General features: G+C 34.2%; 242 protein-coding genes, 5 tRNA genes, 2 rRNA genes and 4 pseudogenes (2 of these 253 cut by a window edge). 103 read left to right on the top strand and 150 right to left on the bottom strand.

The genetic code is table 11. The features are described from left to right. Positions 1–288 (bottom strand): annotated as a pseudogene (gene carB, locus R1F52_06725) (carbamoyl-phosphate synthase large subunit) (it extends 1455 nt beyond the left edge of the window). A 94-nt stretch (positions 289–382) separates the two neighbouring features. After that, positions 383–1570, bottom strand: coding sequence for a glutamine-hydrolyzing carbamoyl-phosphate synthase small subunit (gene carA / locus R1F52_06720; protein ID WOV93881.1), 1188 nt, complete (start codon positions 1568–1570; stop codon positions 383–385). Between the two features lie 289 nt (positions 1571–1859). Between carA and R1F52_06715 the strand changes: the two genes are divergently transcribed. Then, on the top strand, positions 1860–3629 hold the full coding sequence (locus tag R1F52_06715) for a M3 family oligoendopeptidase (protein WOV92794.1): 1770 nt from the start codon (positions 1860–1862) through the stop codon (positions 3627–3629). 235 nt (positions 3630–3864) lie between these two features. Further along, on the top strand, positions 3865–4941 hold the full coding sequence (locus R1F52_06710; protein WOV92793.1) for a hypothetical protein: 1077 nt from the start codon (positions 3865–3867) through the stop codon (positions 4939–4941). On the opposite strand, the pseudogene R1F52_06705 reads toward R1F52_06710, so the two are convergent. The 16 genes and pseudogenes from R1F52_06705 to R1F52_06630 all read right to left on the bottom strand — a co-directional run bounded on the left by R1F52_06705 (position 4906) and on the right by R1F52_06630 (position 19981). Then, a pseudogene (locus R1F52_06705) lies at positions 4906–5415 on the bottom strand (pyruvoyl-dependent arginine decarboxylase). The gene R1F52_06710 and the pseudogene R1F52_06705 sit on opposite strands and share 36 nt — an antisense overlap. Positions 5416–5608: 193 nt before the next feature. Continuing rightward, positions 5609–5986 carry a DUF6659 family protein gene (locus tag R1F52_06700; GenBank protein ID WOV92792.1) on the bottom strand — a complete coding sequence of 126 codons (378 nt, stop codon included), beginning with the start codon at positions 5984–5986 and terminating at the stop codon, positions 5609–5611. 500 nt (positions 5987–6486) lie between these two features. Further along, a complete protein-coding gene (locus R1F52_06695; protein ID WOV92791.1) occupies positions 6487–6687 on the bottom strand; it encodes a hypothetical protein in 201 nt (66 codons plus the stop codon). A gap of 111 nt (positions 6688–6798) precedes the next feature. Then, a pseudogene (gene purC / locus R1F52_06690) lies at positions 6799–7617 on the bottom strand (phosphoribosylaminoimidazolesuccinocarboxamide synthase). An 85-nt stretch (positions 7618–7702) separates the two neighbouring features. Next, positions 7703–9148: an amidophosphoribosyltransferase gene (purF, locus tag R1F52_06685; GenBank protein ID WOV92790.1), complete on the bottom strand. Its 1446-nt coding sequence runs from the start codon at positions 9146–9148 to the stop codon at positions 7703–7705. After that, positions 9141–11294 carry a phosphoribosylformylglycinamidine synthase subunit PurL gene (gene purL, locus R1F52_06680; GenBank protein ID WOV93880.1) on the bottom strand — a complete coding sequence of 718 codons (2154 nt, stop codon included), beginning with the start codon at positions 11292–11294 and terminating at the stop codon, positions 9141–9143. Before purL ends, purF begins: the two co-directional genes overlap by 8 nt. Next, positions 11294–11971 carry a phosphoribosylformylglycinamidine synthase subunit PurQ gene (gene purQ / locus R1F52_06675; protein WOV92789.1) on the bottom strand — a complete coding sequence of 226 codons (678 nt, stop codon included), beginning with the start codon at positions 11969–11971 and terminating at the stop codon, positions 11294–11296. Before purQ ends, purL begins: the two co-directional genes overlap by 1 nt. A gap of 431 nt (positions 11972–12402) precedes the next feature. Next, positions 12403–12597, bottom strand: coding sequence for a hypothetical protein (locus tag R1F52_06670; GenBank protein WOV92788.1), 195 nt, complete (start codon positions 12595–12597; stop codon positions 12403–12405). Positions 12598–12631: 34 nt separating this feature from the next. Continuing rightward, positions 12632–12955, bottom strand: a complete 324-nt coding sequence (locus R1F52_06665; protein WOV92787.1) for a hypothetical protein — start codon at positions 12953–12955, stop codon at positions 12632–12634. Positions 12956–13134: 179 nt separating this feature from the next. Beyond that, on the bottom strand, positions 13135–13422 hold the full coding sequence (locus R1F52_06660; GenBank protein ID WOV92786.1) for a hypothetical protein: 288 nt from the start codon (positions 13420–13422) through the stop codon (positions 13135–13137). Positions 13423–13436: 14 nt separating this feature from the next. Next, the gene (locus R1F52_06655) at positions 13437–13574 is read right to left on the bottom strand and encodes a hypothetical protein (GenBank protein WOV92785.1); all 138 of its coding nucleotides are present in this window, start codon (positions 13572–13574) and stop codon (positions 13437–13439) included. Between the two features lie 324 nt (positions 13575–13898). Continuing rightward, positions 13899–14354: a hypothetical protein gene (locus tag R1F52_06650; GenBank protein ID WOV92784.1), complete on the bottom strand. Its 456-nt coding sequence runs from the start codon at positions 14352–14354 to the stop codon at positions 13899–13901. Positions 14355–14369: 15 nt separating this feature from the next. After that, positions 14370–16193 (bottom strand): amino acid permease, encoded by a 1824-nt coding sequence (locus tag R1F52_06645; GenBank protein WOV92783.1) that lies wholly within the window; start codon positions 16191–16193, stop codon positions 14370–14372. A 46-nt stretch (positions 16194–16239) separates the two neighbouring features. Then, the gene (locus R1F52_06640; GenBank protein ID WOV92782.1) at positions 16240–16731 is read right to left on the bottom strand and encodes a DUF367 family protein; all 492 of its coding nucleotides are present in this window, start codon (positions 16729–16731) and stop codon (positions 16240–16242) included. A gap of 2509 nt (positions 16732–19240) precedes the next feature. Then, complete coding sequence (locus R1F52_06635; GenBank protein ID WOV92781.1) at positions 19241–19486, bottom strand: hypothetical protein; 246 nt, start codon at positions 19484–19486, stop codon at positions 19241–19243. 421 nt (positions 19487–19907) lie between these two features. Further along, positions 19908–19981, bottom strand: a tRNA-Pro gene (locus R1F52_06630). Between the two features lie 133 nt (positions 19982–20114). Here R1F52_06630 and map point away from each other — a divergent pair. Beyond that, positions 20115–21002: a type II methionyl aminopeptidase gene (gene map / locus R1F52_06625; protein WOV92780.1), complete on the top strand. Its 888-nt coding sequence runs from the start codon at positions 20115–20117 to the stop codon at positions 21000–21002. On the opposite strand, the gene R1F52_06620 is transcribed toward map, so the two are convergent. The 3 genes from R1F52_06620 to R1F52_06610 form a co-directional block, all read right to left on the bottom strand. Continuing rightward, complete coding sequence (locus R1F52_06620) at positions 20992–21171, bottom strand: hypothetical protein (protein WOV92779.1); 180 nt, start codon at positions 21169–21171, stop codon at positions 20992–20994. The two genes, map and R1F52_06620, sit on opposite strands and share 11 nt — an antisense overlap. Beyond that, entirely contained in the window at positions 21168–22154 is a 987-nt protein-coding gene (locus R1F52_06615) for a DUF1512 domain-containing protein (GenBank protein WOV92778.1), read from the bottom strand. The genes R1F52_06620 and R1F52_06615 overlap by 4 nt, the downstream gene beginning before the upstream one ends. 470 nt (positions 22155–22624) lie before the next feature. Beyond that, complete coding sequence (locus tag R1F52_06610) at positions 22625–22957, bottom strand: tRNA-binding protein (protein ID WOV92777.1); 333 nt, start codon at positions 22955–22957, stop codon at positions 22625–22627. Positions 22958–23103: 146 nt separating this feature from the next. Between R1F52_06610 and R1F52_06605 the strand changes: the two genes are divergently transcribed. Together R1F52_06605 and nadA are read left to right on the top strand one after the other, a co-directional pair. Then, the gene (locus R1F52_06605) at positions 23104–23922 is read left to right on the top strand and encodes an aspartate dehydrogenase (GenBank protein WOV92776.1); all 819 of its coding nucleotides are present in this window, start codon (positions 23104–23106) and stop codon (positions 23920–23922) included. Between the two features lie 63 nt (positions 23923–23985). After that, a complete protein-coding gene (nadA, locus tag R1F52_06600; protein WOV92775.1) occupies positions 23986–24951 on the top strand; it encodes a quinolinate synthase NadA in 966 nt (321 codons plus the stop codon). Between the two features lies 1 nt (position 24952). On the opposite strand, the gene nadC is transcribed toward nadA, so the two are convergent. The 6 genes from nadC to R1F52_06570 form a co-directional block, all read right to left on the bottom strand. Beyond that, positions 24953–25765, bottom strand: a complete 813-nt coding sequence (gene nadC, locus R1F52_06595; GenBank protein ID WOV92774.1) for a carboxylating nicotinate-nucleotide diphosphorylase — start codon at positions 25763–25765, stop codon at positions 24953–24955. Next, the gene (spt4, locus tag R1F52_06590) at positions 25766–25954 is read right to left on the bottom strand and encodes a transcription elongation factor subunit Spt4 (protein WOV92773.1); all 189 of its coding nucleotides are present in this window, start codon (positions 25952–25954) and stop codon (positions 25766–25768) included. Further along, entirely contained in the window at positions 25955–26524 is a 570-nt protein-coding gene (locus R1F52_06585; GenBank protein WOV92772.1) for a DNA-directed RNA polymerase, read from the bottom strand. Positions 26525–26590: 66 nt separating this feature from the next. Beyond that, positions 26591–28336: an ATP-dependent DNA ligase gene (locus R1F52_06580; GenBank protein ID WOV92771.1), complete on the bottom strand. Its 1746-nt coding sequence runs from the start codon at positions 28334–28336 to the stop codon at positions 26591–26593. 50 nt (positions 28337–28386) lie between these two features. Continuing rightward, positions 28387–28800, bottom strand: a complete 414-nt coding sequence (locus R1F52_06575) for a hypothetical protein (GenBank protein ID WOV92770.1) — start codon at positions 28798–28800, stop codon at positions 28387–28389. A 131-nt stretch (positions 28801–28931) separates the two neighbouring features. Continuing rightward, positions 28932–30062: a fructose-1,6-bisphosphatase gene (locus R1F52_06570; protein ID WOV92769.1), complete on the bottom strand. Its 1131-nt coding sequence runs from the start codon at positions 30060–30062 to the stop codon at positions 28932–28934. 208 nt (positions 30063–30270) lie between these two features. Here R1F52_06570 and purM point away from each other — a divergent pair, with 208 nt between their 5' ends. The 3 genes from purM to R1F52_06555 all read left to right on the top strand — a co-directional run bounded on the left by purM (position 30271) and on the right by R1F52_06555 (position 34041). Further along, complete coding sequence (purM, locus tag R1F52_06565) at positions 30271–31287, top strand: phosphoribosylformylglycinamidine cyclo-ligase (GenBank protein ID WOV92768.1); 1017 nt, start codon at positions 30271–30273, stop codon at positions 31285–31287. A gap of 49 nt (positions 31288–31336) precedes the next feature. Then, positions 31337–32617, top strand: a complete 1281-nt coding sequence (locus R1F52_06560) for a cation:proton antiporter (protein ID WOV92767.1) — start codon at positions 31337–31339, stop codon at positions 32615–32617. 353 nt (positions 32618–32970) lie between these two features. Next, complete coding sequence (locus tag R1F52_06555; GenBank protein WOV92766.1) at positions 32971–34041, top strand: ABC transporter substrate-binding protein; 1071 nt, start codon at positions 32971–32973, stop codon at positions 34039–34041. 409 nt (positions 34042–34450) lie between these two features. Here the strand turns inward: R1F52_06555 and R1F52_06550 are convergent, their stop codons facing one another. From R1F52_06550 to R1F52_06530, 5 genes are all read right to left on the bottom strand, one after another. Continuing rightward, the gene (locus tag R1F52_06550) at positions 34451–34672 is read right to left on the bottom strand and encodes a hypothetical protein (protein WOV92765.1); all 222 of its coding nucleotides are present in this window, start codon (positions 34670–34672) and stop codon (positions 34451–34453) included. Between the two features lie 100 nt (positions 34673–34772). Further along, positions 34773–35369, bottom strand: a complete 597-nt coding sequence (locus R1F52_06545; protein ID WOV92764.1) for a CFI-box-CTERM domain-containing protein — start codon at positions 35367–35369, stop codon at positions 34773–34775. Continuing rightward, positions 35335–42984, bottom strand: coding sequence for a DUF5011 domain-containing protein (locus R1F52_06540; GenBank protein ID WOV92763.1), 7650 nt, complete (start codon positions 42982–42984; stop codon positions 35335–35337). Before R1F52_06540 ends, R1F52_06545 begins: the two co-directional genes overlap by 35 nt. Positions 42985–43533: 549 nt before the next feature. Then, on the bottom strand, positions 43534–44553 hold the full coding sequence (locus tag R1F52_06535) for a hypothetical protein (GenBank protein WOV92762.1): 1020 nt from the start codon (positions 44551–44553) through the stop codon (positions 43534–43536). Between the two features lie 156 nt (positions 44554–44709). Further along, on the bottom strand, positions 44710–46641 hold the full coding sequence (locus tag R1F52_06530; GenBank protein ID WOV92761.1) for a P-loop NTPase fold protein: 1932 nt from the start codon (positions 46639–46641) through the stop codon (positions 44710–44712). A gap of 353 nt (positions 46642–46994) precedes the next feature. Here R1F52_06530 and R1F52_06525 point away from each other — a divergent pair, with 353 nt between their 5' ends. Further along, positions 46995–47759: a class I SAM-dependent methyltransferase gene (locus tag R1F52_06525; GenBank protein ID WOV92760.1), complete on the top strand. Its 765-nt coding sequence runs from the start codon at positions 46995–46997 to the stop codon at positions 47757–47759. Between the two features lie 114 nt (positions 47760–47873). On the opposite strand, the gene R1F52_06520 is transcribed toward R1F52_06525, so the two are convergent. Then, complete coding sequence (locus R1F52_06520) at positions 47874–52499, bottom strand: type ISP restriction/modification enzyme (GenBank protein ID WOV92759.1); 4626 nt, start codon at positions 52497–52499, stop codon at positions 47874–47876. Between the two features lie 241 nt (positions 52500–52740). Between R1F52_06520 and R1F52_06515 the strand changes: the two genes are divergently transcribed. Continuing rightward, entirely contained in the window at positions 52741–53889 is a 1149-nt protein-coding gene (locus tag R1F52_06515) for a tetratricopeptide repeat protein (GenBank protein ID WOV92758.1), read from the top strand. Positions 53890–53954: 65 nt separating this feature from the next. On the opposite strand, the gene R1F52_06510 is transcribed toward R1F52_06515, so the two are convergent. Genes R1F52_06510 through R1F52_06500 form a run of 3 tightly spaced genes read right to left on the bottom strand, consistent with a single transcriptional unit; the run spans position 53955 to position 56098 of the window. Then, entirely contained in the window at positions 53955–54242 is a 288-nt protein-coding gene (locus R1F52_06510; GenBank protein ID WOV92757.1) for a hypothetical protein, read from the bottom strand. 10 nt (positions 54243–54252) lie between these two features. Then, entirely contained in the window at positions 54253–55179 is a 927-nt protein-coding gene (locus R1F52_06505; protein ID WOV92756.1) for a hypothetical protein, read from the bottom strand. Further along, positions 55166–56098 (bottom strand): hypothetical protein, encoded by a 933-nt coding sequence (locus R1F52_06500; GenBank protein ID WOV92755.1) that lies wholly within the window; start codon positions 56096–56098, stop codon positions 55166–55168. The genes R1F52_06505 and R1F52_06500 overlap by 14 nt, the downstream gene beginning before the upstream one ends. 1339 nt (positions 56099–57437) lie before the next feature. Between R1F52_06500 and R1F52_06495 the strand changes: the two genes are divergently transcribed. Both R1F52_06495 and R1F52_06490 read left to right on the top strand, forming a co-directional pair. After that, positions 57438–57692, top strand: a complete 255-nt coding sequence (locus R1F52_06495; GenBank protein ID WOV92754.1) for a hypothetical protein — start codon at positions 57438–57440, stop codon at positions 57690–57692. 90 nt (positions 57693–57782) lie between these two features. Next, entirely contained in the window at positions 57783–57977 is a 195-nt protein-coding gene (locus R1F52_06490) for a hypothetical protein (protein ID WOV92753.1), read from the top strand. A 166-nt stretch (positions 57978–58143) separates the two neighbouring features. Here R1F52_06490 and R1F52_06485 read toward each other — a convergent pair. After that, positions 58144–58235, bottom strand: a tRNA-Val gene (locus R1F52_06485). Between the two features lie 100 nt (positions 58236–58335). Between R1F52_06485 and R1F52_06480 the strand changes: the two genes are divergently transcribed. Both R1F52_06480 and R1F52_06475 read left to right on the top strand, forming a co-directional pair. Further along, positions 58336–59058, top strand: a complete 723-nt coding sequence (locus tag R1F52_06480; GenBank protein ID WOV92752.1) for a PAC2 family protein — start codon at positions 58336–58338, stop codon at positions 59056–59058. A gap of 119 nt (positions 59059–59177) precedes the next feature. Continuing rightward, on the top strand, positions 59178–60098 hold the full coding sequence (locus R1F52_06475) for a calcium/sodium antiporter (GenBank protein ID WOV92751.1): 921 nt from the start codon (positions 59178–59180) through the stop codon (positions 60096–60098). On the opposite strand, the gene cofH is transcribed toward R1F52_06475, so the two are convergent. The 3 genes from cofH to R1F52_06460 all read right to left on the bottom strand — a co-directional run bounded on the left by cofH (position 60091) and on the right by R1F52_06460 (position 62762). Further along, on the bottom strand, positions 60091–61338 hold the full coding sequence (cofH, locus tag R1F52_06470; GenBank protein WOV92750.1) for a 5-amino-6-(D-ribitylamino)uracil--L-tyrosine 4-hydroxyphenyl transferase CofH: 1248 nt from the start codon (positions 61336–61338) through the stop codon (positions 60091–60093). The genes R1F52_06475 and cofH overlap by 8 nt on opposite strands. Next, positions 61335–62501, bottom strand: a complete 1167-nt coding sequence (gene cofG / locus R1F52_06465; GenBank protein WOV92749.1) for a 7,8-didemethyl-8-hydroxy-5-deazariboflavin synthase subunit CofG — start codon at positions 62499–62501, stop codon at positions 61335–61337. The genes cofH and cofG overlap by 4 nt, the downstream gene beginning before the upstream one ends. 93 nt (positions 62502–62594) lie before the next feature. Further along, entirely contained in the window at positions 62595–62762 is a 168-nt protein-coding gene (locus R1F52_06460; protein WOV92748.1) for a 50S ribosomal protein L40e, read from the bottom strand. A 127-nt stretch (positions 62763–62889) separates the two neighbouring features. On the opposite strand from R1F52_06460, the gene R1F52_06455 reads away from it, so the two are divergent. Further along, positions 62890–63549 (top strand): triose-phosphate isomerase, encoded by a 660-nt coding sequence (locus R1F52_06455; protein WOV92747.1) that lies wholly within the window; start codon positions 62890–62892, stop codon positions 63547–63549. Here R1F52_06455 and fen read toward each other — a convergent pair. The 6 genes from fen to R1F52_06425 all read right to left on the bottom strand — a co-directional run bounded on the left by fen (position 63546) and on the right by R1F52_06425 (position 70554). Beyond that, on the bottom strand, positions 63546–64568 hold the full coding sequence (gene fen / locus R1F52_06450) for a flap endonuclease-1 (GenBank protein ID WOV92746.1): 1023 nt from the start codon (positions 64566–64568) through the stop codon (positions 63546–63548). The two genes, R1F52_06455 and fen, sit on opposite strands and share 4 nt — an antisense overlap. A gap of 6 nt (positions 64569–64574) precedes the next feature. Further along, complete coding sequence (locus R1F52_06445) at positions 64575–65600, bottom strand: alcohol dehydrogenase catalytic domain-containing protein (protein WOV92745.1); 1026 nt, start codon at positions 65598–65600, stop codon at positions 64575–64577. Between the two features lie 543 nt (positions 65601–66143). Next, positions 66144–66404: a hypothetical protein gene (locus tag R1F52_06440; protein ID WOV92744.1), complete on the bottom strand. Its 261-nt coding sequence runs from the start codon at positions 66402–66404 to the stop codon at positions 66144–66146. Positions 66405–66480: 76 nt separating this feature from the next. Beyond that, positions 66481–67344, bottom strand: coding sequence for a hypothetical protein (locus R1F52_06435; protein ID WOV92743.1), 864 nt, complete (start codon positions 67342–67344; stop codon positions 66481–66483). A gap of 305 nt (positions 67345–67649) precedes the next feature. Then, positions 67650–68066, bottom strand: a complete 417-nt coding sequence (locus R1F52_06430) for a hypothetical protein (GenBank protein WOV92742.1) — start codon at positions 68064–68066, stop codon at positions 67650–67652. After that, a complete protein-coding gene (locus tag R1F52_06425) occupies positions 68056–70554 on the bottom strand; it encodes a M1 family metallopeptidase (protein ID WOV92741.1) in 2499 nt (832 codons plus the stop codon). The genes R1F52_06430 and R1F52_06425 overlap by 11 nt, the downstream gene beginning before the upstream one ends. Before the next feature lie 106 nt (positions 70555–70660). Between R1F52_06425 and R1F52_06420 the strand changes: the two genes are divergently transcribed. Then, positions 70661–71077 carry a cobalamin B12-binding domain-containing protein gene (locus R1F52_06420; protein WOV92740.1) on the top strand — a complete coding sequence of 139 codons (417 nt, stop codon included), beginning with the start codon at positions 70661–70663 and terminating at the stop codon, positions 71075–71077. Here the strand turns inward: R1F52_06420 and ilvC are convergent, their stop codons facing one another. Next, the gene (gene ilvC / locus R1F52_06415; GenBank protein WOV93879.1) at positions 71078–72088 is read right to left on the bottom strand and encodes a ketol-acid reductoisomerase; all 1011 of its coding nucleotides are present in this window, start codon (positions 72086–72088) and stop codon (positions 71078–71080) included. 133 nt (positions 72089–72221) lie between these two features. Between ilvC and R1F52_06410 the strand changes: the two genes are divergently transcribed. The 4 genes from R1F52_06410 (at position 72222) to R1F52_06395 (ending at position 74418) form a co-directional block, all read left to right on the top strand. Next, positions 72222–72569 (top strand): hypothetical protein, encoded by a 348-nt coding sequence (locus R1F52_06410; GenBank protein WOV92739.1) that lies wholly within the window; start codon positions 72222–72224, stop codon positions 72567–72569. Between the two features lie 94 nt (positions 72570–72663). Further along, positions 72664–73065 carry a DUF2203 domain-containing protein gene (locus R1F52_06405; protein ID WOV92738.1) on the top strand — a complete coding sequence of 134 codons (402 nt, stop codon included), beginning with the start codon at positions 72664–72666 and terminating at the stop codon, positions 73063–73065. Positions 73066–73721: 656 nt separating this feature from the next. Further along, positions 73722–74204, top strand: coding sequence for a hypothetical protein (locus R1F52_06400; protein WOV92737.1), 483 nt, complete (start codon positions 73722–73724; stop codon positions 74202–74204). A gap of 19 nt (positions 74205–74223) precedes the next feature. Then, entirely contained in the window at positions 74224–74418 is a 195-nt protein-coding gene (locus R1F52_06395) for a hypothetical protein (protein ID WOV92736.1), read from the top strand. A gap of 3 nt (positions 74419–74421) precedes the next feature. Here the strand turns inward: R1F52_06395 and R1F52_06390 are convergent, their stop codons facing one another. Beyond that, a complete protein-coding gene (locus R1F52_06390; protein WOV92735.1) occupies positions 74422–74595 on the bottom strand; it encodes a hypothetical protein in 174 nt (57 codons plus the stop codon). Between the two features lie 233 nt (positions 74596–74828). On the opposite strand from R1F52_06390, the gene R1F52_06385 reads away from it, so the two are divergent. After that, positions 74829–75476: a DnaJ domain-containing protein gene (locus R1F52_06385; protein ID WOV92734.1), complete on the top strand. Its 648-nt coding sequence runs from the start codon at positions 74829–74831 to the stop codon at positions 75474–75476. On the opposite strand, the gene R1F52_06380 is transcribed toward R1F52_06385, so the two are convergent. After that, positions 75473–75898 (bottom strand): HIT family protein, encoded by a 426-nt coding sequence (locus tag R1F52_06380; GenBank protein ID WOV92733.1) that lies wholly within the window; start codon positions 75896–75898, stop codon positions 75473–75475. The genes R1F52_06385 and R1F52_06380 overlap by 4 nt on opposite strands. 93 nt (positions 75899–75991) lie before the next feature. Between R1F52_06380 and R1F52_06375 the strand changes: the two genes are divergently transcribed. Next, a complete protein-coding gene (locus R1F52_06375; GenBank protein ID WOV92732.1) occupies positions 75992–76129 on the top strand; it encodes a hypothetical protein in 138 nt (45 codons plus the stop codon). Here R1F52_06375 and R1F52_06370 read toward each other — a convergent pair. The 3 genes from R1F52_06370 to R1F52_06360 form a co-directional block, all read right to left on the bottom strand. Then, complete coding sequence (locus R1F52_06370; protein WOV92731.1) at positions 76126–76806, bottom strand: nucleotidyltransferase family protein; 681 nt, start codon at positions 76804–76806, stop codon at positions 76126–76128. The two genes, R1F52_06375 and R1F52_06370, sit on opposite strands and share 4 nt — an antisense overlap. Before the next feature lie 26 nt (positions 76807–76832). Continuing rightward, positions 76833–77366, bottom strand: a complete 534-nt coding sequence (locus R1F52_06365; GenBank protein WOV92730.1) for a DedA family protein — start codon at positions 77364–77366, stop codon at positions 76833–76835. Positions 77367–77492: 126 nt separating this feature from the next. Then, positions 77493–77882 carry a hypothetical protein gene (locus R1F52_06360; protein ID WOV92729.1) on the bottom strand — a complete coding sequence of 130 codons (390 nt, stop codon included), beginning with the start codon at positions 77880–77882 and terminating at the stop codon, positions 77493–77495. Between the two features lie 80 nt (positions 77883–77962). Here R1F52_06360 and R1F52_06355 point away from each other — a divergent pair, with 80 nt between their 5' ends. Next, a complete protein-coding gene (locus tag R1F52_06355) occupies positions 77963–78214 on the top strand; it encodes a hypothetical protein (protein WOV92728.1) in 252 nt (83 codons plus the stop codon). Positions 78215–79064: 850 nt separating this feature from the next. Beyond that, a complete protein-coding gene (locus R1F52_06350) occupies positions 79065–81092 on the top strand; it encodes a thioredoxin domain-containing protein (GenBank protein ID WOV92727.1) in 2028 nt (675 codons plus the stop codon). Here the strand turns inward: R1F52_06350 and R1F52_06345 are convergent. Further along, complete coding sequence (locus tag R1F52_06345; protein ID WOV92726.1) at positions 81089–81412, bottom strand: hypothetical protein; 324 nt, start codon at positions 81410–81412, stop codon at positions 81089–81091. The genes R1F52_06350 and R1F52_06345 overlap by 4 nt on opposite strands. A gap of 116 nt (positions 81413–81528) precedes the next feature. Beyond that, positions 81529–81804, bottom strand: coding sequence for a hypothetical protein (locus tag R1F52_06340; GenBank protein ID WOV92725.1), 276 nt, complete (start codon positions 81802–81804; stop codon positions 81529–81531). 49 nt (positions 81805–81853) lie between these two features. Here R1F52_06340 and R1F52_06335 point away from each other — a divergent pair, with 49 nt between their 5' ends. Next, positions 81854–82312, top strand: a complete 459-nt coding sequence (locus R1F52_06335) for a hypothetical protein (GenBank protein ID WOV92724.1) — start codon at positions 81854–81856, stop codon at positions 82310–82312. Here R1F52_06335 and R1F52_06330 read toward each other — a convergent pair. The 3 genes from R1F52_06330 to R1F52_06320 form a co-directional block, all read right to left on the bottom strand. Beyond that, positions 82307–82582: a SemiSWEET family transporter gene (locus tag R1F52_06330; GenBank protein WOV92723.1), complete on the bottom strand. Its 276-nt coding sequence runs from the start codon at positions 82580–82582 to the stop codon at positions 82307–82309. The genes R1F52_06335 and R1F52_06330 overlap by 6 nt on opposite strands. Positions 82583–82588: 6 nt before the next feature. Beyond that, complete coding sequence (locus tag R1F52_06325; protein WOV92722.1) at positions 82589–85294, bottom strand: DNA-directed DNA polymerase I; 2706 nt, start codon at positions 85292–85294, stop codon at positions 82589–82591. A gap of 2 nt (positions 85295–85296) precedes the next feature. Next, positions 85297–85815 (bottom strand): dCMP deaminase family protein, encoded by a 519-nt coding sequence (locus tag R1F52_06320; protein ID WOV92721.1) that lies wholly within the window; start codon positions 85813–85815, stop codon positions 85297–85299. 144 nt (positions 85816–85959) lie between these two features. On the opposite strand from R1F52_06320, the gene R1F52_06315 reads away from it, so the two are divergent. Further along, positions 85960–87462: a helicase-related protein gene (locus R1F52_06315; GenBank protein WOV92720.1), complete on the top strand. Its 1503-nt coding sequence runs from the start codon at positions 85960–85962 to the stop codon at positions 87460–87462. Here R1F52_06315 and R1F52_06310 read toward each other — a convergent pair. Next, a complete protein-coding gene (locus R1F52_06310; protein WOV93878.1) occupies positions 87459–87737 on the bottom strand; it encodes a peptidylprolyl isomerase in 279 nt (92 codons plus the stop codon). The two genes, R1F52_06315 and R1F52_06310, sit on opposite strands and share 4 nt — an antisense overlap. A 32-nt stretch (positions 87738–87769) precedes the next feature. Beyond that, positions 87770–88666: a prenyltransferase gene (locus R1F52_06305; GenBank protein ID WOV92719.1), complete on the bottom strand. Its 897-nt coding sequence runs from the start codon at positions 88664–88666 to the stop codon at positions 87770–87772. A gap of 73 nt (positions 88667–88739) precedes the next feature. Between R1F52_06305 and R1F52_06300 the strand changes: the two genes are divergently transcribed. Further along, positions 88740–89024 (top strand): helix-turn-helix domain-containing protein, encoded by a 285-nt coding sequence (locus tag R1F52_06300; GenBank protein WOV92718.1) that lies wholly within the window; start codon positions 88740–88742, stop codon positions 89022–89024. Here the strand turns inward: R1F52_06300 and R1F52_06295 are convergent. Next, positions 89009–89380, bottom strand: coding sequence for a cyclophilin-like fold protein (locus R1F52_06295; protein WOV92717.1), 372 nt, complete (start codon positions 89378–89380; stop codon positions 89009–89011). The two genes, R1F52_06300 and R1F52_06295, sit on opposite strands and share 16 nt — an antisense overlap. A gap of 56 nt (positions 89381–89436) precedes the next feature. On the opposite strand from R1F52_06295, the gene R1F52_06290 reads away from it, so the two are divergent. Then, positions 89437–89904 (top strand): DNA-directed RNA polymerase subunit K, encoded by a 468-nt coding sequence (locus tag R1F52_06290; GenBank protein ID WOV92716.1) that lies wholly within the window; start codon positions 89437–89439, stop codon positions 89902–89904. A 38-nt stretch (positions 89905–89942) separates the two neighbouring features. After that, the gene (locus R1F52_06285) at positions 89943–90152 is read left to right on the top strand and encodes a hypothetical protein (protein ID WOV92715.1); all 210 of its coding nucleotides are present in this window, start codon (positions 89943–89945) and stop codon (positions 90150–90152) included. Between the two features lie 3 nt (positions 90153–90155). On the opposite strand, the gene speY is transcribed toward R1F52_06285, so the two are convergent. Continuing rightward, positions 90156–91277 carry a deoxyhypusine synthase gene (speY, locus tag R1F52_06280; GenBank protein WOV92714.1) on the bottom strand — a complete coding sequence of 374 codons (1122 nt, stop codon included), beginning with the start codon at positions 91275–91277 and terminating at the stop codon, positions 90156–90158. A gap of 42 nt (positions 91278–91319) precedes the next feature. Between speY and R1F52_06275 the strand changes: the two genes are divergently transcribed. Beyond that, on the top strand, positions 91320–91520 hold the full coding sequence (locus tag R1F52_06275; GenBank protein ID WOV92713.1) for a YHS domain-containing protein: 201 nt from the start codon (positions 91320–91322) through the stop codon (positions 91518–91520). Positions 91521–91534: 14 nt separating this feature from the next. Here R1F52_06275 and R1F52_06270 read toward each other — a convergent pair whose 3' ends face one another. After that, the gene (locus R1F52_06270) at positions 91535–92479 is read right to left on the bottom strand and encodes an asparagine synthase C-terminal domain-containing protein (GenBank protein ID WOV92712.1); all 945 of its coding nucleotides are present in this window, start codon (positions 92477–92479) and stop codon (positions 91535–91537) included. A 195-nt stretch (positions 92480–92674) separates the two neighbouring features. Between R1F52_06270 and R1F52_06265 the strand changes: the two genes are divergently transcribed. Both R1F52_06265 and prf1 read left to right on the top strand, forming a co-directional pair. Next, a complete protein-coding gene (locus R1F52_06265; protein WOV92711.1) occupies positions 92675–93331 on the top strand; it encodes a DsbA family protein in 657 nt (218 codons plus the stop codon). Positions 93332–93362: 31 nt separating this feature from the next. Further along, on the top strand, positions 93363–94628 hold the full coding sequence (gene prf1 / locus R1F52_06260) for a peptide chain release factor aRF-1 (protein ID WOV92710.1): 1266 nt from the start codon (positions 93363–93365) through the stop codon (positions 94626–94628). 2 nt (positions 94629–94630) lie between these two features. Here prf1 and R1F52_06255 read toward each other — a convergent pair whose 3' ends face one another. Then, positions 94631–94939 (bottom strand): HIT family protein, encoded by a 309-nt coding sequence (locus tag R1F52_06255; GenBank protein ID WOV93877.1) that lies wholly within the window; start codon positions 94937–94939, stop codon positions 94631–94633. A gap of 206 nt (positions 94940–95145) precedes the next feature. Between R1F52_06255 and R1F52_06250 the strand changes: the two genes are divergently transcribed. Both R1F52_06250 and ilvD read left to right on the top strand, forming a co-directional pair. Next, positions 95146–95742 carry a protein-disulfide isomerase gene (locus R1F52_06250; protein WOV92709.1) on the top strand — a complete coding sequence of 199 codons (597 nt, stop codon included), beginning with the start codon at positions 95146–95148 and terminating at the stop codon, positions 95740–95742. 52 nt (positions 95743–95794) lie between these two features. After that, a complete protein-coding gene (gene ilvD / locus R1F52_06245) occupies positions 95795–97465 on the top strand; it encodes a dihydroxy-acid dehydratase (protein WOV92708.1) in 1671 nt (556 codons plus the stop codon). Here the strand turns inward: ilvD and R1F52_06240 are convergent. From R1F52_06240 to R1F52_06210, 7 genes are all read right to left on the bottom strand, one after another. Then, positions 97449–97649 (bottom strand): hypothetical protein, encoded by a 201-nt coding sequence (locus tag R1F52_06240; protein WOV92707.1) that lies wholly within the window; start codon positions 97647–97649, stop codon positions 97449–97451. The genes ilvD and R1F52_06240 overlap by 17 nt on opposite strands. A 62-nt stretch (positions 97650–97711) precedes the next feature. Beyond that, complete coding sequence (trpA, locus tag R1F52_06235) at positions 97712–98509, bottom strand: tryptophan synthase subunit alpha (protein WOV92706.1); 798 nt, start codon at positions 98507–98509, stop codon at positions 97712–97714. Further along, a complete protein-coding gene (trpB, locus tag R1F52_06230; protein ID WOV92705.1) occupies positions 98496–99665 on the bottom strand; it encodes a tryptophan synthase subunit beta in 1170 nt (389 codons plus the stop codon). The genes trpA and trpB overlap by 14 nt, the downstream gene beginning before the upstream one ends. Next, positions 99662–100324: an indole-3-glycerol-phosphate synthase gene (locus R1F52_06225; GenBank protein ID WOV93876.1), complete on the bottom strand. Its 663-nt coding sequence runs from the start codon at positions 100322–100324 to the stop codon at positions 99662–99664. Before R1F52_06225 ends, trpB begins: the two co-directional genes overlap by 4 nt. Before the next feature lie 108 nt (positions 100325–100432). Further along, entirely contained in the window at positions 100433–101464 is a 1032-nt protein-coding gene (trpD, locus tag R1F52_06220; GenBank protein WOV92704.1) for an anthranilate phosphoribosyltransferase, read from the bottom strand. Beyond that, positions 101461–102051, bottom strand: a complete 591-nt coding sequence (locus R1F52_06215; GenBank protein WOV92703.1) for an aminodeoxychorismate/anthranilate synthase component II — start codon at positions 102049–102051, stop codon at positions 101461–101463. The genes trpD and R1F52_06215 overlap by 4 nt, the downstream gene beginning before the upstream one ends. Beyond that, the gene (locus R1F52_06210) at positions 102048–103394 is read right to left on the bottom strand and encodes a chorismate-binding protein (GenBank protein WOV92702.1); all 1347 of its coding nucleotides are present in this window, start codon (positions 103392–103394) and stop codon (positions 102048–102050) included. The genes R1F52_06215 and R1F52_06210 overlap by 4 nt, the downstream gene beginning before the upstream one ends. A 652-nt stretch (positions 103395–104046) precedes the next feature. Between R1F52_06210 and R1F52_06205 the strand changes: the two genes are divergently transcribed. The 6 genes from R1F52_06205 (at position 104047) to R1F52_06180 (ending at position 105983) form a co-directional block, all read left to right on the top strand. Next, positions 104047–104208, top strand: a complete 162-nt coding sequence (locus tag R1F52_06205) for a hypothetical protein (GenBank protein ID WOV92701.1) — start codon at positions 104047–104049, stop codon at positions 104206–104208. Positions 104209–104417: 209 nt separating this feature from the next. Beyond that, entirely contained in the window at positions 104418–104873 is a 456-nt protein-coding gene (locus tag R1F52_06200) for a hypothetical protein (protein WOV92700.1), read from the top strand. Continuing rightward, on the top strand, positions 104863–105228 hold the full coding sequence (locus tag R1F52_06195; GenBank protein WOV92699.1) for a hypothetical protein: 366 nt from the start codon (positions 104863–104865) through the stop codon (positions 105226–105228). Before R1F52_06200 ends, R1F52_06195 begins: the two co-directional genes overlap by 11 nt. A 6-nt stretch (positions 105229–105234) precedes the next feature. Further along, on the top strand, positions 105235–105387 hold the full coding sequence (locus R1F52_06190; GenBank protein WOV92698.1) for a hypothetical protein: 153 nt from the start codon (positions 105235–105237) through the stop codon (positions 105385–105387). A 95-nt stretch (positions 105388–105482) separates the two neighbouring features. Continuing rightward, the gene (locus R1F52_06185) at positions 105483–105605 is read left to right on the top strand and encodes a hypothetical protein (GenBank protein WOV92697.1); all 123 of its coding nucleotides are present in this window, start codon (positions 105483–105485) and stop codon (positions 105603–105605) included. Between the two features lie 150 nt (positions 105606–105755). Continuing rightward, positions 105756–105983 carry a hypothetical protein gene (locus R1F52_06180; protein WOV92696.1) on the top strand — a complete coding sequence of 76 codons (228 nt, stop codon included), beginning with the start codon at positions 105756–105758 and terminating at the stop codon, positions 105981–105983. A 594-nt stretch (positions 105984–106577) separates the two neighbouring features. Here R1F52_06180 and R1F52_06175 read toward each other — a convergent pair. The 5 genes from R1F52_06175 to aspS (R1F52_06155) all read right to left on the bottom strand — a co-directional run bounded on the left by R1F52_06175 (position 106578) and on the right by aspS (R1F52_06155) (position 112043). Beyond that, a complete protein-coding gene (locus R1F52_06175; protein WOV92695.1) occupies positions 106578–107294 on the bottom strand; it encodes a DUF3800 domain-containing protein in 717 nt (238 codons plus the stop codon). A gap of 336 nt (positions 107295–107630) precedes the next feature. Continuing rightward, complete coding sequence (gene gatB, locus R1F52_06170) at positions 107631–109034, bottom strand: Asp-tRNA(Asn)/Glu-tRNA(Gln) amidotransferase subunit GatB (GenBank protein WOV92694.1); 1404 nt, start codon at positions 109032–109034, stop codon at positions 107631–107633. Further along, complete coding sequence (gene gatA, locus R1F52_06165; GenBank protein WOV92693.1) at positions 109031–110473, bottom strand: Asp-tRNA(Asn)/Glu-tRNA(Gln) amidotransferase subunit GatA; 1443 nt, start codon at positions 110471–110473, stop codon at positions 109031–109033. Before gatA ends, gatB begins: the two co-directional genes overlap by 4 nt. Continuing rightward, the gene (locus R1F52_06160) at positions 110470–110736 is read right to left on the bottom strand and encodes a hypothetical protein (GenBank protein ID WOV92692.1); all 267 of its coding nucleotides are present in this window, start codon (positions 110734–110736) and stop codon (positions 110470–110472) included. Before R1F52_06160 ends, gatA begins: the two co-directional genes overlap by 4 nt. Positions 110737–110741: 5 nt before the next feature. Then, positions 110742–112043: an aspartate--tRNA(Asn) ligase gene (gene aspS, locus R1F52_06155; protein WOV92691.1), complete on the bottom strand. Its 1302-nt coding sequence runs from the start codon at positions 112041–112043 to the stop codon at positions 110742–110744. Between the two features lie 96 nt (positions 112044–112139). On the opposite strand from aspS (R1F52_06155), the gene R1F52_06150 reads away from it, so the two are divergent. Further along, on the top strand, positions 112140–112691 hold the full coding sequence (locus R1F52_06150; protein WOV92690.1) for a hypothetical protein: 552 nt from the start codon (positions 112140–112142) through the stop codon (positions 112689–112691). Between the two features lie 45 nt (positions 112692–112736). On the opposite strand, the gene R1F52_06145 is transcribed toward R1F52_06150, so the two are convergent. Then, on the bottom strand, positions 112737–113054 hold the full coding sequence (locus R1F52_06145; GenBank protein WOV92689.1) for a hypothetical protein: 318 nt from the start codon (positions 113052–113054) through the stop codon (positions 112737–112739). 133 nt (positions 113055–113187) lie between these two features. Between R1F52_06145 and R1F52_06140 the strand changes: the two genes are divergently transcribed. Continuing rightward, on the top strand, positions 113188–113334 hold the full coding sequence (locus R1F52_06140) for a hypothetical protein (GenBank protein ID WOV92688.1): 147 nt from the start codon (positions 113188–113190) through the stop codon (positions 113332–113334). A 68-nt stretch (positions 113335–113402) separates the two neighbouring features. Here the strand turns inward: R1F52_06140 and R1F52_06135 are convergent, their stop codons facing one another. From R1F52_06135 to R1F52_06125, 3 genes are read right to left on the bottom strand one after another with little or no spacing between them, the layout of a single operon-like run. Beyond that, complete coding sequence (locus tag R1F52_06135; protein WOV92687.1) at positions 113403–113768, bottom strand: DDE-type integrase/transposase/recombinase; 366 nt, start codon at positions 113766–113768, stop codon at positions 113403–113405. 24 nt (positions 113769–113792) lie between these two features. Further along, positions 113793–113978 carry a hypothetical protein gene (locus R1F52_06130; GenBank protein ID WOV92686.1) on the bottom strand — a complete coding sequence of 62 codons (186 nt, stop codon included), beginning with the start codon at positions 113976–113978 and terminating at the stop codon, positions 113793–113795. Beyond that, positions 113972–114103 (bottom strand): transposase, encoded by a 132-nt coding sequence (locus tag R1F52_06125; GenBank protein ID WOV92685.1) that lies wholly within the window; start codon positions 114101–114103, stop codon positions 113972–113974. The genes R1F52_06130 and R1F52_06125 overlap by 7 nt, the downstream gene beginning before the upstream one ends. A 491-nt stretch (positions 114104–114594) precedes the next feature. Here R1F52_06125 and R1F52_06120 point away from each other — a divergent pair, with 491 nt between their 5' ends. Genes R1F52_06120 through R1F52_06110 form a run of 3 tightly spaced genes read left to right on the top strand, consistent with a single transcriptional unit; the run spans position 114595 to position 115829 of the window. Next, positions 114595–114852 (top strand): hypothetical protein, encoded by a 258-nt coding sequence (locus tag R1F52_06120; GenBank protein WOV92684.1) that lies wholly within the window; start codon positions 114595–114597, stop codon positions 114850–114852. 6 nt (positions 114853–114858) lie between these two features. Continuing rightward, positions 114859–115308, top strand: a complete 450-nt coding sequence (locus tag R1F52_06115; protein ID WOV92683.1) for a hypothetical protein — start codon at positions 114859–114861, stop codon at positions 115306–115308. 2 nt (positions 115309–115310) lie between these two features. Further along, positions 115311–115829, top strand: a complete 519-nt coding sequence (locus R1F52_06110) for a hypothetical protein (protein ID WOV92682.1) — start codon at positions 115311–115313, stop codon at positions 115827–115829. Between the two features lie 174 nt (positions 115830–116003). On the opposite strand, the gene R1F52_06105 is transcribed toward R1F52_06110, so the two are convergent. After that, the gene (locus R1F52_06105) at positions 116004–117356 is read right to left on the bottom strand and encodes a phosphoribosylglycinamide synthetase C domain-containing protein (GenBank protein ID WOV92681.1); all 1353 of its coding nucleotides are present in this window, start codon (positions 117354–117356) and stop codon (positions 116004–116006) included. 148 nt (positions 117357–117504) lie between these two features. On the opposite strand from R1F52_06105, the gene R1F52_06100 reads away from it, so the two are divergent. Continuing rightward, entirely contained in the window at positions 117505–117756 is a 252-nt protein-coding gene (locus R1F52_06100) for a hypothetical protein (protein ID WOV92680.1), read from the top strand. Here the strand turns inward: R1F52_06100 and R1F52_06095 are convergent, their stop codons facing one another. Beyond that, on the bottom strand, positions 117757–119067 hold the full coding sequence (locus tag R1F52_06095) for a hypothetical protein (protein WOV92679.1): 1311 nt from the start codon (positions 119065–119067) through the stop codon (positions 117757–117759). A 305-nt stretch (positions 119068–119372) separates the two neighbouring features. On the opposite strand from R1F52_06095, the gene R1F52_06090 reads away from it, so the two are divergent. Beyond that, complete coding sequence (locus R1F52_06090; protein WOV92678.1) at positions 119373–120428, top strand: ABC transporter permease; 1056 nt, start codon at positions 119373–119375, stop codon at positions 120426–120428. Further along, the gene (locus R1F52_06085) at positions 120425–121780 is read left to right on the top strand and encodes an ABC transporter permease (protein ID WOV92677.1); all 1356 of its coding nucleotides are present in this window, start codon (positions 120425–120427) and stop codon (positions 121778–121780) included. Before R1F52_06090 ends, R1F52_06085 begins: the two co-directional genes overlap by 4 nt. Here R1F52_06085 and R1F52_06080 read toward each other — a convergent pair. The 3 genes from R1F52_06080 to R1F52_06070 form a co-directional block, all read right to left on the bottom strand. Next, entirely contained in the window at positions 121755–122081 is a 327-nt protein-coding gene (locus tag R1F52_06080) for a hypothetical protein (GenBank protein ID WOV92676.1), read from the bottom strand. The two genes, R1F52_06085 and R1F52_06080, sit on opposite strands and share 26 nt — an antisense overlap. Before the next feature lie 137 nt (positions 122082–122218). Next, the gene (locus tag R1F52_06075) at positions 122219–122614 is read right to left on the bottom strand and encodes a Mov34/MPN/PAD-1 family protein (protein ID WOV92675.1); all 396 of its coding nucleotides are present in this window, start codon (positions 122612–122614) and stop codon (positions 122219–122221) included. Positions 122615–122657: 43 nt separating this feature from the next. Continuing rightward, positions 122658–123929, bottom strand: coding sequence for a hypothetical protein (locus tag R1F52_06070; protein ID WOV92674.1), 1272 nt, complete (start codon positions 123927–123929; stop codon positions 122658–122660). Positions 123930–123987: 58 nt separating this feature from the next. Here R1F52_06070 and R1F52_06065 point away from each other — a divergent pair, with 58 nt between their 5' ends. Beyond that, entirely contained in the window at positions 123988–124347 is a 360-nt protein-coding gene (locus tag R1F52_06065; GenBank protein ID WOV92673.1) for an SRPBCC family protein, read from the top strand. Between the two features lie 123 nt (positions 124348–124470). Next, on the top strand, positions 124471–124773 hold the full coding sequence (locus R1F52_06060; GenBank protein WOV92672.1) for a hypothetical protein: 303 nt from the start codon (positions 124471–124473) through the stop codon (positions 124771–124773). 1 nt (position 124774) lies between these two features. On the opposite strand, the gene R1F52_06055 is transcribed toward R1F52_06060, so the two are convergent. Genes R1F52_06055 through R1F52_06045 form a run of 3 tightly spaced genes read right to left on the bottom strand, consistent with a single transcriptional unit; the run spans position 124775 to position 126439 of the window. Next, positions 124775–125095, bottom strand: a complete 321-nt coding sequence (locus R1F52_06055) for a hypothetical protein (protein WOV92671.1) — start codon at positions 125093–125095, stop codon at positions 124775–124777. A 58-nt stretch (positions 125096–125153) separates the two neighbouring features. Continuing rightward, positions 125154–125597, bottom strand: a complete 444-nt coding sequence (locus R1F52_06050) for a hypothetical protein (GenBank protein ID WOV92670.1) — start codon at positions 125595–125597, stop codon at positions 125154–125156. A 20-nt stretch (positions 125598–125617) separates the two neighbouring features. Continuing rightward, positions 125618–126439: a hypothetical protein gene (locus tag R1F52_06045; protein ID WOV92669.1), complete on the bottom strand. Its 822-nt coding sequence runs from the start codon at positions 126437–126439 to the stop codon at positions 125618–125620. Between the two features lie 177 nt (positions 126440–126616). Between R1F52_06045 and R1F52_06040 the strand changes: the two genes are divergently transcribed. Next, a complete protein-coding gene (locus R1F52_06040; GenBank protein WOV92668.1) occupies positions 126617–127000 on the top strand; it encodes a hypothetical protein in 384 nt (127 codons plus the stop codon). Here R1F52_06040 and R1F52_06035 read toward each other — a convergent pair. From R1F52_06035 to R1F52_06020, 4 genes are all read right to left on the bottom strand, one after another. Beyond that, the gene (locus R1F52_06035; GenBank protein ID WOV92667.1) at positions 126992–128221 is read right to left on the bottom strand and encodes a DUF4147 domain-containing protein; all 1230 of its coding nucleotides are present in this window, start codon (positions 128219–128221) and stop codon (positions 126992–126994) included. The genes R1F52_06040 and R1F52_06035 overlap by 9 nt on opposite strands. A 523-nt stretch (positions 128222–128744) precedes the next feature. Beyond that, positions 128745–129215 carry a hypothetical protein gene (locus R1F52_06030; protein WOV92666.1) on the bottom strand — a complete coding sequence of 157 codons (471 nt, stop codon included), beginning with the start codon at positions 129213–129215 and terminating at the stop codon, positions 128745–128747. Between the two features lie 77 nt (positions 129216–129292). Then, positions 129293–130288 carry an AAA family ATPase gene (locus tag R1F52_06025; GenBank protein ID WOV92665.1) on the bottom strand — a complete coding sequence of 332 codons (996 nt, stop codon included), beginning with the start codon at positions 130286–130288 and terminating at the stop codon, positions 129293–129295. Between the two features lie 232 nt (positions 130289–130520). Continuing rightward, entirely contained in the window at positions 130521–130835 is a 315-nt protein-coding gene (locus R1F52_06020) for a hypothetical protein (GenBank protein WOV92664.1), read from the bottom strand. A gap of 309 nt (positions 130836–131144) precedes the next feature. On the opposite strand from R1F52_06020, the gene R1F52_06015 reads away from it, so the two are divergent. Continuing rightward, a complete protein-coding gene (locus R1F52_06015) occupies positions 131145–131591 on the top strand; it encodes a hypothetical protein (GenBank protein ID WOV92663.1) in 447 nt (148 codons plus the stop codon). A gap of 241 nt (positions 131592–131832) precedes the next feature. After that, entirely contained in the window at positions 131833–131961 is a 129-nt protein-coding gene (locus R1F52_06010) for a hypothetical protein (protein ID WOV92662.1), read from the top strand. A 45-nt stretch (positions 131962–132006) separates the two neighbouring features. On the opposite strand, the gene R1F52_06005 is transcribed toward R1F52_06010, so the two are convergent. Then, on the bottom strand, positions 132007–132339 hold the full coding sequence (locus R1F52_06005) for a hypothetical protein (protein ID WOV92661.1): 333 nt from the start codon (positions 132337–132339) through the stop codon (positions 132007–132009). A gap of 149 nt (positions 132340–132488) precedes the next feature. On the opposite strand from R1F52_06005, the gene R1F52_06000 reads away from it, so the two are divergent. Beyond that, complete coding sequence (locus tag R1F52_06000; protein WOV92660.1) at positions 132489–133259, top strand: iron-containing alcohol dehydrogenase; 771 nt, start codon at positions 132489–132491, stop codon at positions 133257–133259. A 21-nt stretch (positions 133260–133280) separates the two neighbouring features. Next, a complete protein-coding gene (locus R1F52_05995; GenBank protein WOV92659.1) occupies positions 133281–133433 on the top strand; it encodes a hypothetical protein in 153 nt (50 codons plus the stop codon). Positions 133434–133818: 385 nt separating this feature from the next. Here R1F52_05995 and R1F52_05990 read toward each other — a convergent pair whose 3' ends face one another. Next, positions 133819–134781: an ABC transporter ATP-binding protein gene (locus R1F52_05990; GenBank protein WOV92658.1), complete on the bottom strand. Its 963-nt coding sequence runs from the start codon at positions 134779–134781 to the stop codon at positions 133819–133821. A 62-nt stretch (positions 134782–134843) separates the two neighbouring features. Here R1F52_05990 and aspS (R1F52_05985) point away from each other — a divergent pair, with 62 nt between their 5' ends. Then, entirely contained in the window at positions 134844–136124 is a 1281-nt protein-coding gene (aspS, locus tag R1F52_05985) for an aspartate--tRNA(Asn) ligase (protein ID WOV92657.1), read from the top strand. Here aspS (R1F52_05985) and R1F52_05980 read toward each other — a convergent pair. Genes R1F52_05980 through R1F52_05950 form a run of 7 tightly spaced genes read right to left on the bottom strand, consistent with a single transcriptional unit; the run spans position 136113 to position 146367 of the window. After that, positions 136113–137138: an isocitrate/isopropylmalate dehydrogenase family protein gene (locus tag R1F52_05980; protein WOV92656.1), complete on the bottom strand. Its 1026-nt coding sequence runs from the start codon at positions 137136–137138 to the stop codon at positions 136113–136115. The genes aspS (R1F52_05985) and R1F52_05980 overlap by 12 nt on opposite strands. Continuing rightward, on the bottom strand, positions 137135–138646 hold the full coding sequence (locus R1F52_05975) for a 2-isopropylmalate synthase (GenBank protein WOV92655.1): 1512 nt from the start codon (positions 138644–138646) through the stop codon (positions 137135–137137). The genes R1F52_05980 and R1F52_05975 overlap by 4 nt, the downstream gene beginning before the upstream one ends. Continuing rightward, positions 138643–139125 carry an acetolactate synthase small subunit gene (ilvN, locus tag R1F52_05970; GenBank protein WOV92654.1) on the bottom strand — a complete coding sequence of 161 codons (483 nt, stop codon included), beginning with the start codon at positions 139123–139125 and terminating at the stop codon, positions 138643–138645. The genes R1F52_05975 and ilvN overlap by 4 nt, the downstream gene beginning before the upstream one ends. Positions 139126–139131: 6 nt before the next feature. Further along, positions 139132–140817: a biosynthetic-type acetolactate synthase large subunit gene (gene ilvB / locus R1F52_05965; protein WOV92653.1), complete on the bottom strand. Its 1686-nt coding sequence runs from the start codon at positions 140815–140817 to the stop codon at positions 139132–139134. 58 nt (positions 140818–140875) lie between these two features. Further along, positions 140876–142057, bottom strand: a complete 1182-nt coding sequence (locus R1F52_05960; GenBank protein ID WOV92652.1) for a PEFG-CTERM sorting domain-containing protein — start codon at positions 142055–142057, stop codon at positions 140876–140878. 55 nt (positions 142058–142112) lie between these two features. Continuing rightward, positions 142113–144236: a hydantoinase/oxoprolinase family protein gene (locus R1F52_05955; protein WOV92651.1), complete on the bottom strand. Its 2124-nt coding sequence runs from the start codon at positions 144234–144236 to the stop codon at positions 142113–142115. Further along, entirely contained in the window at positions 144217–146367 is a 2151-nt protein-coding gene (locus R1F52_05950) for an FTR1 family protein (GenBank protein WOV92650.1), read from the bottom strand. Before R1F52_05950 ends, R1F52_05955 begins: the two co-directional genes overlap by 20 nt. A 102-nt stretch (positions 146368–146469) precedes the next feature. Here R1F52_05950 and R1F52_05945 point away from each other — a divergent pair, with 102 nt between their 5' ends. Genes R1F52_05945 through R1F52_05935 form a run of 3 tightly spaced genes read left to right on the top strand, consistent with a single transcriptional unit; the run spans position 146470 to position 149464 of the window. Beyond that, positions 146470–146862 (top strand): nuclear transport factor 2 family protein, encoded by a 393-nt coding sequence (locus R1F52_05945; GenBank protein WOV92649.1) that lies wholly within the window; start codon positions 146470–146472, stop codon positions 146860–146862. Positions 146863–146895: 33 nt separating this feature from the next. Further along, the gene (locus R1F52_05940; protein ID WOV92648.1) at positions 146896–148284 is read left to right on the top strand and encodes a hypothetical protein; all 1389 of its coding nucleotides are present in this window, start codon (positions 146896–146898) and stop codon (positions 148282–148284) included. After that, entirely contained in the window at positions 148247–149464 is a 1218-nt protein-coding gene (locus R1F52_05935; GenBank protein ID WOV92647.1) for a hypothetical protein, read from the top strand. Before R1F52_05940 ends, R1F52_05935 begins: the two co-directional genes overlap by 38 nt. 60 nt (positions 149465–149524) lie before the next feature. Here the strand turns inward: R1F52_05935 and R1F52_05930 are convergent. Both R1F52_05930 and R1F52_05925 read right to left on the bottom strand, forming a co-directional pair. Then, a 23S ribosomal RNA gene (locus R1F52_05930) occupies positions 149525–152525 on the bottom strand. 152 nt (positions 152526–152677) lie between these two features. Then, positions 152678–154148 (bottom strand): 16S ribosomal RNA (locus R1F52_05925). The 16S and 23S rRNA genes sit together here, the layout of an rRNA operon. A gap of 227 nt (positions 154149–154375) precedes the next feature. Between R1F52_05925 and R1F52_05920 the strand changes: the two genes are divergently transcribed. Both R1F52_05920 and R1F52_05915 read left to right on the top strand, forming a co-directional pair. Next, positions 154376–155824, top strand: a complete 1449-nt coding sequence (locus tag R1F52_05920) for an aminotransferase class III-fold pyridoxal phosphate-dependent enzyme (GenBank protein ID WOV92646.1) — start codon at positions 154376–154378, stop codon at positions 155822–155824. A gap of 58 nt (positions 155825–155882) precedes the next feature. Further along, positions 155883–157085, top strand: coding sequence for a hypothetical protein (locus R1F52_05915; GenBank protein ID WOV92645.1), 1203 nt, complete (start codon positions 155883–155885; stop codon positions 157083–157085). Here R1F52_05915 and R1F52_05910 read toward each other — a convergent pair. The 3 genes from R1F52_05910 to R1F52_05900 all read right to left on the bottom strand — a co-directional run bounded on the left by R1F52_05910 (position 157080) and on the right by R1F52_05900 (position 158012). Next, complete coding sequence (locus R1F52_05910) at positions 157080–157247, bottom strand: hypothetical protein (GenBank protein ID WOV92644.1); 168 nt, start codon at positions 157245–157247, stop codon at positions 157080–157082. The genes R1F52_05915 and R1F52_05910 overlap by 6 nt on opposite strands. 172 nt (positions 157248–157419) lie before the next feature. After that, on the bottom strand, positions 157420–157797 hold the full coding sequence (locus tag R1F52_05905) for a carbonic anhydrase (GenBank protein WOV92643.1): 378 nt from the start codon (positions 157795–157797) through the stop codon (positions 157420–157422). 53 nt (positions 157798–157850) lie between these two features. Then, complete coding sequence (locus R1F52_05900; protein WOV92642.1) at positions 157851–158012, bottom strand: hypothetical protein; 162 nt, start codon at positions 158010–158012, stop codon at positions 157851–157853. A gap of 144 nt (positions 158013–158156) precedes the next feature. Between R1F52_05900 and R1F52_05895 the strand changes: the two genes are divergently transcribed. Next, entirely contained in the window at positions 158157–158855 is a 699-nt protein-coding gene (locus R1F52_05895) for a hypothetical protein (GenBank protein WOV92641.1), read from the top strand. Here the strand turns inward: R1F52_05895 and R1F52_05890 are convergent. Beyond that, on the bottom strand, positions 158852–159664 hold the full coding sequence (locus tag R1F52_05890; GenBank protein ID WOV92640.1) for a tetratricopeptide repeat protein: 813 nt from the start codon (positions 159662–159664) through the stop codon (positions 158852–158854). The two genes, R1F52_05895 and R1F52_05890, sit on opposite strands and share 4 nt — an antisense overlap. A 176-nt stretch (positions 159665–159840) precedes the next feature. Between R1F52_05890 and R1F52_05885 the strand changes: the two genes are divergently transcribed. Then, entirely contained in the window at positions 159841–161331 is a 1491-nt protein-coding gene (locus R1F52_05885; protein ID WOV92639.1) for a type II/IV secretion system ATPase subunit, read from the top strand. A 386-nt stretch (positions 161332–161717) separates the two neighbouring features. On the opposite strand, the gene R1F52_05880 is transcribed toward R1F52_05885, so the two are convergent. Continuing rightward, complete coding sequence (locus tag R1F52_05880; GenBank protein ID WOV92638.1) at positions 161718–161984, bottom strand: hypothetical protein; 267 nt, start codon at positions 161982–161984, stop codon at positions 161718–161720. A gap of 81 nt (positions 161985–162065) precedes the next feature. On the opposite strand from R1F52_05880, the gene R1F52_05875 reads away from it, so the two are divergent. Continuing rightward, positions 162066–162143, top strand: a tRNA-Thr gene (locus R1F52_05875). Positions 162144–162175: 32 nt separating this feature from the next. Here the strand turns inward: R1F52_05875 and R1F52_05870 are convergent. Both R1F52_05870 and R1F52_05865 read right to left on the bottom strand, forming a co-directional pair. Further along, on the bottom strand, positions 162176–162454 hold the full coding sequence (locus R1F52_05870) for a hypothetical protein (protein ID WOV92637.1): 279 nt from the start codon (positions 162452–162454) through the stop codon (positions 162176–162178). Then, entirely contained in the window at positions 162455–162622 is a 168-nt protein-coding gene (locus R1F52_05865; GenBank protein ID WOV92636.1) for a hypothetical protein, read from the bottom strand. Positions 162623–162674: 52 nt separating this feature from the next. On the opposite strand from R1F52_05865, the gene R1F52_05860 reads away from it, so the two are divergent. Beyond that, positions 162675–163811 carry a 3-hydroxyacyl-CoA dehydrogenase family protein gene (locus tag R1F52_05860; GenBank protein ID WOV92635.1) on the top strand — a complete coding sequence of 379 codons (1137 nt, stop codon included), beginning with the start codon at positions 162675–162677 and terminating at the stop codon, positions 163809–163811. Here R1F52_05860 and R1F52_05855 read toward each other — a convergent pair. From R1F52_05855 to ppdK, 3 genes are all read right to left on the bottom strand, one after another. Further along, complete coding sequence (locus R1F52_05855; GenBank protein ID WOV92634.1) at positions 163797–164309, bottom strand: TIGR00725 family protein; 513 nt, start codon at positions 164307–164309, stop codon at positions 163797–163799. The two genes, R1F52_05860 and R1F52_05855, sit on opposite strands and share 15 nt — an antisense overlap. Before the next feature lie 681 nt (positions 164310–164990). Next, positions 164991–165091 (bottom strand) — tRNA-Ser (locus R1F52_05850). A 47-nt stretch (positions 165092–165138) separates the two neighbouring features. Beyond that, a complete protein-coding gene (gene ppdK / locus R1F52_05845) occupies positions 165139–167790 on the bottom strand; it encodes a pyruvate, phosphate dikinase (GenBank protein ID WOV92633.1) in 2652 nt (883 codons plus the stop codon). An 87-nt stretch (positions 167791–167877) separates the two neighbouring features. Between ppdK and R1F52_05840 the strand changes: the two genes are divergently transcribed. The 3 genes and pseudogenes from R1F52_05840 to R1F52_05830 all read left to right on the top strand — a co-directional run bounded on the left by R1F52_05840 (position 167878) and on the right by R1F52_05830 (position 170084). Then, positions 167878–168888, top strand: a complete 1011-nt coding sequence (locus R1F52_05840) for an HNH endonuclease signature motif containing protein (protein WOV92632.1) — start codon at positions 167878–167880, stop codon at positions 168886–168888. A 56-nt stretch (positions 168889–168944) separates the two neighbouring features. Further along, positions 168945–169784: pseudogene (locus R1F52_05835) on the top strand (MqnA/MqnD/SBP family protein). Between the two features lie 15 nt (positions 169785–169799). After that, the gene (locus R1F52_05830) at positions 169800–170084 is read left to right on the top strand and encodes a hypothetical protein (protein ID WOV92631.1); all 285 of its coding nucleotides are present in this window, start codon (positions 169800–169802) and stop codon (positions 170082–170084) included. Here R1F52_05830 and R1F52_05825 read toward each other — a convergent pair. Together R1F52_05825 and R1F52_05820 are read right to left on the bottom strand one after the other, a co-directional pair. Beyond that, entirely contained in the window at positions 170071–170790 is a 720-nt protein-coding gene (locus tag R1F52_05825; protein WOV92630.1) for a hypothetical protein, read from the bottom strand. The genes R1F52_05830 and R1F52_05825 overlap by 14 nt on opposite strands. A gap of 4 nt (positions 170791–170794) precedes the next feature. Next, positions 170795–171169, bottom strand: a complete 375-nt coding sequence (locus R1F52_05820) for a hypothetical protein (protein WOV92629.1) — start codon at positions 171167–171169, stop codon at positions 170795–170797. Between the two features lie 127 nt (positions 171170–171296). On the opposite strand from R1F52_05820, the gene R1F52_05815 reads away from it, so the two are divergent. Next, positions 171297–171446, top strand: coding sequence for a hypothetical protein (locus R1F52_05815; GenBank protein WOV92628.1), 150 nt, complete (start codon positions 171297–171299; stop codon positions 171444–171446). 49 nt (positions 171447–171495) lie between these two features. After that, a complete protein-coding gene (locus R1F52_05810; protein ID WOV92627.1) occupies positions 171496–172059 on the top strand; it encodes a DnaJ domain-containing protein in 564 nt (187 codons plus the stop codon). On the opposite strand, the gene R1F52_05805 is transcribed toward R1F52_05810, so the two are convergent. After that, a complete protein-coding gene (locus R1F52_05805) occupies positions 172056–172373 on the bottom strand; it encodes a hypothetical protein (GenBank protein ID WOV92626.1) in 318 nt (105 codons plus the stop codon). The two genes, R1F52_05810 and R1F52_05805, sit on opposite strands and share 4 nt — an antisense overlap. A gap of 169 nt (positions 172374–172542) precedes the next feature. On the opposite strand from R1F52_05805, the gene R1F52_05800 reads away from it, so the two are divergent. Both R1F52_05800 and R1F52_05795 read left to right on the top strand, forming a co-directional pair. Continuing rightward, complete coding sequence (locus tag R1F52_05800; protein WOV92625.1) at positions 172543–174267, top strand: DEAD/DEAH box helicase; 1725 nt, start codon at positions 172543–172545, stop codon at positions 174265–174267. Positions 174268–174325: 58 nt separating this feature from the next. Continuing rightward, entirely contained in the window at positions 174326–174880 is a 555-nt protein-coding gene (locus R1F52_05795) for a hypothetical protein (GenBank protein WOV92624.1), read from the top strand. 9 nt (positions 174881–174889) lie between these two features. On the opposite strand, the gene R1F52_05790 is transcribed toward R1F52_05795, so the two are convergent. From R1F52_05790 to R1F52_05765, 6 genes are all read right to left on the bottom strand, one after another. Continuing rightward, positions 174890–175849, bottom strand: a complete 960-nt coding sequence (locus tag R1F52_05790; GenBank protein WOV92623.1) for a 2-oxoacid:ferredoxin oxidoreductase subunit beta — start codon at positions 175847–175849, stop codon at positions 174890–174892. Further along, positions 175839–177737, bottom strand: a complete 1899-nt coding sequence (locus tag R1F52_05785) for a 2-oxoacid:ferredoxin oxidoreductase subunit alpha (GenBank protein ID WOV92622.1) — start codon at positions 177735–177737, stop codon at positions 175839–175841. Before R1F52_05785 ends, R1F52_05790 begins: the two co-directional genes overlap by 11 nt. Positions 177738–177775: 38 nt before the next feature. Then, positions 177776–177904, bottom strand: coding sequence for a hypothetical protein (locus R1F52_05780; protein ID WOV92621.1), 129 nt, complete (start codon positions 177902–177904; stop codon positions 177776–177778). A gap of 34 nt (positions 177905–177938) precedes the next feature. After that, positions 177939–178202, bottom strand: a complete 264-nt coding sequence (locus R1F52_05775; protein ID WOV92620.1) for a hypothetical protein — start codon at positions 178200–178202, stop codon at positions 177939–177941. 30 nt (positions 178203–178232) lie between these two features. Then, on the bottom strand, positions 178233–179528 hold the full coding sequence (locus R1F52_05770; protein WOV92619.1) for an FAD-dependent oxidoreductase: 1296 nt from the start codon (positions 179526–179528) through the stop codon (positions 178233–178235). Positions 179529–179614: 86 nt separating this feature from the next. Continuing rightward, positions 179615–179697 (bottom strand) — tRNA-Ser (locus tag R1F52_05765). Positions 179698–179803: 106 nt separating this feature from the next. Here R1F52_05765 and R1F52_05760 point away from each other — a divergent pair. Next, the gene (locus R1F52_05760) at positions 179804–180835 is read left to right on the top strand and encodes an isocitrate/isopropylmalate family dehydrogenase (GenBank protein ID WOV92618.1); all 1032 of its coding nucleotides are present in this window, start codon (positions 179804–179806) and stop codon (positions 180833–180835) included. Here R1F52_05760 and R1F52_05755 read toward each other — a convergent pair. From R1F52_05755 to radA, 5 genes are read right to left on the bottom strand one after another with little or no spacing between them, the layout of a single operon-like run. Beyond that, a complete protein-coding gene (locus R1F52_05755) occupies positions 180824–181375 on the bottom strand; it encodes a methyltransferase domain-containing protein (protein ID WOV92617.1) in 552 nt (183 codons plus the stop codon). The genes R1F52_05760 and R1F52_05755 overlap by 12 nt on opposite strands. After that, entirely contained in the window at positions 181341–182036 is a 696-nt protein-coding gene (locus R1F52_05750; protein WOV92616.1) for an rRNA adenine N-6-methyltransferase family protein, read from the bottom strand. The genes R1F52_05755 and R1F52_05750 overlap by 35 nt, the downstream gene beginning before the upstream one ends. 37 nt (positions 182037–182073) lie before the next feature. Then, entirely contained in the window at positions 182074–182394 is a 321-nt protein-coding gene (locus R1F52_05745; GenBank protein WOV92615.1) for an RNA polymerase Rpb4, read from the bottom strand. Positions 182395–182396: 2 nt separating this feature from the next. After that, positions 182397–182696 (bottom strand): 50S ribosomal protein L21, encoded by a 300-nt coding sequence (locus R1F52_05740; protein ID WOV92614.1) that lies wholly within the window; start codon positions 182694–182696, stop codon positions 182397–182399. Between the two features lie 34 nt (positions 182697–182730). After that, positions 182731–183810: a DNA repair and recombination protein RadA gene (gene radA, locus R1F52_05735; protein ID WOV92613.1), complete on the bottom strand. Its 1080-nt coding sequence runs from the start codon at positions 183808–183810 to the stop codon at positions 182731–182733. A 639-nt stretch (positions 183811–184449) separates the two neighbouring features. On the opposite strand from radA, the gene R1F52_05730 reads away from it, so the two are divergent. The 8 genes from R1F52_05730 (at position 184450) to R1F52_05695 (ending at position 188027) form a co-directional block, all read left to right on the top strand. Beyond that, a complete protein-coding gene (locus R1F52_05730) occupies positions 184450–184656 on the top strand; it encodes a hypothetical protein (GenBank protein ID WOV92612.1) in 207 nt (68 codons plus the stop codon). Positions 184657–184818: 162 nt separating this feature from the next. Next, positions 184819–185745 (top strand): hypothetical protein, encoded by a 927-nt coding sequence (locus tag R1F52_05725; GenBank protein WOV92611.1) that lies wholly within the window; start codon positions 184819–184821, stop codon positions 185743–185745. Between the two features lie 177 nt (positions 185746–185922). After that, the gene (locus tag R1F52_05720) at positions 185923–186045 is read left to right on the top strand and encodes a hypothetical protein (protein WOV92610.1); all 123 of its coding nucleotides are present in this window, start codon (positions 185923–185925) and stop codon (positions 186043–186045) included. A 150-nt stretch (positions 186046–186195) separates the two neighbouring features. Beyond that, positions 186196–186423, top strand: a complete 228-nt coding sequence (locus tag R1F52_05715) for a hypothetical protein (protein WOV92609.1) — start codon at positions 186196–186198, stop codon at positions 186421–186423. 304 nt (positions 186424–186727) lie between these two features. Beyond that, positions 186728–186931: a hypothetical protein gene (locus R1F52_05710; protein WOV92608.1), complete on the top strand. Its 204-nt coding sequence runs from the start codon at positions 186728–186730 to the stop codon at positions 186929–186931. 31 nt (positions 186932–186962) lie between these two features. After that, positions 186963–187319 (top strand): hypothetical protein, encoded by a 357-nt coding sequence (locus R1F52_05705; GenBank protein ID WOV92607.1) that lies wholly within the window; start codon positions 186963–186965, stop codon positions 187317–187319. Between the two features lie 19 nt (positions 187320–187338). Then, positions 187339–187734, top strand: a complete 396-nt coding sequence (locus tag R1F52_05700) for a hypothetical protein (GenBank protein WOV92606.1) — start codon at positions 187339–187341, stop codon at positions 187732–187734. 2 nt (positions 187735–187736) lie between these two features. Then, positions 187737–188027: a hypothetical protein gene (locus R1F52_05695; GenBank protein WOV92605.1), complete on the top strand. Its 291-nt coding sequence runs from the start codon at positions 187737–187739 to the stop codon at positions 188025–188027. Here R1F52_05695 and mtnP read toward each other — a convergent pair. The 4 genes from mtnP to R1F52_05675 are packed head-to-tail and all read right to left on the bottom strand — an operon-like array spanning position 188024 to position 193682. Further along, complete coding sequence (mtnP, locus tag R1F52_05690; GenBank protein WOV92604.1) at positions 188024–188824, bottom strand: S-methyl-5'-thioadenosine phosphorylase; 801 nt, start codon at positions 188822–188824, stop codon at positions 188024–188026. The two genes, R1F52_05695 and mtnP, sit on opposite strands and share 4 nt — an antisense overlap. Then, positions 188824–189333 carry an adenine phosphoribosyltransferase gene (locus R1F52_05685; protein ID WOV92603.1) on the bottom strand — a complete coding sequence of 170 codons (510 nt, stop codon included), beginning with the start codon at positions 189331–189333 and terminating at the stop codon, positions 188824–188826. The genes mtnP and R1F52_05685 overlap by 1 nt, the downstream gene beginning before the upstream one ends. Positions 189334–189382: 49 nt before the next feature. Continuing rightward, positions 189383–191563 carry a hypothetical protein gene (locus tag R1F52_05680; protein WOV92602.1) on the bottom strand — a complete coding sequence of 727 codons (2181 nt, stop codon included), beginning with the start codon at positions 191561–191563 and terminating at the stop codon, positions 189383–189385. A gap of 22 nt (positions 191564–191585) precedes the next feature. After that, entirely contained in the window at positions 191586–193682 is a 2097-nt protein-coding gene (locus R1F52_05675) for an AAA family ATPase (GenBank protein WOV92601.1), read from the bottom strand. Positions 193683–193908: 226 nt separating this feature from the next. Here R1F52_05675 and R1F52_05670 point away from each other — a divergent pair, with 226 nt between their 5' ends. Next, the gene (locus tag R1F52_05670) at positions 193909–194274 is read left to right on the top strand and encodes a hypothetical protein (protein ID WOV92600.1); all 366 of its coding nucleotides are present in this window, start codon (positions 193909–193911) and stop codon (positions 194272–194274) included. Positions 194275–194285: 11 nt separating this feature from the next. Here R1F52_05670 and R1F52_05665 read toward each other — a convergent pair whose 3' ends face one another. Next, complete coding sequence (locus R1F52_05665) at positions 194286–195098, bottom strand: ParB/RepB/Spo0J family partition protein (protein ID WOV92599.1); 813 nt, start codon at positions 195096–195098, stop codon at positions 194286–194288. Between the two features lie 150 nt (positions 195099–195248). On the opposite strand from R1F52_05665, the gene proS reads away from it, so the two are divergent. Both proS and R1F52_05655 read left to right on the top strand, forming a co-directional pair. After that, positions 195249–196694 carry a proline--tRNA ligase gene (gene proS, locus R1F52_05660; GenBank protein WOV92598.1) on the top strand — a complete coding sequence of 482 codons (1446 nt, stop codon included), beginning with the start codon at positions 195249–195251 and terminating at the stop codon, positions 196692–196694. 41 nt (positions 196695–196735) lie between these two features. Further along, positions 196736–197578: an ATP-binding cassette domain-containing protein gene (locus tag R1F52_05655; GenBank protein ID WOV92597.1), complete on the top strand. Its 843-nt coding sequence runs from the start codon at positions 196736–196738 to the stop codon at positions 197576–197578. 102 nt (positions 197579–197680) lie between these two features. Here the strand turns inward: R1F52_05655 and R1F52_05650 are convergent, their stop codons facing one another. After that, on the bottom strand, positions 197681–201202 hold the full coding sequence (locus R1F52_05650; GenBank protein WOV92596.1) for a chromosome segregation SMC family protein: 3522 nt from the start codon (positions 201200–201202) through the stop codon (positions 197681–197683). Between the two features lie 63 nt (positions 201203–201265). Continuing rightward, positions 201266–202360: an inositol-3-phosphate synthase gene (locus tag R1F52_05645; GenBank protein ID WOV92595.1), complete on the bottom strand. Its 1095-nt coding sequence runs from the start codon at positions 202358–202360 to the stop codon at positions 201266–201268. A 91-nt stretch (positions 202361–202451) separates the two neighbouring features. Here R1F52_05645 and R1F52_05640 point away from each other — a divergent pair, with 91 nt between their 5' ends. Genes R1F52_05640 through artG form a run of 4 tightly spaced genes read left to right on the top strand, consistent with a single transcriptional unit; the run spans position 202452 to position 205749 of the window. Continuing rightward, positions 202452–203093: a DsbA family protein gene (locus R1F52_05640; protein WOV92594.1), complete on the top strand. Its 642-nt coding sequence runs from the start codon at positions 202452–202454 to the stop codon at positions 203091–203093. A 1-nt stretch (position 203094) separates the two neighbouring features. After that, positions 203095–203583 (top strand): hypothetical protein, encoded by a 489-nt coding sequence (locus R1F52_05635; GenBank protein ID WOV92593.1) that lies wholly within the window; start codon positions 203095–203097, stop codon positions 203581–203583. A gap of 46 nt (positions 203584–203629) precedes the next feature. Further along, a complete protein-coding gene (locus R1F52_05630) occupies positions 203630–204772 on the top strand; it encodes a hypothetical protein (protein ID WOV92592.1) in 1143 nt (380 codons plus the stop codon). 44 nt (positions 204773–204816) lie between these two features. Next, positions 204817–205749, top strand: a complete 933-nt coding sequence (gene artG, locus R1F52_05625; GenBank protein ID WOV92591.1) for a thaumarchaeosortase — start codon at positions 204817–204819, stop codon at positions 205747–205749. Here artG and R1F52_05620 read toward each other — a convergent pair. After that, positions 205727–206821, bottom strand: coding sequence for a DNA polymerase IV (locus R1F52_05620; protein ID WOV92590.1), 1095 nt, complete (start codon positions 206819–206821; stop codon positions 205727–205729). The genes artG and R1F52_05620 overlap by 23 nt on opposite strands. A 114-nt stretch (positions 206822–206935) precedes the next feature. On the opposite strand from R1F52_05620, the gene R1F52_05615 reads away from it, so the two are divergent. Both R1F52_05615 and R1F52_05610 read left to right on the top strand, forming a co-directional pair. Further along, positions 206936–207184 (top strand): hypothetical protein, encoded by a 249-nt coding sequence (locus R1F52_05615; GenBank protein WOV92589.1) that lies wholly within the window; start codon positions 206936–206938, stop codon positions 207182–207184. A 327-nt stretch (positions 207185–207511) separates the two neighbouring features. Continuing rightward, positions 207512–207802, top strand: coding sequence for a DNA-binding protein (locus tag R1F52_05610; protein ID WOV93875.1), 291 nt, complete (start codon positions 207512–207514; stop codon positions 207800–207802). A 1-nt stretch (position 207803) separates the two neighbouring features. On the opposite strand, the gene R1F52_05605 is transcribed toward R1F52_05610, so the two are convergent. Then, positions 207804–208742 (bottom strand): deoxyhypusine synthase, encoded by a 939-nt coding sequence (locus R1F52_05605; protein ID WOV92588.1) that lies wholly within the window; start codon positions 208740–208742, stop codon positions 207804–207806. Positions 208743–208785: 43 nt separating this feature from the next. Next, entirely contained in the window at positions 208786–209148 is a 363-nt protein-coding gene (locus tag R1F52_05600; protein WOV92587.1) for a C2H2-type zinc finger protein, read from the bottom strand. Between the two features lie 72 nt (positions 209149–209220). Here R1F52_05600 and R1F52_05595 point away from each other — a divergent pair, with 72 nt between their 5' ends. The 3 genes from R1F52_05595 to R1F52_05585 all read left to right on the top strand — a co-directional run bounded on the left by R1F52_05595 (position 209221) and on the right by R1F52_05585 (position 211222). Next, positions 209221–209607 carry a hypothetical protein gene (locus R1F52_05595; protein ID WOV92586.1) on the top strand — a complete coding sequence of 129 codons (387 nt, stop codon included), beginning with the start codon at positions 209221–209223 and terminating at the stop codon, positions 209605–209607. Positions 209608–209729: 122 nt separating this feature from the next. Beyond that, the gene (locus R1F52_05590; protein WOV92585.1) at positions 209730–210602 is read left to right on the top strand and encodes an NAD(P)-dependent oxidoreductase; all 873 of its coding nucleotides are present in this window, start codon (positions 209730–209732) and stop codon (positions 210600–210602) included. A gap of 410 nt (positions 210603–211012) precedes the next feature. Beyond that, positions 211013–211222, top strand: coding sequence for a hypothetical protein (locus R1F52_05585; GenBank protein ID WOV92584.1), 210 nt, complete (start codon positions 211013–211015; stop codon positions 211220–211222). Positions 211223–211247: 25 nt separating this feature from the next. Here R1F52_05585 and R1F52_05580 read toward each other — a convergent pair whose 3' ends face one another. The 6 genes from R1F52_05580 to R1F52_05555 all read right to left on the bottom strand — a co-directional run bounded on the left by R1F52_05580 (position 211248) and on the right by R1F52_05555 (position 215548). Continuing rightward, on the bottom strand, positions 211248–211430 hold the full coding sequence (locus R1F52_05580; GenBank protein ID WOV92583.1) for a 30S ribosomal protein S30e: 183 nt from the start codon (positions 211428–211430) through the stop codon (positions 211248–211250). A gap of 77 nt (positions 211431–211507) precedes the next feature. Next, positions 211508–211702, bottom strand: coding sequence for a hypothetical protein (locus tag R1F52_05575; GenBank protein ID WOV92582.1), 195 nt, complete (start codon positions 211700–211702; stop codon positions 211508–211510). Positions 211703–211732: 30 nt separating this feature from the next. After that, on the bottom strand, positions 211733–211963 hold the full coding sequence (locus R1F52_05570; protein ID WOV92581.1) for a hypothetical protein: 231 nt from the start codon (positions 211961–211963) through the stop codon (positions 211733–211735). Positions 211964–211972: 9 nt separating this feature from the next. Next, positions 211973–213700 (bottom strand): radical SAM protein, encoded by a 1728-nt coding sequence (locus R1F52_05565; protein ID WOV92580.1) that lies wholly within the window; start codon positions 213698–213700, stop codon positions 211973–211975. Positions 213701–213837: 137 nt separating this feature from the next. Continuing rightward, complete coding sequence (locus R1F52_05560) at positions 213838–214650, bottom strand: dihydroorotate dehydrogenase electron transfer subunit (GenBank protein WOV92579.1); 813 nt, start codon at positions 214648–214650, stop codon at positions 213838–213840. After that, complete coding sequence (locus R1F52_05555; GenBank protein WOV92578.1) at positions 214640–215548, bottom strand: dihydroorotate dehydrogenase; 909 nt, start codon at positions 215546–215548, stop codon at positions 214640–214642. Before R1F52_05555 ends, R1F52_05560 begins: the two co-directional genes overlap by 11 nt. 82 nt (positions 215549–215630) lie before the next feature. Here R1F52_05555 and R1F52_05550 point away from each other — a divergent pair, with 82 nt between their 5' ends. From R1F52_05550 to R1F52_05540, 3 genes are read left to right on the top strand one after another with little or no spacing between them, the layout of a single operon-like run. Continuing rightward, positions 215631–216959 carry a ribonucleotide-diphosphate reductase subunit beta gene (locus tag R1F52_05550; GenBank protein ID WOV92577.1) on the top strand — a complete coding sequence of 443 codons (1329 nt, stop codon included), beginning with the start codon at positions 215631–215633 and terminating at the stop codon, positions 216957–216959. Beyond that, positions 216946–217296, top strand: a complete 351-nt coding sequence (locus R1F52_05545) for a fibrillarin-like rRNA/tRNA 2'-O-methyltransferase (protein ID WOV92576.1) — start codon at positions 216946–216948, stop codon at positions 217294–217296. Before R1F52_05550 ends, R1F52_05545 begins: the two co-directional genes overlap by 14 nt. Next, entirely contained in the window at positions 217262–217621 is a 360-nt protein-coding gene (locus R1F52_05540; GenBank protein ID WOV93874.1) for a fibrillarin-like rRNA/tRNA 2'-O-methyltransferase, read from the top strand. The genes R1F52_05545 and R1F52_05540 overlap by 35 nt, the downstream gene beginning before the upstream one ends. Here the strand turns inward: R1F52_05540 and rnhB are convergent. Then, positions 217588–218238, bottom strand: coding sequence for a ribonuclease HII (gene rnhB / locus R1F52_05535; protein WOV92575.1), 651 nt, complete (start codon positions 218236–218238; stop codon positions 217588–217590). The genes R1F52_05540 and rnhB overlap by 34 nt on opposite strands. 50 nt (positions 218239–218288) lie before the next feature. On the opposite strand from rnhB, the gene R1F52_05530 reads away from it, so the two are divergent. Further along, positions 218289–219422: a tRNA (guanine-N1)-methyltransferase gene (locus tag R1F52_05530; protein WOV92574.1), complete on the top strand. Its 1134-nt coding sequence runs from the start codon at positions 218289–218291 to the stop codon at positions 219420–219422. On the opposite strand, the gene R1F52_05525 is transcribed toward R1F52_05530, so the two are convergent. Genes R1F52_05525 through R1F52_05515 form a run of 3 tightly spaced genes read right to left on the bottom strand, consistent with a single transcriptional unit; the run spans position 219410 to position 221525 of the window. Then, positions 219410–220006 carry an RlmE family RNA methyltransferase gene (locus R1F52_05525; GenBank protein WOV92573.1) on the bottom strand — a complete coding sequence of 199 codons (597 nt, stop codon included), beginning with the start codon at positions 220004–220006 and terminating at the stop codon, positions 219410–219412. The genes R1F52_05530 and R1F52_05525 overlap by 13 nt on opposite strands. After that, a complete protein-coding gene (locus R1F52_05520) occupies positions 219993–221120 on the bottom strand; it encodes a transcriptional regulator (protein ID WOV92572.1) in 1128 nt (375 codons plus the stop codon). Before R1F52_05520 ends, R1F52_05525 begins: the two co-directional genes overlap by 14 nt. Before the next feature lie 27 nt (positions 221121–221147). Then, positions 221148–221525: a hypothetical protein gene (locus R1F52_05515; protein WOV92571.1), complete on the bottom strand. Its 378-nt coding sequence runs from the start codon at positions 221523–221525 to the stop codon at positions 221148–221150. A 207-nt stretch (positions 221526–221732) separates the two neighbouring features. Here R1F52_05515 and serB point away from each other — a divergent pair, with 207 nt between their 5' ends. The 5 genes from serB (at position 221733) to trxB (ending at position 225818) form a co-directional block, all read left to right on the top strand. Then, a complete protein-coding gene (gene serB, locus R1F52_05510; protein WOV92570.1) occupies positions 221733–222368 on the top strand; it encodes a phosphoserine phosphatase SerB in 636 nt (211 codons plus the stop codon). Positions 222369–222438: 70 nt separating this feature from the next. Continuing rightward, the gene (gene cofE / locus R1F52_05505; GenBank protein WOV92569.1) at positions 222439–223176 is read left to right on the top strand and encodes a coenzyme F420-0:L-glutamate ligase; all 738 of its coding nucleotides are present in this window, start codon (positions 222439–222441) and stop codon (positions 223174–223176) included. A 436-nt stretch (positions 223177–223612) separates the two neighbouring features. Further along, positions 223613–223849: a sulfurtransferase TusA family protein gene (locus tag R1F52_05500; GenBank protein ID WOV92568.1), complete on the top strand. Its 237-nt coding sequence runs from the start codon at positions 223613–223615 to the stop codon at positions 223847–223849. A gap of 7 nt (positions 223850–223856) precedes the next feature. Beyond that, positions 223857–224843 carry a cysteine synthase family protein gene (locus R1F52_05495; protein ID WOV92567.1) on the top strand — a complete coding sequence of 329 codons (987 nt, stop codon included), beginning with the start codon at positions 223857–223859 and terminating at the stop codon, positions 224841–224843. 48 nt (positions 224844–224891) lie between these two features. Continuing rightward, positions 224892–225818, top strand: a complete 927-nt coding sequence (gene trxB, locus R1F52_05490) for a thioredoxin-disulfide reductase (GenBank protein ID WOV92566.1) — start codon at positions 224892–224894, stop codon at positions 225816–225818. Here the strand turns inward: trxB and R1F52_05485 are convergent. Continuing rightward, positions 225815–226540 carry a DUF6775 family putative metallopeptidase gene (locus R1F52_05485; GenBank protein ID WOV92565.1) on the bottom strand — a complete coding sequence of 242 codons (726 nt, stop codon included), beginning with the start codon at positions 226538–226540 and terminating at the stop codon, positions 225815–225817. The two genes, trxB and R1F52_05485, sit on opposite strands and share 4 nt — an antisense overlap. After that, positions 226533–227366, bottom strand: coding sequence for a sulfide-dependent adenosine diphosphate thiazole synthase (locus R1F52_05480; protein ID WOV92564.1), 834 nt, complete (start codon positions 227364–227366; stop codon positions 226533–226535). Before R1F52_05480 ends, R1F52_05485 begins: the two co-directional genes overlap by 8 nt. Positions 227367–227494: 128 nt before the next feature. On the opposite strand from R1F52_05480, the gene R1F52_05475 reads away from it, so the two are divergent. Beyond that, the gene (locus R1F52_05475) at positions 227495–227962 is read left to right on the top strand and encodes an Hsp20/alpha crystallin family protein (protein WOV92563.1); all 468 of its coding nucleotides are present in this window, start codon (positions 227495–227497) and stop codon (positions 227960–227962) included. On the opposite strand, the gene R1F52_05470 is transcribed toward R1F52_05475, so the two are convergent. Beyond that, positions 227959–229071, bottom strand: a complete 1113-nt coding sequence (locus R1F52_05470; GenBank protein WOV92562.1) for a DNA topoisomerase IV subunit A — start codon at positions 229069–229071, stop codon at positions 227959–227961. The genes R1F52_05475 and R1F52_05470 overlap by 4 nt on opposite strands. After that, positions 229046–230686 carry the 3' portion of a DNA topoisomerase VI subunit B gene (locus tag R1F52_05465; GenBank protein ID WOV92561.1) on the bottom strand. Its footprint extends 207 nt past the window's final position, so only the last 1641 of its 1848 coding nucleotides appear in the window; its start codon lies off the right edge, out of view; the stop codon is at positions 229046–229048. The genes R1F52_05470 and R1F52_05465 overlap by 26 nt, the downstream gene beginning before the upstream one ends.

Here is a 230686-nt window from a genome sequence, read left to right as displayed (position 1 = left end):
TTGTTTAATTCCCGAAATTGGTGTTCCCAAAACTTTTATGCCATATTTCTTCAACAATCCACTATCATCCAATTTTACACCACAGTTCAATGCAGTCTGTCCACCATACGCAAGCATTATGCCATCTGGGCGCTCAGACTCTATTACAGATTCGACAAAATTCGGTTGAACAGGTAAAAGATAGACCTTGTCTGCAAAGCGAGTATCTGTTTGAATTGTTGCAATATTTGGATTAACAAGAATGCTTTTTATGCCATCCTCTTGAATTGCCTTGAGGCATTGGCTACCAGAGTAGTCAAATTAGCGGTCATTTTTGTGACTTTCGCCGGCTTCTCCGATCTTTATTGCCCCACTTCCAAGTACAAGTATCCTCTTCAACGTCTCATTTTTTGGCAGGGTTTTCCTCCTCCATAATATGTCGTAGCTGTTCGAAGATGAACTTACAGTCAAATGGACCAGGTGATGCTTCAGGATGAAACTGTACAGCAAGACACTTTTTGTTACTACTTTTGATACCCTCGACGGTATCATCATCTACATTTGTAAACCAAATATCAAAATCAGTATTATTCAATGATTCAGAATCTATACAATAACCATGATTCTGACTAGTGACGTATACTTTATCATCATCAAGCAAATCCATACAGGGTTTATTTTGTCCTCTATGACCATATTTTAGCTTGTAGGTCTGAGCGCCTCCTGCAATGGCGATAATTTGTGCCCCAAGACATATTCCAAGTGTCGGTATATCATGATTAATCAATTCTTTAGCAGTATTAATAGTGGCAGAGCATTTTTGCGGATCTCCCGGACCACTACTAATCACAACGGCATGTGGATTGAATGAAGATATTGTTTGAAAAGATACATTCCACGGCACAACAACTGCACGATACCCCATACTACAAATGTTGCGCAGTATGGCATTTTTTACTCCAGTATCTATCACAATAACTGGTCTTCCAGAACCATACTCTACAGGTTTGGGAGTAGAAATGTCAGATACAAAATCAGTGTCATTATACAATTTTGTGTTTGTTAAATTTTCAGACAGTGTATTGGCAGCAGAGACATCAATTTTCTCATCAGATACAATTAGACCGGCCATCATAACACCTTGTTTACGTATTTTTTGAGTCAGCATCCTAGTATCAACATTTGATATTCCGGGAATCTTTTCTTTATACATCCATTCATCAAGTGTCATGGATAAATTCCAGTGACTTGGATTATTTGACAGGTTGTGAATAATTAATGCCCGTGCCTGAATTTTATTGGATTCAAAATATTTGGTAATTCCAAACTCATCCACAAGGCCGGGATCAGGTACACCATAATTTCCAACAAGTGGATAAGTGAGAGTAAGAAGTTGGCCCCCATAAGAGGGATTTGTAAGAGCCTCCACATAACCTACCATACCAGTATTGAATACTAATTCGCCAAACACATCAGTAGGGTATCCAAAACCCACTCCATCGATGGTTGTACCATCACTCAGTATGAGCTTTGCAAACTTGCCTGTATAACTTGAATTCTTTGTGAAAATTTGAACCCTCGTGATTTGAATTTTGTTATGGATTTAAATTTTTTGCTATAAATTGGTTCAAATAAAGCAATGTTGGTTGATGAGTCATACAGTATGCATTATAAATGATAGATATTATCAGGAAATATCAAATAGGTAAAAAATGAATGTAGAGTAGGGATTTGTCAAGTATTCAGAGCAGTTTTTGAATTGATAGAATCAACACAATACATAACGACAGAATCATAAAGTGAGATAAAGGAGAGATTTAAAACCATTCCTAGATGTAAAATTTATGTATTATTATATAAGATTGATTTTGTAAATAATTATGAGAAAGACAAGTATGATGAATAGTACATGGGATTTGTCAGAACTGATTCAAAAACCAATTGATAAAGAGATGTGTAACATGCTTGAGAAAATACAAAGTAAAGTGGTGAGGTTTAAAAAAATAAGAAAACAACTAGATGCAGATATTTCTGTAAAATCATTTTATGGTATCATTAAAAAGATAGAAGATATTTTAGAGGAGGCCAGTAGGGTTTATGGATATGTATCATTAGATTATTCAGCAAACACACAATCGGCAATTGCAACATCAAGATTGGCCATGATACAACAACAATATGCAAGTATTGCAAACGACATATTATTTTTTAATCTCTGGTGGAAACAACTAGATGCTAAAAATACAAAACGATTGTTAAAGAGTTCAGGGGAATTAAAAAACTATCTAATACACATGAAATTGTCTGCAAAATATACACAGAGTGAGGCAGAAGAGAGAATAATAAACATACTAGACACCACAGGTGCAACGGCACTAGTAAAAATTTATGACAAAATCACAGGCGCATTTATTTATAAAATCACACTAGATGGCAAGGAGAAAAATTTTACACGAGAAGAACTGACTAGTCTTTATAGAAACAAATCAATGCATGTTAGAAAACTTGCATATCAGACATTTTTTAAAAGATTTCAAAAAGATAAAGAAGTGCTAGCAGACATTTATAGAAACATTACACTCAATTGGAAGAATGAGGGCATAGACATACGAGGACACAAATCTAGTATATCTATCAGAAATATCGCAAATGACATAGATGATGACACCATATCAGTAATGCTTCAAGTGTGTGAAGATAATGCACCCATTTTTTGGGATTTCTTTAAACTAAAGGCCAAGATGTTAAATATGAAAAAACTCAGGCGTTTTGATATTTATTCATCAATAGGAGATGAGAGGTCAAAAAAATATAATTATAGTTTATCAAAAAAAATGGTTTTGGATTCATTGGGAGAGTATAGTCAAAATATGAGAAGGAGTGCAAAACGAGTCTTCGATGAGAATCACTTGGACTATACCATACGAAAAGGTAAACGAGATGGAGCATTTTGTAGTACTGTATCTCCTAAAATCACACCTTACATTTTGTTGAATCATACAGGCAAAATAAGAGATGTATTTACACTAGCACACGAATTAGGTCACGCAGTACATAGTATGATGGCAGAGAAAAAATCCATTCTAACACAACAAGCTCCCTTGCCAATAGCAGAGACAGCATCAACATTTTCTGAACTATTACTTTATCATAATATGTCTGAAAAAATGACTCAGCATGCAAAGAGAGTAATATTATCTGAAAAAATGGATGATCTGTATGCCACAATAATAAGACAGGCGTTTTTCACTCTTTTTGAAATTGATGCTCATCGTGCCATGAACAAGGGTGCTACGTCAGAGGATATTTCAGACATTTATCTGAAAAATCTGAATCAGCAGTTTGGTAAATCAGTATCAATATCTAAAGAATTTGATTCAGAGTGGGTTGCCATACCACATTTCTTCCATACACCATTCTACTGTTACGCATATTCATTTGGAAATCTATTAGCATTATCATTATTTCAAAGATATAAAAAAGAAGGGGCAGAGTTTGCCCCAACGTATGAAAAGATTCTAGCATCCGGAGGATCAGAGAAACCCGAAGAGTTGTTTGCAAAATATGATTTTGACATTTCAAAAAGAGTATTTTGGCAAGAAGGATTCAATCATATGAAATATCAGATTAAAGAGTTGTCAAAATTATAATGGACTGGTAACCTTTACGCTTCAGTTACCAGTCCTGTTCCCGAACGGTTTGAATTCGATGTCAAGTAGGCTCACAATAGGTGAAATTTAAAGGTTTTACAGCACACATGAAATTATAAATGATTAATGAATCAAAGCACTATTAAATTATGATATTCAATTTCTAATATTGTTTATGAGGTGTAGGTGGATACATTTTTGTCTCATATTATTAATTATAATAATTGGAGCAGAGTTGAATACAAGTGCATCTGCCCAAACACCCCAAATTGCCACATTTCAAGAGATTGCAAGATTAATAATTGATAAACAAATTTCAAATACATCTACCGTATCAATTACACTGCAGACATCAAGCAATCAAGAATTTAAGATTAGCGATACATTAGAGAATAAGATTTTACAGACAAGAGAAATATCAAGTGTGATTATCACCAACGAGGATAATTGTATAATTGGAGTGCAAGATAGTGTATGTATACTTGTAAATGTTAAACTAAACACTACAGGTATCGGTATTAACGCTATACAGAAAGTTACAAGAGAGATTGGGGATTCAGTCATTAATGACATAAATGATATACTAAACACACGTGCAAATTTTCACTCAGTGTTTATTCATACAGATGATACACAGTTAGTCAATACAGGTGCAAAGAATATTCGCCATGTCTCAGCAGTATACACAGAACCATACAAAGCTACAGATTTTATATTTGATGGAATCGCATCTACAATAATTGTCAAAGAAATTACCAGAGGTGGTGGATTTTACGATACGGCAAAATACATATCCACATTTGACGATACGACATTTAGTTTATCGATGATACCACAAAAGGACAAGATTCTATATCAAATCCACGTATCACTATCACGTATAGATGAATCAGGAAATGTTATTTCACCATTAAAACATTTTGGAATAGACACATTATACAGATCAGATTATTTTTCACAGGGATTTTATCCACTAAACTCACTACTTCAGGTAATTATATCATCGAATGATATAGTGGGCGTAGATGTGAAATCAAAGATAGAGACCATATTGCAAGATGGTAGCATACTGCCAGCAGACATTACAAAATCAGGATGGGTGTTTGAGTTGAAGAATGATTTGGTAGATGGGAGATACATATTTGGAGACACCGTACAAGCAGGAGAAAAAGAGGTAGAGATTATACTGCAGACAGAGAATGCAGAGATTACAAAAATTAACACATTTGACAGTTTTGTAATTATAATAATTGGCATAGTTGCAATACTAATCGTTTTATTTTATCTGCGAGGATATAAAAGAAAAGACTAGAGGAGCAGTACCAGCTGCTGCAAAGACTGTAGTCCACCTACCTCTTTTATCACCGATTGCAGTTTGAGTGATATTTTGTGTTTTGTATATCTCTCCAGATATATTCCACAGCTGTTTCTTTTCATTCCAACTCTTATCAATATCAAATTTTATACCTAATGATGAGGCAAGCATCTGTGCGGCAATATCTTCTGCATAGTCACCTGCCTCTTTGCGGGTCTGTCCAAATGATGTATACTCTGACAAGTACCCATACCGAGTTTGATCCTTTGGTCTTGCAATTCCAACAGATGCGGCAATCAATCTATGAGGTTCATTTGTTTGGTTCTTTGAATAAATTGTAAACAGTATTTGTCCTTGTTGGATTAATTTCAAACCAGAGGTTCTAGAAATTAATTTGGCTTTAGGTGGGAATATACTAGATATCAATACAAGATTGGTTCCTGCGATACCTGCATCACGAAGTGCAAACTCAAAGCTCGTAAGTCAATCTTGATGAATACCCTTGCCCTTTACAAGAAAAAGTTTCTTTGCTACTAATTCCATTATTAATTCCAAAATATCTGTTTATTTATAGTTTTAAATAAAATGAACGACACGCTACAGACTAAGAAAATTATTAAGAGCGATGTTTACAAAGTATTAAAAAAATATAATGAGGATATCATTAAACATTATTAAAAATTTTTTTTATAGATTCAACAATTTGGAGTTTGGTCTGTATATCCAAATCAGGTTCAACTGTAGCGAATATTGTAAATTTAGAGACATAGATTACAAGCTGGGTTACAAACTCACGCTCTACATGCACATACTTTACCTGACCTAATTTGACATCAAATTCACTTCGCATTGCTCTGCGCTGAGCGACCTGTCTGCAAAAATTTTCTTCATCTTTTTGCGATTGTAAAGAGGTCTTACCAGTCTTCATTATTCCCTCCACAATATTTCCATCAGAGTCTATAAAGGCCACAAAACGCATTTTAGTATTAATTTGTATTATTTTTTCTGCAAGTTCAACAAGATTATCAGAATTTGCTACCATGTTTAAGCATAAAATTGGCTGAATATTATAGTTTCTAAACACTCTACCAAGTAATAAACAATATTTACAGTATTTCTAGAAATATCATGTAAAATATCTGAAATACAATACACCAATAATATACTATTCATTGAAGACGAATACAATGTATTTAATTTATCAAGATTCATGATACCGAAAAAGCATTCCAAGATAAGAAAAACACCAATATTAAAGAGGTAATAATAATCATATCGCAACTAAACACGATACAGACACACACGAATAATTAAACAATGACAAGTATTATTTTTACTGAATAAAAATAATCACATTATATAATGTTAGAGTCTGTTTTGAATGATTTACAAGTTGTTCTTGAAAAGTATCCATATCAATACACTAGAGTTAATTTGTAAATTTTCAAATATAAATAAACATTAAATATGTTTGATGTGATATAATAAAATTACAAGAAGAAAATGATGATTTATAAAAAATACCAACACTGTATAATTGAATTATTTTTTTCGGCTATCTATTATTCTAGGACCTTGTGTCAAAAAGATCCATCCTACAACTCCACCTAGAAGAAGATTTATGGTTCCAAGCATGGTAATGTAAAAGGTTTCACTGAGTAACCCTATTGCGATTCCAGGTATGCCAGTACCAAAAAATAATCCCAACAACACTTTAAGTTTTTTAGGTTTAACATATTTCATGTTTAAACGCAAATATCATATTATTAAAAATTGACAATCAGTGAAGTTTAATGTATAATAAATTATATAGTAAATTTACTAGTCACAAGGATATATTCAATACAAAAAGGATTATACGCCTAATTTCGATATCCTCGCAAAGGATTCACAGTAGCGAGTAGTGATTTGACTGATTATATCATGTGGGATTAAAGGTGGAATCGGGGTATCATTATTCTCTCTAGACTCTTCGAATTGTTGCTTGTGGCCATTTTGTTCAAGCCAATCACGTAAAATTTGCTTGTCAAATGCAGTCTGAACTTTTCCCACAGCGTACGAGTCTATTGGCCACATTCTATATTCATCCGGACCTATTGAATCACCAAGAATAATATTATCATCAAGAATACCGAATTCCAATTTTAAATCTGCTAAAATAAATCCGGCCTGCTGTGACACCATACTCATCATTTTGTATAATTGAATTGATTTATCTTTTAGAAAATCAAATTGATCAGTTGTTACCAAACCTAGTTGTATGGCTTGGGTACGATCAACTGGTTTATCATGTTTTGTTTTAGTTGTAGGATCAAAGAGAGGAGTAGATAATTGTGATGCCATTTGTAAATTTCCGTCCAAAATTACATTGCCAGTTTTATGTCAATCTATCAGACTACCATAATAGTATCCACGAACAACACATTCCATTGGTATCATCTTTAGTTTTTTCACCAAAATATCACAATCTGCAACACGTTTGACAAAATGTGAATCTGTGTTTAATTTCTTAAACCAAAATTCAGCAAAATCACACAGTGTTTTACCCTTTAATGGAATAACATCGTTAAATGAAACGTCAAATGCAGATATCCTGTCACTGAATCTAAATAATAGGTGCTCATCATCATAAGAATAGACATCCTTGACTTTCCCAGAGAATAGTAGATTCAAGCATATTTCGTTATTACTTTAAAGAATTTAACTTGTGTGAATTATTCAGATACATCTTGTGTGTATTCTGAAAAATATCAGATCACTATGCATTCATATTTTGAACATTTGTTACAATTCCATCTTTAAATTTAGGCTCAATTCCCAAATCAGTATAATTGCCATTATGACATGTAAAGCACATAGAGTCAGTATCAATCCCTATGGCGCGAGCTAGATTTTCAGCGTCGTTGTATCCAAGAAAATCAACACCAATGTCACGACGTACCATCTCTATAATTTTCTCATTAGAAATAGTAGGATCGTTTGAATATGTGGCAAGTTCCTTTTGAGATGGAAAATCAATTCCTGCAAAACATGGGAAACGTATGGGCGGATATGTAATTAATAGACTTATTTTACTAACTCCAGAATTACGCAGTGTCGTTACAATCACTTTGGAACTTGTACCACGAACAAGACTATCATCAATGACTATGATGTGTTTTCCACGAATGATATCAACAATTGGAACTATCCAACGATTAATATCAACACGATCACTATGATCTGGTTGAATAAAGCTACGCAAGGGGCCTTTTTTGCTATATCTGTCCTTCAAAAGCCCTTCATCAAATGATACACCTAACTCTTCGGCAAAACCAAGGGCAGCAGGTCTTGCAGAATCCGGCACAGGTATCACTAGATCTGCATCAGGAATTGGAAATTTTTTTGCAAGATATCTACCAATATTCTTTCTAGACAGATAGATATTTTTCCCCTCCATCTTACTTGACGGATGTGCAAAATAGGTAAATTCGAATGAACAATGAGATTTTTTCACATTATCTGAAAACATTTCAGAGGACATACCATCTTTGTTTATTTTTAACAATTCACCAGGTTTTACATCACGAATCAATTTTGCACCAATAGCAATAAGCGCGGCCGATTCTGAAGCTATGACATATAGATCATCTTGTTCATTATATCCTAACACTAGAGGTCGAAAGCCATATGGATCACGTGCGGCGTATATTGTGCCATCATCAGATAGGAACACAAAACAGTATGAACCGACCATCTCGTTTTTCAGAATTGAAAGTGCTTTAGAGAACTGTCCGTTTTTAGACACAAGCGAGACTAGACGCTGGGCCACAAGCATTGTATCACTAGAGTTTTGTGGAGTAAATGAGCACCCACCCACCATATTGGATAATTGTTCGACATTATTTATGGTTCCATTGTGAGCAATGCACAGATCAGTCACTTTTAGTGGTTGGGCGTTCTGAAGATTACTACTACCAATTGTAGAGTATCGCACATGGCCAATAACACAGTTGGAGGAGAATTGTTGAGACAGAGAGGCAAACTTTGAAGATGATGCAGATACAAGACCCATGTGTTTGGAGGGTTGTTTATTTGGAACAGCTAATCCCCAAGCCTCTTGACCTCTGTGTTGTAGTGCTCGAAGAGCATCAAAGACGTAGGGGACTGTATTATCACCTTTTATGCTAAAGATTCCAACTACGCCACAATTCTCTTTAACCATCTAGCATCATCCTTAGAGATTCGCTCCAAAATTTATGTGCCTTGGCAACATGTATTTGAAATGATGAATCATTATGATAAAAATCAATGGTATTTCCACCAAATGTTCCAATTACACCATACGATATTCCATCAGCATCAAGAATCTTTTTTGTATCATCAAGACATTCTTTAGATACAACAAGTAGATACCTAGAATGACTCTCAGAGAATAATAAAACATCAGTATCAGATGAAACAGATGGCATATTGCCAAGATTTACCTTGCATCCTAAATTATCATTAATGGATAATTCACATATCGCAATTGCCAATCCGCCCATAGAACAATCGTGAACGGATTTGACTAGTTTTGATTTTATAACATTCAATACAGCATTCATATTTTTTTTGGATACCTCAAAATTAACTACAGGGCATTTGCAACCAGTAAATTTGTAAATATACTCCAAGTATGCAGAACCACCAAGTTCGTCCAAGGTATCACCAATAATTATTATCGAGTCATCTTGACAAGTATGTTTTGGAATATGTGGAGGGTCATCTCCAAGTCCAAGAACACCAATCAGAGGAGTGGGCTTTATTGGACCGGCAGGTGTTTCGTTGTAAAAGCTTACCTTGCCACCAACACACGGAACATCCAGATACTTTGCAAAATCTACCAGTCCGCGTAGAGATTCAAGAAACGTCCAAAATATCTCCGGATCATTTGGATTTGCAAATTGTAAATGATCCACCATACCAACGGGTGCAGCACCGGTACAAACTACATTTCTGCAAGCCTCCTCAAAACATCCAATAGTGCCATTGTATGGATCTAGATAGCATTGAGAAGGATTGGCATCCATCTTCAAAGACAGATATTTAGAGTTGTCAAGTCGCAAAGCTGCCGCATCCATACCCGGTTTGATGATTGTCCGAATACCCACCTCATGATCATACTGTCTATACACCCAAGACTTACTAGCAATGTTTGGATTTGAGAGCAATTCATACACCAAATCGGTGAACGGTCTCACAGGTTTGGGTCGAATGTACGATATACCATCAAGATATTCGGGGCGTTGTGCGGGTCTGTCAAGTAGTGGTGCAGATGATATAATCTCCGCATCCATGTCTGCAATAGATTTCCCAGAGTGTGAAACAGATACATTTTTACCAAAAGTTACACTTCCAACAACAGATATCAAGACATTATATTTTGCACAAATGGATTGCAGTTTTTCCAGACCAGGATCGTCTGTGATTATTAGCATTCTTTCTTGAGATTCAGATATCATAATTTCGTCTGGAGTCATGATTTCACGTTTGTGTATAGCATCTACATCCATTGAAATGCCAACAGACATGGCGTGAGCAGTTTCAGATATTGCACATGCCAGACCACCGCCACCTAGATCTTTGATCGCCTTTATACAATTTTCATCTCTTGCCTCCAGTATTGCCTCTATAACTAATTTTTCCACAAAAGGATCAGGGATTTGTACAGCAGAGCGATCTTGTACATTTAAATCGTCAGATGCAAATTGAGAACCACCAATACCATCACGTCCAGTATTACCTCCAACCAGTACCACTACATCACCAACATCAGCATGATTTACGAATAGTTTTTTCTTTTCACCAAATCCAACTGCTGCCACATCTACAAGTGCATAATCATTAAAACATTCATCAAAACCTACCTCGCCACCAACAGTAGGAATTCCCAGACAATTTCCATAATGTGCAATTCCACTCACAGAGTTTTTAAAACGAAATTTAGCGCGATCATCTGTTAGAGGATCTCCGAATCTCAAACTGTTTAAAATCCCAATTGGTCTAGTCCCTGTAGAGAGTATATCTCGAATTACACCTCCCACACCTGTGGCCGCACCTCCAAATGGCTCTACAGCAGAAGGATGATTATGACTCTCAATGTGTACAGTGACAACATATCCATCACCCACATCTATGATCCCAGAATCATATCCGGCTCCAGTGATTACGTGTGGGCCTGTCATTGGAAGTGTTTTGAGATGTTTTTTAGAAGATTTGTAAGAGCAGTGCTCAGACCATTGGGCAACTACAATCTCCATCTCAGTTTGTGTGGGTGTCCGGCCCAGTCGCATCTCCAATACTTTTAATTCATTACCTTCAAAATTCATCACAAAACACCAATATGATTCAGCATGGATTTGAAAATTAATGATGCAGGGATGTTATCCAGTGGATTTATTGCAGATTCAGCTGCTCTTTCAGGATGCGGCATCATTCCAACCACATTTTTATTTTTATTACACACACCGGCAATGCCATTCGTGGAGCCGTTGATATATTCTGAATATACAAATACAATTTGATTATTTGTCTTTAATTCTTCTAGTGTGATATCATCTACATAGTATCTACCCTCACCATTTGCAATTGGAATTGGAATGTGTTGATCAATATCCAAACTAGTTGTAAATGGGGTTTTATTATTTTTCACAATAAGACTAGTCCAGTTACACATAAACTCCAAAGATGTATTTCTCTGTAACGCCCCAGGCAAAATGTGGGCCTCTACCAATATTTGAAAACCGTTACAGACTCCTAAAATAGGCATGCCAGAATCTGCAGCATCGCGTACCGGTTTAATTATAGGGCTACTGACTGCAATCACACCTGCCCTCAAGTGATCCCCATATGAGAATCCGCCTGGTAGTACCAATAGATCTACATCACCAGTAGATGTGTCATCGTGCCAAATGTATCTAGTATCCATACCATAAACATCAGAGAGTACATGAAACATATCACGATCACAGTTACTACCAGGAAATCTAATGATTCCAGCCTTCACAATTTGTATAAAATTATCACTTTAATTAAATGTGTCAGAAAAAGGTTCAGTAAACTTATCGAGTCTTATTCATGATTTTGTTTTTTGCTGAAATTTATCATAAAAATTTTCCTAGCCACATAATGGTATAAACATAATTGAACACAACATAATTAACAAACTGAGATAAAACATTGATTAGAAAAACAAAATATAATTATCCATGTCTTTCAGGAGCATAATAATATGCTAATGGAATATGTGTTAGTACAGGTATAATGGATTTTAGAATTAAATATCCGTACGGTCCGACTGTATCTGGAAATGGATTTTGTAAAAAAATCTATAAAAAGAACAGTGAAACTTGTACCGCCTATCACCACCATTCGTAAAAATATATCTTTTATAAAACCAAAGAATTTTTTTATACCAGTTTCTCTTATTTTTAAAAACTAATTTTTGTTTCTTCTCTCAACGTCTAATGCTTGAAACAATTCTATCAATTCTTTTTTCACAAGTTTTCCTTTTTTAATTTTCAATTGTACAATATAGGCCTGTTTCCCATCAACAATATCTTCACTATTTTTATCAAATTCTTCTATTCTACAATGCCTTGTTTTTAATCCCTTTCTTACTTGTTTAGACACATTAGGATGAAATCAAACATAACATTTGAAATTATTAATTAATTTCATCTGGTGTAAATACACCTATTCCTCCAATACCAACATCCATATCTTGTAATTCTTTAAACTCTTTACGCAATTTATCTAAATTATAATTTGGTCCTTTAAATTCAATAATGAGATCTATTGTACCATTTGGTTTATCTGCATGATGAATTTTAGATATCTCCATATTCAAATCATCCATTCGTTTAACAATCATTCGTTGTGATGCTAAACAGAATTTTTCTTTAATGCTCAGCATTTCTTTAACACGATCATCAGTATAATATACTACTATGCGTCCCTTTACTAATTCGTTTAATTCTGTGCTCATCATAGATCATTATTTATACGCATACTGCGATAAATGTGTATTGAAATAGTGTTCTGAATTATAATGTTTCTCAGTTTTTGGGATTTCATAAAAGATCCATATTTGATATATATGCCTAAGAGTTTACAGAGCCGAGAGAAAACCTACAAAATCTTGGCATGTTTCATCCCAAATCAAGTTTATTATGAGGCATCATCAGGATAAGGTATAATAGAATACACAGTCCAGTGATTCCCCAAATCTCGATATGAAATTTTTAATGATGGACTTTTCATTATAAAAAAACGATATTCATCATTTTCCCCACAAGGTCTAAAATCAACTAGTGAGTGTTCAAATGCTTTATTCCAAATGAATTGCTTGATTTTGGCACTTAGAGTGGGATCCAGTTTATCCAGTACAGGTGTAACCTTATCTAAATCAAAATAGAGATTAAATCTACGTCCTAAATTATATGTGTCGTCACTCATTATTAATTTCCCATTTAAAGATCAGATGGATCTTTGGCACTTACAAGATGTAATTTACCTGATCTCAAACAATCTATATACTCATTTTTACGTTCCTCGTCTTTCTCACTCCAAATAGGAAGTTCAGATTTTGGAATCAATTCTATAGACATGATTTTTAACATATGACATATTAATATAAACATTTTGAAAAGGTGGTTCTGTCAAGTTAGAGGGTGCTTACATATTAGATAAATGTTGTTAAATTAACTGGCAATCACATTGGTCAAAACTGAACAACCAATGTGATTGCCTATTGGTAGTAAATAGAACTATATAATTGTTTCTTTTAACGGTTCTGTAACATTATCAGGTGTTTTAACTATTTCTTCTCTATGATTCTATGAATAACACCCAAAGATGTTACAGAATCTTCAGTCATACTAATTAATATCTAGATGGAGTAATATTACCAAATGTCACAGGTTTGGAATTGATCATTTTTTACCGAGTCTATGATTTGTCCAATTTAATAAATTAAACACCTCGACGTATAATCGATAAACATGACGATTTTTTTCAAATTGTACTAGTAATAAATCCCAAAAAGAGCGAGCGTGTATTTCAGAGAAACGATGATTCCTCACAAATATGGTGGTTCCAGAAAAGTTTTTCAATATATTAAGATGAGTGGGATTAAACACAACATCTGACTTGGTCCCAGTGCCCATAACAATAACATCAGTATCATATTTAGTTGCATTTGCAAGTAGTGCACGCGCCTTGTCACGTCTAGGTGTTATACTTTCAAAATGTGCTCGCATATTATAATCGAACATTGATTCATTAATTCTACCCAGAATAGCGTGTTCCACCTCGGGTTTCTCTTCGGTGATTCGTACAATGCGTACACTGCTATCATTTTTTTTCTCTAGATGAGAGGATATACGCATGCCCAGAGAGAAATGTCAATCCTTGTCATAAACTAGCATTATGTTTTTCAAGGCAAGTTTTTTAGCTACGCGTATACCTAAAACATCACATGTGGATAAGGATAGTAATTTTTGATTATCTTTTAAAAATGCAAAATCGACTAGTAAAATATTGATTGCTTGTTCCTCAGCAGTTGCAAGTACAGCTTCGGTAATATCATGAGACAGGCGAATGATGTATCTATTTCGAATTGAGCCATTTATTGTACGTTTAAATGAATTAAAAGATGTGGTTGCAGATTCACCTAAACCATGTGCCAAAGTTAGAGGTATTTGATCAGGTACACGTCTAACATTGAGAAATGACACTTCACTGTCTTGAGCAGGTGCAATTGCCTTTGCAATCTCAAAGAACTGTTTTGCAGTCTTTTCATTATATAATATCATGATTCTATAACTCTGTCTCTCAGATGGGCCTTGTGTGAATATTGTGGGAGAATAATGCTCTAGTTCCTTTTTTGACGTATAGAATTTATAAATTAAAAAACCAATAATTATCCAAAATACAGCAATTATCCAACTTTGTGGATATGTGAATAGTAGATAAATTGCAAGACCTGCTGCAAGCAACATACCGGTGATTGGAAATAAGGGAAAGAAGGGAGTCTTGAACCCATAGTCTAGTTTCTTTGAATACATTCTACGAATTACAATGGATGCCAAATTTACTTGGGTAAATAAAAATAAAAACATAACACTTGCAGTTAACGCAATAGCAGTCAGATCCAGTGTTGCTACCATGAGTATCATCATAACACCGGAGATCAGTATAGAGATGAACGGTGTGTTGTGTTTGGGGTGAATTTTGCCAAAGATTGATGGAAGATTGTACTGTTTTCCCATTGCAAAAGAGACACGACTAGACGCAAAGGTTGTCGCGTTTAATGCAGCAAGTGTAGAGATCATACCACCACCTAGTACAACCAACATACCATATGGCATAATGTGACGTGCAGCTTCGGCAATTCCAAGTTCTCCAAAATCACCTATAAATTTCCACGACGGCACACCAATTTTGGCAGGATCAAGCGCACTAATGAAAAGCAGCGAGAAGAGAACATATAGTGTAATTACTATGGCCAGAGAAAGTATTATGGCTCGCGGTATGTTTTTCTTGGGATTTTTTATCTCATCTCCTGCCTGAGAGATGATTCCATAGCCCTCAAATGCAATAAATGTAAGACCCATTGCAATCACTAATCCAAGCACGCCACTTGGAGCAAATTCTATAAAATTGTCCGTCCAGTTTGGATTTACAGTGATTGCATATCCTGCCGCTATCATTAATACTATGATGATTCCAATTTGTGCAAAGGTGATTAAATTACCAACCTTTCCGGTACTAGAGGCTCCTTTGAAATTAATATATGTAAATCCAACTATGGCGATTATTCCAAATATCTTCTCCAGTGGAAAATCATCTCCCACCACTTCTAATACTTTTAATAGATAACCAAGAAAAGAGCCAAACGCAATTGCATATAGGCTGCCAGCTGATTGTATGACCGAACCATGCCATCCAACCACTAAGAAAAGAGTTGGGTCGTGGAAGTCCTTACGAACCCATACATACCCTCCTCCAGTTGCAGGAAAGACAGAACTGGCCTCGGCGTATGTGAGGGCGGTAAACAGTGTGATTATTCCGTTTAGTAAAAACGCCACAATTAAGATTGGGCCTGCAGCTGATATTCCAGGTCCAATTAATACAAATATTGCACCTCCAATCATAGAGGCCACACCAATCATTACAGCGTCTCGTAACGATAGACTACGTACTAATCCTGTAGTATTTTCACTCAATTCTCAAACCTAATTGTTCAATGATCAAACTAGTCATTTATTCTATTCACATCAATCTATAACTAGAGGCAATTTTAACAATCTCAGAATTCGAAGAGGCTTTAGAGTAATCCTTGAGAAGAGATTCATTTAGATCATAAAATGTATGTCCCCAATTAAATTTATTTAATAGTTTTTCACCCATATCCCAATATCCAAGTAGAAACAATGATGCAGATATGGCCTCGACGGTACTGAGTTTGCCTATTTTAGAGTAATTCACAGGATTGCCAGCAAGCAGTGGAGGAAGTTTACGTACAATTCCTGAAAAATTTGTTAGGAATTCATCTTGTGCCCTAGCCCACGAACAATCAATTCCAGTAATGGAGCGAATCTGTGTCTTGTCATGATTTAATAAATAATTATCAATAAATGGATGTAAAACTAGAGAGGATGCAGAAATATGTGTGATTTTTTTGGCAAGTTTTAATTTTTCAAGTTTCAGAGCTGTACATTTTTTCGGATCATCTTGATTTTTTAGTATTAAAAATATCTTCATAGATATTTACTCTACAGAATACAAAATTGTATAATAAAAGCGTGTAGGATGTTCAGAATCAATTGTAACATTCCACATTGATTTACTCAGAGGATTTCCTAATGAATCTAGTATGCTAAATTGTTCCAATATTGAATCTGGACCATTATATCTGACATTATAATCTATCCCATCAATTTGAATTATCGTATACAAAGTATCTACTCCTCTCGTAGTATCACTAATTTTACATTCAGATGTCTGACCAATTATACACATACCACTATTATGTTCAACACGAAGATTGACATCAGAGTTGGCATCACGGATTGGCGTGAATAATGAGCCACGAACTACGAGTGGTGTTGCAATTTTAGAATCTAAAAGTATATTTTCAATTTTAAGAGGTATAGAATCGTCAGTAATACGATCGGATTTTACAAGTTTGAGATAGGACACATCTTTGGGATCACTAGTTGTAGGGGTAATCGGTGTAGTAAAAAATACAGTAGAGTATTTAGCGTTTGACTTTTGTACATTTATTTGATATGTTGTGTATATGGTATCATTAGGTATAGTAAAGGTAAATGTGGTAGAGTCAGATTCTATATCAGATATAGTACTTGAATTTATCAAAGTACACGACATCACATCACAATTACTACTAGTAACTGAAGCGTATATGCTAACATCTACAGGACTCAGTTTGATATCTTGTGGTGCACTAAGAGTGACAGAGACAATATCATTTGGATTATAGTATAAGCGATCAGTAGACACGGATATAGGAATGGAGAATTTATCATAAATTACAAATTCATGTTTTACTGTATAATCTGAAAAAATTGCAGATACAATATAACTTCCAGATTCTGAGAAGAATGGGTTTAGTAGGAATGAGCTTGTGAATGCTCCGTTCTGCTCCATAATGACATTTGAGGTATCTAATGTGGCAAATGCAGAGGTTTGAATCTTAATTGTCACAGGATCATTTAAAGAGAATTCAGGATTCATAAAGGCTGCAGCAGGAATTTTCCCACTTATAACTATAGGTTCATTTAAGGTATAAAATAATTTGTCAGAGGATATTTCAAAATAGTTTAAATCAATAGAGTCATTTTCAGGATTTTTTGACACTTTGAAGAAATCTGTAGCAGTAACTTTTTCAGTATCTACATCTATTCTATAAATTCCAAATAGATTTTCTTGATTCTTGTTCAGAGGNNCATATGTAGGAACTGTCCATTCCCAGAAAAATGTAAAATCATCTGCAAATGTATTAAATTTTAATTGTGTTGCATCAGGCATTGTAAGGGTGATAAAAATTGGTATGCCCTGAGACACCCCGGGAACAAAACCTTCAATACTCATGGTATCAGTATTATTAATTATTTTTTTATTAAAATTCAAATCAATACCTCCCAGTGTATAATTATCAGATTTGATCTCAAATGTTGTAGACGTGGTAAATCCAGAAAGAGATGTTGATGCTACTAGTATGTACTTGCCTGGCTGAAATATATTTGGGTATAGTGTATCGGAGAATGAAAATCTACCTGCAGCATCTGGCAAGGAGACATGAGAGTAATCAATTGTATATTCTGAACCTGTGGTGGAGTGTTTAATATTACTAGACTGTCGTGGTGCTACACCATCTCGATAAATACCTACGGTAATGAGATCAGCAGGTTCTGATACTAGTGTGTCTAGTTGACCGGATACAGAAATATCATCACCTACACTATATGCCAATTTATCAGTATTAATCACAAGAGAAGAATTCATCATAGTTATATCATCTAAATCCTTAACCACAGAGAACAGTTTATCGGAGAACAGAGAGTCACCGTAAACGGTGATATAATATGTTCCAAGATGAATAGGATCATCTGGAATATCAAATGAATATGTAAATGATCCGTACCCGTCAAGACGTACAACATCAGAGGTTTCAAACAATAATCCAGATATATCACGTATTGTACTTTGTGTGGTTACCTGAGAGATCATAATATCCAATGCAGGAATCCAAAATCCATTTAGTTTACCAGTTAGTGTAATTGTTTCACCAAGTAGATATCCAGCATCTGCAGATATGCTTAGCTTTGATAAATCTAAATCTTCATCATATATTGTAATTGAAGAAGATGAAAAACCATCCCCATATTTTACCTGTATCGTATAAGAGCCAGATGTAATTAATGCATTTAATTGAATATTTGTAATTGCTGTATTGGTGTCATCTGGATAAATATTACCTTGACGAGTAATCACATCTTGTGAATTAATAATCTCATACTGAATACTGGTATACGGAATTATTTCACTAGTATTAACTGTTAATTGGATTACATCAGTAAGAGTGTAAATGGCCTTGTCTGTTGTGATAGTCAACGCAGGTGTAGCATCTACACTATGCACCGATAAGAACACGACACTAAATATTACAATCAGTATAGCTAATTTCATATAATATTACCATATTAAAACAGATACATTTTGGTATAATCTATTAAAATTGAGTATATTGTTAAACGATGTTAGATTTGTCACATTCTTTACATTTATCGTCAATTAACGTCTCACCGCACACTAAACACTTGCCACGTGTCTTCTCCAAGAGGTAACTTTTACTTTTCCCCACGTAGACCTTGATTCCAAAATATATGACAATTGCAATAATAGCTGCATAAATTGGATGCATGACTTGAATTAATCCAAGCATAAATAGAAACACACCTGCAATTAGAATGATATCACGACGTACAAATTCCATATTGTTAGATTAAATTTACAACTAAAAAATCTATAGTGTCATCCAGATTCAATTTCGGTCACATCAGGACATATAGACTAATTTATCACAATTATACATTTGTCGATACGTCTGATTATGATTCATATGAATTTTTCTCAATATTGTAAAAATTTTCTTGATTTTTTATTACTTTAATAAATGATAAATTTTGTTCAGATGTATGATTAATGTTATAATATTTCCAATTATTTATTTCATACACAAATTTTAAAAACACTACAACTATATCATTAATCATATAGTTTTCAACTTTATTTTGTAAATCTATATTTATTAATAAATAATAAATTTAAAATAATACCAATAATTATTCATTCAAAAAATATCTACACATCAAAGAGATTAATGTGTCATGACCACATTAAACAAGATCAAAAAATGGGACTGGCAGGATTTGAACCTGCGACCCCTGGTACCCAAAACCAGAATCATACCAATCTAGACTACAATCCCAATAATTCAAATACAAATTCACTTAATTTGAGTGTGATTGTATTTACAAACAAAATAATAAACAAGATTATCAACGACAAATTATCACATGATTTTATAAGGATTAATTAACTACTCGTAGGATTATTTCATAATGGAGAAGGAAGATTATATCAAAGCAGGAAGAATCGCCTCAGAGACACGAGAGTATGCTAGAGGGAAAGATTGGGCAGGCACAACTGTTTTAGAGATTTGTGAGGAGATTGAATCCATGATACAGTCAAAAGGTGCAAAATGTGCATTTCCAGTAAATACAAGTATTAATGAAATTGCCGCACACTATACAGCAGAACCTAACGATACAATTGTAATTCAAGAATCAGATGTGTTGAAGATTGATTTGGGTGCACAAATAAATGGAAATATTGCAGATACTGCCGTTACTGTATCCGGTGATGCAGAATCTAAAATTCTCATACAGACAGCAGAGATAGCCCTGAGTAATGCAATGTCAATGATTAAAAATGGAACAAAATCCTCAGATGTTGGAAAATTAATTGAAAAAACGATAAAGGATCGAGGATTCAAACCAATAATTAATCTAAGTGGTCATTCTCTAGACACATACACAATTCATGCAGGCAAATCCGTACCCAATGTATGGTCGTTGGGATCATTCTCTTTTTCAAGTGATACTGCGTATGCATGTGAGCCATTTGTTACAGCAAAAAAAGGGTTCGGATTGGTACGAAACACAAAAATAAAAAACATATTTGCAATAAAGTCTAGAAAGAAAACAAAAGATGAAGAAGCAAATAAAATGTTAGATTTCATTTGGGAAAAATTCAATATGCTGCCATTTGCACAAAGATGGCTAAATGACTGGGATGTAAAAGAGAGTAGTAAATTACTAGAATTTTTAACAAAGAAAAAGATGATAAATGCGTATCCGGTACTAACTGAATCATCAGGTCAAAAGGTCGCACAAGCAGAACATACGTTCATTCCACAAGAAAAGGACATACTAATCACTACAAAATGACTTTACCAAATATTCTTAGAATAATTACTTGACCAGTATCACAAGCATCACATTTTGATATAGATTTGAATATGTAATCGTCAGATTGGAAGAGACGTTTGTGCATCTTACTGCACGACATACATTGTTGTATGGTGTACGGTTTTACTGGTTTGGTTTTATTTCTCATTGGGCAACTCCCGAAGTATTTCCAACACCTACAATTAGCACACTATCACCATTTGACGTATCCTCAGATATCATCTCAAATATTTCAGCTTGTACATAATCTACTTGATTTGAAATCTTCTCAGACATTAGTATCATAGCATCACGAATAGATTGCTTCACTACAATAACTCGAATTGGAATGCTATGCTCAGTTGAGATCTCTTCTATTTGGAATCGTTCTGTGCCAATACCACCCATTGCAACACCAAAACCTTGTGCAATTTGAGCAGGCTCTTCACCTTCTAATTTCAAAGCTGCATCAACAGTGATGATTAAATCAATCTTATTCTTTGTAACTATATTAGATATCGCATCACCGAGTTGGCCAACAGTAGAGTGTGGGCCACGGGCTTTGAGTAGATATAGGTGCCTGTCCTGAACGTCTTTTGTAGCCAAAACAGTATTTTCTGCGACAAGTCTGTGATGAGTGCCAAACATTAATTGTCCTACAACAAGTGGACCAATTCCATCTCCAATGGGTTGACCATCTCGGAAGGCAGGAACAGATTGTCTTAACGCTTTTGTTTCCTGTAAGATAAATGGTAACATCATTTGTAGTGGTAAAATCAATGGGAAGTTTTTTTGTTTTTTTGCAGTAAGATATAGATGATTCACTATTTTATAATATAGATGTAAAGTGGTTACAATTTCAAACAATGTTTGTAATCTACTCTGTTCAACTTCAGATATATTGGGTGCAAGCGTTTGTATCTGTTTTTTCATATAATCATCTCTAGATTTAACAAGATAACGAACTTTGGATACAATACCGGACGGATCCATATCTACAGGCATTACTAGAAAATTCTCCATTATACGATTCATTTTATTTGATAAATCATCAAGTTTAAGATTAGTGGAATAGGCTAAAATGTCATTACGAGAATCCTGTGAATAAATTTTTAATAATTTAATTCCTTTTCGAATATATCTAGATGTCACATATCACTGTATTTGCTGACCGTAAAAGACAAATATGAAAATAGGTAAAATCCATATGAGTGTCAAAATATATCCAAGTTCATCGTCGGGGACAAGAAAATTGCTAGGGTTAAAATCAGTAATGTTCATCAACATGAATCCCAAAGTTTGTAAATTTAATCATTCGTAATTAGAGCCACAGGGATAAATCAAATTATACCATAGTATGTATGATTTGCCTATATGAGAATTTAGTGAAAAGCGTGAAAAAAATATAAAAAATAGTCATAATTATAATTTAAAGTGAATTATTGAGTGAAAATCATTAAAAATATAAATACAATACCCGCATAACTAAAACATGCCAGTAAATAGTAAAAATGACTGACATGCGTGACCTTGTAAACAAAAATAGACTCAACATGGCTTGAGACAGAGGGGCAATCCTTCTCATAGTTTACACATAATGGGTCACGCCTAATTTTATCAAACTATTTGATTGGAGAGCCCAGTGGGACAAAAGGTATAGAGTCATCAGATATGGTTAACCAATAGGGTCTATCATTTACATCAGCTGCAAGTAACATAGCAGTAGACGTTACACCACCAATTGTTTTCGGTTCAAGATTTGTCACAACAATGACAGTACGATTAATCATATCTTCAGGTGAAAGAAATTCAGCGCCTCCAATAATTACAGTGCGCTCCTCGTCTCCAATATCAACAATACCTTTGAAAATTTTACTTTTTCCAACAATTGGTTCTGTACTGGTTATTTTTCCAACGCATAGATCTAATTTGGTAAAATCATCATACGTTGCCATAATTAGACCACATATCTATATTAAAAATACTTTGCTATATGGTCAATACAGAGAAAAATATACAACTCAGAGTCATCAGAGTTATAACTCAAATTATTAATTGCCAATATCTACAATTAAGTATATGAAATTATTCAATATGATTGATGAAAAATATAGGGCTTCTTGGATGTGGCACAATAGGTACACAGATTGCACTGAGTATTGATTCGGGAAAAATCAACGCAAAACTAACACATGTGTATGATCAAGATAAAAAACAGGCAGAAAAACTTGTAGAAAAACTTCAAGTGAAACCACAGATCGTGAATAATTCACATCTACTCTCTTCAAACTCTACAGATATTATTGTAGAGGCAGCATCACAGACAGCAGTAAAAGATGTGGCATTGAGTATATTGCAGAATAGAAAAGAACTTGTAATCATGAGTGTCGGTGCACTGCTTGATGAATCTATTCGTGAGGTATTGTTTGATGCGTGTAGGGAATTTGAGAGAAAAATTTATTTGCCAAGTGGAGTGATAGCGGGAATTGATGCATTAAAATCTTTGAAAAATGAACTCGATTCAGTCACACTCATAACGACAAAACATCCAGATTCGTTAAGAGGTGCAAAATTTTTTGAAACTTCAGACATAAAGATTGATGGTATAACAGATAGTGTTGTAATTTTTAATGGTAATGCAAAAAAAGCTGTAGAATTATTTCCTGCAAATGTAAATGTAGCAGCACTGCTAAGTCTAGCTGGAATTGGCAGTACAAAAACAATGGTGCAGATTGTTGCAGATCCAAACGCATCTACAAATACGCACAAAGTTTTAGCTAGTGGGAGATTCGGTAGTATACAAATTGAGTTGAAGAATATACCAGATCCAAATAATCCAAAAACCAGCAAGCTTGCATCATTATCAGCCATACAACTTCTTGATGAAATTTGTTCAAACAAGATAAAAATTGGTACATAAATTGGCAAAAAATGCCACCATTAATCATATCAGGCATAAAAATGCCAGATGGATACTCTTTAAATGCCTAGAAAAATATCAATGAGTGATTTGGATCTAAAAAAAGAGATTCAGAAATTAAAACAAGAGACCGATACGGTCATACTTGCACACAATTATCAAATTCCACAAGTTCAAGATGTAGCAGACTTTGTGGGAGATTCTCTGAATTTATCAAGGCAGGCAGTGAGAGTAAAAGAGGAGAACATTTTATTTTGTGGAGTACACTTTATGGCAGAGACAGCAGCAATAATCAGTCCAGAGAAGAACGTATTCATTCCAGATTTAGAGGCAGGGTGTTCACTATCAGATTCAATTACCATACAACAATTAAGAGAATGGAAGGATAGTCACCCAGGGGCAATCACGGTAGGATATGTAAATACGACAGCAGAGATTAAATCAGAATTAGACTATTGTTGTACATCATCTAATGCCATTCATGTTGTAAATGCAATTCCAAAAGAGAAGGAGATTTTATTCTTGCCAGATATGTTTCTTGGAGCATATGTAGCAAAGATGACAAATAGAGATAACATGAAAATTTGGGCAGGCGAGTGTCATGTACATGCAGGGATCACACCAGATGTGGTAAGGGAAAAGTTGGCACAATTGAGTAATCCAGAATTTATAATACATCCAGAGTGTAGTTGTACAACACCAATTCTATACGATACAGTAGCAAATGGGTATGGTCAGCAGACAATTAATATTTTATCAACAGAGGGCATGGTTAAACACGTACGAGAATCAACTGCACAGAATTTTTTAATTGCCACAGAAACAGGTATTTTACACAGAATGCGACAAGAGAATCCAAAAAAGACGTTTGCAGCTGCATCAGATGAGGCAGAGTGTAAATACATGAAGATGATCACACTGGAGAAAGTGTATGATTCCATATTAAGAGGGCAGTATCAAGTTACCATACCCAAAGATATTGCAGATAAGGCAAGACTATCTATTCAGCGTATGCTAGAATTGGGATAAATCACATCTCAAGGGAATAGTCAATACTGTGAGCAGAATTTGTAATTACTCCGGAGGATATAAAATCCACACCAGTCTTTGAATATGCAGATATATTTTTTAAAGTTATTCCACCGGACGCCTCTAGTGTGATGTTTTTGCGTAGTTTGTATTTCTTCAATAATGTGATCGTGTGTCGAATCTGTTTTGGCGTAAAATTATCTAGTAGAATAAATCTTGCACCAAGTTTTGCAGCACGAATTGTATCCAAACTAGAATCTACTTCAATTTCAAATTTAGGATCCTTACGCTTTGCTTTTAAAATTAAACTCTCCATAGAATCTGCTGAGAGATGATTATCTTTGATTAATATTCTATCAGATAAAGACATACGATGTCTAAATCCTCCACCAATTTGTACTGCTTCCTTGTCAAAAAATCTCATGCCAGGCATGGTCTTTCTAGTTGCAAGTATTTTTACACGGCCATTAACTTTACATTTCATTTGTTGTGTTGCAGTTGCAACCCCACTCATTCTAGACATCAGATTCAACGCCGTTCTCTCAACTGAGAGTATGGAACGCAGAGGACCATGAACATAGAATATCAGACTGCCTGCTCGTATGCGTTGTCCATCACGATGAATAATTTCAACTGTGCAACCATTCATGACAAACAACTCTTTGGAAAATATTACCCCTGCTACAACGCCCGATTCCCTAGATACTATCTTGGCACGGATTACAGAGTTTGTTAGTAATTTTGATGTGATATCACCGGTACCTAAATCTTCACGAAGAAATCCAGAAAGCATTTTTTTAATTTTAGGATTCAACTAGGTTACCTTGATGGCAAATTTTCCTTTTGTTGCTATACCCAAAGTCTTTGCAATAACAGAATCTTCAGGTTTAGCAATCAACACAACTCCATTCCAATCACGTGTAAGATCAGATGACTTGCAGAGGGGACAGAGTTTACCGGTTGTAATGCATTTGCACTTTCTGCATGCCATTTCACGTACCAACTATTTATCCTCACTTTTTTTAGATGCAGCTTTAAGTTCTTCTGCAATCCAATCGTCAGCTCCAAGGAATGGCTGTCTACATGTTATTCCAATCTTCCCCATACTTGCAGTATTTCCCAAGGATACAGCAGTAATTCTTGTACGAAGTAGAGATCCCACCCTTAGTGTTCGACCACTTTGGTTTGCAAGTACTACTCCAGCTTTAACATCACTTTTTAGATAATCATCCATAATTTGTGACAAGTGTAGTAGAGCGTCTGTTGGACCAATTCGAACAAAGGCACCAAAATCTGTAATGTCAACAATTTCACCTCGAATTATTTCTTGTAATTTTGGATAAAATGTCAAGGCCGTAAATTCCACCTTGTGAAATGTACCACCATTACCAGTTATCATCTTACCCATTTTATCGACCTTGGTATCTAAAATCATAATAATATAGCCCAATTCAGGATTTATCATACTCTCATACTTGTCTTTGAGAATATTCAGGGCAGCAGCCTTGAGGGTAGTTCCAAATAGCTTTGGAGGTATGCTAACTACATCGACTAGTGTAGAGATTGAAAACAAACAATTTCATCAAAAATTATTAATTTATGAATCTTTGGAATATACACCATATATGAGTAATGAGTATCAACTCTTTGTTCTTATCTGTAGTTTGTATAGTGCCATAATCTCCTCATCGCTAGAGGCATCCTCTATATTTTTTTCGGTACGTATTTTGCCAGTAAATTTTGGAAATCTCAGTGCAAGTCCATTACCTTCCCTTACTAGACCAAAGGCTGCCTTGTGTATTGGGCTAATAGTAATCTCTGATGCCACAATCTCAATTACTAACCATGGATCAAACCAAACATCAGGTTCCATTGCACAGTCTATACGTGGATCTCGCTGTAGTGTAACATGAGAAGATAGTTCATGATATAATTGATCTAGTTTCTCATCTGTAAATCCTGTTCCAACTTTGCAAACACTACATATGGAATCATCAGAATTATACGTTCCTAAAAGAAATGTACCATACATACCTGTGCGCCTACCTTTACCAAAAAATGCGCCAATTATAATTAAATCAACACTATCCCCAAGATCATTTTGGTATTCGCGCTTTAATTTCAACCACAGATTTCCCCTAGAGCCGGCACGATATGGACCGTCCAATGATTTTAACATAAGTCCTTCACATCTAGAGTTCAAACTAGTCTCAAGAAAATCATTAATCTGTTCAGAACTGTTCAAGACTTTCATTGGTACTAGTCGTAGCATATCATTTTGTGGTATGACCTCTTTGAGTAATTCACGTCTTTCTTTATACTCCCAATCAAGACAACCAGAATTTTTGTAATATAGAATATCAAAAAAGTTTACGCATATAGGATACTTTGATACCATCTCCTCAATATCGTACTTGCGACGTCTGTGCATCAATTCTTGAAATGGTAAAAAATCACCATTCTGCGATATTGCCACAACTTCTGCCTCTAGAATTACATCCTCATTAAAGAATGCCTTTTTTACAGCATCACAAATATCCGGATAAAAACTAGTTATATCTTTAAGATTTCGAGAGAAGATTTTCACAGTATCATTCTTTATGTGTATTTGAGCTCGCTCACCGTCAATTTTAAACTCTGCGGCAAATCCAGATGGAAATTTAGCACTTGCATCCTGCTCACTTTTTATCCTATCTGCAAGCATGGAGCGAATTGGGCTGAATAGTTTAATTTTAAATGTCTTGAAACCCTTTTCTTTGAATTTTGTAATGTGTTGTGCTACACGGCCAAGATCACTCGATACATTATACGCAATTTCAATATCTACACGACGATCCTTATTACCAAACTGCGCAATGGATAGGGCATCCATTATTGTATTCTCTGCAATTCCAAGACGCAGGGTATTGAGTAGAATTTTAATAATAAATCGAATCTCAACATTACTAGAGTCATGCAGAAGACTAGAGACATACTTCATCTTTAGATCCTGCGATCCGCTACCTTGCAGATTGGCAATTTTAAAAAATGTATCATAGACCAAATCTACCGTAATATCATTAGAGAGTAGAGTAGTCTGTGGTTTGTCTACAAGAATGGTAGATGCAACAAGTCCCAAATCACCATACTTTGCATATGCATCTTGAATTTTTTGAATTGACAGACCAGACAGGTTGGACAGTATGCGTATGATTAGTTTGTCTGCTATACCAACCTCCACATTCTCAAAGTCGGGGCGCAGTTTTCCTTGAATCAAATATATCACTTTATCCATTAAATCAACATCTGTATTGGAGAATAGTTGTGCTAGGAGATCAGTCAGTTCCAGTCGCTTAGAGGTGCTCTCCATTTTTTCAAATGTTTTAGCAAGTATTAAAAAATCCAATTTAACCTGACTGTATAAAACCCAAATAAAACAGAACCTATATGAATTTCTCAAATGTATTTGATTATGGTCTTCCTTTCAATATTCAAATCAGACAATAACGCAAAATTATAATACGGGTATTGTTTTTTATACTCTTTCATAAAACTCCACGCAACATCACGTTCTTTAAATTCAGTTCGAATACCCTCAATTGTAAATTCTCGTCCACATATATCAAATATACACATACGATAAGATTTGTTGTGTGTTCGTGGAACTGCTTTTAGCAGCCAGAATAGTGCAAATATAAAAACAAACAAGACAATCAAGACCTCACCGGCCACTTTGAAGAAAGACAGTATGGTACTTGGAATAGTCTGCCCAAACAGTTCTACTATTTGACTAAATGAGAATATTCCCAGTATAGATGATACATACGGAATAATATAAATTCTAAAAATATTGAAACGTAATGTTTTCACGCTTTACATTACTCATTTAAATATTTAAGTATATAATTTCAGATTTACTAATGTCGTCAAAAGATTGAATGAGTCAAAATGTCTAGTGATATATCACATTTATTTTTATGATTCAGTGTATAAAAAATTCTTTAATCAGGATCTTCATAGTTTGATTTTTGTTGTCCATCACTAACAGAGTCTAGTGGTTTCATTTTGGATTCCAATACATCAATTCGTGCACGATACCCTTCAGCATATTCCAACTCACTTGGAACCAGAGTTGCAGGATGTATGAATCCCTGACTTCGTATTGATAATGCTTTTTTAGTTGCAATCTCTCTGATATAATCCCAGTCTGGTGTGGAAAAGCCATCAAAGGGACCTGTAAAATGCCCGTTATGCATACTGAATACTAGAGACTGAACAATAGGAATGCAGAAATTAATTGAAGCTGGAGAGTTTAGTTTAACTGGCATCAGAGGCATGTTGTGACTTCCTCTGGTATTTCCTGCTACATAGTGAGGATTGTTAAATACACTGCCTGCCTCTTCGGTTGCCGGAAACATTTTTTGTGTACGAATTATACATATTGGATCATCTTTTCCAACATAGGTTCCTGCAATATTGTGCAATCTGTCTGTGGACGCTGCAACTATTGGTTCACCATCACGAGTAGTAATTGTAGATACAACGTATCTGCCAGGATACATTAAAGCGGCCTCCAGTGTAGGTTTATCTTCCCACAATGTCAATTGTGCTATCTTTCCTTGCTCTACATCCATGACATTGAATACAACACCAGATGCCAATGATTGATTTACAATTAATCCAGTGTTGGACAGAGTGTCTACAAATAGTCTATACAATGGATAGTTGAATGCTCCAGGTTCTGTCTTGTCTGCTGCAAATACAGTAAACGCCTCATTAGTTCTTTCTTCAAATTCTAATTCTGCAACACCTGGACCCATACCTTTGATATTACCAGAGAAAGAGTCTTTGAGCAAGTCTTGTCCTGCACCATAAAGTCCTTCTTTTTTAGCAACCTCTGTTCCTGCCATAAACGCATTCCATGCAAGTTGATGAATTTCTTTACTATCAGTACCGTTATTGTGAGCCATTATGATGTGGACGTCGTCTCCACAATATCCAATATAATGATCAATCATCAAATTCTTTGAGGCAGATATAGTACTTTTTACAGCATCTAGCAGCCCGTCACTAGGTTTAGTGTGACCACCTATACCTCCCACATCAGCTTTAATTGCAGAAAGAGTAATCATGAAATTTCTATATCTACCTTTGATTTATGTGTAATGTGATTTGGTATCATCAAGTCTGATGCTGAAAAAATAACAAATGGACTAGAATTGAATCCAATTTGAGATATATTCATCATCAAATACTTACAGATACATTTTTCTTCTCAAATCATCAAAGTAGGATTAATTTTTAAAAATTCTTTTATTAGAACGATAATTAATGAATCACATGACCAATACATACAAGAGTGCAGGGGTAGACATACATCAGATAACCAAGAGCCATATGAAAATTGGAGAGATTATTACCAGTACACATAATGTACAGAAATCATCCAAGGTATTACACGGATTTGGACATTATGCAGGCATAGTCAAAGCAGGAGGACAGCGTATAGCAACACACACAGATGGTGTTGGGACCAAAGTATTGATTGCAAATCTTTTAAAAAAGTATGACACCATTGGAATTGATTGTGTAGCAATGAATGTAAATGATATCATTTGTATCGGCGCTACACCAATATCATTTGTAGATTATGTCGCCATTAATCAAAATAACCGTCAAAAATTAGCAAAAATTATGCAAGGATTGGTTGTTGGTGCAAAGAAGGGAATGGTACCAATTATAGGCGGTGAGACGGCAGTTATGCCAAATCTAATATCAGGTAAAGGGTTCTCTTTTGATTTAGCAGGAACTGTAGTCGGAATACTAGGAAAGGATGTAATTTTGGGCAATTCCATAAAGAGAAATGACATCATAATTGGGGCTGCAAGTAGTGGATTACACTCTAATGGTTTTTCACTTGCAAGAAAGGTATTATTCCCAAAATTCAAAATTCACGATAAAGTAAATAGAATAGGTGGTATTGGCAAGGCACTATTAACACCAACTGAAATTTATGTAAAACCAGTATTAGAGATTATAAAAAAGAGTAGAGTTCACGGTTTAGCACACATTACAGGCGGAGCATTTACCAAATTACTACGTCTAAAACAGATTGGGTATCAACTAGATGACATACCTAAAGCCTCAGCACTGTTTGGATTAATTGAAGAGCAAGGAGTATCAAACATGAATATGTATAAAACATTCAACATGGGGATTGGATTTTGTGTCATATCACCACAAGGTGAAGAGCAGGAAATAATTAAAACATTCAAGAAACATAAAATTAAAAGTAGTGTTATTGGCAGAATAGTTCAAAAACGTGGTGTTTTTATAAATTCAAAAAGAATTGCCTGATCTATATACTTAAAGGGTCTGAGTATTCAATCTGAATAGTTGAATAATCGTGAGTATTGAAACACATTTTATTGAGATAATTATCGGTATTGGAATTTTACTATTTGCTGCCAAACTTATGGCCGAATTATTCCTTAGACTCAAACTACCAATAGTATTAGGAGAGTTACTTGCAGGTATGATAATAGGACCCTTTGCACTGGGAGCATTCTTAATTTATGATGGCAATCAGCTATTAACTATAGGTCCGGAAATTCGCACATTAGGCGAGATTGGAGCAATTGTAATATTATTCATGGCAGGGTTAGAGATGACGCCTAAAGAATTTCTCAAAGGAGGCAAGAGTTCACTGGTCGTAGGAACACTAGGAGTGGTGGTTCCATTCGGTGCAGGACTTGCCGTATTTCAATTTTTTGGATTCGATGCACTTCAGTCTATGATGATCGCAACTGCACTAACTGCAACTAGTATCGCCATATCAATTCAAGTATTAAATGAGTTTGGAAAAATAAAGACACCAGAGGCCAGACTAATAATTGGCGCTGCCATAGTCGATGATATTTTAGCAATCGCAATTCTTTCAGTAGTAGTTTCACTCGCAGCTGACGGTAATGTTGAGAATATAAACATCTTGGATGTAACTTTGACAATTATTCAGGTGTTGGCATTCTTTGCAATAATGTTAGTGGTGTCAGTAGTAGTAATGCCCAGAGTAATCACAACACGATTTTGGAAGGCAAAGGGAAGTATCGAGGGAATAGCCACAGCCTCATTCTTTGGAGCAGCTGCCCTTGCCGGCTCTATTGGTCTGTCGCCAATTGTCGGAGCGTTTGCCGTAGGCATGGCATTATCCACTACCAAAGTATTTGCAAAGGTGGAAAACTATGCAAGTAAAATTGGGCTCATATTTGCTCCATTATTTTTCGCAATAATTGGCGCTCAGGTAGATTTTCGTCAAGTAGATTGGTATATCATAATGCTTAACTCCATAATTATTGTCGTTGCCATAGGCACCAAACTACTTGGTTGTGGATTGCCTGCATGGATGTTTCTCAAAGACAGACGCAGAGGTATGCGTGTCGGAATCGGGATGATATCCAGAGGTGAGGTAGGATTAATCGTGGCAGGTGTAGGTGTGGCATCTGGCATTTTAACATCTAGTGTATACTCTACCATAGTAATCATGGTAGCTGCCACCACAATAATTACGCCTATTTGGTTGAAACTCGAATACAGAAAAGAGATGCACAATGAAGGTGCAATGTCAAATAGTAATACAAAAAAGTTTTCAGATCCTGATGATAAGATGATTGTACAAAAAGATGTATGATTCATTTCTGATTAAAATTATTATAAAATTCATCTCGAAATTATGCACAAACTACAAACCATATTACCGGTTAGAGTATGGTGAATATCTGCATAATTAATCATGTATGTTTAAAGGGGGGCTGAATTTGACGTTTATTTTCACCCCTACACATCAGATAAAAATTAAATATACTATTCCAAACTTGGATCTTTCCAAATCAGTGTAAAGTTTGAATTCTAAAATTTGAGTCATTATAGATGATATTCATATTTACGAGTAGAGGACTATACAGTATATTGTAAAGAGTCTAGTTTGAAAATAGTAGAGAATTTTTAAAAAGTTTAATAATATGAATACGTAGAAATACAGTATTGGATTCAGGTAAGAAAATTAAAGTTGGTATAGGAATAGCCATAATTATTATAATAATAATTGGAGCTGCACTAGTAGTAATGGAGTTTATTGATAATGTCGAAGGAATTACTGGACTGATAACATCTAGCGTAATTAATGAGGGAATTACTGGTATAATAGAGGGCTCTGAATTAATGGGAGACGTTTCCATAGGAGTTCTTTTACCATTAACAGGGGATCTGTCCTCTCATGGAACTGAGAATTTTGAAGCTGCCAGATTTGGCGTAATCACATTTAACGAGCATCTAGATAAAATTAATGCTCCCTGGGATTTGATCATGGTTGGAGAGGATTCAGCTACAAATCCTGTAATAGCTCTAGAGAAGATAACTTCTCTTAATGCAAAAGGAATTGGTGTTGTAGTTGGTGTTGAGACTAGTTCTAACATTAAGAATGTTAAAGGGTACACAGACGCAAATAATATGTTGATAGTTAGTTGTTGTTCAACTGCACCTGCATTGGCAATTGCAAATGATAGTGTGTATCGTCTAGCCCCTGATGATAGAAATCAGGGCATAGCTCTCTCAAAATTAGTTAAAGATGCAGGTATAGAAAACATGATTATAGTATGGAGAGGAGATGTATGGGGCGATGGATTGAGTAAAGCTACAAAAGAGGCATTTCAGGAAAGAGGTGGCATAGTTACTGATGATATTCGTTACAATCCTGAATCTCCAGAATTTTCTGCATCAGTATCACTTCTTGCTGAACAAGTACAAGATAGTGTAGATGAGTATGGAGTAGATAATGTAGCAATCGTATATTTGGCATTTGGTGAAGTCTTGCAGTTTATGCAATCAGCAGCATCTCATGACATACTAGATGATGTGCGATGGTTTGGTCCTGATGCATATACGAGAGATTATAATTTGATTAATGATCCAATAGGGGCAAAATTTGCAGAGACTGTACAGCTAACCACTGTTTTAGTTGGATCATCAGATAACGACGTGGTTAAGGATATAGACAATTATGTTATGAGTACTCTAGGCAGAGCTCCAAATACGTATGCATATTCAGACTTTTGACTCAGTATGGTTGGTGGGACTATCTATGCTAGAGACACAGAGTGCTAATCCCACAGTTCTAAAGACAGTCATCAGAGATATTGCAGCAGATTATGAGGGAACCATAGGAGGAATCTAATCTAAATGAAGCAGGAGATTTAGCTAGTGCAGATTATGATATATGGAAGATTGACAATGGAGAATGGAAGTCTGTTGGAAAATACTTGTTTTCAGATGATTCTTTAATATTTAATTAATTTTCAAATATAATTTATTCAAATTAAAATTGTCACTAGTTTACTTTACCTTGTACAGCAAATAGATCATTTCAATATTAGATACATCATAAATAATTCTTTTAGCAATATCTTTATCGAGTTTCTTTAATTGTTTCAAGCATTTATTGGACCAATGTATAGTCCAAATCACATTACAGATTTAGTTTTTTATTTAATTGTTCAGTAGTGTGAGTTTTACCAGCTTTGATATCTGCAACGCCTTCCTCTATGTTTTTTATTATTTCAGGGGTCAATTCATCATCTATACTCTGTATTAACCTCAGAATAACAGCATCAAATGTTTCAGTAGGATATAATTTTTGTTTCTCTAAACTAATCTTTGTATTTTTTTTTAATTGAATTGTTGTGGACATCATAATTCACTAATCCGTTATATACCATTGTATTATAAAAATTAATCTAAATTTTACTCTGTTCCAAAAAACATTAGATTTGGAACAATACAGAAAAGTATCAGATATTACATTTTAGTAATATGATACGTTTTATATAATAAATAGCAAAGATCGGAGCACTGATGTATAATAAAATGTTGAAAAGTATTACTGCCAGTCCCAAACCAAGGGTTTGCACCTCAGAGCCATCAGACAGAGTCATTATAGATATACTAGAAAGCAGAGGATAGAGCAGAGTTTGAAGCATACCACGTAGTAGAGAGTTTTCACGCTCTACATCTGCAATTACAGGAGAGAATGTATAATAGATTTGACTGAATGATGTCATAAATGATGCTCCATGTACGGTATTCATCAAAGTTACATCACGTACTTCTCTGAGGAGTTGTACTTGCTGTGATAGTTCAGTACCATATGCTGCAGTTGCAACTAGACAACCGCCATCAGAATCAGGCAAAGACGCCATCTTTTCATTATTCATCATGGTGTTATTCATGGTGTTATTCATTGCATTAGTCATCAGGGTATCATTTATAGTATCATCAGTCATCAGGGTATCTTCTATAATATCATCGGTCATCAGGGTATCATCTATAGTATCACTAGACATCATGGTTCCATCAGGAGTTTGAGCTGAAAGCAGACATAGAATCAAATGTTACAGAGCCTGTAGGTTCTGAAATATTGACTAGTTTTTGCTCACTTGTAAAAAAAGTATTAGCATATACACCAGCCTTTATATATACAAATTTTTCATCAGAGCCAACTTGACCAAGATAGATGACTCTATCAGTATATGGCTGTGAAGAAGAGGGCTCTGTAGTTACAATTCCTACGTTGGCACTACTAATAGTTACAAAAGCATTATCAGATAAAGGCCCGGCAACGATTTCAATCAGTTTTTTACCATCAGACACTTTCCAAGATATTGAATAGAGTGTAGATTCAGCCATCAGGGGGTTGTGACCACTAGATAGTATATTTCCTACACCTCCAGAGTTCCCACCACCGCCGCCGCCACCAACAGATACAGGTGTTATTCCAGTATTAGGTAAACTAGTAGCAATAATTGAAGAGGATATCAGAGCAAAAGTAGTAAAATGGTTTGTATAGAAAATTACATTCATTCCATCATCAACCACACATTCATTTGTAGATGTATTTGTAAGTAAATTGGTAATTTCGGTAACATTACTAATACCACAATTGGAGATAAATTGTGGAATAGAACCAGGAGCAGAACTTTGATAATATGCGCTATAATTCATCCCCCCATAACCTTCAAATACAATATCTGCGATTTTGTTTAGATTAAGAGATGTATTTAGAGAACCGAAAGTTATAACTATAATTGGAGTGTTTATGGTGGCTGGGTTTTGGGGATTAGGTGCTATGAAAGTGTCAAAGTGTGGCAGTACAAATTCTGAATTCCAGGTACCATCATGAGTGATAACAGTATCAGTAGGAATATTGAGTGTGATATTATTTGTAGATACAAATTTAGTAGTCAGTCCCCTATCTAGATTAATAGTGCTGTTTGTAGTAGCTGTATAATTGATAGTAACATTATGATATGAAGAATTTAGAATAATTTCAGAGTCTATATGTAAAGTAGAAGGGTCTATTACAAAATTATCTTCTAAAATAATATGTTGTAAGGTTAAAGGACTAGATGCTACTGCAGTTATACCATTATTTGAATTATCTTGAACAGAATTGGAATTAGCAAACACACTGACATCAGAGGGTAGTGTATTTGGAGAAAGTAGAAGAGTAGTTACTTGACTTGTAAAAGTTAGAACCAAAGTAGGATTATTTAAATAATCAATACTAGTAGTGGTACTATTTCCTGCAAGTATACCAAATCCTGCAGGATTAGATATGTTTACATTTTCATTAAATGTGATAGTCAAGGTATGTGTTTGTGTTTCATAGATAGGAATACCGACAATTGTTGGGGGAGTAGTATCACGAACAATTACAGTTCTATTCACTTGAGTAGCAATATTTCCTGCCGTATCTGTTGCATCATAAGTTACAGTATAGTTTCCTATTTGTGTGGTATTGACAGACGAGTTGTTTATTATTAGTGTGGAGTTTCCGTTAACGGTGGCACCAAGTTCAATGTATGATGAGTTGAGTTCTATGATTTGTGGATTGGAACCGGTGAGAGTAATTATTGGGGCAGTGGTGTCTTGAACAACCACAGTTCTATTCACTTGTACAACATGTGATGAGTTTGTTGAATTGATTGCAGTGTAGATAACAGTATAGTTTCCCAGTGTGGTAATATCTACAGATGAATCATTTATTGTTAAATCGGCATAGAAACTAACAGCAACTCCAAGTTCAGTATAGTTTGAGCCAAATTCTACATATTGTGGATTGGAACCATGTAGAGTGATATCTAATCCATTATGTAGTACTAACATATAATTTGATGCACGCAAAGTATTATTTGAAATATCTGAAACAGTGTTAAAATTAATAAAAACAGTGTCAGCATTTCCCTCTGATCCACCGGTTAGAAAACTAGTTGTTCCACTATTAAAAAATATGGGTAGAGTTGGATTGTTTGAATAATTAATACTAGTAGGTGCGTGTAATCCCCCGATATTCAAGTTTGCAATATTAATTGTTACATTTTCACTAAATTTTATAGTCAGAGTATGTATTTGTGTATCATAAACAGGAGTACCAACAACTGTGGGACTAATAGTATCTTGAACAACCACTATTCTATTTTCTTGCACATGTGATGAATTTGTTACAGTGTATGTCACGGTATAATTTCCCGGTATGTTGATATTAACAGTGTCACCTCCTATTGTTATACTACTACTGTCATTAGTAGTAGCACCCAATTCAGTATAGGGTGAGCCACGTTCTACATATTGTGGATTGGAACCGGTGAGAGTAATTATTGGGGCAGTGGTGTCTTGAACAATTACAATTCTATTCACTTGAGTAGCAATATTTCCTGCCGTATCTGTTGCATCATAAGTTACAGTATAGTTTCCTATTTGTGTGATATTGACAGGATCACCGCCTATTATTACACTAGTACCATCATCTGTGGTGGCATTAAGATCTGTATAGTTTGAGGCAAATTCTACATATTGTGTGCTATTACCTATGAGAGTAATTATTGGGGCAGTGGTGTCTTGAACAATTACAATTCTATTCACTTGAGTAGCAATATTTCCTGCCGTATCTGTTGCATCATAAGTTACAGTATAGTTTCCTATTTGTGTGATATTGACAGGATCACCGCCTATTATTACACTAGTACCATCATCTGTGGTGGCATTAAGATCTGTATAGTTTGAGGCAAATTCTATATATTGTGTGCTATTACCTATGAGAGTAATTATTGGGGCAGTGGTGTCTTGAACAATTACAATTCTATTCACTTGAGTAGCAATATTTCCTGCCGTATCTGTTGCATCATAAGTTACAGTATAGTTTCCTATTTGTGTGATATTGACAGGATCACCGCCTATTATTACACTAGTACCATCATCTGTGGTGGCATTAAGATCTGTATAGTTTGAGGCAAATTCTACATATTGTGTGCTATTACCTATGAGAGTAATTATTGGGGCATTGGTGTCTTGAACAATTACAATTCTATTCACTTGAGTAGCAATATTTCCTGCCGTATCTGTTGCATCATAAGTTACAGTATAGTTTCCTATTTGTGTGATATTGACAGGATCACCGCCTATTATTACACTAGTACCATCATCTGTGGTGGCATTAAGATCTGTATAGTTTGAGGCAAATTCTATATATTGTGTGCTATTACCTATGAGAGTAATTATTGGGGCAGTGGTGTCTTGAACAATTACAATTCTATTCACTTGAGTAGCAATATTTCCTGCCGTATCTGTTGCATCATAAGTTACAGTATAGTTTCCTATTTGTGTGATATTGACAGGATCACCGCCTATTATTACACTAGTACCATCATCTGTGGTGGCATTAAGATCTGTATAGTTTGAGGCAAATTCTATATATTGTGTGCTATTACCTATGAGAGTAATTATTGGGGCATTGGTGTCTTGAACAACCACTATTCTATTTTCTTGTACATGTGATGAATTTGTTACAGTGTATGTCACGGTATAATTTCCCGGTATGTTGATATTAACAGTGTCACCTCCTATTGTTATACCACTACTGTCATTAGTAGTAGCACCCAATTCAGTATAGGGTGAGCCACGTTCTACATATTGTGGATTGGAACCGGTGAGAGTAATTATTGGGGCATTGGTGTCTTGAACAATTACAATTCTATTCACTTGAGTAGCAATATTTCCTGCCGTATCTGTTGCATCATAAGTTACAGTATAGTTTCCTATTTGTGTGATATTGACAGGATCACCGCCTATTATTACACTAGTACCATCATCTGTGGTGGCATTAAGATCTGTATAGTTTGAGGCAAATTCTACATATTGTGTGCTATTACCTATGAGAGTAATTATTGGAGCAGTGGTGTCTTGAACAACCACAGTTCTATTCACTTGTACAACATGTGATGAGTTTGTTGAATTGATTGCAGTGTAGATAACAGTATAGTTTCCCAGTGTGGTAATATCTACAGATGAATCATTTATTGTTAAATCGGCATAGAAACTAACAGCAGCTCCAAGTTCAGTATAGTTTGAGCCAAATTCTACATATTGTGGATTGGAACCATGTAGAGTGATATCTAATCCATTATGTAGTACTAACATATAATTTGATGCACGCAAAGTATTATTTGAAATATCTGAAACAGTGTTAAAATTAATAAAAACAGTGTCAGCATTTCCCTCTGATCCACCGGTTAGAAAACTAGTTGTTCCACTATTAAAAAATATGGGTAGAGTTGGATTGTTTGAATAATTAATACTAGTAGGTGCGTGTAATCCCCCGATATTCAAGTTTGCAATATTAATTGTTACATTTTCACTAAATTTTATAGTCAGAGTATGTATTTGTGTATCATAAACAGGAGTACCAACAACTGTGGGACTAATAGTATCTTGAACAACCACTATTCTATTTTCTTGCACATGTGATGAATTTGTTACAGTGTATGTCACGGTATAATTTCCCGGTATGTTGATATTAACAGTGTCACCTCCTATTGTTATACTACTACTGTCATTAGTAGTAGCACCAAATTCAGTATAGAGTGAGCCACGTTCTACATATTGTGGATTGGAACCGGTGAGAGTAATTATTGGGGCATTGGTGTCTTGAACAATTACAATTCTATTCACTTGAGTAGCAATATTTCCTGCCGTATCTGTTGCATCATAAGTTACAGTATAGTTTCCTATTTGTGTGATATTGACAGGATCACCGCCTATTATTACACTAGTACCATCATCTGTGGTGGCATTAAGATCTGTATAGTTTGAGGCAAATTCTACATATTGTGTGCTATTACCTATGAGAGTAATTATTGGAGCAGTGGTGTCTTGAACAACCACAGTTCTATTCACTTGTACAACATGTGATGAGTTTGTTGAATTGATTGCAGTGTAGATAACAGTATAGTTTCCCAGTGTGGTAATATCTACAGATGAATCATTTATTGTTAAATCGGCATAGAAACTAACAGCAGCTCCAAGTTCAGTATAGTTTGAGCCAAATTCTACATATTGTGGATTGGAACCATGTAGAGTGATATCTAATCCATTATGTAGTACTAACATATAATTTGATGCACGCAAAGTATTATTTGAAATATCTGAAACAGTGTTAAAATTAATAAAAACAGTGTCAGCATTTCCCTCTGATCCACCGGTTAGAAAACTAGTTGTTCCACTATTAAAAAATATGGGTAGAGTTGGATTGTTTGAATAATTAATACTAGTAGGTGCGTGTAATCCCCCGATATTCAAGTTTGCAATATTAATTGTTACATTTTCACTAAATTTTATAGTCAGAGTATGTATTTGTGTATCATAAACAGGAGTACCAACAACTGTGGGACTAATAGTATCTTGAACAACCACTATTCTATTTTCTTGCACATGTGATGAATTTGTTACAGTGTATGTCACGGTATAATTTCCCGGTATGTTGATATTAACAGTGTCACCTCCTATTGTTATACTACTACTGTCATTGGTAGTAGCACCAAATTCAGTATAGAGTGAGCCACGTTCTACATATTGTGGATTGGAACCGGTGAGAGTAATTATTGGGGCATTGGTGTCTTGAACAATTACAATTCTATTCACTTGAGTAGCAATATTTCCTGCCGTATCTGTTGCATCATAAGTTACAGTATAGTTTCCTATTTGTGTGATATTGACAGGATCACCGCCTATTATTACACTAGTACCATCATCTGTGGTGGCATTAAGATCTGTATAGTTTGAGGCAAATTCTACATATTGTGTGCTATTACCTATGAGAGTAATTATTGGAGCAGTGGTGTCTTGAACAACCACAGTTCTATTCACTTGTACAACATGTGATGAGTTTGTTGAATTGATTGCAGTGTAGATAACAGTATAGTTTCCCAGTGTGGTAATATCTACAGATGAATCATTTATTGTTAAATCGGCATAGAAACTAACAGCAGCTCCAAGTTCAGTATAGTTTGAGCCAAATTCTACATATTGTGGATTGGAACCATGTAGAGTGATATCTAATCCATTATGTAGTACTAACATATAATTTGATGCACGCAAAGTATTATTTGAAATATCCGAAACAGTGTTAAAATTAATAAAAACAGTGTCAGCATTTCCCTCTGATCCACCGGTTAGAAAACTAGTTGTTCCACTATTAAAAAATATGGGTAGAGTTGGATTGTTTGAATAATTAATACTAGTAGGTGCGTGTAATCCCCCGATATTCAAGTTTGCAATATTAATTGTTACATTTTCACTAAATTTTATAGTCAGAGTATGTATTTGTGTATCATAAACAGGAGTACCAACAACTGTGGGACTAATAGTATCTTGAACAACCACTATTCTATTTTCTTGCACATGTGATGAATTTGTTACAGTGTATGTCACGGTATAATTTCCCGGTATGTTGATATTAACAGTGTCACCTCCTATTGTTATACCACTACTGTCATTAGTAGTAGCACCCAATTCAGTATAGGGTGAGCCACGTTCTACATATTGTGGATTGGAACCGGTGAGAGTAATTATTGGGGCATTGGTGTCTTGAACAATTACAATTCTATTCACTTGAGTAGCAATATTTCCTGCCGTATCTGTTGCATCATAAGTTACAGTATAGTTTCCTATTTGTGTGATATTGACAGGATCACCGCCTATTATTACACTAGTACCATCATCTGTGGTGGCATTAAGATCTGTATAGTTTGAGGCAAATTCTACATATTGTGTGCTATTACCTATGAGAGTAATTATTGGAGCAGTGGTGTCTTGAACAACCACAGTTCTATTCACTTGTACAACATGTGATGAGTTTGTTGAATTGATTGCAGTGTAGATAACAGTATAGTTTCCCAGTGTGGTAATATCTACAGATGAATCATTTATTGTTAAATCGGCATAGAAACTAACAGCAGCTCCAAGTTCAGTATAGTTTGAGCCAAATTCTACATATTGTGGATTGGAACCATGTAGAGTGATATCTAATCCATTATGTAGTACTAACATATAATTTGATGCACGCAAAGTATTATTTGAAATATCTGAAACAGTGTTAAAATTAATAAAAACAGTGTCAGCATTTCCCTCTGATCCACCGGTTAGAAAACTAGTTGTTCCACTATTAAAAAATATGGGTAGAGTTGGATTGTTTGAATAATTAATACTAGTAGGTGCGTGTAATCCCCCGATATTCAAGTTTGCAATATTAATTGTTACATTTTCACTAAATTTTATAGTCAGAGTATGTATTTGTGTATCATAAACAGGAGTACCAACAACTGTGGGACTAATAGTATCTTGAACAACCACAATTCTATTTTCTTGCACATGTGATGAATTTGTTACAGTGTATGTCACGGTATAATTTCCCGGTATGTTGACATTAACAGTGTCACCTCCTATTGTTATACTACTACTGTCATTGGTAGTAGCACCAAATTCAGTATAGAGTGAGCCACGTTCTACATATTGTGGATTGGAACCGGTGAGAGTAATTATTGGATTTGTTGTCTGTGCAAAGGCAGATTCCATAGTAAAAAGAATAGTTGTAGAGAGCATAATGAAAACAAATATGCTCAGAGTTCTAAGAGTAGAATGTAACAAGTCACCATATATGTATAAATTCAATAATGAGGTTTTGCATGAGTGCTATAAAAAACTATTACAAATACAGTCCAAATTCAGCACTTTTAGGAATCCTATTCAATTAGGAATTTGTTTTAGAATGTAGAGAGAATCAGGGTCTGAGCCCACAGTAGGAGTGGACCAGGAGGGGTCTGAGCCCACAGTGGGTTCAGACCACAGGAACAGCAGAGATTTAATGGGGTGCTCACTGAATCCCTTCTATATTTTTTATTAAATGTATGATGAATTTCACGAAATGTGAATATTCACAACTGGATAGAATTTTACAGTGTTATATCTAAAAGGAATCAAAATATATCCAACATATCAACATATCTAGAATCTCAAACCTCTATACAGTTAAGAATATTTTTTATATCATGAACGCATACAGTTTGAGAGTTATATCGTGTTCATTCTAATGTGGTTTATTCCAGAATAGGGTATAAAATTAACAAATTTTTACAAACACAATTTTATTATTTAGTCCCACTGGATAGTTTTCTTTTTTGCGTTGTTGATAAACTAGTTTTATAAGAATCCAAAAAAAGTTTACATCTGTCCTTGATCTCTATTTTTTCGGTACTCAAATATTGTGAAATAATGATCTCCATTGATTCGTGTATTATTTCCTTGAATGAACTTATCTACATAATCAATAACATCAATAGAAATATTAGTTTGTAACATTTTAATCAATAAATTTATTAAATCATTTTTTTGTTCACTTGACAAATTGTCTTTGTATTGATAAATATCATTTAAAAGTTCAAACGTTCTAGTGATATCACGCTCATAAATTTTTGATATTAATGTAATTATAGAATTTATGCCAATTGGTGTTGACTTATCTGATTGTTGAGAGTTTAATTTCTTTAGTAAAAATAGTCCTTTATTCTGTATTTCAATTTGGTCGTCACATAACAATGAATTTGTGTATACTGTGATTTTATATTTATCGTTCTTACTAGGATTTAAATCACACACATAGTCATATAACAAATAACGGAATGGGTGTTTTGTATCTTCTGCCTCTTTGATACACAACTTAATAATTTTTTGTATTAAATTAGAATTAAATTCAGAGATATTCTCTCTCATTGTATTCAGTAATATCAGAATTATGTTTGGATTTCTATTTACAATTATGTCACCAAATCCTTCAAGTATAGTATTTTCTAATTTAGAGTCTTTAATTTTTAATAAATATTGAATCATGGTATTATCAATTGTGGTTAACTCTCTATATCTTTTGAATATTTGAAGTAATTCATTCTTGTTTAATTTGTACTTCTTCACATATAGAGTATCCATCAAAGTCTTTAATCTCCCCTCATCACATTTATTTACATAATTTAGTATCAAAGTTTCAAAATATTGTGGTTTCTCCAATGTAGAAATATCATTTTGTTGTTGTTTTAATTCAAATATAACTTTCAGAATTCGATCACACTGTATCACATCAATAATATGACTAATCGTCATACAAAGTTCAGAAAGTATATCACTCTGTAATGGAAATATTTCTTCGGTTTTTTCATTTAAAGAAGTTTCGAGGTAATCTAAAAGCAAATTTGGTACTAAATGTGTTTCTTTCACATTTTTTAAAATTCTTATAATATTCGATGAAAAAAGAGTTCGTTCAGAATTATTAATACTACTTTCAATTTCCATATACAAATTTCTATATTTTATNATCAATTTGTTCATCATTAAATTTAATAAGGTTTATAAAATTTTTGATTGTGTTTGAGGGTTTCGGATGTTATTTTTATTCCAGTTATATTCTTGTATATATTTAATTAGAAATGAAGGTTCAAATTTATTCGCTTGTAAAGCATCACTTAGTTGTTCGTCAAGATTTTGCATATGTATTTCTGGTATTTGTGAACCATATTTCAAAAATATATCAAGATCATGTTCATTTAAAGGAGTTGAAAAAATACGTTTTAACATATAGTTGTAAAATCCATTCGAATATGATTCTGGAATTGTAGTTAATATTGGAAATGCAGATTCTTTATTTAGATTGAAGTTGTAGTTAAAACTTGTACACAAACGTGTTAAAAGCTTTCCCAAAGTAACTCCATACCCATGTTTTGGTGTTTCTTTAACATACTCAAAAATTTTTATCATCGATAACATACAATTAACCAGTGTATTCTGATCACTATATTCTTCCAAGGTCATATCATTGAGTTTGTCAATGTATTTACCTTGTTTCTTTTCATCCAAATCTTTGAATAATTCTATAACTTTATCATCTGCAATTAAAACGGCATCTTCAAATTTATCAATACCCAAAGTTGTTTTATATGATTTTTGAGACAGTTGTAAAAAGGGTTGTATATCTTTTACTGTTATATATTCTGTGGATTCTAGAAATTTTTTAAGACGGGTTGTCTCCATTTTCAATAATTGTTTATCGTCATTACGTTGTAATTCAATAATTGATGCCTCTTCGTCATTCTTATTTGGAACAAGTAATTCTGGATTATGGTTTAATTTTTCATAAAATTCAGGCCACTCTTGCTTCAAAATTATAATTTTGATTAAGAAACCCGGATATTTAGTAATTGTACCATTAGCAAGTATTTTATCTTTTTCTCTGTATTCTGCTAGTTTGTACATTGCTGCTGCAATATTTAGGAATTGATTTATTTTCCTAGGGTTTTGAACCGCACCAGAAATCAAAACAGATTTGACAGAGTTATCAAATTCATTGTACTTTTTTAGTAAAGACTCGGTATACTCACTAAGATTTACTCCTATGAACTGAGGAATAGTTAGGTATACTTGGAAAAATTTATTGAGAAATTCATTTCCATAGTTGGATGGATACTTAGAGGTATCAGGCGATAGATGTAGATTCAAAGCTTGATCATCACATGCTAATATATTTATACAATTTGGCTTTACCATAAATGTTTGGATAATACTTATAGTTTTTATTACTACACTAGTTGTACATCGATCCAAATTATCAAAAGCGACTACTAAGTTTTTTCCATTCTTTGTTTTTTTATTAATTATTTTTTTATAAATTTCATTAAATTTAATTGCAGATGTAGTTTTAGATATCATTCTTTTGTTTATATTCAGAATTGTTTGTGTTAATACTACGAAAGCGCTAAGTGCTCCACCTGTAATTATTGAAAATATGCTAAATAGTTCACTGTTGATTAAAAAGTTAAATAACAAAACATGTAAAATAATTATGAGTACTGCAACACTAAGTTTCTTTGGTATTATACTAGTTTGTCTGACATTATAAAGAATGTCCTCCAGATTATTTTTGTTAAAAGGACATTTTAATTTGAAATTGATTGTCTCTAAAATTTCTTCTCTTAACGATTCTTCAGTCAAACCCCAAACGTCAATTTCCACATATGTAAAATTGGACAATTCTATATCTCTATCAACACATTCTTCAAATAAATGTAAAACAGAGGATTTTCCAACACCCCATTTTCCAAATAATCCAATATTAATTGGGGTTTTGGATTTTAATAGAATGTCTTTTAAGACGGACGCGTAATGACGATGTAGAAATTTATCGTCTTCTTCCTTCGATATGGCAACATCAGAATTATAAATAATCGGATTACTCTTCAATTTAGTTTTGAAGAATATATTCCAAAATTTACGTAGTACTGTCATATTTTATAATTATTAACCGATTCTTAAAAATTCTACCTACTATCACATAATTAATGGATAAACTAATTTTCAATCCAACGAAAATGAAATGTTTGACTTTATCATATACAATAGTATGATATAATCCGTATTTAGCTTATCTTAAATTAATACAAATAAAATGATATGAACAAATTTAATCAAGTCAAAGATATTACAGTTACAGTGTATATTGAACAGAAAAATAATTTTAAATATTTAAAAAAAATATAAAAACCATGAGATTTAAATTGGTTCAATATTTAAAAAATATAAAAACCATGAGATTTAAATTGGTTCAATATTTAAAAAATATAAAAACCATGAGATTTAAATTGGTTCAATATTTAAAAAATACTGGTTGGACATCAAATTTTACTTTTGAAGGTAGGTATGAATTGATGGGTGTAACATTTAACATTTATAATTTTGCAATATCATTGAATAAAAAAACATTAGAAATCCTGGATGTAGGATGTTCAGTAGGACTAGCAGGTAAATCTATGAAAAAATTATTACATGAATATGATATTAATAGTACAATTGAAGGTATTGATAGATCAGAAAATGTAGTAGATAAGGCTAGTAAAAATTTAGACGTATTCACTTGTGATGATATTATGAAAATAACACCGCAGAGAAAATTTGATGTTGTAATTGTAATGAATATGATATATTTTCAAAATAACAAAGACTTGGCAAAAATGATAGAAAAATGCTCTATGTTTTTAAAACCAGATGGTATTATGCTAACAAATAATCTAAAGTATATAAATGAAGACAGATTTTTCAACAAAATTAAAATTTGTGTGATATCTTTGCCAAAATTAAAACATGGTCTGAGGAATTACTATAAATTAATAAAAATGGAAATGGAAGAGGACGGTTATATTAGAGTATATAGAGTAGCAGGCAAAGAGAAAATTTTAGATTATGCACAAATAATTAGGAAGAATTGGAATAATTATAGTATGTTTAAAAAATTTATGCATAAACTAGATTACAAATATTCCAAACTTCATTCCATATGTAACAGAAAACCATACTATAAGAAAAAACCAAAATCATATATTAGAGAAATAATTGTAAAACATAATTAATTAAAATCAATATTTTAGATTATAAAAATAAATTTCAAATATTAAATGAAATTGCGGTATTTTTGTTTTGAGATCACTTTTTACATATTTTTATCATTTGGTTTCATCTCGATATCATAACATACTTTGTGTTGATTTAGTAGTACCATTAAATTCATCTAGTCCAGTTTTTTTAGGTCTCCAATCTTCTGGTTCAAACTCTTTAGGTAAACTTTGTATGATTTTATCTGATTCTATACCAACATATACAGCTCTTTCTATTATAGGTATCATATCCACATTACTACAAGGATCATTCACTATGCCACTATCTTTATCTGCTGTGATTTTATATCTATCAACTATCCATTCAAGTGGTGTTCTGCCATTAACTGTATATTGTATATTTGGTATGTTGTCAAATACGGTAATTTTATTAATCTGTAATACAGTAGTATCTTTTACTCGTTTTTTACCCTCTTTTTTGGTTTTGAATCGAAGATTTTTCACTCCATCAAATTTATTTTTTGGTTTTCCCAGATTATATCGTTTACATGTATCAAAATTTAAATGAAGTTCTGCAAGTCTTTTCCCCACATCACTGAATTTTTTAAATTCAGGAGCAAGTGGGATATGAGGTAATTCTCGTATTAAATTTGCTGCGAATTTTTTACGATATCCGGTATGATGTAATATTCCATATATATAATAAAAAATATCTATTTTTGTTATTTTAACATTATTATAAAAATTTTGATATTCATTAAGCATATAATTCGTAATGTTAAATTTTTTATTACCATTTTTTTCATAGATGTATAACGGAAAACATTGAGCATGATGTATCACTTCTAAATCTGGGATCATGTTAACTATTGATGTAGAAAATTCCCCAATGAATTTATCAGGTACTATAATTAATAAATTTTTTGAATTTTTGTCTGGAAAAAACTTAGGTATAAGAAAAACGCGATTGTTAAAAACTCTATCAAAATACAAATATTGTTTAAAAAACGGTCTATATAGAGACAGTCTTATTTTAGTTTTGTCAAAATGTGATTCAGTTTTTTTAAGTCTATTTACAAGATCTTCAGTCCATTTAGCTTGCTTCGGATTTACCAATTTTTTATTCCACCCCTGCTTATTACAATAATTTATGTGTCGTTGCATATTATTAGTCAAAACAGATTTAGAAGAATTGTAGGTCCACACATCACGACCAGTTGCTACTCCCAAACAATATGTTTGAAATATTACATTTTCACTCTTTCCAGATTTTGCATTTTTTGTTCCTAATGAAGTATAATTTGAAAAAGTATCATTTCGTTGCTCTATCCAGTCATGATGTTTATCTGGTATTATGTTTACCCAATTTTTTATACCCTGAATGGATTTTGCATTTTTTATCATTTCTAATTTTTTTTCTCTATTGTAATAATTTCCAATATCTTTGTAGTGTATAGTACAACCTTTTTTGGCAGGATTCTTTACCAGTATTGTTATTGCCACAGGAGCTCGTGAACCCGAGCCAAATATTTTCCCGCCTTCCTTTTTTGAGAGTTCACCTTGCGTTCTTTGATTACCTTTTAAATCAAAACACCAAATTTCGTTAAACTCTTCTTCAAGAGATGCTCTGACGCCAGCAGCCGTGTTTGATTTTAGAAAACTAGCATTTGTTACAAATGCTATAATGCCAGACTTGCCTATTCGATCACTTGCCCACCGTAGAGAACGAATGTAAGAATCATGAAGGGTTCTTATTGAAGATACAGTGGTTTTTTTTGCATATGTATTTTTAATACTATTATCAATTTCAGGGTATAATACGTTAGGGCTCTGATTGTTGTAATTGCTTTGTCCAGCAGAATATGGTGGATTACCTATTATTATATGAATATGTGAACCTCTTTGATTTCTAATACGCTCATGAGCAACCTTGAATGTATCATCTAATGTACTTGATTCTTGTCTGTAGTATTTACCCTGTCTATATTTTGGATTAATTCGGAGAGTGTCTGTATAAGTCATTCCAGAAAATGGCACATATCTACCCTTTCGGAGACTTGAATATGTAGTTTCAATATTTATCGTCGCAATATAATATGCAAGTAAAATAAGTTCATTTGCATACAAATCATGTTTATATTTTTCATAGATATTACTTGTAATTAAACCGGACTCTAAAAGTCTAGTGATAAATGTTCCAGTTCCAGCAAATGGTTCTAATATCTTTACAGATTTGTCATTAAATTCAACATCAAAATGTTTTTTACATAAATGTTGTGTACTATGAATAATAAAATCTACTATTTCAACAGGCGTGAAAACGATACCGTGTTGCTCAGTATTTTTTTTATCAATACTTTCAAAAAAGTTCCCATATATTTTTTTAATAAAATCCTGTCGTGCTGCACGTGTTGTTATGTGTCTAGTTTCATTTCTTACATCATTATAAAAATCTTTTAATTCTTCAAGTTCTTCATCAAGTTTTATCTTCTTAATCATTTTATCAAAAGAGATTGATATGGGATTGTATGATGTAAACTCACCTTGAAATAATACATCAAACACTCTAGATAATACCATATGCTGAGATATTACTTGTACAGTGGCCTCCTCTGTCACAGAGTCATTTATCATAATTTGAAGACTGGAATGAAATTTTTGAATTTCCTGTTTTATCATTCCATTTGATTTCATTTTATTTCTGATTCGAACTTGTATAGTATGGGCAGTCTGCCCTATGGTCTGACCATATTTATCATAATAATTAATATCACCTACTTTTTCAACCAGTTTGGATTTTACTTTGTCAAAGAATTTAGTTTGAATTTCCTTATCCTCATAACCATCATCTAAAACTGATACACTTATTCGCGGTGTGGGGTTTGTGTTCTCTGTACGTTTATCCAAAATTAGTGTGTTTATCTCACTTCCAAAATCTTCGTCATGAGAACGTAATGCGTTAAGTACCTGCCATACCACCTTGAATGTCTTGTTGTCATTCAACGCCTCGTGTTTTTCAATTCCGGCAGGAATTGCAACCGGCAATATCACATAACCAAAGTCTTTATTTTTTGATTTGCGCATGACTCTTCCGACAGACTGAACTACATCAACGCGAGATTTACGTGGATTCAGAAATATGACACCATCAAGTGCAGGTACATCTACACCTTCAGCAAGACATCTGGCATTAGATAATATACGACAAGTGTTAGGATCACTAGTGCTCTCGTCAAGCCAACGTAGTTTATCACGTCTTTCAAGTGCTTTGGTTTTACCATCAACATGTTCAACATCCACACCAAATCCAGAGTGTTTTTTTTCTTCATATTGTTTTACAACATTTGCAAAACTTCTATTAACATCATTACCATCAGTAATTTTGCCTGCAAACATCATAGAACGATCTATTCTATTTGCAAATGCGATCACTCTTTGTAGTAATTTAGGATGTTTATCATCATCAGGGTATTTCAAACCATGCCAAACAGCAGCAAGTAAAGTTCTTTCATCAAGCGGTATAGAATTATCCTTATCTGCAACTGACTGCTGAAAGTCTTTGTCTACAACATCTGCAGGAACAATTGCAATTTTCACTTTAAAATCAGCAAGAATTTTCTGTTTCACAGCATCTGTAAAACTAAGTTTGTGAAATTCAGGTCCATATTTTTCTTCATCATCCATAGAATAGATCACTTTACCAAATTTAGCCTGTATTACATCACTATACACACGAGGAGTGGCAGTCATGTAGAGTCTTTTTTTAGCATTAATATTGGAATTTTTATGAACTATAGTAAAGAATGATTTATCTTCAACGCCCGTAGTACGATGTGCTTCATCACATAAAATGAGATCAAAGGATTGTTTGCCCATAGTCTTTCTCACTACATCAATAGAATGGTATGTAGAAAATATGACAGTAAGGGTGTTTTTTGGTCTAGATTTCAAATATGGTGATAACGTCTGATAATCTGTAGATACAGGAGATTCCAATTCAGTAATAAATCCATCTTCGCCTGTACTTTTATCTGAACACACTGCCAAATAGTAATGTTTCAATGTAGCATTTTCAGACCACTGTCTCATACTTTGTAGGATTAGAGATATTGATGGAACTAGATATAATATAATTCCACCCTTCCCTACCTGTTGTTCAGCAATGTGTAGTGATGCAAGTGTTTTACCCGTACCACATGCCATGATCATCTTTCCTCGGTCATGTGTACTTAGTCCATGCAGCACATCTTTAACAGCGATTTGTTGATGTGGTCGAAGCGTCTTTGGATTCTTTACAGATAATTTTGGAAAAGTATTCCATTCAATACTGCTATCTAGCAGATGATATTTTCTTAATATGGTACACTTGCTGTCTTTGGTAACCTTTTGAGCATGATCAGTAATATTATCCCCAGTATATACGAGCATTTTATTTTTCATCTTCATGGAAGCGGCTTTGGCAAGAAATGTCGATACAGATTTCATATCCAAAGTACCATCATCTGCATAACATTTGCACTGTATTGCACACAGATTTCCACTCACTCTTTCTTTAGCCACAATATCTATGCCTGTATCATGTCCATCATTTTTTGGGTATTCTTTCCATAACCAAATTTTTTCAAATCTGTTGGCATAATGTTTGTCTGTGGTAAGAAAATCTTTGGTCAGTTTTTCAAATTTGGTTCCTAACTCAACAGTATTTTTTGATTCTTTTCTGATCTTACTTAAAATAGTTTCAAATGTCTGAGTCAAATAAATCAACACTCATATAATTAGTAGAATTATGGTAAAATATAACGTTATAAATTTAAAGTGTATCATTTCATCTATTGTATAATCTACAAACAAATGCTAGAATAGTATGATACATCTGCCTAGACCCCTAAATTTTCATGTGTAAATACTAAAAATTTTTTATTGTTAGGTAGAAGACCTGATAGTATACACTAATAACCATAAAATTATTATTCACATAATTGATAAATAATAATGAATGATTACAACATATAATATAGGTGAGAATTTTAAAATAAGATACAAACTACTCAACGAAGAAAATCAACAACCATTATACAGGTATATGAATAAGAAATACATAAATGAGTTTTTTAAATCTGGCACTCTTCACATTCCTTCATTTGAAAGATGTAGAAATCATAAATCCAATATAAGGCAAGATCCGTTTGATGGGTATTATTCTGAAGAATGTGAAAATGATAGTAAGGGTAATATAAAATTGACAGATGGTACCTTTCATAACTCAAATTTTAAAAATAGTGATAAAAATCATACTGATTTTGTAGAGGTTGTTAGTAGAAGAACAAGAGGTCATGTACTATCAACATCTACAGAGTTAAGTTCAAAACTTCAAAATCATTTTAAGACAGATGGTATTCTAGAAATTACAAACCCCATAAGATTTGGGAAAGCTATCTTAGAATCATTATATCAAGCTAAACGTATGATCATAACTCAAGTGCTTTATGAAAATAATATAGATATGAATGATTTTAAAAATTTATTTGAATTTATGATTAAAGATGCAAAATTTTCTAATGAAAAAGAGTTTAGATTTGTTTTTCCAGTTGATAAAAATGATAATTGTTCAGACTATATAGAAATTAAATGTCCAAAAGCTATACAATTTTGTAATATAAAAAATGCATGTGAAAATAAAATAAAACAGATGAATGTCAAAGGAAAATCACTATTAAAACAAAACGAGTCGAATTCAGCATTGTTTTATCAAGAGATTACACGTCGTGGTCTAGATGATGTGGACAGTAATTATGAAATTGGATTGGTATGGATGTGTATGGGAAAGTATGAAGATGCAATGTGTTGTTTTGACAGAGCATTAGAATTAAATCCCAAGTTTGCTAGTGCGTATACAAATAAGGCATTCATACTATGCAAAATGAAAAAATTCGATGTAGCGTTAAAAAATTTAAATAAAGCATTAACTATAGAGCCTAATGCGAAAACATACTATAACATAGCAGTAGTCTTAAAAGAACTCGGTATGTATTACGACGCATTAATCTATATTCGAAGAGCAACAAATTTAGAGCCAGATAATGTAAATTGGCATAACATCAGAGATGAATTTTTAAAAGAATTTAGATGTTATGGATTATGTTAAGTTTATTACCTATGAAGGGTTCACTACAAAATATACAAATACTAACATTTTGGTATTTGTAATTATTATGTAAATATTATTTTTTGAATGTTTTCAATTATCTTTTCATCTAATGGAATAATTGCATGTGGGTTAGAAAATATATTTCCATTAATTTTTATTTGGTTATCCAGATACACTCTACTAACCACTATAATTCCACTTAACACATCCACATTCATAGTTTTATCATAAATTGAATCTTTCATATTTATCATTCTGCTATCTATTTTGTGGTCATTCTTATTGTATTTTATCTCAATCCCGGGACTACCAACAAATAATTCCATAAATATAAGTTGAGGATCATCCATGTAATTATTATTATCTATTATTATAATTACAGGTATCTTGAGAATCGCGTAGGTCATGGAGCTGTTCATTTAATTTATCAACAATTTTAGAGGTAATTTTATTCTTAATTTCATGTACTGTCCTCGTATACTCTGTCCGAAGATCTTGTTTCGGTGTAATTATTTCAAAAATTATTTTTGTATTTTCCACAGTTGTTTCTATATCCCCCCTCCTACCATTTTCATATTTGGGTTCTAAATTTGTTTCAAATTTTTGCTTCAATCTTGATGCAACTTCTAATCCTGTTAAAACATCATATAGTTTCATATTGTCTTGAAAATCATTTCTGATCATTCGTGTACCTTGATCGTTGTTCTTAAATTTAGATAATACTGTATCTATTTCCTTTATTATAGCAAATGAATATCTTAAGCGTCTTTCTTCTTTGTCTAATTTTAATTTTAATTCATTTACAACTATTTTATTATCTGTTCTATAAATTTTTCTCTTAATTTTTTGTGTTTCAGATATACAATATTCAATCTGAGATAGTTTTACTATCAACATATTATGTGGTTTATTATTGAATAATTTTACTAAATTATCTTTACCAAAAAATCGGTTTATATTAGGAAATTTGTTTAAACTAATTTTCATTTTTTGTAACTCGGGTATTTTCATATCTTTTTGAATCTCGTCTAGCTTGAAAAGTAACAACAGTACACTATTATTTTTAAATTCACTCTCATTTTTTATAAAATTATATTTATCTTTATCCCAAATATTTCCATTATATTTTATCATACTGTCAATGATTTTCGCAAATTCACCTATACGTTTAGGAGTAAATCCATTATCAAAATAATTTTCTAGAATAAGTTGCAGTATTTTTAGTATGAGTTTAAATATTTTTTGTTTTTTATAATTTAACGCATTTAATAATTTAATGAGAATCATCAATTTTATTGATATAAATTCTTGATATCACATTAGACAAACACGGTGTTTTTCTATAATTATTTTCACATTGTATCCACATAATCATAAAACTATGAATAGTGTTTAAATCACCATCTCCCAGCAAATCGATTGTACGATATTCATGATAATTATTTCCAAAATCTTTACATTCTGACCATTTTTTAATTATTTTCAAATATTCTATTGCATTGTGTGAAATAAGTTCTGTAAATTTTTGATCGATTTCTTTTTTCAATTTTTTATTATTCGTATCTGATAATTCTTTTAATAATTTTACAGTAAATTTCTTTTCATTTTTGTTCATGGAAGTTAGATACACAATCATTTCTGACTTGATTGTGTCATTACATGTCTTTACAATACGTAACAAATGAGTTTTAATATCATAATCTGATAAACCAATTCGTACTAAACATCTGACTGCGAAATTTTTTAATTGGTTTGATTCTGATTCAGAAAGAGATATTATAAATTTATGAATAGTTTTAGGAATATTCTGATTAGATGAAAAGAAAATTTCAACAGTACATAAAAAACCAATTTTTTCTATATCTGTTAATTTTCCATCTACTTTATCAAAAAAATCATCTAAGTTTTTTTCATATATTCCGTTATACAAGTAACCCAGTACATATGCTATGTCTAAATCACTAGTTTTAATTAATTCTTGACATAACCATGTTGCAATTTTTGCATTTTGTTTATGAAGTTTATTTAAATTTTGGAGAATTACAAATGAATTTCTGTTTTTCGCTAACATTATAATTATATCAAAATATAGTTTATTTGGCATTGCATAATTGATAAGATATTTTTCAATAACTTCATGTATTTGTACGTTCTGATTTATGCTAATTTTGATAAAATTTAACATATCTTCTTTTGTTTTTATCAAATTGTTTTCACGTAATAAGAATTCAATCTTACTTACATCTGTTATATAATCTTCTTTAATTTTTATTAATATTGTATCTAAAGTACGCATACATCTATTTGTGAACAATAACCAGCCATATATTTTTGTTTCATTATTAATGATAGAAACATGAAATTCAATCGAAACAAAATTTGTACACTTTCAAATTCAGAGATTTGTGGAGCATTGTACAATCAAGTGTTTTTAACCCAACCCACTTTCCATGTATTTCATAATCAGTTCCTTCTTGAATACACTACTAAATTACAATCTTTTTAATTTGATCGCAAATTTTGCTTTTTCTGTCCGTTAGATATTTTTTCTTATACAAATCACTCATAAATGCTGTATGTTCATGTACATCTAACAAATACTTGTCTAGTGATTTATCAAAAATATTATCAATTATCCCAAGAGTTTTTTGTAAATTCTTTTAATCTATTTCATCTGATGCATCCTTACGCCCAAGATAAAACTGTGATAGACCAGCTAGCGAATAGAGATATTTTGTTCTATAATTCTTTTTGATAAATATGTCATTTTGCTTCTGTATCAAGTGGCTTGACAATATTTGAATAAAGCTTTGTGTCATGTTAATTGACACATGAAAAACACAAAAATAACTAATCAAACAAGTAAAACACTAGAACCACTAATACAAGGTAATGAAGTCACCTCGAGGCTGACCAATATGGGAACAAACAATACTATAACCAAAACAAACACTATCAAACAATCAAGAAAAGTAAGGACGTCACCCAATCAGGACATAAAAAGATGGTTTGAGAGTCTAGTACGAGGAAGCACAGTCACTGCTGAAGTACGTCTAAGAAGACTAGACAANGTTTGCGAGATACATAATATGGCACCAATGCAACTTGTGGATATTGAAATTAAAGATCTGAGGACAATAACAAATTTACTAGAAGATCATATAACAATGATGGAACAAAAACATCACTCTCCAAAATATATCGAAGACTTCATGGTAATAAAATCCTGGATGAGACACTTTGATATAGAGATTAACATNTAAATCAAAGTATCAAATCCATACCAAATACATACACTAAAAAACGAATGTGTTCTAAATGGACAAAAATTAATCGAAGTTTACAATAGAGCACAACTACTAAANGAGTCTGTAATGATATCTCTAATGACAAAATCAAGACTACAACCAGAAGTTATTGGGAATCATGATGGAATATATGAACTGAGGATATCAGATTTACCAGATGTGATAATTTACCAGATGTGATAATTTATAGATGTGATAATTCACCAGTGTGTGGCAATATGTATTCAGAGTACAAACATGATTATTGTGAGAGAACCATCCAAGGCAAGGCACCGATACTTTACATTTAGTACAATATCAGTTACATCACAATTGCTATCATACCTCAATGACATATTGGTGCATGGAGAGTCACTAAATGCAGATTCACCAGTAGTTGCACCAGATCACATCTACAAGACACGTAGGGGAAATAATTACAATAAACCATTCCTACCAACACGACAGATTAGCAAAAGAATCAGAGAAGTCTTTAAATCACGATTCAACTAGAGGCCTTACGTCCTCAGAGCGTTCTTTGACACTCAACTACTAATTGCAGAATCCAAAGGAAAGATTGCAAATGATTTCAAATCATTCTTTATGGGACACAGAGAAAACATTGAGGCACGGTACACCACGAACAAGAGAATACTCTCTGAAATTCTAATCCAAGAGATGCGTGAATCTTTCAATAGATCTGAAGTTCATTTAAATCTTGAGAGTATCAAAGTTGATCCAATCGTTCAGCAGAAACAAAAAGTGCAAAACATCATACAAACTACAATACCAGAGTAGCTTGGACGAGTACTAGAGATGCTAAGTAGCATCGGTAAAACAGTTCAAGTCAATGCGTAAACACTCCAGAGAATGCAGAAGTATTAAGCACTCAAGGGTATCGATTCGTAGGCACTCTTCCAAATGGTAAAGTGGTACTAGAAAGAGTTGGAACCCACAATGTGGATGGACCGGGAGGGATTTGAACCCACGACCCTTGCGGAATATACATTCATACGCAGTGTGAGTGCGTCATCCTAACCACTAGACAACCGGTCCAATTTTTTATAATTCGTAGGTTTTTTGTATCTTTGTATGAATCAATTGAGTAATAAAATCATACACAAGAGTAATTAAAGATAGAATAAAAAATAGTTTATTGTCAAAATATAACACCACTAGTGTACATGAAATTAATAAACATCAATATAATTCACCCATAATATTTGCAGGGTTTGTAGGTCCCGGACTTGTAGGTACATTAACGGTACACCATATGATCAAAAATCTAAAAATGAAGGAAGTTGCATTTATGAAATCGCCCAATATGCCACCGGTAACAGTATTTATGCAAGGAAGATTACGTCACCCATTCAGATTCTATACCAACGAGGAGGGAAATATCTGTGCAATTATTTGTGAAATCACTCTACCAAAGGAAGGATTATTTTCCATGACAGAGGCAATTCTAAATTGGGCAGAAGAGAAAAATTCAAATGAAATTATAATACTAGATGGAGTTACAAGTGACAAGGAACACGATAAGCAAACATTTTGTGCTGCTGAATCAGATATGTGTAGAATTATGGAGGACAAAAACATCAGTATGATCCCTCAAGGATTCATAACCGGTGTTACAGGAAGCCTACTCAATGAATGTTTAATGAGACCAATACGTGGTGTTACACTATTAGTTAAGGTTAAAGACAAAACAAATCCACTAGCAGCTGCTACATTGATTCGCTCAATAAATAAGGTATATGGAACAAATATCGATACTGAAGAGTTGGAGAAAGAGAATGCAAGATTGGGTAAAGAATACAAAGAGATGTCAGAAGAGTATCAAAAGGATCGTTCTGCAAATTCAGGCATGTATATGTAAATTACACATAATTTCAAGACAAACTTGAGTATTTTTTATGATACGAAATTATCAAGTCATATGATATAGCCAGATGTGTAATATCACTTTTTTAAACCACCATTAATCAAGTAAATAGCATGGAAATACTACTAAACATAGGGCTAGTAATAGCCGGATTAGCTTTGCTGTGTTTTGGTGGAAACTGGCTAGTAAGCGGTGGGGAGTCTATTGCTAAAAAACTTCGAATGAGCCCTATGATTATTGGTATGACCATAGTGGCATATGGAACATCTACACCCGAACTTGCATTCAGCTTTGCAGCAATATATCATCCGGATATAATACTTGGAAATATTGTTGGAAGTAATATAAGTAATATTGGAATGGTAATAGGAATTTCAGCTATAATTCTCGCATTAACTGTAAATAAAAAATCAGTTCAAAAAATTATTCCAATTATGATTGGCGTGTCATTATTATTAGTGATACTATCCATAGACGGCTCTATCACTTGGCACGATGGTATACTACTTTTAGGTATTTTGATCATTTTCACATTATACATTTACAAAAATTCAGTAAAGAATAGAGAAAAATATGACAAGAGTATCAAAGTGAATATCCCAAAGACGATATTATTGATTGGTCTGGGGATAACATCATTGTATGGCGGAGGAGTGTTGGCCATAGATAATGCAGTTGTGGTAGCTGAAACATTTGGCGTGTCAGAGAGAGTAATAGGGCTTACTGTAATTGCGATAGGCACGTCTCTGCCTGAATTAATCACATCAGCAATTGCAATTCGTAGAGGAAAATTAGATATCGGAATTGGAAATATACTAGGAAGTAATATTTACAATATTTTAATGATAATCGGAGTGGTATCACTAATAACAACCATACCAGTTTCAGCACAGATACATGTAGATTATACAATAATGATAATATTCTCACTAGCATTAATTTTACTATTAAGAACAGGTAAGATTAGTAGAAAATTTGGAGTTGTTCTAGCATCCGGTTATGTCGCTTATATAATAATGACATTAATTATTTAATTTTGGGATTTACATATCTATAATTTTTTGATTTTATCATATTAAAGAAAGAGCCGAATTGTGTAGAGTCTACAACGTTTAATTTCTCAAATGCAGGTTTGCCCTCAAACGTCTTTAGTATATCATAAGTGGTACTTCGCTCAGCAGGTATACGATTAATGGATGTGACAAGATGGCGTATATCCTGAGGTCTTAATAATTGACCATACTCTGAACCGGCAGATGTGGATATACTCTCATTCATCAAAGTTCCACCAAAATCATTTGCACCCCACAACAATAACATTTGAGACATGGGCATACCCTCCTTTACCCAAGACATTTGGATGTTAGGTATGGAGTCATACAGCATGATTCGGGAAATTGCATGTGTCAGTAAAACTTCATGTACGGTAGGACCTGCACGTAAATCATCGGCAAGATGGTGAGTGTACATTGGAGCCTCATTATGAATAAAACTTAGTGGTACAAATTCAGTGAATCCACCAGTCTCTGTTTGTATGTCACGTATCCTTGCAATGTGTTTTACTCTATCCATTGAGGACTCTATGTGTCCATACATCATTGTAGATGTAGTGCGAATTCCCATCTTGTGCGCAGTTTTAATGACATGTTCCCAATCTTCCACGCTGATTCTACCAGGTGAGATTTTATCACGAATGCCCTGATCTAGTATTTCACTNGATGTGCCAGGAAGGGTATCCACACCTGCATCCTTTAATCTAGACAAATACTCACGTATAGACACACCAGAATTTGTAGCACCATATAGTATCTCCTCTGGAGAGAACCCATGTATGTGAATATCAGGCATTTTAGATTTTATGGCTCGGCATATATCCTCATACGTATCGACCGGCATGTCTGGCGCAAGTCCTGCCTGAATACACACCTCTGTTGCTCCCAAAGAATACGCTTCTTGCGCTCTGCGTACAATTTCAGATGTGGGTAACATGTAGGCCTCAGATTCATCTCTAAAGTCACGACTAAAGGCGCAAAACCCACATTGTTTAACACAGACATTTGTAAAGTTGATATTTCGATTCACAACATATGTCACTAAATCTCCAACGCTTTTTCCCCGAAGAGAATCTGCTGTCATTCCAATTAAAGGGGAATCATCAGTTGAACAGTTGTATAGTGTATCGGCACCCTTTACACTCAGTACATCACCGTCCAACACAGACTGAAGAGTGTCCACTATTTTAGAGTCAAAATGTATAGTGTGTAATAGAGTCATCTCCAAAAACTACTCTTCACTAAATCATTTTCATCGGCTATACGTTTTGTTGCATCCTGTACACGTCTACTAGACATGTGTAGAAATTCAGGATATACTGGAAATCTACATTGTAGTGTATAATTATTCAAACTGCATTTTTCAGATACATCATTTATGGCAGGCCATGAAAATTCTGGATTCACATGATCTGGTGTAAAGGGGGATATCCCACCCCAATCATTTATGCCTAGATTCAGAAACGTATCGTATGAGGTAGGCGACAAATTTGGCGGAATCTGGATATTCATAGTAGGAAGTATCACTCTACACAAAGACACTATCATTTTAAAATAGTCAAAAGGGGCAGCGTTACAAGACTCCATACTGGTTGAGGGTTTTGGTTGGAAATTTTGTATTATTACTTCTTGAATATTTTGATATCTGTTATGAATTTTTTGAATAGCGTATATAGAGCGAATTGCATCCATCGGGGTCTCCCCTATACCTAAAAGTATTCCAGTTGTCATTGGAATACCGAGTCTTCCTGCATCATTCAAGACACGTATTCGAGATGAGGGTTTTTTGCTAGGAGCCAGATGATGTGCCATGCCAGGTTTTAGCAACTCCTCACTAGTACTTTCAAGCATAAGACCCAAACTTGCATTAGTGTCAGAGAGTTTTGCCAACTCGGAATAATCCAGATTGCCTGCATTTGTGTGTGGAAAAAGACCAATATCAAGCAACATCTCAGACATGTCAATTAGATATTCCATGGTAGATGAATAGTTCATATCAGCAAGCCACCGTTTGGCAAGTGGATACGAGTCTGGATTCTCACCGGTAACAAGTAACGCCTCTACACATCTATACTTCATAGATAGTTCTGCCAATTCTTGCACAGAGTCTTTGTTTAACATCGATAGACTAGCATCATTAGGAGTTGCCTTGTATGTACAGTAGGAACATGTATCAGAGCATAAATTTATTACATTAAAAAATGCTTTTTTCGAAAAAGTAATGTTACTCCCCTTGTGTTTTTTGCGTAAAACATCTGCAGTTTGAAATAATTCGGCAGTATTATTCTGTGAATAATCATATAATAGGATGGATTCATCATATGATGGCACGTGACCTTCAAGTGCCTGATTTAATGTTTCATTTTCAAATATCAGTTCAGACAATACAAAACGATATGAATAAGAGGTATTTATTTATGAGCTAATAATTTTGAAAAAAAGTAATCAAAAGAGATAACATCAAAAGGGCAGAATTGACTACTTTTTTATTCCAAGAGTTCTATTTTTTAATCGAAGATATGCGTTGTGGCATTTACGACATCTTGTAGCAGATAGTGGATTTCTAACTCCACAATTGAAACATATTCGCATGTATAGACGAGCTTGTTGTGCTATACGTTTTTTTAGAGGATTTGTAATTGGCATATAAAATAAATATCATATGCCTATTATTATTTTGATCGCTTATTTTTATCAATTAAACTTGAATTTTGAGTAGTGTGAATCATGACAAGTATAAAATATCAGTAGAGCGTGTTTTATTTAATCGACATTGTTTATTCTTAATTGTAAAAATTACCCAGAGGCATCAAGTGATCGGTTAATAAAAATATCAACCATATCTAAGAGATTATCCATTAAATACAAAATACCAATACTAATAGCACCACCACCACACATGACATCAGAGATTGCAAGACATTACAAATGTGTAATATCCCAAAGTACAGATAATGCAAAGATTGGTAGTTCCACAGGATATATGGTTCCAGAGTTGCTAAAAAAGGCCAAAATAGTAGGCTCTCTAATTAATCACAGTGAGCACAGAATACCACAAAGTGAAATTGCAATTCAAGTCAGTACTCTGAAAAAATTAGATATGCTGAGTATAGTATGTGTTCAAAATGTACGAGAGGCAAAAAAAATGGTAAAATTAAATCCAGATTATATCGCCATAGAGCCACCAGAATTAATTGGTACCGGAAGATCAGTATCGACACATCGTCCAGAATTAATAGTTGAGGCATCAAAGATAATTAATGGCACAAAAAATAAAACCAAACTATTGTGTGGGGCAGGAATAATATCAGGCAAAGATGTAACAAGAGCAATAGAGCTTGGTGCAGTAGGAATTCTTGTTGCTAGTGGAATAATAAAGGTGAAAAATTATGCTAGAGTTATGGAATCATTTGCAAAATCATTCAAAGGTTAAAACCAATTCTCCAAAGTCTGATTTTTCTTCTCTAGTGCTTTCTCTAGTCTTCCAAGGGACGCATTTATTTTATCAGCAGAAAAATCATGCTTTTGTGCCATGAACTGTATTATACCATCATTATTCACATCACCAAATTCAATATCATCGACTTGGGACACATCAGGTTTTAGAAATATGTCTCTAATTTGTGAATAATCAATCATATCCAACTGTTCTTGTATTGCAGGTATATCCTCAAGTCTAGAGTGTTCACGAATCATCTTGATGGCAGTTGCAGGACCTATGCGTTTGAAACCGTTTGGGTTAAAGTCAGTACCAATTAAAATTGCAACATCTACCAATTCTTCATGAGTAAGTTTTAGCGATTCTAGTGTCTTTTCAAAATAAATCATTTCAGGGACTAGTTCGATATAGTGATTCCTATTTGGTATTTTACGTCTACCGCTAGTTGTAAAATTTCGTACCAATCGGGTAGAGCCAAATAGAATAGAGTCGTAATCTTGACTTGCAGTTGCAAAAACTTTACCGGTCCTTGTAAGGTGTGCTGCAGTCGCCTCACCCTCACCTTTTGCATCCACGTAGGGTATACCAAATGAGCCGAGCAGTGTTTTAGCATCAGAGATTATATAGTCATTTAGTGTAGTAGTCTGCTGAGCATATTTCTTAGCATCAGCAGTATTACCCTCAGAGATGGCCCTTTCATATTTTACCGTAGCATCTTTTTTAATCTGACGTCTGCGTGCAACTTCGGCAGATTTCAAAGAAGGAGACTTGCCATCAAAGATATAAACTGGAAGTATTCCTTTAGATAAATAATTGATATTTCTATAGAATAATCCACTGATGTGACTTGTTACATGTCCGTGTGAGTCAGTTAATTGTAGACCATTAATTCCACGGATGGTAGATAAAAATTGGTATAACGCATTATAGGCATCAATTGCCACAATTTTATTTGCAAAAGAGTCCAAACTAGTCGGTTCTTTCGGTACAAGTTTTTTAAAATTTACACCCATTATTCATCAAGGTATCAAGACAGCACGTGCGTCAATTTGAGAATTCTTTAATTTTAACAGTACTTCATTTGCATCTTCAAGTTTGAAAGATTCGGTCACTACAGAGAGGTTGTGTTTTTGTGCCAACTCTACAACCATCCTCATATCTGCCATGGAGCCAATTAGAGTACCTCGTATGGTCTTCTCCTCAAATGCCACAAAATTTGGGATTTTGCCTATAGTTGCCAACACTATCAGGCCACCTTTTTTTACAGACTGTATTGCACTTGCAGTAACTCTATCAGATGGCGCAAACACGATTGCCGCATCCAGTAATCCTATTTTACTGGTAATAGTATTCGTGTTTTCATCATATAAAATAGAATCATCGGCTCCCAACTTTAATGCCACATCAAGATGACGTTGATTTCTAGATATGGCAAACACTTGAAAACCTGCAATCTTTGCAAATTGAATTGCCATGTGTCCTACTCCGCCAATACCGAATATTCCAACGCGTTTATTTTTGTCCGGTTCTGCAGCCTTGACTGCCTTGAATGCGGTAATACCGGCACAAAATAGAGGAGTNGCATATTCAGAACTCATGGATTCTGGAATCTTTGTTGCAAAATCTTCAGATACATTTACGTATTCAGCATAACCTCCACGCAATGTCTCACCTAAAACATCCATGGATTCACATAGTTGCTCCTTTCCATCTTTACAATAATCACAATTCATACACGATTCCAACAATGGTGATATACCGGCCCTATCCCCAACTGCAAATTTAGTGACGGCAGAGCCAATCTCTACCACTTTCCCCACTACTTCATGACCAGGTATTGTAGGCAGCGACGGTGGTATGTCTAGGTCTTTCCAATCCCCCTCTATACTGTGAAGTTGAGAGTGACACACGCCACACGCCTCAATTTTGAGTAGTATTTGATTAGGAGTCTCAACTTTGTGTTTAATGACATTTTGTAACTTTAGAGGTCTCTCTTCAATTGGTGCAAGTTTGGATAAAATCATTGCACGCATCATATCAGACATTACAGTAAGGAAAAGTGTGAATAGTATAAAGATATGGTTTTACAATTCTGTCAATTCAGAGGTTAATATTCATAAGAATCAACGATTAACATAATCTAATTATTTCGTCACATGATAAATATTGTTATTTTTAGCCTGTAACTATGAATTTGATACTGGTAGGTTCTTTGAGAATTTTAGATATTAATTTCTCTATAAATCATAGTTTAGTTTGAATTGATATAAAAGACAATCCACAAAAATGCAAAGATTTCGTAAATTGTGTATGCTGAGGTCTATTACACGGATAATAATTTCATTTTATAAAACAAAAGGATATGTGTTAGAATCCAATATTTAAAAAATTGGCTAGACACATCCCAAAGGTAATAGAAGTATCATATTGGATTCAGGTCATCTCTCAGAGAACCATAATATTATATCAACACTAAATTATATCTCAAAGTCGAATCCAATCTACGAATTCTTATCAAATAAAATTGAAAATTACATACTCTTCCCATGTAAAAATAGAAGCAAATTTGTTCCTAATTTAGAAATTTTCTAAAAATGGCTGAATTTGTAAATTATTTGTTTTATTGATTCAAACTCCATTGAATCATCACACAATTCATTCAAAATTTCCCAATCAATGGTTTTAGATTTCTTGTGGATTAACAATTCTAAATCACTTTGATAATTTGGAGTGTAACTATCATTATATGCACGATATTTCATTATAATTAAGGCCTCAACACATGCAGCACAAATTATCTTATTTTTTCCAAGATTAAATTTTATAGCAGTTTTTTCTAATTGGCTCATAGAAATGCCACTTACATCTTCTCTATACACATCGATTTTTATTTGACGTGGGGAATACCATGAATCTCTTGATTTTTTAATTGGAATAGTTCAGATTAATCATTTCATCTCTACTAATAGTACCTGTTATTCCAATGTCAACATCATTAGATGCTCTATTTCGTTTTGTGTAAAGTATTACTGCTACTGCCCCCACCACTATTACTCTAGGTAATTCACTAGAAATTTCAATTGCTTCAGAAATTAATTCATCCATCATATGTAGCTGACGAAGATCTTTTTGCACTTTTTTTACAAATTCTAATGGAAAATACCCACGTTCTTTTAAATCATTACTATAAACCAACTCAAGGGCAATCGCATCCAATGTATTTCTTCCTCCTTTTGCAATACAATCTAAATATATTCTCTCAATTACATTATCAAAATTTCCTAATTTTGAAAGTAAAATTATATTTCCACTTTTCCCCTCATTAAAATTATTTTCAATTAAATAATTTGCTGATTTTTCCACATTATCAACATAAATGAAAAATTCAGAAGGTATTTGATATTTAGTTAATTCCCATGTTGCGTAATCCAGAGTAGTTAAAAATTTTCCTGGTAGATGTTTTTTTGCAAAATTAATATCAGATTCATTGTAGTATTTTCCAAATCGTCTTGCATTTTTTAATGCAATTAATGATTCAGATAGTTTTTTCCTAATTGAGAAAGGTTGAGTTACAACACTGGATTTAATTTGGAATGCATCACGATTTAATTTGGCCAAACCAATTTTTTCCAAAGTTCGTAGTCTACTATATGCAGTAGTAAGAGAACCTGCTTGCTTTTTTGCATCTTTCTTTATACTATACACTAACTGATCTGTAAAGGCCTGAGCAAACATGATAGCCCGATTAACCTCATTTGATTCCATGATCTGTGTATCAACATGTATCATAATTCATACAAGCTTGTTATACTAATAAATATTTTTGAAAATATTTAGAACTATATATAGTCAACATATATTTTGCTGTCATATCTATATAAGACTTCCATGTAAGGATTCATCCATTACTCTTTCTTAAAAATTAACCACAGTGCATCAAATATCAGCAGAGTATTGAAGAGAAATAATTTTCGTACAAATTGCTGTATGATATATACTAAAAAAAATTTAACATGATGAATTTGATTTAATTTATAGAAATCTAGAATTTATCAGTACGTCAACCTACAACTTGACAAAGTCAATTTTACTAATCAATCCAATCTGTATCGCAGAATTGGAGGAATTACTTCTCCATCTGTACGAATTTCAGTCTTTACTCCAACATGACCTAGTTGTTCATGATACAAATCTATCACGATAGGATGAACCTTCCAGCCATATGTTGGAAGACTATCAAAAGGTACAAGAATGGTAAAATTACTAGTATTGGTGAATTTTTTTTGAAAAGATTCCCTCATACCTAAAATCTCCAAAGTTAATGACTGAGTCTTATCAGTAGAGTCTACGAATGTTACAGTTATCAATTCATCATTAATTGAATATACACCTTCAACAAAAAATGCTTCTTTGAACATTTGTTGTTCTTTAGGATTTTGAATAAATGAAGATGCAAAGATGGATATCAAGGCTATAAAAATACCAATGAGTATAATTTTACTACGAGACATTTAATTTACCTTGGGTAAATTCCTTGTTGGTTTTCACTTTAAATTGATGTAATATATCAACACGCTCTAAAACTTGCTCTAGTGTACGCTCTGTACCAGGAACAGGGTTCTTTTTGAAAAATTGTCGTACGCGTTTTTCCTCTGTTTTATTCACAAGATGCGATATACTTGCAACTATTCTATTGAATAATGGGTTTCCAAATCCAACCTTTTCACTAAGTGATGACCAATTCTTTTGAAGCCATGGCCAAAGAATATCAACAGCGTATGGATTTGTAGCCATTCCAGTTATCGGAATATGCATATTTTGAGATCTCACAGAATCTGATTTGGAAAAATTCAACACGTCTAATAGTAATGTACGATTCTTAAACCAACACATACCTGCAAGTAGTCTATTCTTCTCTTCTTGTGTTGATGCCTTTACAAATAATTGTTTAAATGTTTTTAGAGTTTTGGAATCATTTCTACTAAACGCCACCAATCCATATATCGTAGCACTCAGATCTGGAGACAAGTCTGATTTTTTAAGTGATTTATCAAATTTAGATTGAGCAGCATGAATAATAGGGTCATCATTCAATCTTCCAAGTAGATGAATCACTGCACTGCGCAAAAATATATTGACATGTGGCTCACCGCGTTTGGCAGACCATCCTAAATCAGAAAAGACTGTTTGCAGATAATTTCTCGATACATCCTGCAAAATTGGATAGGATTTTTCTCTTCTACTATGAAACAAAAGAGAAGATAAATTACGAATAATATCAGAGCGAACTAGATAATCTGTATCGCCATTTAATTTACCTACGAGTGTTAAATAATTATTCAGTGTTGTGTGGCCATATATCGTAGTGGCGTATAGATCATTTTCAAGTGACCAACGATCTATTGGGTTAATAATCACAGACAGGATATCATTCAGATTTGAGAGTGATTTGTCAAAAATAATTCTATAAAACCCATGTTTTTGAGGATTAATATTTAAAGAATATTTAGATGATACATTTAGAGTTTTTTTACTCATCACGATATAATTGGTAGAATTGTCAGTTAGCGCAATAGGAATTGGCCACATGCCAGACAATCTTTTCTTTCGCATTGTAAATCTTGCCTGAGTGATGGATAGGCGATTTTTCTTTTTTGCAAGTTTGACTAGAGGATAACCGGTTTGCGATATCCAAGAGTTCATGATTTTGCGTACATTCTTTCCAGACGTCTTGCCTAGTTGAGTCCATAAATCATTACCAGTAGCATTTGAATATTTGAAATGTTTTAGATAAATCTGCAAACCTTTTTGAAAAGATGCCTCACCGATAAAGTGCTCCAACATTCGCAAAACAGAACCCCCTTTATCATAAGATATGGAATCAAATATTTCTCTAATCTCAGATGGATGTTTTACTGGAACATCGATTGGATGAGAGTGTTGTAATGAATCCAAATTCATGGCATTAGATATTGTATCGCCGACAAATTGATCCCACAACTTCCATTTTGGATAAAACTTGTCTACAAATTTTATAGCCATAAATGTGGCAAAGCTCTCGTTTAACCACAAATCATTCCACCACTCCATGGTAACTAGATTACCAAACCACTGATGAGCGATTTCATGAGAGATTACCTCAGCTATGAACTGTTTCGTCTTGGCAGATGAAGTTTTAGAGTCATAGAGTAGTATAGATTCTCTAAAGGTTATAGCCCCCCAATTCTCCATGGCCCCTGCAGCAAAATCTGGGATTGCCAAGAGATCAAGTTTCGGTAGTGGATATTGTATTTTAAAATACTTTTCATATTCATTTAGGATTTTTTTAGCAAAATCTAACGCAAATTTACCACGTCTAATATTATCCGGTGTTGTAATTACACGAATTGAGATATCCCTCAATTTAGTCTGTATAGTTGCAAACTCTCCTACACCAAGGTATAACAGATATGTAGACATGACAGGGGTTGTCATGAATTTATGTGCAACACTCAAGCCTATTTTTTTACGACTCTGAACTGGCATGTTTGAAATTGCCATGTATTTGGATTCAGTAGTTATTGTTACATCAAACGTAGCCTTTGCGCTAGGTTCATCCCAGCATGGAAATGTACGTCGTGCATCAGCTGCCTCGAATTGAGTAGTTGCGATGTAATGTTTTTTACCTTTCTTGTCAGTATAGGTGCTTTTATAAAATCCTAATAATTTATCATTAAGAATTCCATTAAACTTGAGCATGATTTCAAATGTGCCACGAATTGATTTATTCAAAGTTATGATTAATTTTTCCTCTTTTACACTAGTGCTAAAATGAGATTCTACCAGTATTCCTTTTGATTTTACCGCACATGCTTGGATATCTAGTTCAGACGCATCAAGGGTAATGCGCTTAATGAATAGTGATGATTTTGCAGTAATTATTTCATCACCTGAGAATTTGGCAGTCTTGAGATTAGGATGAAATTGTAGTGAGTAGTTGATTCCAAGCATGGATTTCATAAACAGACTGATTTTTTATCCTTTATCAACATTAAGAGAGGAATTATTTGTAGCAGAGGAGATAGTCATACTACAAAATAAAAATAGGTAAAATTAATCATTATTCATGAAACAAAAGGGGATATCACGTATCAAAATATTGGTCGCAAAACTCGGGCTTGATGGACACGATAGAGGAGCACTAGTATTATGTAAAGCATTCAGGGATGCAGGTATGGAAGTCATTTATTCAGGATTATTCTCAACTCCAGTACAGATTGCACAAATCGCACAAGACGAAGATGTAGATGTAATTGCAATGAGTCTGCTTAATGGCGCTCACAATACATTATTTCCACGAGTTGTAAAAGAATTGAAAAAGAAAAAAGTGAAAAATGTATTAATCCTCGGAGGTGGAGTTATACCTCAAGAAGATAAAAAGAAATTAATCAAGGCCGGTATAAATTCCGTATTCAGTCCCGGAACGTCACTACCATTCATCATACAAGAAGTGACAACTGGTGTGAAAAAGATTAAAAAATAATCATTCAGTAGAGTCTGGCCACATCATTTTACGCATCTGTTTACCAGTTTTTTCTATATCATGATTGTCCAATTTGGTCATAAATTGATTAAACGCATCCTTGCCACTATTTTTGTACGCCTCAACCCATTCTTTGTTAAATGTTCCATCTTGTATCTCAGTTAAAACATCTTTCATGTGTTGTTTTGCAGCAGGATCAATTATTCGTGGACCTCTAGTCATACCACCATACCGTGCAGTTTCACTTACACGTCTCCACATACCATTAATGCCATACGCCTGTACCAAATCTGCAATAAGTTTGATCTCATGCAATACCTCAAAGTATGCAATCTCTGGTTGGTATCCAGATTCCACCAAAGTCTCAAAAGAATTTGTAATCATGCTAGCCATACCACCACACAGATTTGCTTGTTCTCCAAACCAATCAGTCTCAACTTCTTCTTGGAAAGTGGTCTTTATCAGCCCAGGTCTTGCACTGCCAATACCCTTTGCAATACCAAGTGTTCTATCCCAAGCCTTACCAGTGAAATCCTGATGCACTGCAACAATAGATGGGGTACCGAAACCTGCAAGATATGTCTCTCGCACTTTGGAGCCAGGACCCTTTGGGGCTATCATAATTATATCGACATTATCAGGTGCATCTATCCATTTCCAATGAATTGCAGCTGCATGAGAGAAAGATAATGCATTTCCGGGAGATAAATTTGGAAGAATATCACTAGTATAGATGCTTGCCTGCAGCATATCAGGAACTAGAATGTGTATGATATCAGCACGTTTGCATGCATCTGCAATAGACATTACATTATGTCCATCAGATTCTGCTTTTTTCCAACTAGCACCCTGACGAAGTCCTATTATTACATTAAGGCCACTGTCTTTTAGGTTATTTGCCTGAGCATCACCTTGTATGCCATAGCCAATAACAGCTATAACATCATCTTTAATTGGATCAAGACTGATATCAGAATCCTTCCACAATTTTGCCATTAATTGACTTTGAATTTTGTTATATAAAAATCATGACTAGTATGAAATATGTAAATTAGAAATTAATAACAATATCCAAGTTTTAAATTCATATTAATAATACACAAACAAAACTTTGATTTTTATAATTCAACATTAATGATTTAATGTGCAATACTTTAGTGCGCTGAAAAGAGGGCAGGTTCAAGTAAGAAAGGCCAGAGAGTATCTCAACTCACTTACACAAGGAAGAGCAATGCCTGCCATGGCACTAAGAGGCCAAATACAAGAATCGTGGGAGCCTGTCGGAGAAGAAAACCTATATGCTATTGTGAATGAGGCGTCAGGATATGTACTTGGGGATTCAGGCGGATGTATAGTAGCCATTGTTGACAGTACCGGAACATCCAAGGCAATTGTACAAGGAGTAGGAAAGCAAGAGGAAGAAAGCTTGATTGAAAAGTTTGTAAAAGATGGTTTAGAAAAGTTTGAGGGTAGGGTAATACTACCAGTATAACATTAATCATAAACATATATTTTTTATAATTTTAGGATTTATTTTGTTTTTAATTCTAGCATAGCTTTTTAATCATCACTATTCATGGAACAATATGGAGAAATTTTTCACGATACTAGAAGTGAATAAAGAACTTGAACGACTAGACGAAAAATTCAAAACAATTCAAAGAACCAAAGCAGAAATTACAAAAATTGGAGTATTTATACAAAAAAATGAATCAATGGATCAACCTTTACAAGAGCACTTGTCATTAAAAAGAAAAATGAATCACGCAATGGCAGAATTGTATAAATTAATAGCAGAGTTTGAGGATACAGGAGCAGTCATAAAAAGTGTTGATCAGGGATTAGTTGACTTTCCATCTAAAAGATTTGGAAACGACGTATGGTTGTGTTGGAAGATTGGTGAAACTGAGGTAAAGTTTTGGCATGAAAAAAATGAGGGATTTAATGGAAGAAAACCATTAGAGACTGATGACGAATTGCTGGTCTAATTATTCAAATATGTGAGTGAATCAAAAAATTCTGTTTGGTCTTTGGGTGTTGAGACGACTATTCATACAGTATGAAATTCGCCATGAGGTAAATAATCTCAAATTTTAAAAGTCGGTACGAATTTAGCACTTGATTTATGTAAATCCTCAGCCATCCTTCATCATATCATACATAACATAATTACTTTTTTTAGAACTATAGTTATAGTAAAGAACTGTGTGTGTTCAAATCCTCTTTAAATTCATGCGTCAGTTTTGAAAAATTTTAACCTACTTGGTAGAGAACCTGAACACATACCATTAATTTATCACATGATTAATATTTGACACATTCAAACACTATATCCGTATGAGTAATATTACATATTCAAACAACTTTGAAAAATTTATACATATTGCCAGAGATAAAAAACAAATTCAGGATATTTCACTATACCTGAGATTACATAATATAGACTTGAAATGGAAAATTGAGAATAACCAATTAGTTTTTAAGATAATGAGCATATGGAGAAGATTACAAGATTGACTATTTGTATAGCATCTATGGCAAATGAGAATCATGTTGTAGTGGCTTCTGACAGAATGGTAACTCTGAATTTGCCAAGCACAGAGTTTGAACATAATGTACCGAAAACTCTTAAATTAACTGACAATTGTGTTGCATCCACAGTGGAAACGCATTAGGATTTACTCCAATTTATGAAGAAACACTTAAACGGATTCAACAAAAGACAAGTACATTAAGCATTAAAAATATTGCTGATGTGATAAGAACCGCATACACCAATGCGCGAAATGCAAAGCTTAATTCAGACATTTTATCTACAATTGGATTGGATTTACAAGGGTACTATAGTTCCAACAGAATGTTGGCACCGGAGATTGTAGTGAATGTAGCCCAAGCTATGCAACAATACAACTATGGAGTATCAGTTTTAATTGCAGGTGTAGATGAATATGGTGGACATATTTACAGAGTTGACAACCCTGCTAGAGTTGAATCTTATGATTCTATTGGTCATTGTGCAATTGGTTCTGGAGATATACATGCCATATCAACATTCATTGGAAACAATTATGATCCTAAACTGGATTTGAATCATGTTGTAGCAATGACCTACGAAGCTGAAACGTAAAAGTGAAAAAGCTCAAGGAGTGGGTGAGGAAACTGATCTATATGTAATATGCGATAAAGGAATAATCAAATTACCTAAAGATACCGTTGCTAAATTGGCAGACATATTTAATGAAAAAACAAAGCAAGAAATAGATTCGGTTGCCAAATTAGAAGTTCTAGTTAAAAGTTTAGACATTAAATCATTAGATAATACTAATACTGAAAAATTATAAAATTCACAGTCTATTTGTTGCGTCTGGCTTTTTTGTAATAAATGGATTTGGCTTAATAGAACATGTTCTAAATACAATACTTTGAATAGTCGCACTAGAATCGGCAAGAGGGATTATTTCTAAACCATTGTTTATTGTATGTTTTTTTACAACAGTTTGCTTTATTGAATCAGACATATTACTTTCATACCTTACACGATATATTTATCTATTTATTTGAGTGTGACACGTAGGAATTCACCTCCATGTCTGAATAAATAAAATTTAGAATGATCTTAGACGTTAAATATATGATCATCTTGAGAATTATTAACAACTCAGATGTAACAGAATTGTTTACGAATAATATTCAAAGATATGACAGAACCAATCATAACAACTTTTTTAATTAAGAATGAGAAAATTACTATATGCAGATTCAGGAGGCAAGACGTATTTTACACGTAGAGCAAGACGCAGACCCTGAAGAAATTAAATCAGCATATAGAAAACTAGCACTAGAGTTACACCCAGATAAAAATATCAAGAAAGATGAAGACTCGTTTAAGAGAATAACTATAGCATACAATATACTAAAAAATGAATCACCAAGCAAGCCGAGAAAGACTATTCATCGCACAAAACCGCAAGGTTCAACGTATAATTGGGGAGCATCTAAAGGGGCACCGCCGGAGGAGGATTGGTCTAAATTTACTAGAGAGTTTGAAGAGGGAGATCCCACATTTTGGAGAAACTATGAAGAAAAATTTTGGAGAGATTATGATGTTTATAAAAAAACAGACAGACAGCACAAAGAAGAAGAAAAAGCACAAGAGCCCAACAGACAACCAAATTTGAAAATAGTTACAAACGAGTCGTTATGTATTGGTTGTTGTAGTTGTGAGATTATTGCACCAAATGTATTTGCAATTGATGAATCTAGAATTAACCCAAAATCTCATGTAATTAATCAAAAAGGAGCAGGATTTAACAAGATAATGAATGCAGCTGAGACATGTCCTACAAAAGCAATAAGTGTAGATGATTTAGATACCAATACCAGATTATGGCCACTTTAATCTTTGAGTTGTTTATGTACTAGTGACAAATCTTTTTTCTCAATAGATTTGAACATGCTATGTATCGGTCCTGCACCATCATTTGGACTTCTAGGAATCAGATGTATGTGAACATGTGGAACTTCTTGGCCGCTAATCTTTCCATTGTGTATTGCAAACAGAGTTGAGCCAGTAAGAGTATCAATTTTTTTTACAACTTTTTGTGCCAAAGCAAATAAATCAGTACAACTATTCACATCCAAATCTTGAATCTTTTCATAGTGTTTTTTAGGTATTACAAGAGTATGACCCAAAGCTAGGGGATTGACATCCAAGAATGCAATAGAATAATCACTGGAAGATATCACATACGCAGGGATTTTACCATTAATAATGTCGCAAAATAGGCACCCACTCATGATATCATCATACATCTTGTCCATAAGATTGATTTTATTAATCTAGAGTAAAAATTTACCATTTAGTAAATTTTATCTGAGATGGTACATTAACAATTTATTTGAAAAAAGCATAGTATGACAGCAATAATAGAAGAGAATAATGAAAAGGCGTTTTGGAGTGATGTGGGCAGATATACAACCACCAACAAAGATGAATCATTTGCTACAGAGATGGCATATGTCCTAGTAACACTCCATAAAATTGGAGTTTAATAATTCCAAGATTTCACAATATCATCCATTCGCTTTGTACAATTTTCACGATCTTTGTGAGAGTCAATAGAGTAAAAGATCGCATCAGGAAATTTTACACACTTTAAGAGATTTTTTTTTGCATAATTTGGAAAAACAGTATCCTCTATATTTCCATTATCTGGTAAATCATTCAAGAGATCATTAGATAGTAGATAGACCCCAGCGTTTATCCACATGTCTGGAATTATTCCTTTTTCTTTAAATTTTAAAACATTGTCACCGTCAATGTCCAACACACCATATCCGGTAGGTAATTGTACAGCTGCAATAGAATTAATTGATAATTTTTTTAAATTAACACTAGTAATCACATCGCCATTAATCACATAGAACGACTCGTCACTCAAATAACTAGACGCATTTTTTATCGCCCCACCTGTTCCAAGTGGAGTAGATTCCACAGAGAAAGACACATCAACATCAAAGTTGTTATGAGATTTCAAATAGGTCTCTATCTGTTCGTGTTTATATCCACAACATATTACAAATTTATCTATTCCAAATTTTTTCAAATAAGTTATCTGCCACTCTATAATTGGCACATTATTAATCGGGATTAGAGGTTTTGGGATGTAATCAGTTAGTGGTTGTAAACGTAAACCTCTACCGCCTGCTAGGATTAATGCCAGAGTCATGATTATTTATACAGAAGGATTAGTTATTAAATGCTAAAGAGATCTACGGTTGCAACGCCAAAATAATATCCCAAGAATGTCAATATCATGCTCCACGATATTGAGCCGATTAGAGTGTAAAGTAGAAATTTTGGGAATTTCATAGAAAATATACCGGCGGGAATTGACACCAACTCTCTAATTCCAGGTACTAGTCTGCCCAAGAGGACAGACTTGTCACCATACTTTGCAAACCATTTATCGGATTTATCTATAGACGATGATTTAATTCCCAGACGTTTACCATAACGCAAAATTCCAACACGTCCAAGATATCTAGATATAAAATAAAATACAGTAGAGCCAACAGTAGCACCACATCCACCTACAATACCGACAGTAATAATATGCCATGGCTCCAAATTTGTCTGAAGTATGGTATAGCCGGCAAGTGGATATACAAGTTCACTTGGGATTAGAGGAAATATGGTCTCAACAAGTGCTGCTAGAAAGACACCAAGATAGAGATTCTCAGAGATTACATTCAAAAGCCAATCTATCAATATGGTAATTTCAGACATTATCTTCAGTTATTATATAATGAACGTCTTGATAACAGATTCGGCAGTATTGTTTACTATCCGTGTGCTCACAGGAGTATAATTTTGAAGTTTCACCATGACAGTTTACACAAGTTTCCATCTAGGTCAAGACTTTACTACTTTGACTGTACCCATTGCAGTTAAAATTATACCTGCAATAAAGAGCGGAGCGGCTCCACGTAGATTATCCATTTTAACTACATCCTCAGACATAGATTCAAAAGGTAATGCAACAATTATGATTCCTCCAAGAAATACCAAGGCTGCCACTATTAAGAGTAGGATGCCAAGAATTTTTGATTGAGATTTTAATGATATGAAAAATGCCACAAAGGCCAATAATAGAGATACGCCACCCAATCCCATTCCACGAGTTTTGTGATCAAAGGGGAGAAATCCATCACCACCATCAAGACTGACGATAACATCTGCGCCATAAGTTGCAAGCAGTATAACTGAAATGATTGTCATTCCAATGGCAATTTTTACTATCATGATTCACATGATAATTAGTCTATTAATAATCGTTAAGATGATACATCACATTTAATATTCAAACATGAGTAATTAGAGCATTGACTAAATCACCTACAACACCGACACGGGCAGATAAAGACAGAGTAAAATTATTAAATATAGTTGCAAAGGAAGGAATAAAAAAATTCAGCATTGCAGAATTAGAGAAATTGCAAATATTAGTCGAGAAAAAAGATTATTCCCATAATAAAAAGGCGCATAAATCCAAGGTTAAATTATTGGCAGAAATATCCACACAAATCTATAAACTTCAAGACGAAATTGATGATCCTACAGAGAAGAGGGATTAAAGTGTGTGGTAGAAAAAGCACTTGTCCAAATTATAACATACTGAATAAATCGTATATCAAAATATAGAGATTTTAGGTTAAAACTCATCAACTCTACATAGAATAATGTTAGGAGGATACATCATATAAAAAATTCCAAGTGAATGATGTTTTAAAAGTGTCGAGTTTGAAAGTGTATATGTCTCGGTTATGTTGTGTTATCTGGATCTATTTGTAGAACTAGATAACATACATCAAACACATATCTTGTAAATTTTTTTCTGGTTAATTAAAAGTAGAGAAAGTTTTTAGGATGATATAAGCAAATACACCTACTGCTATAATCGTCACATCTATCTTTACACTAGTTTGTACAGTCACAGTATAACAAAATTTAAGTGTAATAAAAAATACAAGTGAAAGTTCCAAGTAATGAATTTGTAGTATTTCGTAAATCTTTGTTTATGTTAGATATCATGTGTAAGGATCTTAGAAATTGAAATACATTATTCATTTAACATCCATGAATGAAATTCCACAGGTTAAGATAATGTAGTAGAATACACATCTTGTAACTTTATTAATGACACCATCACTATGTAATGTGTTCCGCTGGGTACCAGCTGAGAGACGTCGCAAGATGAGCTCAGGAACCATCTAATCCAACCAAAAACTTTACGCGTCGTTTTAAGTCACATATCAATTTTATCGTTATTCATATTCTTTTAACATTATTATCAAATTTATTTTGAAACAACTAAAATTCACAATTCATAAATAATTATAGAATTTAATATATTATGAATAGATTGATAACTTTGTCGAATTACATAAATTAACACTAAAATTATATTAAAAAATTAAACCCTGTATGCCAAATAAACTTGGTTTAGAGTCAAGTCCATATCTTTTACAGCATGCAGACAATCCAGTGGAATGGCATGCATGGAATGATGAATCACTACAAAGAGCAAAAGATGAAAATAAACCAATATTCTTAAGCGTAGGGTATAGTTCATGTCATTGGTGTCATGTAATGGCACACGAGTCTTTTGAAGATGTGAATGTTGCTGAAATAATGAACAAGTATTTTATAAATATCAAAGTGGATAGAGAGGAGAGACCCGACATTGATGACATTTATCAAAAAGCATGTCAAATGATAACAGGGCAGGGAGGATGGCCATTAAGTGTATTTCTCACACCTGATCAAAAGCCATTTTATGTTGGAACATACTTTCCTCCAACAGATTTTCATGGACGACCAAGTTTTGGCAGTATTTTAAGACAGTTAGCACAGGGGTGGAGAGAGAAGCAGACAGATATGATTGACGCTGCAGAAAAATGCTACACATCACTATACACAAAACCGCAAAAATCAATCAGTAAAGAGGAATCATTAACCAAGTTGATAGATACCAGCGCAAATAATCTAATGTCAATAGCTGATCACACGTATGGAGGATTTGGTAGTGCTCCGAAATTTCCAAATTCGATAAATTTATCATTTTTATTTAGATACTCAAAACTTGTTGGTAATCCTAGTTTTCAAGAGTTTGCGTTAAAGACATTGAGAAAAATGGCGTCTAGTGGAATGTATGATCAAATAGGAGGAGGATTTCATAGATATTCTACAAATCAAACATGGCTTGTACCACACTTTGAGAAAATGCTGTACGATAACGCATTATTAATCATCACATATGCAGAAGCATTTCAGATAACAAAGGAAGAGTTTTACAAAAATGTAGTAATTGAGACACTAGATTACACATTACGAGAGATGACACTACCAGATGGATGTTTCTGCTCTTCACAGGACGCAGATTCGGAGAAAGGTGAGGGGGTATATTATACCTGGAGCAAAAGTGAGATTTTCAAGATTTTAATTAACGACGCAGATATGTTTTGTACATATCATGGTGTAACAGATGGAGGAAATTTCGAGGGCAGTAACATTTTACATCGATCAATGCCGCTATCAGCAATAGCATTTCATACAAACATGTCCGAGGAGACGGTTAATCATGCATTGAAAAATTCTAAAGTTAAGTTATTAAAAGTAAGAGATACCAGAGACAGACCAGGACGAGATGATAAAGTAATTACATCATGGAATGCGTTAATGATTAGTGCTTTTGTAAAGGGATATGAAATTACACATGATGAAAAATATCTAAATGCTGCAGTAAAGTGTGTTGATTTCATAGAGGAGACATTGTACAAAAATGACAAACTATTACGAATATTCAAAGATGGTGAGAGCAAAATTCACGGATATTTGGAGGATTACACATATCTAATTGCAGCTTTGCTAGACTTGTTTGCAGTAAAAGCAGATAGACGATACATAGACAAAGCAGTGTTACTAGCAGATTACACCATAAATCATTATTGCGATGAAGAGAGTATGACATTTTTCATGACGTCAGATAATCATGATCCATTAATATTCAGACCAAGCAGTGATTATGATTTATCCACACCGTCTGGAAGCTCAGTTGCAGCTGACATTTTGCAAAGATTATTCATTTTTACAAACAATACAAAATATCATAATTTACTAGACAAATTTATAAATTCACGAATTGGAATAATTACACAAAATCCATTTGCGTTTGGTAATTTGCTAAATGTGATATACACCAAAGTGCAAAAACCAACAGAGATTACTGTTTTAAGTTTAAATGATATAATGATAAAACAACTAAGAGAGTCATTCCTACCAGAAGGCATAACGGTAGAGATTAGCAAGCAGGAACAGTTGGAGCAATTGAGTAAATATTCATTTTTTGCAGGAAAGACATTCTCAAAAGAGAAAACCACCATATACGTCTGCAAGGATTTTACTTGTTCACAGCCACTATACTCTATAGAAGATGTATCCAAGCTCTGCTAAGTGCTAGTTCCAAAAGTTATCGGAATTATATCATTAACATGTGGTGTTCCCATTCTTTCATAACGGGATTTAGGCATTGTAATTGATATTGTTGTTTGATGATACGACTTTACTTTTATGGTCGGTTGTGCCTGAAGTATTGCCTCTAGTAGTGGCGCAATTTGATCACGCATTTCAGGAGAGATTTTTTTAGCTACATTATCCATGATTAATTGTTTTTGTGATACTGGTTCAGTGTTTACATTTTCAATCAATGTCATTTGTATCACACGACCATTATCCACTATTTGTTGAATTTTATATTCATTAATATCAGACATATTTTTTAATTATTTAGTTTGCATTTATTCCTATCTTAATGCCATGAATAGAGATATTCCAGCAATACCAACCGAGCCGGCAACACCGAGAATGAAAATAATTTTCCCACCGTTAATCATTGTTTTTTTATCGCATCCATTAAAAAACCAGCCTTGGTTAAAACGACCATATTAAAATCAGTCATGTCTTGATTTGTCATCTCAAGTTTTTGATTACTATACATTTGTAGAAAACTAGAATAGAGACACCCCAAGATAATACCAAAGGTTGTGTCAATTAGAGAATGCTCCTTGGAATACGATGTGGCAATATGTTTGTATGATGAGGAAGACTTTGCGTAATAATCTATTAAATCTAGCAAAAATTTTTTATTAGATTCAGATAATGACATGTTTTTATTAAAAGGGTGTGGTTTATTTATTTATATGAGAGAGAATAGTATGTGGAAGATTGAATTTGATGAAGGGGATTGGTTTTACCGTATTTTTGGTAAGGATAAAAACATAGCAGCATATTTTGGACCAGATTATGGTAAAATCCCAAAGGAGAGTGAAGAGGACATCATAAAACAGATGCATAAAGAAAATAGTCACGTATCAGGTGGTTTTTTGACTATACCACTAGTAAAATTTGGCATATTTGATTCAGATTACGAGTCTGACATTTATGATTTAATTGATACAATCGATGGTATTAGTCAGCGACTACAAGTATGGAAAAGTGTATTGGAAGTTGCCACATTAAAAAAACATGTGGTTAAAATATCCCATACTGATCAAGATATGTTGAGTGTAACAATATTCACAACATTTAACCACATAGTATCACTAGATAAAAAAACAATACTAGAAGAAATTAGTCCAATTTTAGATCTAGCATTTGAAAAACAGTTGCTATGATTGATTTTTAAAACTGAATTTCATGACAAGGATTATTATCATAAATGCGATTGCAACAACATTAGTTCCTATAATAAATAGATCATCTTTATAGACACCATAAATTGTCCAAAGAATAACTCCAGTTAAAATTAATAATAAAAGATATTTTGATACATCATCAAGTTTTTTAGTTTGATAACCCTTTATGATTTGCTTTACCCATCCAAGCAATATGAAAATCCCACCAAAAATTGCAATTAATGATAACAAGAGAGGATCAATAGACATGATTCATCAATAAAATGTATCCTCTATACCAGTTTGTTTATGTCTGCCAAGAATTTCATCAAAATCTAAATCCATTGAAGATGTAATTTGATCCAAAGTGGATTCTAAAAAGTCCAAGTATTTGTTTGTGTCAATATCTTTGGGTTTTGCAAGCTCTACAGGCTTTACACCCACTCCCCCAAATGTCTTGACAAAAGAGATAATGTCACCTTTTTGAATTTCACGTTTATTCTCTAGTTTGACAACACGCATATGTTGAGGATCGGTTTTGACATATTCAGAAGTAGTTTTGTCGTTCGTTTTATTAATTGCTAAATCTTCGGATAGAGTTTTAGGCTTTACACCCACTTCATCATGTATGTCGACATAGTCGTCAATTGTGCCTTTTTTACTAACAGGTTTATCCTCTAGTAGTTTTGCAGCACGTATGTGCTGAGGAATTGTTTTGACATATTCGGAAATAGGTTTGCTGACCATTACATTAAACGCCAGTTCCTTTAATGGAATTTCACCTGCTTCTAGCTTTTTTACCCATTTAGATATGGACCAGGTCACCTGCATCTTTGCGCGAGTAAAATCATCTAGAGTTTCAACCACAGATAGGATATTAAGTAGTTCATAGAATAGTGTACGGATAAACGGTGGTGTATGAGATTTTTTCCCCGTCAGACCCTTGACATCTACTTTGCCCTTTTTTGTAACACCTAGATAATTTTTCTTTCTATTACTCAAAACAACATATCTATACTCTTTATCAACCTCAAAATCAACACCGTGTTGTTTTTTTGCAGATTGAATAATATCACTTATTTGTAATTTAGTGGGTTTCTCAACAAATATAGAATCAGTATCACCATACAATACATTAATTCCCGATACCTCACATTTTTTTATTGTCTCAAGAATGATATGTCTTCCAATTGCAGTTGTAGCTTCTGCAGCTGGTAGAAAGTAGAGAGGAAATATTTCACTCCCNATCACACCATAACTTGCATTTAAAATTACTTTAAGGGCCTGACTAATCACAACATACTGTTGTCGTTCTTCTTCAGATAGTGATTCACGTTTTGCTAAATTTTTATAGTAATTTACACGTAGATCACGTAATGAACCAATTAAAAGAGATTCAAGCCCATTATTCATGGTACATGTCCAATGATTAGTCTGAGGTATCTTATTTGATTGGCATTCTTTATGTGGACATCGAACTGTCTCGTATGATAAATTACTTACTTTGATTATACTAGGGTATAGACTTGCAAAATCCATCACTGTCACTTCAAAATATACACCTGCTTTTGGCTCAATCACTAGGCCCCCACGATATTTCTTATCTTTAATTACAGCCTCAGAGGACACATTGGCAGATTTTTTCTCCAACTCCTCTCGCCTTGGAATTATCGCATTGCGTTTACGATGTTCATAGTACAATAGACTGCGTATCCACTGAGACACACCCATTCTTGCAATGTCGTCTATAGGCATACGAGATATACGACTAACGATTACCAATAGATTCATCAAAATATTGTGATTAAACTCTGTTAGCTTGTATGTGAGTCTTGCATCATTGTAACAGTAATGAGCCAATTCATGATAAGTAAGGTCATCAAGGGTCTTCCCATAATCAATCTTCTCCTCACCTAAGAGCGCCTTGGATACACTGTTTAGTGAGAATTCAGTATACTTGTGACTGAATGCATATATCTGAAAGGAGCGGTTAGACAGTGTTCTGTACAAATCAATATGAACGCCTTTCTTTAATGTCGCAGAATCACGCATCATGTATAATGGATTTACATCTACAGATATACCAAGATTCCTCGCTCTATTATACAAATAAGGCATATCAAAGTCATCACCATTATACGTAAGAATAAATGGGTATTGTGCAATTAATGCAAACGCGTCTGTTAACATACTAGATTCATCATCGTAAAAAATAACATCTACACCCTTTGCTTTATTTTCACCATCTTTTTTATCGCCATATCTTAAGACAAACACTTTTTTTAAATCATCACTGCCACGAAACCCAATAACTGTAATGACTTGTTGAGATAATTTAGCATCCGGAAGACGTCCGGTTGTAGATTCAACCTCTATATCAAAACTAAGTCGTTTAATGTTTGGAATTGGTAGATTAAGTAAATTTGCCCATTCAGAGATATATTCGTTGAACTCTTTTTGATTAATCATGGTATCATCTTTATCACTCCATAGTAAATTCTCCAGTTCTTTTTTCACCACAGTTGAAATTTCAGTATCAACGGCAGCTAGTTGGCCTTTAGAAATTTTATAATATTTCCCAACGATTAATTGTCGATCATACAGATAATTTTCATAATATTTAATATCAGACTCCCACGTATCTATTAAATTTCGTATGCTTCCATCAGTGCCTCCTATAGCTAGAGGATTAGTAGTGGTAATTTTACTAACTTGGCAGTCTTTGAATTCAAGCAGATCATATCTTTTTACCAATTCAACAGATACAACATCTTCTCGTTCATCGAGCATGGATAATTCCTTTGGTAGTAATTTTGAGTAACAGTATGGTTTGTGATTAGTCTCATCGCTCCACAGTATAATTTTTTGAGATACGGGTTCATAGAATTTCAAAGTCGCAGATTTTTTTTTATTGTCATATATGGCAGATACCAGCATGGATGATGGCATTTCAAATGATTTTAAATCTGAATTTACCTGCATTACTATTCCTGTGAATTATTTGAGATTAAATCTGCCCATCGACTTATTTTATCATAGGGTATCACATCCACAGTGATTGAAGAGTCTGATAATAGAGATTGATTAGTTTCAGAATAAGTATCAATACACACAATACGTTTAACGCCAACAGTTATGGCCATCTTTGTACATTCAAGACAGGGGGATAATGTAGAGTAGAGTGTCAAGTTTTTACTTCCAGTACCAATTCCTAAAATTGCACAGTGCATTATTGCATTAGATTCAGCATGACTACAAACACATCGATCCAAAGATTCGCCTTGTTTTAAAGTATTATTAATTCTGTCCTGACATCTTTGACAACCACCCTCATAGCAGTTTTTCACTCCAGGTGGCGTTCCGTTATATCCAGTCGCAAGCTGACGATTCTCATTTACTATTACAGCTCCGACTTTGCGGACCACACAGTTGGAGCGCAGCTTGGCCAGCTCTGCTTGCAGCATAAAGTATTCATCCCAACTTGGTCGCTCAAATTTAACCATTCAGTATTGATAGAATAATAGGTTTTAAAAAGATAATAGAGATTTTGGTACAAAGTTGGTGTATAATTTGTGAATAAAGGATTCCATTTGGTCAAATAACGTTCAATATCAACTTATATTATTTATTGATTTATTCCTCAAATTATGCTAAAGAGTATAGAGTATATAGAACAGAAATTTATCAAAAAAAACTCTGTAGAGAAGAGAGATTATCAGACTAGTCTTTCAGAAAAAGTGAAATCAAACAACTGTATGATAGTTTTACCAACGGGTCTTGGAAAAACTATAGTAGCATTACAAGTGATAGCACAGTATTTGGCAGAAAAAGAAAAGGCGATTTTATTTCTAGCACCAACACGTGTACTTGTGAATCAGCATTTTGAATTTCTTAAAGCAAATATGAGCATAGATAGCATAGGATTACTAACTGGGGAAGAACCCATTGAGAAACGAAAGAAATCGTGGAAAAATGACATTATATGTGCAACTCCAGAGATTGTAAGGAATGATTTTGACAGAGAAATAGCAAAACCGAATCAATTTAGTTTGATAGTATTTGATGAAGCTCATAGAACAGTTGGGGATTATGCATACTCTACAATTGCCAAGAGAATTACAAATTTTAACAGTGTACGTATTCTTGCAATGACGGCAACACTGCCGAGTGAAAAACAAAAGATTGATGAAATCATATCAACACTACACATTGAAAAGGTTGAGCAAAGAAATGAGGATAGTCCAGATGTGACACCATACATACAGAAGACAGAGACACAGTGGTGTCAGGTAGACTTGCCAGCAGAGATGAAAACAGTTCAGAAATTATTAAAGATGGAATTAGACAGCAGATATACTCAATTAGCCAAGTCGGGATTGAATATAACGGCTACAAAATCGTTATCATCACTACTCCGAATTAGACCCATAGTAGTGAGTAGAATGCGATTCTGCTCAAAGGCGTTATTTACAGCCATCAGAATCACTTATGCCTTAAACATTTACGAGGCTCACGGTACTACATCATTTCTCAAATTCTGCGAGAGAGCAGAGAAAAAGGGAGGAGCAGGTGCCAAAGAACTATTCAATGAAGACTCGGAATTTGCAAGAGCCATACATTCAGCTAGAATATCACAGAAAAATGGACTGGAGCACCCCAAGCTTGATAAACTCATAGAGATATTACGAAAGCAAAAAAGTAAGGTAATCGTATTTAGTAGTTTTAGAGATTCAGTAGACACCATAAAAAGAGCACTTTTAGATGAAAATATTAGTGCAGAGATTTTAATTGGCAAAGCAGGTAAAGATGGATTAAAACAAAAAAAGCAGATAGAGACACTGCAGAGATTTCGAGATGGAGAATATCAGGTACTAGTCTCAACGCGTGTGGGGGAAGAAGGATTAGATGTTTCAGAAGTGAATCTGGTAATTTTTTACGATAATGTACCGAGCTCTATACGTCACATACAAAGAAAAGGTAGAACAGGTAGAAAAGAGACAGGTAATTTAATAATTTTGATGGCAAAAGATACCATTGATGAGGTATATTATTGGATCGGAAAGAAAAAAATGACAAAATCAAAAAAGATTACTGAAAAATTAAATAAAAATTTAAAACCCAAGAAAAAAGGTCTAGATAAATTTGTCTAGGCCAATCGTTTAATTATATGATAACCAAATTCAGTTTTTACCGGTTGTGATACTTGATCAATCTGTAATGAAAAGGCAGCTTGCTCAAATGGCTTTACCATAGATCCGCGACCAAAGAATCCCAGATTGCCATCACGCTTAGCACTACCAGTATCCAAAGACACTTCTCTGGCAATTTTGGCAAATTTGTCCCCTGAGGATAAACGCTCCAATACTGCCAAAGCCTCACTCTGCTTTGCTACCAAAATATGCAAGCAACGTATCTTATTCATGATTAATTTAGGTGTAATCATAGTTTAAAAAGAAATCAGTGTATCATTTCAAAAATGAGTATGCCAGATACAAAGAGAATGCCACTAATTCGACTAAATAGTATAGTCCTAGACATGAAGGATAACATTTGAGATGTATCTGAGGAGTGATGTTTTGACAGAGTGGTACCGGCATATATCCCCAAAGGAATACACAAGAGCATGATCAAACTGGATGGTGGAAACAAGTCTAGTATTACACCAATGAGTAATGCGCTATACGCAACACCCATAAAAATCCAAAATAAGTTTGATGCTTTTTGTCGTCCAAGAATGATTACTAGTGTTCTACGTCCTCCTGCCTTGTCTGCATGATAATCAGGGTATGATGTAACAAATAATACAAGAGACGATAAAGAACCAGCTATTACACCTCCCAGTAGAGATTCTACAGATAAATTTCCAGTTTGAATAAAAAAAGTTCCTAAAACAATCATTGTACCCTTGATCGCAACAAAAATTTCGGCAAGACCTGCATTTATAATTTTGGTAGAGTAGAAATAAACTGACAGAACAGCAAATCCCAATAATATACCAATTACATATCCACTAGTAATTACAAAATAGGTTCCTGCAATACATCCTAGAATCATGAAAATAATTGCAGCTGCAAATACATGTGATGGGACTAGTTTACCATCACCGACAGTACTAGTACCCCCACTCATTCCAGTTGAAGTGGTTTTAGAATCAATTCCTCGTTTATAATCCCAATAGTCATTGAATAAATCGACGCTAATGTGCAACGCCAAAATGCCGGCCAATGTAAGAATAGCGTCGGTGAGAGTGAAATGCCCTCCGTTAACCCAAGATAGTGCCAGACCTATGGATACTGCAATCACAGATGCCAAAAGAAACTTTAGACGCATTACACGTAGCCACAAACCTAGCATGAAAAATGGTAGATGGTTAATAATTTATTTTAATATATAATTTATAAATGGATAATTAATGAATTAGAGTATAATGGCAGATAATAAAAAACCTGGAGTGAAAAAATCTAAAAAAGCAATGAAAGCAGATAGCGAGGGTGGAATTAAAAAACCTACGATAAGAAGCATATTGCAAGAAAATGATGAGACCATGAAGATCATACTAGGATCTAAAGCAATTACAATATACGAACTGGCAAGAAAAACAGGAGTCAAAGTGTCTGCTGTAAATAAAATAATACGAAAATTAGAAAATGAAAAAAAGATAAAAAGAGTTGGTGGATTTAGCGGACATCGAGTTTATCAACCAGTAGCATAAAATTTTACTATATTTTTAGAACCTTCAATTACTATTCCATCTAAATCATCTAAAACATTACCAATCGGTGTCATAACTTTTGTAGTTGCATCCTGTAAGAATATACATATACTTTGATTTTCAGGTAGATATGCAATATCTCCACGCTTGAATTGTTTTTTTGGGCGCTCAATACCTGAAATTAATTTAGTTTGAAAATAAATAAAATCACGGTTCATATAATGTATGGTAGATTCCATTGGAAGAGCATTTGCAATTTGACGGACGATGCTAGGGGATAAATGTCGTTTTATATTACAATCAATCTTGATATTGTTTATATCCAAAGTTACTTTGAGATTTGAAATAAATGTCAAATTAATCACTTTGTGTTAATATTGGAATATATAACCGCTTTTCAATTCATTAATAGTTGTCCAAAGCTGAAGAACCAAGCTTGATTGGAGAGATCTCAGAAGATGAGGAAGTAGATCAAGTAGTGGAAAAAGCAATAGAAAATTTCCGTAAAATCATGGAGAATGAATTATCAGGTCTAGATACAACAAAGTTGGAAGAGAAAATAACTGCAATGCGAGAACGTAAAGTTATAGAAACAAATACAGTACATGAGATTCAAGAGATTGACATTAATGATAAAAGTGTAAATAAAACAGGAATTCCTACACTTACACGATTTGAAAAAGCAAGAATCATGGGAGCAAGAGCACTCCAATTATCACTAGGAGCACCACCATTCATATCAATACCAAAGACAGCAAGAATATCACTAGACATTGCAATGGAAGAGTTGGAACAACGTGTAATACCTATTACAATACGTAGAGTATTTCCAAATGGTGATTTTCAAAATATTCCACTAGATAAATTTGCAAAAAATTAATCAAAAGTGTATAAATACTATAAAGAATTAAACAACACATGGGTGTTATTGGCAAGGGTATGAAATGTAGTGTAGTTGAATGTGAAGAAGATGCCGTCAAATCATTAAATACTAAAAGAGTAGAGGAGTCAGGTTTGCGTGTCAAGGGTGGTAAAAAATCAGTGTTGTGTAAAATACATTATAAAGAATGGAAAAAGGAGACAAAGCAAGATAGAGAATTAGAACGATCACGTTTTGATAAATTTTAATATCTATTTATCATTCAATTTACTGGCCAAGTCGTAATCGTCATTTAATAAATCATAAAATTTGTCACCAGATTTGAAATAGTCTTGTTTTAACGTATCGTATAGTGAATCTAGACTTTTGTATAGTCTTTTTGGACGTCTAGGTTTCTGTGTCGCAAGTACGTATAGTACAAGAATCGGAAATGCAATTGTTGCATCAGAATATACAGTAATCATACCTTGATGAGGATCTTTGACCTTGCCCCAACTCTTTCCTTCTTGAAGAGTGGCGCCTGACAATCCACCAGTATCCGGACGTGCATCAGTTATTTGTATGATATAATCCTGACCACCGTTATTACGTCGCAGTATCTGATCCAACATTGGACCTGTTTGCTGACTNGTATTCTTTGGAACACCACCACCCAACTCTACGATAGCAGATTTTTTGGAGCTGTGTAAAATTGCAGCTTGCTGCAATATCTCTTTAACAAAATCCAAAGAATATGGTTTTCCACGCAAATAATGAACTGCCAAATTTAAAGCCAATGAAGAGTCCTTGAGGGTAGAGATGAATACTGGAACATCATATTCGAATGCAGATGCCACAAAACTTTTTTCAGGGTTTGGAGATTTTTCTTTATTTATTTTACCAATTCTATTACAAAATTCAGCAGTTGTAAATGGTGTATTTGGAAAACCATCACCAAACATCTTTTGTATTATTTGATCTTCAACTTCTAGGGTTTCATAAAATTTGATATATACATCTCTAATTCGTACAATTTCATTGGTGTATAATTTAGAATCATCTACATTAAAGTGCCCTTGTTTTACAGGTAGATTCCAAGCAAAATGATCTTCATGATACACATTAGCACCAGTAGTTATGAACCAGTCTACAAATCCTTTCTCAATTAATGTCTTAAATATTCCTCCAAATCCAACTGGAGTCAAGGCCCCAGACACTGCAAGACATATGGTAGCATCTTGAGATATCATCTCGGCGTATAATTTTGCAGCGTTACCTAGTTGTCTTCCATTGAACCCCATCTTGACATATGATTCCACAAGACCCTTAATCGTCATATCCGAATCTAATTTTATGTGTGGTATGTCACGACCTTGAAATTGATGTTTATCCATAATTACAATAGAAATTAGATATTAAATAATTCTTCGATAATTATGAGAAAATTATACAAATTCAATCTAAAATTTATTAAACGTGCAGAATGCGACATAATTATGCCAGTAGATCCAGTTTGCGGTATAGAATTAGACAAGGACGCTGCAGTTGTTCACAGTCACGAGGACAAGGAGTATTATTTTTGCTGCGACGGATGCAGAAAAATATTTATCAAAAAACCACGAAAATGGAAAAAATAATTAATAATAAATAACTAAATTGGCCACGCTCCACACATACGACAAAACATACCATTGTCAGGAATTGAATAATTGCAAAAAGGGCACGACTTTACATCACTATTAATTATTGGTGGATTATTATTTTGACAGTAAATCTCATAATAGTAGAGAGATTCTTTGCTCTGAATACGGATATGATCATTGTTTAATATCTTGGTTTTTTTAGATTCAAATTCCTCATTACTGGTATGTTGTTCAAAATAATTAGTAATATTAGATGTTCCAGAACCATCTTGCATCGCAGTCTTTTCGCGCCACAGTATAGAGTCGGGAATTTTCCCATCAAATGTTTCCCTCAATATCCATTTTCCAAACTTTTTACCAGAGTGATATTGTATTTTTTCATCAATAGGTAATTGTTTAGCAAACTGTACAACGTCTGGATCTAAAAATGGAGACTCTAGTGTTATGTTTAACGCCTTACTCAATTCTATTGAAGTGTATTTCATATTTTTCCATATTCGTTCAAGAATAAGTGAAAGTTCAGGTTTAGTTTTATGTTGCATAAAATTATAGCCGGCAAATAATTCATCTGCACCGTCACCGGTCACCATGCTAGTAATATTGGATTTTTTAGCAACACAAAGAGCAAGATAAATTACAATCGAATTTCTAATTTCAATATTGTTAAAATTTTTCAATATCAAGATACACTGATGTATAGCATCCAATATTTCAGGCATGGTCACAGATGTTACCACGAGTGGCAAATCAAATTTTTCAGATAAAAGTTTGCAGAATGGTAAATCAGGGGAATGATAATCTTGTGTGGTTATTGCAATGGCACTAGATATTTTATTCTGCAGATAAAACGACAATATCGAGCTGTCAAGACCACCGGATAAGGCAATAGAGGATGCACTACACCTATCCGTTGCACGATGCAGCAAGTCGTATAATACCTCAGAGTAGCCCAATATGATTTTATCATTGTCATGTTATATTAGATCAAAGATTCATATCAAATAATTTTAAGAGTGAAATTTGTATATCCCCACACAGAGTATCTTTATTCAGTGTAATTTTGAGATTACGAATATTTATGTATGATATGTGGTATTAATTTAGTAAAATTTAGATAAATTTTTTAGCATTAAATTATCAAGTCATTCATGAAGTATCTCTATTATATCATGCCAGTAATTGCTGGTATACTCGGTGGTGTATTAATCACTACACAGATAACAGATTCAGACGATACAGGATTTCAATTATCGGCTCAACAATTAATTAAAAACGGCTCACCCATCATGGGGGATAAAGACGCACCAATCACAATTTTAGAGTGGGGAGATTATCAGTGTACATATTGTGTTAGATTTCACTCTACAACACTAGATGAAATAAAATCAGAGTATATTGAAACGGGCAAAGTACGTTTAGTGTTTAAAGATTTTCCATTAAATGGTGAGCAGTCTTTACAAGCTGCAATTGCAACACATTGCGCAGATGAGCAAGACGCATACTGGGCGTATCATGATAAATTGTATAATAATTGGGGTGGTGAGAGAACAGGTTGGTTCACAGAAGAGGTGTTGAGAGAATTTGCAGTAGAGTTGAGTTTAGATGAAAGACAATTCAACACATGCTTGAAACAAGAAAAGTATAAAGAAGACATTTTACAAATGCAGGTTCTTGCAAGTGAATTAGGTATTAATGGAACACCTTCATTTTTAATATTTACAGACAAACATATCATAAATATACACGGTAGTCAGCCTTTTGAGGTATTTGACAAATCAATTACAGAACTACTTGCAAGGAAATGATTATTTATACTAAAAAAAACTATTAAACATTATGAAAGATGCAAAGTCAGTTAAATTATACAGGATTAGAAAGGTACTTGCCGAACTGACTCAAAAATCTGGTTCGGGTACAGAATTAATTACAGTATACATACCCAAGGGAAAGCAGTTACACGAAATTATCACAATTCTCAAAGAGGAGCAGGGAACAGCAGACAATATCAAATCAGACATTACAAGAACGCATGTTGTAGATTCTTTGGGCAAAGTAGTTCAGAGATTAAAATTATACAAAAAGACACCAGAACGTGGTCTAGTGATATTCTGCGGTGCCCTCGCACCAAAGGAAGGCGGACCCATAGGAAATGAGGTGGTTAGAATATTTGAGATAGATCCACCCAAAGAGTTGAAAACGTTTTTGTATAGATGTGATGATCATTTCCACGTAGATATTCTAAAAGATATGCTGCAAGATGATAACAGTATCGGAATTTTAGCGATTGATGCAAAAGATGCAGGATGGGGTCTACTACGTGGTGATAAAATAGAAGTATTGGCATCTACAGGCTCCGGTGTTGCAGGAAAACACAGGCAGGGAGGTCAATCAGCTAAGAGATTCCAGAAACTACGTGAGATGGAGTTGACATATTATTTTAATCGTGTTGCAAAGACAACAAAGGAATATTTTATAGATATTCACAAAGTAAAGGGACTCATAGTATCAGGTCCGGGACCCACAAAGGAGGATTTTGTCAATAATAATTATTTAGAATATAGACTACAAGATATGATTCTATCAGTAATTGATGCGTCATACGCAGGGTCTGAGGGAATACGAGAGGCGTTTGACAAGTCAAAAGACGTCTTGGTAAATTTTAGATTGGTAGAGGAGAAGGTATTGGTAGAGAAATTATTTCAAAAGATAAACACTCAATCAGGACTCGGAGCGTATGGGTTGGATGAGGTGATAGAACTATTAATGAATAATGTCACAGACATAGTTTTAGTTACAGATAAAATTGATAAAAACCGAATTGAGATGACGTGTAACAAGTGTAAGGGTGTAGAGAGTGCAATTGTTAAACAAAATGAAACCATCAAGAAACAGGCAGATATGAAAGCGGCTAGTTGTCCAAAGTGTAAATCTAGCGATTTGTCATTTATTATTACAGATATAATTGATTACATCTCTCTACATGCCGCAGAGAGAGGTGTTACAGTAGAGGTCATATCTGGAAAATCAGAGTATGGAGTCATGTTGGAGAGTTTGGGATCAGTTGGTGCAATATTGAGATACAATCCAATGCATTCAAAATAAAATTACAATGACAACTTTATTTTATCTGCCAACATATCCAACTCTGCTCGATTCCCTATAGTTCTTTTTGTCCAAACAGCTCCTGTGCTTGCATATCGTGGAATCAGATGTACATGAACATGTGGAACTATCTGTCGTGCAACACGACCATTATTTTGAGCAACGTTAAAACCACTAGCGCCGGTAACGGATATTATTTTCTTTCCAAGTACAGATACCAACGCAAATAATTCTCCCACATCCTTAGGAGTCATATCTGTAATCATTTCATGATGATGAATTGGGATGACTAGACAGTGACCTACATCTATTGGATATCAATCAAGAAACGCACAGTGTGTATCGTCACGATAAATAATACTAGATTCGGCCTTTGCACTCAAGATATCACAAAAGATACATGCCATATACAGAATCATAACACTAGATAGTATTAGATATTTTGTATGTATCCACGCTCTTTACGTCTTGATTTATAAAACAAGATGAATTCGATTCACATTATAGGTTATGAAGATTGGGTAAGAAAAGAAGAGAGGAGAGAGTAGTAAAGCGTGAAACCTTTGCATCCAAACAGCAACACCAAAAGAAAAAAAATACACTAATGGCATTAGGCGTACTGGCCATAGTAGCAAGTATAGTTGTGTATGCATCATACATTTTTGTTACAACAGAGGGAACAGCAATAGGTGCACCTCCCAACGCCGGATCACTTGGAGATGAACACGAACACGCATCAATGCTTACCATGATACACGGGGATAGATTTGATTATGCATCACCTGCATTTCAAGTAAAGACAACATGGATACACTTTGAGCGTCAAGATGGCGCAACAGTACACAGACACGCATCAGGCGTAGATTTGGCATATCTATTCAATTCATTAAGCATTGGACTTGACAAGGAATGTTTCATATTCCCAGATGGTAAACAGTTTTGTACCAATGATGATTACTCGTTAAAATTTTACATAAATCATAAACTAGTCCCAGACATAACAGAGTACGTAATTCAAGAAAATGATAGAATTCTAATATCATATGGTGGGGATACAGAAGAGCAGATCAACGAACAATTGACGTTGCTTGATGCTCAGCCAATACTCAGTTAGAATTATTCATTATCATTAAGACTAAATTATAGGTATACAAATTCTCTCTAGTATGTCAATATCAAGTAGAAATGTGGTGCAGGGAGTATCTCGTGCCCCACACAGAGCAATGTACAAAGCTATGGGTCTGACAGACGATGATCTAGAGAAATTATTTGTGGGTGTATGTCATACTGGAAACGAGTCTACACCTTGTAATATCCATCTACCACAACTAGCACAGAGTGCAAAACAGGGAGTGACAAATTCAGGTCTAACACCGAGGATATTCTCAACAATAGCGGTAAGTGATGGAATAGCAATGGGGCATGAAGGAATGAAATCATCATTGATATCACGTGAAATTATTGCAGATTCCATAGAAATTATGATGAGAGCACATCAGTATGATGGGTTGGTTGGAATCGCAGGATGTGATAAAAGCCTCCCAGGAACTATGATGGCAATGGCACGATTAAACCTACCATCTGTATTTGTTTATGGTGGTACAATAATGCCAGGAATGTTACAAGACAAAGAGTTGACCATAGTTGATGTGTATGAGGCAGTAGGATCATTTGATTCAGGAAAGATCACATTAGAAGAGTTGAAAGATATTGAAAATACCGCATGTCCTGCAGAGGGATCTTGTGGTGGAATGTTTACGGCAAATACAATGGCATCAATTTCCGAGACAATAGGTCTTGCATTACCTGGAAGTTCTAGTCCACCAGCACAAGATAGCAGACGAGATAAAATGGTGTACGAATCTGGTTTTGCAGTTGCTAATTTAATTACAAATGGTATAAAGCCACACGACATTTTGAGTTTTGAGGCATTTGAGAATGCAATTACCATCCTCAATGCAATTGGCGGTTCTACTAATGCAATTCTACACTTGTTGGCATTGGCACATGAATCAGGAATAGAATTAACGTATGATGATTTTGAGCGTATACGAAGAAAGACACCACATTTGGCAGATATGAAACCAGGTGGCAATTATGTAATGAACTCACTTGATAGTATTGGAGGAATTCCCCTAGTGCTAAAACGACTATTATCAAAGGGATTAATCCATGGTAATTGTATCACTGTCACAGGTAAAACGATTAAAGAGAATCTAGAGAGCATGAACATTCAAGAGACAGAAACAAAAATTGTAAGAAATATTGACAATCCATTACACCCACAAGGCACAGCTGTGATTTTACACGGTTCTCTTGCTCCAAAGGGAGCTGTGATAAAGACAGCAGGTGTAGACATGACAGAATTTACAGGTAGTGCAGTTGTATTTGACAGAGAAGAGTTTGCGTTTGACGCAGCATCAAAAGGTGAGATTGAAGAGGGTAGTGTCATTGTTATCAGATATGAAGGACCACGTGGAGGTCCCGGTATGAGAGAGATGTTGGCAACGACAGCTGCGATTGTTGGACAAGGATTAGGTAAAAAAGTTGCAATGGTAACAGACGGACGATTTTCTGGTGGCACACGTGGGTTTATGGTAGGGCATGTATCCCCTGAAGCATTTAATGGCGGTCCAATAGCATTAATTAAAAATGGAGATAAAATTAGTATAAACATAACAAATAATTCTTTAGATTTGCATGTACTGCAAGAAGAGTTGGAGAAGAGACGTAAAAATTGGACATGTCCTAAACCAAACTATACAACCGGAGCTCTTGCAAAATATGCAGCACTGGTAAATTCAGCAGATAAAGGTGCCACTACACAACCAGTTTAGGATGCATATCACAGAGAAATATCAGATCATCTAGGTGAGAGACTGGGGTTAAAGTGTGACCATCATTTACACCCATACCACATACATGACATTTAAGCGACATTGTCTTTGTCATGCCAAAAGACTGACCTTGACGAATTGGTAGCGGATTAATCTGTATTACCTCAGATATATAACGAGTCATGCTGATGCATAGAATAACGGTTATTTAAAAGTACCGTACTTTATGGTACATTAATGTACAATTCATAAGGATTTTCTAAATCCACGTATGAAACGAGTCATGGTATGCTCTATCATATTTGCAGGAGTTTTTTGAGTTAATTTTACAAGTGCGCTACCAATTATTATAGCATCAGCACCAAATGAGACGTACCTTGACGCATCAGAGGGAGTACGAATTCCAAATCCAACTCCAAGCGGAATTATATTAAAAGATATTTTACAAGCATGTGCTATTGCCTTTGGCGTATACTTTGGTATATTTTTTCTAATTCCAGTAGTACCATAGACTGCCACCATATATAAAAATCCAGTAGATAATTTTGCAATTTTTTTTATTCGAGTTGCAGGTGTGTTTGGTGAGATTAGAAATATTGTGTCACATTTGAATTTTTTTGCAGTTTTCAAATAAAGATCAGATTCCTCAATAGGCAAATCTGGAATTATGAATCCATCAATTCCTGCTCTCGCTGCACGACTAATTGTTTTTTCAAATCCATTTTTGTAAAAGATGTTAGAGTATGTCATTAGTACTAGAGGAACGTCAGTGAATTTTCTAATTGCACGTACCATGTCGAAAAATTTATTCAAAGAAAATCCAGAGTTGATAGATGTCAGACTTGCGTTTTGAATTACAGGACCGTCGGCTAGAGGATCAGAGAATGGGAATCCTAATTCAATAATGTCTGCTCCCCCTTTGAGCATGCCTTTTACTGCAGAGATTGTAGAGCGAGTATTTGGAAATCCGGCCATCACATAGGTTACAAGAACCTTGGTGTTCTTTTGTCGTGCCTGTGAGAATACAGAGTCAATTTTTGTCATGAAAAATACCTCGTACCAAATCCACATCCTTGTCACCACGTCCGGACAGAGTAATCACTACAGACTCGGATCTCTTCATGTTAGATGCGATCTTGATTCCTTCGGCTACAGCATGAGCAGACTCGAGTGCAGGAATTATGCCCTCTGTGCGCGATAAAGTAATGAACGCATTTAACGCATCCTTGTCTTTTACAGCGACATACTTTACACGTCCTGACTCTTTAAACTGAGCGTGTTGTGGTCCTACCGCAGGATAGTCAAGACCTGCAGCTATACTATGAGTAGTAGATACCTGACCGGCAGAGTCCTGAAGCAAGTATGTCAACATTCCATGTAAAATTCCAGGAGTTCCAAAAGAAAGTGTCGCAGAGTGGAGTCCAGTCTTCAGACCACTACCTGCAGCCTCTACACCAAACATTTTTGCACTAGAATTTAACAGGGGGTAAAATGTACCAATTGCATTTGATCCTCCACCAACACATGCAACTACACCATCAATAGATTTATTATTCTTTTTCATTTGAGATTTGATTTCTTTGCCGATCACACTTTGGAAATTTCTCACCATTGTCGGATACGGATGTGGTCCCACAGCAGAACCCAACAAATAATGTGTATTAGTAATATTTGCAATCCAATCACGAATAGCCTCATTGATTGCGTCTTTTAGTGTCTGCGAACCAATCTTGACAGATTGTACCTTGGAGCCTAAAAGTTCCATACGATAAACATTTAGTCGTTGTCTCTGCGTATCCTCATACCCCATGTAGACAAGACAGGGCAGTTTGAGCGCAGAGCATGCCATAGCAGTTGCTACACCATGCTGTCCTGCACCGGTTTCAGCAATGATACGTTTTTTATTCATCTTTTTCACTAATAGTGCTTGACCGATAGCATTGTTTATCTTGTGAGCTCCTCCGTGTAGTAGATCTTCACGTTTTAGATATATTCGAGCACCGCCGACTTTGTCAGTAAGGTTTTTTGCAAGGTATAATGGTGTGGGGCGTCCTGCATACTGTGTTAAATAATAATTAAACTCTTTTTGAAATTTCTTGTCACCCCAATGTTTGTTAAATCCTCTCTCAAGTTCATCAAGTGCAGGAAGCAGAGTTTCAGGAACAAACTGTCCACCGAATTTTCCAAATTTACCTTTCAAAATGATTTCACCAATCTCTCAACACTTGCTTGTATATCATTACTAATCATTATACTAGAGCCGACAAGAAATGCGTCAGAGCCGCATTGACGTAACTGTAGTATATCAGAGGAAGACTCAATACCACTTTCAGATATTATGGGACATGATTTCTCAAAGTTTTTCAACAATTTACAACTAGTATTCAAGTCTATTAACATATTATCAAGATTACGATTATTAATTCCAATTAAATCAGTTCCAGTCTTAGATGCACGATTCAACTCTTGTTCTGTGTGTACCTCAAGTAATACTAGTAATCCCAAACTATGAGCATAATTAATTAAATCGTCTTGTCCTGATACAAGATTTGAGTCAAATATGCCCTGAATGAGTAGTATTATGTCTGCCCCCATTTTGTGTGCAGCGTCAATTTGTACTCTATTAATAATGATATCCTTCATGAGTAATGGAGCATTTACAGCCTGTCTTACTTTGATGAAATACTCTGGTGATCCATTAAACAGATGAGGTTGTGTGAGGACAGATATTGCACTAGCTCCTCCCTGAATCATTAATTTTGCAATCTCAGTAGGATTCTGACTCTGTCGAAGAGTGCCTCTAGACGGAGATGCAAATTTAATCTCAGTAATTAATACAGGGTAATCACTGGATTGAATTATTTCTAAAATGTTTTGTGATGATTTTGTCAGATGCTCATCAATACGATAAATATTATCATCAATTGCTTTTTTAGAATTTTCAACTAGTGTAGCTGAGTATGCCAGTCATGTGACATCCAACTTTTGTTTACAGCCTGTTTTTTTCATAAAATCTAAAAGAAGTTTTTCAGATTTTCCACTATTCATTACATCTAATGCCAAATCCAGACCCTCTTGTATATTACTAGCAATTCCCGAGACAGCAAGACCGGCTGCAGCATTAAGAGTTATAGTGTCAGTCATCCCCCTAGTCCCTGTACCTTTAACACCATTGATAAATTTAGAGATTGCGTCAGTGAAGGAAGTCACACTCAATTCGCTCAGAGTGGATCGTCTCAGACCCAAGTTTTCAGGAATGATATCCTGATTAGTTTTAGAGTCGCGTGTTTGAAACGAAATCTTACCAGTGTCACAAGATGATAATTCATCCATACCGTTAGATGATATTATAGTCATGATTCGATTCGCTCCACGATTAATTAATAGTGGGGGAAGAGAGTGTAGATATTTTTCTGCCGAGACTCCAATCACTTGATTCTTTACTCTTGCAGGATTGCACAACGGTCCTAGTATGTTAAAGATGGTTCTATGAGGGATTTGACGTCTTGCAATGGCTACATGTTTCATGGAAGAGTGAAATGTGGGTGCAAACATAAAGCACAAATGTGTCTCTTGTAGGAAATCAGAAACATACAAGGCATTCCCAGATAGATTATAATTTAACCACTCAAAGATATCTGCACTTCCAGCATAACTGCTAGAGCGATTTCCATGTTTTGCAACAATAGCACCTGCGCTAGCAGCTACAAAGGATGCAGCAGTAGATATGTTAAACGTGTTCAGTCCATCACCGCCTGTACCACACATGTCAATAACAGAATTATCTTTCAGAGGAACCGGAACACAGAAAGAGTCTATAGAGTCTAGCATCCCAAGTATCTCAGCATCTGTTTCACCCTTGGCATAGAGATTTGTCATGAAATCCACATTTTGAGATGTTGTATTCTTTCCTTGTAGAATATTATTCATAGCTTTGACGGCTTGATTGTATGTGAGATCATGTTTGTCTTTTAATATGGATGAGAATTTTTCAGTCATCTATTCTTCACCAGTTTTATAAAATTCTCCAAGATTTTTTTACCTTGTGGAGTCATTATGGATTCAGGATGAAATTGTACACCATAAATAGGATATTCTTTGTGATGAATAGCCATAACTTCACTGTCATCACATGCAATAGCAGTCACATCAATACAATCAGGTATGGTGGTTTTCTCACCCACAAGTGAATGATACCTAGTGGCAGAGAAGGGATTTGGGATATCGCAGAATAGTACATCAGGGGTATATTCAATCATACTTGTTTTTCCATGTCGTACACATGCAGCATTGGTAACTTTGCCACCATACGCATGAATAATTCCCTGATGTCCAAGACAAATTCCTAAAATTGGTTTTGTCGGACCCAATTCCTTTATCACATCAAGACATATTCCAAAATATCGCTTGTTTGTAGGAGTTCCAGGACCGGGGGATATCACTATGGCATCATAATTTCCTTGTTTGATTTGTTGCAGTGTGATGGCATCATTCCTAATAACATCAGATTCTACACCCAAATCTCCTAAATATTGAGCAACATTGTACACAAAAGAGTCGTAATTATCTATGATTAAAAATTTCATAGACTCGCCTCCCTCAAAGACTGTAGCATCGCCTCAACTTTATTTATGGTCTCTTGAAATTCATTTTCAGGTACGGAATCTGACACAATACCGGCACCGGCTTGAACATATCCATCATCCTTGTTTAAAAACATACTTCGTATTGCAATTGCAAAGTCACAGCACCCAGTATATGAAAAATATCCAATAGCTCCGGCGTATGGACCACGTGTTTGTGGTTCCAACTCGTCAATTATTTCCATAGCACGTATTTTAGGAGAACCAGAGACTGTACCTGCAGGAAAAATTGATTTGAATGCGTCATACATGTCAAATTTTGAAGATATTGTTCCCATCACATGTGTGACCATGTGCTGAACATGACTAAATTTTTTAATTGACATCATACTAGGTATTTTCACTGTTCCATATTTGCATACTTTGCCTATATCATTTCGTCCCAAATCAACTAGCATGGTATGTTCTGCAAGTTCTTTTTCATCATGTAACATATTATTTGCAGAGGATTCATCAGTGATATGATCACCTGTTACTGCTCGTGTTCCTGCAATAGGGAATGTCTCAACTGTGTCATCTGTAATTCGTACAAGCATTTCAGGTGATGCACCAAGTATTGTCCTAGAGTCATTTTTAAGATGATACATGTATGGAGAGGGGTTAATTCTCCTCATGGTATCATACACTTGCATATGATCCCCTCGTACTTTGAATGAGTGCCTTCTAGACAACACCACTTGGAATATGTCACCGGCGTAGATGTAGTCTTTGGCCTTTGTCACCATCTTCTCAAATGTATCTTTATTCATGTTTGGTGTAATGTCAGATACGGAGAATTTAGTAGTAGCAGATTTAGTTTTTTTAAATTTATCAAACCTATTATCAGAATAATAAAAATAAAATGGTTTGTCTAATTTTTTATCATAAATTATACCATCGTCATAAATTCCAAATTCTAACAATGGCTCTTGATTTTTATGAGAAGACACAACATCGCCGAATAATGAGATTGCCTCATAATTTATGACTCCAACTGCTCCACCAAGGTATCGATGATTACTTTGCTTCTGTAGTGTATTGTCAGCAAGTAGTTTACGAATTTCAACTAGTGGATCGTCAGTATGTATGGTTTGACTAGTTCCATCACGATTACGCATAATCATATGATCAGCATAACACGAAACCACAATTTTTGGATCAAAACCCATTATACTAATTTCAGCAAGTGATCCTGGACCACTTAGTGATTCGAAGAGAAAGGAGTGAGAGTAATTCGGAGAGATACTTTGGTACAGTTCAAAACGATCGGCATCAGCTGATGTGAATAATATGTGGGGGTTGGCCAAAGGTATTCACCCATAATTTTATAATTAAAAATTGCTATAAAAACATAATGTATGTAGATTCTGTGAAATTATCGAGGGATAATTATGTATCATCATAGATGATTCTTCAAAACTCGTATGGTTTCACAAGGGTGTTCAGTTAGAGTGGTGGAATTTTGAACCATGAATTTCAAAATCTATGAATTCACATCATTAGCCTATGTTGCCTAATTCCTTTTTTAATCAACGCAGATTTTGAAACGTTTTTTATTTTCTGGGCGTTCAAAAAATGATTAATATATCAGATTTGAGCCTTATCCATACAAGTGTCAATTCTACCACACACATTTTTTTTACCATCTTTAAATCTATCTCTACATATCTTACAGTTTTTGAAAATTCTTCCAATTCGTCTAATCTGTTTATGAGATGAGAAGTAATAGATTCGTCAAGTCGTTTGTAAAGTCTTCCTCGGTATCTCTTTCTATATATTGTGAAGATGCGCCTAGTGCATTTTTTTGTTTCAAATGGAGTTTCTTATCTTCAACAATATACTCTGAAATTATATTACAAAATTAAAAGAGATGAAAGAAGAAAAACATGTTGATTATAAATTAATTTTTACTTGATTATAAATTTAGAGAAAATAAAATCAATTAATGAACCTATGAGTTTGTTACTGCAATTACTATTCAGAGAAAATGTTGAGATCTTGGATAAATTGTCAAACATCAATCCATCTACCAATTATTTTTATTGTGCTAATGATAAATTTAATAATTATAAACAGAATATTGGTGTTAGTGGTTTCGGAGCTGGTTTAGAAACGGGTTAACATGTTGATGATTTTATAATATCTGTATGTACTAAATGTAAATATAGTATCCTTATAAAACCTGATTATTGGTCATAGTATTTTAATTAATATTTTATGATTAGTTTAAAAAATAATTAAATTTAAAAAAATAAATATTGAGATGAGTTTATTCACTATAAATATTTTGGATTCTGTTTATAACAAAGTAATTTCATATTATGATGTTGTTGAAAAATAAACCAATATTCATTGCAATAATTACACTATCTATAATCACTGTAACTGCAGTTATCGCTTTAGAAGAATCCATTTCTGTCTCTGATAGAGTGGAGACAGAAGGTATTCCAGTTACATCTAACGATGAACCCATCACTTCATCATTTTCAAGTTATGCTGGGATGGGTGTTTTAACTCTCACACTTTCTAATCTCCCCACATTAGGGGAAACAGCTGAAGTTGTCTTAGTTGCTAATAATACTTCAGGATCATCTGCTCAAGCATCAATTTTTGTTGGTGGTGTGTCTTTAAGTGAACACTTTGAAGTTCTAAATCTCCCATCAAATATTCAATCAACTAATTATAGTGGATATTTTAGCATAGAACCAATACCACATGATTTACAACCAAATGAAATATTAACCATGAATTGGACTATAAGAGCTGTAAAAGAGGGTGAAGTCTGAAATCTATGGCATCGGTCTAACTGATACTGATACAATTCGATTAGTTATTGGTGCAGAAGAAACACTACTCAAAGAAGATTTTGACAGATTATATCCTCCACAAAGACAAGGTTCTCCTCCACAAGGTGATTATTCTAATCATTCTACACGTGATGAAGATCCAAATGAAGTGGTAGATAACTCTGTAGTTGTGATAATAACAGATGATCAAATTAGAGAACAAATAGAACTAATTAGTGAAGAAATAGAACAAATGGGATATGATGATGATGATGTGATACATGAGATACTTGTTATGCTCAAAGAACTCCTTGCAAATTCAACATCTACTGAAGATTCAGATTTAGAAAAATAATCTTTCTTGGATTCAATACTACCAAAGGCCTATGCATCCACCTCTCCAACTTTTGCTTTACATGGAACAATAACTAATATCAATTCACCTTATGATCCTGACAGTGAAACAAGTGTTTATGATTTAATGGTGTGTGCAGTAGATAGAAAACCTCTCTAGTAATGGTAGTTTTACTACTCTTCATTTTGTAAATGGAAATGATGCTTGCACAAGAACTTTCGAGTCTGGACTCTATTATATTGAAAATATTGTAAATGATGATCCAAATGATACTACCGGGGCAGATGTGTATCTTTTGTATAAGACCCCCAACATCTTTATCATTTGAGGACAACTTTGATGATTTAGACAATTGGTCAAAATCCGGTTATGATTGATGGAGTGTTGTCTCTTCCTGGGGTGAGGATTTACCAAAAGGTGAAACTAGCTTTATTGCTGCAAACAACTCTGATATTAAATGCATCCTGAACTAGCGAGACCATTGACTTGTCCTCTCTCGATCTGCAACTCTAGAGGTGTCACAATTTGTGGATAGTTCATTGGATAGAGGTGAATACCTATCCATTGAGGTGTATAATGGAAGTTGGACTGAAATTGCAAAGTGGGGTGCAGATAACAGTCAGAATACAGATGTCTGGGAATCTGAATCTATAAACATCTCAAGATATCTAGATGATAACTTTGAGATAAAAATCAAAACTTTACAAAGTAGTAGTGAAGATACAGAAATGGACTATATTCGAATAACCTCATAGGAGTATTTGTTTTTGTTGAAAAAATATGGGTATAAAGTTTAACATATTAATATTAACATATGTTCCTATATCTAAATTTTACACGATCCCTCGATACCTTCACAGCACCTGTATGCATACACTTCAACATTAGACACATTTCATAATTTTTGTTCCTAAAATGATACAAATGTTCTAAGTTTAGAATAGAATTAAAACGATTCTCTAAATTAAATCATATTCACTTATGAAATTATAACTGTAGACTTGGTTAAATCAAAATAAAAATAGTTCTTTTATATCTACAATTTTGTATATTAAAAATATGAATATGTTTTGAGTTAGATTCAAAATTTTATTTCATTTTATATTAAATTTCAAACAAGTTTTTTAAACATATTAATTATTTGTTTCACTTTCAAGATTTTTACACTGCGTATTTAAATCCTATACCTAGTAACTGAAAAAGTTTTAAAAAGTAGGCATGAATTTCAAATGAAACTAGATGTAACTTTATAGGTATGAATAACTACATACTAGTAAGTAGTGCGGGTCGCACTATGAGAGAATATGTTAAATGGGGGGTTCCTCGTTACGTATTCTTGATTATTTTTGCTAAGGAAATTCTTTGATTCCAAAACCATTTACCTTGTTTTGTTCTCCTTTTCTAAATTTATTATAAATTTTATTCCAGTATGGGTTAAATTTTTCAGTACCAGTTTTGTGCTTAAATGTACAGTATGCTATGGCATCTGCAATTTGTATTCCTTCTACCCCTGCAGAATTTACAAATATCGGATTTTTAATTATGTGATTTATATCTTGCCAAATAGAACCTCTTTTTCTCAAACCATTTACAGTGTCAAATGCAACTTTTTGTTGCTTACTTGTACTTTTATCAATTTTTATTATTCCCCCTTCATCTGTTTTATCACTACATTCTATGTATTTGTCATATCTTTCAACAAGATATATCAAAGTTGTATTGAAAATATCCCATGTAGGATATTCATTTTTAAATAATTCTTTACGAATAATCACCGAAATAGTTGTAATGTTCATATTGGCAATGGTGTCATATAATTTATCCAAGAGATTATATTTTATTTCCTTACTTATGTTGGTAAATTCTTCTCTGCTTTTGAAAATATCATGTGTGTGAATTTCTGCATCAATATATTTCTCAACAAAATTATCTATTTTATATTGACAAATAGCATTCTTTATGTGTTTAACGTTATTTTTATGGACAATAACTCCTGATAAGATATACAATTCTGACTGATCTTTATAACTAGTTGTACCTGAATCATCTACATACATTATATACATAGTAAGAATATTTGGTAATGTTATTAATTTATTTGTACATTTGCAAGAGATGGATCCATCTATGATATCATAGTGCACCACTTACTATACACTATTTCCATACTCTGTCTAATTATCTATGACTATTTCTTCTAACACATTGTCAAATTAATAGATGTTAGACACAGTATAGATTTGAAATTTAGATTTATAAACCAGTCCAATAATTTCAAGCATTACTTTTTCTAATTCATATATAATATTCAATAATTTTAGACATCAAGTCAAAAAATCAGATACCATTACATCTATACTAACACAGTAAATTCCACATAGGATATCACATCAGTACACAAATCATACTTTTAGAATCTTCTTTATCAAAAGTAGTATAGTTGTCGGATTTGCTTTGCCGTTAGACTCCTTCATGACTTTACCAACTAGAAAATTTATGGCCTGAGGATTATTAATCACAGAGTCTTTAATCTCTGGTTGCCGTTTCAATATATCATTAATTATTTTTTCAATGGAATCGTCCTGAATGGTCCCACCCAGATTCAAATTTGAAATTATATCATCCAAGTCTGTACCCTGTTCAATCATTACAGATATTGCTTTTTTGGCAGAAGGTCTCGTAATATCTTTGCGCTCAAGTGCGGTTAATAGAGAGGCCAAATGGGCAGGTGTTAGTTTAGAGTTGCCTTGTGCCTCTTTGCTATTCAATAATCCCATCAAGTCAGTGGTGATAAGATTTGCCAAGTCTTTGGCGTTCTGAGGAGTGCACGCCTCATCAAATAATTCATAAAAATATCTTTCAGTGACAAGTATGTTAGATACTTGAGAGTTAATCCCATATTCTTGAATGTAGCGTTCGCGTCGCGTCTCAAAGTTTTCAGGAGTCATCTTTTTAATATCATCAAGTAATTTCTTACTCAAAACAACCCACGGAATGTCATTCTCAAGAAAATAGCGATAATCAAGATCAAGCTCTTTGGAGCGAGAAGGTATAGTAATTTTCCTGCGATCATCCCAGTGACGAGTCTCTTGATCAATTTTATTATCATTACCAATCAAAGTGTTCTGTCGAGTAATTTCATAATTTAATGCCTTCTCTAATTCATGAAAAGAGCCGACATTTTTGATTTCAACTTTGGCACCGCCAGGAACTGACACATTTCCATCTACACGCATGGCACCTTCCAAAGTAGGATCAGAGACTTGGAGATTTTTTAAAATTTCAGATAATGTGTTTAAAAATTGCCGTGTTTGTGCTGGGCTCTTAAAATCAGGCTCAGTTACAATTTCAACTAGTGCAATACCAGATCTGTTATAATCGACCATTGGGACTTTGGTGTTCTCAGACGCCCCCTCATATACCAGTCTGCCAGGGTCTTCTTCTAATTGTATACGAGTAATTCGTATCTTGCCGTCAATGTCTATACTGCCATCAACACCAATGCTAGTATCACCGTAGACATTGAGTTGGGTAATTTGATAATTTTTTGGCAGATTTGGATAAAAATAATTTTTACGAAAAAATGCAATCTTTTCCGGTATCTTGCAGTGTAGAGATTGGGCAATAGAGATGGCAAATTTTATCGCCTCTTTATTGAGTAGTGGTAATGTGCCAGGATGTCCAAGACAGATGGGGCAAGTATTCATATTTGCAGTGAAATTCAGATACTCAGAACTGCAGGGGCAAAATAATTTACTATTCAGACTAGTAAGTTGGCAGTGAATCTCCAGACCAATCTTTGTCATGATTTATTCACCTTTGAAATTTTTTCAAGAGCTTTTGCAGCACATAGTAGAGATTTGTCTTTACCGTGTGGCGCCATAATTTGTATTCCAATTGGAAGAGAGTCTGCAGATAGCGCAAACGGTACTGATATTGCAGGGCATCCACTCAAGTTTGCAAGAACAGTGGTCAAATCAATTGAAAATAATGCAATTGGATTATCAATTTTTGCCCCAATACGAAATGGCAAAATTGGAACCGTTGGAGATATTAGAAAATCTACGTCTTTAAAAATTTGCTCAGTCTCTTGAATTAGTGCTGTTTTTACCTTGAGTGCCTTGAGGAAATATTTTCCTGCGTGTCCGGCAGAGGGTACAAATCCACCTAGAATCATTCGTCGTGTGACTTCGGGTCCAAACTGTTTTCTTGCCTGTGAAATATAGGAATTAAACTCAAACCCTCTAGAGTCAAAATCATAACCATATCGAATATTATCAAATCTTGCAAGATTACTAGCAGCTTCAGTAGATGTAATGGTGTAATAGGCAGCGACAGAGTATTTTAGCATGTCAATATTAACATCGCTAGAGATTGCCCCCATATTCTCTAGACCCGATACTGCCTCAGAGGTTGCAGATTCCACTTCTTTATCAAACTTTAAACTTGAATCATTATTTATTATTCCAAACTTTTTGCCCTCAACTCCAAGATCAATCCCATCCAAATAATTCTCAGATTCAAAGCCTATCGTGGTGTTATCATTACTGTCATGGCCAGAAATAATTTCAAGTAGAAACGCTGTATCATCAACTGTCCTAGTCATAGGACCGATCTGCTCAATACTATTGGCATATGATACAAGACCGAATCTACTAATCAGACCATATGTCGGTTTATACCCTACAATGGAGCAAAAACTCGCAGGGTTCCTTACAGAGCCACCGGTATCTGAACCCAAAGATGCTAAACACATATTTGCACTTACAGCAACTGCACAACCCCCAGAGGAGCCACCAGGGACACAATCAATATTCCACGGATTTTTACTAGGACCATAAGCGCTAAACTCAGTTGTGATTCCCATTGCAAATTCATCCATGTTTGGACCACCAACAAGTGTAGCATCTTCATTTTTCAATCGACTAATCACAGTAGCATCATAGGGCGCGATATAGTCTTTGAGAATTTTAGAGCCACAGGTTACAGGGTTGTTCTGAACACAGATGTTATCTTTAATTGATATTGGTAATCCCAGACACTTGCCTGCTGTACCGGATTGAATTTTACGATTTATCTTTTTTGCATGATTAATTATATCATCATAAATATGCACATATGCGTGTAGTGTGTCATCACGTCGCTTAATTTCATCCATGGTTTGTGATACAAATTCCTCAGAGGTAAATTCACCATTAATAACATCAGAGATGTATTGTGAAATTGAGATGTCAAGATTCATCATATCATCTTTGGGGCACGTACAAATCCATTCTCTAGTGTTTTAATTGATTCTCTCATATCAGTATTATGTGAAATAAATATATCATCACGTAATTTATCAAAATCAACATCTACAAGATCAAGGTTAACATGAGATACATTAGCATCATCAAGTGTATCAAAATAAGAGATCATCTTTTGGATTTTTTCAAGGTGGGCGTCGTAATCATCTATGTCAATCTTCATCAAATTTGCAACACGTTTAATTTCTTCAGTGGTAATCATATCTATCACGGAGTAAGTCTGTCAACATCCCTAGGGTATAGTGTTACATCTCTGATATTAGTAGTATTTGTAAGTGCCATTAGTAATCGCTCAAGACCAATTCCACAGCCAGCGTGTGGTGGCACACCAAAATCAAACGCAGATAAATGATACTGAAATGATTCAGTCTTTAACCCCTTGTTTGTCATTCGTTGTTTCAATTCATCTGAATCAAATATCCTAGAGCTGCCAGAAGACAATTCAAGATCACCATACATCAAATCAAAGGATTCAGAGATATTTTCATCCGAATCACTACTCTTAACATAGAAAGGTTTTGGACCAAGTGGCCAATCTTTGATAAAATAGAAACCTTTCAACCCAATCTTTTGTAAAAGAGAAGGATATAGATTATCTCCAAACTCTAGTGTTTTTCCACTAGTGCGAATCTTGTCAATCAACTCTGTGTAAGAGTATCGAGGGATGATATCAGGTATTACAACGGGGGCAATCTTTGACTCAGAATTAGCCTTGAGATATAGATTAACAGCATCAGCAGATGTGCGTATTATACCCTCTACTCTAACCATGATATTATTGTAATCAACATACGCCTCTTCAAGATCAATAGATATTGCCTCAGATAGATGTCTGTTTGTCCTAGATGCCTCGGCTCTAAATATTGGTGCAATTTCAAAGACTTTCTCAAAACTCATTACAAGTTGTTCCTTGTAAAGTTGTGGACTCTGTGCAAGGAATGCAGGTTTGTTGTAATAAAATATAGAAAATAATGCAGAACCACCCTCTGTTGCACTAGATATTATCTTTGGGGTATTAGTCTCTATAAATTGTTGATCGTAAAAATAGTTGCGTATGTTTTTCAAAACCAGACTACGTATGTTAAAGATGTCTAGTAGTACATTACGTCGGAGATTTATAGAGCGCACCTCTAGTCTAGTATCTATATTTTTGATATCCTGAGCAAACGGTTCAAAGGGTGGAATTTTTTTGGATTCTGAAAAGATTAAAACGTCTTGAGGTACTAGTTCTATACCGTTGGGAGCTTTGGGGGATTTTACAACTGTACCTACAATTCCAACCGAGGTATGTACTTTGAGTGTAGATAATTTTTCAAATAAATCCGCAGAGCATGAATCTTTTTTACAAACTATTTGAATGGTTCCATTTTTATCTTTTAGTGTTAAAAAAGAGATATTCCCATGACCCCGTACGCTGACGACCCAACCCATAACAGTCACAGCACCTGTAGCAGAGAATAATTCATCTGAATAGTGTGTTCTACGAGAGTTTGATAATGCGTTCAACAAAAATAGTAAACAAGTGTATGTATATTATTTTTTATATGTGTGTAGATGACTACAGGGTTATCCTCATTTAAATAGTAGAGTAGAATTTGCCAAAGTGTGGAGTATCTAACTAAATATCCTAAAAATTTAAAGTTTACAGATGGAAATCATGGTAATATTACCATTGATTCAAAGGCAGAAGTGGAGACATTATTTCTAATAGTAAGAAATAGCATTGATGAAATAAAACGCATATTTGTCAAAGAGGGTATGACTACTGTAAAATTCGAACACATCTTGCCATCACAGATTGGTCATGGTTGGTCACTGAAAATGAAAAAACCGTGGGAGATGCATGTGCGATTATTTGACTTGAAAAAGGGCATGGTAGCAATACAAGCTGAAGTTGAGGTATCAAGAGATTATTTACAACATTTATTCTCACAAAGAACTCCAGTAATTTATGAGATAGAAGATTTACTAAAGAAACATCAGATAGATTATCAAATATGGAATAATAGAATAAAAAAATATGTACACACAATATTCGATAATTATAAAATAATGTTAAAGACTCCTAGTATGCCAGTGTTTGCATGGAAACCAATGTTGTTTGTAATAACGACAGTAGGTTCCATTTATTTATGGAAGTATATAAATACAATTTAACATTTTAACAAAAACATAATTTACAACATCACACACTGTTTTAAATTATCTGCATTTGTCAAATTCTTCAGCATAATTTTGAGATACACCTGCAGCTTCCATCGAGTCAACTGCCATCTCACATGGATTTCTCGTCTCAACGTAACCTTCCGGGGTAGGTTCACAAACATCCCCTATGAGAGAGTATCCGGAACGACAGGGAGATTTGTATGGTGATAGTTCTGAGGGTCCAGTAGACATTCCACCTCCGATGAGGCACTCAAAATCACACTGAGGGTTAATAGATGTAAAAATTACTACAAGAAATACTGCGATAATTATTGCTGATAATAAAATTATTTTAGGTTTTGACGATTTATTCATCAATTACTAATAATTTATAACGGGTATATAAAAAGTTCGAGATTTGGTTCTGTGTAGTTAGTGGGTCTTATTCAGGTTGTTGCGTTAGTGTGTGGTATTAGGAATTATATTATATTTTGATATTTAGTCATTTATGACAGAGTGTACAAGGTGTGGTCATGATTTAAGGAGACACTCTATAACAAATGATGGATTTGTTGATGTATTTGAAAATAATGAAATGATCGGACAACTTCCAACCAGAACATGTGTAGATTGTGGTTGTGAACTTGTTAATTGACACGAATTACAGCGAAATCATAGTTTTCTCATAACATTATAAATTGGTAAGTTCAAAAAGTTAAATTATTATTTTATGGAAGCATTTTGGATTAACACTTTCCACTTATTCTTACTATCTATGATGATTCCTACCGATTCACTAGGAGTTAACCCGTTAAGAGCCAAATGTTTTCTAGTGAAATTATAATATATGTGATAACCATCAATAACAGAACTGTCTTTTTTCTTCAAACCTCTAAATGTTTGTTCTCTATCTCTGAATGATCCATTGAATCGTTTCATTTTGTTATTTTGTTTATCGCCTTTAAGATGTATGTGTCTAGTGTGTAAAGTCTTTTTACCAAATACTTTCTTACTTGATTTCATGTATGTAGGAAGTCCATCTGTAATGAAGTGTTTAGGGTTTTTATTCCCTGCAACCTGTTTAGTCATTTCTAATAAATGATCCGCATTATGTTAAAATTTAGTATCTGCTAAATCTTTGGCAATCCAAAATCTAGTATCATCACAAATTGAGACAAATAGATATTTTTGTTTTCCACTAACATTCACCCATACTTCATCTGCTCTAACCCAAGTTGATAATCTAGGTGTTATATTTTTTAGATATTTAGATATGGATTTAGAATATTTTACTACCAATTATAGATCGTTTTGTATGATACATCAGTTCCCAACATCTCATAGTGATCGGCTATTTTTCTTACACTCATACCTGAAAAATACATCTGTAAAGCACCATTAATTACAGTATCATCATAACGCATGGCTTCAAAACCAACGTTTAGAGCAAATCGTTTTGTACAATCTTTACATTGTTATTTTTGAATATTACATGTTTTATTTTTTCTAATTCCTCTTTTTATGAAATTGCCTGAATCACAATATTTGCATAGTTTGAAATCATCTCTATTCATTATTTTGAATTTCTTTGAGAAACTGTTTTGCATTATTCTAGTTTTGATAACGTGAATGTGCTTACAGTCAGATCCCTTGAACGTATGATCAGGACAAGTACACCTCAGGCTAAATTTTGAAGAATAAACATTATACCATATGTTTGAATCGTGTTGTGATCTAACTCTATACTTACCGAGTTCGTACATTTCTGCACGGTGTTATTGTATCATTAGTTGAGCGTTTTGCTGTCTACGATTCATCATTATTACTATCAAATATAGTAAAAGGCAATATTAATATTACTATTATTAATAGTAAAAAAGTAATCTTTATGTGAAGATAAAATTAAACAATAGGTATGGAAGTAATAACTAGAGTAATAAACAATAAATCATATTTTTATCTTTCTTATTATGATAAAGATACTCAAAAAATGGTAAACTCTTACTGTGGTCAAACTAATGATCCTAAAGCAATTATCAAAGCATATGGTTCTCGATTGTCAGTACTTCAATCTCAACAAAAAGATTTGAGCGTTGAAATAAAAAAATGTTATGATATAATAAATAATGTGTCTAGATCTAAAGTTTCAGTTGAACTCAAAAACGAGGTTTAATTTATCATGACATCAAATAAATTTCTAATTTTATTGTTAGGAACAATGAACGAAATAAGAACTATTACGCGTATACAAAAAATGGCATTTCTGTGTGATAAGATATTATTTAAGAATACACCACATTATACAGATTGGAAACCATATTTTTATGGGCCATATAGCGAAAAACTCGCTGAAGATATTAAATATTATGAGTCAAAGGATCAGCGTTTAATTAAGGGTAAACTAGTTGAAGAAACATTCGCTAATATTGTAACAAGATATTCTTTGACCATTAAAGGTCGTAGTGAATTTTCTAAACTATTAATAGATTTTACTGAACAAATTAAAATAAAGGAATTATTACAAGTTTACCAATCACATGAAACGAATGACAAATTACTGAAATTTGTTTATGAGCGTTATCCTGAGTATACGACTAACAGTGTGATTAAAAAGAAGCTATTTGAATAATCATGGTAGAGTCTCATTTTTTAAGTCACGGCATATTTGAATTATTGGCAGCGGGTATAACTGTCTTAGGTATACTTCTAGCACTTGATAATCGTGTGGTGTCTAATTATGATGAGATAACAAAGAATGTACGATGGCGTTTAAACTTACTTTATGAGGGTACTGAATTAAAAATTATAAACACCGATGAAAATGTTGAAAAAATTAGATTGTATCATGTTGATATAATTAGATTAGAAAAAGGTGTAATAGATTACAAATACAAGCATATGTTGATAACAATCTGTGGAATAGGCATCATGTTTGCATATGGTATTGCTTTACTTATTGAAGAATTTAATTATAGTTTTTTTATTTCGGTAATAATAATTATGAGTGGCATGCTTCCTACAATAATTCATTTATTAATACATAGACAAACATTAGTCAAGGTTTTATCATTTTTGGGTGATGATGACCTTCAATATGTAGAACTGGAGGAGTATATGAAGAAGAATAAAGAGGAAGGGAATTCTGCGTAATGTAAAATTGTAATAATATCAGTTCATATCTAACACCATATAATTCAACTAATCTTAAAAAAACCCACTAACTACACAGAACCCGTAATTTAATAGTGTTTCAAAAAGAGTTGAATTGGAATGATATAATAATTTAATGTGTAATTAATGTGGACATATTTATTGTATTATTTTTTACCACCTCCCCATGATTCTTTTTAATTTTTTCAGACTCTTTTCAGAGCCAATATCGCGTCGGTACTCTAATTTACCTTTGACGTGTGTGTCAATAGCCTTGTTTATTCGAGATGAGGCATCCTCAATGGTATCTGAAACAACACTAAATGCAACAACTCGTGATTTCTTCAAGGTCTCATACATGTGTGGTCCTGTTTTGATGCAGGATGCAAAGAATATCTTTACACCAAGGTCAGTTATGGCTTTTTCATTTATAGTGAAAGAAATTATATCACTACTCTCATCCGGATATTCTTTTGCAACTAAATATTTGGTAACACTAGCTTTTTTGAGAAAAGAGATAGCATCTTCAGATAGTGTCTTGTTCCAAAGATGTATTATTAATTTAGAGAAAGATTCGTCAAGAATACTGAGAATATTCAACCCTTCAGGATCACCAAAGCGTCCATTAAATTCCATAAACTTTATACCATTTTGTGTTTTGAAAAACCCACCATTCAGAACACCATTGAATAGTAGATTTTTTGATTTTATTTCATCAATGATTCTCTGCATTATGAGTTTACAATCATCCAAATCCTTGTCGCTCATAAACGGGAGTTTCCCATCTGAATCAGTAAAGCATCCCATACCTCCGGTTCCTGCCCCCATGTCATCCTCATGTCGAAATGGATAGTCGTAAGTTGCAGGGGAGACTATGAGGTGTTTGCCATCAGTAATCCCCATAATGGTAAACTCTATGCCTTGCAGTTTTTCGATCAGCAAAACTTTTTCATCTCGGTCTGTTTTCTTGAGAAGAGAAGAAGCATAATTAATGCAATCCTGATATGTCGATAAATGCTCAGGCATTACCTTTACACCTTTACCACCGGTGAGCCCCTGTGGCTTTACTACTATGTCAAGCCCTTTTGATTCAAATTCAGATATCGCATCTTTTAAAGAGTCAGTATTTGAAATAATCTTGTAAAAAGGTGTAAATTCTGGACATACTTTTTGCATCATTTGGATGGAATAGATTTTATCCCATTCAATGCGTGTCGCTTTTTTGTTCCCNCCAATGGCTTTAAAATTATTTTCCAGTAAAATATCAACAACACCATTAGCCAAGGGCTGGTCGGCACTCACAAAAGTATAATCAATGGCATGCTCTTTTACAAAATTCAAAACTACACATGGGTCACTAGAATCAGCAACCAAGTACGTCCCACCTGATTCTTCAACACAGTGTGTGATGAGTGGGTTTTTGTGACTGATAACTGCATACAACTGTATGTTTTCTTTTACAAGTCTTTGAGCAAAGGCGCTTTCACGTCCTCCGCTTCCTACAATGAGAAATTTATCTCTGACCATAATAATGAGTGTTTTTTGGATTCTTAAAAATATATGTTGGTATTACATTGTGTAAACTGGGCAGATTTACACTAATTCAAAATTTCCAATAATTACACATGACATATTTTCACACAAGATATAATTAAATCACTATACAAATCAATGCATGGATTTCATGTTGGAAGAAGAATTAATTGATTTAATTACACCATGTCTTGCAGAATCAAAACCGCAAGATTTAGAGGAGAAAAAGAAGAGAATAACAGAGATTGGCAATGAGATTTATCAAGATGGTGGAGCAGATGCGTTGGAAAACTTTTTTTTCTCATTAGAGAATAGAATTCAAGGAGAGATTGGCAAATCACCAAAGGAATTTAGAAAACTTTGGAATGGTATAGACGATAAATGGAATTATTAATCACAGAGTTATTCTATAGTAATCCCATCGTTCTGGATCAAATTTTGTTACAAATTCTGCAGCCTCATAACCTACTTCTTTCTTTTCAATATCACTTCTCAATCCAAAACTAGTAAGAAAAACATATTCTTTAGAGCTTGCCTGCAAAATAAACATATTTCTCATGGCAGTTCCACGAAATCCCCAATACCCTTTGCCCATTATTATTGGTTCAAGAAATATTGTATTTCTTAATCCATTATTGACATCATTGAGTTCCTGTTTGAATTTATACTCTTCAAGTGGACCACCCTTGGCAAATCCAACAACCTCTCCCTTGGGTCCGCCAACTCTAAATGTATTAATTATGAAATTATCATTACGTACAGAATTTTCAAAGTTTTCCTTGTCAAATTGTAATGGTAGTGGAAGTTCGTCATAAAGAGATTTCAAAGTAGTTATAAAATCATCATCAGTACGTGTATTCATCTGCTCAATGACAGGTTGCATCTTTAGACTCTCATAGATATGATCTGCCTGTATTGCAATCTCTTTACGCCGAAGTGATATGAATGACTGTACCGTGCCCATAAAATTCCTACGCATAGGCTTTGGAAGAGATTTTAAAATCTCTTGAGATAGTCGTTCGTCTAAAAGAGTCTCAAAATAAGAGACAAATCTACGCACGGTCCACATTAAATTCCATCCAAGAGAATGTGTGTTCATCTTTGCACGCCTCATAGAGTGGTTAAAATCACTCATGGCATACGTGCTTATTCGATCTGTCAAAGATAACATATTTCCCAATAGTAAAACATGTTTTTTTTGTTCTGCATTAGTTATATTTGATTTTTTAAAAAAACCTTCTATTAATGACAGGGCATCAACTTTATTTTTTCCACTCCACGGATATGTTGTACGTAAAATCAATATACTAATTACATTAACATCAATTGAACCCTGATCAAGATATTTAATCATTGTATCATCAGTAGACACGAATTGTAAAACAGCGTATTCGTGTGGTTTGTCTATATTTTTACTAGGATCAAAATCATGTAAAAGTGCAGATACATACAAGTGTTTTAATTCATGTTTTGTAACTTTTCCTTCTTGATATTTTTTCAACATTGCTAAAAGTGTAACGTATGTCACTTCTAATTCATGATCAATATTATGATATCCATAATAATCTACACCCATATCATTGTCATTGAATAATTTTATGGTATAATCTAACATGTCTACAAAGCACGATTCCTCAATGTTACAATTTTGTAAAAGAGATATAATTTTAGGACGAAGTGGGTGTGCCTCTATGGATGATCTCATTATACAACTGAAAAGATATGGATTTTAAATACTCTTACTAACATAGATATAGTAGACGATTCTAGTGGGGGGTTGTATCCTTTGTATGGCAATTACAGTCGCACAAATATGTAGAGTGTTGATTCTTACAGTCCAAGCACTCATAGTGGCGATGTTCTTCACATGCAGAGCATATCATAAGTATACAACATCATACAAGTTTTTAATTTTTTGTATTCAAATGTGTAGATATGCTCGAATTGAAAAAAATCTAGACATATGGAATAACAAATTAATCTATATAAACAGATTCAAGTAGCAGAATCATGGGATTTAAGCGCTATATTGTGAAGCGTATGGTAACAATATTCATCATACTAATAATTACCATATTCATCACAGTATCGCTAGTTGGCTCTAGTATGGATATAATACTAAAGCAGGGCATAGCAACAAATGTCAGAACAGAAGTTGTAGCATCGGTTACCAGTTCGTCAATGTCATCTGATGAATTAGATGAATTGATCAATGACAACATACAACAACGAATAAAAACTTTAGGATTGGATAATCCATGGTACTCTCCACAACGCTTAGGAGAATCTATGTATAAAATTCTAATACTAGATTTTGGAAGATCCATGTTTCTAACTAGCGATAGTGGATCATCAAAAGTGCTTGACATAATAATTGAAAAGTTACCTCGAACTATATTATTATTTACCACAGCTACAATAATAATTGGAATAATAGGAATATTTCTTGGCGCATACGCTGCAAACAAAACTAATTCTATGATAGATAAAATCACATCTACATTTGCAGTAATCAGCACTAGTTTTCCAGTATGGTGGGTAGGAATATTATTAATTTTTGTATTTTCTTTTGTATATCAAATATTCCCATCACGTGCAACACCAACAGTACCTGTAGATGACCCATATTACATTTTTAATTTATTATATCATATCACACTTCCAGTAATTACTATTGTACTCATAGGATTTGGAGCATGGGCGTATTTGGTTAGAAATTTCATGGTAGGAATAATGCAAGAGGACTATATACTCTCAAAGAAGATAATTGGGATAAAAAAGAGGGACATTATTTACAAACATGCACTAAGAAATGCTGCTCCTCCAATAATTACCATTCTTGCCCTAAGTCTTTCCGGTTCACTAGGAGGCTCTATAATTACAGAGGCAGTGTTTGATTGGCCAGGAATGGGACGGCTATACTTTGATGCAATAACAGTGCTAGATTTGCCAATAATAGTTGCTACAACGTATGTTTTGACAGCGTTGTTCCTTGTGAGCATACTGATTACAGACTTGTTGTATGGATACTTTGATCCGAGAATAAAGACAGGAGTAGAGGAATGAATATCTGGAGTCAGATGATTAAATCAAAGACTGGTTTTGTCGGTTTTGTAATGTTATCCATACTAGTTGGACTATCAATCTTTGTCTTTGCATACATTCCAGATGAAACAACAAGGCAGTGGAACAATGTTGAGTATTGGATAAATCTGCCCAAAGCTGCGGTGCCAGCATGGATAAACTGGTTTATTACAGAAAAAATTCCCGAACATCAAATTTTAAGAGCAGTAGAGGTGAAGAGTAGTAATTCTGAGAACATAAAGATATCATCAGAGAGGTTTCTGCTAGACTACAAATATGATGCACCGTTGAGTGATTTCATCTACGAATATACCATACAGTACTCTGGTGCTCCAATACTACAACTAACTATACAAGGGCCAGACGGTGTAACTACATTGTTAAAATCAGTATCACTACCATACGGAATAAATTCCACATATACTAATAGAATATTTTCAACTGATGAATCATTGCGTAAAAATATTCAACTACAATCAATGAATAGGAATTCTAAAGAAGTTACAATACAAGATATATTTTTAAAAGATGGCAAAACCATTCAAGGAAATTTTATATTTACAACAAATATGTATGGTGTACAAGATTCGTCTTTTGAATTTGTTGAATCTAGACTAATAATTGGAGGCAAAGTGTATGGAGTGATGGGAACCGATGAATTACGCAGAGATTTGGCCATAGGATTACTTTGGGGAACACCGCTTGCGCTGCTAATTGGGATTACGGTAGCAGTAGGCTCGGTAGTTTTAGGATTATTTTATGGAATTTATGCAGGCTACAAAAAGGGTCGAACAGATGAAGTTATGATGAGATTTAATGATGTAATTTACGCATTACCTGTATTACCGTTTCTCATAATACTAGCAGTTACAATTAGTAGCAGCATATTTCTAATAATGATATTTTTACTCATATTCGGATGGGTTGGGGTGGCCAAAGTGTCTAGAAGCATCACATTACAAGTTAGAAACAGAGGATTTGTACTCGCATCTAAAAATATGGGACAGCGAGATTTTAAAATTATTTTCAAGCACATAGTTCCACAACTATTACCATACGCATTTGCAAGTATTGCAATATCTGTACCAGCTGCAATAACAACAGAGGCAGGACTCAGCTTTTTAGGATTAGGAGATCCAACATTTCCCACATGGGGCAACATACTGCATGATGCAAATATTTACGGAGCTGCAATTAGAGGAATGTGGTGGTGGATTGTGCCACCAGGGGTCATGATTGCAATCACAGGGTTGGCATTTGTGTTTATTGGAAACGCAATGGATAAAATTTTAAATCCAAAAAGAGAGACTAAAAGTCTGCGCGTTTCATTTTAGAACCACATCGTGGACAGGAACTGCCTTTGAATCTGTTGTGACATACAAGACAAGAGTATTGAATACCACTACTAGATCCACGTGGGTTAAATCCAAAAAATCCATCACTATTAGTATTAGTACTATAACTACTTCCACCACGAAGTCTACTCATATACTGACGTCTTAACAAGAGTGGAAATACTATAAAGATTGCAAGAGCAGCTCCAAGTCCATATGGAAATGGAAGAATTATTTGCAGACCGATGCTAATTGCCAAAGACGCAAATAGAAAAATTAGATATGATTTATAATTTATCATCAATACTCATTTAGTTAAAATCCATATAAAGTTTTCAAAAATATAACCACAGTATTTTAACTAAATGAGTATTACAACTTGAAATGATAAACAACATTAGGGCAGATGCCATTCAGGCTATGATGTAAAGCAGGAAATTACAATACTGATAGTGGTATCGATTTACCCTCACTGTCCCAAGCAAAGATATCATCATTTTCATATGGAAATTGGACGATTAATGAGACAAGACCAAAAAAGTTATTCAAATCCGTGAGTGAGGGTTTGGCCGAACCACTTGGATGAGAGTGAACCATTCCCACATAGCTCAAATCAAATGGAAGAAAAGAGTGTGGAAAACCTGCAAAGGTAGGTCCAGAATGGGAAAAGGGTGGGATTACTAGACCATCAATGTTTATGGCGCCTTTTTTTGATTTACCTCGAAGGATCAATACTCCTTCATTTGGATGATTCATTTTACAAAAAGAGAGAATACTATCACGGGTTGTAAGAGTTAGTATGACTGTACGTTGATATTTCGATTTTCCAAACAATAAACCAAGGTGTGTGTAATTAATTATATATCTTTTCAAAATCCTACTTTGAAGAACGCTCCAAAGTATAATTAATCGGAGATATCTTATTCAAAGATGTGCCAATACCTTTAAAAGTTCTCTCATACTGTTCTTGTAAATCATGTTGCTCTTGTGTCATGGTGACAGTTCGATCTTGGAGATGTCGATAGTTAAGTTCCAAGGATTTCAAATCAGATATGGTAGGGGTCAAATCCGCAGGACAGGATCCATTTACAAGATTGGTGATTTTTTCAATTTCAGTATTTACACTCAATACTTTGGAAGAGAATGATGCCAACATTTCAGTGGTCGCATCGATTTGAGTAAGAGATTTCGACACATCCTTTACAGATACAGAACCAGACTCTACACCCTTGCGTACTGTTTGAAGTAATATTATGATAGAGTCGGTATTTTTTGGAATTAAGATCTGAATAGGATCATCGACCAGTTTAACATACATACGTTTTTGTACATCATCGAATATAGAATCAGCAGTAAATTTAGCAAGTGGGCGTGAGATTTTGGTAAATTGTGAATTAATCTCACCTTTTAAACGATTTCGAACAGTGTTGATATCCACTAGTTGTTTTTGCGCATTGGTGTAATCAGCATACTGAGAGGTTTCTTTAATCTGTGAAATTTTTTCTTTTGTAGATTGTATGTTATCAACAAAGTTTAAAGTACTTTTATTGGCAGCATCCATTTTAGATAGAATATTAGATAATTCTTGTGACATTTCATTTATGCTAGTTAGAGATTCTTTTATGTGATCTATTGTAAGGTGTAAATTATTGTGCGTAGAGATTACATTGGCAATATCTGAACCGGATTTAGTTATTTCAGATAATGTAATTTTTAATTTAGTAGCATGTTTCTTTGCAAAGATATGAATGATTCTAGTTTGCCGTCCTAGTACATAGCCAAGATGTTTCATGGTTGTTGAGATTATTTTATCTAGTGCAACTATATCATCAAAGTTGTTTATATCAGGTAATTTTATGGTGGTATCACGTTGTATAGTTTCAACAACTTGTTTTTTTCCACGTGTGATAAGCGTATGAAGATGATGATCAGAGTCGTCTTCATCAAAATTTGCTTTGTCAAGAGATTCTCCAAGATCTTTTACAATTTTCAAGTTTTTTTTAATTATATTTAACGCAGATTTTGTAAGATTAAGTGATATTTTATCTTGTGTAGATTGAATATCATGTATTATTTTCAGTATGTCATCAAGATGAATCGTTCGAGATTCCTGAGTCGGTTCATGTGTTTTACCCCAACCAAATACCATTGATACACTACATAAGATATGAGATTAAATGTATTAGGAAGAGGTGACTAGGGGAATTATGCAACATACAGGAATGGTAAGGGTATCGAGAAATTGTAGAGACTCACAAAAGGCATGGGAGGTCATATCACAGATTGATAGTATGCCAAAATGGGCAGTTGGGGTAAAGAAGACCACAATTACGTCTATGGCAAAAAAATTGGGCGGTACAAGAAAGATTACACTTGGAGATGACATAATAGTTGAACGAATTGTTGGTTGGAGGAGCAGAGAATATTTATCATATATTGCACTAGAAGGATTGCCTGTTGATTGGTATCATGCAACTATGAGTGTTGGGAGTGTTTTGAGATGGGAATCATATTTTGGAAGTAGTAATATGTCAGATGAAAAATTTGAGGAATTTAAAAAGAAATAGAGATCATTTTATTCAGATTCGCTTAAAAACATTACATCATTATTTTAATGATGTATAATATATGAGTAAATCTATTATGAGTCATGGGACAAAATTTAATTATACAGTCGTGATGAGTAATTTATGAGCGATACAAGATTTACAATGCTTGGAATTGGTCTGATATTTGCAGGATTTATAATATTTGGAATATTCGGTGGGTATTATTCAAGTGCCACAATACAAGAGCAGGCGTTTGGTGATTGTTTTGATTATTCTACAGATACACCAATAAAAATAGAGTGCTCCGATATACTGAATTACAAAATTGGATTTTTTATTCTAGTAAGTATAATAATTACGCTCGGGGTAATCTCTTTAATCAAAGGTATACGAGGTAGATGGGATCAGGATGTAAAATCAGCAGACATGGTCGGTCCAAAATAATTCATATTTTACATCGAATGTTAAATGTGTCAAAAGTATGATTTATGGAGATTTTAGCAATACTGTGAGGGCTATTAGAGGGAGAAGATTCAGCAATCTTTATCAAATAATTATAGGCGGCACGTTTGAATTTTTGAACATTCACTTTGTCTTCATGTAATAGAGTACTAGTTGTTATCATGTAGATGTTAAAGTAGTACAGACAATGAATAGTTTTAGATTTTGGAAGGAACAATTTCATCAAATCCATGGTAGAAACTATTTTTGAGATTTTATTAAAAATCTGTTTTGGGTTTTGATTTGGTTTACGAGAATATGTCATGACCGTCTTTTCAAATATAGAATCCAAAGTTATTGCAACAGAATAATTTTTACAGGTTTTATATATGCAAAACATAGCTGATTTGGTAGGCAGGAACACGTTTTGGATCATTTTTGGATTTAAAATTTTTTAAATGAGATAAAATCTTTGTATATGTAGATATAGCTTCTACTATGAGAAATTTTGGTAATTGGAGTTTATGACATGTCAATTCAAATGGAACGTATAAACTAAACATAGGAGAACGTGTTTGACGTTCAAATATTTTAGCTGAATAAGGATTTTTGAGTATGGATTTAAGATCAGTATTATTCATTTTCAATGTATGAAAACCAGATGTTGATTCTTCAATGAGTGCTGGATCATGAACAATTACACTACCTTGTACCTTACCACAAAGACGACACACCTGCTCTCCATGATACTCTATAGTCTTACACTTGTGTAAATCAACAGAATCAATTTCACATGATAAAGATTTTTTTGAATCAGAAAGAGGCATTAGATAAATCACCAATACACCTAAAATTTAGTAGTATAACCTTGCAAATAGGCATCATTTGATGGAATCTGTGAAGGAATTGAGTGTACAGACTCTTGAGTTATAGAATTCAGAATAGTATCATGATAATTTGAGTCATCTAAATAATTAATTGTGTAATTAGAAGAAAGGCTAGAATGGTTCAAAAGTGTATATTCATACAGTGGGTATTCAGTGTTTATGTCATGTGGATTATACGCAATGGCATATATTGGAAATGGTAAATTGGGATCAAGCCAAAACATAGAATGTGTTGCTAAATCTAAATCTAATTGATAATAACCATCAGTCATATGATTACCTCGAATATGTTTTGAAACAACAATATCAACGTCACCGAATGGAGAATCTACAGTACCAAAAGAGTTACCTACGTTAAGGGATTTAGGAGAGGAAGGAGTTGCAAAATTATTTAGATATAGTATAGTGTTTTGTATAGAAAATCCATATAATCTGTCTTTTATTAAAAGAGTTTTAAATGTACCAGTTTCAGAAAAAGTAAACAATAAACTGTTTGAAATATTTGAGTCAGACTCTACATCACCTAAAATTAACAGGGAGTCATCATCGTATCGTACCAATACATCTAAAACAAGTTCGTAGCAATATGGAATGGTATTAGGTACATCGAATGTATAGTCACATATACGATAGTGGTATGTATCTCCAACATTCAAATTCATCCCCAAATACCATTGAGAATTTGTATGAAAATCATATGCGTCATCTAGTAGACTTGAATAAGAACCATATACGGATATAGAGCAGATAAATATCAAAAGAAATCCAAAAATCTTAAACAACGAGACTTGTTGTTCATTTTCATATAAAAGCCACATAACAATTATTACTAATAATATGATAATTTAGGCACAATACCAATAAATCATAATTTCAGCAAATTTACATAAGAATTTGAAGAGTTGGTATAAAATATTTTAAAAAAAGACTCAATAGTAATTTTATAGATATTTTACACATTGTATAAAAAATTATCGTTTGATGGAAATGCCAAAGGTATTGCCTGGATTATAGACACAAGTAACAAGGTTTTGAAACAGAATAGGGCTCATCCAGACATTTATCTGAATCAACTAGAAGATTTACAATCAAAATATGTTGCATTACACATTGGAATATTTTGGGGAATTGGTGTATTTGCAATAAAAGACACAGAGAATGTAGAGATTGCAATTCACTCAAAGATAATGCATCAGCAGATAACCAGAGGAGGTAAAGTAGATACATTTATTGAAAAACGTTTAGGGTTCATCACGGGATTAATTCAGCAGAGAAAATTAAATATAATTTACAAGTATACAAAGCAAGAAAACCCAGCTACAAAATTATTAGAATTAATATAAAATAATTCCAATATCTAACAAATTTGTATTGGTAGGGCCAAGTTTGATCAAACCACCGTACTTTTCAAAAAATGTACTAGAGTCATTATTTTTCAAAAAAGTAGCAATGTCATCATTTTTTACATTCTCAACAAGTGCACCGGCATATTTTGTATTCCCATCAATACCATCAGTTCCCACAGAGCCGAAGATCAGTTTTTTAGGATTATTTTGTACAAGGTGCAATAAATGCAAAACCAACTGCTGATTTCGCCCACCTAGACCATTACCAGATTTGCGCACCGTAGGCTCGCCACCAAATATGAGACAGGATTTCTCAGACTCATCAAAGGAGTCTAGTATGAATGATGCACAATTCTCCACATCATCATATATCGACAGAATATTACTAGTATATCCTAAATTCTTGGCACATGCATTCATGGCATCTAGACAATCCTGATTAGATAATAGTATGATGTGCGGTATGGTAGTAGATTTACTAGTCTCTGGAATTTGTCCAGATGCCCCATCAAGAAAATGTCGAGTTATATCAGGATAGTCATCTTGCAGATGATATTTTTGTAGTATAGATATGGCGTCAGAAAATGTGGTAGAGTCAAAATACGTACAGCCCGAAGATATAACAGTGAGATCGTTATTTTGCACATCAGATAAAACAAGAGATATCAGCTTTGCACGTAAATTTTCAACCATTTTTCCACCTTTGATTGCAGATAGATGTTTTCGTACACAATTTAATTCGTGAATATTTGCACCTAGATCTGATAAATTATTTATAATTGTAGATTTATTTTTTAAACTAGTTCCAAAAGGAAGGCACAGTAAAGAAGAACCCCCACCAGATATTAAAAATAACACTAGATCGTTAGGTGAACGTTGTTTTAGAAAACTCAAAACATGTTTTGCAGCATATATACTATTTTCACTAGGAGTTGGATGATCTGCATACAATATATCATATTTAGAAGAATTCAGATTGTGATTATACCCTGATGGTAATATTACAACACCACCCCTTACACTGAAAAGTTTACCAACTGATTCAGTCATGATTACTGATGCTTTACCATATGCAACGATATAGATGGGATCAGACTCATCAAAGGTGTTTAGATGTTTTTTAATTATATCATCAAGATTAGTAACACTCATGCCTGCTTGAATTATTTGTATAGCGTCATTAATCTTGGAATTTGTGTGTGAGAGATGATGTTTCATGATATTGTATAATCATTCTGCTATAAGAGAAGATTCAGAGTGGTCATATGATATCAGACGATATTGTTGCCTGTCTCAAAAAAATAATCTAGGGAATAATCTATTGATGTCACGCATTTTTCAAAATCAAATGTTCTTTATATAGGTCATCAGTATAATGATGATATATCGCCTTTTATCATCATTATAATGATGATATATCGCCTTTTATCATCATTATAATGATGACCTATATATGCAAGATCTGTCTAAATAGCTATTTTGTTAAATGTCTATAAAACATACTTTCATACACTGTTCAAAATCATGATCTTTTCAGACTAATGTTCAATTCAGGTGTTACAAAGGGGAAAACAGTCATGACGATCCAAATTCTACCCTCCTAATTGAACGCCCTTTGTGAAATCATCCAGTTATGGATTTTGTGAAGCTATCAAGGGATCATATTTGAATGAATTTAAGGCGAATTTTATACGACATCACATAGATAATTTCGCAATAGTGAGTTTGAATTTATTAAATATTAATTTTTTTGATTAGGATATAATTTCAATAATTCTATAAGATTTGGAAATACATATTTTTCATCGATTTTCATATTAATCATGTTAACAATTTTAGGATGATTATTCATCATTGTAAGGTACAAGCCAAAATATGAATTGATCAATTCATTAGATACTACTTTTGTTTTCCATAAATATGAAATTCCTTCAAAATCTTTCAAGATAGCATGTGCTTGCCCCTTTGTAAATATTTTATCTTTATATTTTCCTTCGACTTGAGCAATTATAAGTTCCATCATATCATATTTGAATGAATCTAAACAAAGATATTCACTATACACAGTGTGAAAATGTGTAATAGATGATTGCGCTAAATTTTTTTTATATTCAAGTTTCTGTAGAGTTATTTGTCTATTCGTAATTAATAATGCAACTAAGGCAACCACAAGACCCATTATAGACGTAATAATACCTCCTAAAATTTCCATATCAATATTTTAACTCAAGATAATTTAAACTATTAAAAGAAAAACTACAAAATTATCATATGGATCTGATCTCAGTTTTATGTTTTTTCGATTATTCTGGTAGCAACTTTTCTGAATTCACTTTCATTAGTTTTGAAACTATGTGCATTTCCTGGATTTACGCCAGCAACTCCTTTAAGTTCAGATATGGGTTTTTTATATTTTTGAGAATCAGCGGCTAGACCATGATAGTTTTTGAAATCTCCTAATTGATAAGAACCACCGTTGAGATCAACCAACATATCATCTCCTAATTTTTCAAAGACATTGATAATTTTTTCTTCTATAACTGGTTTACTTTCGTCAGCCCAGTATTTGAAAGATCTTGTAATTTTACCACCACTTATGTTAAATTGTTGATTTATTATACCTGCAAATGCTGGTCTTCCACTTTGTATACCAAAAGGTAATGTTTCGACATCCTTTTCAAATCTTTTTTTTGCATCTGCCCAATTTATAATCCATTTACTAAAAGTCGAACCTATGTTACTCAAACCACGTAATGAAAACATATCTGGTATTATTGGAATTAAAAAATAATCACAAGATAGTAATATAGAACGATTTAAACTACCCAAATTGGGTCCAACATCTATTAAAACATAATCTAATGTATTGTCACTTGCAATTTTTTGAAACGCTCTATAAATAGCCGAACTGATTCTAAATCCTTTTTCTTCACCAGCTAATGATTCAACCCATGTAGAAGATAACAACGGCTCAAAAGAACTAAGCAATACATCACCCACGATTAAACGTATGTTTCTATCTTTTACAATATATGGACTTACTTCTTTAATATCTCCTGAACCCTTTACTAATGGTTCTATCACATTGTACAAACTGCATTTTGAATTCCAATATTTTTCAATTTCATCGTTTGTACAAATGTAAGAAGTTAAACTACATTGAGGATCCGCGTTAACAAATAAAATTTTTTTGCCTAATCTTTCCAAGGCATATCCTAAATGAAACAAAAATGTTGTTTTTCCAACACCGCCTTTATTATTAAATAAAACAATTGTTTTTGTCAATATCGGATTGAAGTTTGATTTAAATTTATGTCTTGTTTTGATAATATAGCCAACCAATTAATGAATAGTACTAAATCAAAAAGTTATATGAATTTTGAAATTTTCAATTAATCTTTTATGCTATGTCACATTCTATCAAAAGACATACTATTGAAGTTATTGAAGGGTTTTCTAAATTTAATTATGTATGTGGTTCTTATTTCTAAATCAATCCATAATGTTGGAAAATACATCATTTTTTAAACTTTTTAGATTTTCTATACATTTTGAAAAATCCTAGACCAACTTTGATAAATTTCAGAGTTTTTAATAATCTTAATAGTTGAAGAATTCTAAATAATCTGAAAAATGGTATCAGTAACACAATATCAAACCAATGCTTCCTCAAAAATATTTTCCAATTCTCACTTTCTCTATATTTTAGATACACGTCAAAAGCAAACACAAACCAAATTATACACGATATTATGTCCCAGTAGTTTGCAAGTATTTCAGGTATTGTGATTATAGGTTCACCATATCCAAATAATTCGGTATCAAATGCCAATAGACCGATTATAAAAAATATTAACCAAACTATAGTTACAAGATTTATAGATTGGATCCATCTTAGATTCAGACTTTATTTTCACACACTAAATCTTATCTTATTTAATAAAAATATGCTTGAGAAATATACAATACAATAATTTTCTTTGTATCACAGATTGTTATCTTTATGATTTTGTTTATGTATTCAATATGTAATTTTATTATGACTTTTAATTAAGTATATTCCTATTTATTATTTCACATCTTCTGGTATATATGCTCCAAAAAATATTAGTGGCAATCCAAAAATTCAGATTTTCATATAATGGAACGTTCTAATCTCAAACTATGCAAATATTATGATAGTGGAAAAATAAAGAAAGATGGATTTAGAAAGAATAAATCAGGCAAAGTACAAATATTCGAGTGTTTGGAATGTAATAGAAAATTTACTGTTAATTTTGGATTTGGGAAAATGGAGTATACTGATAAAATAATTACTGGTGCCATGCAGATGTATTTTTCAGGTATGTCTGTTAGGCAGATTTCGAAATATTATGAAATGATGGATGTTGATACATCATATAGAGCAATATATGACTGGGTAGCAAAATATTCTACATTAATTTCTGTGTACCTGGATAGTGTTGTTCCAAGAACCAAAAGCAGAACTATGATAAGAGGGATGAGATTTGGATTAAAATTGCAGGGGATCAAAAATACCTCTTTGCTACACTTGATTATGACTCTAGGTATTTTGGGTAGCAAGTGATCTAACTCACACCAAGTTTCAGCACGATGCAGACAGATTATTACTAGATACTAAAAGAATTATTGGTAAGTGTCCTGAGCATTTTGTAACAGATGGATTGCCAGCGTATATGAAATCATCAAGAAGGGTATTTGGGAAAAATACAAATCATTTAAGATATATTCATCTAAAAAGGGATAGAAATAATAAAATGGAGAGAATTAACTGAGCCATCCGTGACAGAGAAAAGACATTTAGAGGTTTGAAGAATTTTGATTCACCTGTGATTAAAGGATTTCAAGTATATGATAATTACATAAGAAAACATCAAGCAATTAACAAGACACCAGCAGAACAAGTGTTGATTAAAGTGGATGGAAAGAACAAGTGAGTTACTTTGATTCAGAACGCAAGTTTGTATAGGATTTCAAAATAATTATATTCTAAGATAATTTTCAACACGTTGAAATTCAATATCAAGTGACTCTAAACTTTTTAGAAAAATATCTGAGTCTTTAATAATATCCTGATCAGTACATTTTTCCTTATCGTCTTTAATTAATTCAATAAAATGAGTTATTTGATATCTATTTTTTGAAATCATGTTCATAATAGAATCTTTTTTACTCATATCTAATGTTGGATTTACTATATGTTCAATATGACGTAATTCACGCCACATTTCCAAATTTTTAAAGCCTAACCACATATTGTGTTCTGCTACTGGATCACATGTATCTATTAAACAACTAGCAGGATGAAGTATCACGATTATAGATTCCACAGTAATGATTTAAAGTTTCTGCCTCAATCGAAATTACGCAAATCAATCCATATATTACATAATTATGAATCCCTTGATTACTTCACAGAGCCATATTTCAATATTTTTATATTGATTGTCTAAGGGTAATCATTATGCACACAATTCAGACACCAAAAATTATAAAATTTGGGAAAAATGCCCTATCAGAGACAGAGTATCCTAAAAATGCTCTAGTAGTCACCACTGCACAGCCAGATTTGGCAGACAAGTGGTTGAAAAGAATGGGAATTCAAGATTTCAGCATTTATGACAAAGTGGTTCCAGAACCATCCATTGATGATGCAAATAAAGTTATGAATTTATGTAAAGAAAAGAGACCATCGGCGTTGATTGGACTTGGAGGCGGTAGTTCCATGGATGTTGTAAAGTATGCTGCATCAGAATTAGATATTACAAAAATTTTAATTCCAACTACATTCGGTACCGGAGCAGAGATGACAACATACTGTGTATTGAAATTTGATGGTAAGAAAAAACTATTACAAAATAGCAAATTCTTGGCAGACATGACAGTTGTAGATTCTTATTTTATGGATGGCACACCTCAAAAAATAATTAATAGTTCAGTGTGTGATGCATGTGCACAGGCAACAGAAGGTTTTGATAGTAAACGTGGAAATGAGCTAACACGTACACTATGCAAACAAGCATTTGATGTATTGTATGATGCAATAATGAATGATAAACTGGAAAACTATCCGTATGGATCTATGTTATCAGGAATGGGATTTGGAAACTGCTCTACCACACTAGGTCACGCATTATCATATGTATTCTCAAATGAGGGCATACCACACGGTTATGCATTATCATCATGCACCACAATTGCTCACAAGCACAATAAATCAATATTTTATGATTGATTCAAAGAATGTGTTGAGAAGATGGGATTCGATAAACTAGAGTTAAAGGCGAATATATCAGAGGCAGCTGACACAGTAATGACAGACAAGGGGCATTTAAATCCAAACCCAATCCCAATATCAAAAGAGGATATAGTAAAGTGTCTAGAGGCAATAAACTCTGGCGACCTCTAGATTAAAAATACAACACTAGTAATTATTACATAATGAATAAATCAGAATATCATCCCATATGTGATTAGATCATCAAAATTAGCCAATTTGTTCACACNAGTAGAAAGATTGGAGACTTGGCACACAAAAGAAGAATTTACCTTGAGTCATTACTTGATGCAAAAAATACTAGTTAACAATTTAGTCATATTGCAATTGCAAGTGATTTGAAGACACTCTTTAACCAGAGTCTTGGCAAGGTAGAATTTGTATGGGAATAGAGAGAAAAAGTATAGACAATATCATTTACAATTGGTGAGAATCGAATTTGAGCACCTATATAAAAAAAAGTTATACGCACAGAAGTGTTATGTTTTGTATATTCGTACCTACCAATAGTTGGAAATTATTCAGATAACCAACAAGAAGAATAACTAGATTTAACTTTGAAATTCGGTGGATTTGTATTACATTTTTCCATGACGTGTTTACACCTAGGGGCAAATCTACAACCAGTCCCAATATCAGCAAGATTTGGTGGGGTTCCAGGAATTGATAGGGGTTTTGGACCTTCAAGTTTTGGTATAGATGCCAACAGTTCTTGTGTGTACGGATGCTGAGGAGCAGAATATATCATGCTAGATGGACCAAATTCAACTATACGGCCAGCATACATGATGGCGATTTTTTCAGATATCTCAGAGAGAACTCCAAGATCATGAGTAATTAGAATAATGCTCACACCCTGCCTCTTTAATTTTTTAAATAAATTGATAATTTGTGCTTGAATTAATACGTCAAGTGAGGTTGTCGGCTCGTCTGCTATTATTATTTGTGGTTTTAAGATTATAGCCATAGCAATTACCACACGTTGAATCATACCACCGCTAAGTTCATGAGGATAAGAATCTAAAACAGAGTCATCAAGATTTACGTTTTTTAGAGACTCCCTAATAGCATCATCAAAGTTGTGAGGATATTTGTGAGTATTTAATAATTCATACATTTGTTTTTTTATGGTAAATACAGGATTTAGAGAATTTATCGCCCCCTGAAATATCATAGATATCTTTTTCCAACGATATGTATCATCAAACTCTGAATCACTTTTTTGCAGAATAGATACTCCGTCAAGCAAAATATCACCTGAAGTGATTTTACCATCAGTGAGCATGCGAATTATACTCAGACCAAGTGTACTCTTTCCACACGCACTCTCCCCTGCAATACCTAGTGATTCACCAAAATTTATTGACAAGTTGATATCATCAAGAATATCAACATCGGTACCGTCTGTATTGTAAGATGTAGATAAATTCTGAATCTCAAGTAATGACATGAATGTGTTTTTTATTCTAGACTTGCTCATAAAGATTACACGATATATTTGCGTTCAACGGAGTTTAAATGTAAGAATAGAATAATGAATATATGAAATTTAACCGAACACATACGCTAGGTGAAATAACAGAATCTACAGGAGATGTGACTGTTTGTGGATGGATAGAGGATGTAAGAAAGATGAAAAACATGGCATTTCTGATTCTACACGACTCTACTGGCAGGGCACAGGTCATACTAAAGGGCGAGATTAATAATGAGATGAATTCAGTTAATCGTCAGAGTGTTGTACGTATAACAGGTAGTGTTCAGCAGACAAGGGCAAGGGATTTTACATTTGAGATTGTCGCATCAGAGATAAACATACTATCACATGCGTCTGCACGTCTTCCAATAGATCCCACAGGTAGATTGGAGAGCGACATAGATAATCGATTAAACTCACGTGCACTTGATATGAGAAATCCAAGGATTAGCGCATTATTTAAGATACGTCATTACACATTACAGTCTCTGCGTAAAACATTATCTGATAATTTATTTTTAGAGATTACAACACCGAAAATTATTGGTAGTGCTAGTGAGGGCGGAGCAGATTTATTTGATTTAAAATATTTTGGAAAACAGGCATATCTTGCACAGAGTCCACAGTTGTATAAAGAACAGATGACATTAGGTCTAGAGCGAGTATTTGAGATTGCATCATTTTATCGAGCAGAGAAATCACACACAGGAAGACATTTGGCAGAATTTACTAGTGTAGATGTAGAGGCAGCATTCATGGATTATACAGATGTCATGAATTTACTAGAGAAATTAATAACTGAATTATACAAGGATTTAAGCAAATCTACAATCAAATTACAAGAACAGATTGGTGTGAATATCACACCACCAAGTGTACCATTTGAAAAGATCACATACACACAGGCAGTAGAAGAGTTGGAATCTAGTGGGCAGAAGATAAAATTTGGAGATGATTTGACAGACTCGCAACTGCGAATACTAGGGAGTAATCATACTGGTTTTTATTTTCTAACAGACTGGCCATTAAAGCTCAAACCATTCTACATTAGAGAGAAAAAAGACGATCCAACACTGTCCAGATCATTTGATTTACAGTACGGGTACCTAGGTCTGTCCTCAGGCGGTACACGACTACATGATGCAAAGACCATAAAATCACGTCTAGAGGAGCAACAACTGAATCCAAAAGAGCTCTCAAAGCATCTAGAGACATTCGAGTGGGGAATGCCACCGCATTCAGGATGGGGAATGGGATTGGAGAGATTACTAATGGTACTGACCAAAACTGATAATCTCAGAGAGTTGATTCTATACCCCAGAGATGCAGACAGATTATTTCCCTGAGCGAATCCTAGATGCAACTGCCTCTGTAAACTCACTTGTAGTTGCACCCCCACCAATATCAGGTGTGGATACTCCGGAGCGAATTGTCTCTAGTAAATTATCTTCTAAAAGTTTGGCAGCTTTTATGGATGTTAAATCATCGTGCTTTGAGCCAAGCCATTCTAGCATCATCTTAATTGAGAGAATTATAGAGTCTGGATTTACTATATGATCCTCTGCTATATCAAATGCTGCTCCATGGACAGGTTCAAAGAGCGCAAAATTATCACCAATGTTTGCGGCAGGTGCCATACCAAGTCCACCCACAACCTGCGAAGATTCATCAGATAGGATATCACCAAACATATTTGTAGTTACAATCACATCAAAGGATTCAGGATTTCTAATTAGATTCATTGCACATGCATCAACATACATCTGCTCAAATGGAATGTCAGGAAAAGTCTCCGATACATCCTTGCACGCACGAATAAAGATACCATCGGTTTTTTTCAACACGTTAGATTTATGCACGCATAAAACTTTATTGCGACGACCACTTGCAAGGGAATAGGCATATTGTGCAATTCTCTTGGATGCCGCATAGGTGATTATTCGCATGGCAATGGCACTGTCATCGTCAATATCAAATTCAGCACCTGTGTATAGATCTTCAGTGTTTTCACGCACAATCACCATATCCACATTAGGGAATAGAGAGGGCATTCCAGAATAAGATTTTGCAGGTCTGATATTTGCATACAGGTTTAATTTTTGTCGAAGGTGTACAATAACGTCTTTTGCACTCTCACCCACAGGGGCCTTTATACACGCATCAGAGTTTTGTATAGCATCAAGTGTATCTTGTGGAAGTGCAGAGCCGTACTTTGACAGTGCCAAATCACCTGCCGGTAGCAGGGTTGTGTTAAATGATAGATTTGTACTATCTTGAAGGGCGTTTAAAATTACAACTGTAGAATCTGCAAGGTCCGGTCCAACCCCATCACCAGTAATTAATGATATGTTAAAAGTCATTTTTCAACTCGAGGATTTTGTTTCAAAGACAAGTGATTAATTCCATCAATTACTGCTCTGACGCTAGTAGTGATGATGTCCTCACCGACTGCCTTTGCATAAGAAGAGTTACCATCAGAGTCTTCAACTTGGATAGTAACCTCACATAATGCATCAGAGCCACCAGAGATGGATGCTAATCCATAGTCTTTTATTTTTACCTGTGAGGTCTTGGACATTATTTTTTGTATGGCGTTAAGTGATGCATCTACTGGTCCTACCCCATACGCAGTGTGGACAAATTCTTTATTATTAACAATCAATTTTACAAAGGCATGTGGCATTGCAGACATACCGGCTGACACTGACAATTCTTTTAATTGAACAAAATTATTTATCAAATCCCTTCCCATCACATTGGTAGTGATGGCAAGTAGATCAACGTCGGTCAGATGTTTTCCACCATCAGCAATTTTTTTAACCTCCTCAAGGATTGCTTTGGATTGATCACTAGTCGGAGTGATGCCATATTCACTCAGCATTGCGTTCATACCGTGGAGTCCTGCGTGTTTGCCTATCTGAAGCCAGCGTTTTCTCCCCACTAATTCAGGACTAATTGGCTCGTACGTCAAAGGATTATTCAGTACACCATGAGTGTGAATTCCAGATTCATGACCAAATGCATTATCTCCAACTATGGCCTTGTTTGGCTGTACCACTATACCCATGTAGTGTGATACAAACCTAGATGTATCATAAAGTAGTTTGCTGTTAATATTTGTAGAATATTTTTCTTCAAACTCTAAACAATCAAGTGCCATTACAAATTCTTCAAGTGAGGTATTGCCTGCACGCTCACCTATTCCATTAATGGTAACATGTGCACATACAGCTCCGTTTTGAATACCGGATATAGAATTTGCAACTGCAAGACCAAAGTCATCATGACAGTGCACGCTCACAGGAAGACCAGAGGATTTTATAGCGTCTTGTGTAATTTGACCCATGTACTTTGGGGTAGAGTATCCAACAGTATCGGGAATATCAATTCTATCAGCGCCTGCCTCAGCAACACTAGAGAACACTTTATCTAATAATCCCCTGTCTGTACGTGTAGCGTCTTCGGCAGAAAACTCTACCACAAGTCCTCTAGATTTAGCATAAGTTACCGCAGACACGGCTTTCTCCAACATTTGCTCTTGTGTGATCTTTAATTTGTGTTTGAGGTGAATGTCAGATGTTGCGATGAATATGTGTGCATAGTCAAGACCTGCCTCAACGACGGCGTCAATATCATCATTGTGTGCTCGTGCCAATCCACATATGTCAAGGTCTAGATTCGCAGACGTGATAAGTTTGATGGCCTCCATCTCACCGTGTGTCACTCGTGGAAAACCTGCCTCTATCGCATCCACGCCAAGCGCCTCGAGTTTCTTTGCAATAGCAAGTTTACGATCAGATGACAACGATACACCTGGTGTCTGCTCGCCATCACGCAGAGTCGTGTCAAATATACGAATATTTTTCAACTTGTACTTCTCTCCACGGCGGCCACACCTGTTCTAGCACTATTTATTATTCCAAATGGACGTACAATATCCTCAAACGAGTTTATCTGATGTGGGGTTGCAGTCAGCTCTACTATAACAGATTTGCTGCGAACGTTGTGCACTTTACCACCATATGTCATTGCCAATTTATTGATCTCCATACTAGCGTTAGCATCTGATATATGAATTTTAAATATTGCCAATTCACGATAAAATGTTCGTTGTTCATCTAGTTGCTCAACTTCTAATACATCAATCATTTTATCCAACTGTTTTACAATCTGCTTTGTCTGTTTCTCATCAGAATAGGTAGTTATAGTCATTCTAGACAGATTAGGATCATCTGTGACCCCTACAGATATACTGTCTATGTTGAAATTTCTTGAGCGAAACATGTGTGTTATTTTGAAGAGAATTCCCGGTTTGTTTTCAACTAGAATAGATAAAATTGACCACAAGAATAATCACGACGGTAAGATCATATCCTTAAGGGATGTTCCGGGGGCAACAAAGGGTAAAACGTCTTCTTCGGGATCAATTGGAATGTCAATTACAGTTGCCACATCACTACTAAGTGCATCTTTCAGTGCCCTCTCTATCTCATCGAGTGATTCGGCACGTATTGCATGAGCTCCATAGGACTGTGCAAGTTTGACATAATCTGGACAATGTTTTTGATCCACACCAATCATTCTTCTATCATAAAATGTTCGTTGCCATTGTGCGACCATGCCCAAACTATAATTATTTATCAAAAATACTATTACCGGAATATCCTCTAGTACAGCAGTTGCAAGAGAATTTTCAGTCATGTTAAAACTTCCATCGCCGGCAATATCTACCACTGGAACATCTGGTCTTGCAACTTTGGCACCGATGGCCGCAGGAAATCCCCAACCCATGGTGCCAAGACCAGTAGAGCTGAAAAATGTACCTGGAGATATAACATCAAAGAATAACGATGCCCACATTTGATGTTGACCCACTTCGGTGGTAACTAGAGAATTGGGGGGCAAAACATCACGAAGTTTGTGTAAAATATGATGTGAGCTCATCTCACCGGGATGAATCTTTAGATTCTCATGCCAATACTCTCTTGTCTCTTGCACATGTTTGAGCCATTCAGTCTCTTGTCTTTTTACTACTTTGACAGCCAGTACCTTTGCTAAGGATTGTAGAGAATCCTTAACGTCTCCCACTATGGCAACAGACGCTGTTTGATTTTTCCCAATTTCAGCAGGATTTACATCCATGTGAATTATACTAAGATCTCGCTCAAACTCTTCAAACGTTCCAACAGAACGATCAGAGAATCTAGTGCCAATGGCAAGTACACAATCAGCTTCGGTCATGATTTTATTCGCCTCTGCATGTCCATGCATACCAATTGGACCAAGAGAGAGTGGATGGTTCTCTGAGAACGAACCCTTACCTTTGAATGTGGTCACCACAGGTATGACAAGCATCTCTGCAATTGAGGAGAGTTCTGCAAAGGCCTGAGATATGATTACGCCACCGCCAGCAAGGATTATTGGTTTATTTGCAGATAATAGTAGATTGGCAGCAGATTCAATATCTTTAGGATCTGCCTTTATCCATGGATTATATCCCCTGACATTGTGATTTTTTGGAAATGTCATTGGTGCGACATTTTGTTGTACATCTTTTGGTATGTCAATTAATACAGGGCCGGGTCTGCCTGATTTGGCAATGTAAAATCCATTCTTTACAACTTGGGGTATCAAAGAAGGATCACGGGGTTGGTAAGAGTATTTTACACAGGGGTTTGCCATTCCAATTATATCACTTTCTTGAAATGCGTCTTTTCCTATCATCTCTACTGGTACCTGACCTGTGATTGCCACCATTGGTGCAGAGTCTGCCTGTGCTGTTGCAATTCCAGTTAGAATATTTGTGGCACCGGGACCAGAGGTAGCAAAACAGACACCTGGTCTTCTACTTACACGACCATATCCATCTGCCATGTGAGATGCAGACTGTTCATGTCTTACAAGAATGTGACGAATATCAGATTTGTATAATTCATCATACATTGGAAGATTAGCTCCTCCAGGAAGTCCAAATACTTCATTTACACCTTCATTCTTTAATGAGTGCATCAACGCTTCTGCGCCAGACATATCTACCATAATTTTAAAAACAGATTCCTTAATTTTAAGTATTGAGTGACAGAGTTTAAGTAAATACTTAGGGCATACTTGCAAGTTGACGCTCTACAAGGATTTGTGCACTAGATTCAGTTACACATGCAGGTAAATCATTGGAGCGTATTATTAAAATCAAGTCATGATTACACAAAACATCTCTACTTGTCACACCAGACTGATACTGCTCTTTTGGAGAGAGTGTAGCATACTCTTGAATAGTTTCAGCAGATTCTAAAAGAGTTTGAGCATAATTTAATTTAGATATAATGGTATCAACATTAATAATGATTTCATCTTTTGGAGCATTCTCTTTCAACAGGGATCTCAAATCTTTGCGTAATAATTTTTCAATATCCTCCATTAATATAGAATCAACAGAGTCTAGTGGACCTTCAATGAATTCATAATTGTCAATATATGCAACAGCGGCAGCCTTTACAGCAAGATCAGGATTTATTTCATGATACTTTACAACATCGTCTAATAATTCGTAAATGTTTTCAAAGTATTCATCTAGATTATCACTTGAAGATTCGTGACCAGTAATTTCATAAATCACTCTAAATAGAGACGCCTCTACCATTTCAGGTGTAGATATATCATTCATTAATTCTCTGGATATCTCTAGATACTCTAGAATTTCTTCTAATTCATGTGCGTCATATTCATCAGGGGATATGGTATTGATAATTTGTTCAGAGCGCCAAACAAAAGCACTACCGTCTTGAAATTCTGCAACCTCAACTATAATGCCATCCTCATATGCCTCATTATACTCTACCATACTAGTACGCAAAAGAGACTCTACCACTTTTAATTTGAAATGAGCGTCATCTGATAAATCACCGATCAGGGCATCTCTAACTCTATTAATGATGTCACGTCCATCATTTATCGCATCTTGTGCGTCTAGCAGAGTAGTGTCTTTGCCTATCTGTGATGAAATATTAATCAATGTTGTACGCATGGCATCATCAAGTTGAGGATTTGCTGCTACCAAATACGGTTTCATGATGGGGTATAATTCAGATATAGGGTGAGCAGCATGAACAAGGGCAAGTTCAGTATTAGATTCATCTAGATTCAACTCTATTGCCCAAAAGTGTCCAAGGGATTCATCCAAGACAAGGGCTAACTCTAATTTGTCAGAGTTGACATAATCGGAATCAGCATACGCACTGACTGTCAATGGTATGAATAATAGCAAAAGATATTGTATCAACAATTAGAGTCATTATTTGTGTCATTATAAGATATGTGTTGATTTTACAACACTATTACAGAAATGTAGAATTGAGATGGATAATTAGAACAAAATCATTTGATTTAGATGTATAGTCTTTAACTGCAACAACAAGTTGTTGTTTTGATGTTATGCTAGAATAGTCGGTAATTGTAAAGGAATCTACAATAATTGTCTGAGGGGCAATATCACTAGAAAGAGATGTCATAAAGACATCAAACTGTTTCAGTATGGAATCAGGTGTGCCGGTAAATACTTTGGCATGTTTAAGAAGATGTTTCAAGTGTCCGAATTTATCAATAACAATTACAGCGTTTCTCTTCTCTTTGAGAAATAGACGTTTTTGAATAGTCAAAGAGGTATAAATGGTGTAATGCTCTGATTCAAAAATAGTTTTCAGCATTAGAGGATCAATATGACTTAGATTACTTGCTCTTTCTAATAGTTGAGGTTTTGTAAAGACATTATGTGAGGTCTCAGAGCTGTCCATTGCAACGTTACCAACTGCAGTTACCCGAAGCAGTGATTTGTCAGTGATGTAATCACTACTAATCATTATAGACTCTGGAACCGCTCCACGACTTGTCATTACTTTGTATGCTTGTTTTTGTATATCACTTATCTGTGCAGATGTTGGATTACTCAAGGTATACTCAAATTCTTCACGCAGCATTGATAACGCAACGCCAATTGATGATATCACATCGGCGTGCTCTGCAAGCTCAAAACTCATACCCAACTGCTTTGCCACAAATGGTGCCAGCACCGATGCCCCACCTCCACCACCAATAATTCGAGTTGTGTGGGCATTTAGAGAATAATCCTTGAGGATTCGGGTAACGGCTTTTGTAATCTCAAATGAGGATGTCTGCAGTATAGACATTGCAATTATAGTATAACTAGAGTCTAGAAATTTGGCAAGAATTTTCATTGTCTGAATCGCAGAGCCTGTATTAGATTTAGAATAGTCATCATTACTAATTAGCCCAAGTGCATTTGCAGCACACGTGTTTGTAATTGCATATGTAGAATTATCACACTGTATGGCGACATAATCATTTGTATCACCGTGTGGATGAACCATTATGATTTTACCTGTACGTATGTCCTCTATATCAGCAAAACAGGAATATTTCAAACCTGCAATATGAGCGCTACGTGGTCCAATCTTTTGTATATGATTTTTAAATAATTGTATCATGCTGCCTCCTGCAACTCCCATAATTCGCACATCCATTGAACGAATACATGTAGGATAATTATTAACCCTCACATAACTGAATTGGGGTTTTCCATCTTTAATCACACAAATGTTTGTACTTGTTCCACCAACTTCGATAAATATTCCATCTACAACTTTGAGGTATAGCAACGCACCAGATATGCTAGCTGCAGGACCTGACAGAATGGTCAGTATTGGTTTATTTCTAAACGTGTCCATACTAGTAGCACCACCATCGCCTTTCATGATTAATAGGGGTGCGGGAATTCCAGTTTGAGATATTGCATTTTCTACAAAATTGGCAACTTGAAATGTCTTTGGCAGCACACTTGCATTAATGGCAGATGTCAGAGTACGAATCTCAAGACCATACACACCTGAGAGTTCGTGTGAAGCAGTTGCAGGTATTCCCATATTTTTTGCAATATCCATCACAAATGACTCATTAGAGGGATCATCAACACTGAATGCCTCACTTGCAACAATTACTTGTGCACCACGACTCTTCAGATTACTAATTATTTCACTCACCTCATCTTCAGTGATGAGATGAGATGTATCCAAAAATGTATGAACAGAGTCTATACTGAATGCAGAATCATTAATGGATGATAGATTAGTTCTATTAATAATTGAGCGCTTTTCAGCAGATACACCCATGGAGATTATACCAACGCATGATGTATCTGATTCTAAAAGTGCGTTTATGGCCTGAGTTGTACTATGAGAGATGATTCCAACTTCAGCAGGATCAATACCGCTATCAATAATATTACGTAACGCCTGAATAATTCCATCAGATACACCGTTTGCACTTTGATGTGTTGTTGGAACTGTAAACTTTGATAGAATGACTCCAGTCTTTACATCCAAGGCTACAGCTTTTGTAAATGTGCCTCCAACGTCAATGCCAATTCTAACTCTTCGCAGTGTCATCTCTCCTCGATACTCTCATCAAAGCTAGACGTCTGTCTTTTCTAGGTCTAAGAATTAAGACATAAACGACTCCAACAAGATATATCGCCAGTAGAATAATTTGTCCTAGAACGGTTTCAAGTGTAGGGTATATTCCGGTAAGAGATGCAATATTGATATCAAGTCTAGGAATTATACCCATCATACTAGTATATGGAATTATGTCTAAAATCTGCAACTCTCTTATAGCGTTACCAAAAAATGCTACAGACAAATATGCCCCAACTCCCATGGTCAATCCAAATAATGCAGATAGTGGCAGACGTTTACCCAACATTCTCATAAGAGAATATACGCCAATTAATGATATCAGACCTACAATTAATCCTAAAACAAGATAGGATTCAGAATACTTTGAGAAACTAGACATTGCCTGATAGAATAGAACGGTTTCAAATCCTTCTCGATACACAGTAAAGAATGACAGCATGACAAAGATGCCCACACCTCCGCTAGAAGTTGCAAGCCACATTTTGGCTTTGATAAATTCCATCCAGCGTTTATGCTCAATTTTGTTTAATATCCAGAAACTAACATAGAATAGAACAGCAGTAGCTGACAGGGCAGCAATGGCCTCAATTAATTCCCTATTTACCCCAGAGATTTCAATGAGAAAAGATGCGACAAACCACGTTACTGCAGTTGCAGCGAGTGCAAGGCCCACACCATAAATTACGTATGGTTTGAAACGAGTGTTCCTTGATGCTTCAAGATAAGTCATTATAGCGCCTAGAATCAATACAGACTCTAGTCCTTCTCGAAATATTATGGCAAAGGAGCTTGTAAATACAATTAGTGGTGCAAGAGTGCCGGTTCCAATTACAAGTGTTTCGGATTCATCAAGATTATGTTGCAATTTAATAATCACGTTTTTAATTTGTGTAATATCGGCGCGCTCTTTAATTAGTGAGCGCAGTTCTGCAAATTGATATTCAACTTCTAGTGTAAAATCAGGGGCAATACTACGTAGTGGTATCTCGATCAATTCATAACTTTCTAGGTAGGCAGTTCTTGCAGACAGATACGCCGAATCATAATCTTGATTCTCATATTGAGTGACTAGTTGTTGTAGTAAATCTCGTATACGATCAACTTCATCTTTTACAGTATTTTTTTCCTCATTTGTGGAATCACCCATGGCGGCAAGTATTGGGGGTTCATTTGTGATGACATTCATCACAGGAATAATTAGTGATTCAGTACTGGATAGTTTATAGAGTATGTCAGAGATGAGTGACTCTATCATATCTGGGTGTTGACGCTCTTTAATCATTTGACGTAGATTCTCACGCATGTCAATCTCTAATTCGTACAAGAGGGTGGCATTTAGTGCCTCAATAGAGGGCTCTAGATATTCAAAATTGTCCAAATATGCCTCAATGGCATACTCTTGAGCAAGTGGATAGTTGTCATCATTAACAGATTTTATAACAGAGTCGTACAGATTACGAATATTTTGATATAGAACGGTATGGTCTTCTGAGGAGACTTGGGTATTAGATATGTCTCTTTGAAGTGACACAAATAATTTTTCGGCAAGATCTGAATCATATTCATTGGTTAATGATTCGGCAAGTTGAGAGTAGAACGAATTAAATTCTAAAAGTGAGCGCGAATCAAGATTGATCCTATTCATATAGGATTGAGAGGACTCTGCCAAAGATATTGCAATTAATAGTGACTCTGGATTATTATTAATTATATAATTTTGATACTGCTTACTAGATGTAGACAAGATATATGCAGCGACCTCTCTTTCATCAAAAGTAGTATCTATGGAATCTAGGATTTCATAAATATCAGATATGAGTAGTGATGTGTCAGAGGGAGACGTGTTGTGCAGATTGAGTATCAGTATGTGAAGATCATTTGCAGAATCTGTATACTGACGGATATCATAGAGTCGTGCACCAGTCTGCTGTGCAATAAAATCAATATAGATACTCGCATCACTACTCTCAAGTGTATGTTTTTGTTTTAACAATTCAAGTCCTATTGTCATCTCTTGAGTGTATGCCTCAATAATAGAGTCGGCGTGCGCAAAACCGACAAGACCGAACAGAGATAAGAAAATTAATCCTGCCTTTAACATCAAGATGGAAATTTATTATGATTATTTAAATAAAGAATTCAATATATCATCATAGAATAGGGTTATAGAGTATATACTATACAAGTATTAGAGAAGAGTATCATGAAAGAGGTATTTGATGTGATTGTATCGTATTTTGAGGCAGGCAGAGACCAGAATACTACAAAGTTGAAAGATATTCAGCTCGATGACGAGTCATTTGGGACATTTAGCGATGTACCACCATTCGAGTTGCAGAATTTTGAGAACAATATCATTTATCAAGAGTTACGTTTTGCAAGCCTGTCAGATTATAATTATAAGATTAGTAATGAGAAAATTAGTATATGGGGTAATGTTGCACTAGTGACATTCAATTTAAAACAGACTGGAATGTTGGTAGACAACAAGACGTTTTCAGGTACATTTGTAGATATTAATGGCAGGGCCACATTCGTTCTAGTTAAAAAAGAGTCTTGGAAGATTTTACACATACACATATCCAATAGTGTATAATTTCATTATAAAGAAAAATGACAACATCATTGTATGTATGTAATTCCACTTGTGGTGTTAGCAGCCATATTTGCAACAAGTGTTGGCAGTATAATATCATTACAAGACGATACCATTAATTTAGTATTATCATCTATACAGGCAATAGAGGATACATCTAAAAAGAATTCAGAACTATTAGAGATTGATATTAATCAAGATACATTACTAATTAAGAATCCCACATTTAACAATATTACGCTAGTGGAGATTTATCTATCAGAAGATGCAGAGGGAACAGTTGTCATATCAAGAAGAGTGTTTCAAGATGGGGCAAGTAGAAATAATACAAATGTGTCATTTATGCCAGTGAATAGTGGAATAATTCCAAGTGGTATGACAAGAGAGTTTGAGATTAATCATTTGGGAGATACGTACGGATATGTCGTGACTAGTAGTGGCAATAAATTTAGGATTAATGGTAAAGAGGGAACAACTAGCCTTGGAACCAGTTTTACGATTCAGAGTATATCAGAGGAGGGTAGTGTAATATTTGGCAGGGTTGGCGCAAGCGGAATTGAGAATACAGTACGACCTTTTGTCGGGGTACCTATTGGTACAAATTTTGCCCATCTGATAAAGGAGGCATCTGCACGAATTCAGATACAAGAGTATGGATCAGAGTATGTGTATGAATCATCATTGAAACAATTACTAAAGACAGGATGGAGTGACAGAAATGTGTTGGGGTATGATGATACATTAGTAATTAATGGTGCAGGAAATATCATTACAAGTAATCAAGAGATCACATTTAGTGGAGATGGGGTAATTATTACAAAATTGAATAACGAATCTAGAGATTTATTAATAGTTGGAAATTTAAAAAACGGTACCATACGATTAGCCGAATCAGTTTATGATATCACTACATTACCTTATGATGAGAGTAATGGATTTTTAATTGATGTATCAAACCCTAAACTGACTTTTTCTCAAACAAGAAAACATTACGGTAAGTGTTGTACAAATGCATGGTATGAGTATAATATGGTATTAGTGATTCAGGTTGGTAAAAAATTCAGTAATATGAATAATATAAGAATTGTAGAAGACCTGGATCGCGTATGTAAATCATGGATAAATCATTATAGGTGTAATGTGCCATTCAATCCTAGTTTCACACTAAATGGAGAGTATGGGGATGGATACTATACATTGAATAGTGTGAGTGTTAGGTGGACTGAGGGAAGACATGGTCTAAATCCATATCAGTATAAGATAGTAGGAAGTGCATCATTTTATGATGATTTACCAATTAATACTAGATACGAATCTAGTACAAATTTCAGTATACCGTATACATTATCAGGGAATTCAATTAATTATATCATAGCAGAGCCAAATGGAAATACCATACAGATTCATTCAGATATCCATTAGTCAATCTGCACTCTTACACATATCAAATCTTCCAGAACACATACCATACAGATTGGTAAATCAGGGTATAGTAATTAATAGAGGATTGACAGATGGGAATGGGGAAATTAGTCTGGATCACACCCAGATTACATTACACGCAGATAATGTCGGATATAGTATGTTGGAGTTATTTGAGGATCCATTTGGGTATGTTGGCGATTTTAATACCATACTGTTGGATGTGGTAAATCAAGGTACAACTAGACTAGAGTCAGATAGTATGATAATTATTCCTCACGTCTATCTTACGTTGTCATTTCCAGTGGAGACCAGTATTAGTGGGGTGATGATTGGAGATGTGAGGTTGCCATATTTAGATAAAACATATGATGCGGCAGACTCGATCTGGATCCCAATAGTACCGAATGGTAAAATCGCATCTATGAGGATTGAGGGAACTGATGTAAAGATACAGGTATCAAGTATTCCCACTAGTAATTCACTAGTCCCAATATATCATGAATCATCAACAATATCAACAAGGGCAAATCATGGTGTTGTAGAGGTTACATCAGATGTTACTAGTGAGGCCATACACATAGCAAAGAGAGACGGTATGATCTTGGCAGTTGTAGAGGCTCAGGTATCAGGGGAGGCAGAATTTACACTAGACGGAACATATGTAGGGGATGTATATACAAAGACATACTGTAAAATTTATCAAACCTCAGATAAATCACGAGTTTGTAAAACACATAGCTATCCGATAAGTTATTCATCGTATAGTGAATTGGAGAGAATTGTAATTGAGGGTAAAGATACAATTGGAATCGTGAAAGAGTTGGAGTCACAAAATATAGAATCGCTCAGAGTATATGTTGACGTATTTGTCAATGGGGTGTATAATGACACTCATACATTATTAGTCATATCTAAACCTCTAATTAGCATAAATTCAAAATTCAAAGACCAATATAATATAGAAAAAAGTGCTCGATTGATATTTCAACCAGAGCAAGTTAAGAAAACAATTTTTTATCAAGCAAAACAAGGAGACATGATTGAGTTTTCACTTCGTGTAAATCTACCAGTAAAAGGATTTCCAATACCAATTACATCAAAAGATACAACTTTGACATCAATTGCAAGTGCAACAACAACTATTCATGATGGCACAATTTTGACTGGTTTCAAATAAGTGTATAGCGTCCGCTAGGGGTATTAAAAATAATCGTCGTGTAGTCTCTATGTAAGTGGCTGAACCGGTGTGTTGGTTTATTAGTAAAGGCTGGCTCATCACTCGCCGAAGCTTGTGATCTACACCACCTTTCTATCAATGCAGTCTTCTACTGCTAACCTTCATCTAATGAAAGGATATCTTGTCTCGGGATAGGATTCGTGCTTAGATGCTTTCAGCACTTAGCCTAAATGGCTTAGCTGCCCGGCCTGCCTTATCAGACAACCGGTAAACCAGTGGCCACGATGCTCTGTTCCTCTCGTACTAGGAGCAACTTCCCCTCAGATATCCACGCTTCCATCAGGCAGAGACCGACCTGTCTCACGACGGTCTAAACCCAGTCTCATGTTCCCTTTTAATAGGCGAGCAGCCTCACCCTTGGCCCCTGCTGCAGGACCAGGATAGGAAAAGCCGACATCGAGGTACCAAACCGCGGGGTCGATAGGAGCTCTCGCCCGCGACGAGCCTGTTATCCCTGGGGTAATTTTTCTGTCACCTCCGGGCCCCAATAGTGGGCACTCGAAGGATCGCTAAGCCAGACTTTCGTCTCTGAATTCCGTGCGTTTGGAAATCCAGTCAGTCTAGTTTTTGGCTTTGCCCTCTTCAGCGGATTTCTGACCCGCTTGAACTAAACTTTGGGCCCCTTTGATATCTTTTCAAAGGGGTGCCGCCCCAGCCGAACTGCCCACCTGCACATGTCTCTAGAATAAACTAGATAAGTAGTACTGCAAAAATAGTCTGGTGTTACATCGTTGCTTCACAACATCCCAGAGAATGTTGCGCATGGCTACCAGATACCCTGTGCAATTCTTACTATACTACAAGCACAAGCTGCAGTAAAACTCCACGGGGTCTTCTCTCCCCGATGGAAGATGATGGACTGTTCGTCCACCTTATGTGGCTTCACCGGGTTGTAGGCGGGGACAGTGGGGCTCTCGTTGTTCCATTCATGCGCGTCGGAACTTACCCGACAAGGCATTTGGCTACCTTAAGAGAGTCAGAGTTACTCCCGGCGTTAACTGGCCCTTAGCTCGGTTGAACCCAAGTTTTAGGTACCAGCACCGGCCAGGATTCAGCGACTATACAAATCCTTTCGGACTAGCAGTCGCCTGTGTTTTTATTAAACAGTCGGAACCCCCTTGTAATTGCAACCTGCTATCGCCATTTCTCATGACAATTGCAGGCATCCCTTATACCTAAGCTACAGGACTAATTTGCCGAATTCCCTCGCCATACGGTATACCCGTAGCACCTTAGATTTCTAATCCAGCGCACCTGTGTCGGATCTTGGTACGGACTTGTAACCTGCTAACCATATGACCTTTCATGGTCTCTTGGATTCAAGAAAATTCTACTGACGCAGAAACGTTCCTACCTCGAATCAGTTCTCGTCATTACGACACTCCCCAATTCTCGAATAGTTAGATATAACGATGGTTATACAATCTCTATCCGAAAGCAAATCTTATGGATCAAACACAGTTTACAAGGTACTAGAATATTAACTAGTTTCCCATTCGTGTTACTCTGTTGAGGCAACACTTAGGATCGACTAACTCCAGGTTGATAGCGCATTGCCTGGAAACCCTTGCGCTTGCGGTGGTATGGGTTCTCACCATACTATGCTGTTACTGCCGCCAGGATCTGCAATAGAAATCGGTCCACAGGACGTCACCGCCCTGCTTCTACCCAATCACTACGCCAACCTACCATGAATTACCATCTTGGTAATTATCTAAAGTATCGGTATTCTGCTTTAGCCCCGTCCATTTTCGGGGCGCCTACGCTTGGCAGGTAAGTTGTTACACACTTTTTAAAGGATAACTGCTTCTGAGCTTACCTCCCTGCTGTCTTGGCGTAAACACACCCTTTGGCTTGACACTTAGCAGAAATTTGGGGACCTTAACTTCAGTCTGGGTTAAACCCCTCTCGGTCGTGAACCTTACGTCACACGAACCCGTGTCCCTGCTTCTTCAATGCATATCCGTTCGGAGTTTGAATGGATGGTGAGGGATTTCTCCCCGCGCCAACCTATCAGTGCTCTACCGGAAATGCCATCTCCACAGAGCACGCCCTGCGAGACGCTTCGGTTGGAACTAGCGATCGCCAGTCTAGATTGGTTTTTGACCCCTATTCCCAAGTCACACGAACAATTTGCACGTTAGTACCGCTACAGACCTCCAGCGAGCTTTCGCTCACCTTCATCTTGCTCAGGAATAGATCGACTGGCTTCTAGCCTTACCGCCATGACTCAACGCACTTTCACACGCTTCTCCTCACAATGCTGCGAGAACTCGGTTTCCCTTCGCCTCCACCTTTAAAGGTTTAAGCTCGCCATGACAATAAGCTCCCTGGCCCGTGTTTCGAGACGGAACGCACGACACTGATGATTTGACCTCTAAACATTTAGCTCTATTACTAGAACCTCCTGCCTAAAAAAATCACCTTTCATGCCGTGCACGTCTGTAACCAGTAGGTTTCATGCACTTTTCACTCCCCTTCCGGGGGGCTTTTCAGTTTTCCCTCACGGTACTAGTTCACTATCGGTCTTGAGAGATATTTAGCCTTAGATGCTACTTTCACCTAAATTCGTTGCCCACTGTCAAGGACAACTACTCGGGTAACAACCTAATCCCATACCATTTCACTTACGGGGGTATCACCCTCTAAGCCATCACATTCCAGAAAATTTTAGTTATGTTCTGGGATCATTACGTTGCACCACACACCACATCTCTCTTGTGTTACCACAAGAGATTCAGTTTGGGCTCTTTCCTTTTCGCTCGCCGCTACTTGGGAAATCTCTATTGATTTCTCTTCCACATGGTACTAAGATGCTTCAATTCCCATGGTTCGATCTCCACTGTAAACAGTGGAGTATACATAATTATATAAGATACTCATTCGGACATCTCGGGATCATAGGTTGCGTGCGCCTACCCCGAGCTTATCGCAACTTGCCACGTCCTTCTTCTCTCCTCAAGCCTAGCAATCCTCCTACTGGCGTCTTTACACCGGCATATTCAGCCACATATTACACGACTACACGACGATCATTGCATAAATCTCTAGGGTTAGAGACGTCTGCTACATCCTTCATACATTACTTGACGTAATGCATTGCATTTGATGGTTGTAAAGATTATGCGCATCCGCATTTTCCGTTTTAAATTAAGGAGGTGATCCGACCGCAGGTTCCCCTACGGTCACCTTGTTACGACTTTTCCCTTGTCACTTACCTCAAGTTCGATAATGCCAATTAGACATTACCTCGCTAAAAGCAAACTTCAATGAAACGACGGGCGGTGTGTGCAAGGAGCAGGGACGTATTCACTGCGCGATAATGACACGCAATTACTAGGGATTCCATATTCGTGAGGGCGAGTTGCAGCCCTCAGTCATAACTGAGGTAGCATTTGAGGATTACCTCCTCTTTTCAGATTTGGAACACATTGTTACTACCATTGCAGCCCGCGTGTGGCCCCAGAGTTTCGGGGCATACTGACCTGCCGTGGCCCCTTCCTTCCTCCACATTAACTGTGGCGGTCCCAATAATTCTCCCTACTACTCCTGAGAGTAGTAGTGGCAACTATATGGTAGGGATCTCGCTCGTTACCTGACTTAACAGGACATCTCACGGCACGAGCTGGCGACGGCCATGCACCACCTCTCAGCTTGTCTGGTAAAGTCTTCAGCTGGACCTTCATTCTGCTGTCTCTCCGGGTAAGATTTCTGGCGTTGACTCCAATTGAACCGCAGGCTTCACCCCTTGTGGTGCTCCCCCGCCAATTCCTTTAAGTTTCATACTTGCGTACGTACTTCCCAGGCGGCAAACTTAACGGCTTCCCTGCGGCACTGCGCTGGGCATAACCCAACGCATCACCGAGTTTGCATAGTTTACAGCTGGGACTACCCGGGTATCTAATCCGGTTTGCTCCCCAGCTTTCATCCCTCACTGTCGGACGTGTTCTGGTAGACCGCCTTCGCCACAGGTGGTCATCAATAGATCAAAGGATTTTACCCCTTCCTATCGAGTACCGTCTACCTCTCCCACTCCCTAGGTCTACAGTATTTCCGGCAGCCCATACGTTGAGCGTATGGATTTAACCGAAAACTTATAGACCAAGCTACGGATGCTTTAGGCCCAATAATCCTCCTGACCACTTGAGGTGCTGGTTTTACCGCGGCGGCTGACACCAGAACTTGCCCACCCCTTATTCATTAGTGGTATTATGACTAACAAAAGATTTCTTTAGCAGAAATCACTCGGATTAACCTTGTCGTGCTTTCGCACATTGCAAAGTTTTCTCGCCTGCTGCGCCCCATAGGGCCTGGGTCCGTGTCTCAGTACCCATCTCCGGGCTACTCCTCTCAGAGCCCGTACCTGTAATAGTCTTGGTGGGCCATTACCTCACCAACAAACTGATAGGTCGCAGTCCCATCCTATGGCAATAAATCATTTGAACCATAAACCATTCCAGGCATTATGATCTATCAGGCATTATTCTCAGTTTCCCGAGGTTATTCCTGTCCATAGGGTAGGTTGACTACGTGTTACTGAGCCGTCTGCCTTGTATTACTACAATGACTCGCATGGCTTAGTATCAATCCGATAGCAGTCAGGTCCGGCAGGATCAACCGGATTCTGAATCATCAAAAGTACATATTGGAATTGGACGGATGCACATAATCTTCACAAATCAGATAAAATCGTTAGATGATATCCTCATATTGTATGCGCAACTGGAGGTCTGTAAATCATAAAGTGGCATATGCCATACTTCATCACAGACGCCGCACATTAGTTGCGTATAAGGTCTAGATTTATTCAATATATATAAACCATAGCGAAATTAGATATTCTGATAGAATTTGGGCGATAATATAGCAAATATTGAAGATGTGATGTATATGAAATATACAAAACAAACTCCAAAATCAAAAATTTTGTTTAAAAAATCTACAAAATTCCACGTAAATGGGGTAAGTCACAATATTAGATTTTTCAAACCATATCCATTTGTTGTACAGAAATCTAAAAATCAGAAACTTGTAGATGTGGATGAAAACAAATACATCGATTATTGGATGGGTCATTGGAGTTTGATTTTAGGACACACCAATGCAGATGTTACAAAAGCACTACAAGATAAAATGAAAGATGGTTGGATGTATGGAACAGTGAATCACGACACAATATTATTATCAGAAATTTTACAAAAGGCTGTACCAGTAGCAGAAAAAATTCGTTATGTCACATCAGGAACAGAAGCTACAATGTACGCATTAAGATTAGCAAGATCATATACCAGAAAAAAAACAATAGCAAAGATTGATGGTGGTTGGCACGGTTACACATCGGATCTACTCAAGAGTGTAAATTGGCCACTGAACGAACCGGAGAGTAGTGGAATAATTAATGAAGAGCATCTCATATCTATTCCGTATAATGATCTAGAAGGCTCTATCAAGATATTAGATACTGCAACAGATTTGGCAGGAATAATTGTTGAACCAGTTTTAGGCGGTGGTGGATGCATACCTGCAGATATAGATTACTTGCACGGGCTACAAGAGTATGTACATAAGAAAAATGCGTTATTAATTTTAGATGAAATTGTAACAGGATTTCGATTTCATTTTGGTCCATTATACACCAAAATGAAATTGGATCCAGATATTATCACACTTGGAAAAATTGTGGGGGGTGGATTAGCCATAGGGGTAATTTGTGGAAAGAAAGAGATTATGCAATATGCAGATACAAACTTGTTTGAAAAATCAAAACGTGCTTATGTTGGTGGTGGTACATTTTCCGCAAATCCATCTACAATGACTGCAGGATATGCAACTCTCAAAATACTAGAGAATAATGACACGCTGTACAGTAAGATTAACGGTATGGGGGAGAAAACAAGAAAAAATATTGAGAGATTATTTGATGGAAAGGTAAAGACTACCGGCAAGGGCTCATTATTCATGACACATTTTACAAATAGAGATAGTATTGAAAATGCTCATCAAGCATTTGGAGCAAATCAACAATTATTACATTTGTACCATATGTGGTTGATCACAAATTCTAAGATATTTTTNTCTCCCGGTAAACTTGGGGCCTATTCTTATGCGCATACAGATGACGATGTAAAGAAATTACTATCACAGACAGAGAAATTCATCAATACTATAGATATGAATAATTTGCACAGTGATAATTCCACAACGTATGATAAGGCAGTGGCTACAAAGGATCCCACACAAGACAGAGTAAATCTAGAAGATTTGGCAGGTGCTGCAATTCAGAAATTCAAAACTTTATAGATAAATAATATCATAGAAATTCACATAGTTTAATTATATTTGTAATATTAGATTATTTATGACAGAGTATGAGGAATTCGCCGATGCACTTTTTGATCAACTTGACGTCGAAACGAATGAGGAAAAAGTAATTGCAGATTTGATGTCAAAAATCAAAGATGAAACAGAATTAAATACACAGTTTGAAAAATTAGAAGATATCTCAAGTGAATTATTTGAAATAATGAAAGAAAAGGCAGAAGAGTTTTTACACATATCAGTGTCAGATAATTTAAAAATTGAATACCCTAAATTGAATGACTTTAAAAAACTAAAGGGTAAAAAAATTTTTGCAACTATAAATTCTAAGCAGTTTGTAGAAGAATTATTCGATGCTGTGATTGAAGAAGATAGAGCAGGTGTTGCAAAATTAGTTCAAAATGAGCCAATTAAATTTTTTGTATATTCAACCTATGCAAAATCATATCTCTCAAAAATATCAACCACATATGGAGACTATATGGATTCAGTAGTGTATTTGAATCGTTTTATTTTAGAGAGTTATCCACAAATTATTTTATACAAAATTGGAAAACCATTTGAGAGAAATTTAGAAGGGGTGAAATCAGGATACTTGGGAGCACTAAAGAGAACCATACTAGAGGAGACTGTACACTCTATGCAGACTAGTCTGCACGAGTCCAATAAACAGGCAGTTATATCTGTTAATTCAATAAATGAGGAATTGGCAGAAATCATCTTAAATTTAAAAGATGAAACAGTATCTAAACTCTCAGATTATCTACAGTTGCAGGCAGTGCCAAAAGAATTTCCCACAGCTCAGCGAGCAAATTTATTTTTCATGTTAAACCCAGATAATTTTGTCACAAATATACTCGGTCCACAAGTTATGACATATTCACATATAGAAATTGATCCTAAAATCAAAGATCTATTACCACAATTAGAAGAAACATATCAAAAATGGTTATCGCCTATTCAAAAACATCATGCTAGGTTTACTACATCCGAAGGTATGGCAGAATTTGCTGTCGAAAATATTTTAAAAAATGACATAGATTTTAAAAAATACATAACTATGTTTGCAGGTATGGATGAGTCAGCATACTGGATTAAGAAGAACATTGGTAAAAACTTTATCCAAGTTGTATATGAAAAATTTTCAAACAACACATTTAATCATGTATTAGAGAATGTACCATCAACACAAGAGATTGAAAAACCAGAATTATACATTAATCGATTAGCACATTTGCTATAGAATAGTAGATACGTTGGCACCTTTTTTTATCTCAGATATTTCGTGGCGCGCAATTTTATTACGTAGTGCTTTTTTCAAAATATCTACTTCCATACGTAGGACTTTGACTTCCTTTTCCAGTGCTGTTGCACGATCATAAATGGTTTTAGTCTTTTTTTCCAACAATTTTATCAAATAAAAAGTCCTTAAAAAGTTATTGCTTTATGATCAACACAACTTGGCACATTAATTTATGATACATTATACACGCATCATATTTCAAGTAGAATTCTAAAAATTTACAGTATTGAAGAAAAATTAATGATGTATAGGATTAAAAAAATAATTTAAATTATCAGAGATCAGTTATAGGTACAATCTGAAATTTTTCATCAATCCAAAGTCCCACAACCTTTGCATCAAAATTCCATGAATTGATAATTTTCATACCATGCAGTATACAATCAGTATGTTCTTTTTGTGATACCGGATTTGCAGCACAATCATAATGACCAGAAATGACAATAAACTTTGAATTATGTACTTTGGTAGAGATTAAAACTTTTTGTTTTAATGACGATGCAATGTTTGAATCTGATATTCGCTTATCTACACCGGGTTCAGTAATAGTGTCAACATAATTTACAGAGAATTCTTTTTTGATCCAATCTGAAACAGCATTTTGAATACGACCATCAATACAATTTATCGATGTAGCAAAGATACCATCCATGTGATTGATAGTATTAAAAATCTACAAATATATCTTTTGACGATTATGTCAAGTCAGAGTTCAAATTCTTGGTTACACGCTAAGCATTTTGCACGTTCCTCACCAGGCTTGCCTAGAATCAAAATTTTACCTATAGTTCTGCACTCAGCGCACATACCTGTAGTTACGTTTCGTGTTTTTGTTTTAATTATTTTTTGTGTTTTTCTTCGACCCATACATATAGAACCAAATTAGTGATTAATAATCTTTACAGGTCATGGGTAAAAAGACATGAATAACAGAATAATCCTAAATTACAAATTATTAATCATTAATCATAACAAAAGATTTTAATCATAATCAGACAATAACGTATTCACATGGAACAGAGACCGACGAAGACCGTCATATTACGAAAGCAGTTAGACGAGGAAAAAGCCAGAGAGGTATTTGAGGATAAAAAAACCGATTCGTTTGGAGGTTTACTAAAGAGGCCAAATAAAGATGAAATTATAATTACAGAAATAACATTTCATTATGAAGTAATACTTGTGGTTCAAATAAAATATTTGGCAAATTATTTTCAAAAAGCCACTCATACAATAACAGTAGATCAAAATGTCAAAGAAGTGATTTTAGAGGGGAAAACATTTCCCATCAAAGACAAATCACGACTTGTCAAAGTAATAACTAGAGGACGAGGAAATAACAAAATAGAATTAGAACTTGACGAACACATATTTGTAGAACAAGAAGAAGAAAGTGCGTTTGGAATTCGTGGAATGGAAATTAAATTTCCCTATGATGTGGCAGAACAAAAACAAGAACAAAATACACAACAAATTTTAGATTCAAAAGTACAAGTAATTGAACCAGGAATATCAATTCAAGATGCAGTAAACAAATTAAAGGAAAAAATAAAGTCTGAAATTAATCACAGCATACGCGATTTACATGAAGAGTTGCAAATAATCAAAGTGAACAAAGTATACATTCCAGTATATGAGGCAAGATTACGTGGTCCTGATCGCAAAGTGGCCATTATGCGATTGGATTCAGTATTGGAAAAAATTTTCTAATAGAACAGTTTTTCAAATCTCGGATCATCAACATTTGTAAATATATCATCATCTACAGCCCATTTTTTAATTCTCTTAGAGTCTTTAGAGAGGGCCTGTTTTGTAAAAACATATCCTTCATCAAGATGATTCAGAGCAACCAGACTTCTAGCTTTGGCATAAAGCAGACTAGCACTTTTTGGATAATTATCCAAGAGTGTGTCAAACACATCAAGTGCCTCCTGATGAAGATTCAAGGAACCCAACTCAATACCCTTGTGAAATAGGGCATCTTGATTATTACGATCACGTTTACATAAACGAGTAAAGCTTTCCAATGCCTCACTATGTCTTTTTAATTTACCTAAAATCAAACCCTTGTAAAACAACGCACGGTTATTTTTTGAATCGGCTTTAATAGCACAATTTATAGAATCAAGCGCATCATCGAATTTTGACATTTTATCAAATAAAATTCCCTTGTTGTACATGGCAGAAGCATATTTACTGTCAATAGATAGCGCACGATCATACATTTCTAGTGCTTCAGTAGTATTCCCCATCTCAGATAGTGCAATACCTAAATTATTACAAGCTCTTGCATCGTCTTTTATCTCCAAAACTTTTTCAAAACAGATTGCAGCATCATGATATTTGCGTATAGCATTTAGTGCTAAACCTTTGGTGTATAAAGCAGGAACATGTTTAGGATCAGATTTTAATAAACTATTAAACAATCCCAGAGATGCTTTATGATGACCTGCACGAAAGAGAACCATGGCTTTATTGAATAGTATTTTTGGATCTTCCTTACTCCCAAATAATCCCATGATAAAGTACAAATGTGGATATTAATCAAGTTTTAGTAATAATTCCAGACATATACTTTGAATACAATTTTAAAAATCACATTAAGGATTAACCATGCACTGAAAAATTGAAAATGAGTGTCGTATAATTTAGCAAGATATTTTGTATCTTAAATAGAATATTGACAATGTGTTTTATGATAAAGGTAGAAAAAATAAATGATGATTTTAAATTTGAGGCATTATATGACAACACCACAAAGGCAGAGGATATACTAGAACAGTATAACGTGGATCAGGCTACGGTATACATTACAAAGAATGGAAAGTATATAGTTCAAGAACCAATGCTATCTAAAGACGCGTATGATATATTGCAAAAAATGATGCCAGGTATACAAGCAGATTTTCCAGTGGATGTGTCAGAATCCAGTAAATTAGAAATCATTAGAAAAGCAATAGAAATAGAATCTAGATCTACCAATAAGAACAACATTTTGAGAGCAGAGTGGAAAAAGATACAGTATGCACTAAAACGAGATCTAGTAGAGTATGGAAAATTGAGTGTACTTATGAAAGACACAAATCTTGAGGACATAGTCTGTTCGCAGTATAAACAAAATATTGCAGTATCTCATAAAGAATTTTCTCAGTTTGTATTTTTAAATACAAATATTAAATTTAACACGCATACAGAACTCAATGATTTACTTCAATCAATTATGCAAGAGATGTCAATATCACCATCACTTGTAAATCCAATAATTTACACTAGAACTGCAAATGCACATAGATTAACAGTAGGGTGGGATAAGACAATATCACAAAAGGGAACTTTTTTTTATATACGAAAATTCCCAGAAAAACCATATACAATAGTAGATTTGTTGATGCAAGGAACATTAAATGAAATAATTATTGCATATATTTGGATGATGCATGACAGTGACGCATTTTATATGATCGCAGGTAATGTTGGAACAGGTAAAACTACACTTCTCAATACACTACTGTGTGTGTCAAACCCTACAATGCATGTAATTACAATAGAAGATTCTCAAGAGTTACAAGTCCCGCATAAATTAACTGAAAATTATACAACAAGAACAGCTATAACAGGAAACAAGAGTACAGAAATTACAATGAGTGATTTGTTCAAACTCAGTCTAAGAGCAATACCCACATTGACCATTGTAGGTGAGGTTCGAGGTATAGAGGCAAAATTGGTGTTTCAGTATGGACCAAGCGGTCATGGGCATATTTTCACATTTCATGAGGAAAGTTCAGAGTCAGGGTTGAGAAGACTGACACAGGATCAGTTTGGAGTAAGTCCCAATCAATTAGCAGATTTATGGTTTGTAGTGCATACAAGGAATATTCTTAAAAATAATAAAAAAAATCGTAGAATTACAAATATTGATGAGATAGTATCAAAGAGCGGAGATATAACTACAAAGTCAGTATTTACATATAATCAATTGAAAGACAGACACAGTCCGGACAACATAGAGGAATTGATAGAGAATAGTGCAAATATATCACGTGCAACAAAAGTACTTGGAATACAAGATGTGTATAGTGACTTGGAAAAACGTATAAAATTCATAAGAAAATGTGTATCATTGAAAGCAGATACACCTGCAAAAATATTATCCACTATTGCACCTTTTTATAAATTTGAAATTTAAAATCACACCACATACATGATACATTCCCACTAAAACCTGTATAACAAGGGTGAGTATGAAACCAGAGTGTATCACATCAATATTAAAAATATGATTCATTAATAATGATACCAACAGTGGTAGAAAAACTAGAGAGTGTTCGGTAAAAATTTGCAGTGTGGTACCACCAATAATATTAAATTTTTTCAAATAAAATCGTAATAATCCACTAGACTCGTATTGAATATATTGAACATTTTTAATTGTATAGATTATGTCAAGTGACATAGAGGAATACCAAAATAAAATGATACCATGTGACATCACATCTAGAGACTGGACTGTTAATAAAAAATACAGGGTCAATCCTGCACAGAGATATATGATTAGATCTGTATACGATTTAGTCATGAAGATTTAAACACATACTGGAGTGATTTCAATCCCATCACCACACCTATTGCGCCCGAACCGTATATGGCAATAGCCCCATAGATGTTTGTTATTGGTCCAGATATGTCGGTATTCACATAAATATCACTGAAATTTCCTTGATTTGTAAGGAGTCCGACTGCTGTTGGTGTGACTACAATAACTACCAAAGCAAATACACATTTTTTGATAAATTTTAAGAGATTGGATTTACTCTTACTTTCATCATCGTCAAAAACCATCAATCTATGTTGAGGTTTTCATATAAAAAGCAAAAATAACTCATAACACTTTAAACCATATTTAACCAATTTAGTACAAGTGCCAATGTCAGCTCAGCCTGGTAGAGCATTCGCCTTGTAAGCGAAAGGTCGTGGGTTCAGATCCCGCCATTGGCTCCATAATTATTAATATTTAAGTCACATACGATATTCTAGGGGGATATGATCTCTGCCCATGCAAGATCTTTACCGAATTTTATAGTCACTGAATCACCAGTGTTTTTATCACAGTTTTGTATTGTTTTTGGAATATCATCAGTAGTTACGGCATAACAGATACCATCATCGTTAGACAGTATGATAACATCTTCATATACATCTTCACGAATTAAATTCCAAAATGGAAATACAACTGTAGACATTATAATTCCAATTGTAATTAAAATACCACCAAAAATCAAAAGATGTTGTTTAGATTCGCCAAGTTCCATTTACCAAAATCCACCTTCACCAGGATTTCCAGTTTCAGGTTTCTTCTCAGGTACATTTCCATGAGCTTTTTTCATGTGTCTTTCTAGGCGTTCACTAGTGTGTAATTCTAAATTACACACATTGCATTTAGTAGAGTTGACTTGTTTCTTTTTACCAAATAATCCCATATAGAACATTATTAATAAAATGTATTATAAAGGATACTAATTTTAAAAAAACATGAAACTATCAAACATTGCTGTTTTAGGTTCAGGAATTATGGGTCATGGTATTGCTCAAATATCAGCAATGGCCGGATACAACGTTGCACTACGCGATATTAAACAAGAATTTCTAGATAACGCAATGGGGAAAATAAAATGGAGTTTAGAGAAGATGGAATCAAAAGGTAGGATAAATCCTGGTGAAGCCGGTAAGATAATATCCAAAATTCAAACACATGTGGAACTTGAGGATGCCATCAAAGGATCACAGATGGTAATAGAGGCGGTGCCAGAGATTATAGATTTAAAGAAAAAAGTATACGCAGAACTAGATTCGATAGCAGATGAGAGTGTCATATTTGCATCAAATACAAGTACACTTCCAATTACAGAGATTGCACAGACAACTAGCAGACCAGACAGATTCGTAGGAGTTCATTTCTTCAACCCACCACAGTTAATGAAATTAGTAGAGGTAATACCTGGACAAAAAACCACACCAAGTGTAAGAGATCAAATGTTGGAATTTGTAAAATCTCTAGGTAAGGAGACGGTACTGTGTAGAAGAGATATACCTGGATTCATAGTGAATAGATTATTCATACCACTAGTACATGAGGCATGTTTTGTAATGGAGAGACAAGGAATAAAATTAGAAGAGATAGATTCTGCCGTAAAGTATAGCCTAGGATTCCCAATGGGTATATTTGAATTGGCAGATTTCACCGGTATGGATGTAATACACAAGGCCACAGTCGAATTATATCTACGTGATAAAAAAGTATTAAGACCGCACCCAAAAATTAAAGAGTTATTTGACGCAGGAAAATTAGGTCAAAAATCAGGAGAGGGTTTTTATAAATATTCAAAAGAAAAATATGAAAGGGTAGAATTATCAGAAAAACTCGCTGCAAATTGTGATCCAATCCAGATGTTAGGCAATATCGGAAATAATGCTGCATGGTTAATTACAAATGGTGCAAGTGACATGGTTGAGATNAGAAAAGCTTGTAAATTAGGATTAGGACTTCGAAAACCGCTTTTTGAGACTATGAAAAAATATGATCTGAATAAAATCGTAGATCAATTAAAAAAATTGGAAGAGATGCACGGTTCATTTTATAGCCCAGATCCAATGTTAAGTGGTAATTAAATCAATTATAGTAGATACAGCATCTTTCGGAGTATCAACAGCAATAATTTTATTCTTTTTTCTACTATCAATATATCTGTCAGCATATTCTGCGGCAACACCACCAGAGTCTCTCAAAGACACCATTGGTCTATCAAACATGTATCCAGCACACATCTCAGATAATGTACCTGCACCACCACCAATTATTATAATTCCATCACCAGAGAGACTGTTAATATAATCTCTAGATAGTCCAATTCCAGTGGGTATCACTATATCACAAAATTCGTTTGCGAACGAAGGATCATTTTGTGGTATGATACCCACAACTAGACCACCTGAATCGTGTGCACCCTTTGAAGCAGATTTCATCACACCACCTAGACCACCAGTAATTAATACAGAATTAGATTTTGCGATTTCTTTGCCAGTATCATATGCCAATGCCTCCATCTCAGGGGTAGATGCATTTTCATTATTTCCAATCACAAGAATTTGTCGTTTTTTGTTATTCAATACTAGAAGAAATGAAATACAATATAGTATAAATCTATAAGATTAGTAGTAATCGCATTTAAAATAATTATTTTAGGTTTTGTATTTCTGGTGCTATTCATAAATGAGGTATTATTTGAAACCGGTGTCAATGCAATTAAAAAGATAAAAAAATACACCTACATGAATAAGTATAGATGTACAAGATTTAAATTTACTACCAGTCACATAATGGTACAAACTTGTAGCTTGAATCATAATATTTGATTTGTTACAACAGTATACTAATTATTTCTACGCTTATTCACACTTTTGATTATTTTATATGCGCTAAAACCTAATACTCCTATAATGAGGGCATAAACTAGGAAAAGACCACAAAATATAGTCATAAAAAGGCGGTGACCTATTAACATATGTGATCATGTTATTGACAGTAAAGATCATCATTAATAATACATCCATCGCAATTACCTTTTCACTCTTTATATATATCTCAAATACTATAATTCTAAATTTCTATGTCTGTCACTTTTTACCAAATTTTCCTTATTTGTTGTTTGGACAAAGTTGAAATGTAAGAGTATCACATCACTAAAAATCACTAATAACATCCAAAGTTACAATAGAGTCTTATTTCACATATATGTGATAATTCTAAAAAATGGGATTAAAAATGAAGCAAATGAGATCCAAATAATATGGCGCCAGGTAAGGGATTCGAACCCCTGCGTGCAGATGCACAACTGCTTACTTGTCACTATGATCTCGAGACAGTCGCCGTACCACTTGGCTAACCTGACAGTGTTTTTTATTAAATCACAGGTAATAAACAATATCAAATAAAGAGTTAACGACGCTTATTATTCAGTAGAGCAGACTGAGCTGCGGCAATTATTGCAATAGGAATTCTATGAGGAGATGCGCTGACATAACTGATTTTCAGATTATGACAAAATTCAATAGATTTAGGATCACCGCCGTGTTCCCCACACAGACCAACCTCAAGATTAGGTTTTATTTTTCTACCACCTGCAACGCCAAGTGACATTAATGATCCCATACCATGAGTATCTATGGATTGAAATGGGTTAGTCTCTAACAGATTCTTCTCTATATATTCAGGAATAAATTTAGCTTCAACATCTTCTCTGCTAAAGCTAAATACAGCTTGAGTAAGATCATTTGTTCCAAAACTGAAAAATTCAGATATAGTTACAAGATCACTGGATATCAGACATGCTCTAACTACCTCAAGCATAGTTCCAAAGTTTATCGCAAGTTTGATCTTTTGACGTTTTTCTATATCTGCTTTCAGTTCATTAAATATATCTTTGATACTTTGTAATTCTTCAAAACTACTTACTTGCGGGACCATAATTTGTGGTTTAGCGTTTATTTTACGTTTATTCAAGTATGCTGCAGCATCAAGTACTGCTTTTATCTGCATCGTATAAATTTCAGGATATGTAATTCCCACTCGAACTCCACGATGTCCCATCATTGGATTAATTTCAGATAGATCACGTGCACGGGCAAGCATTTCTTCGGTTTTCTTTAGTTTACTAGAGCGTTTTTTCTTCAGTAAACGTACACGATTAGCAAGATCTTCAGGGTTTGGAAGAAATTCATGTAGAGGTGGATCCAATAAACGAATTGTAACTTTGTGTCCGGCCATCGTGGTAAATATTTTAATAAAATCGCTTTTTTGGAGTCGGCCAAGTTTATCCAATATTATTTTACGTTCTGAATCTGTTTTGGCCATAATCATGTCAACAAACAAACCAATTCTATCTTTGGCGTTGAACATTCTTTCTGTTCGACACAATCCGATACCTTCAGCACCATACTTTTTGGCAGTAGATGCAGCAAGAGGAGTATCAGCGTTTGCACGTACGCCAAGACGCTTGTAGTTACGTGCCCAATTCAGTATAGTGGTGAAATCTTTAGTCATTTTAGGCTCAACGGTGTCAACTGCTCCCTTGTAGACTATGCCAGAACTACCATCAATAGTAATTACATCACCTTCAGATATGATAATCTTACCTACTCTGAATTTTTTAGATGCGTAATCGATCTGCAGGTTTGAGCAACCCACAATGCAAGACTTGCCCATACCTCTTGCAACTACAGCAGCATGTGATGTTTTACCACCTTGACTAGTCAAAATACCAACAGAGGAAAAGAATGCAGGTACATCCTCAGGTTTTGTTTCTTGTCGAACAAGAATCACGCTAGTTCCAGAATCACCCAAAGTCATAGCACGTTTAACATCAAAGACTACTTTACCAGTAGCTGCACCAGGAGATGCTGCTATACCACGAGTTATTTGAACATGTTTTTTAGCATCAGTAGAATCCAAAGTTCTGTGCAAGAGTTGCTCAATTTGTTCAGCATTAAGACGCAAAATAGATTGTTTTTTATCAATCAGACCCTCTTTGACCATATCAGTAGAGGTTTTTATCATTCCCAACGCATTCATTTTAGCAGAACGTGTTTGTAACAAGTAAAAATTACCATCTTCAATGGTAAATTCTACATCTTGAGGTTCGCGATAATGTTTTTCAAGTCTAGAGCACAATGTTGTTAATTTTTTGTAAAGAGATGGCATTTCAGACTTCATTTTATGAATTGGTTTTGGGGTTCGGACACCGGCGACAACATCTTCGCCCTGTGCATTTACAAGATATTCACCGAATAGTTTGTTTGAGCCATCTGCAGGATTTCTAGTAAAAACCACCCCTGTGGAACTAGTAGGACCCATATTTCCGAATACCATAGCCACGACATTAACAGCAGTGCCATCAGCAATGTCCAAAGTAATATTATTTTTTGTACGATAAACGATTGCACGCTCCCCCATCCAACTACTAAATACAGCTTTGATTGCAAGATCTAATTGTTTGTAAGGATCCATTGGGAATGCAACTCCAGAATATTTTTTACAAATTTTCTTATACGAAGATACAACATTCTTTAATGATTTGACATTCAAGTCGCCATCAGATGCGACAGATTGTGAACGTTTTGCAGCATTTAAAATTTTATCAAAGTGTTCATCTTTAACACTAAATACAACTTTGCCAAAAAGTTGTATGAATCTACGATAAGAATCCCATGCAAATCGTGCGTTGTTTGTTTTTTTAGCAAGATTATTTACACTAGTATCATTTAATCCTAAATTCAATATAGTGTCCATCATACCAGGCATTGAAATTGCAACTCCAGAGCGTACAGATACAAGTAGCGGATTGGAGCCATGCCCCCATTGTTTTCCAGTTAATTTTTCAATTTTAGATATATTTTTTTTAATTTGTACAGTTAGATCTTTTGGAAGTTTTCTATTATTTGTATAATATTCTTTACATACGTTAGTGGTAATGACAAAACCTGGAGGCACAGGAAGGTGTAATCTAGTCATTTCACAAAGACCATGTCCCTTACCACCCAAAAGTTTACGAGAGATCCCCTTACCTTCATCAAAAAAATAAATCTTTTTCATAATAAAAAAATCAAATACGCATATTTTTAAATGATTATATTCGTGATTTTACAAACTTTTTAAGTAAAATAATCTTAAAATTATGTCATGAATGATGAACAAGAGCTCAGAAAGACGTTTGTGTCAATATTAAGCAGGGGGCGTAAGGCAAATACCTACAAATTCGCTCTTGCACGTTGCATATTGGATCATATTCAAAGAACACATTCAGACACCATTCAGGAGAAAATTAGCAGTCAAGATAGCATAAATATATCATATGATGATTTAGCCGAAAATTTTTTAAAATATTATTGGCATCAAGAATGCAAATATAGAATAGTTCAGAATTTTGATCCAAAGAAGATTCCAAGAGTGATTAGTATAATAAGAGAGGTATTCGGTAATGAGTACCAATCAGGAACACTTGGTGATTTGAAAAAAGATCCAAAAAATAATAATAAATTAAAATTAGCAAAAGATAAAATTCGTGACGAAGTATTTATAAAATCACCAGAGGTGGTTCCACGTTTTCAAAATATTATGCAAGGAGGCATAGGAATACAAAAAGAGTTATTTTATATCAATAATCCTGAAAAAAAACAGATAGAATTAAAATTTTCAGCTCTTGATTTTTTAAATAAAAATCAAATGTTTTTAATAAATACAATTACATTAGAATGGGCAAAATTTTTAGAGAAAACAAATACACTGCCAAGATTAATTGCCAAGATTGATACATCGGAGAAGAAACGTACCGGATTACGTAAATATATTAAAATTTTCAAAGATTTTGATCATTGTTTTTACTGTAAAGATATGATTAGTGGTTTTCAAAAACATGTTGATCATTTTATACCATGGTCATACATATTTGAAGATGATGCATGGAATTTAGTCATATCCTGCCAGAAATGTAACTGTAAAAAGAGAGACTCATTACCAAATAAAGAGTATCTAGAGAAATTAATTGAGCGTAATTATTCATATAAAAAACAAATTCAAAAATTGAAAGAATCACTAATTAGAATAGACACACACAAGGGCTGGGAGAAGGAAATTAAGAATCATTATTCTAGTTGCAAAGAATATGGATTTACACAGATTCCTTTACCATAAGATTTGGATGAAATGATTAATGACTTTAATATTTATACTCTGAATAATAATTTTAATTGTTGAAAATTTCCGTTGGACACACCCCAGACTCAGACGATGCGTTTATGTTTTATGCAATGCTAGAGGGAAAGATACCATCACACGGATTTGATATAGAACATGTAGTAATGGATATTGAAAATCTAAACAAACGAGCAAAGAGTCCAGATCTAGATGTCACAGCAGTATCCGTACACGCATGTGCCTACATGCCAAATTATACAATGTTACGAAGTGGTGGAAGTTTTGGAATAAATTATGGTCCAATACTTACTGCAAAGAGTTAACTACCTTTGGAGAATATAAAAAATATAGCAATACCGGGAACAATGACATCAGCATATTTACTGGCTCAATTAATGTTGGGAAAATTCAATTATACAGAAATGAATTTCAGCGACATACCACGAGCTGTAAAGAAAGGCAAGGTAGATGCAGGTATAGTGATACATGAATCTCAACTTGCATATGTACACGAGGATATAGTAAAGATTTTAGATTTTGGAGAATGGTGGAGTAAAGAGACAGGAGGGCTGCCAGTGCCACTAGGCATTAATGTTATAAAATCATCATTAGGAAATGAAATAATATCAAAATTTGATGAATACCTACACGAATCTATAAAATTCGGATTGGATAATTTTGAAGAAACACTAGATTATGCCATGAAATATTCTAGAGACAGACCAAGAGATTTGATTGCTAAATTTGTAAAGATGTATGTAAACAAGTATACTGTGGATATGGGCAAGCCGGGTGAAGATTGTATAAGAGAATTCTTCGATAGGGCAGCGAGTAAAAATTTAATTCCTAAATGTGATATAAATATATCCAAACCTAAAACGTATATTCAGTAGTAGTGTAATGGAATTATGATCTTAGTTGATAAGCGCATATTGGTCAGTGGAATTGTAATGATGGTTGTGGGCATGAGCATATTGATGTATAATAATTCAATGTCCCCAATAGGCAGTACCAACATGACAGATGAAGAGGTTCAACAGTTGTATTTTGCACAAATTGATAATCAAAATATACAGACTTTGGCCAGTATTCTTTCAGGTATTGGTTTTCTACTAGTGTTAGTTAGTTTTGGAGTAGTGAAAAGAAAAGGTGATCCAAATATTACAAAAAAGACAGTATCTAAAACGTCTTAATTTCATTATAAAACGTATCACGTTGTACAGGAATTCTATTAATTTCGTGTGACATATGTGCTAAATCATTAAGAGATGAGGTTGTGTTTTTGCCTGTTGCTTTGTAAATCTCTTCAGAGAATGCAGTGCCCACTAGATTACTTCCACCATGTGTTAGTGCAATTTGTGCAAGTCTCTTGCCCAAAGCTATCCAATATACTGAAATATTATTAATTGAATTTGCCAACATCATTCTAGACAATGCAATAATTTTTAAATCATATATTGAAGAGCATTCATGAGAGACTAGTCCATCTTGTTCCAATTTTGTATTATCAAGACTAAATTTTAATGGTATAAACGTTATAAAACCACCAGTCTTTTTTTGCAAATCACGCAACTTTACAAGATGATCCACTATATGTTCAGGTTTCTCGATGTGTCCATACAACATGGTAGCATTACTCTTAATCCCAAGAGTATGGGCCTCATAAATGGTATCGAGCCATTGTTGTCCACTACATTTACCCAAAGTGATTTTATCACGAATGTCAGGATGAAATAGTTCAGCTCCACCGCCAGGTAATGAGTCAAGACCTGCTTTCTTTAATCTTGTTAGTACTTCACGCACAGAATTTTTTGTGTGCTTTGATATGTAAAAAATTTCAGCTGCTGTGAAAGCTTTGATTGAGAGATTAGAATTATCTTTTTTTATAAAACGCATCATGTCTTCATAATAATCTAATCCAAGAATCAGGATGAAATCCTCCCACAATATGCAACTCTGTGGCGCCCATATTTTTTGCCAAAGTTACACGTTCTCGAATTTGATTTATCGTTAAAGTATATGCACCATCTTGATCTTTTTTTCTGTAAAATGCACACATTTGACAGCTTGCAGCACATACATTGGTATAATTTAGATAATAAGATGATACAAATGATATTTTATCTCCAACAAGATGTTTACGTACACGATCAGCAGTTGCTCCAACAAGATGAATATCATCATTGTGCAGTAGTTCAACACCATCCTTGAATGAGAGTTCATCTCCATGCATTGCTTTTTCAAGAACTTGGGAGTCTTTGATAAGATTTTCTAACACACAATTTTATCGTCGTTTACATTATATAGATTATACAAATTGTGATGGAGTGTTTCGTGGTTTATAATAGGAAAATTCTACAAACGTAAAGAATTAATTATAATTCAACAGTAGAGAAATCATGGTCATGCCACTTGTAGATGAAGATAAACCAAAATGCTACATTTGTCATGATATGTTTGATGACTTTGATAAATTACGAATACATCACAAAAAGGAACACAGTTCTGATAACCGTGGGTCTGGACCATCTCCAGGAGATGTAACAGCATTTTAGCCATTAAATATTAAAAACATAAATTTAGTCAAACTAGCATATTTAGAAAATGAGACAGTTTAGTCGGATACAATTTCCAATAATTATTTTATTAATCACAGTTGGAGTCATACTTGGTGTATCATCTATAGTATCTGCACAAGAGAGTACAGATAATACAATCACATTATCACAAAATGATTCTATTATTTTGTTTGGGGTATCAACAATAGTAGTTGTAGGAATTTTCATATATTTGGCAAGAGATACAATTTTCAGAAAAAAAACCAATTATGATTATGCAGATGTGGTTTCTAAACAAAACCGAGATCAAGAAAAATATCATTCAGATTGGTCAGAGGATTATAAAGAGTTGGGTGAGAACACAGCAAAGAAAGAAAAGACGAAAAAAAATATACAGATGAATATTAATTATTATGATACACTTGGATTAGATAGAAATGCTACACAAAAAGAGATTAAAGAAAAATATAGAAAATTAGCAAAACAATCACATCCAGATAAAAATAAAGATGAAGAATCAGAAAAAATAATGTCAGAGATTAACGAGGCGTATGAAATTTTGTCAGATGCAAAGACAAAGAAAATATATGATTCTATGAATGAAAGTTAGAGTTTTTGGATTTTAATAATTTCTAATTTTAAATGAATGATATCAGATATGGTAGCAGAACTTACAAGATGTGCAGAGAGTGTATAGTGTGGGTTTTGTATATCAATTTGAATTGGTGTAAAATCAGTGTTTGGGCCCAACATATATGAAGATAATTTTTGCACAATTCCAACATTATTTGTTGTTCCCTGAATTATCACACCATCAATTGATGTATCATTCAATGTGTAGGATTTGTCCAATTGCAAAGTGTATACAGTATTAGACTGAACCTCATCAAGAAATGATTTTAAGAAATTGTTGGAAATTGTCACAACAATACGAAATTATTACTTATATAAAGTGTAATATATCAGAGTTGTATCAAACTAGACAAAAATTTATAAAAATATGAAATTGGTCAATATTTGACCAATTATGACCTCTAATAATATCAAGATTAATAAAGAAACAACACATGAGGAGTAAAATAATAGATAAAAAATGAAAGGATTTGGAACTTTAGAATACGTGAAAGACAAATACTCTAAGACATGGAGTTGGAAAATTACGGGCTCCAAAGCTGTAGATGTTGTATCAAGATTGGTATCAGAGTCATGGTATGGGGACAACACAGATGAGGCAATAGTTCCAGATAGCACTAAAAATATCCAACAGATTCAATGGATAACAGAAAGATATCCACTTCAAATCATATCAAAGACAGCTTGGAATAAAAAAACTGTCAAGATCATACAATCAAAACCAGTAAAGGCAAAGACTGAAAAATTAAAAAGAGTAAAACCAGGAAAACAATTCAAAGGTAAATTACTCAATTTCCAAAAAGAAGGTTTGGATTTTTTAATAAAATCATCTGGTAATGCACTATCAGCTGATGAAATGGGTTTGGGTAAAACAGTACAAACACTTGCATACCTATCCAAAGAAGAACACGCATTTCCGGTAGTAGTTATCGCTCCACTAGTTACACTAAGTAATTGGCAATACGAAATCGAGAAATTTTTGAAAAAAAGAGGATTACGAGGTAAACTAGTAGATAATAAAACACCTTCATCAATGATAATTCGTAAAGGTAAAGCAGAAGATCTAAAGCCGCATGATATCTACATAATTAATTATGAATTATTACACAAGAGAAAAGGCGATCTTGCAAAAAGAAACATAAAGACAATAGTGTGTGATGAAGTTCAAAACTTGCGTTCAAAATCCACAAAAAAATATGCAGGTGTTAAAGATTTTGCTGCGTTAGAATCTGTACAACACAGAATTGGTCTATCCGGTACACCAATTTACAACAGAGGATCAGAGATTTGGCCAATTGTGGATATACTACGTCCAGGACTGTTGGGCAATTTTGAAGAATTTTGTGAATATTTCTGTTATGTGAATGAAAAGGGTAAAACCATGGTATTAGAGAATAAACGAGATCTATTACGAAATGAATTAGAAAAGCATGTGATGCTCAGACGCAGAAAATCAGATGTATTGAAGGAATTGAAAGAAAAAGTACGCTATAAAGAAATTGTAGAGTCAGATGATGACTATTATTTCACACAACTCTCAAAGGTTTGGAAAAAACTAGAAGAGGAGCAGAAAGCCGCAGAGACAGAATTCGACAGAGCTTCATCATATCAAAGAGCCATGCAGAGTGAACGTCTCATAGCTGGAATGGCAAAGGTGCCATTTGTAACAAACTTTGTGAAAAATATGATGGAAATTGATGAAAGTATTGTTGTGTTTTGTCATCATCGAGCCATACATAAAATTTTACATGAAAAACTAGCAGAGTTTGAGCCATCATCAATTATTGGAGGTCAAACAGATAATGAACGTAATGAAGGAATAAAACGATTCCAAGAAGGAAAAACACGTCTTATGATTGCAGGACTCAGGGCAGGCAATGTTGGTATTAATTTGAATAATGCAAAATATGTAATATTTGCAGAGTTGGACTGGAGTCCGGCGATACATCTTCAGGCAGAAGATAGATTACATCGTATAGGACAAAAGAGTACAGTCTTTGCATATTATTTGATTGGCAAAGACACCATGGATGATCATGTAGCAAAAATTCTAATAGACAAGGGATATGAAATTGGTGCTTTGTTGGACGATGGTGGATTTGATGAGCATAAAGATAAAGCCAAAGAAATACTAACGGAGATCCAAGCGCGATTAGTTGCTCTAGAGAAAAGAAAGAAAGAATAAATCATTCACAAAGTACAATAGTGTTTATCTTAAATTATATGTCTATCATTAATAATACATGACTGAAACACTAGAGTGTAACATACAATATTACGGGGCCTCGCCGTGGGAGATAGAAGTCTTGTATGAAAGTATTAGTGCCAGATTCAAAGTAATACAAAAAGAGATTGAATTTGATGAAGAATCCAATTTTGTAACCATGATAAATATAACATTACCAGTACAATTTAATGACGATTTTTTTAAATGGTTCGAGTTTAAAAGATGGGAGAGAATAAAATTTCTTTTCAAGGAGATGAAACGACGTCGAGGAGATAGAAAAAGAATGAAAATCGTCATTAATTTTACTGTACTGCCTGCAATAAAATTTATTCTAGATACAAAAGAGGGGCATCTATATAATAATGCGGTAGAAAAAATAGAGACGGTATTAGAATTACTAAAGTATCACATAGATTCGGCAAAAATAACTACAGGTATAACACAGGGGATTTACAAATTTGATAGTGAAAAATCCAGATGGGTATTACACACAATACATACAGATTCTAAAGAATTTACAAATATCGATGGAAAATGGAAGGTGGAAACTAAAGAAGGAGTTAATTCATGAATAGTAGGATTAAATTTCAAATGAATCTAGTATGTGATTGATTTTTGTCAAAGGTTTTTTGGATTTAGATATTTTTTGATTAGCAGGTGGGTTTTCTTTATAATTTGGAATAGTATCAGTTATTCGCCACCCAAACGGGGTAACTAGTTCATTTTTATAAAATACGCCAATTGGTATTTTGTCATACCACTCTAATGATTTTCCCATGGCCTGATTAATTTTGGAATTGATTTCATCAATAGAACTATAGTGCACAACAGGATCAAAATTTGATTCATCATCTAATTTGTAAATTTTTGAATGTCTCTCTTGTGCATCTTGAGTAATACCTGCATACCAATCACGTGTATTGATATCATTATACGTAGGACATGGTTGCAGGACATCTAGAAATGCAAGGCCCTTGTGTTGAACGGCCTGAATGATTAATTTCTTCAGGTGTTTAACATCATACGAATACCCACGACCAACAAATGTAAATCCACTAGTAAGTGCCAACCCTATAGGATTTACATGATAATTTACGTTGGGTGATACAAGTGACTTTGTCTTTTCACCAAGTTTTAAAGTAGGTGATGCCTGGCCTTTAGTTAAGCCATACACACCATTATCAAATATGATGTATGTCATGTCTACATTTTTCCTCCCAGCTGCAACAAAATGTCCAGCACCGATGCCAAGACCGTCACCGTCACCACCAACGGCTAAAACTGTAAGAGCAGGATTTGCAAGTTTTGCACCTTGAGCAAATGTTAATACTCTACCATGTAACGTATGAATACCATTTACATTTATCTGGTGTACTGTCTTACCTGAACATCCAATTCCTGAAAATATTGCCGACATGTGTCGTGGTATGTTCATCTCATATAGTGCCATTTGAATTGCGTTCACGATTCCAAAGTCACCACAGCCCGGACACCAATCATTATGCACATTAGTTTTAAAATCAGATATGCTAGACGCCATATGTTAATACCTCACGTTTTTTTGCCAAACCCTGTGTTATTTTCTTTACGGTATGATACAATTCAGTACAAGTCATCACTCGACCAGAGTATTTCAAGATGTAATTATCCGGATTACGCCCCGTGTGTGTTTGTAGTAATTGTCCCAATTGTGCAGTATGATTTGCCTCTACATCTATGACAATTTCTGCTAAATCAAGTAGACGTCGTATTAAATCTGCAGGGAATGGTTGCAGTAATTTCACCTGAACAAATCCAACATCGATACCATCACGTTTTAACATCTGTATTGCATCTAAAATTGGACCTTTACAAGAACCCCAACTTATTATGGTATACTGTGATACTCCAAAAGATATTGCTTTATCATCATCTGTAAGAGTGTCTAGAATATATTTACTTTTGAATAATCGTTTGTCCATCATAGTGTCACGCAATACAGGATCCTCTGTGACATGACCTGTTTGATCAGATTCATCCCCAGTGTTCCAAAATATACCATCTTCAAGACCCAATTTAGATCTAGGTGATATTCCATCAGGAGTTAACGCAAATCTTTTATAATTTTCTACTCCTCTCTCTAACAACTTTCCACGATCAATCTGTACAGAATCTGTATCAAACCGAGGACAAGTTGCAACAGTACTGGCAAGAAATTTGTCCATCATATGTATAACTGGAACTTGATAGATGTCAGACATGTTGAAACATTTGCATGTATCATAAAAGCTCTCTTCAATATCACCAGAAGCATATACAATTCGTAAAAACTCTCCGTGTCCGGCATATATTGCAAACAAGAGATCATCTTGACCATGTCTAGTTGGAAGTCCGGTAGAGGGGCCGCTTCTCTGATACAGAGTCACCACAATAGGCACTTCGTTTATTCCTGCCCAACCCAACATCTCGGCCATCAGGGAGAATCCTGGACCAGAGGTACAAGTGGAGGAGCGTGTCCCAGTCAATGCACTACCAATTGCCATACCAAGGGCAGATATCTCATCCTCAGTCTGCACCACAACTGTACATCCAGGACGACTATCTACAACATCAAATTGATTATGAGATTCGAGAAATGAACTTTCATCAGATGCAGGCGTTATTGGATAATAAGATTGAAATCTACAGCCAGATATTATTTTACCAATAGAAGTCCCATAATGACCTTGAAGTAACATTGTATGTATAGGAGGATCAACTTTAGGAATAGCAATATTAAATGGAATTTGTTGTTGTTGGATTTTTTCAAAAGTATGTTTTGCTACATCTATGTTAAGTTGTGCTACTTTAGGTTTGCTGGAAAATATTTGTTCAATAGATTCAACGAGTAAATCCAAATTACCTTTTAGCAATCCGTATGAAAGAGATACGGCAATTACATTATACATACGAACCATACCAGAAAGTCTAGGATTATTCAATTTTGTAGATAAATCAGATAATAATTCTTTGAATGATACAGAATGTATCAATACACCATTTTGTTTTGCCAGATTCATTATTCCAGATATGTCAGGTGTTAAATTTTCAGATGCAAGATGTTTTTGTAGCCTATCAGAGTATTCATCATTCATGTTGGTATCAGAAATTTTAGTATCTGCAACATCAGCGTTATAAATTAATATACCATTTTTAGCAATTTCATGTGCATGTCTGAATATAGTTTCTGCATCAAAGGCAACCATGATATCGATATCATTAGTATTAGAACGAATAGTATCATCAGAGATTCGTATTGTAAAGTAGCTATGCATGCCTTTGATATTAGAATAAAATTCTCTTTTCCCAAATATGTTGAAACCGACCTTTGCGTATAATCGTGAAAATATACTAGCTGCAGACTCTACTCCACTGCCCTGAGGACCACCAACTAACCAAGAGATGTCCATACTGCCAGATCAAATTATTAGATTATAAAGTTATGAGGTTATCCGCCTGTTGCCGCATCAAACAAAGCACATTCACAAGCATCACGCTCTCCACAGAAATCACAGACACATTTACATAAATCAACGGCTTCATGACATTTTACACATACAGCATCTGGAGCTTCCATGTAGATATAATGGCAGCAATACTATAAATGGTTTTTAATCGAGTTGAATGAGACTGTCAGGATCACTACGAATACAATCAGTTCCCACAGATTTTATAGGATTGAAAAGTATTTTCCCATTTGGTATTTTATTTTGTTGTTGTAATATTTTAATTTTTTGAAGTACACTAGTATGATGTTTAGAGCACACCAAACCAATCATAAATTCGTCTGAATTAGATAGGACGGACATTACAAATTGTGGTGCCTCTGTACACAATTTATCATGAATAATTACAGAACATTTGTCAGGAAGCATAAATTTTGAAAAACATAGTCAGATATTAAATTAATCTATTGATTCAAAATTCCACACGTTGTCAGGATTATTCGCAGTAGTTAAATTATCAAGGTAGCCCATTTTTTGTAAATTTTTAACAACAATTGCAGAATATACAGGTGCCCCTGTAGCTCCAGGAGAGTTGTAATTAATGATGTGAAAAGAATTATCATTACTCATCTCTAGTATGCCTGATACAAATTTACCATTAGGTGATATTACTGGTGTTCTGATGCCAGCTGTACCATGTTGTTCAAACCATGTAGGATCAATTTTTGGAATAAATTGTGCTATTCGTTGTACCATGTTTTTTTTCGAAATAGAGCTCTTGAATTCTTTAGATACCATTGATAGAAATTGTGGGTTTAGTAATAATTTTCTAGAACTACCACTTAGAATTTCTCCTAATTTATGAATAATTTCAGGCACTTCATTATAAAACGGGCCATATGCAAACGGTGAGGACACAGGTACAGCATTTGGACCAATTTCAGTGGTTCCATCCACACGTTTTATCCAGTGTGGATCAAGAAACGGAAATTCTAGATTTCTAGCAACAGAATAGATGTTTGTTTTAACAGTATCAGCATATGATGATTTAGCAACCCAATATTCACCTCGAAAATGAAGGTCAGAGTAGTCAGTGGCCAAACCCAATTTTTTGGCAATTGCTAATGAATTACCACCAGCACAGTTTATTAGAAAATTAGTTTGAATTTCAGCGTCATTATCAAGACTAATAATATTGGTGTCATTCTTGGTATCAATTTGTGTGATTTTTGAAGATAGTAAAAAATCTGTTCCTAAAGAAGAAGATAATTTATAGAGAGTTTTGGTAAAAATATCATAGGATACAGAAACATCAGTAGAACAATGCAGGGCAGAATAACAAGATACGTTTGATTCTTTTTTCAATACTTCGTTAGAATCAAGTAAGGTTAGATTAGATTCAGACATTCCATTTTCAATTCCCCATTTTAGATATTTTTCAAGAGTTCTGTGTTGATTTTCATCAAGGGCAACTTCCAAAGTTCCTATTTTATTCCAAGGTAGATTAAATTTTTGTGCAGAGATACTCCACATAGATTGAGAAAGATATGAGCAACGCGCTATTATCTTTTTTGTGCTAGGGTTGAGATAAAATGGAGAATGAATAACGCCAGTATTTCTGCTACTAGCATGCATTGCAACCTCTGGTTCTTTCTCAAGTACACATACACGTACATCATACAATAAAGAGATCCAGTATGATATACAAACGCCAAGTATACCACCACCAATTATTCCAATATCATATTTTTTCAATATTAGACAAAGCGCATATTACAATTTAATTCAATATATTCAATATTTGTAGAATATTAGTAATAACTGTACAATAATCATTAAAGCGCGGGGAGGGGGATTCGAACCCCCGTGTCTAAAAGACATGGAATTAGCAATCCCACGCCCTACCAGGCTAGGCGATCCCCGCACGACTATGCTAATCCAAGTATCTAAATAAATTCACTTGTCAAAATGTGTCATAGAGGATATACATTACACATTGGATTAAATAACTAAATCAGAATGTATACACATTGCCAAAAAAAATTGCGGTTATACGAGGGGACGGAATTGGTCCAGAACTTACAGAGTGGCTAGTCAAAATACTCGGAGAATGTAATTTACAATCAGAAATCATACTCTGTGAAGCAGGATCTGAACAGTGGGAGAAGAATCAGAAAAAAGATGAAACATACATTCCACCTAAAACTATGGATACGCTGAAGAGTGTCGATGCATGTTTCAAGGCCCCTACAACTACACTACCCATCAAAGAAGCCCCAAGAAGTGTGGCAGTAACTTTGCGACAAAAATTTGAACTCTATGCAAATATAAGACCTTGTGAAACATATGAAAAAATATCCAATATAGAGAAATTAGATTTTGTGTGTTTTAGAGAAGCTACAGAGGGACTATACACAGGAATGGAAGTTGAATTGACAGAAGATTCAGCTATCGCCATTAGAAAAATTACAAAAAAAGGCAGTAATAGAATAATTAGATCTGCTGCAAAATGGGCTAAGGAAAATAATATGAAAGAGATGGTAGTCATCACAAAAAGAAACATACTAAAAAAAACAGATGGTATATTTTGGCGAGAAGCTGAAAATGTAACAAAAGAATTCAAACTAAATTTAAGAGGAATCTATATTGATAACATGGCACAACAGATGGTAATTAATCCTAAGCAATTTGATAAAACAGTTCTAGTAAGCACAAATCTATTCATGGATATAATTTCAGAGTTAGCATCAGGATTGATAGGCTCCATAGGATTAATTTATTCAGCGAATATAGGCGATTCATTTGCTATGTTTGAGGCAGCTCATGGCAGTGCTCCACAAATTGTAGGGCAAAATAAAGCAAATCCAACAGCTACAATACTATCCGGTGCATGGATGGCACAGTACGTAGGGGAGAAGGATATAAGAGATGCAATATTTGAAGCCACACGTAAAGTGATTAATGATGGAAAGATCATTACAGAAGATATTGGCGGTAATGCTACAACATCACAAATGTCCACAGCCATAATGGAACAATCAGTAAAAAACTTACGCAGATGAATGTGTCACCTCAAATACAAGAAGAGTTTCATAAAATAATTTTTTTTTACCTATAATTTGTATATTCAAATTCACAGAGTTTACTAAATCAATCAAACTAGAATATTTCGTTAAACTAGATACAAGGAATAAAAAAGAGCCATCAGGCGCAATATTTGGAATTGCAGATTTAATAATTTCAAGAGGCACTTGTATACCATCTTTACCTCCATCTGTAGTTATATCTAAAATTTCATCACTTGGAATATAGGGCATATTACACACAATCAAATCAAATGGAATAAGTAATGCATCAGACGCATTACAACACACAGAATTATTAATTTTATAGGATTGATTAGTCAGTGTCCTAAAAGATAAATCTGTGCCCACAACTACATCAAAAGATTTCTCAAGTATTTTGGCAAGATATCCAGAGCCACAACCAATGTCTAGTGCGTAGTTTCCAGATCTTCCCACAATCATATCGGCCAAGAGAAAAGTATCTTCAGCGGGTTGATAGATGTCAGATGATGCGCTGGGCAATTTCAATAATCTCACCAATTTGAAGATCGTCTAATCGTTTTTTGGACATATCATGTATACCAAAATTGCTTAGAATATTATGAAGAGTTTTACGACGTTGTGAAAACATTTTATTAACATTTTGTAGTAGATCGCCAGTTAAGATATGTCTTTGTTTAATGAATATAATACAAGAATCTACTGTGGGTGGTGGATAAAACGCATTACGTTTTAATCCACAAATCTTTGTAATATCAAATGCATATTGTGATAAAACCCCAATCGCTGTTTTTTTATCAGCACAGAATAACTTTTGTGCAAATTCTTCTTGTACAACTAGAACAGCGTGTTGAAATTTTCTTTGTAACAGCCATTCTATTGTATGCCTACTTTGAGAATACGGAAGACTAGATACTAATACAGAAAAAGACTTATCATAATCTAAAGCATCGCCACAGATTAGTTTTAGATTTGAATAAACAGATTCTAGTTTTTTTATTTCAGAATACAAGTTTGGATTGATTTCTACAGATGTAACTGTTTGAGCGTCATTACATAGAAATGGTATCAATATACCACGCCCAGATCCTATCTCAAATACATCATCTTGCTTTGATAAATTAGCAGCATCCACTATCTTTTTGGCAATTTGCTTAGATACGAGAAAATGCTGACCCAGAGATTTACGGCGATTCAACTACGATCACAAGAATGTATCATAAGTAATTTTATAATTATTTGGTAAGAATCGTTAAGATTTTTTCAAGGGTTTCAGCTAGAATTAATTTCTTCCAACCAAATGTAAAGGAACGTAATTCAGCAAGTGTAGTTGGACGTATGTTAACTAATTCAACAGCTTCTTCATCAGTTAGATCACAGTCTTTTACTAGATCCTCGCACATTTTTTTAGCTTCTTTAGAATCCATATCAACAAATTTTTTTATATAATCATAAGTCCAACGTTGAATTTGATCCATAGATTCCACATCATCTACTTCAAGAATTGCCTTAACTTCAGGATATGATAATGGTTGTTTCTTTTTTATTTCTTTCATAATTATACACCAAATGGTTTTACGTGATCATATCGCGTGATGAGAGTTTTAACTTTATTTCCCAATTTAACATGTAAAATAAGAGATTTTTTACCCACAGTTATAACAGTACCAACTTTACCATGATAACGTCTATGTGGTAATCCTTTATGTTGTCTAGGATCAATTATGACCAATGCACGATCATTTTGAGCATATTCCTGTAATAGAAAAGACACCCCTCGATTATGATTTTTAGTCATTACAGATCTAGATTTATGTCTAAAACCATGTGAACGACCAGAGGTTTTTTTCGTTGCCATAAATTAAAATCATTATAAACCCTATTTTAAGAGTTTATGATTCAGATTTGCTCAAAGTGTCGTCAGAGACATCCATGTTACCAGTAGCACCATCAGGCTCGGAATTAGTAGGTGTTTTTTTACTAGTGATTTTAGTTTTTTTCTTGGTACCATCATCCAGATCCATGACTCCACATTCACCTAGTGCAAACACAACTTCTCCATCAGGATGATGTGGACTATCAACCATTCGAGCAATTCTCTTTTTTCCAGCCTTTTTAAAATAAACACGGTATGTACTTGTATGAGCCATAACATTTCCACCTATAGGTCTGATAGGATCTCCAAAGAACACGTCAGGGGATGACATCACTTGATTTGTTGCTAATGCAGCACAGTTGTAAGTCTCTGCAATTCTAGTTAAAAGATGTACAAAGTGATTAAGTTTTTGTTGACGAACAGAAAGAGTGCCCCTTCCCAAATACTCTGCACGGAATAATCCAACTGCAGAATCAACAACAAGTAATTTTATACCACTTTCAGAAATTAACTTACTAGATTCCTCAAGAATCAATATTTGATGTGAGCTATTGTATGCACGTGCAACAACAATTCGATCTAAAACTTTTTCAGGATCCATACCATGGATCTTGGCTATAGATACAATTCGTTCTGGCCTAAATGTATTTTCAGTATCAATATATAAAACACCACCATCCAATCCACCTTCATCTATTGATTTTTGAACCATTACACACATTGTATGACATAATTGAGTTTTACCACATCCAAATTCACCATAAACTTCAGTCAAAGCCTGAGTCTCAATTCCACCTTCAAAAAGAGAATCCAAACATTCAGTTCCAGTTGTAATTTTTCCTATAGTCTGTCTACGTTTATAGATATCAGCTGCACTAACAAAATCTTTCTCAATCAAACCACCATCTACCAGTTGTTTTCGTGCCTTGTTTACTATTTTTTCAGTNGTATCTTTTTCCATACCAGTAATGTCAGCCAATTCCACAGGACCTCGTACGATTAAATCCATGATATTATGTACACCTGCATCAACAAGTTTACGTGTTGTAACAGGACCCACACCTTCAAGACTATCTAGACGTGTGTCATCGCTCATACCGTATTGTACCGTACTATACCTTATATATGTATGGTTTTAGGGTTCTGTGAAGCTAACGAGGGATAATTATGTATCATCATAGATGATTCTTCAAAACTCGTATGGTTTCACAAGGGTGTTCAGTTAGAGTGGTGGAATTTTGAACCATGAATTTCAAAATCTATGAATTCACATCATTAGCCTATGTTACCTAATTCCTTTTTTAATCAACGCAGATTTTGAAACGTTTTTTATTTTCTGGGCGTTCAAAAAATGATTAATATATCAGATTTGAGCCTTATCCATACAAGTGTCAATTCTACCACACACATTTTTTTTACCATCTTTAAATCTATCTCTACATATCTTACAGTTTTTGAAAATTCTTCCAATTCGTCTAATCTGTTTATGAGATGAGAAGTAATAGATTCGTCAAGTCGTTTGTAAAGTCTTCCTCGGTATCTCTTTCTATATATTGTGAAGATGCGCCTAGTGCATTTTTTTGTTTCAAATGGAGTTTCTTATCTTCAACAATATACTCTGAAATTATATTACAAAATTAAAAGAGATGAAAGAAGAAAAACATGTTGATTATAAATTAATTTTTACTTGATTATAAATTTAGAGAAAATAAAATCAATTAATGAACCTATGAGTTTGTTACTGCAATTACTATTCAGAGAAAATGCTGAGATCTTGGATAAATTGTCAAACATTAATCCATCTACCAATTATTTTTATTGTGGTAATGATAAATTTAATAATTATAAACAGAATATTGGTGTTAGTGGTTCTAGAGCTGGTTTAGAAACGGGTCAACATGTTGGTGATTTTACAATATCTGTATATACTAAATGTAAATAGTATCCTTATAAAACCTGATTATTGCTCATAGTATTTTAATTAATATTTTATGATTAGTTTAAAAAATAATTAAATTTAAAAAAATAAATATTGAGATGGGTTTATTCACTATAAATATTTTGGATTCTGTTTATAACAAAGTAATTTCATATTATGATGTTGTTGAAAAATAAACCAATATTCATTGCAATAATTGCACTAGCTATAATCACTGTAACTGCAGTTATCGCACTAGCTATAATTGCTGTAACTACAGTTATCGCTTTAGAAGAATTCATTTCTGTCTGTGATAGAGTGGAGACAGAAGGTATTCCAGTTACATCTAACAATGAACCCATCACTTCATCATCTTCAATTGATACTATATGGTCAGGTGATTTAACTCTCACACTTTCTAATCTCCCCGCATTAGGGGAAACGACTGAAATTGTCTTAGTTGTTAATAATACTTCAGGATCAACTCTTCCAGCATCATATTTTGCTACTGTTATGTCTTTAAGTGAACACTTTGAAGTTCTAAATCCCCCATCAAATATTCAATTATCTGATAATGGTGGATTTTTTATCACAGAACCAATGCCACATGATCTACAACCAAATGAAACGTTAACCATGTGTTGGACTATAAGAGCTGTAAAAGAGGGCGAAGCTGAAATCCTTAACCGCGATCGAGGTGATTCTTTTACTGTAATTCGATTAGTTATTGGTGCAGAAGAAACACTACTCAAAAAAGATTTTGACAGATTATATCCTCCACAAAGACAAAATTCCCCTCCACAAGGTAGTTATCCTAATCATTTTACACGTGATGAAGATCCAAATAAAGTGGTAGATAACTCTGTAGTTGTGATAATAACAGATGATCAAATTAGAGAAGAAATAGAACGAATTAGTGAAAAAATAGAACAAATGGGATATGATGATGATGATGTGATACATGATGTACTTGTTAGACTCAAAGAACTCCTTGCAAATTCAACATCTACTGAAGATTCAAATCTAGAAAAACAATCTTTCTTGGATTCAATACTACCAAAGGCCTATGCATCTACTCCTCCAACTTTTACTCTAATATGGAAAAATAACTAATATCAATTCACCTTATGATCCTGACAGAGAAACAGGTGTTTATGATTTAATGGTGTGTGCAGTAGATAGAAAACCCCTCTAGTAATGGTAGTTTTACTACTCTTCATTTTGTAAATGGAAATGATGCTTGCACAAGAACTTTCGAGTCTGGACTCTATTATATTGAAAATATTGTAAATGATGATCCAAATGATACTACCGGGGCAGATGTGTATCTTTTGTATAAGACCCCCAACATCTTTATCATTTGAGGACAACTTTGATGATCTAGACAATTGGTCAAAATCCGGTTATGATTGATGGAGTGTTGTCTCTTCCTGGGGTGAGGATTTACCAAAAGGTGAAACTAGCTTTATTGCTGCAAACAACTCTGATATTAAATGCATCCTAACTAGCGAGACCATTGACTTGTCCTCTCTCTCATCTGCAACTCTAGAGGTGTCACAATTTGTGGATAGTTCATTGGATAGAGGTGAATACCTATCCATTGAGGTGTATAATGGAAGTTGGACTGAAATTGCAAAGTGGGGTGCAGATAACAGTCAAGATACAGATGTCTGGGAATCTGAATCTATAAACATCTCAAGATACCTTGATGATAACTTTGAGATAAAAATCAAAACTTTACAAAGTAGTAGTGAAGATACAGAAATGGACTATATTCGAATAACCTCATAGGAGTATTTGTTTTTGTTGAAAAAATATGGGTATAAAGTTTAACATATTAATATTAACATATGTTCCTATATCTAAATTTTACACGATTCCTCGATAACTTCACAGCACCGGTTTTAACGATTTAATCTCAAATGGGACAATATAATCAAATTTTGACAGATATTATTTTGAGATTAGAAATTGAAAAGATAAACAATATGATTATATTAAATTGAATTTTAAATTTATAATTGAAATTATCATCAATATAATTTCAAAAATAATAATACATATTTTTATAACCAAAAATATACAAAAAAAGTACTTGGAAGATTCGTCTAAAAATATACGTGTTACTATAATGAAATCTATACTTATTGCAGGTATAATCGCATCATTATCATTAGGAGTATTTTTTACATCATGGTATATAACAAATGAATTAATAATATCAATCGTAATTGGTATGACAGTTCATTTTATAGCTATGGGATTTGCATGGAAATTAGCAAAAAAAATATTCGGGTAACATTAATTTATTAGGAAAATTTCTAAAATCTATGCACACAGTATTTAGATCAAAAGAGCATTTGGTTACAGAAATAAAATTAAAAGAAATAGATGTAGATTTATTTTTATGTATAATAGAAAAAGGACAATTAGATATTATTGAGATCACTAAAATTTTAAATAAAGATGAGAAACAAATTCGAGAATCAGCAAAACGACTTGTAGATCTTGGTGGAATGATAGATATGCCAAATGATAGAGTCGAGGCATTGCATCCAAGATTCGCGGCAGTGAATATGTATAGAAGATATTGTCAAAGAGAGGGAATAAAATTTACACAAAACAAAAATGTTGATAGTATAGGTGTTGAATTAGAAAAACCATACGAACGTGTAAGGACTAAATAACAATGAATTTTGATCAATAATGATGGAATCTACAGATTGTGAGCATAAAGTTGCATACTTTGGTGTGACAAACATAAACATAGAGGAAAAAACCATCGGATCAGTAGACATTTGGAGATGTGCTTTATGCAAAAAGATTTTTTGTGAAGAGAAACAACTTGGAATTGAGGCAATAGCCGAAGTAGTCGGAATGCCGCTAATAAAATCAGATGAAAAATGGGGTGTATCTATATGCAAATTACAAAAAGGAAAGGACAGATGGAAATTAGTCAAATTGTCATCGGATGGATTAGTTAAACACGAATGCATAGAGGAACGCATTATGGAATTAAATGTAAAAAATTATTCCATAGATGATCCAAATCATCAAAGTTTCTTGATACAAAATCATGTAAATAATGCAGTCGAGATTTAGATATGACACCAAAAATAAATATCCACATAAATAATATAGACGGAACACAGATGGCAGCAAAAATAAATGGGGTTTTTGAATTGGATTCATATTTTTTCCATTTTAACGCAATTGCATTTGGACGTATTGGTGGACAAAATATTGGTGCAAAATTAGAAGATCATATAAAGCAGAAAATTAAGAATTTGGGATATGATCCAGAAGAGATAATCAACGAAATACAGCAAAGTTTAGTTCAGGGGAATTTAGAGTTACCACAGGGATTGAAAAAAGAAACGTTTGCAGACGATTAGGAACCTGAAACGGCATCGTCTAGTGAATGTTCACACTGACATGTTCTTTCAATAGGGGTTTTTTCAATCAAATCACCCAAGATAGATTTTATGGTAGAAATATTCTTTTTAAATGTGGCCAATACTTCTTGGTTAGAAACTGGGGTATCTGCCCATACATCATAATCAGTAGCCATACTAACAGAAACATAACAGATTCCAGCTTCACGAGCTAGTTGACATTCTGGCACTAGAGTCATACCTATAATATCAGAACCTGTGCTTTGAAAGAATTTAGATTCAGATCTAGTAGAAAATCTAGGACCCTCAATGCACACATATGTCACATCTTTGTGTACAGGTACATTTTTCTCTTTTATCAAATCATATGCAATAGTTTGCATGTGAGGACAGAAAGGATTTGCCGTAGATACATGGTATACGTTTCCAATTTTTGAAAATGTGCCTATACGAGTTTTTGTAAAATCTATAAACTGTGATGGAATTGCAAAATTACCAGGGGCAATATCCTGACGAAGACTCCCAGTTGCAGTTACAGCAATTATTCTTGTAACACCTATTTGTTTGAATGCAGAAATATTAGCACGGTAATTTATCAAGTGGGGTAGAATTGTATGTTTTTTTCCATGACGAGGTAAAAAGGCAACTTTACGACCCCGATATTCCCCAATAGTAAGAGAGTTAGAGGGAGAACCATATGGAGTATCTATTTCAATTTGCTTGACATTTGTTAATAATTCAGGATCATATAGACCACTACCACCAATTATGCCAATTTCAACATTTTCAGTACTCATCAATATTTCACCAATGATTCCATTTTATAATTATTTAGTAATTCAGAACCTTTTAGCCCTTCTAATTCAACTACAAATACAATACCGGCCACAATACCATTTACTTTTTCAATTAATTGACATGCAGCCTTTGCAGTTCCACCAGTTGCTAACAAATCATCACAGAGCAAAATACGTTTACCTGAAACGATAGAATTTTGTATCTCCAAAGTGTCAGTACTATATTCAGTAGTATATGAGATACTAGATTTATCACCAGGTAATTTCCCTGGTTTTCGAATCATAATCATACCCTTACCATACTTTGCAGATAACAATGATGCAATAATAAATCCTCTAGACTCTATCCCTGCTAGTAAATCAAAACTATCTTTACTAAATAACTTAGATATCTCATCTGCAATATTTGATAAAGATTGAGGATTTGCAAGTAGTGGATTAATGTCTCTAAATATTATTCCTTTTTTAGGGAAATCAGGGTAATCAGCAATTTTCTCTTTTAGGTTCATAAAAATCATGCACGAATAATGTTATAAATAGTTTAATAGGTTTAAAATATTAATTTACAGTAAAAGTAGTAGATGCAGTTCTATCACCAATATTAGTAGTTATTACATATTTACCTGCAAGGAGTTCGCTAGGAATTTCCCAAACACTACTAAAGGTACCATCACTTAAAGATCTTATTCCAGTTATCGATTCAATTTCTTTACCTGTACTATCATAAATAACAATTGGTACAGGTACACGAGATTTACCGTCACTAGCACCAGAACCAGTAATCTGTATTATGGGAGGACCCATAGAGAGATCGTGTGTTGCCGTAATAATTATTTGATTAGATGATATATCTGTAATTTTAATAGGCGTTTTGATAAAATTAGCACCTACAGAAGCGATCACATACCAGTCATCACTAATGTTAGCAGATCGAGGTAATCTAAAATCTCTGTTAGATATCTGTCCATCCTTATTGGAATAGGTCAAAGTGTCATCTACAGATTTAGACTCAGGACCATAAAGTTCCAAATCAATCAAAGTATTCTTTGTAGCTGTTCCTATTAGATTAATGAGCTGTCCTGGAGAAATAATAGAAGGTGTATGTATAGAAGTTATTTCACCAAATGTTGTAAAATCTACTGTAAAGAAAGTGGTAAATTCAACATTACCACGATCTACAAGTACAGTATAGACATTTGGAGAATAAGTAGATAAATCTACAACATATGTAAAAATACCAGTACTATCTAGAATAATTTTTTTAGATTCTTTTTTATTATCAGAAGGATTTAAGATCAATAGATTTACATTGGCCGATGGAGGACCAGTAATGGTAATTTCAGCATCTTCTATAGAAGAGTAGTGCAATTCATCCAATGATATAAAAATTAATTGATTTGGTTTAACACCAATGCCAACCGATACGATAGTTTCAAAATCTTCAAGAGACGCATGAAGTACGTATGTATCCTTTTTGTAATGAGGTAGTACAGGAATTTTCAAATTTATCACTCCATCACTGCCTATGGGTAATTCAGTATAGAATAATTCTGTGTTTTTGTAAACCAAAGATACATCCAATAGACTATTTGGTGGCGCAAAACCAGTAAATTCTAAAGTTTCACCATGTTCATACTGTAATTGTACAGGATGAATATCTATTCCAGGAAATCTTGTAAGTTCAATGGTGGCAGATTTGATTTCGGAGCCCAAAGTAGCATCAATAGTATACGTACCCAATACCGCATCAGATTTTACAGTTGAACTAAACTCCCAAAATCCCTCTTGATTGATGGTTACAAATGTCGTCCCTAGCAATGTCCCATTAGGATCCATGAAAGAGATAGAAGTAGTATCACCATGTGATCCTGTACCAGTAATTGTGAATTTATCATTAACATGTAGAAATTCAGGATACGTAGTTATTTCAAATGGTAATTCAACAGGTTCATCAACAGTATTTAATTCAGACACACGAATACTCATATCTTTACTATTGCCAAAATCATCACGGATTATGATATCAACACGCTTAACCTCTTGCTCAGAAGATAATTGCATAGTACCCACAAAATTTCCGGCGTTATCAGACACCACATTGCCCATAGATACATCATCAAGATAAAAACCTAAATTCTGATTGGGTGTAAATTGTGTTCCAATTATTCTTACATTCGAGCCCGGACGAATACTAGTAGGAACTAGACGAAATTCAGAATTATCAGAAATACCAGTTGTGATTATAGAGGGAATAGTAGTATTAGTTGGTGTTTGTATAATAGGATCAGATGTAGAAATATTAGATGCGATAGGTTTCCCAGATAAATCAATATTACCAGAAGCAATAACATCATCATTCGAGGCAACAAATCTCCAATTGAGCGCATTATTTGAAGTGTTGGTAATTAATCCAAATTTTACATGACGATTCATGTCTAGACCATCATTTTGTGAGGTAAATGAAATTATTCCATCAGAGTTTTTCCTGCCACTCCATCCTTGTTCAGTTTTTATGGATTTGAAACTAGATGTATCATCAAGCCAAACGTGAATAGTTGATATCTTAGTATCAATATTATTCTGAAATGTTAATAGTATGGTATTTTCAAATGTATGATAATCAACAGTTACAGGTGTTTGTCCAAAGGACTCGCCAGCAGATATAACAAAAATTGAAAATATTACTAAAGAAAAAATTGCAAAGTGTACATGCGTGTACATATATTGATTACCATACATCTTGCTTAAATACCAAACTTGATTATTTAGGTATTCCTGAAGTTGATATAAAAGATTTTTGCGTAGATTGAGAAGTCATATTTTTATACTGTATAATACGTTCTGTGATAAGACGATATAAAGTACGAATAGCATCTTTTGTTTTATCAGTGATAAAGATTGCATCATTGAGAGCAATTTTTTCACAAATATATCTAGTAATTTCTTCCTTGTTAAATTTTTCCCAACCATCTGAATCATGTGTGTTCCAAACATGATCTAGTTTGGAAATAATACTAGAACCGGGGTGTTTGAGAATATCATCAACAGCAAGATAGCGATATCCTTCTTTACGTAATTTAATTTCATATGTTTGATTAACAGCATACAAGTAATCATCAGTTTCTATATAATCTTCTAAAGATTCAACAGGTTTACCATTTTTTTCAAAAAAGATTATTTGTGGCTGTGTAAAATTATTTGCCAAAAGATGAGAAGCGATATGTTTAGATTCAGCAGTATTATCCAACATTACAAATGTATTATATCCATTCTTAGCATAAAATATTGCAAGTGGTAAAACAGAATCTTTAGTATGAGCAGCTATAATATTAAGTGGGTTTACAGAAATATTTGGATCTTCAAGAAACTTGTCAAATGCGTTGAGATACATATAATCAGAAATTGTCTCTACAATCAATACTGGTCTAGAGTTAGTTCCAATTTCACGATCCATGATGGTTTCTACTTGACCACGAGATAGACCATACAGTATTGGAATTAGCGTAAAGGGTTCAGCATTCCAATAATCATAAAAGATTTTACTGAGATGCTTTCGCTTATCAAGTTCTACGACCAGTAGATTACCAGGAGTATAATCGAATATCATAAATGGTGAATGTGTTGCGTATAACACTTGATTAGAACCGGCTAGGTTTTTCAGTAAATCAGAGATACCTCGTTGTTGTATAGGATGAAGATTTCTTGCAGGTTCATCAAGTAAAAGAATAGCTTCTTTTAATTCTGCTCGTTGAGTCTCAGCTGCAAAATTCACAATAAACGAAAATGTCCATTTAAAGCCCTCAGCACGTCGATTCAAAAGACCCGTATTAGTCACTGAACCATCTTTGTGAACATCAGATATTACTAGACTAATTATATTACCAGGGTTATATCGAAGTTCAACTAAAAGAGGATCGCCTTTCCAAGCAGGGTTTAGTTTTGCAGTAAGTTTCTTACTTGCAATATTGAAAAATTTTATAATTTTAGATGGACTATCACGATACTCATTCATTTTATCAATATCCAATTCAGCAAGATAAAATAAATTTCGTACTGTTTCAGCTTTATCAAATTCCTCAGAAAAATCTACGTTGTTTTTTTTCGAGTTATTAGCAGTTCTAGAATATTCATTTAGATTTACATTACCATAAATTTTTTTATAATCTGAAAAATAAACAAATCTAGGGTGAATCATAGTTTCGACGAAATTTTCCAAAACGTCACGCTCAGTTTTCCCTCTAAGTAAGTTAGAAAAGGAATTTTCTGTATCTTTGTATACAGTATCCCATTCACGTATAACAATAGGTTCATCAACAGCTAGACGCTGTATTGTATTATTGAATTCAGTCATAAGATTCATAAATTCTTGTTCACTTTTTGGAAATTTAAAAAAATCACAATCTAACGAAACACTAATGTGATTTGGAGTTATATCAATAAAATTTTGTATTTTTTGCATAAAGTTTTCCCAAGAGTTTAATTGATCATTTTCATCATCACTAACCTTAACATCCCCAAAATCATACAAAGGTTTAGGATCTTTATTTGTACGTATTATACGAATTTGTTTAATCTCATCTAATTGGGGAAAGCTTTCTTTGATTAATCTAATTTCATTAGGATTTAATTCAAATGTACCAGATGCCAACTCTACTGTAGATTTTAAAGACTCGGACAATTCATCACATAAATCAAGATCGGATACAATTGTTTCCCTATTAAGTAATGTTAGAGCTTGAAGTATTGTAGTCTTGCCACTCTCATTTCTGCCAACAAATGCTGCAAGATCTCCGACATTGATTTCACCAGAATCATGAATACACCTATATGCTTTAACTCGAAATTTTCTTAATCTCATTTAAATATTGTAAACTTATTCATGATTTAACTTATTCTATAAATAATTAGAAATACATTAGATTATCGCAGTATTAATCAGCATAATGGTTCGTGATTGACATGAAATACTGATATATTGGGAAAACAGAAAACATGTATAATTGGTTAGAAGAGCTTTAATCATAGTATATATCCTTCCAGTGATTTTATCGACAATATTTGCATTTATAGTGATTGATGGAGCAATGCAGAATCTAGATAGTATGGATTCAGACATTACAAAATTCAGATTTGCAAATAGTGCAGATATCAAATTAGTTGACTTTGAGTATACTCATAAAACAAATGCCCCCATAGAGATTAAAATAAAAGTGGTAGAAAAATTCAATTGTGGTGATTTATACGTCACAATTTATGACAGCAATACTAGAAAAATCATATCAGAAAATGGATTCTTTAACCAATGTCTCACAGAAGATAAAATCTTACCGATAGATAGAAAATTAATAGAGAGAATAAATAATCCAGGAGCATATAAGATTAAAATTTTAATGTATGATAGCGAACAGAAAAATTCAGATTTCATTACACAAAAGTTTATTGTAAAATAGTTTTTCTAAAATTACTTGTGATGTTCACGTAACCATTGTGAAACAATTTTAGATACTAGTTTTTCAGGAGTAATTCTATGTTGTTCACATTTACGTTTTAAAGATTTTGCGTTACGTGTTGCAAATACAATAGAGAATTTTTTACGTATCATGGATTCTTTAGCTTCTTTCAATGCTTTCTTGTGTGAAGATTTAGGACGATGAGCTAAAACTTTAAGATATGCTTTTCTTGTAGGACGATCAATTTTTTTCATTCGATTAAATATTTTTAATGCCTTTGTGGTACTAGGATAAATCTTAAACAATGTCACAGCTTCATCTCTAGAGAGTTCACGTGGAACTAGTGCCTTTATTGCATCTGGTACACCTGCAAATCCATGGTATTTTCTAAATGTGCTAGTAGACATGCCTAGCATTTTAGCTGCCTTGCTTTTGCCCATTTGTTCAGCAAGGAATACACATGCTGCAGCAGTCTCTTTTGCATCCATATCAGCCCTGTGTATATTTTCTACAACAGAGGCAGCTTTTGCAGTATCTAAATCATAAGCGGTTTTTTTAGTCAATACAAGAGCTGGTGTTACTTTCACTCCTAGACGCTTCATGGCACTAAGACGTCGCTGTCCAGACATCAAGAGATATGTATCACCTTCTTTTTGCACCATGGGGGGATTTTGCAATCCATCATTTTTAATTGATTTAGCAAGCTCAGATATACCATCACGATTTAATGTTCTAGCTTGTGCAGTTTTCCAAATTTTAATCTTTTTTATAGGTATTTCGCGTAAGCGATAAGTAATAATTGGTTTATATCGTTTTCGTGCCATATTTAATCGTGAAATTTACTCATTGTTAAGCATATCTATGTATTAGAAATACTAATTATGTTAAATTAAAGAAAGTCAATTGTAAACAAGTAAAATCGTTTTTAGCAAATCAAGTAAAGCTAATTAATGAACGTGACACCACGAGATTAAATGGGATCTTCAAAAAAAGAAATCGGTATAACAGTATCAAAAAAAACAGAGTTTAGTGAGTGGTATACACAAGTAGTAATAAAAGCAGAGTTGGCAGATTATGCGCCTGTCAAGGGTTTAATCGTATTAAGACCAGATGGGTACTCTATGTGGGAGGCAATTAGAGATTCTCTAGATAAAAAACTATCCAAACGGGGAATTCGCAATGGGTTTTTACCAATTTTGATTCCAGAGACACTACTAAGTAAAGAGAAAAAACATTTTGCGGGGTTTAATCCTGAAGTATATTGGGTCACACATTCGGGCAATAATGAAATTGGGGATAGACTCGCACTACGACCCACATCAGAGACGTTGGCATACTCGTTATACTCCAAATGGATAAAAAGTTGGAGAGACTTGCCACTAAAAATTAATTTTTGGAATACAGCACTACGTGCAGAAATAAAAGCAACAAAACCTTTTTTGAGAACTTCAGAATTTTTATGGCAAGAAGGACACACGGCTCATGCAACAAAAGAAGAAGCAGAGGAGGAGGTAAAAAAAATTATGGAAATATATAAAGAATTAGCAGAGATGGAATTATCTATTCCAGTAGTTATTGGGAAAAAAAGTGAAAGTGAGAAATTTGTTGGTGCAAATTATACAATTACAATGGAATCAATTATGCCAGATGGTAAAGCATTACAAATGGGTACATCACATATGTTGGGCCAAAATTTTTCAAAGCCATTTGAAATAAAATTTTCTAACGAAAAAAACATTGAAAATTTTGTATGGCAGACATCATGGGGTGTGTCATGGAGATTAATCGGAGCTATGATTATGATTCATGGGGATGACAAAGGTATGGTTCTCCCACCTCGTGTGGCACCAATACAAGTTGTAATAATTCCAATCTACTATTCTAAAGATGAGCAAGACGCAGTTATGCTCAAGGTAAAAGAGATTAAAGAGACGCTAGGCAGGACAGGGGTACGCCTACATGTGGATGAAAGAGACGGACTCACACCAGGATTCAAATTTAATGACTGGGAGATGAAGGGAATACCAATCAGAGTAGAGATTGGTCCAAAAGACATCAGTGAAGGTAAATGTGTCATAGTAATTCGTCATGATCAAACAAAGTCCAAGATGGATTTTGAAAAAATAGAAAATATCACCGATATCTTAGATGATGTACAAAAACATATGTTAAAAACAGCTCGTATGAATTTAGAGCAACAGACAAAAAATATTGGTCAAGACTATGACAAGTTGATGACAGAATTGAACGAGGGTGGTTTTATAGAAGCATTTTGGTGTGGTAAAGAAGAGTGTGAACAAAAAATAAAAAAAGATACTGGTGCAGACATACGTGCAATAATAAATGATACAATAAATGAAAAATGTGTATGTTGTAAAAAAGACGCAAAAATGAAAACCTTGTTTGCAAAAGGTTATTAATATATTAAATACTGTGAGAAATATTTATTATGGAAAATATCTTGGAGATAAAACATTTTGTAAAACATTATACCAAGAAAAATATATTTGGATTTGTAAAATCTATCATCAAAGCAGTTGATAATGTATCCTTTGAAATAGAAAAAGGTCAAGTATTTGTTCTTGCAGGTGAATCGGGGTCTGGAAAATCCACAATTGCAAAACTAATTTTAGATGTTAGTTTAGTAGATTCAGGTGAAATGATATTTCAAGGCAAACAGGTAAGAAAGAAAAATTCAGTTGATCTAAAACAAATCCAACTAGCTTGTCAAACAGTTCAACAAAATCCATTTGATTCGATCAACCCTACTATGAAAATATCAGATATAATAGCAGAGCCGCTTGATATTCATAATGTAGACCATGCACAGAGAAAAACAAGAATAAGAGAAGTTTTAGAAGAAGTGGGACTAACCCCTGCAGAGAAATTTACATCATTACACCCACGTACATTATCAGGTGGTCAAAGACAGAGAGTAGTACTTGCACGAGCTTTGGCGCCTAGACCTAAAATCATCATAGCAGATGAACCAGTATCCATGCTAGATGTATCGATGCGCGCTGAGATTCTCAAGATAATGGATGACTTGAGGCGCAAATATGGAATATCGTTCTTATACATTACGCATGTTCTTGCTACAGCACGACATTTTGGACACAAAATCGCAATAATGTATAAAGGAAAAATTGTGGAGAGTGGTAATATTTCTGAAGTGCTAGTAAGACCAAGACACCCATATACACAAGCATTAATTGATGTAATTTCAGAACCGAATCCAGATAATCTAAATCGAGAGATAAATATTGTAACAGAGTATCACGACACAGTAGGGAAAGGATGTTAATTCAGACCCAGATGTCCAATTACAACAGAAAAATGTAAAATGGTATCAATATTAGAACCAACAAAAAGCAGCACTAGTGTATACGTGTTTTATAAATAATTATTATGCGTCCAAATAAGATAGGCGTTTATCTTTGTAGGATACAATATTAGATACACCATTTTTTGGAAACACACCATAAATTAATGACGCCATTTGAATTACAGTGTCTTTCAAGGAGACCATAATGAATTGGCTCTGTGCTGATCGCTCCTTTAATATCTTGGCAAGTCGATCAGAGTTTGGAGCATCAAGATGTGCGTCTATTTCATCAAAGAGATAAAATGGTGAGGGTTTGAGTTTTTGTAAAGCTAAAACAAATACTACAGCTGCAAGAGTTTTTTCACCACCGCTAATAGATGTAGATTCACGTTTAGATTTATCTGGGAATTGAATCATATACGAAATACCAGAGGTGAATATATTATCCTCATCTTGTAGTTCTAACCATGCATTTCCACCTGTCATTTTAGTAAATATTGTGCGTATTTCTTTATCCACTGTATCAAAGGCATCAAGAAATGTTTGTCTCTTGTCTCTCTCTACATCTTCAATGAATTTAACAATAGTATTTCGTTCCTTCTCAAGTGAGTTTTTTCTCTCAGACATGGATCGATACCCAACACTAATTTCCAAATATGTCTCTGGTGCTTTTGCATTAATATTGGTTAGACGATTTAGCTCAGTTTGTAATTGATTTTGAATTGGTACTACATCAAATTCAACATAATCTGATGCAATTCCAATCACATCTAATCTTTTTTGTAACCCAGATTCATCTATTTTTAGATCATCCACATCACGCTCTAAAGATAAGATTTGTTTTTCTAACGCATTAATCGTACGCGAATGAACGGATTCATCATGAATCATATCATTCAGTACAGAGTCAAAGTCACGTATCTGCTCTACAGAAGAACCAGAGGTGGAAATTAAATTTTGTTCCTTTCCTCTCAAGTCAGTCATTTTTTTATTGAGAATATCATATCGTGAACCATATTTTTTTAATCTTGGTTGTAGACGAGCAAGCTCGACAGATTGTGTTTTAAATTGGTGTCGAGACATTTCTAATTTAGATTTTTCAGTTTGTAGTGTTAACTCGGTAGAAATTATTTTAACAGATAATTCTTTGTAGAGTGCATCTAGTTGAAATTGTTGATCATGTAAAGATGATTTTATTTTATTCAATTCCGGAAGATTTTGTTTCATTTTATTCGGATCAATTGCCGAATATTCATTTTGTAGGCTGAACGTGCTATCTAACAACTGTTTAATTTTTGTTTCAAAGGCATTATTTTGTATGCTCATTTTTTCCTTTTCGTCATGTAAAACATGAATACGTGTTTCTATCCGACTTTGTACATCAGTAATAGATTTAATTTTTACAAGAACAATTTCAAGATTCAATTTACTGTTTGCAAGTTTTATAGAAAAATCAGCCAAGCTTGTAGCTGAATTCCTTTTCAAGTAATTGATTTTTTTCAAATCTTCAGATTTTGTATCTTTCATTTTTTTCAAAAGAGATATGGCTTTCGTCAGACCATCTACAGATGTCCCCATGGATATGGTCTTTGTAAGATTAGAGATTTTTGAATTGGTGTCTAAAATCATAACTTTAGAGTTGGCAGTAAAGTATTCACCTCGAGGTGTTACAGTATTAAAACCACGTATCGATAGTGCCGAAGCTGTTTTACTAGATTTAACTAGCAGTACACTTCCAAATAAAAAGGATTTCAGAGGCGCAAACTTTGTATCACATTGTACAAAATCAGATAATCGTCCAATTACATCAGGATGATTAGGTACATTAAATTGCAAATTTTGAATAGTATCGAGTGGGATTATTTTAAGACGAGGTAAATTTTGTTTATGGACAACTTCTGAAATTCCAAGTAGAGTGACCATATCTTTAACTATTACAGCTTTAAGCCAATCAGAACATACTGCCATGACTGCACGTTCAGATTTTTTGTTCCAACGAAGTACTTCATATACTAATCCTTCAATACCAAGTTTTTCAGAATGAGAATATAGTTTAGATATAGTATAATCCTCGTGCATGATTTTTTTTATTGTTTTTATTTTTGAGCCATATTGATGCAGGGCTGCTAGTGATTTTTCTAAAATAATTGCTATGCTGCCTGTTTCTTTTTCAAGACGCATATGTTTTGTGTCCAATATAGATAATTGTGACCGAAGATCATCAATAGATAAATTTAATTTTTGTAACGATACCTCTAGTTTTGTTTTTATTTGAACAAGTTTGGACAGACTCGTAGTATTTGATGAAGATTTAGTAGTATTGGAAGTTATTTTATTTGTAATGGTATCATCTTGTATTTCAATTTGCATCAGATCCAGTTTTATTTGATTGATTTCAGTGTTGAATACTCTAATTCTCTTATCAATTTCACGCCTTTGTATGAATAAGTTGGTCTGAGTCTCAAGAATCTCATTTATCTGCAAATCAATTTGTTGTATTTTACTAATTATCAAAGTTCTTTGTTCTTCAATTTTGTCACTAGATTTTGTTTGAGATTTTACATCGACAGAGAGTTCAGATATATATTTTTCAGATATATCGATATTTGACTGTATTTTAGGAAGTTGGTTTTGAATTTGAGTAATTTCTCTCTCAGTCGTGCCAACTTGACTCTTGGTCTCTTCATATTCACTCAAAGTTCTGCTGAGTCTAGTATCAATATCAGATTTGGAAGTATTGTATTTATCCACACCATCCATGAATGTATTTTTCTTTTTCCTAAGACCTTCAGAATTAGTATGAAGTTGATCGCGCTGTTTGGTAATATCAACAATTTCAGATTTTAAATCTTTAAGTTGAAAAGATTTAGATTCAATATCATTTTTAACATATTTTAATCGACTAGTTGCAGACATTGCCTCAAAACGTACAATTTCTTTTTGTAGTAAATCTGATCGAAGTTTAATGTTTCTCTCTTCTTCCAAAGAATCAATTCGTTTTTTAATTTCATCCATTCTAGCAAAAGATATCTCTAAACGACGATCTGCTTCAGACAGTTGTTTCATTGCTTCATCTTTCTTTTCATCAAAGTATGCAAGACCAATAAGATTTTCAATAGATTCTCGTTTCTCATCTGGAGAAAATTCAGATATTCTAGTAATTGTTCCTTGTTGAACCACATTCAGTTGATTCAAACCTGCATTTGCCAAATCTAAAATATTCAGTATACGACTACGCTGTGTCTTTTTTTTATTCAAATAATACAAATTATCACCCTTTTCGTCCATCTCCCTAGTAATTTCAACAGTATCCGAATCTACAGCGATCTTACGATCAGTATTATCAAAATGAACACTAGCGCGAGCCATTCGTGTTCCTCGTCTACGACCCTCTACATCATGAATTAGGTCAACGAGTTTGCCAGCACGCATCTGTCTTGGTCTATTTTCCCCAAGGGCAAAGATAATGGCATCTAAAATATTACTCTTACCTGAACCATTAGGTCCAGAGATAGATACAAGACCAGGACGTAGATGTACATCAACATTACGAAAGCCAAATGATTTGAATCCAAAGATCTCAACTTTCTTTATATGAACCATGATTACAATTAGTTATTCATACTAAAAAATAGTTTGTGTTAAAAAAAATACACAAAATAGCCATTAGGAAGACTTTGCTGCAAAATCTTCACAGGCAGTCTTCGCTTTTTCATCACTCATCTGCTCCAAGGGATGTTTCATCAGATATGCACTTGCAGATAACACCGGACCTCCATGACCCTTGTCTAACGCAATTTTAGCCAAACGAATTGCATCGACAACAATTCCAGCAGAGTTGGCCTTATCATCCACTTCTAATCTAACATCCATATTATAAGGAATATTAGCCCATTGTCTTCCCTCAATTCTCATAAACATCAGTTTTTTGTTACCAAGAAAAGGAATGAAATCAGAAGGACCCACATAGATATTATCATCATCTAGACGCGTATCTAGTTGACTTTGAACACTTTCAGTCTTGGAAATTTTTTTACTAACAAGCCTTTCTTGTTCTTTCATGTTTAGAAAATCAGTATTTCCACCTACATTCAGTTGATACGTTCTATCGATTTTTGTACCACGTTGACTACATAGTCTTGCCAAGGTGCGATGTACTATTGTAGCACCCACTTGACCTTTAATATCATCGCCAATAACAGGAATATTTTTTTCTTTAAACTTTGCAGCCCACTTATCATCAGATGCAATAAAGGAAGGAATGCAATTAACAAATGCTATGGACATATCTAGGCATATCTGTGCCCAAAACTGTGTCACCTTTTCAGAACCTACTGGAAGATATGAGACAATAATTTCTGTACCTGTATCTTTTAAAACTTTTTTAATTTCTTCTGTTAACTGTTCTATACTTTTATTACTTTTAATTGGTTTTACACGATTCTCAACCCAAATCCCCACACCATCAAGTATTGGACTTTCATAGACTAGCGCATCTGTTGTAGGCATTTTGTCTTTGGGTATCCAATCGACCATGTTTGGATATGCATAAATGGCATCGTTCAGCACATGACCGATTTTATTTTCACCGACATCAAATCCGGCTACAAATTCAATATCAAATATTCCATAACCACCAAGTTCTTTATGGATAATTCCATTTACTTCCTGAGATGAATTTTGATGATAGTATTCTATTCCTTGTATTAGTCCTGAAAAACAATTACCAATGCCAACAAGAGCGACTTTGATTTTACCCAATTATCAATTAATGACTTGTTGTATGTTTAAAGTTTTGTGTAAATATGGATTCAATACAACATTTTTTAATAACAATAATTTTACTATATGTATGACAAAAAAGCTCATAGTTGGAGGTATTAGTATAATAGTCATAATAGGAATAATCATAGTCACATACACATCTAGCACAAATGATACATTATTTGCAAACAGTGTCGATATATCTAGAGCATCTAACCCATTGGGCAATCCTAACGCACCAATAACAATCATAGAATTTGGGGATTATCAATGTGAGGCATGCGCACATTGGTATCATATGACAAGAGATTCAATAATTAGTAATTATGTGGAAACAGGTAAAGCGAATATAATATTTGTAGATTTGGCATTTTTGGGAAGTGATTCATCTAAAGCGGCGCATGCAACATACTGTGCAGAAGATCAGGGAAAATATTGGGAGTATCACAGTATGTTATATGAAAGACAGAAAGGAATAGACGATGGTTGGGCAAATAAAATTAGTCTACAAAAAATTGCCGAGGAGATGGGATTAGATGGAAAAATTTTTGAGGATTGTATTTATTCAGATAAACATCTAGACAGAGTAGAATTTAATTCAAAGCAGGCTAAAAAACAAGGAATACGTGCAACACCCGGATTTATAATAATTAGTGATGAAGGAATGGAAAGAATCAGTGGAGCACAGCCATATCATGTATTTAATCGTGTATTAGATACGTTGATGTAAATTGTTAACATCGTTTCTACTAGTTTTCAACCAATTCAGATTCACACTCTTAGCTATGGCAATATTTAGCACAATATTATTTTCATTATTACTAACATCAGAATTTATATTTCTAGAACCATATCTAGTAGGACATATTCCAGATAAAAGTGAATTATCATTATTATTAATTGTGATGATATCAATTTTATCAGGTATCGTATTATCTATGAATATATATCAACTAGGAATTATTCGTGGTAATAAAAAACGTGGCATGGGTGGAAGTATTGCAGGATTTATGATAGGAACAATAGCAGGAGTGTGTGGTTGTGGTCCAATTGGTTTTTCGTTAATAGCTACGTTCGGTACAGGTGCCAGTGTCGCCTTTACGTTTCTTGAAAATTATGATACTCATCTGAGAATAATATCATTAATCCTGTTGGTATTTTTTTATTTTACTACCACAAGGGCCATATCTGCAAATTGTGAAATTAAATCAAATAATTAATAAAGTTTTAAATCAATTAGATGTGTAATTATTTTAAAAATCAATCATGAATACCAAACAATCAATCAGACATGATATTTTAAAAAAATGGTATCAAAATATCACAAAAAATACACTATTTGAATCAGATATAGTAGAAGGATCCAGTCCACCTTCAGTATTTGTGGGGGAGTATGGTTATCCAAAAGTAATGGTAGGACCCATGGTACCACAAGTACATGGCAATACAAGCATACTAGACTCCCCAGAGGAATGGAGTGGAAAGAGTCTAAATCAAATCATTAATTATAGATTAAATCTAGTTAGGGGAACAAAGAAGATAGGAGTCAAAGAAGTCACAGGACGTTACATTGAGGGATTACAAGAGATGGCAATGGCATCACATCCAACTGATTCACAGTTGGAATTTACAAAGAAAACCAGTATCTCCTTTGACGAATCGTTATTCGGTCCAATGGGTCAAATACAAAAGATAAACATTTCAAATTCTAGATCAATTAAAACAGTAGAGAATACATTTTATGATAATGATCTAAAAGCAGATGAGGCAATTATTCACATATATAATAATGATGTAGAGATATCTAAAATTAGTAGATGTTTGAGTATCGGAATGTTTGGACATGATAGTAAAATTGTTCCTACAAAATGGAGTATAACTGCCACAGATTCCATAATATCAAAATATTTGGTAAATAATATAATAGATTTTCCAGTTATAGATTCATGTAAGGTTTTTTCATTTACACATCTTGATAATGTTTTTGTGGTTTTATTATTTCCACATAGATGGATGTATGAAATGGTAGAGGCATGGACAGGAAAAAATAATACCATAGAGTTTGGGTCAGATTTAGAAGATACAAAGAGAGTAGTGAATTCACCGAGTATTGCAGGGGCATATTTTGCAGCAAAACTTGCAATAACTGAATACTTGTACAGAAATGACATACAGGCAGGAGTACTTGTGTTACGTGAGATTCGTCCCCAGTATGCCATACCGGTAGGAGTTTGGCAGATTAGAGAGGGAGTAAGGCAGGCGATGAGAAATGAAGAATGTATTGTAAATAATTTTCAAGAAGGATTCAGATTCACTACAGCATATACGAGTATAGAGCATAAACAATGGAGTGAGAACATGGATACAATAAACAAGATGAAACAGCACTCAATAGAACAGTTTGTATAACTATTACACATATCCTATTATTGACAAATGGATCATACATATTGATGAATAAGATTCTGATTGGGGTTATACTCATAATATCAAGCCCAATTTTATTTGCTCTTATAATATTTCCAGATACATTCAGTCTAAGTTGGAATCAAGGCAGAGGTGGATTTTTGTTTGCGTTAGCATTTATCGCAGCAGAATTAATAGGAATCAAGGCGGTAATATCGTCAAAAAAACTGTTTAGAATTATACCATTAGCAATAATAACAATGGTATATATCACAAGTTTAGAGTACGGATTGTCAGATATGTTGAAAAATGTATCTGTACATTATAATGTTCAATTAATTGATTCATGGGTTTGGATGTGGGATTTCATCGTTATGACGGTATTTGTCATAGGGGCATTAATGATATGTTTTGGAAGAAAATGGATTCGTGTGGCGCCGGCAGGTCCAATATTTCTAGCAGGTAGCGCAATTATATTATCTCTTGACGCATTCTTCCCTTACGATACACTTGGTCCCTTGCAGTTTATAGTCCCACCCCTAGTTGAGGCCAACGCTGCAATAATTACAACATTAGATTTGGGAACTGCGATTGCAAGAGATAATCTGTTGTTTTTACGAGGAGATCACGGTCCATTTGCACTTCAAGTGTTTTGGCCATCAGCTGCAGTACACAGTATAATCATATACAGTCTAGTCATGATGGCGTTTTTATTAAAAATGAATATTCCGCGTCAAAGAAAAGCAATATACTTTATGATTGGTGTGGGAGGTACTATTTTCATAAATATGATACGTGTATTTTCGCTATCAGTGTACGCACTCAAAGTAACCACTAATGCTGCCCAATGGGAAGAATTTCATTCTGTAGCAGGTGAGATTATGTTCCTACCATGGTTGTTTATCTTTTTATTAATTGTTGCAAGAATTGAGACGAAAAGGTTAAAGAATAAAAATATTAAAAATAAGTTGAAAGATTAGTTTGTCCTTGGATATCTGATAGATCAGATACCCGAACTCCTATACGACGAAATGGAATTTGTTGGGTATTCAACACATAAATTAATAATTGGTTAGTTATTTTTTCCAATTCAGTTTTACTAGAGATAAAAGTTTTTGTAGTGTATGATTTGGATTTGGATGTCAAATCAGACTGGACAAATTGTAATCCTATGGTATGAAACATTTTGTTATTCTTTGTTATAATTTCATGTATCTCAGAGCATATACTTTGAACAACTTGGGAGAGGTAATCATAATCTAACGAGTCTTGCTTTAGAGTATGTATTTTGCTATACTGTACGTTGGGTGCTTTTTCAGATACAGGACTAGTAGAGTACCCCCGTACAGAATGAAAGATATAGGTGCCTATTTTTCTTCCAAATTTCTGTTGTAAGTCAAATATGTCAATTTCCCTTGCTTGTCCAACAGTCTCAACCCCCATATCAGAGAGAATCTGATATGTATGACTACCTACATGTGGAATATCTCGAATATTCAACGGTTCTAGAAAAGTCAAGATTTGGTTTGGCCGAACCACGGTCAAACCATCAGGTTTATTGTAAGCTGAGGCAATTTTTGAAATTAATTTATTTGTAGATATACCAACAGAGCATGTTAGATGAACTACATCACGAATTTTATTTTTTAATTGTTGAGCAAAATGTCCAGATTTATCAAAGTTACCATCTAGTCGTTGAGTAACATCAAGATATGCCTCATCTCTTCCCACATATTCAAAGATATCGGCGAATTCTTCCATGAGTTTCATAGATTGATTTGTGATGTTCGCATAATAATCAAAATCTGTGTGAAGAAATACAGAATCATCACGCTCAAGTAATTTCTTTTTTGCCAAACTAATAGGCATGCCAGATTTTACACCGTATTCTCTAGAAGTATAATTAGCCGTAGCTACTGCCCCACTATCTGCACCTCGATCTGAAAAAGCACATACAACAACAGGTTTAGTCTTTAGCAGAGGATCACGAATTTCTTCACACTGTGCATAAAAGTAATCAAAATCTACATGAAATATAATTGGATCAGACACATTAAGATATTATTATAACATATTATTATCATATACTATAATAATCATATAATGTGTAATACATCGAGATGATCCTAATACAGATTTATATTTTTATCATACGACGCTAACATCATGGAGTATCCGCTAAAGGTAGAAAAGGAAGGCGTAAAGATAAATCCAGATGGCATGGAAAAAGAGAAGATATACCATTGTCACTTTCAAAATAATATATTACTAATATACAAAGATCATCAGGATCTGTTGAGTTGTTTTGAGATATCTGATAGAGATATTGTTGAACGTATAGTGAATGGAAAACAAGAAGATGCAGAAATCATACTAGAAGAATACATTAAAGAAAACAAATTAGGTAAAAAATAATAGTAAAGGATTGATACAAAGAGTACAGAAATGAATAAAGATAAACTTAGTGATGCAGAAGAGATCTTGAAAGAATTTACCAAATCAAGAGAAGAGCCCAAAGAGTCAGATTCATCGGCAGATTCAGAGTCAAAAAAATTAGAAGATACACCGCCGCATGAAGATACGACAAATGATAACATTGATGAAAAAGAAATCAAGGATGATGGGGACTTGGAAATTAAATCTACACCAACACTTGTAGAGGCAGATGATGTACAAAAAACAGATGATACATCGATTAACCATGAAATAAAAAAAGAGCAACAAGAAAAAGATGCCAATTATGTGGATCAAACACAATCAAGAAATATTATTTTTATTGGTACTAAACCAATAATGACATATGTTACATCCACATTGACACAACTATCAACATTACCTAAAGTAACACTCAAAGCAAGAGGAAGACGACTCACACAAGCAGTAGATGTTTCACAGATGATTGTTAAGCGAATGAATACCGTAGGGTATAAAATAGGAGATGTTAGAATCGCATCAGATCTGTTAGCATCAAAAGATGGAAAAAAACGTAGTGTGTCCACCATAGAGATAGACATTACATCAGAGAACAATTAAATTATTTTTCAAGACGTTGTAGCAATCCCGAATATATGAAAGGTAGAATAGTTGTGGCCTCTGCATGTATTGTTGTCTGTTTTGCACTAGTAGATACTTTACCCCACGATATAGCCTCACGTACAAGGGCTCCGCTAAGACTACCATCAAATTCCTGAGCAGTTGTAAGATATACGGCATAGTCTAACCCATCACGATACTGATTCCACCATAAAGTATGATGTTTAGATATGCCTCCACCTATCATAAATGCTCCAGATTTTTTTGCTTTGAATACTAAACCAGATAAGAGATCAGCATCAAGTATCACATTTAATGTAAAATCAGGATGAGATTGGACAAACATCCACAATTGACTACCAACAGCACCATCCATTATACCAGGTGCAATTACAGGTATAGAATTTTTGTAAGCCCAATATAGAAAAGAGTCATCACCTAGATGTTTGCCAATCATTTTTGCAACATCGGCAGTAGACATTGTTCTAGTCCCCCCATCATATTCTTCTTGTAAAAAGGATTGCATCTTTTCTTCAATCAAAGGGCCATAACTACTCATTGGCACAAGTACATTACCGAGTCGATGAATGTCGTTCTTAGCAAGTTCAGAATCATCCATTGTGAATGAGCCTTTTTTATATTCAGAATAGTGCCGAGTTATATCATGATCTAATGCTCCGCAAGTAGTAATTATACATTGAAACCAATTATTTTTTATCATATTTTTAATCACACCACGTTGACCAGTAGAGATTAACGCACCTACAAATGAAAGAAAATTGAGATCACAGTCATGAATCATATTATATAGGATATCAAATCCTTCAGACAAATTTGTAGATTCAAATCCTCCGGACAATGAGAGTTGTGTAAAGATATCGGTTATATCAGAATTAATAGTAATTTCAATATCCTTTACACTACTAGATAGATCAACCATAATTAATTTTCAAGGGATCATTATAAAAATTCTGCTAGAATCATCACAGATAATGAATCTTTACATGATTATTGTAATCGACTTCATAGGGTGTAATATAACTACAATGTGTACACGTAAACAATGATTCTGAAGTAGGTTCACTGTGAAATTTCTTATCTGTTAATGCTTTTATTGTAATATTTTTATCGTTACTAATCACCGCAAAGTTTTGTCGTGCATTTATTGAATCAAAAAAACTTTTAATTTCTGTAACAACTAATTCTTTATCAATAATAGTATCATCTATGGAAGATAATGCAAATCCATGTGATTGTATAGTAGGTATGGCAGATATATTGTCAGCTACGTATACAAGAAGATCGTTTTTAATTTCCCCAATTTCCCTACAGTCAACACTAAGCATATAATTAATACTAGACATACATATTCATAAGTTACTATCCTAGCAATAAATAAGGGATGGTATAATTCAGTATTGAAATTTTCAGAAACATTTGGGGTTGAAGAAGGACACGGTAGTGATATGATATCATGGCTTAACGAAGTGGCAAAAAAACGTAAACTAAAGATAGAGGCAAGATTATATAATCATATAATAAAAACTGAAAACTTTGGATCCTTTGAAATGTTTTCATGGATTGGGCATGTTAGTACCGCAAGGAAAATTATTATCAAAGCTAGCAAACATTATAAAATTAAAATTATCGAGGGAGGGTACAAGCCAAAGGAGATAGTACTCACAACAAAAAAAACAGATTATGCAATGGTGAGAATAGGTGATAAAATATTAGGCCATCTAAAATTCAGTGCCCCTCTATTTGGAAATGGTATGTGGAAGTTGGATGGAGAGGAGAGAAGATGAATAATTTCACAGAAGAGTGATATTAATTTTGAAGATACTCTATAGAGTTAACATTATCAAATACACTCATACAAAAATATAATAAAACTAGGGCTTTATATGAATAAACTAAAATGGTTAGTATGGACAAAATTGGAATTATCGGCACAGGTATGCTAGGTAGAGCAATAGCAAAACGTCTTTTAGATTTAGATTATAACGTAATTGTGTATAATAGAACTAGAAGCAAAGCACAAAAATTAGCAAAATATGGTGCTAAAGTAAAAGATAGTCCAAAATTAGTAGCAAAAGAATCAGAGCGAATAATTACAGTTGTAAGAGATGCAGATGCTGTAAATGAAATCTGTTTTGGAAAAGATGGAGTAATGGATGGAATATCTCAAGGTACAATTATCGCAGATATGAGTACGATTGATCCTACAGAATCAAAAAAGATAGCAAAAAAATTTGCAGGGAAAAAGATACAAATGTTGGACATACCAGTAATGGGAGGACCAGATGTAGCATCACAAGGTGGATTAATTATGATGGCAGCGGGAAATAAATCAGCATATAACAAATGTAGTAGAATATTTGACTCTCTTGCCAGTGAACGGTTCTTTCTAGGCAAAAATGGAACTGCTCATGCAGTAAAATTATCAATGAATCTTCAAATTAGTATGTTGGCGTTGGCAATATCAGAGGGCATCACATTAGCTGAGAGGACATCTGTAGATCCAAAAACATTTCTAGATATTTTAAATTCCACATATTTTAAAACAGGAATGAGTAAAAACAAGGCATACAAGATGATTAAAAATGAATTCAATCCAACATTTACACTTGAAAATCTTGCCAAAGATCTAAACACTATCACAACTGCAGCCAAAACATTTGGAATTACTCTTCCAATTACTACACAAGTTGAAAAAATTTATGAAAAAGCCAAAAAAGAGGGATTTGGGAAATTAGACTATACAGGTATATTGAACTATATTAAAAAAATTCAAAAATAAAGTTAAACAATGAAAATTTTACCGCATTGATTACATTTTAGACTGGTGTTTAATCGTGTAAATTTTTTAGAACCACAAGTACAGATAGGGCACGAACGTAATGGTTTCATTGATATTATGATAAATATTCACATATAGAAATTTATCTATAAAGTTAGGATGGATGGTATTTTTTATACAATAAATAATTTACACTCACAGTCAACATTACTACTCCAGTTATCAAAGACCAAGCAAAAAAAGTGATTGACATATCTACCATTATGATATAATTTCATATACTTACTTTTTTATGTTGATACGAGTGTACCAACTAGAATGTCTTGTGTTTAAGGGATTATTATCAAATGTTACACATTACACAATCAGATTTCTAAAATTTTAAATAGATTAAGTATACGCAAACAAACATGCCAGAAATAATTTGTAATGATTGTGGTAAACGATTATTCCATGAAAATGAGGATACGCTAAAAATAGAACACAATGTACATAAAAAATTCTGTAGAAAAGAAGAAGGAAATCATCACAGCTATATGCACAGAGAGGCTCAAGATACGACTCCATTTGATACAGAACGAGAAAAAGACATTAATGGTAAGGAAATATTAGAACGATAAACAATTTTATGAACTAGTGTAAAAATTAACGTGTTCTTCTACGTTGGTTTGGTTTGTTTTGACCCGGTACACGCATTAGAGAAAATCGTTTTTTAAAATTATTTTTATTACGAAGACTAGAAGTGGTGCCAACGCGTTTGCGACCTTCAACTTTTGGAGTTTGTCCTCTAACCTTACCTGCTTTAGTAAGCGAACCGTGAGTTGCCATACGATATAATCGAAGGTAATGGATTTAAACATTTGTGTTAAATTATTTATGAATACCTAGTAACTAGACAGAAAATATCACATCTCAAAAAGTAGAACAAAGATCAACCAAGAGAATACTTGTACACCAAGGAGTGCAAATCCTAGATAAAGACAATTTTTAGCTTTTTGTATATCATCATTTCTTATAGCAAAATATGCAATTATTCCACCTATGAAATCAAGAAATATTGGAAGGAGAAACCACCAATTACTTCTTTTTGTAGTATACATATGATTCTTAGATGATAGCGATATTATAAATTAAAACGCAGGAATAAATTCATCCATAGATATAGACGATGCAATAACTGAGGCAAAAATTGATACAAGTGAAATATCTAACAGTAGACGAAAACCTCCAATTACAAGACAATTTCGTGCCTTTGTAGGATCATCATGTCGAATTATAAAGAAACTAATCAATCCTCCGTCAATTGAGAGCAATAGTGGTAAAATATACCACCATCTACTTTTGATTTGAATTGTATTCATGTATTCAGATTACCAATATTGAGCTTTGATTTTCTCAAGTACTCTTTCATGTTCTTTACTACTTCGTCTAGCAAATCGTTCCATAGCGCCTAGAGGTACATTGCCAAGACTTCGAGCAATGCCGTTGAAGAGTAGCCTGTGCATTTTACTGTGCCCTCCAGTTTTAGTCATGAATTTTTTGATACCATACTTGAAGTTGTGTTGCCAGGTCTTATACATGACACCTAATTGAGACGGATCCATTTCATTACCAATATTAAAGAAATCTGATTTTTCTAACAAACCAATTGGTACAAATGTAAGAGGAGTAGCTGTAAACATGGAATCGGGTTGTTCTTGTTCTAATTCACTAATTATTCGTATAGTCTCCCAAGAGTCTTCAGGAGTTTCATCATTATCTAAACCCATTATCAAAGTAAATGCAGGAACCCAATAATTCTCATTTAATGTCTTTACACCTTCCTTTAGTACCCAATGCCATTCAGATGGAGAATAAGGTGCAAGTTTTCGATCAGCATATTTTTCAATGAGTCTAATACTACCAGTTTCAAATCCACATTGTATACCGGTGATATTAGAAGGACCAGATCGTATAATTTTTGATATACTTGGTAATAATTTTTCATCAGCTATTGCACCGGCTAGTGTTCCATGTGTTGGGTTTGTATGCTCAATACCAGTAGACATAATTGCTTTAAACAAGTCCTCCATGGCATCACGATTAGGCTCCATATTTTTCGTAGTACGAGGATCCATGCCATACACAAAGATGTCATCACTATGTACCCATGCAGATGTACTTTTTCCCTTCTTCAAGTTTATCTCAATCTCTTTTTTTACCATCTCGGGGGAATAGTATCGGAGTGCACGCAGAGTCACATCACAAAACTTACAACCACGACCACACCCACGCATAACCTCAATCATTCCATGCATACTTGGTTCTACAATTGCAGGTATCTCTTCGAGCTCTGGACGATCCCAAAAATTGACAAATCTACCATGATGAGTCTTTTCATCTCGTTTAAATTCTTTAATGTTAACTTTAAAGTCACTTCGTTTTCTAAACGGATCCATATTTTCAAATTCATTATTGATTAAATACTTGAAAAATCTACCTGCATGTCCATCTACTTCAGGTGCAATACCACCAAGCTCACTTTCAAGTATTGCATAAATTCCATATTCTTCAATTTTAGCAGGATCAAGATTATATTGCCATGTACCAGAAGCTCCTACAATTACTTTTGCACGACTATTATTTTTCTTTTTAGCAGAATTTATTTTTCGATGAAAATCTCTTGTGTAAAATTCATCATAAGACATTTGTTTTCTACCATATGTGAATGTCATTGTAACTGGACCCATACCTAATGGATCCATTTCATATGTTCCAACGACCTCAGTTTGAGGGCCAATGAATTTATCAAGATGATCAGGATGCGCAATTATTACATCTTCACGTTTAAACCCATCACGCAAAAGACCAGCCTCAATTTTTCTCAAACCATATGGTGCATAGTTGGCCACACCATTCGTATGAGATATGGGATTACAGATAAAATCGAATAAAAGTTTGGGTGTGACTTGATTACCTAAAACTTTGTACAAAAAACTACTCTTCTTACGATTAGGGTCTAGTGCAGGGGCGCATCCAAAGAATGTAGCCAAAGAAATATTACGATAGGTGGACATGAGGGTACGATTTGCGGTTAGTACAATCTTAGGTGTGGTCATCTAGTTAAATGGTCATCATTCATAAATTGTTTTAAACTTTGCTTATTATATCAAATTATGGAATTTTTATAAAATTTAGTAATTTTTTAGTAAATTTTACGTTAAAATAAAGGAAATATGTTCAAATATAGGTATTTTTAATATTGTTCCAATGAGCCAGATTTATTTCTGTAGGATTTACCAAATTCAGGGTTGCTTGCCAATGTTGGACCGTCAAAAACAGTACCGTCTCTACAAGATATCAGATTACCAAAGCAGCAGCTACCACACATGCCAATCCCACATTTCATCATTCGCTCTATACTAGCTTGAACAAAAAATCCCCTAGAATTAGATTCATCAACTACTTTGGACATTAAAAGTTCAGGACCACAAGTGTACACAGCATCAAACTCCTTATCATCATTATATAATTGGGTCATCACATCAGTTGGAAAACCTTTGTGACCATAATCATTATCTTCTGTAGTAACGATAACATCATGTGGTTGATTTTCAAGTAATTTGTTTGCAAAATTTTCAAATAACACTTCATCTTTAGATTTAGAGCCAATAATCAAAGTCACATGATCATTTGTAGTAGTTGATTTCGCAAGACGCAATAGTGGAACAAGACCAGTTCCACCACCAATTAATAATAAATTACCATTTTTCAAATCAAATGAATTTCCAAAGGGTCCACGTACACCAATTTTACTCCCAATCTGTATACCATATAATGCAGTTGAAGAGACACCACGTTTTCGTATTGTAAATGCAAAACCAGGTTTATCATCAGGTCTTATCATAATGCTCATTGGAAGTTCTGCAACACCCGGTATCCAGACCATAGAAAATTGTCCAGGTTTACAATTTTGAAGCACATCATTAGAAAATAACAGAGTACGAACAGTGGGAGATTCATCAATAATTTGTTCAACTTTACAAATTGTATGCAAATTAGTGACCAAGGCCCACCATCTCTTTTACTGCACCATGTCCTTTTTGCTCCATATATTGAGAAATTCCTTCATTCACACTACTAAACACGCCTGTCCAGTCAGGACCTGCCAGTGCACTACCAATCTGAACTGCAGATGCTCCTGCTAGAATAAACTCAATTGCATCATCCCACATAGTCACACCACCACAACCAATAACAGGAATGTTAAATCGTTTAGTAATTTCATAAACACATCGAATTGCTATTGGTTTGATTGGAGGTCCAGATAATCCACCAAATTTATTGGATAAAATTGGTTTTTGTGTGTCAATGTCTATTACCATGGAACGAATGGTGTTGATTGCAGTTATAGCATCAACACCTGCATCACAAGTCTGCTTCACAGTATCTAAATAATTTCTAGTGCCAAGTCCAATTTTAGCAAATACAGGTATGCTAGTATGTTGTTTGATTGTTTTTATTATTTCAGATACCAGATCAGGATCATCACCAACATCTAATCCAACTTTTGCAACATGAGGACAGGATAGATTTAATTCATATGCAGTAATGTTACAATTTTTAAATTTATCAATCATAAATGTAAAATCTGAAGAAACAGATCCCACCAAACTTGGTATTATTGGTATGGTAACATTATCCGATAACATATTAGCAAAATATTCAGCTCCTGGATTAGATAGGCCAACAGCATTTAGCCAACCATGGTTTTTTAATGGCACAACAGTTGGATTGAGATAGCCATCCCAGGGCTCTACACTGAGTGATTTTGTAACTAGTGCTCCGGCGCCTTCATCATACAACCGAGAAAATACATCAAGGGATATCCCTAAAATTCCAGAGGCAAGCATTGTGGGTGTCTTTAGTGTCGTATTACCTATCTGTGTATGAAGATCAATATTCAATTTGGAAGTGTTTGTAATTATATGTCATATAACAGTTGGTAGATACTGTACGTTTTTTAATGCTAAATCCCCTAAATAATACATGAATAATATCATCATGACAGAATTGGGCATAATAGTTACCAAGGATGACACATATGTGGAATCATTTGCGTTTAATGGAGTAAGCCAATTCATGCAAGTAAAAGAAGAAGGCATGAAAGAGTTGAATCAATGGTGTAGAACACAAGAAGATGTCGCACTAGTAAACGATTTGAATTTGTACGAAAATTTGAAAAGAAAAGATCTAGATGTACGTATGATGACCGAAGTACAAATTGATGATATTCAATTCTCAAAACCAGAATTATTAATCAAAGCAGGTTTTGCAAATGATCAAAATGATGCAATGAAAAAATTACACGATTTTGCACTAGAGTTATCATCTACCAAGATAACTATTGCATCTAGTAGTGTAGATTTGCATGTAATTCAGGCAATAAGTTCTCTAGATGAGTTGGATAAAATTACTAATGCATTAAGTGCAAGATTAAAAGAATGGTATGGTTTGCATTTTCCAGAACTTGAAAATATTGTAGACAGTATACCCGGATATGCCAAGGTTGCGTTTGCTGGAAGAAAAGAAGATTTAACAGAACAAGTGTTCAAAGATGCAGGATTTCCAGAATCTAAAATTCAAATGCTAGAGGTAATTAAACAAAAAAGCAGAGGCGGGGAGATTGATGATAACAGTATAAAAATAATACAAAATATTTCAAAACATATTTTAGATTTATATGAACAACGAAAAATTTTAGAAGAGCATGTAGAGACACAGATGGTAAAGGTCGCCCCTAATCTTACAGCTGGACTAGGTGCGACTGTGGGGGCAAGAATATTGACAAGAGCAGGAAGTTTGAGAAGGTTATCCACTATGCCATCAAGTACCATTCAAGTATTAGGGGCAGAAAAGGCGTTATTCAGAGCACTAAAGACAGGATCCCAGCCACCAAAACACGGAATCTTATTCCAACATGCAGTGGTACATGCAGCTCCACGATGGCAACGTGGAAAAATTGCAAGAGCAGTAGCTGCAAAGGCGGCAATTGCATCCAGGGTAGATGAACACGGAGGAGGTTTAAACCAAACACTTCTAGATAGTTTAAACATCAGAGTAACAGAAATTACTGAAAAGTACAAAGAACCACCAGAGCCAAAGATGAGACAAGAATTTGGGGACAGGGGATTTAGACGTGGTGAAGACAGAGGCGGACGTAGACATAACGATAGAGACGGAGGTAGACATAACGATAGAGATAGAGGTAGACATAACGATAGAGACGGAGGACAAAAACGTAGATATGATACTAGAGATAACAAGAGAACGAAAAATGTTAAAGGTAAAAAGAGAAAACGATTTGATTCACGATGATTATAATTTTGTATGGGTCAGAGCAGATGGAAGAGAACAAATTGCAACTGAAAATTATGTGCCAGGAAATAAAGTATATGGCGAAAGACTTGTTTTAAAAAATAAAATTGAATACAGAGTATGGGATCCATTTAGAAGTAAACTTGCAGCATGTATAATGAACAAATTAGAGTTATTTCCATTCAAAAGAGGTTCATCAGTGCTATACTTGGGAGCGTCTACAGGTACAACTGTAAGTCATATATCAGATATTGTCGGTTCACAGGGAATAATTTTTGGTGTAGAACATACAAGTAGAGTAGCTGAGAGAATTTCTAGACAGAGTAGTATCATATAGAAAGAATATCATACCCATAATTCATGATGCAAGACAGCCCAAGACGTATGAAGGAATTTATGGTACTGTAGATATAATTTATTCAGATATTGCTCAGCCAGATCAGACAAACATAGCAATTGCAAATTGTGAGAGATATCTAAAAAAAGATGGGATATTTTTTATGGTAATAAAGACTAGAAGTATCAATGTTATAAAGAATCCAAGACAAGTGGTAGATGAGGAAATAAAAAAATTAAAAAAGAAATTTGAAATTATACAGATTATTAATTTAGAACCATTTGATAAAGATCATTTTATGGTTGTTGCAATGTTTAACAGATGATGTTTTTTAAGTAGTGCTTGAACGGGTTTCCAACTTTTTCGTGTAAATGATGGTAATGTTTTATATTTTTTAACATAAATAGAAAGAAAACGAATGGTGATGGGATCAGAAGGATAACCACTACCTAGAGTGTAGTATCTATTTAATTTATAGATGAATTTATCACGTGTCACCTTGGCAAGTATAGAGGCAGCAGACACTACATGAAATCTACTATCAGCATGATGATACGATTTAACAGGAATGTTGTGAACATATTGAGAGATTGTATTTGCAAATCGTGCCGGCTTTACATCGCAGGAATCAACATAAGATATGTTGGGCTTTAATCTATCAATTATGCGACCCATATACTTGGCCTCTAACGCATTTAATTTATGACGACGTACAATGGGATCAATACTTCTAGGATAGATTGGAATGATTTCATAGTCATCTACGATTTCAATGATTTCATCGTATAGAATTTTACGCCTAGCAGCAGATAATTTTTTAGAGTCCTTTACGCCTATAGATTTAAGTTTACGAATTTTTGATTTTTCAATAGATATACCAGCTACAACTAGTGGACCCAAAACAGAACCACGACCAGCTTCATCAACCCCACATACCTGCATATTTTACATCAAATTACAGAAATATTAAATCGTTGTATGAGGAGATAGTATTGGATGACTTGATACAAATCACAGAGGGTACAACAAAACTCCTAGTACCACGTGAGTCAATGAGTAGTGATGTGCCGCCTAAGGAGCCTGCATTCTTTAATCCAAGAGCAAAATTCAATCGAGATTTATCAATGATTGCATATGGAGCATTTGTAGATAATTTTGAAGGTCCAAAAATACTACTAGATGGTATGTCAGGGATAGGCGCACGTAGTATAAGGGCGGCAAATGAAATATCAAATATAGAGACAGTGGTTTTAAATGATGTAAACCCAAGTGCCTTGAGAATTGCAATGAAATCTGCAGAAATTAATACTGTTAATTGTAAGATTAGTGAAAATGAGACATGTAGATTTTTGAGTGAATTTGCTAAAAGAGATAACAGAGGCAGTATAATAAATCTTGATCCATTCGGATCACCTGCAAGATATCTAGATTGTGCATTAAGGGCAACCATGCATGGAGGTATGCTTGCAATTACAGCAACTGATCTTCAAGTGCTAAATGGGTTATTCCAAAATGCATGTTTACGAAGGTATGGAGGGATTGCGGTAAGAACAGAATATGGGAATGAGGTTGCTATAAGACTAATGCTAGGTTGTTTGAACCACATAGCAAATAGAATGGATATCACGATTCAGCCATTATTTGTAGAGAGTGATATGCACTATTACCGTGCATATACAAGAATTTTGAATAAACCGAATCAAGATGATTCGGAGGGGATAATAATTCATTGTGAAAATTGTGGCCATAGAACAATATCAAATCAAAAAGAGAATTGTAAATTATGTAATAGTAATACAAAACATGCAGGTCCCTTGTGGATTGGAAAATTATTTGATAAACAATTTGTTCAACATATGATTAAATATTTGCCAAAATTAAATCTCGATGATAAATATCAAAGAATTTTAGACGTGTGTGTAGATGAGGCCGATATGCCAGTGTCTTATTATACACTAGATGATATTGCAAAAAGAATGCAATGCTCACCTCCAAAATTACAAACTGCAATTACACAAATCAAGGAAGCAGGATTTATAGCATCAAAAACATCATTAAACCCTACTGGATTTCACACAAATGCCAACATCAAGGATGTAAAAAAGATTCTATCTCATGACGTATAGCCTAGACATACAAAGTATAGTTCGCTACTAGCCTTACGACTTGCTTTGGGTTTTGTTAGTATCACTTTGCTGAATTTTTTCTTTACAAAATCTCTAAATTCTAACGTATATTCTCCATCAAACACTTTGAATAATGCATTTCCCTTGTTTGTAAGAACTTTGTCCATTACTTGCACACAATCGTAATTTGATCCGATTTGTACAGCATGATCTACAGACCATCTACCAGTAACCTGAGGAGACATGTCACAAATTACAGTATTGATACGTTTTCCAAAGTACTCCAGAACGTCATCTACAATATTTTCAACATCAGAAATGTTACGGCGAATAATAGATACATTTGGAAGTTCCTCTACATAATCCATATCAACACCCATGACCATACCACGGTTCCCAGATAGTTGAGATGCAACCTGCAACCAACCACCAGGAGCACAGCCAAGATCAAGAACACTAAATCCCGGACCAATAAGACGATAAGACTTGTTCAGTTCCTTTAGTTTAAAGGCAGATCTACTACGATATCCTTGTTCACGTGCAAGACGTCGATAATAATCACGTCTAGCATCAAGCAGTTTCATGTGTTTTCAGTCGTTTTTTTGTGATAAATACCCAATCCTCTAAAACTTGACAAGTCTTTGGACTAATATCACCATCAGATGTGCACTTTTGCTCAACTTCACATGTAAGGCATGGTGCGTTTAGAAGAGATATAGTACTCACAGGTGTTTTCTTTAAAATTAATCTGTATGTCCATCTACCATCAACAAGAATTTTTTTACGTGCAATTAGACCCATGCGTTCAAGTTTAAGAGCTAGTCTTGCACCATCTTTATCATCTAATTTTAGCATGTCCCATAATTCTTTTTGAAGTATACCCTCAGCGTCATAACCCATGACAACATCACAAATATGATTTGTTAGCAACTCCATATCCACTTGTTCTAATTGAAAACCCTCTATTTCATGAGTAGATAGTTTTTCTTCTAGTTCTTCTTCGAGTGTTTTTACCTTCAACAACTCTTTTTTACGACGTGTCTCTTCTCGTGCAGCAAGAACAGATGCACGTTTCTCATCTTTGATTTTCTTTTCTTCTGCCTTTCTCATATCACGTTCTTTCTTTTCAGATTCACGTTGTTTTCGTCTAGCCAATTTTTCAGATTCTAGTTTTTTCCGTTTTATCATACGCTCGTGTTCTATTTTTGCTTGACGAATTTTACGTTCTTGAAGAAGTTTACGCTTAGCTTTTTCCCTTTCTTGTTTCAATACACGAAGTTGTTTTTGTTTTTCTTGCTTTGTTTTTGCTTCTTGTTGTTTACGTATTTTACGATCTCGCTCTACCTTTAACATACGGGCTTTTTTTTCAGACTCTTCTTTAGCTCGTTTAGCTTTTCGTTCAGTCTCTTCTTTGAGTCGTCTAGCTTTACGTTGAGTCTCTTCTTTGAGTCGTTTTTTATGTTGTTCTTCTGCTAATTTCATACGGGCTTTTTTTTCAGATTCTTCTTTAGCTCGTTTAGCTTTTCGTTCAGTCTCTTCTTTGAGTCGTCTAGCTTTACGTTGAGTCTCTTCTTTGAGTCGTTTTTTATGTTGTTCTTCTGCTAATTTCATACGGGCTTTTTTTTCAGATTCAAGTTTGAAACGGTTTTTCTGGTTAATTTTTGAACTATTTTTCTTTGACGTAGAAGATTTTGCCATCAAGAACATCAAATATTTTAAATATATTTATGTTTGTTTGGTATTCTTGGTTTTAGTTTTTTTAATAGGTTTTTTTTTACTAGATTTTTTACTAGTATCAGAATTGCTTGTGGTAGAATTGGGCAAAGGATCTCCCTTGCATAAAACACTGCCCATTACTCTACTTTGAAAATTAGGGCAGATAAAACATTGAATAAATGATATTTTATCATTATAAACAGGACAATCCACATACTCTTGTTTCATTTTCTTGAGCATTTTGGCACTCACACCTTTGATCTTCAATTTACCCTTCTCATCCATCATGCCACCAGATTTTAGCTCATTTTTCAAATCTGGACTGAATGTATGACGAGCATCAGTTTGAAGAATTTTAATCTCATATTTGTGCTCTAATTCAGTCATAATATTTGTGAAGTTACAAGCGTGATTTATGGCTAACTGTGTAAAATACTAGTTAGACTCGCCAAAGACCTAATTTTACATCAAAGTGCAGAAAAATAGTAATTTTCTTTAAATATACTAAAAATAACTAAATTGATTGAATTTAAGGAAAACCACACATCTCAATTTCAAAATATTATTTAAGAGTAAATTTAGCTAGAAAATTAGTTGTTAGCCATATTTGATATCGAAGGAGTGTTGTACGATGCAGAGTATCTGCCACTACTTGCTGAAAAGGTAGGCAAGCAAGACGAGATTTGGGATATAACAAACAAGGGAATACGAGGAGAGATTGATTGGGAAGAAGGTCTACGTACACGGGTAAATGCTCTAAGAGGAATAAAATACAATACATGTGTAGAGGTTGCCGATTCACTTCCAATAATGAAGGGAGCTGCACAAGTATGCAAAGTACTAAAAGATGCAGGTTGGAAGATCATGGCAGTATCAGGTGGTTTTACAATCATGACAGATCGACTAGAGAAGATATTAGGATTAGATCATGTCTATTCTAACAAATTATTATTCAAAGATAATTCATTAGATGATGTAGAAATAACTGTAGGCGCAGATAAAGCAAAATCAGTTAGAAGTAAAATTGGAAAATGGAATGTAAAGAAAGAAGATATTGTGGTAATCGCAGATGGTGCAAATGATATTAAATTGTTTGATTTGTGCGGACTGAGTATTGCATTTAGAGCTCAAGAAATAATACAAAACAAAGCAAATTATGAAATAAATGAAACAGATCTTGCTAGGATTTTACCAATAATCAATAAACATTATAACCTAAATCTTGGTTAAACAGAAAATTTGTGAAATGAGATATCTAAATGATCAATAAAATAATATAATTACACATAATGAATAAATCATGGTTCTAAGAGTTATACCAATACATATTAAAAAATCAGATATTTCTGAAAATGACGATATTGTTGGATTCATGATGGAGTCCAAAGTTGGAATTGAGAGTGGAGATATTTTAGTAATCGCACAAAAAATAATATCTAAACAAGAGGGCAGAGTGATAAATTTATCGACAATAATTCCCTCAGAATTAGCATTAGGAATTGCAAATGCTTATGAAAAAAATCCAAGTATTGTAGAACTGATACTATTAGAGTCAAAAAGAATAGTAAAGATGCGTGATGGCATATTGATTGTAGAAACAAATCAAGGACCAATATGTGCAAATGCAGGAGTTGATGAGAGTAACGTACAAGAGGGGTTTGCCACACTGTTACCCATAAATCCAGACAAATCCGCCAAAAGAATACATGAACAATTACGTGATGAATTAGATATGCACATACCAGTTCTTATTTCCGATACCTTTGGTAGACCATTACGTATTGGTCAAACAGATTGTGCAATAGGAGTCGCAGGTATTAAACCACTGTTAGATTACTCTGGGAAAACTGACGGCATGGAAAGAGTGTTACGGGTAACAGAGATTGCCATAGGTGATGAATTGTGCGGAGCTGCAGAATTAGTAATGGGGAAAAATTCCAAATGCCCCATGGTCATAATCAGAGGATATGATATCAAGTATGAAGAGGGCAAAGCTAAATCTTTGTTACGCAAGGCAAATCAGAACTTGTTTTCATAGTTATTTGTAATTAATTTAGTATTGCACATAAATCATTCACAATATATTTAGATAAAAAACGACTACAGTAACGTATCAACTTTTTCTCAGTCGTGAGTAATTATTTTAATAAGTGTTTAATCTAACCGTGTTGTCTGTGTCTTAATGATATATGATTCACTCTGATATCATAATCTGGAGATGACGTTTTGCTCAAAAGACAGTTACCAATATTGTGACTTGTGGATTAAAAATCCCACCCATCAGAGAATAATTAGAGGGTTCACAACTCAGATAAATGACTAGTGAACTGTAAAATAATTGTTAGAAATTGTAAAATCTAGTGTGTAAATTAAATGAGTAGACTTGATTTATTTGTGTGCTATAAACAATATATCGTTATTTAGTGTAGCCTAAAATCAAATAGATATTAATACAATATAGATAAAATACTCACATGTCAGATTTAGAAACTAAACAATTAGATGCAGTGGGATTATTTTGCCCCGAACCCGTATTTAGAACAAAAATAGAGATAGAACGAATGCAAATAGGACAAACGCTAATTGTAAAAGCAGATGATCCAGCTGCAGAAGACGACATATCAAGATGGGTAAATAAAACAGGACACGAAATGGTAGAAATGAAAAAAGATGGAAATGTGTTGGAATTTATAATTAAAAAGGTAAAGTGAGGCAGTAGTGACTGCAGATTTAGATATTTTAAAACAGATTGGAAATAATCCTCTGGTAAAATTAGATTCTTTATCCAGAGATTCAAATTATTATGCAAAGTTGGAAGGGCACAACCCCTTTGGATCGGTAAAAGATAGGGCAGCATACTGGATGATAAAGGATGGACAAGAACGTGGAATTTTAAAACCAAATCATAGCATAATAGTTGAACCAACATCTGGTAATACTGGAATTGCATTAGCAGGTATTGCAAAGATATTAAAATTTCAAACAGAAATTGTCATTCCAGAAAAAGCAAGTGAAGAGACCAAAGAGATTATTCGCAATTTAGGTGCAAAAGTGTATGAAACAAGTGATGATTTATGTCCCAAAGTAGGTACAGGAACAGATCAGAGCATAGCACTGGCAACATCAATTGCATCATCACGTCCAGACACGTATTATTCTCCAAATCAATATGCAAACGAGGCTAATTTTATGGGACATTACAAGGGCACAGGGCCGGAACTTTGGAAACAGACAGATGGAAAGATCACACATTTTTTCACAGGGGTTGGAACAGGTGGCACCATAACTGGAAACGGGCAATTTTTGAAGGAAAAGAATTCAGATATAAAAATAATTGGCTGTCAACCACAAAAGAATCATTTGATACAAGGGTGGAGAAATTTTGAAGAATCTGCAAAACCAGAACTGTTTTTAAAACGTGAATCAGTAGTAGATGATTGGGAATTAATCACAAATGATGAAGCATTTTCCCAAGTACGCAAAGTGTATGAGAAAGATGGTCTGCTAATTAGCCCATCATCAGCTGCAGTGTATGCTTGTATGGAAAAATATGATATCCCTAGTGGGTCATGTGTGGTTGGAATTTTTGCTGATGATGGTAGAAAATTCAAGAGTGTTTATTCAAAGTTGGGCATTATCAGTGAAGAAGAGTTTGATGATATGGTAAAGAATGCAAAACACCTCTCAAAGATTGCATATTTGTAGATTTATTAGAATCATAGAATTAAATAATTCTAAAAATCACCTACTAGTATGTCAGAATCTAAGGAAATAATTGATGTTTTAATAATTGGAGCAGGACCTGCAGGGTATACTGCAGGAATATACACCTCAAGGGCCAGACGCAGCACAGTAATAATATCAGGAATTCTACCAGGCGGGCAGTTGGTAAATACAACAGAGGTAGAAAATTATCCAGGGTTTGAAAATGGGATTCTAGGGCCAATGTTGATGGAGGAGATGAAAAAACAAGTAGAAAGAGTAGGTGCTAAAATTATTTATGATGAAGTGGTAAGAGTTGATCTAAAAAATAAACCGTTTAAGATTTTTTGTGCCAGTAAAGAATATCAAGCCAAAGTTGTGATAATTTGTACAGGTGCAAGTCCACGTAAAATTAATGTTGAGGGGGAAGAAGAATTTTCAGGTAAAGGAGTTTCATATTGTGCCACGTGCGATGGGCCATTCTTCAAAGGATTGGAATTGGCAGTTGTGGGCGGTGGAGATTCTGCAATGGAGGAGGCCACATTTTTAACGAAATTTGCATCAACAGTGCACATAATTCATCGCAGAGATAAATTACGTGCAAGTAAAGTAATGCAAGAACGGGCCATTAATGATCCAAAGATTAAATTTCATTGGAACAGATCTGTTTCAAAAATAACAGGGGACGGTAAAGTGAATAATATCTATCTGAAAGATTTGATTACTAAACAGGAAAGCAAATTGGAGGTAGGTGGAGTTTTTGTGGCAATAGGGCATGATCCGAATTCATCGGTATTCAAAGATCATATATCATGTGATGATAATGGCTATATCATTTGTGACGGTACAAGAACAAACATTTCAGGTGTATTCGCAGCCGGCGATGTACATGATCATTCGTATAGACAGGCAGTAACTGCTGCAGGATTCGGATGTATGGCAGGTATTGACGCCGATAAGTATTTAGCAGAAAATTAATTTACAGACATCTTGAGAATCGAATTGTGCTTCACACATAATTTGCCACATTCTAACTGTGTGTAGATTAAATCTTTTTGCCAATGAGCATTATGTAAAATACAATCGAGATCAGAGCAAAAAGATTCACCAGTGATATAATAAAAAATAGATTGTGCTGCATAACCACATACTATGGTTGATAATCTAGCATCATGATATTGTATACATGAATCTTTATACTTTGCCTCCAAGTTATTCAAACTAGATGAATCTGAAGATGATTGTTTTTCCATATAATATTCACGTGGTCTTGCAGGTGCCATCACTATACCAGTAGTGGAAATTACAGAAGGGTTTGAGCAAATAACTGCACGTGCATGATATCGATAATCTGTATAATCATATGTTCCAACAAGTAAATTCGTGAATATGAGATGAAAAATATCGTTATTAGTTAAAAGTATGTTACCGAGGAGTTGTTGTATTGCAAACCCATCATAAAATATTGGTAATGTATCGTCCTTGGTAGATGTTGATTGTTCAGATAAAGGTCTATACAAATTAGTAATTTGTTGCCTAGTAATTTCATTTTGATCATCACTATCTAAATAATTTATGATGCTATCACGAATTATCGGTTTAATCTTAAATATATCATTAATAAATTGAGATAAATGTGGCAGATTTAATTCTGGTATATTTGGTTCATCATATAGAAATAATTCACTGATATTAGGCATAAGGCTTGCCAAGATCAAATTCCTTGATCTTTTCAGCCGTGATTTCAGCAGCTCTTTTACCTGAAAATAGCATGGAGCCAAATGTAGGACCCATTCTTGCAAGACCATGAGTTTCAGTCACAGACATACCTGATATTACCAAACCGGGGTAAATTTCACCAGTTTTCTCTACCACGTGTTCTTCTCCTTCATCTACATACATAGGATTCATACCTTTCCATTCAACAAGTTTACGATCCACAAGACGTTTTACTGCTACAGAATCATGTCCTGATGCATCAATTACCATCTTTGATTCAAGTGAGATAGGATCAACACATGTAATATTTCGAGGTAATGCAGATACAGGCATCCAATTTACAACAACACCGGCAACTCGCCCATGCTTGAGAATTAGATCATCGAATTTTGTAAGATTCAGAAATTTAACACCGGCGTCACACGCACCAGCAATTAATTTAGATACGGCATGAGGTCCAGGTGTAAGATATAATCCCTCTGAAACTTTTTTGTAAGGAATACCTAGTTCGTCCCATATTTTTTGTGCAGGATCTCTCACGGTAACAGGATTCATCATATAGCCACCCAACCAATAACCACCACCAAGATAGTTATTCTGCTCAATTATTAAGACACGAAATCCCATATTGGATAAATCTTTACCAGCGGTCAGACCTGCAGGTCCTGCACCAATTATAATAATATCAGACTCGGCTCTGTCCACAAGTACGGAATGAAATTCATCGGCGATCGCTCTAGTAATTGCCGCCTCGCTTACCGGAGCAAATATTTTTTTACTTTTTTGTACAGATTCTACACTTTGCATATGTTAATTTTTTACTACCCATTAATAATTTAAAGGAAATGGGATAAAATCATATAGATGTATCAGTTATTAGATAATTTATCCGAATAACAGCACATATTATATTTGGTCAAATTTGACTTAAACTTGTGTCAAACTACGAAAATACATACTCTGATGAAAAATCTCTCAATTTTATAGTGCCAATAGCTATGATTATTCTACTAGGAATAGTATACATAATGACTCAAAGATCGGGTATTGGTTTTGTCAGTTTCTTTTTAATTGGAGCAACAGCAATCACAATATTTTACTGGAATAGAACAGTGAAAAAAATGATACTCAGTAAAAAGGCCAAATACAAAAAAACAAATCAAGAAACTAAAAGTTGGGTATATGATCTCATAAAAAGTGAAGATGGAATTGTGTTTGTTGCGGAAATTCCAGGGCCAGAAGATAAAATAATGGTCAGATTGATAGAGGGTGTTTTATACATCAGAGGTTCGGGAAATTTTTCAAAAGAATTGACAATTGAGAATGCTAAACAAATGGAAATTGGTGATTTTAAATATAGAAATGGTGTTTTGACATTACGAATTAAAACAATGAAATCTTAGAGTGTTTTAGATATTTCTATTTTATGAGGAAGATATTTATCAGTAATATTTGTAAGACCATACTTTGAGAATGCTTCTAATTCAGCTTTACGTTTCAATTTTAAAAATACATCTAATTCTTTTTTCCATATACCTTTTTGGTAACGTGGATCTTTTTTGAGATCACGACATCGTTTAATATCTGAATCAGTCATAGGTATAGTTGGAAGTTTGAATTTTTCAATATCAGTTGCCCACACACCTACCCATTTGGCATCAGGCACAGTGAGCTCACGTAAATGAGCAGCATTTGCAGATCCAGATTTAATCACCATAGCAATATGTTCACCATAGACATCACCGTCAGTGAGAATAATTACAGGTAGACTCAGTTCATCGTGTAATCGTTTCAAAAGAGTTCTAGTAGAACGCGCAGCCTGACCGCCGGTATCCACAATAATGGCCTTAAATTTCTTATCGACTTGTTCCTCAATGAATCTAGTGAAAAGACCACCCTTCTCCACTGCGATCACAATATCTGCGCTAGAATCTACAAATTCAGATGTAGTAAGGCTTGGGCCTATGGCATATCCATCAGGATGATTTGAGAGATTCATCTTCTTACCCTCATATCCTGGAACGGTATACTCTATGTCAAGATCACCGAAAATACTACTACGTTCTTCAGGAAAAACGTGAAATGTTTCACGAGGTTTGGATAATACAGCTTCCAAATCCACAATTATATTATCCGATTCTGCCTGATTTTCAAAATCTACAGCAAAAGCTTGTGAAGAATAATACACGTCACGAAGTGTAGATGACTTTTTTTCCTGCGTAAGTCGATTTGCAAAAAATGCAAGCCAAACTAGTTGGGTAAAGGATCTCACTTGTGATGTATTTTTAGAACTACGAAGTGATGCAGTATTACCAAGGATGTATTGACGCAGTTCAGGATCATATATGATGTTACGAGTAGATTTACTAGGAATGGAAAATGAGGGGAATTTATTTTCATTCAGAGCATCATAAATTATTTTACCTTGATCATGCAACATTTTGAGTAAATCAGTGTGCTGATTTTGCAAAGATTTTTTAGTTTTTTTATTCAGACGTTTTTTCAGTGTCATGATTTGCCTCCCTTGCTACTAGTTCAAGCATATTTTTATAATTTGGTTCTTTTTTCACTCCTGCCAGTTCAGTACAAAATTGTGAAATCAAGGGTAAGTATTTTTGATATAGATTAACACGTTTTTTAACCATATCAGCTCTGCCGCGCTTGGACATATAGGATGCCATTTTACGAGATAAAAATTGTAGTGCTAATTTAATTTCACGTTCAATCTCAGGACGATCGGCAACATTTTCTTTTCCTACAGTTTTGTACGGCACACGTGTAGAGCATATATGAGATACAATTACCATAGGGGCCTCTCCTTTGATTTTATATCGAGTCCAATCGATATCAGAGATTACTTTGGACACAACATCACTACCTTCATCATATAATAATGGAATTCTATTTGCAAATCTAAATAATTTTATTCCATCATGTGGGATATCACCACCGTATGCTATACCAATCTCGATAACAAATGGAAATCCAGAGTATGCTGATGCATTTCTCTGTATCACGGTAGAAAAATCTGGTTTGAAAAATTTGTTTATGCCAACGTTTAGTGAATCCTCTCCAAGTGGTGCAAGACACGTAGGATCTGGTGGGAGAAAATTAAATTTTTGCAGAGCATTACAGAATTGTACTATATCCTGATTGGTCAAAGTACCCACACGTTTCTCTGGTTTAAAACCGGCAAACTCAGATAAATTTTGGGCAGTGATTTTACCAATTCTTTGAAAACGTTTGGTAAGAAACACAGTCAATGTTTCCCCTTGTGACATTTTTACCAAGTCCGAATAGTATTTACTAGTTGTATCAAGTAACATGTTTACAGATTTTGCACCATCCCAATAATGTAGTTGCTTTGCAGAGACATCAATGTCTTCAATACGAATACCATCAAGATCATCAAGTTTAATGTCTAAGAATGACAATATAGACAAGGCCATCTTTGTAGGAGTACTTAATTTTCTCCATGATTTCTTTGCTTTTAGTAGAATTTTTTTTGTGTCACGTGTTTTATTGTCTAAATTGATTTCAGATTTAATTTGCTTTATTAGAGAGCTATTAAATTCTGGTAGTTCAAACGTGCTAAGGGCTATCATACGACGCATTGTCTCTACATCAACACCGTAAGGATGAGGATTGATTATGGTTGGTGGTGTAGGCATGGTAGTGACAATTCGGTCATATGAGAACTTTGAATTCTTTGGATCATCAAATGTAATAGTAGAGTAGGGAGTAATCAGAGAAGTTTGATAGATATAATCACGTATTTTGGTACCTGCTTTGGAATAATCACCATCAAGACAAATACTTACAGATAATCCACTGGACTTGTGCGGTGATGTAGTATGCTTTAGTACAACCGGTTTATTTTTTTGAATGTCAATTAGTAATTCATACTCATCTCGAATTTCACCATCTGTAGAACTAGTAATTTTAACGGGTTGGTTTGTTGTAATTTGTGCATATAAAATTGCCATTGTAGCTCCAAGTCCAAACATGCCTCGTGCCTGTTTTAAGCCAAATTTTGAACCATACAACACAGTTCCAAAGGCAAGTGGAATGTGTTTTGAATTCATCCCAGGACCATTATCTTTGACAGTCAATATGTATTGTTTGGG

The sequence above is a fragment of the Nitrosopumilaceae archaeon AB1(1) genome (assembly GCA_033471095.1).
Lineage (GTDB): Archaea > Thermoproteota > Nitrososphaeria > Nitrososphaerales > Nitrosopumilaceae > Nitrosoabyssus > Nitrosoabyssus spongiisocia.
The sequence above is the reverse complement of the archived record's forward strand: the minus strand, read 5'-3'. Positions and strand labels throughout refer to the sequence as shown.

What these genes read in the sequence shown, in the direction of transcription:
- R1F52_06715 (WOV92794.1), top strand. Translation starts at nt 1,860, where the DNA reads ATGAGAAAGACAAGTATGATGAATAGTACATGGGATTTGTCAGAACTG.
- R1F52_06700 (WOV92792.1), bottom strand. Translation starts at nt 5,986, where the DNA reads ATGGTAGCAAATTCTGATAATCTTGTTGAACTTGCAGAAAAAATAATA.
- R1F52_06695 (WOV92791.1), bottom strand. Translation starts at nt 6,687, where the DNA reads ATGAAATATGTTAAACCTAAAAAACTTAAAGTGTTGTTGGGATTATTT.
- purF (WOV92790.1), bottom strand. Translation starts at nt 9,148, where the DNA reads ATGGTTAAAGAGAATTGTGGCGTAGTTGGAATCTTTAGCATAAAAGGT.
- purL (WOV93880.1), bottom strand. Translation starts at nt 11,294, where the DNA reads ATGAATTTTGAAGGTAATGAATTAAAAGTATTGGAGATGCGACTGGGC.
- R1F52_06665 (WOV92787.1), bottom strand. Translation starts at nt 12,955, where the DNA reads ATGATGAGCACAGAATTAAACGAATTAGTAAAGGGACGCATAGTAGTA.
- R1F52_06660 (WOV92786.1), bottom strand. Translation starts at nt 13,422, where the DNA reads ATGAGTGACGACACATATAATTTAGGACGTAGATTTAATCTCTATTTT.
- R1F52_06655 (WOV92785.1), bottom strand. Translation starts at nt 13,574, where the DNA reads ATGTCTATAGAATTGATTCCAAAATCTGAACTTCCTATTTGGAGTGAG.
- R1F52_06650 (WOV92784.1), bottom strand. Translation starts at nt 14,354, where the DNA reads ATGCGTATATCCTCTCATCTAGAGAAAAAAAATGATAGCAGTGTACGC.
- R1F52_06640 (WOV92782.1), bottom strand. Translation starts at nt 16,731, where the DNA reads ATGAAGATATTTTTAATACTAAAAAATCAAGATGATCCGAAAAAATGT.
- R1F52_06635 (WOV92781.1), bottom strand. Translation starts at nt 19,486, where the DNA reads ATGGAATTTGTACGTCGTGATATCATTCTAATTGCAGGTGTGTTTCTA.
- map (WOV92780.1), top strand. Translation starts at nt 20,115, where the DNA reads ATGGAGAAGGAAGATTATATCAAAGCAGGAAGAATCGCCTCAGAGACA.
- R1F52_06620 (WOV92779.1), bottom strand. Translation starts at nt 21,171, where the DNA reads ATGAGAAATAAAACCAAACCAGTAAAACCGTACACCATACAACAATGT.
- R1F52_06610 (WOV92777.1), bottom strand. Translation starts at nt 22,957, where the DNA reads ATGGCAACGTATGATGATTTTACCAAATTAGATCTATGCGTTGGAAAA.
- R1F52_06605 (WOV92776.1), top strand. Translation starts at nt 23,104, where the DNA reads ATGAAAAATATAGGGCTTCTTGGATGTGGCACAATAGGTACACAGATT.
- nadA (WOV92775.1), top strand. Translation starts at nt 23,986, where the DNA reads ATGCCTAGAAAAATATCAATGAGTGATTTGGATCTAAAAAAAGAGATT.
- R1F52_06570 (WOV92769.1), bottom strand. Translation starts at nt 30,062, where the DNA reads ATGATTACTCTTTCTGCAATTAAAGCTGATGTGGGAGGTATAGGTGGT.
- purM (WOV92768.1), top strand. Translation starts at nt 30,271, where the DNA reads ATGACCAATACATACAAGAGTGCAGGGGTAGACATACATCAGATAACC.
- R1F52_06550 (WOV92765.1), bottom strand. Translation starts at nt 34,672, where the DNA reads ATGTCCACAACAATTCAATTAAAAAAAAATACAAAGATTAGTTTAGAG.
- R1F52_06530 (WOV92761.1), bottom strand. Translation starts at nt 46,641, where the DNA reads ATGACAGTACTACGTAAATTTTGGAATATATTCTTCAAAACTAAATTG.
- R1F52_06515 (WOV92758.1), top strand. Translation starts at nt 52,741, where the DNA reads ATGATTACAACATATAATATAGGTGAGAATTTTAAAATAAGATACAAA.
- R1F52_06510 (WOV92757.1), bottom strand. Translation starts at nt 54,242, where the DNA reads ATGGATGATCCTCAACTTATATTTATGGAATTATTTGTTGGTAGTCCC.
- R1F52_06505 (WOV92756.1), bottom strand. Translation starts at nt 55,179, where the DNA reads ATGATTCTCATTAAATTATTAAATGCGTTAAATTATAAAAAACAAAAA.
- R1F52_06495 (WOV92754.1), top strand. Translation starts at nt 57,438, where the DNA reads ATGATTATTGTGAGAGAACCATCCAAGGCAAGGCACCGATACTTTACA.
- R1F52_06490 (WOV92753.1), top strand. Translation starts at nt 57,783, where the DNA reads ATGGGACACAGAGAAAACATTGAGGCACGGTACACCACGAACAAGAGA.
- R1F52_06475 (WOV92751.1), top strand. Translation starts at nt 59,178, where the DNA reads ATGGAAATACTACTAAACATAGGGCTAGTAATAGCCGGATTAGCTTTG.
- R1F52_06460 (WOV92748.1), bottom strand. Translation starts at nt 62,762, where the DNA reads ATGCCAATTACAAATCCTCTAAAAAAACGTATAGCACAACAAGCTCGT.
- fen (WOV92746.1), bottom strand. Translation starts at nt 64,568, where the DNA reads ATGGGTGTAAATTTTAAAAAACTTGTACCGAAAGAACCGACTAGTTTG.
- R1F52_06440 (WOV92744.1), bottom strand. Translation starts at nt 66,404, where the DNA reads ATGAGCCAATTAGAAAAAACTGCTATAAAATTTAATCTTGGAAAAAAT.
- R1F52_06435 (WOV92743.1), bottom strand. Translation starts at nt 67,344, where the DNA reads ATGATACATGTTGATACACAGATCATGGAATCAAATGAGGTTAATCGG.
- R1F52_06430 (WOV92742.1), bottom strand. Translation starts at nt 68,066, where the DNA reads ATGTCTCGTAGTAAAATTATACTCATTGGTATTTTTATAGCCTTGATA.
- R1F52_06425 (WOV92741.1), bottom strand. Translation starts at nt 70,554, where the DNA reads ATGAAATCCATGCTTGGAATCAACTACTCACTACAATTTCATCCTAAT.
- R1F52_06420 (WOV92740.1), top strand. Translation starts at nt 70,661, where the DNA reads ATGAAACAAAAGGGGATATCACGTATCAAAATATTGGTCGCAAAACTC.
- R1F52_06405 (WOV92738.1), top strand. Translation starts at nt 72,664, where the DNA reads ATGGAGAAATTTTTCACGATACTAGAAGTGAATAAAGAACTTGAACGA.
- R1F52_06390 (WOV92735.1), bottom strand. Translation starts at nt 74,595, where the DNA reads ATGTCTGATTCAATAAAGCAAACTGTTGTAAAAAAACATACAATAAAC.
- R1F52_06385 (WOV92734.1), top strand. Translation starts at nt 74,829, where the DNA reads ATGCAGATTCAGGAGGCAAGACGTATTTTACACGTAGAGCAAGACGCA.
- R1F52_06380 (WOV92733.1), bottom strand. Translation starts at nt 75,898, where the DNA reads ATGGACAAGATGTATGATGATATCATGAGTGGGTGCCTATTTTGCGAC.
- R1F52_06375 (WOV92732.1), top strand. Translation starts at nt 75,992, where the DNA reads ATGACAGCAATAATAGAAGAGAATAATGAAAAGGCGTTTTGGAGTGAT.
- R1F52_06370 (WOV92731.1), bottom strand. Translation starts at nt 76,806, where the DNA reads ATGACTCTGGCATTAATCCTAGCAGGCGGTAGAGGTTTACGTTTACAA.
- R1F52_06365 (WOV92730.1), bottom strand. Translation starts at nt 77,366, where the DNA reads ATGTCTGAAATTACCATATTGATAGATTGGCTTTTGAATGTAATCTCT.
- R1F52_06360 (WOV92729.1), bottom strand. Translation starts at nt 77,882, where the DNA reads ATGATAGTAAAAATTGCCATTGGAATGACAATCATTTCAGTTATACTG.
- R1F52_06350 (WOV92727.1), top strand. Translation starts at nt 79,065, where the DNA reads ATGCCAAATAAACTTGGTTTAGAGTCAAGTCCATATCTTTTACAGCAT.
- R1F52_06345 (WOV92726.1), bottom strand. Translation starts at nt 81,412, where the DNA reads ATGTCTGATATTAATGAATATAAAATTCAACAAATAGTGGATAATGGT.
- R1F52_06340 (WOV92725.1), bottom strand. Translation starts at nt 81,804, where the DNA reads ATGTCATTATCTGAATCTAATAAAAAATTTTTGCTAGATTTAATAGAT.
- R1F52_06335 (WOV92724.1), top strand. Translation starts at nt 81,854, where the DNA reads ATGTGGAAGATTGAATTTGATGAAGGGGATTGGTTTTACCGTATTTTT.
- R1F52_06330 (WOV92723.1), bottom strand. Translation starts at nt 82,582, where the DNA reads ATGTCTATTGATCCTCTCTTGTTATCATTAATTGCAATTTTTGGTGGG.
- R1F52_06320 (WOV92721.1), bottom strand. Translation starts at nt 85,815, where the DNA reads ATGGTTAAATTTGAGCGACCAAGTTGGGATGAATACTTTATGCTGCAA.
- R1F52_06315 (WOV92720.1), top strand. Translation starts at nt 85,960, where the DNA reads ATGCTAAAGAGTATAGAGTATATAGAACAGAAATTTATCAAAAAAAAC.
- R1F52_06305 (WOV92719.1), bottom strand. Translation starts at nt 88,666, where the DNA reads ATGCTAGGTTTGTGGCTACGTGTAATGCGTCTAAAGTTTCTTTTGGCA.
- R1F52_06300 (WOV92718.1), top strand. Translation starts at nt 88,740, where the DNA reads ATGGCAGATAATAAAAAACCTGGAGTGAAAAAATCTAAAAAAGCAATG.
- R1F52_06285 (WOV92715.1), top strand. Translation starts at nt 89,943, where the DNA reads ATGGGTGTTATTGGCAAGGGTATGAAATGTAGTGTAGTTGAATGTGAA.
- R1F52_06275 (WOV92713.1), top strand. Translation starts at nt 91,320, where the DNA reads ATGAGAAAATTATACAAATTCAATCTAAAATTTATTAAACGTGCAGAA.
- R1F52_06265 (WOV92711.1), top strand. Translation starts at nt 92,675, where the DNA reads ATGAAGTATCTCTATTATATCATGCCAGTAATTGCTGGTATACTCGGT.
- prf1 (WOV92710.1), top strand. Translation starts at nt 93,363, where the DNA reads ATGAAAGATGCAAAGTCAGTTAAATTATACAGGATTAGAAAGGTACTT.
- ilvD (WOV92708.1), top strand. Translation starts at nt 95,795, where the DNA reads ATGTCAATATCAAGTAGAAATGTGGTGCAGGGAGTATCTCGTGCCCCA.
- R1F52_06240 (WOV92707.1), bottom strand. Translation starts at nt 97,649, where the DNA reads ATGACTCGTTATATATCTGAGGTAATACAGATTAATCCGCTACCAATT.
- trpA (WOV92706.1), bottom strand. Translation starts at nt 98,509, where the DNA reads ATGACAAAAATTGACTCTGTATTCTCACAGGCACGACAAAAGAACACC.
- trpD (WOV92704.1), bottom strand. Translation starts at nt 101,464, where the DNA reads ATGACTGAAAAATTCTCATCCATATTAAAAGACAAACATGATCTCACA.
- R1F52_06215 (WOV92703.1), bottom strand. Translation starts at nt 102,051, where the DNA reads ATGAAATTTTTAATCATAGATAATTACGACTCTTTTGTGTACAATGTT.
- R1F52_06185 (WOV92697.1), top strand. Translation starts at nt 105,483, where the DNA reads ATGATGATCCAAATGATACTACCGGGGCAGATGTGTATCTTTTGTATA.
- R1F52_06175 (WOV92695.1), bottom strand. Translation starts at nt 107,294, where the DNA reads ATGTATATAATGTATGTAGATGATTCAGGTACAACTAGTTATAAAGAT.
- gatB (WOV92694.1), bottom strand. Translation starts at nt 109,034, where the DNA reads ATGACAAAGATTGGTCTGGAGATTCACTGCCAACTTACTAGTCTGAAT.
- gatA (WOV92693.1), bottom strand. Translation starts at nt 110,473, where the DNA reads ATGATGAATCTTGACATCTCAATTTCACAATACATCTCTGATGTTATT.
- R1F52_06160 (WOV92692.1), bottom strand. Translation starts at nt 110,736, where the DNA reads ATGATTACCACTGAAGAAATTAAACGTGTTGCAAATTTGATGAAGATT.
- R1F52_06145 (WOV92689.1), bottom strand. Translation starts at nt 113,054, where the DNA reads ATGAATAAATCGTCAAAACCTAAAATAATTTTATTATCAGCAATAATT.
- R1F52_06140 (WOV92688.1), top strand. Translation starts at nt 113,188, where the DNA reads ATGACAGAGTGTACAAGGTGTGGTCATGATTTAAGGAGACACTCTATA.
- R1F52_06135 (WOV92687.1), bottom strand. Translation starts at nt 113,768, where the DNA reads ATGACTAAACAGGTTGCAGGGAATAAAAACCCTAAACACTTCATTACA.
- R1F52_06125 (WOV92685.1), bottom strand. Translation starts at nt 114,103, where the DNA reads ATGCGTTATGATGATACTGTAATTAATGGTGCTTTACAGATGTATTTT.
- R1F52_06120 (WOV92684.1), top strand. Translation starts at nt 114,595, where the DNA reads ATGGAAGTAATAACTAGAGTAATAAACAATAAATCATATTTTTATCTT.
- R1F52_06115 (WOV92683.1), top strand. Translation starts at nt 114,859, where the DNA reads ATGACATCAAATAAATTTCTAATTTTATTGTTAGGAACAATGAACGAA.
- R1F52_06110 (WOV92682.1), top strand. Translation starts at nt 115,311, where the DNA reads ATGGTAGAGTCTCATTTTTTAAGTCACGGCATATTTGAATTATTGGCA.
- R1F52_06100 (WOV92680.1), top strand. Translation starts at nt 117,505, where the DNA reads ATGGATTTCATGTTGGAAGAAGAATTAATTGATTTAATTACACCATGT.
- R1F52_06095 (WOV92679.1), bottom strand. Translation starts at nt 119,067, where the DNA reads ATGAGATCATCCATAGAGGCACACCCACTTCGTCCTAAAATTATATCT.
- R1F52_06090 (WOV92678.1), top strand. Translation starts at nt 119,373, where the DNA reads ATGGGATTTAAGCGCTATATTGTGAAGCGTATGGTAACAATATTCATC.
- R1F52_06085 (WOV92677.1), top strand. Translation starts at nt 120,425, where the DNA reads ATGAATATCTGGAGTCAGATGATTAAATCAAAGACTGGTTTTGTCGGT.
- R1F52_06080 (WOV92676.1), bottom strand. Translation starts at nt 122,081, where the DNA reads ATGATAAATTATAAATCATATCTAATTTTTCTATTTGCGTCTTTGGCA.
- R1F52_06070 (WOV92674.1), bottom strand. Translation starts at nt 123,929, where the DNA reads ATGGTATTTGGTTGGGGTAAAACACATGAACCGACTCAGGAATCTCGA.
- R1F52_06065 (WOV92673.1), top strand. Translation starts at nt 123,988, where the DNA reads ATGCAACATACAGGAATGGTAAGGGTATCGAGAAATTGTAGAGACTCA.
- R1F52_06060 (WOV92672.1), top strand. Translation starts at nt 124,471, where the DNA reads ATGAGCGATACAAGATTTACAATGCTTGGAATTGGTCTGATATTTGCA.
- R1F52_06055 (WOV92671.1), bottom strand. Translation starts at nt 125,095, where the DNA reads ATGACATATTCTCGTAAACCAAATCAAAACCCAAAACAGATTTTTAAT.
- R1F52_06050 (WOV92670.1), bottom strand. Translation starts at nt 125,597, where the DNA reads ATGCCTCTTTCTGATTCAAAAAAATCTTTATCATGTGAAATTGATTCT.
- R1F52_06035 (WOV92667.1), bottom strand. Translation starts at nt 128,221, where the DNA reads ATGAAACATCATCTCTCACACACAAATTCCAAGATTAATGACGCTATA.
- R1F52_06030 (WOV92666.1), bottom strand. Translation starts at nt 129,215, where the DNA reads ATGGAAATTTTAGGAGGTATTATTACGTCTATAATGGGTCTTGTGGTT.
- R1F52_06015 (WOV92663.1), top strand. Translation starts at nt 131,145, where the DNA reads ATGGAACGTTCTAATCTCAAACTATGCAAATATTATGATAGTGGAAAA.
- R1F52_06000 (WOV92660.1), top strand. Translation starts at nt 132,489, where the DNA reads ATGCACACAATTCAGACACCAAAAATTATAAAATTTGGGAAAAATGCC.
- R1F52_05995 (WOV92659.1), top strand. Translation starts at nt 133,281, where the DNA reads ATGGGATTCGATAAACTAGAGTTAAAGGCGAATATATCAGAGGCAGCT.
- R1F52_05990 (WOV92658.1), bottom strand. Translation starts at nt 134,781, where the DNA reads ATGAGCAAGTCTAGAATAAAAAACACATTCATGTCATTACTTGAGATT.
- aspS (WOV92657.1), top strand. Translation starts at nt 134,844, where the DNA reads ATGAAATTTAACCGAACACATACGCTAGGTGAAATAACAGAATCTACA.
- R1F52_05980 (WOV92656.1), bottom strand. Translation starts at nt 137,138, where the DNA reads ATGACTTTTAACATATCATTAATTACTGGTGATGGGGTTGGACCGGAC.
- ilvB (WOV92653.1), bottom strand. Translation starts at nt 140,817, where the DNA reads ATGGTAGATATGTCTGGCGCAGAAGCGTTGATGCACTCATTAAAGAAT.
- R1F52_05955 (WOV92651.1), bottom strand. Translation starts at nt 144,236, where the DNA reads ATGACACTGCGAAGAGTTAGAATTGGCATTGACGTTGGAGGCACATTT.
- R1F52_05950 (WOV92650.1), bottom strand. Translation starts at nt 146,367, where the DNA reads ATGTTAAAGGCAGGATTAATTTTCTTATCTCTGTTCGGTCTTGTCGGT.
- R1F52_05945 (WOV92649.1), top strand. Translation starts at nt 146,470, where the DNA reads ATGAAAGAGGTATTTGATGTGATTGTATCGTATTTTGAGGCAGGCAGA.
- R1F52_05940 (WOV92648.1), top strand. Translation starts at nt 146,896, where the DNA reads ATGTATGTAATTCCACTTGTGGTGTTAGCAGCCATATTTGCAACAAGT.
- R1F52_05935 (WOV92647.1), top strand. Translation starts at nt 148,247, where the DNA reads ATGGAAATACCATACAGATTCATTCAGATATCCATTAGTCAATCTGCA.
- R1F52_05915 (WOV92645.1), top strand. Translation starts at nt 155,883, where the DNA reads ATGACAGAGTATGAGGAATTCGCCGATGCACTTTTTGATCAACTTGAC.
- R1F52_05905 (WOV92643.1), bottom strand. Translation starts at nt 157,797, where the DNA reads ATGGATGGTATCTTTGCTACATCGATAAATTGTATTGATGGTCGTATT.
- R1F52_05900 (WOV92642.1), bottom strand. Translation starts at nt 158,012, where the DNA reads ATGGGTCGAAGAAAAACACAAAAAATAATTAAAACAAAAACACGAAAC.
- R1F52_05895 (WOV92641.1), top strand. Translation starts at nt 158,157, where the DNA reads ATGGAACAGAGACCGACGAAGACCGTCATATTACGAAAGCAGTTAGAC.
- R1F52_05890 (WOV92640.1), bottom strand. Translation starts at nt 159,664, where the DNA reads ATGGGATTATTTGGGAGTAAGGAAGATCCAAAAATACTATTCAATAAA.
- R1F52_05885 (WOV92639.1), top strand. Translation starts at nt 159,841, where the DNA reads ATGATAAAGGTAGAAAAAATAAATGATGATTTTAAATTTGAGGCATTA.
- R1F52_05880 (WOV92638.1), bottom strand. Translation starts at nt 161,984, where the DNA reads ATGGTTTTTGACGATGATGAAAGTAAGAGTAAATCCAATCTCTTAAAA.
- R1F52_05870 (WOV92637.1), bottom strand. Translation starts at nt 162,454, where the DNA reads ATGGAACTTGGCGAATCTAAACAACATCTTTTGATTTTTGGTGGTATT.
- R1F52_05865 (WOV92636.1), bottom strand. Translation starts at nt 162,622, where the DNA reads ATGGGATTATTTGGTAAAAAGAAACAAGTCAACTCTACTAAATGCAAT.
- ppdK (WOV92633.1), bottom strand. Translation starts at nt 167,790, where the DNA reads ATGAAAAAGATTTATTTTTTTGATGAAGGTAAGGGGATCTCTCGTAAA.
- R1F52_05840 (WOV92632.1), top strand. Translation starts at nt 167,878, where the DNA reads ATGAATGATGAACAAGAGCTCAGAAAGACGTTTGTGTCAATATTAAGC.
- R1F52_05830 (WOV92631.1), top strand. Translation starts at nt 169,800, where the DNA reads ATGATCTTAGTTGATAAGCGCATATTGGTCAGTGGAATTGTAATGATG.
- R1F52_05825 (WOV92630.1), bottom strand. Translation starts at nt 170,790, where the DNA reads ATGATGCGTTTTATAAAAAAAGATAATTCTAATCTCTCAATCAAAGCT.
- R1F52_05815 (WOV92628.1), top strand. Translation starts at nt 171,297, where the DNA reads ATGCCACTTGTAGATGAAGATAAACCAAAATGCTACATTTGTCATGAT.
- R1F52_05810 (WOV92627.1), top strand. Translation starts at nt 171,496, where the DNA reads ATGAGACAGTTTAGTCGGATACAATTTCCAATAATTATTTTATTAATC.
- R1F52_05800 (WOV92625.1), top strand. Translation starts at nt 172,543, where the DNA reads ATGAAAGGATTTGGAACTTTAGAATACGTGAAAGACAAATACTCTAAG.
- R1F52_05795 (WOV92624.1), top strand. Translation starts at nt 174,326, where the DNA reads ATGACTGAAACACTAGAGTGTAACATACAATATTACGGGGCCTCGCCG.
- R1F52_05790 (WOV92623.1), bottom strand. Translation starts at nt 175,849, where the DNA reads ATGGCGTCTAGCATATCTGATTTTAAAACTAATGTGCATAATGATTGG.
- R1F52_05785 (WOV92622.1), bottom strand. Translation starts at nt 177,737, where the DNA reads ATGGACATCTCTTGGTTAGTTGGTGGTCCTCAGGGCAGTGGAGTAGAG.
- R1F52_05780 (WOV92621.1), bottom strand. Translation starts at nt 177,904, where the DNA reads ATGGAAGCTCCAGATGCTGTATGTGTAAAATGTCATGAAGCCGTTGAT.
- R1F52_05775 (WOV92620.1), bottom strand. Translation starts at nt 178,202, where the DNA reads ATGCTTCCTGACAAATGTTCTGTAATTATTCATGATAAATTGTGTACA.
- R1F52_05745 (WOV92615.1), bottom strand. Translation starts at nt 182,394, where the DNA reads ATGAAAGAAATAAAAAAGAAACAACCATTATCATATCCTGAAGTTAAG.
- R1F52_05740 (WOV92614.1), bottom strand. Translation starts at nt 182,696, where the DNA reads ATGGCAACGAAAAAAACCTCTGGTCGTTCACATGGTTTTAGACATAAA.
- R1F52_05720 (WOV92610.1), top strand. Translation starts at nt 185,923, where the DNA reads ATGATGATCCAAATGATACTACCGGGGCAGATGTGTATCTTTTGTATA.
- R1F52_05705 (WOV92607.1), top strand. Translation starts at nt 186,963, where the DNA reads ATGCACACAGTATTTAGATCAAAAGAGCATTTGGTTACAGAAATAAAA.
- R1F52_05700 (WOV92606.1), top strand. Translation starts at nt 187,339, where the DNA reads ATGATGGAATCTACAGATTGTGAGCATAAAGTTGCATACTTTGGTGTG.
- R1F52_05695 (WOV92605.1), top strand. Translation starts at nt 187,737, where the DNA reads ATGACACCAAAAATAAATATCCACATAAATAATATAGACGGAACACAG.
- mtnP (WOV92604.1), bottom strand. Translation starts at nt 188,824, where the DNA reads ATGAGTACTGAAAATGTTGAAATTGGCATAATTGGTGGTAGTGGTCTA.
- R1F52_05685 (WOV92603.1), bottom strand. Translation starts at nt 189,333, where the DNA reads ATGAACCTAAAAGAGAAAATTGCTGATTACCCTGATTTCCCTAAAAAA.
- R1F52_05680 (WOV92602.1), bottom strand. Translation starts at nt 191,563, where the DNA reads ATGTATGGTAATCAATATATGTACACGCATGTACACTTTGCAATTTTT.
- R1F52_05675 (WOV92601.1), bottom strand. Translation starts at nt 193,682, where the DNA reads ATGAGATTAAGAAAATTTCGAGTTAAAGCATATAGGTGTATTCATGAT.
- R1F52_05670 (WOV92600.1), top strand. Translation starts at nt 193,909, where the DNA reads ATGCAGAATCTAGATAGTATGGATTCAGACATTACAAAATTCAGATTT.
- R1F52_05665 (WOV92599.1), bottom strand. Translation starts at nt 195,098, where the DNA reads ATGGCACGAAAACGATATAAACCAATTATTACTTATCGCTTACGCGAA.
- proS (WOV92598.1), top strand. Translation starts at nt 195,249, where the DNA reads ATGGGATCTTCAAAAAAAGAAATCGGTATAACAGTATCAAAAAAAACA.
- R1F52_05650 (WOV92596.1), bottom strand. Translation starts at nt 201,202, where the DNA reads ATGGTTCATATAAAGAAAGTTGAGATCTTTGGATTCAAATCATTTGGC.
- R1F52_05640 (WOV92594.1), top strand. Translation starts at nt 202,452, where the DNA reads ATGACAAAAAAGCTCATAGTTGGAGGTATTAGTATAATAGTCATAATA.
- R1F52_05630 (WOV92592.1), top strand. Translation starts at nt 203,630, where the DNA reads ATGAATACCAAACAATCAATCAGACATGATATTTTAAAAAAATGGTAT.
- artG (WOV92591.1), top strand. Translation starts at nt 204,817, where the DNA reads ATGAATAAGATTCTGATTGGGGTTATACTCATAATATCAAGCCCAATT.
- R1F52_05615 (WOV92589.1), top strand. Translation starts at nt 206,936, where the DNA reads ATGGAGTATCCGCTAAAGGTAGAAAAGGAAGGCGTAAAGATAAATCCA.
- R1F52_05605 (WOV92588.1), bottom strand. Translation starts at nt 208,742, where the DNA reads ATGGTTGATCTATCTAGTAGTGTAAAGGATATTGAAATTACTATTAAT.
- R1F52_05600 (WOV92587.1), bottom strand. Translation starts at nt 209,148, where the DNA reads ATGCTTAGTGTTGACTGTAGGGAAATTGGGGAAATTAAAAACGATCTT.
- R1F52_05590 (WOV92585.1), top strand. Translation starts at nt 209,730, where the DNA reads ATGGACAAAATTGGAATTATCGGCACAGGTATGCTAGGTAGAGCAATA.
- R1F52_05585 (WOV92584.1), top strand. Translation starts at nt 211,013, where the DNA reads ATGCCAGAAATAATTTGTAATGATTGTGGTAAACGATTATTCCATGAA.
- R1F52_05580 (WOV92583.1), bottom strand. Translation starts at nt 211,430, where the DNA reads ATGGCAACTCACGGTTCGCTTACTAAAGCAGGTAAGGTTAGAGGACAA.
- R1F52_05575 (WOV92582.1), bottom strand. Translation starts at nt 211,702, where the DNA reads ATGTATACTACAAAAAGAAGTAATTGGTGGTTTCTCCTTCCAATATTT.
- R1F52_05570 (WOV92581.1), bottom strand. Translation starts at nt 211,963, where the DNA reads ATGAATACAATTCAAATCAAAAGTAGATGGTGGTATATTTTACCACTA.
- R1F52_05565 (WOV92580.1), bottom strand. Translation starts at nt 213,700, where the DNA reads ATGACCACACCTAAGATTGTACTAACCGCAAATCGTACCCTCATGTCC.
- R1F52_05550 (WOV92577.1), top strand. Translation starts at nt 215,631, where the DNA reads ATGAATAATATCATCATGACAGAATTGGGCATAATAGTTACCAAGGAT.
- rnhB (WOV92575.1), bottom strand. Translation starts at nt 218,238, where the DNA reads ATGCAGGTATGTGGGGTTGATGAAGCTGGTCGTGGTTCTGTTTTGGGT.
- R1F52_05525 (WOV92573.1), bottom strand. Translation starts at nt 220,006, where the DNA reads ATGAAACTGCTTGATGCTAGACGTGATTATTATCGACGTCTTGCACGT.
- R1F52_05520 (WOV92572.1), bottom strand. Translation starts at nt 221,120, where the DNA reads ATGGCAAAATCTTCTACGTCAAAGAAAAATAGTTCAAAAATTAACCAG.
- R1F52_05515 (WOV92571.1), bottom strand. Translation starts at nt 221,525, where the DNA reads ATGACTGAATTAGAGCACAAATATGAGATTAAAATTCTTCAAACTGAT.
- cofE (WOV92569.1), top strand. Translation starts at nt 222,439, where the DNA reads ATGGTTCTAAGAGTTATACCAATACATATTAAAAAATCAGATATTTCT.
- R1F52_05500 (WOV92568.1), top strand. Translation starts at nt 223,613, where the DNA reads ATGTCAGATTTAGAAACTAAACAATTAGATGCAGTGGGATTATTTTGC.
- trxB (WOV92566.1), top strand. Translation starts at nt 224,892, where the DNA reads ATGTCAGAATCTAAGGAAATAATTGATGTTTTAATAATTGGAGCAGGA.
- R1F52_05485 (WOV92565.1), bottom strand. Translation starts at nt 226,540, where the DNA reads ATGCCTAATATCAGTGAATTATTTCTATATGATGAACCAAATATACCA.
- R1F52_05480 (WOV92564.1), bottom strand. Translation starts at nt 227,366, where the DNA reads ATGCAAAGTGTAGAATCTGTACAAAAAAGTAAAAAAATATTTGCTCCG.
- R1F52_05470 (WOV92562.1), bottom strand. Translation starts at nt 229,071, where the DNA reads ATGACACTGAAAAAACGTCTGAATAAAAAAACTAAAAAATCTTTGCAA.